This is a genomic window from Arthrobacter sp. B3I4 (genome assembly GCF_030816855.1).
In the GTDB taxonomy this organism is placed as follows: Bacteria; Actinomycetota; Actinomycetes; order Actinomycetales; family Micrococcaceae; genus Arthrobacter.
Window position 1 is genome coordinate 3,172,965 of the sequence record NZ_JAUSYK010000001.1, and the last position, 230,686, is coordinate 3,403,650.

Consider the following 230,686-nt stretch of genomic DNA (forward strand, 5'->3'; position numbering starts at 1 on the left):
CACCGACGACGGCGTGCGGGCGCTGTTGATCGCCAAGTCCACGGTCTGCGCCGAGCGCGGCATCGACATCGTGGTGGACCCGGATTCCGTGTGCTCGCCTGACGGCACCGATGACGTGATCACGGTGCTGGGCAACCTGATCGACAACGCCGTGGACGCCACCGGCTACGACAGCACCATCGCCGTCGAACTGGCCGAGACGCCCGGCGGGCAGCGGACCCTCACCGTGGACGACGACGGCCCCGGCGTCCCGGACGCGGACCGGGTGTCGGTGTTCGAAGCCGGCGTGACGAGCAAGGAACCGGACGGGATCAATACCCGCGGCTTCGGCCTGGCGCTGGTCCAGCGCGTGGCCCGGCGCCGCGGCGGAACCGCCGGCGTGTCCCGTTCGGAGCTGGGCGGCGCCTGCTTTACCGTGACCTTTGCGACGGTGCCCGGGGCGGCACCCGGGCCGGCGGCTGCCACGACGCCGCTGGCGGAAACAGCGGACATCCCCGCCATATCCCGGACACAAGAGACGACACCAAAGGTGGAGCTGGAAAACTATGAGCGGTATACGCACCCTCATCATTGACGATGACGTGGCGGTGGCGGGGATCCATCACGGCTTCCTGCTGGCCCGTGGCGGCTTCGACGTCGTAGCCACTGCGCACACGGGACAACAGGGCCTGGATCTCGCGGCCGAGCTGCTGCCGGAGCTGGTCCTGCTGGATATCCACCTGCCGGACATGTCCGGCCTGGACGTGCTGCAGCGGCTCCGCAGCCGTCCCCGGCAACCCGTCGATGTCCTGGTCATCACCGCTTCACGCGAGTTGGAGACGGTGCGTTCAGCGATGGCGGGCGGGGTGCTGCACTATCTGGTCAAGCCTTTCACCTCGCAGGCCCTGAACGAGCGGCTCGATGAGTACGTGGCGCTGCGCGATGAGCTGGCTGCCGGGTCCGCAGCCGGTCCCCTGGACCAGGAGCGGATCGACCGGATCGTGGCGCCGTCGCGGCGGTCGGCTCCCGCGAACCCCGCCCCCGGGGCCACGGCAGCAGGCGTGCCGGCAATAGGGGGCCCGGCAATAGGCGGCCCGGCAGCAGGCGGCCCGGCGGCAAGCGGCCCGGCCGGGGTGCCCGGTGGACCGGAGGTCCGGCTGCCGAAAGGACTCGCCCGGCCTACGCTGGACGCCGTGATCGAGGCCCTTCGGGCCAGCCCGGAAGACGTCTCGGCGGCGGGCATGGCCTTGCAGCTCGGCCTGTCGAGGGTGAGCGCCCGCCGCTACCTTGAGTACCTGGTGATCAACGGCTTCGCACGGCTGACCCCGCGCTATGGCGCGGCCGGCCGCCCGGAGAACCGCTACTTGTGGAAGCCCTGAGCCCCATCGGCACACCTTTCGACTGAAATGGCCGCTATGAGACCTCCCATAGCGGCCATTTCTGGCGAGTCGACGACGCCGGGCCCGGCTCCTCCTGCGAAATGACAGTTGACACCGGTATCCGAGCGGCAAAACACTGCCGCCAAATGCAAACCCGGTCGCGTTCGAGACGGCGGGACGCGGCCGGCCGTGCGGACGCCGGTGGGGCTAGTGCCCGGCGCGGCGGAGGGTGGATTCGGCGTGCTTGAGGATGGGCCCGTCGATCATCTTGCCCTGGTACTGGAACACCCCGGTGCCCGCGGCAGCGGCGGCGTCGAGCAATTCGACGGCGGCAGCGACGTCCGCCTCGGATGGGGCATAGGCCTCGCGGACCGCGGCGACCTGGTTCGGGTGGATGCAGGCCTTGGAGCCGAAACCGGAGGCGACGGCGTCCCGGGACTCCGCGGCGAGGCCGTCAAGGTCCGGGATGTTGACGTAGACCGAATCGACGGCCTCCTTGCCGCAGGCCCGGGCCGCCAGCAGGACCGTGGAGCGGGCGTGCAGCGCCACCGCACGGTAGCCGCCGTCGTCGTTCCGGCTGGAGGTGCCGCCGAGGGAGGCGAGCAGGTCCTCGGCGCCCCACATCAGCGCCACCACGTTGGGCTCGGCGGCGATCGCGGCGGCATTCACGATCCCGGCGGCCGTCTCGCACAAGGCGATCACGTCGTAGCCCTCAAGTTTCTTGAGCTGGTCAGCGCTCTCGGCCTTGGCGAGCATCACGTGCCGGTACGGGGTGTGTTTGAGGCAGTGCAGGTCCTTTTCGAACTCTTCGGTGCCCGCCGGGTTGACCCGGATGATGGTACGGCTCGGGTCCAGCTCCGGGACGTCGCCCGCGGAACCGAGCTGGGCAAGGATGGCACCGCGGGCGCGCTGCTTGTCGGCCGGCGCGACGGCGTCCTCCAGGTCCAGGATGACGGCGTCGGCGCGCTCGGCGGCCTTCTGGTAACGCTCGGGGCGGTCGGCAGGGCAGAACAGCAGGGCAGGACCCATCAGGAAACTCATGCTTCGATTGTCCCCTTTCCGGCCGGACCCTGCCCGCCGGTGTGCGCCTCGCGGGTCCACATCAGGCAGCTGCGGGTCGCGAGTGCCACGACGTCGCCGTCCTGGTTCCGCCCGGTGTGCTGCATGGTCACGATCCCTTGGCCGGGCCGGGAGGAAGACAGCCGCTTTCCGGTCACCACAGTCTCGGTGTAGAGCGTGTCGCCGTGGTATAGCGGGTGCGGGAAGGACACGTCGGTCAGTCCCAGCTGGGCGATGATGGTGCCCTGGGTCAGCTGCGGGACGGACTGGCCCACCAGCGTGGCGAGGGTGAACATCGAGTTCATCAGCCGCTGGCCGAACGGCTGACCGGCGCTCCAGGCGGCGTCGAGGTGCAGCGCCTGGGTGTTCATGGTCATGGTGGTGAACAGGACGTTGTCCGTCTCGGTCACGGTCCGGCCGGGCCGGTGCGCGTAGACGACGCCTTCTTCGAGTTCCTCGAAGTAGAGGCCGCGTTGCTCGATCACCCGGCGGGTTCCGGACCCGGGCGTTGTCTCGGTGGTCATACAGTCAGTTCCTGGTCTTCCTCGAAAAGTTCGGCGCCGGTGGCCGCGGCGACTTCCGCGGCGGTGACGCCCGGGGCCAGCTCGCGGAGCACCAGCCGGGAGGTACCGGCCTCGGTGACGACGTCGATCACGGCCAGGTCTGTGATGATCCGGTCGACGCAGCCCTTGCCGGTCAGCGGCAGGGTGCACTGCTCGACAATTTTTGGTTTGCCGTTGCGGTCCACGTGCTCCATCATCACAATGACCTTCTTGGCGCCGAAAACCAGGTCCATCGCGCCGCCCATGCCTTTGACCATCTTTCCCGGGATCATCCAGTTGGCGAGGTCCCCGTTTTGTGCCACTTCCATTGCGCCGAGCACCGCCACGTCCACATGGCCGCCGCGGATCATGCCGAAGGAGGCTGCGGAGTCGAAGAACGCCGCGCCCTTGTTCACGGTGACGGTTTCCTTGCCGGCGTTGATCAGGTCCGGGTCCACCTGGTCGTCGGCCGGGTAGGGACCGACGCCCAGGATGCCGTTCTCCGAGTGGAGCACCACCTCGACGCCGGCGGGAATGTAGTTGGGAATCAGGGTAGGCATCCCGATGCCGAGGTTGACGTACTGTCCGTTGTGCAGTTCGCGTGCCACGCGGGCGGCCAGTTCGTTCCGGGTCCAGCCCTTGGCCCCGCTGCCGTCCGGATGCTCGACGGCGGCGGGCCGGTATTCGTGGCGGACCGCCTCCGGACGCTCCGGCGCCCCCTGCGACTTGTTCGTGTCCACGGCTAGGCTCCTGACTGCGCAGTGTTTGTGGGACTCGGATTTGTGGGACTCGGGTTACCGGAACTGGTGTTACCGGGACTGGTGTCACTGGGACTTGCGGCGTTACCGGCGGCGGTCATCGCGACCGTTCGTTTTTCGATGCGTTTCTCCCCCTCCGGAACCAGGACCACGCGCTGGACGAAGATCCCGGGGACGTGGATGTGCTCCGGGTCCAGCTCCCCCGGCTCGACAAGTTCTTCGACCTCGGCGATGGTGATCCTGCCGGCCATTGCGCAGAGCGGGTTGAAGTTCATTGCGGTGGCGTGAAAGACCAGGTTGCCGTGCCGGTCGCCCTTCCAGGCGTGCACCAGGCCAAAGTCCGGCGTCAGCGCCTCCTCCAACACGTAGTCGGTCCCGGCGAAGTTGCGGACCTCCTTGGGGGCGGAGGCAACCGCGACGTTCCCGTCGGCGTCGTACTTTTGCGGCAGCCCGCCGTCGGAGACCTGGGTACCGACGCCGGCGGGCGTGTAGAAGGCCGGGATGCCTGCACCGCCGGCGCGTAGCTTCTCGGCCAGGGTGCCCTGCGGGGTGAGGATCACTTCGAGCTCGCCGGCGAGGTACTGCCGGGCGAATTCCTTGTTCTCCCCCACGTAGGAGCTGATGGTGCGGCGGATCCGGCCGTCTTTGAGCAGGATCCCGAGTCCCCAGTCATCCACGCCGCAGTTGTTGCTCACGGTCTCCAGGTCGGTTGCGCCGCGTTCGTGCAGGGCGTCGATCAGCGCGACCGGGATGCCGCAAAGGCCGAAACCCCCGACGGCCAGGGACGCGCCGTCGGCGATGTCCGCGACGGCCTCCGCGGGGCTGGCAACGACTTTGTTGATCATCGGGAAATCCTTCCGGCCGGCTACAGTCCCAGTTCGCGGGCGATTAGCATCAGCTGGACCTCCGTGGTGCCCTCGCCGACTTCCAGGATCTTGGAGTCCCGGTAATGGCGTGCCACGGTGAACTCGTTGATGAAGCCATAGCCGCCGAACACCTGGGTGGCGTCCCGCGCGTTGTCCATGGCTGCCTCGCCTGCGACCATCTTAGCGATGGCCGCCTGGGTCTTGAACGGCTTGCCGGCGAGCATCCGCGCAGCTGCGTCGTAGTAGGCCAGCCGGGCGGTGTGGGCGCGTGCTTCCATCCGGGCAATCTTGAAGGCGACGGCCTGGTGCTTGCCGATGTTCTGACCGAAGGCGCTGCGCTCCTTGGCATATTTCACGGCCTGGTCCACGCAACCCTGGGCGGCGCCGACGGCGAGCGCCGCGATGGCGATCCTGCCCTCGTCGAGGATGGAGAGGAAGTTCGCGTAGCCGCGGCCCTGGACGCCGAGCAGGTTTTCCGTGGGGACGCGGACGTTGTCCAAGGTCAGCGGGTGGGTATCCGAGGCGTTCCAGCCAACCTTGTTGTAGGCCTTCTCAGCAGTGAAGCCGGGGGTGCTGGTGGGCACCAGGATGGTGGAGATTTCTTTCTTGATGCTGCCGTCCGGGCGTTCCTGCTGGCCGGTGACGGCGGTAACGGTGACAAGCTTGGTGATGTCCGTACCGGAGTTGGTGATGAATTCCTTGTTGCCGTTGATCACCCACTCCGCGCCTTCGAGCCGCGCGGTGGTTTTGGTCCCGCCGGCATCGGAGCCTGCTTCGGGTTCGGTCAGGCCGAACCCGGCGAGCGCTTTGCCGGAAGCCAGCAGCGGCAGCCATTCCTGCTTCTGGGCGTCGTTGCCGAAGCGGTGGATCGGCATGGCGCCGAGCGAGACGCCGGCCTCCAGGGTGATGGCGACTGACTGGTCCACCCGGCCCAGCTGCTCCAGGGCCAGGGCGAGCGCGAAGTAGTCCCCGCCCATGCCGCCGAATTCCTCCGGGAACGGCAGGCCGAACAGACCCATCTCGGCCATCTGGGAGACGACCTCGTAGGGGAAGCTGTGTTCCTCGTCGTGTTTGGCCGAGACCGGGGCTACGACCTGGTCGGCGAATTCGCGGACGGTGTCGCTGAGGTCCTGGTATTCCTCGCTGAGTTCAAAATCTGGCATGGGATGACTCCTGTGTCTGGGGTGGCTGGCAGGTCTTCAGTACTGCGGGTGGTTGCGGCTGGCTAGTCCGCCGCGCCCATGGCGATCACGGATTCTTCGATCGTGTCTTCTGCTGCGTTGTCGGCGGACGGCGCTGAGTCGGGGTGGATGGTGGCGAGGACCTGGTCTGCCTTGACCAGGTCTCCGGTGCCGGCGCTGATGTGGACCGTGCCGGCCAGCGGTGCCACCAGCTGGTGCTCCATCTTCATCGCCTCCACCGAAAGCAGGACCTGGCCGGCGGTGACGGTGTCACCGTTGCTGACCGAGACGGACACCACGGTGCCGGGCATCGGCGAGCGCACCGCCGGGTCGGCCGCCCCTTCCTCGCGTTCGACGGCGGCCAGCACCCGTGCGAGGCGCGCTTCGCGGGTCAGCGGCTCGAGACGGCAGGACCAGCCCTCGTTGCCGAGGTAGACAAACTCCGGCAGGTCCTCCCGCGGATAATCCGGCCCGAACGGCGTGCGGGCGAAGCGGTGTTCCGCGCCGTCGATCTCCAGGAAAATCTCATCGCTGGCCATCCCAATGACCCTCACGTCGCGCTCGGCCCCGCCGTCGACCCGTATCCGAGCATGGCCGAGATCGATGTTCTCGACGAACGTCACCGCGACGGCGGAGAGCCCGGCGCCCGGGGTGCCGAAGCTCATGGTCCACGACGCCGGGGCACCGAGGCGCCAGCCCCGGGCGCTGTCCCACGGGGACCCAACCGTTGCCGGGGCCTCAGCGAGCACCCAGAAGGGCATGGCTGCGGCGATGAGTTCGTTGTCGCCGATACGGCGGAAGGTGAAGCCCGGCATCTTGCGTTCGATCAGGCCGGTGTCGAGCCGGCCGGCGCGGACGTCGGCGTCGTTGATCAGCATCCGCAGGTATTCGACGTTGGTGTCCACCCCCAGAACGGTGTACCGGGCCAGGGCCTGATCCAGCTTCTCCAGCGCGGCCGCGCGGTCCTTGCCGCGGGCGATGACCTTGGCGATCATCGGGTCGTAGTCGCTGGAGATCTCCAGGCCCGTCATCAACGAGGAATCGATCCGGATGTCCGGGTCTGCGGTTGCCGGGGGGAAGGAATCCAGGTCATCCAGCGCGGTGAAAATCGTGCCCCGTTCGTCGAGCAGCAGCACCTCTCCCCCGGACGGCAGGAAGTTCTTCTCCGGAACCTCGGCGTAGACGCGCGCCTCCACCGAGTGTCCGGTGAGGACGACGTCGTCCTGGGTCAGTGTCAGTTCCTCGCCGGCGGCGATGCGGACCTGCCACTCGACCAGGTCGATGCCGGTGACCATCTCGGTGACCGGGTGCTCGACCTGCAGCCGGGTGTTCATCTCCATGAAAAAGAACTCGTCCGGGGCATTGTCGGAGACCAGGAACTCCACGGTGCCGGCGCCGGAGTAGTTGACGCTGCGCGCGGCGTTGCAGGCAGCCTCGCCGAGGCGGGCTCGGATGGCGGCGCCGTCGGGCAACGATTCCAGCAGCGGGGACGGGGCCTCCTCGATGACTTTCTGGTGCCGGCGCTGCAGCGAGCATTCCCGCTCGCCGAGGTGGATGACGTTGCCGTGGTTGTCCGCCAGCACCTGCACCTCGATGTGCCGCGGGGTGGTGACGAGGCGTTCCAGGAACAAGGTGTCGTCACCGAAGGCGCTCGCGGCGACGCGGCGGGCGGTGGCGAGCGTGGCCGCCAGGTCCTCGGCGCGTTCGACAATATGCATGCCCTTGCCGCCGCCGCCGGCCGAAGGTTTGATCAGCAGCGGAAAGCCTACGCCGGCCGCGGCGTCGATCAGCTGCGCGTCGCTCATGCCGGGTTCGGCGATGCCCGGCACGACCGGTACACCGTAGCCGGTGACATGGTTCTTGGAGCGGATTTTGTCGCCCATGACGTTCAGGGATTCGACGCCGGGGCCGATGAAGGTGATTCCGGCGGCCTCCAGGGCGCGGGCGAAGTCGGCGTTCTCGCTCAGGAAGCCGTAGCCCGGATGCACCGCCTCGGCGCCGTTCTCGCGGCAGGCCTGGATGATGGCTTCGATCTTGAGGTAGCTCTCGGTAGCCGCGGCGGGGCCGATCCGGACGGCGACGTCCGCCTCACGCACGTGGCGGGCCCCGGCGTCGGCATCGGAGTAGACGGCCACCGAGCGGATGCCGAGGGTCCGCAGGGTGCGGATCACGCGGCAGGCGATCTCGCCGCGGTTGGCAACGAGCACGGTGCCGAAGAGCGGCTTCGCGGTTGTGGAGGCAGCGGGAGTGGAAGTAGCGGTCATGGCTGGCTCACATCCGGAAGAGGCCGAAGGAGGTCTCCGGCAAGGGGGTGCGGGAGACGACGTCGAGCGCCAGTCCCAGGACGGTGCGGGTGTCCGCGGGGTCGATGATGCCGTCGTCCCAAAGGCGCGCGGTGGAGTAATAAGGGCTGCCCTGGTCCTCGTACTGCTGCTTGATCGGGGCTTTGAAGGCTTCCTCGTCTTCCGCCGACCATTCCTCGCCGCGCGCCTCGTACTGGTCCCGTTTGACCGTGGCGAGGACGCTGGAGGCCTGGTTCCCGCCCATCACCGAAATCCGGCTGGCGGGCCACATCCAGAGGAAGCGCGGCGAATAGGCGCGGCCGCACATGGAGTAGTTTCCGGCGCCGAAGGACCCACCGATCACCACGGTCAGCTTGGGCACGCGCGCGGTGGCGACGGCGGTGACCATCTTGGCGCCGTTCTTGGCGATGCCGCCCTGCTCGTAGTCCTTGCCGACCATGAAGCCGGAGAGGTTCTGCAGGAAGATCAGCGGGATGCCGCGCTCGTCGCACAGTTCAATGAAGTGCGCGCCCTTGAGCGACGATTCGCTGAACAGCACGCCGTTGTTGGCCACGATCCCCACCGGGTGGCCGTGCAGCTTCGCGAAGCCGGTGACCAGGGTGGTGCCGTAGTTCTTTTTGAATTCGTGGAAGCGGCTGCCGTCCACCAGCCGGGCAATGACCTCGCGGACGTCGTACTGGGCGTTAACGTCGGTGGGGACCGCGCCGTACAGCTCACTTTCGTCTGCCAGCGGTTCGACGGCGGTGTCCACGTCCCAGACGGGGGCTGCCGGCTTCGGCAGGGTGGAGACGATGTCCCGGACGATCTGCAGGGCGTGCTCGTCGTTTTCGGCCAGGTGGTCGGTAACGCCGGAGATCTTGGAGTGCACGTCCCCGCCGCCGAGTTCCTCGGCAGTGACGATCTCGCCGATGGCGGCTTTCACCAGCGGCGGACCGCCCAGGAAGATCGTTCCCTGGTTGCGGACGATCACGGTCTCGTCGCTCATGGCCGGCACGTAGGCGCCGCCGGCGGTGCAGGAGCCCATGACGGAGGCGATCTGCGGGATCTTCGCCGCGGACATCCGGGCCTGGTTGAAGAAGATCCGGCCGAAGTGCTCCTTGTCGGGGAAGACCTCGTCCTGCCGGGGCAGGAACGCGCCGCCGGAGTCCACCAGGTAGATGCAGGGCAGCCGGTTCTCCAACGCGATCTCCTGCGCCCGCAGGTGTTTTTTGACCGTCATCGGGTAGTAGGTGCCGCCCTTGACGGTGGCGTCATTGGAGATGACGAGGACCTGCCGGCCGTGGACCAGGCCGATGCCGGCGATGACCCCGGCGCCGGGCGAGTCGCCGTCGTACATTCCCTCGGCGGCCAGCGGAGCGATCTCCAGGAAAGGGCTGCCGTCGTCGAGCAGTCTGTCGATGCGCTCGCGGGGCAGCAGCTTGCCGCGGGCCACGTGCCGCTCGCGGGATTTTTCCGGTCCGCCCAGTGCGGCAGCGGCCAGGCGTTCCTTCAATTCGCGGGCCAGCCCCAGCTGCGCCTCCCGGTTCGCGGCGAAGGCGGCGCTGTTGGCGTCCACCTGGCTGGCGATTGTCTCCATTGACTGCTTCCGTCCTCGGCCCTGCGGCCGGTCCCGCCCGAGGGCGGCATCCGGCCATTTCGGTTAGTACCGCATAACTGAGATTTAGGTTAGTCTCTATTAACTGTGATGTCCACCACGCGCTAGTCCAAACCAGCAGCGCGGTGTTAGAGAAGGGTGCGCCGGTGACCGATTCCAGCCAGACAACCCAGCGCAGCCAGGCCAAGGAAAACCGGCGGAAAGCCTTGCTCACCGCTGCCGCCGCCCTTTTCGCTGCCGACGGCTTCAACCGGGTGTCCCTGGAGGACCTGGGAGCTGCCGCCGGAGTCAGCGGGCCCGCCGTCTACCGCCACTTCTCCGGCAAGCAGGCGGTCCTCGGAGCGTTGCTGCTCAGCGTCAGCCAGGACCTGCTCGACGGTGGCCGGAGCGTGGTGGACAGCTGCGACGGCGCCGCTGCGGCGCTGGCCGGCCTGGTGGAATTCCACGTCGACTTCGCCCTGAGCAATCCGGATGTCATCCGTGTCCAGGACCAGGACTTCAGCAACCTCGAGGACGACGACGAAGCCGAGGTCCGGACCCTGCAACGCCGCTACGTGGAACTGTGGGTGGAGGTCCTGGCGGGGCTGCATCCGGATACCGATCCGGCCGAGCTGCGGATGCGCGCACACGCCACCTTCGGCCTGATCAACTCCACCCCACACTCGGTCCGCAACCACGGCCGCCGCATGGCCCTGAAGCGTGCCCGGCCGCTGCTGGAAAGCATGGCCCTGGCCGCCCTGACTGCACCGGCTGCCCCTGTCCTCCGCGGCTGAGGCCTGCCGCCGTTGGCTGACTTCACCCCCGGGGGTGACGGCCGTCCGGGGGAACTTTGACACGGACACGCCGCAAACCAGCGCCGCCGACGTCGGGAAGCCCAACAAAGTGCCCCCGGACGGCAGCAGATGGCCGGCCGCTCACCAGCCAGGCGGCAGCGGCGGCGACGGCAAAAGGGCCGGGCACCTTCCGAAGATGGTGCCCGGCCCCGGAGCGGATCGGGTCAGACCATGGCCAGCGCCATGCCCGGATCGGCCAAGATGGTGCCGAGGTCCTGCAGGAAACGCGAGCCCTGTTCGCCGTCGACCAGCCGGTGGTCGAAGGAGAGGCTAAGGGTCATTACCTGCCGCAGCGCCACTTGGTCCTGGTACTCCCACGGCATCTTTCGCACTGCGCCAAGCGCCAGGATGGCCGCCTCCCCCGGGTTCAGGATGGGGGTGCCGGCATCGATGCCGAAGACGCCGATATTCGTGATCGAGATGGTCCCCCCGGAGAGGTCCGCCGGGGCGGTCTTGCCGGCCCGGGCGGTTTCGGTCAGTTCGGTCAGGGCCGTGGACAGCTCCAGCAGGGACATCCGGTCGGCGTCCTTGATATTGGGAACGGTCAGTCCCCTCGGCGTCGCGGCTGCGATGCCGAGGTTGACGTAGTTGAACTGCACGATCTCCTGGTTTGCCTCGTCCCACCGGGCGTTGAGCGTCGGGTGGTTGCGCAGCGCGATCAGCACCGCCTTGGACACTAGCGTCAGCGGCGTGAGCTTGTAGCCGGCGAAGGCCCGGCTGGCCTTCAACCGGCCCAGCAGCTCCATGGTCGGGGTGACGTCCAGTGTCAGGAACTCCGTGACATGCGGCGCGGTGAAGGCGCTGGAAACCATCGCGGCGGCAGTGAACTTCCGCACGCCCTTGATCGGAGTCCGGGTTTCCCGTTCGCCCTGCACGGGCGCGGGGCCGGCGGTTTGGCCAGCGAGTTCCCGGGACGCAACCGGAAGGTCGCCGCCGCCGACAAAGTTGCGGACATCCTCGCGGGTGATCAGGCCCCGCTCCCCCGTGCCGGGAATGGCGGACAGGTCGACGCCGAGGTCCTTGGCGAGCTTGCGCACCGGCGGCGTGGAGCGGGGACGCTCCGCCGGGCGGCCACCGTCGGCTGGCGCGGCGGCCGCAGCGGTGTCCTGTTCGACGGCGGGCGCTGCAGTTGGCGCTGGCGCTGCCGCGGGCGCGGGCGCTGCAGGAGCCGGGGCAGCCGGAGCCTGAACCGGAACCCCAGTCGCGGCGGCCGGAACCGCAGCAGGTGCGGCGAAGCTGCGCGCGCGGCGGGCGGGACGGCCGGAGCTTTCCAGTACCGCACCGTAGCCAACGAGGTTCGGTTCCCGCTTGGCAGGAGCTTCGCCGCCGTCACCGGATTCGGCGCCGCCGTCGCTCTCAATCTCGAAGGAAACGATCGGCTTGCCCACCTCCACCACCGTGCCGGGCTGCTCGTGCAGCGCCGTCACCACGCCCGCGAACGGTGAGGGAAGTTCAACGACGGCCTTGGCGGTCTCCACCTCGGCGATGATCTGGTTAAGCGTTACCGTGTCTCCGACGCCGACCTTCCAGGCGACGATTTCAGATTCTGTCAGGCCTTCGCCGAGGTCCGGAAGCCGGAATTCCTTGATCATGGTGGCGGTCATCCTTCCAGCCCGCTCAGGGAGTTGGGACGGCCCAGGGCCCGGTCGACGCCGTCGAGGATCCTGTCCAGGCCCGGCAGGTGGTGCATTTCTAGCTTTGAGTACGGGTACGGGACATCGAACCCAGTCACCCGGACCGGCGCCGCCTCCAAGTGGTAGAAGCAGCGCTCGGTAATGCTGGCGGCCACTTCCGCGCCGAGGCCGCCGGACTGGCTGGCCTCATGCGTGATAACCAGGCGTCCGGTCTTCCGGACCGAGGCCTCGAGGGTGGCGAAGTCGACGGGGGCCAGCGAGCGCAGGTCGATCACCTCCACGGAGGTACCTTCATCGGCGGCCGCCAGGGCAGCGTCGCGCGCGGTCTTCACGAGCGGGCCGTAAGCGACGAGCGTGACGTCGGTGCCATCAGTGACCACGCGCGCCTTTTCCATGGAAAGCGCAGTCGTGAGCTCCAGGGACTCGTCCACCTCACCCTTGTCGTGGTAGCGGCGCTTCGGTTCGAAATAAAGCACCGGGTCGTCCGAGGCGATGGCCTGCTGGATCATGGTGTGCGCGTCCTGCGGATTGGAGACGCTGACCACCCGCAGGCCTGAGGTGTGGGTGAAGTACGCTTCCGGCGACTCGGAGTGGTGTTCCGGCGACCCGATCCCGCCGCCGAACGGCACGCGGATGGTGATGGGCATCTTCACGGCGCCCTGGGTGCGGTAGTGCATCTTGGCGACCTGGCTGACGATCTGGTCGAAGGCCGGGTAGATGAAGCCGTCGAACTGGATCTCCACCACCGGCCGGTAGCCGCGGTAGGCGAGGCCGACGGCGGTGCCCAGGATGCCGGATTCGGCCAGCGGGGTGTCCACAACACGGTGTTTCCCGAAGTCTTTCTGCAGGCCGTCGGTGACGCGGAAGACGCCGCCGAGGGTGCCGATGTCCTCACCCATGAGGATCACCTTGGGATCGTTTTCGAGGGACTTGCGCAGGCCCGAGTTAATGGCTCGGGCAAAGGTCATCTGCGTCATCAGCGTGCACCTTCTTCGGATACGGCTTCTGCGGGATCGCCGAACGAAGCCAGGTAACGGGCGTAGTGGTCCTGCTGGCGGTCCAGCCAGGAGTTGGGCGTGCTGTAGACGTGCTGGAAGATGTCCAGCGGTTGCGGCTCGGGCATGTGGATGGTGCCGGAGCGCAATTCTTTCGCCACGGCGTCGGCCTTCGCCGCGACGGCGGTTTCGAGTTCGTCGGTGAGCAGCCCCTTGCGGTCGAGCAGGGTCTTGAGCCGGGCGATCGGGTCCTTGGCGGCCCAGTCCTCGAGCTCATTGGCGTCCCGGTAGCGGGTGGGGTCGTCCGCCGTCGTGTGCGGTCCCATCCGGTAGGTGACGGCCTCGATGAAGGTCGGGCCGCCGCCGCGGCGTGCCCGGTCGACGGCGATCCGGGTCGCGGCCATCACGGCCAGCACGTCGTTGCCGTCCACGCGCATGCTGGGAATACCGAAGCCTGAGGCGCGGTCGGCGATCTGGATGTGTGACTGCAGCATCACCGGCTCGGAGATGGCCCAGTGGTTGTTCTGGCAGATGAACACCACCGGAGCCTGGAAGCTCGCCGCGAAGACCATCGCTTCGTTGACGTCGCCCTCGCTCGTAGCGCCGTCACCGAAGTAAGCCACGGCGACCGAGTCGGCGCCGTCGTTCTGGATGCCCATGGCGTACCCGGTGGCGTGCAGCGACTGGGCGCCGATGATGATCTGCTGCGTCGCCACGTTGACCGTGTAGGGGTCCCAGCCGGCCAGGGCATTGCCGCGCCAGGCCTTCACGATGTCGGCCGGCTTGACGCCCCGGCAGTAGGCGACGCCGTTGTCACGGTAGCTGGGGAAGACGAAGTCGTCCTCCCGGAGGACGCGGGCCGAGCCGATCTGGGACGCTTCCTGGCCCAGCAGCGGCGGCCAGAGGGCAAGTTCACCCTGGCGCTGGAGGGCTGTGGCCTCGGCGTCGATCCGGCGGATCGCCACCATGTCCTCGTAAAGGGACGCGAGCTGTTCGTCGCTAATGTCCTGGACCCACGGGTCGAACTCCGGATGGCTTATGCGCTCACCCCCCGGGGTGATGAGCTGGACGAGATCGCCGCCCGAGCGCCTGTTTGATTCTGCACTGTTTCCGGGGCCCCCGGCGGCCATGCCGCCCTTGCCCGCGTCGTCGGTAAACACAGTTTGTCCGCAACCTTCTGACGTCGTCTGACCGCTGCCCGCGGGACTTGTGATCCCTACGCACGGTGGCCACCCGGGCGCCGTTGCCCCGGATAATTGTGACCCTACTCACAACTGCTATTGGGTACAACTACCCTCGCCGATCTTGAGCATTTTGCCCTGCTGGCGCCCGCCTGACCGTGCTAATCTTGCGCATTATGCAACCTTTGGATGGCACTGACACCCGGCTGCTCTCGGCCATGGCACGGGAACCCCCGCGGCACCGTCGTGGCGCTGGCACAGAAGCTGGGACTGTCGCGGAACACCGTCCAGGCCCGGATGGCGCAGCTGGAGAAGAAACACGTCTTTCTCTCCTTCGAGCGACGAATCAACCCGGCCGCGCTCGGCTATCCCCTGATGGCCTTCATCTCCGTGCACGTACAACAGCAGAAACTGGGCCAGCTGGCGGTGGATCTCGCCGGCGTTCCGGAGATCCTGGAAGGCTACGGCCTCACCGGATCCGCCGACCTGCTGCTCCGTGTAGTCGCCCTGGACGCCGAAGACCTGTTCCGGATCAACGGCAAAATCCTGTCCTGCGACGGGGTGACCCGCACCGACACCGCGCTGGCGATGGGCGAGCTGATTCCGTTCCGGATCCAGCCGCTGCTGGAACGGGGACCGGCGCAGGCCTGAGGCATCCCGGGTGGATGTGCAGCGCGGGTGCGCAGGTTAGCTGGTACGGGCCTTCCCCTCCGCCGCTGCCGGGCGCCTTCGCTCTATGTGCCGCAGGACAGCCGCGAGGGGTGGCCAGTTGCGGTTACCGCGGTGCGTCCGCGCGTAGGCGCGAAGCCGGACAGCCGGCCGGGTGAGGGGAATGAGTACGACGCCTTCGCGCGGCCGGCTGTCCGCCGGCAGGAGCCCGATCCCCATCCCGGCAAGAATAAGGTCTTCAACGAGTTCAAGGCTGTCCGCCTGGTGCCTGATCCTTGGTTCAAAGTCCGCCATCGACGAGATCAGCCGAAGGACGTCCTCATCGGCACGGTTTCGTGAGTTGCCGATCCAGTCATGCTCGCGATAGGCCGCGAAGACTTCGGGCGCGGTCAGGTCCGGCGCCGGCGCACCACGGTCGGGGACGCCGAGGCCCCACGGGGTGCTCCACAGGCGGACCGAGTCGAACGCGGCACCCCGGTCGTCAGGGGCGAGGCTGTAATCGTAGGTGAGGGCCAAATCGACCGAGCCGGCGGCGAGCAGCGCGAACGCTTCATCGGGCTCATGTTCGCGCACTTCGACTTTGACCCGGGGGTGGCTGAGGGCAAGGTCAGCCATGATCGGCATCAGGACCGTTCGCACAGCGGTGACGAATCCGGCCACGCGCACGGTTCCCACTGGTTCGGCATCAGCGTCCAGCTCTGAGGCCGCAGCCCTTACGGCGGCGAGGATGGCTTCAGCGTGGCCTGCCAGCCGAAGGCCCGCGGGCGTCAGCCGCACTCCCCGCCCGTCGGGCTCCAGCAGCACGGTACCGGTTTCCCGGGCGAGGGCTGCGAGCTGCTGCGACACCGTGGACGTCGTCGTACCGAGGAGGTCGGCGACGTGGCGCATCGAGCCGTGGCGGGCCAGTTCGAGCAGGACTTCAAGGCGGCGGGTTTCCATTCCATCATTGTCCGTGCTTTCTGGACGGTTTGTGAAGGATTGTCGCGTGGACGTGAACGTTGATGTCGGGTCTACTGGGATGCATGAAAGCTTTCTCGCAAGGCCGTTCCGGCGGTCCCGGCAGCGGAACGGCGATGGCCGGTGCCGCCATCTGTTGTGTGCAACTGGGACTTGCCGCCTCGGTCGGACTCTCTGAGCGACTCGGCCCGGAAGGGGTGTCATGGTTGCGGCTGGCATGGGCCGCAGTGATCCTGGTGGTGCTCGGCCGTCCCTGGCGGATCAGGGTCAGCGGCTCAGCCCTGCTGACCTGTGCCCTCCTCGGCACGGTTACCGCAGGGATGACGCTGCTGTTCATGGGCGCCGCCGTCCGGATACCCCTGGGGACAGCGAGTGCGCTCGAGTTTCTGGGTCCGCTGTCGGTGGCTGTCATCCGGGGCCGGCGGGCCGGACGGTGGTGGGCGCTGGTCGCCGCCGGCGGCGTGGCGGCTCTGACGGAACCCTGGCACGGCGGCACCGATCCACTCGGCCTGGTCCTGGCCCTGGGCGCCGGAGCGTGCTGGGCGGCCTACATCCTCCTGACCCAGCGGGCCGGCAACGAGGTGAACGGCCTGCAGGCGTTGGCCGTGTCGATGCCGGTTGCCGCCATCGTGACGACCCTCGTAGTGGGACCGGCGGTATTCGGCCGTCTCGACTGGCCGCTTCTGCTCACCGGCGCCGGTCTGGCGCTGCTGATGCCAGTGATCCCCTTCAGCCTGGAACTGCTCGCACTGCGCCGCCTCAAGGCCTCGACCTTCGGCACCCTGATGAGCCTGGAGCCTGCGGTTGCGGCACTGATCGGCTTCGCCGTCCTGGCGCAAGCTCCGGGGATCAGTGCCGGCATCGGCATCGCCCTGGTGGTTGCGGCAGGCATCGGCGTCACGCTGCAGGAGAAGGCGCCACGGCCCCCAACTGTGACAGCGGATGCCGGGGGCCGCGGGGAAGGCGCTCCCGTGCCGCCAGGGCCCCGGGACGCCCGTCTTTAACTCCGCGCGCATCACCCGCGAATCAGTGGTGTACGCGGCGGAAACGGCAGAAGCCCCCGTGCACTGCACGGGGGCTTCTGCTGTGCTGCGGCCGCCCGGAAGCGGTTCCGTCTAGTGGTTGGTGGCCTTCTCGGCGCCCACCCCGGTCAGGGAGCGGACCTCCATCTCGGCCTGCTTGGTGGTGTCTTCGAGCTTCTTATCCAGCACCGTGCCCAGCCAGCCCAGGAAGAACGCGAGCGGGATGGAGACGATACCGGGGTTGCTCAGCGGGAAGATCGCGAAGTTGGCTCCGGCGATCATCGACGTCTTGGTGCCGGAAACCACCGGTGAGAGGGCGATCAGGATGATGGCCGACCCGAGGCCGCCGTACATGCTCCAGATGGCGCCCTGGGTGGTGAATTTCCGCCAGAACAGCGAGTAGATGATGGTCGGGAGGTTCGCCGACGCTGCTACAGCGAAGGCCAGGGCCACCAGGAAGGCGATGTTCTGGCCGTTGGCGAAGATGCCGCCGACGATGGCCAGGATGCCGATGACCACGACGGTCCTGCGGGCCACCCGGACCTCGGTGTCCGGGTCTGCCTTGCCCTTGGCGATGACGTTGGCGTAGATGTCGTGGGCAAAGGACGCCGCCGCGGTAATGGTGAGGCCGGCGACAACGGCGAGGATGGTGGCGAAGGCCACCGCCGAGATGAAGCCGAGCAGCAGCGGACCGCCCAGGTGGAAGGCCAGCAGCGGTGCCGCGGAGTTGACCCCGCCCGGGGCGCCCTTGATGGTGTCCGCGCCAACGAGCGCTGCAGCACCGTAGCCCAGAACCAGGGTGAACAGGTAGAAGAGGCCGATCAGCCAGATGGCCCACACCACGGACTTGCGGGCTTCCTTGGCGGTCGGCACCGTGTAGAAGCGCATCAGCACGTGCGGCAGGGCGGCGGTGCCAAGCACCAGCGCCAGGCCGAGGGACATGAAGTCCAGCTTGGAGGTGTCCGACTTGCCGTACTGCAGGCCGGGGTTGAGGACGGCCGGGTTCTTGGCCGTTTCGACCGCGCCACCGAGCAGGTCGGAGAGGTTGAAGCCGTAGATCGCGAGGACCCAGAAGGTCATCACGGCCGCGCCGGCGATGAGCAGCATGGCCTTGATGATCTGGACCCAGGTGGTGCCCTTCATGCCGCCGATCAGCACGTACATGATCATCAGGGCGCCGACGACGACGATCACCAGCGCCTGGCCGCCCCAGTCACTGATGCCCAGCAGCAGCGAGATCAGGCTACCGGCGCCGGCCATCTGGGCGAGGAGGTAGAAGAAGCAGACCGCGAGGGTGGAGATGGCTGCCGCGATGCGCACGGGGCGCTGCTTGAGCCGGAACGAGAGCACGTCGGCCATGGTGAACTTGCCAGTGTTGCGGAGCAGCTCGGCCACCAGCAGCAGCGCGACGAGCCACGCGACAAGGAAGCCGATGGAGTACATGAAGCCGTCGTAGCCGTTGACGGCGATGGCTCCGGTGATGCCCAGGAAGGACGCGGCCGAGAGGTAGTCACCGGCGATGGCGGTGCCGTTCTGGGAGCCGGTGAAGGAGCGGCCGGCGGCGTAGTAATCGGCTGCTGTCTTGTTGTTCCGGCTTGCCCGGAACACGATCACCATGGTGACCGCGACAAAGAGGGCAAAAATCCCGATGTTCAGCAGTGTCGTGTCTTTGAGGGCGGCAACATTGACCGCAGGAACCATTAGCGTCATTTCTCCACCCCGGTGATCTGGTTGCCGTGCTTGTCGAACTCGTGGCCTTCGATCCCATGGCGGATCTCGGCGGCGATCGGGTCCAGTTTCCGGTTCGAGTAGCTGACGTACCAGCTGGTGATCGCGAACGTGGAGACGAACTGCAGCAGGCCCAGGATCAACCCGATGTTGATGTTGCCCCAGACTTTGGTGGACATGAAGCCCACCGCATAGTCGGCCAGCAGGACATAGGCGAAGTACCACAGCAGGAATGCGATGGCCATCGGAAAGACAAAGCTGCGGTGACGTTTGCGAAGTTGCTGGAACTGCTCCGTCGACTGGACTTCCTTGAAGTCCACGGCCGCCGCTGCGTCCGTATGTTGGGCGTCGTGACCCATCGTTCCTCCTCATTGAGACTGGCGAGCCACCGCCGGGTACCCGGGCTCCCGGAAACAGTCCTCCGGCAACATGTGACTGAGATCACTGTGCATCGCGGCGCGGACCACATTCCAGCACCCCCGCCGTTTCCGTCGCTCAACGGTTGCGATGCTGCGCCAAACGGCATCCCGGCGGCGCGTTACGCTGGCAGCATGCCGGACTCTCCCCTGTTCACCGCCGCCGCGATCGCCGTGATCGCCCTGGCCATCGCCGTCGTCGTGGCCGTCGGGCTCAAGGTCCTGCGTTCTTTCCGCGAGCTGGGCACCGATGCAGAACGCGCGACGTATAAGACCCTGCATGCAGCTTCCCGGGCAGGGCAGTATCTGCGCACCGGGCTGAATCCGGCCGGCGCCGCCAAGGCGAGCCGGCAGCTGCGGGGCCTGCTGGGCTGTGATGCCCTGGCCATTACCGACACCACGGGCGTCCTGGCGTGGGACGGTGCCGCGGAGGAGCTTAAGCCGGCCCTGATGGGCCTCGCCGCGGAGGTGCTGGCGGGCGGGCACACGGCGGTGATCCCGGCCGGTGAACTGCAACTGCTCGCCGGCAGCCAAAGCGCCGCGCCGCTGGGACCCGGCGGGGAACGCGCCGTGGTGATCGCCCCCATCAAGGCCAGCACCCGGGTGGTGGGCGTCGTGGCAGCCTTCGCCCCCGCCGCCGGCGCCGGACTGGTCCGTGCCACCAGCGAGGTGGCCGACTGGGTGGCGACGCAGGTCGAGTTGGCCGAACTGGACGCTTCCCGGACCCTGCTGATGGAGGCCGAAGTACGGGCGCTCCGGGCGCAGATCAGCCCGCATTTCATTTACAACTCGTTGAACGCCATCGCTTCCTTCATCAACACCGACCCAGTGCGGGCCCGGGAGCTGGTGGTGGAGTTTGCGGACTTCACCCGGTATTCGTTCCGCCGGCACGGGGACTTCACGACGCTGGCAGAGGAGCTGCGGTGCATCGACCGCTACCTGCTCCTGGAACGGGCCCGCTTCGGCGAACGGGTCCAGGTCAGCCTGCGGATCGCGCCCGAGGTTCTCAGTACCGTCATCCCGTTCCTGAGCCTGCAGCCGCTGGTGGAGAACGCGGTCCGGCACGGGCTTGAGGCCAAGGAGGGTCCGGGCCACATCACCATCACGGCCAACGACTCCGGCGCGTTTGCCGAGGTGACGATCGAGGACGACGGCGTGGGCATGGATCCGGACAATCTCCGGGGGCTGCTCGCCGGGCACAGCGACGGCGACCACGTCGGACTGCGCAACGTTGATGCCCGGCTGCGGCAGGTCTACGGCGAGGACAACGGCCTGGTCATTGAGACCGCCCCCGGCGAGGGCACCCTGATCACCATGCGGGTCCCCAAGTCCCAGCCCCGGCACGACGCCTGAGCCCAGGGACGTACCCTGAACCGGCCGATCCCCCGCGGCGGTACCCTAAGACCATGATTAACGTCCTCGTCGCCGACGACGAGCTGCCCGCAGTGGAGGAACTGGCCTTCCTGCTGGGCCGCGACGACCGCATTGGAACCATCCACCGCGCCTCCTCCGGTGCCGAGGCGCTGCGCACCCTGGAGACCGGCGACGTCGACGCCGTCTTCCTGGACATCCACATGCCGGCCCTGTCCGGGCTGGACATTGCCCGGGTCATTGCCCGCAGCAGCAAACCCCCCGCCGTCGTCTTCGTCACCGCCGACGAGGACTGCGCGCTGGAAGCGTTCGAGCTGGCCGCTGTGGACTACCTGCTCAAACCGGTCCGCGCCGAGCGGCTGGCCAGGTCCATCGGCCGGATCAGCGAGCTGATCCGCAACGGCGGCGGACCCGCGCCGGAGATGATCACCGTGGACCTTGGCGGCACCACGAAGATGATCCGGCGCGAAGACGTCACCTACGTCCAGGCGCAGGGTGACTACGCCAGGCTGCACACCGCTGACGCCAGCTACCTGATCCGGGTGCCGCTCGCGGACCTGGAGCAGCAGTGGGCCGACGCCGGGTTCCTGCGCATCCACCGGTCCTATTTGATCGCCCTGAACCACGTCGGCCATATGAAGCTCGCCGCGGCGCGCCCCAGCGTGACCGTCGCCGGTGCCGAACTGCCGATCAGCCGCCGGCACCTGCCCTCCGTGCGGGAGAAGCTCGAGACGACCCGGATCCGGCCGCAGGCATGACCCGGGTCCGTGTCACGGCGCCGCGGACTGTCAGGGCAGGCGGCGCCGCCGCCGGGCGTGTGTCCGCTGATACGCGGGAGGCGGCCGAGGAATCCGACGCCGGGCAGGTGTTCATCCGCTCGCTGATCCGGTCCCAGCTGCGGCTTGCCCTCGTGGTCGCTGCCGGGTTCCTGCTGATCCTGCTCGCCTTCGCGCTGCTGCTCGGGCTGGTGCCGGGCCTGGCCGAGCTAAGAATTGCCGGGCTGCCCTTCGACTGGGTCCTGCTGGGCGCCGGGATTTATCCGGTGATCGGCCTCAGCGCCTGGCTGTACGTGCGGACCGCGGCGCGCAACGAGTCCCGGTACCGCGACCTGGCCGGGGACAGGTGAAGCGCTGATGAACCCGGTGGTGGGCATCGCTGCGTTCACGGCCGTCTCACTGGCCACCGCCGTGATCGGTTTCTACGGCCTGCGGATCTCGCGCACCACGGGTGACTTTTATGTCGCCTCGCGCACGGTCCGGCCGTGGTGGAACGCGTCGGCGATCGGCGGCGAATACCTGTCCGCGGCCAGCTTCCTCGGCGTCGCCGGGCTGATCCTGCTCTCCGGCACGGACGCCCTGTGGTTCCCGGTGGGCTACACGGCCGGATACCTGATGCTCCTGCTTTTCGTCGCCGCCCCGCTGCGGCGCTCCGGCGCCTACACCATTCCCGACTTCACCGAGGCGCGGCTGGACTCCCGGGCGGTCCGCAAGGTCACCAGCCTGGTGGTGGTGGTGGTCGGCTGGCTCTACATCGTCCCGCAACTGCACGGCGCGGCGCTGGCTATCCGCATCACCACCGGGCTGCCGGCCTGGGTGGGGCAGGTGGCGGTGGTCGCCGTCGTCTGCTTCACCGTGGTGGCGGGCGGCATGCGGTCCATCACCTTCGTTCAGGCTTTCCAGTACTGGCTGAAACTGACGGCGCTGGCCGTTCCGGTGCTGTTCATCCTGCTGGTGGTGGCCGGCAACGGCTCCCCCGCCGCCGCAGAGGCGTCCGTGAACCCGACGGCGCTGGCACCGGCCGGGCCATACCAGAACATTTCCCTGCTGGTGGCGCTGTTGTTCGGGACGCTGGGGTTGCCGCACGTGCTGGTGCGCTTTTACACCAATCCGGACGGCCAGTCGGCGCGCCGGACCACGCTGATCGTGCTGGGCCTGCTGTCCGTGTTCTACCTGTTCCCGACCGCGTACGGCCTGATCGGGCGGATGTTCGCCCCCGGCCTGGCACGGACCGGCCAGGCCGATGCCCTGGTGCTGCTGCTGCCCGGGCGGATGGTGGGCGGAGCGGCCGGGGACCTGTTGTCCGCGCTGGTGGTGGCGGGCGCCTTCGCCGCGTTCCTGTCCACCACGTCGGGGCTGGTGGTGTCACTGGCCGGCGTCATCAGCCAGGACGTCCTGGGCGGCAGCGTGCGCGGGTTCCGGTTCGCCGCACTGATCTCCGCGGTGGTCCCGCTGGGGATTGCCACAATGACGGACTCAACGGCGTTGGCCGGCAGCGTGGGACTGGTCTTTGCCTTCACCGCCTCAACCATCTGCCCGGTGCTGCTGCTGGGCATTTGGTGGCGCGGGCTGACCGACGTCGGTGCGATCGCCGGGATGCTGACCGGAGCGGTGCTGTGCGGCGGCGCCATGCTTGCCGGTGCCGTGCTCGGCTCCGCCGGGACACCGCCGTGGCTGGCGCAGCCGGCCGCGTGGACGGTGCCGGCCGCCTTTACGGTGATGGTCCTGGTCTCACGCGCCACCCAGGGCCGGGTCCCCCGGAGCATCACACGGCTCATGACGCGCCTGCACACGCCGGAACGACCGCTGGTGACGGAACGCTGAGTGTCAGTCGATGGCGGCCATGAGTTCCACGACACGGTCCAGGAAAGCGTCCACCTGACTTTCCTCGTAACCGTCGCGGCCGACGGCGGGGCGGAAGGTGGCACGACGGATATTGTCCACACTCAACGGCTGCTCTTCATCGAGGTAGCCGATGAGCTCGTGGCACAGGCCGTCGACGTCGGCGGTGTTGTAGCTGCGCACCTTGGCTTTGGCGGGCCGGCGGAAGCGCTGGCCGTCCGGGCGGTGCAGCCTGCCGCGGAGCAGCCCGGCGAGCCGGCCGATTTCCCGGAGCCATGCTTCCTCGCCCCGCTCCCCGATCAGTTCGTCGCGTTCCCGGCGCGCCAGGGCGTCCTCAAGGCGGTCCAAGGCTGCGTCCACCCCGGCGGCAGAGTAGCCGCCCTTGACCGGATCAAAGGAGACAGCGCGGACATCGGCGCTCCTGATGGCGTGCGGCGACGCCTGGGGTGTCTCGAATGACACCCTAGCCCGCTCCAGAAACTGGTCGACCTGCTTCGCGTTGTACCCGTATTGGTTCCGCTGCACGCGGTCAAAGGAGGCAGGGATCTGCCGATGAATGTCCAATGTAACCATGTTTCCTTCGATGCCGTTCGGCGTTCGTGGCGCCACGTATAGGCGCTATTTGCTCGGCACCATTCTAGGCACCGTGGTCCGGGCGCAGCGCCCGACCTCCGCCTAGCCGCCAGCGCCGGCAGAGAAAATCATGAAAGCCACCGGAGAGGCGAACACGATGGAGTCGAGGCGGTCCATGACACCGCCGTGCCCGGGGAGGCCATTGCCCATGTCCTTGATACCCAGTTCGCGTTTGACCATCGACTCGGCCAGGTCGCCGGCCGTGGCCGCGGCCACCATGCCAACGGCCAGCGCCGCACCAAACCACCAGGGTTGGCCCAGCACGAAGATGCTGGCGAGGACGCCCACCAGCACGGCACCGGCAATCGATCCGCCGAAACCCTCCCACGATTTCTTGGGGCTGATCTTCGGCGCCATCGGGTGCTTACCCAGCGAGGCGCCCACCAGGTAGCCGAAGGTGTCGTTGGAGACCACCAGCAGCAACAGGGTGCCGATCTGCCAGGCGCCGACGGGCACGACGCCGCCTGGCCAGGGCCCGATCGGCGTGACCCCGCCGGAGGCGTGCAGCGGAAGCACGGCGAAGCTAATCAGGAACGGTACCCAGGCCAGCGTGAATACACCAGCGTAAATGCTGCGCGCGGACCCCGCGGCACCTTCCAGGGACCGCCAGAGGAGCACGGCGACGCTGCTGAGCAGCAGCGCGAACAGGAGGCTTTCGGGGCCGCCGAAGTAGGCTGCGAGCGGCATCGCCACCGTGCCGGTCATCGCGGGGATGATCGGCAGCCGGGTGCCGGAGGCCTCCAGCGCGCGGAAGACCTCCCAGACGCCGAAGATCGCGAACACGGTGACGATGAGCACGAACGCCAGGGGCATGAACAGCAGGCCGCCCAGCACGGCAAAGAGCATGGCGAGGCCGACGGCCGTGGCCGCGGGGAGGTTCCGGCCTGCCTTCGGCGTCGGGTTCTTCCGCTCTTTCCCCCGCACCCGGACCCGCGGCCCGGGTGCCTGCTGTTGGTCCGCCATCAGACCTCGAGCAGCTCGGCTTCCTTGCGCTTGAGCAGTTCGTCGATGCCTTCGACGTGCGCCTTGGTCAGCGCGTCAAGTTCCTTCTCGCCGCGGGTGCCCTCGTCTTCGCCTGCTTCGCCGTCCTTGACCAGCTTGTCCAGGGTTTCCTTGGCCTTGCGGCGGATGTTGCGGATGGACACCTTGGCGTCCTCGCCCTTGGACTTGACGATCTTGACGTACTCCTTGCGGCGTTCCTTGGTCAGCTCCGGAATGGTGATCCGGATGACGTTGCCGTCATTGGAGGGGTTGGCGCCCACCTCGGAGTCGCTGAGGGCCCGCTCAATGTCCCGCAACGCGGTCTTGTCGAACGGGGTGATGAGGATGGTCCGGGCATCCGGGACAGCGAAGGAGGCCAGTTGCTGCAGCGGCGTCGGCGAACCGTAGTAGTCCACCAGGACCTTGTTGTACAGGCCGGGAGTGGCCCGGCCGGTGCGGATCGAGGCGAAGTCTTCCTTGGCTACTTCAACCGCCTTGTCCATCTTGTCCCCGGCCTCAAGCAAGGTTTCTTCGATCACGTTCTCTCCTCAGAAATTGGTGCGCACCCCAGTGCCCGGGGAGCTGAACTGTCCTAAAAACATCCTAGCCGCAGCTAAGGGGTGACTACGGTGCCGAGCTCCTCGCCGCGGATTGCCCGGGTGACGTTTCCTTCGCCCTCCATGCCGAACACCACCATGGTCAGGTTGTTGTCCTTGCACATGGTCATGGCGGTCTGGTCCATCACCCGGATGTCGCGGCGCAGTGCCTCGTCGTAGCTGAGCCGGTGCAGCTTCTCGGCGCTTGGGTCTTTTTTCGGATCGGCGGTGTAGACACCGTCGACACCGCTTTTGGCCATCAGGACGACGTCGGCGTGTACCTCCATGGCGCGCTGGGCTGCGACCGTGTCGGTGGAGAAGTAAGGCAGCCCGGCGCCGGCGCCGAAGATGACGACGCGGCCCTTCTCCATGTGCCGGATGGCGCGGCGGGGAATGTACGCCTCAGCCACCTGGCCCATGGTGATGGCGCTTTGGACGCGGGTTTCCACGCCGGCCTGCTCCAGGAAGTCCTGGAGGGCGAGGCAGTTCATCACGGTGCCAAGCATGCCCATGTAGTCGGCGCGGGAGCGGTCCATGCCGCTTTGCGAGAGTTCCGCGCCGCGGAAGAAGTTTCCGCCGCCCACGACGATAGCGACCTCGACGTCGGGCACGGCGGCCGCGATCTGCTTGGCGACGCCGCGGACGGTGTCCGGATCAACGCCCAGTTTGCCGCCGCCGAATACCTCGCCGGAAAGCTTGAGGAGTACGCGGCGCCGAGTCTTCGTTGGCTGGGCTGAATTGTTGACGGTATCCATGGTGCCTTCCCGTTGGTGAGCTCTGAAAAAGGTTATCGTGCCGGGGACGAAAGGCTGCATTCTGCGCCCTGGCCAGTGTCCCGCGGCTGCTCGCACAAAGCGGGCGCATGCAAAAGGGGTGGCCACCGCAGTGACCACCCCTCAGCGGAACTTACTTAGGAACCGACGCGGAAACGCGTGAACGCGGTTGCCTTGACGCCGGCCTCTTCGAGGACCTGCGCGACGGACTTCTTGGCATCCTTGGCGAATGCCTGGTCAACGAGGACCTCGCCCTTGTAGAAGCCGGTAACGCGGCCTTCCACAATCTTGGTCATCGCTGCCTCGGGCTTGCCCTCAGCCTTGGCGGTTTCCTCGGCGATGCGGCGCTCGGACTCGACCAGGTCGGACGGGACGTCCTCGCGGGTCAGGTAGTTCGGGGCCATCGCGGCGATGTGCACGGCGACGTCGTGGGCGGCGGTGGCAGCGGCTTCGCCTTCGCCGTCAACGGCGAACAGCACGCCGACCTGGGCCGGGAGGTCCTTGGAGGTCTTGTGCAGGTACGCGTCGACCGTCGGGGCCTCGATCCGGGAGATGCGGCGGACGACGACCTTCTCGCCCAGGATGGCGCCTTCTTCGACGACAACCTCGGAGAGCGGCTTGCCGTCAACGTCGGTGGCCAGCAGGGCGTCGAGGTCGGCAGCGCCGGACTCAACAGCAACAGCCAGCACCTTGTCGGCGAGCTGGATGAACTTGTCAGCCTTGGCGACGAAGTCGGTCTCGCAGTTGACCTCGATCATCACGCCGACGCCGCCGTCGACCTTGGCAGCGACCAGGCCTTCCGCGGTGGAGCGGCCCTCGCGCTTGGTAGCGCCCTTGAGGCCCTTGATGCGGATGATTTCGATGGCCTTCTCGGCGTCACCGTTGGCTTCGTCAAGAGCCTTCTTGACATCCATCATGCCGGCGCCGGTGCGCTCGCGCAGAGCCTTGATATCAGCGGCAGTGTAGTTCGCCATGTGAACCCCTCTGTCTAGAAAATTTATGTGGTGTACGAACTGACAGGACGGCTGCCCACGGTAGGTGAGCGGCCATCCTGTCAGTACCCCAAGGGCCGCGAACGGCGCTCAGGGAGATCCAGCTTGGTGTGTCTGACTACTTGGCTTCGTCGGCAGCCGGAGCAGCTTCAGCGGCGGGAGCCTCTTCGGCTGCCGGAGCAGCTTCAGCGGCGGGAGCCTCGGCAGCTTCCGGAGCAGCAGCTTCAGCGGCGGCCGGAGCGGCGGCGGCTTCGGCCTTGCTGCCTTCGAGGAGCTCGCGCTCCCACTCGGCCAGCGGCTCTTCCGGAGCGTCCGTGGTGCCGGTGGCGCGCTGGTTGCGGGCGATCAGGCCCTCAGCAACGGCGTCGGCAACGACGCGGGTCAGCAGGTTCACGGAGCGGATGGCGTCGTCGTTGCCCGGGATCGGGAAATCGACTTCGTCAGGATCGCAGTTGGTGTCCAGGATGGCCACAACTGGGATGTTCAGCTTCTTGGCCTCGTCAACGGCGAGGTGTTCCTTCTTGGTGTCGACAACCCAGAGGAGCGAAGGCGCCTTGGTCAGGTTGCGGATACCACCGAGGTTGGTCTCCAGCTTGGTCAGCTCACGGCGAAGGAGCAGCAGTTCCTTCTTGGTGTAAGCGGAGCCCGCGACGTCGTCGAAGTCAATTTCTTCGAGTTCCTTCATGCGCTGGATGCGCTTGGAAACCGTCTGGAAGTTGGTCAGCATGCCGCCGAGCCAACGCTGGTTGACGTACGGCTGGCCGACGCGGGTGGCCTGCTCGGAGATGGCTTCCTGCGCCTGCTTCTTGGTACCGACGAAGAGGACGGTGCCGCCGTGTGCAACGGTGGCCTTCACGAACTCGTAGGCACGGTCGATGTAGGACAGCGACTGCTGCAGGTCAATGATGTAGATGCCGTTGCGCTCCGTGAAGATGAAACGCTTCATCTTCGGGTTCCAACGACGGGTCTGGTGTCCAAAGTGGACGCCGCTGTCAAGCAGCTGGCGCATAGTTACGACGGGCATGCCGACGCTCCTTCCGGCAGGTCATTCATGAGAAAGCCCTGGGGCTCTCTTACCCTGCCAATAGTTGACGGTTGATTAGCAACACCCAGGCGGGTGTTCCTCCTGGCATCCACCGCACCCCTCATCCGGGCCCTGGGGCCGGACCGTAAGAGGCGCAGTCCTCCGCACCCGGAAGCCGGGCTTCGGATAGGGAGGGCTGGATACGCGTAGTCAGCCGCTGCTCCCGCACTCCTGAATGAGATGTGCTGCCGGTCCGCAAACCTGCCCGAGGGCAAGAAGCGGAAGTGGGCATGAGGGCACAGCAAACTGCTCCACCAAGTGTACTACAGCGGACCTGCCCGGAGGGACGGTTTCCGGGCGGCCGCGGGGTGCCGGCGGCGGCTTTCCACATAGCTGCGACCGGGCCTTTCGGTGCAGCTGCGGACGACCGCAGGCTGTCAATATGAAGACTCTCGCCCTGCCGGCGGTACTGCTGCTGTTGCTGATTAATCCGTCGGCTGCGCCGGCGGGCTCGGGTGCGGTATCCCGTGCTGGTGCCCCTCCGGGTGCGGGACCAACGTCAGCGGGTGCGGCCTTGGGGGCGTGGAGCTGGCCGCTCTCCCCCAGGCCCGCCGTCCTGCGCGGCTTCGACCCGCCGGAGCGGCCCTGGCTGAGCGGGCACCGCGGGGTGGATCTGCGAACCGCATACGACGGCGCCCCGGTGACCGCTCCGGTGGCAGGCCGGGTGAGCTTTGCGGGCTACGTGGTGGACCGCCCGGTGCTCACCGTCGATCACGGCAACGGTCTGCGGAGCAGCTTCGAGCCGGTGGACAGCACCCTCAGGGCGGGGGATGCGGTCAGCGGCGGCGCGGTGTTGGGGCGGGTGCTGGCCGGCCACTGCGGCGAAGTCCCGTGCCTGCACTGGGGGGTCCGTCGAGGCGAGGAGTACCTCAACCCGCTCGCCTTCATCATGGACCTGCGGCCCTCCATCCTGTTGCCGCCCGTGAATCCCGGCTCGGGACTGGGCGGCTCGGGGTGATGGGCCGCGGGAGGATGCACTCGACGGGCCGGACCGGCAGAGGGCCGGACCGGGGCGCTAGACGATGGCCGAGATCCCGGTGATGGCCCGGCCCGTGACCAGGGTGTTGATCTCCTGGGTGCCTTCGTAGGAGTAGATCGCTTCGGCGTCGGAGAAGATCTTGGCCATCTCGTAGTCGGTGACGATGCCGTTGCCGCCCAGCAAGCTGCGACCGATGGCCACGCTTTCGCGCATCCGTGCGGTGGTGAAGGCCTTGGCCAAAGCGGACTGCTCATCTTTGGCCACGCCCTCGTCTTCGAGCTGGGACAGGCGGACCATCATTCCCATCGAGCTGACGGCGTTGCCAAGCATTTGCACGAGCTGGTGCTGGACCAACTGGAAGGAGGCGATCGGGCGGCCGAACTGGCTGCGCTCGACGGCGTAGCGGCGGGCGACGTCGAAAGCAGCCAGCTGCTGGCCGACGGCCTGCCAGGCGACGGACAAGCGGGTGACTTTGAGGACCTTGTTGGTGTCCCGGAAGCTGTTGGCGTTGGCCAGCTTGAAGAAGTCCGGCACTACGACGTTCTCGAGGGTGATGTCCGCGTTCTGCACGGTACGCAGCGAAATCTTGTTTTCGATCTTGCTGGCGCTGTAGCCCTCGGTCTTGGTGTCCACCAGGAAGCCCTTGACCTGGTTGTCGGCGAGATCGCGGGCGTAGATGACTACCCAGTCGGAGAAGGTGGCGTTGCCGATCCAGCGCTTCGCGCCGTTGAGGATCCAGCTGTCACCCTCGCGCCGTGCCGTGGTGCGCGTGCCGCCGGCGACGTCCGAGCCGCCCAGCGGCTCGGTCAGGCCAAAGGCTCCGATCTTTTTCAGTGCGTAAATGTCGGGCAGCCACGCCTCCTGCTGCTCCTGCGAGGCCAGGGCCTCGATGGACCCGGTGAAGAGGCCGTCGTGGACGCCAAGGAAGGTGGCGATCGAGGTGTCGGCACGGGTCATCTCTGCGTGCAGAATGCCGGCGAACAGGTTCGAATAGCCTTGACGTTTGACCGGGCTGACCAGATCGATTTCGGCCAGCTTCGGGATCAAGTCCATCGGGAACTCGGCACGGTTCCAGCAATCCACGGCGATCGGTTTGACTTCGCGGGCGAGGAATTCGCGTACCTCCGCCAGCCGGTCCCGCTCCTTGCCGCTGAGCAACTGCTCGAAGGCGAAGAAGTCCCCGTCGGGGTACGGGAGGTTGTTGACGTCAATGGCAGCTTTGGACATGTCGTTCCTTCACTCGTGGCCGGCGGCGACCAAAAGGGCGCAGCTGTTACAGCGCCGCAGGGATGTTACTCACGAGTAACATATCGCAGCCTCTGACCGGCTGGCAAGTGACGGAGCACACGGAACAAGGGCTTAATACGCGAAGAGCCGCAGCGGACGGGGAACGTCTGCTGCGGCTCTGGCAGGACCGGGCCTGTGAGGCATCAGTGCCTGCACGGTGGTAGGGCTACTCGGACTTGAACCGAGGACCTTAGGATTATGAGTCCCGCGCTCTAACCAGCTGAGCTATAGCCCCGTGCGCCCGGAACGGCCCGGGCGGGCCGGACCTTTCCGGGCAAAATCACTCTAGCAATAGTAGTCGCCCGGGATCCGGGCAACGGGCAAGGTGCCGGGTCCGGCTTAGACGACCAGGTCGTCGTAGCTGGCCCCGCGGTAGATGTCCTCGAAGGTCTGCAGCGTGCGCTCAATGCTGTGGCTTTCCACCATGCTGCGGCTCGCCTTGCCCATGGCCGCGCGCTCATCCGCCGGAAGCGACAGCACCCGGACGATCTTGGCAGCGAGGTCGTCGCTGTCATTGGGAGTGAACAGGAAGCCGTTCTCGCCGTCGCGCACCAGGTGCGGAAGGGCCATGGCATCCGCCAGAACCACCGGGGTTGAGGCGGACATGGCCTCCAGGGTTACCAGGGACTGGAGTTCGGCCGTGCCGGGCATGCAGAACAGGTCGGCGCCGAGGTAAGCGCGCCGCAGTTCCTCGTCGCTGGCCAGGCCCAGGAACTTCACCCGGTCCGGCAGGCCAAGGCGCTCAACCTGCGTCTCGAGGGCGGGCCGCACTTCGCCTCCACCGACGATTTCGAGGTGGATGTCCAGTTCTTCCGGAGTCTTGGACACCGCGTCGATCAGCACGTCGATGTGCTTTTCCTCGGCGAGGCGGCCGGCGAACAGCACCGTGGGGCTGGTGTGGGCAGGCGCTTCCTCGCCGGGATTCAATTCGTACGCCGCAGCGTCGATGCCGTTCGACAGGGGCAGCACCTTACGGAGGAAGGCGTGGTCGTGCATGGCCTTCGCGGCGAGCGGCGTCGGCGTCGTGACGACGTCGGCCTGGCCCATCACCTTGCCCATGTCCCGCCACGACACCTTGCCCACGATGTCCTTGAACCACTGCGGGAAGGGCAGGAACGGGTTCAGGTTTTCCGGCATGAAGTGGTTGGTCGCGACGATGCGGACGCCGCGTTTCACTGCCTCGTAGAGGACGTGCTCGCCGATCATGTAGTGGCTTTGGATGTGCACGACGTCGGGCTGGACGCGGTCGAACAGCAGGGCAATCTCCTTCTTGATCTCCCAGGGAAAGGTGATCCGGAAATACTCGTGCGTCGGCACTGAGTGGGAACGGAGCCGGTGCACTGTGGCCTCGTCCCGGAACTCGCTGAAGCTCTTGCCCTTGCTGGCCCGGCAGGCCAGGACATGGACGTTGTGGCCCCTGGCGGTCATGCCCTTGGCCAGCCGGTAGCCGAACTGCGCGGCCCCGTTGACGTCCGGCGGATAGGTGTCCGCCGCGATCAGGATGGTGAGGGGTTTGTCGCGCTGGTCGTTCTGGGGCATGGTCACGGGGAGGGCTCCTGGTGGTCACGGTGCGTCCTACGGGCTGTTCCAGCCCGCTGGCCGCCGGCTCAGGCGCGGCTGGCCTGCGCCTGAAGTCTGTGGCGCCGCCCTACGACAGCCGTGCCGCGGCCTTGCGCGCGTCCTTCTTGCGCTTGGTGACCTCGGGGTGGTGCCGGGAAAGGGCGATCACTCCCACGATAGCAAGGGATGCGGCCACCCCCATGGCTATCGCTGTCACGGCGTGGACGTCCGGCCGCAGCTCGCCCAGGATCACGATGCCGATGGCGATGCCGATGATGGGGTCGATGACCGTCAACCCGGCGATCACGAGATCGGGCGGGCCGCCGGAGTAGGCGCTCTGCACGAACCAGGATCCCAGTCCGCCGGCGGCGAGCATCGCGAGCAGCGTGTACCACTGCACGTTGAGCAGGAACAGTCCGTTCGGGTCGAGCAGGTGCCTGCCGATGATGCGGGTCAGGACCGCCACAAAGCCGAACAGCATGCCGGCGCCGAGGATATAGATGAAGGCGCTCATCCGGTGCTTGAAAAGCAGCGCGAGGGTGCCGAAGAGACTCACCACGAGGGCGAGCAACAGCACGATGGTCAGCTCATCGGCTTCGCTGACGTGGTGGTTCTCCTGGGTAACGGTCACCGCGAGCACCACGAACAGGGCCGATCCGGTGACGCAGGCGCTGATGGCGACGACAGTGGCCCTGTTCATGCTCAGGCCCTGGTCTTTGGTGTTGATGACGGTGGTGATGACGAGGGCGATCGCACCGATCGGCTGCACCACGGTCAGCGGGGCCGACACCAGGGCGACGGCGTTCATCGCCGTCCCGGTGCACAGCAGCAGCAGCCCGAGGACCCAGCGCCGGTTGCGAATCAGGCGCAGGAGGCCGTGGGTGCTGAGCGCGAGTCCGCCGGTGTCGGCTTTGACAGCGCTCCCCTGGCGCTGGGCGCCGAAGGCAAGGAAGAAGGCGCCAAGTACCGCCAGCAGAACTGCGAACCAGACCATCAGCGGATGCCGCCGTCGTCGTTGTTCTGTTCCAGGTTGTTCTGTTCCAGGTTGTTCTGCTCCAGGTTGTTCTGCTCCAGGTTGTTCTGGTTCCGGCTGTCCACCGCGGTGGTGCCGGCCTTGAGCGCACGGCCTTTGCGGATGATGGCCCAAAAGTAGTTATAGGCGGCGACCCAGTGCCCGACGAGGCCGAGGCCCAGGAAGATCCAGGCGGCCACAAAGTACGCGCCGGTTCCCGGGATGGGGAGCTTGGAGAGCACCAGCAGCGGTGTGCCGACCAGCAGCAACGCGGTGCGGATCTTGCCGATCCGGCTCACCGGCAGGTCCGGGTGGCTGTGGAAGTAAAACAGCGAGATGGAGAGCAGCACGAGGTCCGGCACAAGGAGCGCGGTCAGGTACCACCACTCGACGACGCCGGCGATCACCAGTGTGACGGCAACGGTGATCAGGGACAGCCGGTCCGCGATGGGATCCATGATCCGGCCCAGGTTGGACATCTGGTTGAAGCGGCGGGCAATGTAGCCGTCGACCCAGTCCGTGCTGCCCATAACGACCAGCACGAGTACGGCAAGGCCATACTCGTGCTTGGCCAGCACGAGCCACATAAACAGCGGGACCCCAAGGAACCGGACCACCGTCAGCAGATTGGGAAGGGTAAAGACCACGTCGGAATGAATCTGAGCCTGGCCCGGCCGCGAGCCAGCGCCGATGAACTTCATCCGATGCCCCTCTCCACAGCCGGCGACGATTCGGTGTCGTAGTCCAGGGCGCGGCCTAGTCCTGGAGCAGCCGGCGCAGCAGGATAACGAAGGCGGCGGCCGAGGCGGCCAGGGCAGTCAGCGGCTTCCAGCGCTTGGCAAGTTCGGAAGCAGCGGCGGATCCGCTCGACGTGATCCTCGTTGCACCGGTGCTGCCGGTAGTGCTTCCGGACGGCCCGCGGAACGCCGCGATCCGGTCGTCGACGAGCTCCTTGCCTTCCTCAAGCCGGTGCTGCACCATGGCCAAAAGCGCCTGGGCCTGCGGTTTGACATCGAGTTCCGCGCCGAGATCGTCGCGCACGCCCGTGAGATGCCGGCGGCGCTGGTCGAGGCGGCGCAGGAGGTCGTCCTCGGTGGGAGCGCGGCCCAGGTCGGGCTGCTCGGCTGCCTTCTTGGCTTCCTTCTCAGCCTTCGCTTTGGCGGCGGCCTGTTCCTTGGCGGCCTTGGCTGCCTTGGCTTCGGGCGTACCGGGGTTCAGGACGGCGGCGTCAAACGACGAGCCCTCCTTGGCGATGCCGAGGTCGTACTTGAGGCCGCGGATCGTCACTTCCGGAATCAGCGGCATGGCCTTCTTGAATCTGCTGTAGCCGATCAGGCCCACGATGAGGGCGATGACGAGGAAGGCAGCGCAGACCAGCAGGGCGGCGAGCCAGGCCGGCATGATCGTGGCCAGCCCCATAATGGCGGCCACGATGAGCCCGATCACCAGGAAGAGGACAAAAATTAGGGCGACGGCTAGAAAAGCTGCGGCGACTCCGAACTGAATGCCTTTGCGCTTGAGTTCAGCTTTGGCAAAGGCAATCTCGTCATTGAGCTGCCGCGGTGCCAGCTTGAAGATCAGTTTCAGGGTGGCAGGCAGCGCGGCGATGCGCAGCCGTCCGTTGGTCCTGCCGGTGTGCCGTCCGCTCATCGGTTCCGCCTAACTGGTTCCATCTGTGATTCCGCTTCTGCTGGAATTCCCGGGCCTGCGCGGCTTTATGCACGCTCAGGTGTCAAAACTACCATTCAGGGCGCCCGTGGCGGCCCGCGGCCGACGGAGAGTGCGCGTGGCGGTTGCCGCCGGCGGTCCGTGGGCGGCCGGGGCGGCCCTAGGATTGACCTCTGTGCACACACCCACCAATCCCGGGGACTCCCTGACCCGCCGTCGCAAGCTCCTCTACATCCTGATGCTTGGCGCCCTGACCGCCCTGGGGCCCTTTACTGTCGATCTTTATCTCCCGGCGTTTCCCGCCCTTGAGGCGAGCCTGGGCGTCACCGAGGCGGCGGTCCAGCTGACCCTGACCGGCACGACAGTGGGCTTCGCGCTGGGCCAGCTGGTGGTGGGACCGCTGAGTGACAAGTTCGGCCGGAGGACTCCGCTGATTCTGGCGACGGCGGTGCACATCGGAGCGTCGATCGGCGCGGCCATGTCCACCGACATCGCCATGCTGGGACTGTTCCGGGTGCTGATGGGAATCGGCGCGGCCGGTGGCGGCGTGGTCGCCATGGCCATGGTGCGGGACCTGTTCAGCGGCTACGCGATGGTCCGGATGTTTTCCCGGATGGCGCTGGTCAACGGATTGGCTCCCATCCTGGCGCCGGTCATCGGATCCCAGCTGCTGCTGCTGATGCCGTGGCCGGGCATCTTCATCTTCCTGGCCGGCTATGGCACGTGTGTCATTATCGCGGCCCTGTTCGTCGTGCGGGAGACGCTGCCGCGCGAGCTTCGCGGCACCACCGGTTTGACGATGCGCCAGCGCTACCGGGTCCTGTTCGCCGACCGCATCTTTGTGGGCATGCTGCTGCTGGGCGGGATGAACTTTGGCGGGCTCTTCACCTACCTCTCGGCCTCGCCGTTCCTGTTTCAGAATGTCTTTGGCTTCTCGCCGCAGCAGTATGGCCTGTTGTTCGGGGTCAACTCGCTGGGCATCGTCGCCGGCGTGCAGACCAGCTCCCGGCTCATCAAGCGCGTCCCGCCGCAGTGGATTCTGGCGTGCTCAACGGCCTGGATGTTCCTGATGGCGCTGCTGATCGTGGCGTTCGACCAAATGGGCTTCGGCCTGTGGGGGGTCATGGTGCCGCTCTGGTTCTACATTCTGGGCGCGGGTTTCACCTTCCCCTGCGTCCAGGTCCTGGCCCTTGCCAACCACGGGGCGCAGGCCGGCACCGCGGCCTCCTTGCTTGGTGCGGCGACGTTCCTGATGGCAGGCATCATCTCCCCCGTGGTCGGCTGGCTGGGCCTGGGGTCCGCGACGCCGATGGGCGCCGTCCAGGCCGGTTGCATCCTGCTGGCGGCTGCGGCCCTGTGGCTCGTGGTCCGGCCGCGCACGGTGCCGTCCATCCACTGAACCACCCGCCCGCCCCCTGCCGGCGGGGACGTGTCCAGCGGCGGGCAGGCGGCGAGGCGCTCCCCTGTTCGGGGCTGACGGCGGGCGATAAGGTTGTTGTGTGCCCCGCTGGCAGGATCCTCCGCCCCTCCCGGCCACGTGGCAGAGGTGCGACGACGGCATTCTGCCCCTGTGGTGGGAGCGGCTGTGCACTCAGACCAGCCCGCAGTCGGCGGCACTCTACGCAGCCGGGCTTTTCACCGAGGACCGACGCCGGCCCATCGCCCAGTGGTACAACCCCGCCTACGATTCGGCCCTCCTCGTCGCCCCGGAGACCTCTCCGGAATGGCCGGTACAGCGCTTCGGCATCTTTTACGCTCCCCCGCGCGGCGGCTTCACCAGGGTGCACTCCTCGGCACATGAGTGGCATCCGCGCGAGCCCCGGCAGTCCCCGACGGAGGAGGAAGCCTTCGAGGCAGCGGTAGCGGAGGCTGAACGTTTCCTGCAGGTGGAGATGTTCTTTGTCTAGCCGGCCGGGAGCGGCGCTGCCCGCAACCTGGCGACACCCTTACGGAAAACCGCGGCAAGAAAAAAGGTCCCGCAGCCGGTTACTCACCGGCCGCGGGACCTGTCCGCTCCTCCTGCTGGACTTGAACCAGCAACCCTTCGATTAACAGTCGAATGCTCTGCCAATTGAGCTAAGGAGGAATGAAGCAGGTACGACATTAGCAAAGGTTTCAGCGGTAACGAAATCCGCGGCGGGGGCACTCCCCCGCGGCTGCTCCGGCGCCCGAAACATACCCCCTGCCGGTATACAAAAGTCCCCGCTCCGGGAACCCGGAACGGGGACTGCGCGCTCCTCCTGCTGGACTTGAACCAGCAACCCTTCGATTAACAGTCGAATGCTCTGCCAATTGAGCTAAGGAGGAATGAAGCGGATATAAGCCTAGCAAAGACCCTGCCGGGAAACGAAATCGCCCTCCCGGCGGGACGGCAGCGGGCCTAGGAGTCCATCCGGAGCGAACGCCGCTGCATCTCCAGTTCCATCAGTTCACGGTTCAGTCGCTGGAACTCCTCGGGATTGGACGAGGCGTCCAGGCGCTGCAGCTGACCCATCTTCTCGGCCTTCACCCGGGTGATCTGCAGCTCGAACAGCCGTGCCAGAATGTCCCGGCAATACCGTTGCACGGCTTCGGCGGTGCTCGCCGGCAGCGGCACGACGGCAAGCTCGGACACCAGCGGTCGGAGCGGCTCGGGAACTTCCTGGAGCAGCTGCTCGACCCAGCGCAAAGGCTCGCCCGTGTTCCCCAGCCCGGTGGCCCGGATGGCTTCGTGGATCGCGAGGTAGGCGGGCGTGGAGAAGCGCGCCTCCGAGAAGCGCTCCCAGGTGGGGCCTTCCAGGATCGCCGGTTCCTGAAGCACCACCTCCAGCGCCTGGCGTTCCATTGCAGCCACCGGATCCCGCGGATCGGGCCGGTTGAAGGCCGGCAGGGTGGCCGACGGCGGCAGTGGTGCCACACCCGGGGCAGACCCGTAACCCGGGCCGGCACCCTGACCGGGGTTCGCGCCCCGGTCCGGGCCTGCGCCCTGACCCTGCCCGCGGCCCTGGCCCTGCCCGCGGCCCTGGCTCTGGCCCGGGCCGGGACCGCGGGACCGGGCGTGGTTCTGGCCGTAGCCCTGCCCCTGGCCGTTCCCCTGTCCCGCCCCTTCGGACGGCCCCTGGGCGATGCGCTTGGCGGCGGCGCCGACGGCACGGCTGACGTCTTCGACCGGCATGCCCAGCCAGCCGGCAAGCTCCCGGGCATAGGCCGGACGGATGCCGGCGTCGCGGATCTGGGCCACCACCGGGGCCGACTCGCGCAGCGCCGAGATCCGGCCTTCCACGGTGTCGAGGTTGTGCCGCCGCAGGGTAGCGCGGATGGCGAATTCGAACAGCGGCCGGCGGGTGCCGATCAGGTCACGAACCGCGGAGTCGCCCTTGGCCTGGCGCAACTCGCAAGGGTCGGAGCCGCCCGGTTCGACAGCGACGTAGGTCTGGGCCACGAAGCGCTGGTCCTCTTCGAAGGCACGCAGCGCCGCTTTCTGCCCCGCCGCGTCGCCGTCGAAGGTGAAGATAACCTCTCCCCCGCTGCCGTCGTCGGACAGCAGCCGCCGGGCGATCTTGATGTGCTCCGTGCCGAACGCCGTGCCGCAGGTCGCGACCGCCGTCGGGACCCCGGCCAGGTGGCAGGCCATGACGTCGGTGTAGCCCTCGACCACCACCAGCTGGCGTTCCTTTGCGATGTTGCGCTTGGCGAGGTCGATTCCGTACAGGACCTGCGACTTCTTATAGAGCGCTGTCTCCGGGGTGTTCAGGTACTTCGGGCCCTGGTCGTCCTCGTAGAGCTTGCGCGCACCAAAGCCGATGGTGTCTCCGGCGATGTCGCGGATCGGCCAGATCAACCGGCCCCGGAACCGGTCGTAAATTCTCTGCTGATTTCCGGGTCCCCCGGCAGAGAACATGCCCGTCAGCTTCAGCTCGGCATCGGTGTAGCCGCGGCCGCGGAGGTGCTTGAGCAGTGAGTCCCAGGCCTGCGGGGCGTAGCCGACGCCGAACTGCTCGGCGGCGGCCCGGTCGAAGCCCCGGCCGAACAGGAAGTTCCGGCCCTCCGTGGCGCCGGGGGTCAGCAGTTGCTCGCGGAAGAACTCGTCCGCGATCTTGTGCGCATCGAGCAGGCGCTGGCGGCGTCCGATTTCCTCCCTATTAGGCCCCGAGCCGCCGTCCTCGTAGCGCAGCTCGTAGCCGATCCGTGCCGCAAGTTTTTCCACGGCCTCGTGGAAGGTGGTGTGGTCCAGCTTTTGCACGAAGGAGATGACGTCGCCGTCTTCACCACAGCCGAAGCAGTGGTACCGGCCCACCTGCGGGCGCACGGTGAAGGAGGGTGAGCGCTCATCATGGAAGGGGCACAGTCCCTTGTAGGAACCCAGTCCGGCGCCCTTGAGGGTCACGTAGCCGTCGACGACTTCCTTGATGTCGGTGCGCTGGCGTACCTCGTCGATATCTTCACGTTTGATCAGGCCAGCCACAGTGCCATCCTAGTGCCCGGGTGCGACACCGGACGGCACCCGGCGGCCTGCGCCGGAAGCGCCGTCACCACAGCGACGGAAGGCTGCCGACGAGCCGTTCGTACATCGCCAGTGCGGAGCCGTCGGTCAAGGAGGCCACCTGGTCGATCACCACGCGCAGCCGGGCACCGTCGTCCGGCGCAGCACGCCAGTCGGCGGCGAACATCGGTTCCAGATGCCGGTCGCCGGTGGCGTTGAGCGCGGTCACCAGCGCGTGCAGCACCTCGCGCTGGCGTTCGTAAATCGGCTGCCGGTGCTCGGTGGTCATCACGAATGTGGTGGCCAGGCCCTTCATCACGGCGATCTCCATCACGGTCTCGTCCGGGACCACGAGCTCGGCGTTGTAACGGGTGAGGTTTTCCGGACCGTACAGGGTCCGGGTGGTCTCCAGCGCGCTTTGGCAGAACCGGCCGATCAGCTGGCTGGTCATGTCCTTCAGCGCGGCCATGGACTTGCGGCTGCCGTCGGCCTCGCGGACCCAGACGCTGGTTGCTTCCAGCCGGGCCAGGGCCGCGTCGATCGCGGCCGGATCGTTGTGCGGCAGGTACCACTGCTTGGCGTAGCCGACCACCCGCGCGCGATGGTCGGGGTTGTCCATCCAGCGCAACTGGAAGTGCCCGGCGACGATGGCGTCCTCGACGTCGTGCACCGAGTAGGAGATGTCGTCGGCGAGGTCCATGACCTGGGCTTCGAGGCAGGACCGGCGCTCCGGCGCTCCTTCACGGATCCAGTCGAAGATCGGCAGGTCGTCCTCGTACGCGCCGAACTTGCTGGTTCGCTGGCCGTGGATCACCGGCGCGTTCTCCGCGGACCACGGGTATTTCGCGGCGGCGTCGAGGCTGGCACGGGTCAGGTTGAGCCCGGCGGGCCGGCCATCCGGGGCGAGGACCTTGGGTTCGAGCCGGGTGAGCAGACGCAGGGTCTGGGCGTTGCCTTCGAAGCCGCCGATGGCGTGCGCCACCTCGTTGAGGGCCGACTCGCCGTTGTGGCCGAAGGGCGGGTGGCCAAGGTCGTGGCTCAGGCAGGCGGTGTCCACGACGTCGGGGTCGCAGCCCAGCGCGCGGCCAAGTTCGCGGCCCACCTGCGCGACCTCCAGGCTGTGCGTGAGCCGGGTGCGGACGAAGTCGTCCGTATCCGGGGCGACGACCTGGGTTTTGGCGCCGAGCCGGCGCAGTGCCGAGGAGTGCAGCACCCGGGCGCGGTCGCGTTCAAAGTCGGAGCGGTAGGTGCTTTTAGCTGGTTCCTCGACCCATCGGGCCCAGTCGCGGTCCACGTAGCCGTCCAGCACCGGGGCGGTTGTCCTTGTTTCAGCCACCGGAGACGTCCAGTTCGGCGAAGGAGATGTCGCGGGACTCGTCCTCGTTCAGGCTGCGGTTGAGCAGCCAGTCCTTGGGCAGGGCCGGCTTTTTGGGCGAGCCGGCCCGGCCGCGCGGTCCCTCTGCGTCGGCTCCCGGGTAGGGCGAGTCGAGGTCCAGTTCATCGAGGGTGCCGCGGAGTACCTCGAGGCTGGTGACGAGCGCCAGCCGGTTCCGCAGTTCGCTGCCCACCACGTAGCCCTTGAGGTACCAGGCCATGTGCTTGCGGATTTCGCGCAGAGCCTTGCCTTCGTCCCCGAAGGTCTCCACCATCAGCTCGGCGTGGCGGTAGATGCTCTCGGCCACCTGGCGCAGCGCCGGCTTGTGGCGTTCCTCGCTGCCCTCGAAGGCGGCCATCAGGTCACCGAACAGCCAGGGCCTTCCCTGGCAGCCGCGGCCCACGACGACGCCGTCCACACCGGTTTCGCGGACCATCCGGACGGCGTCCTCGGCGGACCAGATGTCACCGTTGCCCAGAACCGGGATGTCCGGCAGGGCTTCACGCAGCCGGGCGATGGCGGACCAGTCGGCCTGGCCGGAGTAGAACTGCGCGGCGGTGCGGCCGTGCAGTGCGACGGCGGCGACGCCGGAGTCACGCGCGATCCGGCCGGCGTCAAGGTAGGTCAGGTGGTCCTCGTCGATGCCCTTGCGCATCTTGATGGTCAGCGGGACGTTGCCCTTGGACGCTTCCTTCACCGCGGTCTGGACGATGGAGGTGAAGAGGTCGATTTTCCATGGCAGTGCCGAGCCGCCACCGCGCCGGGTCACCTTGGGCACCGGGCAGCCGAAGTTGAGATCAATGTGATCCGCGCGGTCCTCCTCGACCAGCATCCGCACGGCCTGGCCGACTGTCACCGGGTCCACGCCGTAGAGCTGGACCGACCGGACTTTTTCGTCGTCGTCGTGCGAAATGATGCGCAGCGATTCGGGCGTGCGCTCAACCAGGGCGCGGGAGGTGACCATCTCCGCCACATACAGTCCGCCGCCGTATTCACGGCAGAGCCTGCGGAAGGCGGAGTTGGTGATCCCCGCCATCGGGGCCAGGATCACGGGGGTATCGACCGTGATGGGACCCAGCTTCAGGGGCGGGAGTTCCAGCTTGGGGGCAGGAGGAGTTGCTACAACAGTCACCCGACCATTGTCTCAAAGGCGGGCAAATCGACGGGATCGCGGCCGGCTATGTGGACAATGGCGCCGCGTCCGAGGGCCGCGCCGGGCCACGTACGACGGCTCCGGCATGCCGATCAGCCGGGCAACGCGGCGCGCCGGCCTCGGCGCGTCTCGGGCTGCGGCTCGGCGCCGCCGTCGGACGAATTCCCGACGGGCTCCCGGCGGTGCAGCGTAGCGGCGGGCGCGACGGCGGCGGGCCCGCCGCCACCGTCGGCAGCCGCGGCGCCTTTCAGCCCGGTGGCCTTGACCACGAGTACAGCGATCAGCGTGGTGACCGGGATCGCCAGCACCAGGCCGATGGAGCCGACGAGCGTGCGGATCACTTCCTCGGAGAGTTCGGCGCTGGTGAGGGCATCGCCCAGCGGACGCTCGTACAGCATCACAATGATCAGGATTGGCAGGGCCGCACCGGCGTAGGCAAAGGCGATGGTGTAAACAGTGGACGCGATGTGGTCCCGGCCGATCCGCATGGCTGAGGCGAACAGTTTCCGTGCCGAGGTCCCGGGGGCGAGCTCCCAGAGTTCCCACACGGCGGAGGACTGGGTGATCGTGACGTCGTTCAGCACGCCAAGCCCGGAAATAATCAAACCGCACAGGATGATCCCGGAGATGGAGATATGGTCCGAGACGTTCGCCAGGGTGGCGGCGTCGTGGTTGCCGACACCCGCCAGGTTTGCCGCGTCGGTGGCCCAGGCCGCGAGCACGGCGGTGATGCCCAGCCCGAACATGGTGCCCAGCAGCGCCGTCGAGGTCCGGGCGGTGAAGCCGTGGGCGAAGTACAGCACTCCGATCATGATCACTGTGGAGCCAACCAGCGCCAGCAGCAGCGGAGGTTTGCCTTCGACCAGGCCGGGAAGCAGGAAGGTGACGAGCACGGCGTAGGCGCCAAGCAGGCCGATGAGGGCGCGCAGCCCCCGCCAGCGTGCCACCGCGATGACGACGACGGCGTAGAGGACCGCGAGCAGGATGATCGGCAGGGTCCGGACGAAGTCGACGAACACGTAGGCGGGCGTGCCTTGGGCGGCGGCGCCCTGCGCCTTGGAGAGGTTCAGGTAGCGGATGTTGTCGCCGACTTTGACGCCGTGGGACTTGGCGACGTCGGGGTTGATCACCACCTTCACCGGGTTTCCGCCCTTGTCCGGCTCGGTGTAGGCGAAAGTGCACTGCGAGCCGGCGCCGGGGGCGGCCCCCTGCCCGGTCCCCTGCTGGGCCTCCTGCTGCCCGGCGGGCTGCCCGGCGCCGTCCATGCAGCCCGCCACGACGACGCGCTGGATTTTGCCGGTGTCGAAGGAGACGCCGGGCGCTGCCGCGTAGGGGCTGGCGAGTTTAATCCCCTCTTTACTGCCCGAGGGCCACAGGAGAACCATCGCCACGATGGTCAGCAGCGTCAGGGGCACCAGGACGGCGGCCAGGATCCAGTTCGCCTTCCGGCGTGCGGCGAGCGCCCGGGGCGTCGGTTCGGCGGGCACCTGCGCGGTGTGTGAATGTCCGGCGCCCATCAGCAGTTCAACCTCATGCCGAAAACTTTACGGCGTGGGCGTGCCGCTCCCGGCCATGCGGAACCGGCCGGTCCGCCGGTCGAAGGAAATCCTCCCGGAGTTACGCCGGCGGGATGTTCTGGTTCACGTGGAAGAGGTTCTGCGGGTCGTAGGCGGCCTTGACCTCCCGCAGCCGCTGGTAGTTCGGGCCATAGTTGTCCGGGACCTTGGCCAGGTCGTCACCGTCCATGAAGTTGATGTACCCGGCGGTCTCGGCGTAAGGCCGCAATGCTGCGGCGAACTCACGCACCCAGGCCACGTTCGCTTCAGTGTCTGCCGGGTCCTGCCAGTGGCACGCTATCACCGGGGAGAACCGGGCGTTTCGGTTCGGGAATGCGGTGTCCGCGACTCCCACCTGATGGACAGCGCCGTCGATCGGGTAGATATGCACGGCCGTCTGCATGCTCGGGGTGCGGCTGCCGTACTCGAGGTGCGTGCTGATGGCTCCGTCGTTGAGCTCGGACAGGAACGCCGCTTTCCAGTAAGCCAGGAGTCCCTTCGGATACATCCCGTCGAACGCCATATTCAACGCCGGATACGGCATCTGGCCCACCATGGAGCCGGCCACCGGCGCCACGTCCAGGAACGGCTGCCAACGTGCGGGTCCTTCCGCAGGGTCCCCGGTCCACATTCCCACCACAATGCAGACCGGCTTGCCGTGCCACTGCTCGGGGAGGAACGGCGCCGGTGGTCCTTGGTGGAACGCGAGAAACGCGCCGAAGTCCTCGGGCGCCGCCGCCAGTTGTTCCCGGTAGAACTTCGCAACGGTTTCGGCGTGTTCCACGGGATAGATGATGATGCCGGCGTGGACCATGTCCACCGGATGCAACTGGAACTCCAGCGAGGTCACGACGCCGAAGTTCCCGCCGCCGCCGCGCAGCGCCCAGAAGAGGTCCTCATGCTCGTGCTCACTGGCCGTGAGGAATTTGCCGTCCGCGGTGACGACGTCGGCGGACAGCAGGTTGTCGCAACTGAGGCCGTATTTCCGGTCCAGGTAGCCGATGCCGCCGCCGAGGGTCAGGCCCGAGACACCGGTCGAGCCGATGATGCCGCCGGTGGTTGCCAGACCGAACGCGTGCGTGGCGTGGTTGAAGTCCGCCCACGTGGCGCCGGCCTCGGTCCTGGCCGTCTGGTGGGCCGGATCAACCCGGACGCCTCTGGTTCCGGCGAAGTCGATGACCAGTGCGTCATCGGCGGTGCCGAACCCCGGCCCGCTGTGGCCCCCGCCCCTGACGGCCACGTCCAGGTTGTTGTCCCGGGCGAAGTTCACGCTGGCGATCACATCCGCCACCTGGGACACCCGGACCACCGCCGCGGGCCTTTTGTCGATCATGCCGTTGTGTACTGTCCGCGCCTCGTCGTAGCCGGCGTCGGTGGGCGTGGTGACTTGCCCGCGGACCTGCTCGCGCAGGCCGCCGAAGTCCGTTGCATTCATTTTCTCTACCGTCGATTTCGTCGTGATGCCCGAACCGGACGGTGATATGTGCTCCCAGCCGGCATTGCGTCCGGAGGTTTACGAGCTCAACGCTTACTCCTCTGCAGGAATCCCGTCAAGGTACCCTGTAAGCGGTCCTGCGAAGGCCCGCGACGTGCCGCCCCGGGCGGCGCCGCCTCCCGCCCATCCGCTGCCGCCCGTGCTCCGAATGAAGACGGGGACGTAGTCCCGGAGTGATCCAGGAACTCCCGGAAGAGCAATGCCGGGAAGACCGGCGGGCACCCTATTGTTGGTATTTGCAGGACTCAAAGAGCTGGAGGACGCGACAGTGGCCAGACGCGTGATTGATGACCGGCAGCATGCCGCGGCGGGTTCCGGCCCGGCAGCCCGGGCGGAGCTGAGTATCGCCGATGCAACCGGTCCCACCCGGGGTGTAGTCCTGGTGTTGCACGGCGGACGGGCGGACAGTTTCGAGGCGGTCCGTGCCCGGCATCTCAGTCCGGCCAGGATGCTGCCGTTCGCGCAGGCGCTCCGCTCCGAGGGGGGACCCCATGGGCTGGCCGTCTGGACCCTCCGGAACCGGTACCGCGGCTGGAACGGGCCTGATATGTCCCCGGTCCGGGACGCCCGCTGGGCGTTGTCCCGGATCAGCCACGAGCACCCCGGTGTCCCCGTCTACCTGCTGGGCCACTCCATGGGCGGCCTGACGGCGCTCTGCGTCGCGGACGACCCGCAAGTGGAGGCCGTCGTCGCGCTGGCGCCCTGGCTGACCGGGTCCACTCCGGTGGACCGCGTCGCCGGCCGCCGTGTCCTGATTGTGCACGGCAACGAGGACCGCTGGACCAGCCCACGAAATTCGCTGGCCTACGCGCGCCGGGCAGAGGGCGTGGCGGCGTCGGTTGACTACGTCTCGCTTACGGGCTCCGGGCACTTCATGTTCCGCCGGGTGCGGCTCTGGAACTCCCTTGCCAACGGCTTCATTCTCGATTCCTTTGCCAGCAGTACCGGCGGCCAGTTCCGGGGCACCGACGCCCTCCGCCGGGTCCTGCCGGCCGAGGCCGACCTCCCGGTGGTGCTCTGATGCCGGCCTTCCCGCTGGAAGCGTTCCTGGCCAGCCTGCCCTGGGTTGCCCTTGGGCTCCTTGTCCTGCTGGCCGGAACCTTCGTCGTCGCCGTCCGGCAAAGCCGGCACTCTGTCATTGACACGGTCTGGGGCCTGGGCTTCGTCGTGGCGGCCGCCGTCTCCTGGCTGCTGTCCGCAGGGTACGGCGACGGCGGCCGGCGCCTGCTGCTGCTGGCCCTGGTGGCGGTCTGGGGCATCCGCCTGGCCCTTCACATCGGCGTCCGGGCCCGCGGCGGCCACGAAGACCCGCGCTATGTGGACATGCTCTCCTCGGCGCCCGGCTCCCGCAACACCTATGCACTGCGGCGGGTTTATCTGCCGCAGGGCGTCGTGATGTTCTTCGTCTCGCTGACCATCCAGGTCGGCATGTTCAGCACCGGCCCCCTGGGCTGGCTGGCGCTGCTGGGAGCCGTGCTGTGGGCCGTCGGCTTCATCTTCGAAACCGTCGGCGACTGGCAGCTCGCACAGTTCAAGGCCGACCCGGCCAGACGCGGAACCGTCCTGGACACCGGACTGTGGCGCTACACCCGGCATCCCAACTACTTCGGTGACGCCGCCGTCTGGGCCGGGTTGTTCCTGATCGCCGCCGACTCGTGGCCCGGAGTGCTGACGATCCTCTCCCCCGCACTGATGATCTGGACCCTGGCCGGCAAGACCGGCAAGCCGTTGACCGAAAAAGCCATGTCAGCCCGGCCCGGCTACAAGGAATACGTCGAGTCGACGTCGGGCTTCCTTCCCCTGCCCCCGCGGCGGAAGGCGAAAAGCTGAGATGCTCCGGTCCGGTGTGGGCAGGCGGTCAGTGAGCTGGCGGCGCGTGCGCTGGCGGCGCGTGCGCTGGCGGCCAGCGCCGAACGACCGCTTCTACCGCCTCATCGTCGGCACCGGCCAGGTGCTGCGGCGGCTGTTCCGGATCAGGATTCTCGTCACCGGCCAGGAGCACCTGCCGTCCGCGCTGGCGGCCACGACCCGGGCGGGTTCCTTCCGGCGGCCGGTCCCCGGCGAGGGCGCCGTCGTCGCAATAACTCACTTCGGCTACCTCGACTTCGCCGTCACCGAACTGCTGCTGTGGCGGCACAACAGGGCCCAGTTGCGGTTTCTGATCACCCAGGGCGCCGCGGACCACTGGTTCGCCGGCCCGGCCATCAGCGCGGCCGGGCACGTCGTCGTCGGCTATGACAGCGGGTCGCACGCCTACGATGCCGCCGTCCAGAAACTTCGCGAGGGCGAGTACATAGCGATCCTGCCCGAGGCCGGCGTGAGCCGCAGCTTCCACGTCCGCGACTGCAAAACCGGTGCCGTCCGGATGGCCGCCGAGGCCGGTGTCCCGCTCATCCCGGTCTCGGTCTGGGGCGCGCACCGGATCATGACCCGGCACCACGGCTTTTCCCCGCTTCGGGCCTGGCGGGCGCCGGTGCGCGTGCACATCGGCGAGCCCTTCAACCCGGGACCCGGGCTTGAGGGGCTCGATGTCATGGCAGCGACCGAGGCGCTGCGCGAGGCCCTGCAGCACGGCATCGACGCCGGCATCGCCGACTTCCCGCTGCGCCCCGGTCCGGGTGCCTGGTGGATGCCGGCCGCGCTCGGCGGCGGAGCGCCCTCGGAGGAGGAACGCCGGCGGCTGGAGGAGGCCGAAGGCCCCCGGCGCTCCCGCAGCCGCCGCAGCTAACCCCTGCTAGTGGTCGGAGAGGACCAGGGTTTCGGCCCCGGCCAGCCGGGCCTTGCCGGTCTCCAGCAGAGGTTCGACGACGGCGCGCAGCGCGGTCATGGAATCGTCCAGTTCCAGCAGTACCGGGTACTGGTACGCGATCAGCGCCAGCAGGTCCCGGACTGCTGCCCGGGCGTCCTCGGCGGAGAGTTCCGGGTCGTGGCCGAGGAACACGTCCGAGGGCTCGCCTGCGTTCGCAGCACGGCCGTCCCCGCCGTCGGGCCCGCCCACCCCGGGGCTGCCCTGGGCGTAGCTGACGGCGAATGCCTGCAGCCGGCCCTTCTTGCTGGCCGGAACGCCCGCGCCGAAGGCGCTGGCCTTGGGCGCGCGGAGCACGATCGCGCCGTGGGCTCCGCTGAGATCATCCAGGAACAACCGCTGCACCGTCGCGATGCTGAGCTCGCCCGGGCTGTCCCACGAGTGCACGGCCGTGTAGTACCGGCCCACGACGTCGCTGAGTTCCACCGACCCGGTGGCGAGGTCCTCCACTTGGTCGGAGGCCGCGGCTTCCGAGCCGTCGCCGAAGACCGGGAGCTTCAGGGCGCCGGGTTCGACAATGACCAGGCGGGAGCGCTGGATCGGGGCCAGGCCGGCGGCCTCGGCGAAAGCCGCGCCGGGCGTTCCCGGCTCGACCTTGGTCCGCAGCCGGGACACGCCCGACGGCGACTGTTCGGCCTCGTGCCGGAGCATCGCCAGCAGGGTGGAGCCGATCCCGGTGCGGCGGTGGTCGCGGGCGACCTCCACGTAGACCCAGAGGCGTTCCGGATGCAGCGACGCTTCGTGCACGACGCCGGCCGCGACGGGAATGGCGACGCCGTCGACGACGTCCTCGGCCACGATGCAGCGGCGCCACGGCGAGTTGGCCGAGGGTGCCAGGGTGCCGCGGAACTGCCGGGCCTGGTCCGTCTCCGGGCCGCCCCACATTTCCAGCAGCGCAAGGTCATCGCCGTCGCGCCATTGACGGTATTCGATGGCCATGCTCAGGCCCCGATCAGCCGTGCGGCCAGGTAGCCCTCCACCTTGTCCAGGGAGACGCGTTCCTGGCTCATGGTGTCGCGTTCGCGGATTGTCACGGCCTGGTCTTCAAGGGTGTCGAAGTCCACGGTGATGCAGAACGGCGTGCCGATCTCGTCCTGCCGGCGGTAGCGGCGGCCGATCGCGCCGGCGTCGTCGAACTCAATGTTCCAGTTCCTGCGCAACTGCGCGGCGAGGTCCTTGGCTTTCGGCGACAGGTCCTCGTTGCGGCTCAGCGGGAGCACCGCGGCCTTGACCGGGGCCAGGCGGGGGTCCAGTTTGAGCACGGTGCGGACGTCGACGCCGCCCTTGGCGTTGGGTGCCTCGTCCTCGGTGTAGGCGTCGATCATGAACGCCATGAAGGAGCGGGTGAGGCCGGCGGCGGGCTCGATCACGTACGGGGTGTAGCGCTCGTTGGTGGCCTGGTTGAAGTAGCTCAGGTCCTGCCCGGAGGCCTTCGAGTGGGTGGAGAGGTCGAAGTCGGTGCGGTTGGCGATGCCCTCAAGCTCGCCCCACTCCGAGCCGGAGAAGCCGAACCGGTATTCGATGTCCGTGGTGCCCTTGGAGTAGTGGCTGAGCTTCTCGAGCGGGTGCTCGAAGAAGCGCAGGTTTTCTTCCCGGATGCCCAGGTTCGTGTACCAGGACATGCGCTCCTTCATCCAGTACTGGTGCCACTGCTCGTCGGTGCCCGGCTCGACGAAGAACTCCATTTCCATCTGCTCGAACTCGCGGGTGCGGAAGATGAAGTTGCCCGGGGTGATCTCGTTGCGGAAGGACTTGCCGATCTGGCCGATGCCGAACGGCGGCTTTTTCCGGGAGGTGGTGAGCACGTTGGAGAAGTTCACGAAGATGCCCTGCGCGGTTTCGGGGCGCAGGTAGTGCAGGCCCTCTTCGCTGGCGACCGGGCCGAGGTAGGTCTTGAGCAGGCCGGAGAATTCCTGCGGTTCGGTCCACTGGCCGCGGGTGCCGCAGTTGGCGCAGACGATGTCCTTCAGCCCGTTCTCGGCGGGGCGGCCCTTCTTCTCCTCGTATTCTTCCTCGAGGTGGTCCGCGCGGTAGCGCTTGTGGCAGGACAGGCACTCCACCAGCGGATCGGAGAAGACCTCGACGTGGCCGGAAGCCTCCCAGACCTGGCGGGGCAGGATCACTGAGGAATCAAGGCCTACGACGTCGTCCCGGCCGCGGACCACTGACTGCCACCACTGGCGCTTGATGTTTTCCTTCAGCTCGGCACCGAGGGGACCATAGTCCCAGGCAGAACGGGAGCCCCCGTAGATTTCACCGGCCTGGAAGACGAAACCCCGTCGCTTGGCGAGGGAAATGATCTGATCGAGTACGGATTTTGCTGCCATGGGAACTCCAGTTTCTGCAGGGCCGCTGGGTGCGGTCCGTGCTGTCAGCCCCGGGTCACCGGCTGGTTGCCGGGCGGGGTGTTGCGAACGGTGTAATGCAAACTCCCAGCCTACCGTCGGCGGCTGCCTCTTCGCAGCGCAGCTACCTCTTGAGAGCCCCGCGGGACCAGGGCAGGCTGGCCAGGACTATGGCGCCCAGGGTCAGCAGCGTGCCGAGCACGGTGGGCAGGGCGACGACCGTCCCCGGCGCCGGCAGCGCCAGATCCAGTCCGAGCGAGCCCAGCAGCTGCCCGGCAATCATGCCGAGCCCGGTGACCAGCACGCCCAGGCTGCGGACCAGGAAGGCGGCGACGGCGATGAAGATGCAGCCCATCGGTCCGCCCAGGTAGTACCACCATTCACCGGGCAGGGCGTTGCCCGGCCCGGCCACTGCCAGCTTGACCAGCCACGAGAGCCAGAGCACGGCGCTGCCGGCGATGAAGTTCACCAGGGTGGCGGTGATGGGCGTGCGGTAGTGCACCGTGGCGGTGCCGTTCATGGCCTGCTGGAAGCTCATCAGGAACCCGGCAAGCAGCGGCAGCAGCACCGGCAGCACCAGCTGCAGCGGATCTGCGCCGGACGCCCCGGGGCCGCCGGAGCCGGAGCCGAAGCGGGGCGAAACGGCCCAGGCGACGGCGGCGACCGTCAGCACGCTGCCGAGGACACGGATACCGGTGATGCGTCTCCTGCCCGCCGGGCCGATCCCCATCCGGTCCACCAGCAGCCCGCTCAGCGTCTGCCCGGTGACGGCAGCGACGGTGAACAGTGCGACGCCGAGCAGGCCAACGGTGAAGGACTGGGCGAAAACGAAAAACGCCCCGATGGCGCCGGCCAGGACGTAGTAGCGCGGGAACCGGCGCTCGCGCAGCGCCGGCAGGACCTCCGCCAGCCCAGCCCGCCCCCTGGGCAGCAGCAGCGAGATGACGATCATCAGGACCAGGCCGATGCTGAAGCTCACCACCGCGGCGCCCAGGCCGTCGGCCAAGGCCGATCCCAGGGCGCCGTTGATCCGGCTTTGAACAGGTCCGAGCAGGCCGGCCGAAACCGCAATGAGCAGTCCGACAGGCAGCGGAAGCCGCGGTGCGTGGGTCATAGGTGCCACCTTTGGTCAGGCATTATTGCTTGTATGAGCAACCCGGAAATCGAAGACATCCCCATCCGCGACGACATGATTCGGCTGGGCCAGCTGCTGAAGCTGGCCAACCTGGTCCAGGACGGGGTGGAGGCGGCGGAGTTGATCAAGAACGGGCTCGTCAAGGTTAACGGCGAGATCGACGACCGCCGGGGCCGGCAGCTCCATGACGGGGACACCGTCACGGTGAACGGCCAGACGGTCCGGGTCGTCGCACCCAGTGGAGCCTAGCAGCGCCTAGCAGCAGCGCCGTCGTCCGGCGGCGGCAGGCCAGCCTGCCGCCGCCGGGCCGCCGGACGCCGCCCGCGGCGGCTAGGCCGCCACCGGGCTTATTTGTTGAGCACCTCGTGGGTGAGGAATTCGCCCACGTGCCCGACTTCCTGCTGGTTGATGCCGTGCCACATACCGGTGTACAGCACCTTGGTGAGCTTTACGTGCTTGCGCACCCAGCCCATGGTGAACTCGATTTTGTCCGGCGTGATCACGGGATCCTGCTGGTCCCGGCCCCAGAACATCGGCACGGTTCCTTCCAGTTCCGCGTCCCGGAAGCTCGGGTCGTCCCCGGCGTCGACCACGAACCCGGAAAGTCCGACGACGGCGGCGTAGCCGTCGGGGCGCTGCCGCAGCAGCGTGGTGGCCAGGGCCATGCCCATGGAGAATCCGAGCAGGGTGACCGAGGGGTGGTTGTCCCGGACCGAGTCGATCCAGTCCTGGGCGTAGGCCGAAGCCTGCTTGACGGCGTCGAGCGAGTACTCGATGGAGGCTGTCAACGGGAACCAGGTGAACCCCGGGCCGGAGACCAGCGGTGCGCGCAGCGAGGCCACCACGAACTCCTCCGGCAGCATGTCCGCCAGGCTCAGCAGGTCCTGTTCGTTGGCGCCGTAGCCGTGCAGCAGCACCAGCAGGGGCTTGCCGGCGCGGGCCTCTTCGGGACGGGTCCACAGCACAACAGGGGCGGGAAAAGCAGCGGGAAAGGGAAGGGCTTCAGTCATGGCTCCATTCTTACAGTTACCTCGGAGTAACCATTTACGGTGGCGTCGCTTCCCGTCGGGAGGGCAGGATGGAAAGGTGAGCGAAACAAAACCGATGGAGAACTTCCCGGACCGCACCGTCAATCACCCCTGGACCCGCTACGTGGCAATGGGTGACTCCTTCACCGAAGGCATCGGTGATCCCGAGCCGGCGAGCCCGGGCGGCCACCGCGGCTGGGCGGACCGGGTCGCGGAGGAACTGAGCCGGGGCCACGAAGACTTCGCGTACGCCAACCTCGCCGTGCGGGGCCGCTTGCTTCAGCAGATCGTCGACCAGCAGCTGGCCCACTGCCTGTCGCTCAAGCCGGATTTGGTGACCCTGTCCGCCGGCGGCAACGACCTGATCCGGCCCGGCGGCGACCCCGATGTGCTCGCCGCGCGGTTGGACTCCGTGGTGCAGATCCTGAGCCTGAGCGGTGCCACGGTGGTGCTGTTCAACGGCCCGGACACCGGCTCCTCCGTGCTCAGCCGGGTCCGCAGCAAGGTGGCGATCTACAACGAGAATCTGCGCACCGTAGCGGCCCGGCATGACGCAATCATTGCCGACATGTGGTCCCTCCGGCAGCTCAGCGACCCGCAGATGTGGGACGTGGACAGGCTGCATTTCTCGCCGCTGGGCCACCATACGATCGCGGCCATGGTGCTGGATTCGCTGAACGTGGAGCACACCCTGGAGCCGTTGTCACCCAAGCCGCTGCCCCCGCGCAGCTGGCGCGAGGCCCGCAGCGGGGATCTCATCTGGGCCCGCGAGCACTTTGTCCCGTGGGTGGTCCGCAGGCTCCGGCACCGCTCCTCCGGCGACGGGATCACGGCCAAGAGGCCGTTGGCCGGTCCGGTGTTCGGGCCGGGGGTTCCGCTGGGCTCCGGCGAAGGCCCGCCGGGCTCGGGCGACGCGGCGGACCTCGGGCGTTAGGCTGGAAGGACACCTTCTGAGAGGCCCGGTACCGTGAGTATTTTCTTTTTGATCATTGTGTTGTCCGTGGTGATTCCGGCCGCGAGGCGCCTGTACCGCAATTCGCAGCGGGGACAGATCCAGGACCCCGGCATGTCCGGCGGCCTCCCGGGCCAGTTCCCCGGCGGGTTCCCGGGCCAGCAGAGCAACCAGCCCCGGGACGGGATGACGCAGCGCGACTACTACGGCGGGTTCGGCCAGTTCGGCGCCCCGCAGCCTCCCGCCAACCAGCAATACCCCAACCCGCAGTACCCCGGCCAGCAGTACCCGGTGCCGTACGAAGATAGCCCGGAGTACCTGAACAACCCGCCGCAGGCCGCACCGCAACAGCCGCAGTGGCAGTCTCCGGCGCAGCCGCCGTCGTCCTCCGCCCCGGGGGTACCGCCGGTTCCTCCGGTTCCGTCCGGACCCCAGGGCTACCGCGCGCGCAGGCTCGCCGAACTGGACCAGAAGTACAGCAACGGCGAGCTGTCGATGGAGGATTACATGGCCCAGCGTGCGGAGATTATGAAGGGCTAGGGACCGCCCGCCGACAGGAACGCGGGGCCACTTCGCGCCCGTCCGGAACCGGACTTGGGCGGAATTGACCCCGCGTTCCTGTTTGCTGCGGAAGCCTAGTCGACCTGGGGGAAACCGAGGTCGATTACCGAGGTGGACGGGTCCGGCCAGCGGGTGGTGACGACCTTGCCCCGGGTGTAGAAGCGGATGCTTTCGGGGCCGTACATGTGCGTGTCACCGAAGAGCGAGTTCTTCCAGCCGCCGAAGGAGAAGGTTCCCACCGGCACCGGGATCGGCACGTTGACGCCGACCATGCCGGCCTCGACATCGAACTCGAACTGGCGGGCGGCGCCGCCGTCGCGGGTGAAGATTGCCACGCCGTTGCCGAACTCGTTGTCATTGACCAGCTTCACGGCGTCGGCGTAGGTCTCAACGCGCACAACGGAAAGGACCGGTCCGAAGATCTCGTCGTCGTAAACCTTCATGCCGGGCTTGACGTGGTCGATCAGGCTGACGCCGATGAAGAAGCCGTTGGAGTCGAACTTCTGTTCACGGCCGTCCACCACCACGGAGGCACCTTCGTTTTCGGCGCCGGCCACGTAGGAGGCCACCTTGTCGCGGTGGTCCGCGGTGATCAGCGGGCCCATCTGCGAGGCCGGGTCCGTGCCGGGGCCGATCTGGAGCGTGGTCATGCGGCTCTTGATCGCTCCGACCAGGTCATCGGCGATATTGCCGACGGCGACCAGGACGCTGACGGCCATGCAGCGCTCCCCCGCGGAGCCGTAGGCAGCGGAGACGGCGGCGTCGGCGGCCATGTCCAGGTCCGCGTCGGGGAGCACAACCATGTGGTTTTTTGCCCCGCCGAGGGCCTGGACGCGCTTGCCGTGGTCGGCGGCGCGCTTGTAGATCGACTGCGCGATCGGCGTCGAACCGACAAAGCTGACGGCCTTGACGTCGGGGTGCTCCAGCAGCACGTCGACCGCTTCCTTGTCGCCGTGCACCACGTTCAGCACACCGGCCGGAAGCCCTGCCTCGGCGAAGACCTGGGCGATGAAGAGCGAGGAGGACGGGTCCTTCTCGCTGGGCTTGAGCAGCACGGTGTTGCCGCAGGCCAGCGCGCTGCCGATCATCCACAGCGGCACCATGGCGGGGAAGTTGAATGGCGTGATGCAGGCGACGACGCCGACCGGCTGGCGCACGGAGTGGACGTCGACGCCGCCGGACACCTGCTCGGAGCGTTCGCCCTTTAGGGCGTGCGAGAGCCCGGTCGCGAACTCGATGTTTTCCAGGCCGCGGGTGATTTCGCCCTCGGCGTCGGAGAGGACCTTGCCGTGCTCGCTGGTCAGGATGGCTGCCAGTTCGGGCCGGCGCTGCATCAGCAGTTCGCGGACCCGGAAGAAGATGGCGGTGCGCTTGGCCAGGCTTGTAGCGCGCCAGCCGGGCAGGGCCGCACGCGCGGCAGCGATCGCTTCCTCGACGCGGGCGGCGGAGGCAAGGGCCACCTCTTTTTCCTGCTCGCCGGTAGCCGGGTTGAAGACCGGGCCGAAGCGCTCGGCGTCGGGGACGAGGTCGCCGTTGATGAAGTGCGGAATGCGTTCCATGGTGGATCTCTTTCTAAAAAGGTTGAACGTCTACTTGGCGGACTCGAGCGAGCCGTCGACGAGCTTGACGATGGCCGAGCAGTCGGTGCCGGACTGGCCGGCGTCGATGAGGCGCTGGAAAAGCTGCTGGACGTGCTGGCCGATTTCCAGCGGGGTGCCGGTGTCCGCCGCGGCGCTGATAGCGAGGCCGATGTCCTTGTTCGCGAGCTCCGCGGTGAACGTCGGTGCGAAGTTGTTGTTCGAGGCCGCGGTAGGCACAACGCCGGCCACCGGGTACCAGGTGCGCAGTGCCCAGCTGTCACCGGAGGACACTGAAGCGATGTCCCAGAAGACCTGCTTGTCCAGGCCCAGGCGGTCCGCCAGCACGGCGCCTTCGGCGGTGGAGGCAAGGTTGATGAACAGCATGAGGTTGTTGCAGATCTTCGCTGCCTGGCCGGTGGTGGGACCGCCGGTGGGGATGATGTTGGCGGCCATCGGGCGGATGTATTCGGTGGCGTCGGCCACTGCGCCGGCTTCGCCGCCGATCATGAACGTCAAGGTGGCTGCCTTGGCGCCGCTCATGCCGCCGGAAACGGGAGCGTCCACGAAGCGGAAGCCGGCTTCCGCCGCGGCGTCGTGCAGTGCCTGGGCCGAGGCGATGTCGATGGTGGAGGAGTCCACCAGCAGGGTCTTGGTGTCTGCATGGGCCAGCACGCCGTCCTCGCCGAGGTACACCGCGCGGGCATGCTCGCCCTTGGGCAGCATGGTGAAGACGACGTCGGCGCCCTGCACTGCCTCGGCGATGCTGCCGACAGGCTTAACTCCCCCGGCCTCGGCGGCGGACAGGGCTTCCGGGTTGAGGTCGAAGCCGCGCACCTCGTTTCCGGCTTTAGCGAGGTTTACCGACATGGACCCGCCCATGTTTCCCAGTCCGATCCAGGCGACAACTGCCATGGCGTAAGCTCCTTTGCTTTGAGTGCGTGCGTCCGGCGTAACTGCCGGGCTCCTATGTCCAGCATCACACCCTGCTAGAGTGCAATCAAGGGGAAAAAGTAAAGATGCCATGTGCAGCCATGCACATCGACGAAAGGCCCCCGGTGAACCGCCTCCCGAGTCCCGATGACCTGCTGATCCTGCTGACGGTGGCCCGGCTGGGCCGGTTCAACGCTGTTGCGGAGACCCTGGGGACCACGCACACCACCATCTCGCGCAGGATCTTGGCATTGGACAAGCAGCTGGGCGGCCGGACGCTTGAGCGCAGCCCGCAGGGCTGGGAGCTTACCGAGTTGGGATCGCAGGCGGTGGCTGCCGCAGAGGCCATCGAAGGCACACTCAGCGCCCTGTCCGGCCGGATCGCGCGGCGCGACGATGTGCTCTCCGGCCTGGTCCGGATCAGCACCCCGGACGGTTTTGGCGCGGAGTTCGTCACTCCCGCCCTGGTCCGGTTGCAGCTGGAGCATCCGCTGCTGAACGTGGAGATGCTCAGCGCCACCCGCAAGGTGAGCCAGAACCGGTCCGGGGTGGATCTTGAGGTGGTGGTCGGCAACCTGGAGGTCAGCAATGCCCAGACCATCTTTTTGGCCAATTACTTCCTCCGGCTTTACGCCAGCCCGCAGTACGCGCAGGAGCACGGAGTGCCGGAGACGCTCGACGACGTCCGGCAGCACGGCTTTGTTTCCTACGTCGAGTCCGCACTGCAGGTCGCCGAACTCGGCCACCGCTCCACCCAGCTGCCGGTGCCGCGGTCCAGCTTCCAGGCCACCAGCATCTTCGCCCAGTTGGAGGCCGTCCGCCGCGCCGCCGGGATCGGGCTGCTGCCCAACTTCCTCGTGGTCGGCAAACCCGGATTCGTGCCGGTGCTGCCGGACGACTTCCAGCGGCAGCTGCCCATCTGGGCGGTGGCTCGGGCCGAATCGCTGCGCTCGGCACCGGTGCAGGCCGTGCTCGCGGCTGTCCGGGCGGAGATCGCCGAGCGCCAGGACGAGCTGAACGGCTGACCCTGCGCCGCCCTCCGGGACGGACGGAACAGTCCTGTTCTGCATGCGCCGTCCCGCCCGGTACCTCAAGCTTTTTATAGGCTTTCATGCCCGGCATTTTGCTAATCTCTTCGCAGGGGCTGGTGCCCCTAGCCAGGGGGACCAGCGATGCACCCTTTTTCGATAATGGGATTCATGGGAACCGTAAATGCGCCTGCGGATAACTGTCGTCCCCTCCGGCGGGCCTTGAGCGTCATTGCGTGCACATCTTCCGTTGACAGGTCCCCCATCACGGGCCTTTTCCCCCAGATGACAGAGAGGTCATCATGCGTATATTTAGCCGAATCCTCAGTCCCCTTATTCTCCTGGTTGCGATGCTCCTTCCCGCCGGCGGAGCGGCCGCTGCCTCCGCGGAATCGACCCGCACCGAGCAGGTCAATGCTGTAATCAACAACTGCAACGGGGAATTGGTCAGGCTGGAGGTGGCTGTCCACGTCGTTTCCAAGGAGCAAAAAGACGGATCCTTTATCCAGCGCGCCAACATTCACGGTCAAGGCACCGGCGATCAGAGCAACGAGTACGTCTTTAGTGCCACCAACGCGTCCAGGTGGACGTCCGGTGGTTTCTACTCATTTGACGAACGTTCCCGGCTGATTAGCAAGGGGCCTCAGCCCAACCTCGTGCTCCTCATTCACTTCGACCCGGATACGGGACTGACGATCAAAGCCGGCTGCCGGGGCTAAGGCCCGCCGGATGAAGTTCGCAGGAGTGCTCCCCGAGGACGCGCCCGACCCGCGCGTTGAGCAGGCCCGGCGCCTCAAGCTCATGCCGGTTCCCGTCGTGGGACTGGCGCCCCAGCCTTCGCTCGAGGACGCGGACATGGTCGGAATCCAATACGGCCAAGACTCACGCGGATACAGCGAGATGTCAGCGAGCATCACCTACACCCTGTGGCGCAATCCCACAGACCGGTCCGACCCGGGGAACCTGGCCGAACTCGACGAGCAGACCCGCAGGTCGATCGAGCGAGTCCCGCCGTGGCCTCGGCCGGAGTGGCTAATCGGGTATGTCGAGCGGATGCGATACCCGCAACTCTGGGAGGCCGTGAAGACAACGTGGCACCGCGACCCCTCCGAACGTTCGTCCCCTGCCCGGGTGCTGGCAGAACACGTCAACTACTTCCTTATCAATCGCTACCGGCAGAAGCCGCAGGGCAGCAGCGAGGTTCGGGACTTTGAGGACCTTGGGGTCGGCAAACGACCCATCATCCGAGACATCGCGGTACGCGTCGACGGCGTCGAGGTCCCCGGCCTGGAGATGGACACTGACCCTTTCGTGTACGCGGTGGGCGCAGCTCTCCAACACGGCGCGGTGGTCACCGCCGTCATCCCGCGCGATGAGCTCGAGTTCATACGCGTCGAGTTCGCCAATCGTCCTTGACCGCCCGGCGCCGAGGCGCCAGCTGACGGATCAGTGGCCACGCACTCCGCATCACTTGCCCAATCGGAAAGGCATTGGATAGGCTTTCCGACATGGAAAGCAATTTTGAGGGACGCCCCTCGGCAGACGATGCCGCCGCCAGCCTCCGCGAACTGGCGTCAGACCGACAAACCTTGGCCGACGGCGCGCGTGTTCCCAGGGTACTGTTTGCCGCGCTCGGGGGCGTCGCGGCCTGGTGGGTAGCAGGAGCCGCGACCTCCAACCCCGGGGAGAACTACGAACCCCCGGCTTCCGGGTGGTTGGGCCTGGTAGTAGTTCTTGTTGTCCTTCACTTGATCCGCCAAGAAACCGGAATCCGATTCCGCAACATGGGTGCGCGCGCCACAACGGCAACGATCGCAATTTTCGCCGTCTGCCTCGCGCTTTTCTCAATCTCGCTTGGCTTGGTCTCCTTCGGCGCACCCTGGGCCGTGGCGCTGACCAGCGTTTCCGCCTTCGGTCTTGTCACTTGGCTCGCGGGAATCGTTCACCGCTCGGCGCTGGATCAGTTGCGGCGTGCCTGAGGCCCGGTTCGATGACGTCATCCACGCACCGGTACGGTTGAGGATCTGCGGAGTGCTGCGGCCGGTGGAGCAGATGGACTTCGCGGTGCTGCGCGACACGCTCCGCGTCTCGGACGCAACACTCTCGAAGCACCTCAAGACCCTGGCTGAGGCCAGCTACGTCACCCTGACAAAGGCCGCATCGGCGGCCCGCCCCGACGCCCGCCGGCTGACATGGGTGACCCTCACACCTGCTGGGCGGATCGCCTTCGACGCACACGTGCGTGCACTGAAGGAGATCGCTGGCAGTGCCGGCTGAACAGGCTGGATCAGGTGGGAACGTTCCGTTCGCGTATGAGCGCTGCTGCAGAGTCCCGGCCGCAACCACTGCCCAGCAGGTCGCGTCCGCATTCGTCGGCGCTTCTCAGGACAATGAATGGGAGACTGCGAGAATGATTCGTACTCTGGACTTACCGGTCACCCTCAGCACCAAGGCCCAGGAGCTCACGCTGCGCCGGGCTTCCGACGGCGACCTCACGGCACTGATGCTCCTTCTCGCTGACGATCCCATCAGCGCAACGCGAGGCGACAGGGCCGACGACGCCGACGCCGCTGCGTACCGGTCCGCGCTGGCTGAAATCCTTGCTGATCCCGCCAACGACCTGCTCGTGGTCGTGAACGAGGCAGACGAGCCCCTCGCCACCATGCAGCTCACCCGCATCCCTGGTATGGCCCGGCGCGGTTCCACTCGGCTGCTGGTCGAAGCCGTGCGGGTCCGCAGCGACCACAGGGCAAGTGGCATCGGATCAGCGATGATGCGGTGGGTTACCGGAAGTGCAGCCCCGGCCGTTGAGGCGTCGCTGGTCCAGCTCACATCGGACGAGGCACGTCAGGACGCCCACCGCTTCTATGAGCGGCTGGGATTCGTTGGATCGCACCGGGGCTTTAAATACAGGCTGGGATGAAGCCGACAACCATCGGCTGCAGTACCGCAGAACATTAACGCCAACTGCCCGTGTCCGCAGAATGCGGACACGGGCAGCAATGATGCCGGCGGGAGCTAAGCCTGCCGGTTATTTCTTGCCGGCAGCGATCAGGTCGGCGGTACCCTGCGCGTCGGCGGCGTCGACGTCGTGCAGTGAAATGCCCCGGGTTTCCTTGAGGAAGAACACCGCCACCATCGTCACCAGGCAGGCACCGAGCAGGTAGATGGCCACCGGAACGGAGGACTTGTACTGGCCCAGCAGCGAACTGGCGATGATCGGAGCAAGTGATCCGGCGACGATCGAGGTGACCTGGTAGCCCAGGGACACGCCGGAGTAGCGCATCCGGGTCGGGAACATCTCCGCCATGATCGCCGGCTGCCCGGCGTACATCAGGGCGTGGAACAGCAGGCCAATGGTGATCGCGAGGAGGATGATGAGGTCGTTCTTGGTGTCCATCATCGGGAAGGCGAAGAAGCCCCAGGTGGCGCCAAGGACGGCTCCGGCCATGTACACCGGCTTGCGCCCAAGGCGGTCCGAGAGCCGGCCCACCATGGGTACGACGGCGAAGTGGATGAAGTGCGCCACCAGCAACAGGAGCAGGATGCGCGAGGTGTCCGCCTGGACGATCACCTTGAGGTACGTGATCGAGAAGGTGACCACGAGGTAGTACAGGACGTTTTCGGCGAAGCGCAGGCCCATGGCGGTGAACACGCCACGGGGGTAGCGACGGAAGACCTCGGCCACACCGTAGCCCTTGTTCTCGACGACAACTTCCTTCTGGGCCTCGAGGAAGATCGGGGCGTCCTGGACCTTGGTGCGGATGTAGTAACCAATGACCACGATCACGGCGGAGAGCCAGAACGCGATGCGCCAGCCCCAGCCCAGGAAGTCGGCGGAGGACAGCACCGAGGACAGGATGAACAGCACGGCGGTGGCGAGCAGGTTGCCCATCGGGACCGCCGACTGCGGCCAGCTGGCCCAGAAGCCGCGGGACTTGCTGGGGCTGTGCTCGGCAACGAGCAGGACGGCGCCGCCCCACTCACCGCCGACTGCGAAGCCCTGGGCGAAACGCAGGAAGACGAGCAGCGCCGGCGCCCAGTAGCCGATCTGCTGGAAGCTGGGCAGGCAGCCCATCAGGAACGTGGAGACACCGACGAGGATGATGCTGAGCTGCAGCAGCTGCTTGCGGCCGAACTTGTCACCAAAGTGTCCGAAGACGATGCCACCGATGGGACGGGCGACGAAGCCGACGGCGTAGGTCAGGAAGGCTGCGATGATGCCGTCCAGCTCGGTGCCGGAGTTGGGGAAGAACATCTTGCCAAAGACCAGGGTGGCGGCGGACGCGTAGAGGAAGAATTCGTACCACTCGACGACGGTGCCGGCCATGGAGGCCGCGACTACTTTCTTAAGGCCGGACGACTTGACGTCCGGCTCTTCCCGCCTGGCGGCGGCGTTTTCCGTGCTCATAAAGACTCCTTCGGTGTCGCCTTCGACACCCCGTGGACCATTGGGTAGACAACGCGTGTGAGTTGTAACACACGGCGTCATTCTCCACGAGTATGGACTGTTCTTCGGGCAGGCTCAACGACAAATAGTGCAGAGGGGGTCTGCAAAAACGCACACGATGCTCCGCGCCTCAGCGAAAGAAGCTGCCCCGAAGTTGGTCGCTGAGCTGGCCGATCTCGGTCAGGAAGCCGTCGTGGCCGATCGGTGCCTCAATGACGTGGACGGGGACCTCGCCGGGAAGGGCCTCGGCGAGCGCGCGGGACTGTGCAGGGAAGTACAGCCGGTCCGAGTTCACCGCGGCGACGAAGAACTCCGCGGCGGTGGCAGCGAGCGCCTGCGGCAGGGTGCCGCGGCCGCGCGCGACGTCGTGGCTCATGAGCGCTTCGGTAATGGCGATGTAGCTGTTGGCGTCGAAGCGGCGGACCAGCTTGTTGCCCTGGTGGTCCAGGTAGCTCTCCACCTGGTAGCGGCCGCGGCCTGCCAGGGAGCCTGCCGCCAGCGGGGCCTCGGCCTCCTGTGCACTGCGGCCGAAGCGTTCGTCCAGCTCAGCGGCGGAACGGTAGGTGATGTGGGCGATCCGGCGGGCCAGGGCCAGTCCGGCGTGCGGCTCGGGGCCGCCGTAGTAGTCACCGCCGTTGAAGTGGGGGTCCTGGCGGATGGCCAGGGTCTGGGCCTGGGCAAAGGCAATCTGTTCGGCGGTGCTGCTGGCGCCCACCGAGATGACCGCGCAGCGCTGCACCCGCTCCGGGTAGCTGACGGCCCACTCCAAGGCCCGGGCCCCGCCGAGAGACCCACCCAGTACCGCGTACCAGCGGTCAATGCCCAGGGCGTCGGCAAGCCGGGCTTCGGCTGCAGTGCTGTCGCGGAGCGTCACCAGCGGGAAGCGCGATCCCCACGGCCGGCCGTCGGGGGCAGGTGTGGAGGGCCCGGTGGAGCCGTAGCAGCCGCCCAGGATGTTGACAGACACGACAAAGTACTTGTCCGTGTCGACCGGGGCGCCGGGTCCTGCCAATTGTTCCCACCAGCCCGGTTCCTGGCCCGCGCCTCTGGTGACGTGGGTGTCCCCGGTCAGGGCGTGTTCGATCAGCACGGCGTTGGAGGCGTCCGCGTTGAGGCTCCCCCAGGTTTCGTAGGCGAGCGTGACTTCCGGCAGCGTGGCCCCGGATTCGAGCGCCAGGGAACCGACCTGCAGGTACTGCACGGTCCCATCGGGAACAGCGCCGTCAGGGACGGGGGAAAGCTTGGTTCCGGGAACACCGGTGCGGGTGACGGCAATCGTCATGTGAGGACCTAACTTCGCGCTTGCCCGCCGTCAGCTGACCGGCAGGCCAGGTCTTCACCCGGGGCACCCCGCCGCAAAAGGAGGGTTGCCGGCCAGCAAGCCGGGGCTGTCACTGGCACTCATGACCTGGGTCGATTCTACGAAACACGGCGGCGCAAGCGCGAAGATTGTGACGGTTGTGTGACCTCAGACGTCCTTGGCGGCCCGGAAGCCGGCGTCGAGGTCCGCGATGATGTCGTCGATGTGCTCAAGACCCACCGACAGCCGCACCAGGCCGGGGTGGACGCCGGCCACCGCCTGCTGTTCGGGTGAGAGCTGGCTGTGGGTGGTCGACGCCGGGTGGATGACCAGGGAACGCACGTCGCCGATGTTCGCCACGTGGGAATGCAGTTCGAGCGCGTCAACGAAGCGCTTTCCGGCTTCCGCTCCCCCGGCCACGATGAACGACACGACGGCGCCGGTGCCCTTGGGTCCGTACTTGCGGCCCCGCTCGTACCACGGGCTGGAGGGCAGACCGGCGTAGGCAACCGATTCGACGTCGTTCCTTGCCTCCAACCACGTGGCTACCGCCACGGCGTTGGCGACGTGCCGTTCCATCCGCAGGCTGAGGGTCTCAATGCCCTGCGCGATGAGGAAGGCATTGAACGGTGAGACGGCGGAACCGAGGTCGCGCAGCAGCTGGACCCGTGCCTTCAGAATGAAGGACAGGTTGGCGCCCAGCGCGCCGTCCGCTCCCAGGTCCCGGGCGTAGACCAGGCCATTGTAGGTGGGGTCCGGGGTGTTGAAGCCCGGGAAGCGTTCCGGGTCCTTGCCGAAGTCGAAGTTGCCGGAGTCCACGATCACGCCGGCGATCGCGGTGCCGTGGCCGCCCAGGTATTTGGTGGCGGAGTGGACCACGACGTCCGCGCCCCACTCGAGCGGCCGGATCAGGTAGGGGGTGGAGAGGGTGTTGTCCACGACCAGCGGCACCCCGGCCCGGTGCGCGACGTCGGCGATGCCTTCGATGTCCAGCACGTCCTGGCGCGGGTTGGAGACGACCTCGCCGAAGAACAGCTTTGTGTTCGGGCGCACCGCGTCGCGCCATTGCTCGAGGTTGTCCGGGTCCGCCACGAAGGTCACGGCAATGCCGAGCTTCTTCAGCGTGTGGCCCAGCAGGTTGTAGGTGCCGCCGTAGAGGCTGGGGCTGGCGACGACGTGGTCGCCGGCTTCGGCGACGTTGAGGACGGCGAAAGTTGCCGCGGCCTGGCCGGAGCTGAGCAGGAGCGCACCGACCCCGCCTTCGAGGCTTGCGATCCGCTGTTCCACCGCGTCCTGGGTGGGGTTGCCGATCCGGGTGTAAATAGGTGCCAGCTCGGCGAGGGCGAAGCGGTTGGCGGCGCTTTCGGCGCTGGGGAAGACGAACGACGTCGTCTGGTAGATCGGCAGCGACCGGGCGCCCGTGGCGGAATCGGGCTGTTGCCCGGCGTGAATCTGGCGGGTTTCGAAGGACCAGGCGTTCGACATTGAAGTACTCCTGTGACTGGGCACAGACCGTCACGGCCCGCTGGGCCGGACGGCTCTGGCGCCGCGCTTGCCTCCCGGCGGGCGCCGGAGGGCCAGGTCTTCACCCGGGGCACCCCACCGCGTATGGAGGGTTGCCGGCCAGCAAGCCGGGGCTTCGTGCTGGCACTCATGACCTGCGTCCAGTTTAGGAAGGCTTTCCGGCACCGGGAAGGTTTGTGACGAAGATGAAGACAGTCGCCGGCAAGGCCTGGCGGAGCCCCAAACTGGGCCTCTAACGGGGTTAGGCTACCCTAAGCTGAGAGCTCCATCACAAAGTGCCAAGATGAGGGCATGCGCATGGATCACGTCTCTTACGCCTGTGAACAAGATGGCCTTGCGGCCACCACCGACCGTATTGCGTCCGCCCTCGGAGTCGAAGCCGTGAAGGGCGGGGTACACCCCCGATTCGGGACCCGCAACATGATTATCCCGCTTGCGGGGCACAAATACCTGGAAGTCGTAGAGGTCCTGGACCACCCGGCTTCGGACAAGGCTCCGTTCGGCCAGGCCGTGCGTGCCCGCTCGGCAGCCGGCGGCGGCTGGATGGGCTGGTGCGTCGAGGTCGACGATCTGGCTCCCTTCGAGGAGCGCCTGGGACGCCTGGCCGTCAACGGCAACCGAAAATTCCCGGACGGCAGGGAACTGGTCTGGAAGCAGATCGGCATCCTCGGTCTCATCGCGGACCCGCAGGTGCCCTACATGCTCAAGTGGGAAGGCGACCCGGCCCTGCACCCGTCCCACGCCTACGAAAGCAGCGTAAAGATGTCCTCCCTCACGATCGCCGGCTCGGCTGAGCGGGTCACCGAGTGGCTGGGCGAACCGGTGGAGAAGCCGCTGGAGGATGTGGACGTGAACTGGCTGGCCCCGCACGGGACGCCCGGAATCATGTCCGTCACCTTCGAAACCAATTCCGGAGCCGTCACCATCTGACGCCTGCCAGAAAATCTTCGGCCGCCAGCAGCGGGTGCCAATGACGCCACCCACCGCTGACGGCCGAATTTCTTTAACCCGGCCCCGGGGCGGACGGCAGCGCAGGCGGGCTCACCCAGGAGTCAGCCCAGGCCGATGGCTTTGCCGAAGAGGCTGAAGCCGACGAATGCGACAATGTCCAGCAGCGCATGGGCGATCACCAGCGGCATCACCCGCCGCGTCCTGGTGTAAATCAGGGCGAAGACGACGCCCATGACGGCGTTGCCGATGAAGGGTCCGAAGCCCTGGTACAGGTGGTAGCTGCCGCGCAGCATGGAGCTGGTGAAAATCGCCAACGGCATGCCCCAGCCGAACTTGCCGAGCCGGTCCAGCAGGTAGCCGACCACAATCACTTCCTCCACGATCCCGTGCCGGATGGCGGAGAGAATGAGCACGGGCACCGTCCACGAGTAGGAGTCCAGCGCGCTGGGGATGATCGCCGTCGTGATCCCCAGCGCCCTCCCGGCGGCGTACAGGCCAAGTGACGGGATGCCAATGGCCGCTGCGAGGCCCAGCCCCTGGAGCAGGTCCCTGCCCGGGCGGGCAAAGTTGAACCCGAGCTTGCGGAACGCGGAGGTGCCGGTGCTGGAGGCGCCGGCGGGAAGCCCGGTGGGCCGGTGCTCGGTCAGGAAATAGATCACCAGCACCACCGGAACCAAGGCAAAGATGATGTCCAGCAGCTGGTAGGTGAGGTCGAAGTACTCCCGGCTGCTCTGGGACCGGTTGAGCGTGGAGGTGCCCTGCGCCAGCGGCGCCCGGGTCAGCTTGTCCAGCAGCTGCACTACGGAGTACACGGCCGACTGTCCGAGTGACAGGCCTAGGACAATCCAGACTTCGAGCCGCAGCCGACGGCGGGAGGGAACCAACATGCTTCTATCCTGCCTGCCGTTGCCGGGAGTTCACTGCACGCAGCCTCGCAGCGGGCAGGCCGCGCGCCGAAGGGCGGGGCGTCAGGCATCCTCCCGGTCCGGGTTTTCGAGGCGGAAGAAGTTGGACTGGCGCCCGTCGCTGCGCTGCTCCTGATAGATGAAGTTCAGGCCGCGGTCATCGAAGGTCTTAAACCACTCGTCCCAGCTCACCTTCTTCAGGTTTGCATCACTGCCGCCAAAATCGATCCTCAGGACACCGAGGTGGTCGCCGTGCTTGGTGCCCTCGACGGTGGCCGGCACGCCGTCGCGGTCCTCGGCCCACTGCCGGATGACTTCGTGGTGGGTTGTGGCCAGGCTGCGGCCCTCGCGTTCCGGCTCGTCCTCGGTGGACGTGATCTCCTGCGAGTACTTCAGCGACTTGGAGGAGTCTGCTCCCTCGCGGATTCGTCCGCCTTCCGGGCCTGCACCGAGATCACCGGAGCCTTCGCCGGTCTCAGTGCCGGTCTCCGTACCGTCCGCCGAACGGGCCTTGGCAACCTCCTGGACGAGTTCTTCCTTGCGCAGCTTGGAGGCGCCGCTCACCTCTTCGTCCCGCGCCTCCTTCCGGAGTTCATCGACCTTCATTTCGCGCAGTTCCGACTCGTCCGCTGCGCCGGTCTTCCGGTCCGCTGAATCCTTGTCGGCCATGGTCCCACTCCTTAGATATTAGGCTGCCGCCGGTTTTCGTAAGCGTACTTACTATCTAGCTTCGTGTGCGGGCAACTTGTCAAGGGTCCCGTCAAGTTCAGTCGGGCCAGGAGGCCGCCGAACCGTCGCCTAGGGGGCCGGCGTCGGCTTCAGCCCGATGACCTCGTGGAATTTGCCGCTGCGGCCGCCCTGTGGCGCTTCCGCCGCCCGGACAAGTTGCACGTTTGAAAGGCCCTGCCCTGCCAAGAACCCGCCGAGCTTCGCCGACACGTCCGTCCACACCGCCTCCCCCACCGCCCCCGGTTCCAGCTCGAGGCGCACCCGCAGCGTGGCAGGACCGGACTGGACCAGCTGGAAGCGGTACACGCCGGGGGCGCCGTCGACGGGGGCGGTAAGGGCGAGCGGCAGGACCCGTACCGCGGCCCCGCCGGCATCTTCCAGGCGCAGGACGTCGTCGTGCCGGCCAGCCACGTGGATAGCGGGCAGCGGATTGCCGCAGGGGCAGGGGTCGGCCTTGGCGATAACGGAGTCGCCGAGGTCATAGCGGATCAGCGGCTGGACCAGGTTGGCGAGGTTGGTCAGCAGCACGGTATGGGACGGCTGCCCGGCGGGCGTGGGCCGGTGATCCGCCTCCACCGGTTCCAGGATGACCCAGTCGCTGTTGACGTGCAGCCACCCGCCAGCACATTCCAGGCCGATGGGGGTGAACTCGGAGGCAGCGTAGACGTTGTAGACCGCGGCGCCGAACGCTGCCGCCACCCGGGACCGGCCGACCAAAGTCTCACCGCTGGCCTCCACCACCACCGGACGCAGGCGCAACTGGCCGGCCTCCTGCTCCCCGGTCCGGCCAGGAGTTCGAGCGCACTCGGGTAGCCCACCACTAGCGCCGGATCGAAGTCGTTGAGCGCGTCCACCAGCAGGTCAAGCGGCTGCTGCACGGAGAACAAACGGAGGGCACGGCGGCGGCGCCGGCTGCGGCGCCGCTCCGACTCAACCCAGACGGCGGCCGCGAAGTGGCCGCCGGTACCCACAACGACGGCCGCGCGGACGCCCAGCCGCAGCACTGCCAGCAGCCGGCGCGGGTTAAGCGCGGTGCCGAGCGCCCGGACGCCCAGCGCCCGGTAGCGGATGAGGGCGGCGGGGTCGTGCACGAACAACCCCGGGTGCCCGGTAGTGCCGGAGCTGACGAAGACGAGGTAACGGCCGCGGTAACGGCTCCCTACCAGCGATGGATCGGCGACGAAGGCTTCCAGGCCTGCCCGGGTGACGGCGGGATCAGTGACCCAGTCGTCGAAATGCGCCATCAGCTGCGGCTTGGTCACCGGCGGCAGGTCCTCGAGCGGGATATCCCCGGCGGGCAGTCCGAGGTAGTGCGTCCGGTAGAACGGGGAACTGGTGCGGGCGTGCGCCACCAGGGCGGAGAGCCTGGCGTCCCGGCGGCGCGCCAGGGCCGGGGGCCCGGCGCGCTTGGCCCGCACCAGATCCATCACAACGGACAGTTCCCTGGCGAAGCCGGCCATGCGGCGTCTCCTTCCGTGCGGACGGTCAGCAGACCGTCAGCGGGCGCGAACCCCGGCGCGCCAGACGGCGGAGGTGAGCGGCATACCCGGCCGGTAGGCCAGGTGGGTGGCGGACGGGGCGTTGAGCAGGTGCAGGTCGGCCCGGTGTCCGACGGCGATCGAGCCCACCGCCCGCTCGCCGTCGACGTCGTTCCCGGCGTCCCGGCCCAGCGCCAGGGCACCGCCGTACGTTGCCGCCCGGACGGCTTCGTGCACGCTGAGCCGCATCTGCAATACCGCGGTGGTGACGCAGAACGCCATCGAGGACGTGTAGGAGGTACCAGGGTTGCAGTTGGAGGCCAGGGCCAGCTGGACCCCGGCGTCCAGCAGCTCACGGCCGGGGGCGAGCGGCTGCCGGGTGGACAGGTCGCAGGCCGGCAGGCAGGTCGCCACGGCACCGCGCTCCCCCGCGCCGGCAGCCGCCTCCCAGCCTGACCAGCTGTCTGCGAGAGCGTCCACATCGGCCCGGGACAGGTGATTGACGTGGTCTACGCTCGCGGCACCGAACTCGACTGCCAGCCGGACGCCGGGACCTTCACCCAGTTGGTTGCCGTGCACCCGCAGGCCGAGGCCCGCTTCGCGGCAGGCCGTGAGCACCCGGCGGGACTGGTCCTCGTTGAAGGCACCGCGTTCGCAAAAGACGTCGGCCCAGCGGACGTAGGGCCGGACCGCGGACAGCATGGGCCCGCAGACCAGGTCGGTGTACTCCTCCGCGCCCATCCCGGCCGGGACCAGGTGGGCGCCGAGGTACGTCACCTCGTCGGCGACAGTGGACGCAATCCGGGCGCTGCGGGCTTCGTTGTCCACATCCAGGCCGTAGCCGGTCTTGGTCTCGAGGTAGGTGGTGCCCTGGGAGACGGCCTCGGCCACGCGGCCCAGCGCCAGCCGGGTCAGGTCGAAATCGCTCGTGCTCCGGGTGGCGCCGGTGGTGACGGCAATTCCGCCGGCCCGGTAGTGCTCCCCCGCCATCCGCGCCTCGAACTCCGCTGTCCGGTCGCCGGCAAAAATCAGGTGCGTGTGCGAGTCCACCCAGCCCGGCAGCAGGGCGCGGCCTGCGGCGTCGACAGCGTCATCGGCTGCCGGTGCGTCTGCAGCGGCCCCGAGCCAGGCGATGCGCTCACCCTCGATCACGACGGCCGCATCGTTCAGGACCCGGTGTTCCGTGTCCTGGGTCATCAGCTCGGCGATGTTGGTGATCAGGGTGCTCATGGGTCCATTCTTCAGCTCCGGATGGACATCCGCGTCGCAGCCAGTGCGGCGGCTGTCCGGGATGCCGGACTGTCAGCCGGGAACGTCCCGCCGCCCTGGCCGGCGAGGATCAGGTCCGCGGCCAGCTCCGCGATCCCGGAGGAAGTCTGGAAACCGTAGCCGCCCTGGCCCGCGAGCCAGAAAAATCCGGGGGCTTCGGCGTCGAACCCCACCACCGGGATCCCGTCGGCGGCTTCGGTCCGCAGCCCGGTCCAGGCACGGCTGACGTTGCCGATGCCCATGGTGGTGACGGCGTTGAGCCGGGTGATCAGCGCCTCGATGTCCCCCGGGTAGGGCCGGGCGTCCTCGGGGCCGCTGGGCACGGCTTCGGAGGGCGAAATCAGCACCTGCTGCCGCCCGTCGGGCCGGAAGTAGAAGCTGCCGGTCGACGCAACCATCGGGCAGCCCGGCGGCAGGGGGTGTTCGACGTCGACGATTGCGGCGGTGCGGCGGTAGGGCTGCAGTCCGAGCTTTTCCACCCCGCTGAGCACTGCCAGTTCGTCTGCCCATGCGCCGGCAGCGTTTACCACGACGTCGGTCTGCAGGGCTTCCTGCCCGGCTCCGAGCTCCCAGCCGGAACCGAGCCGCTGGGCGGAATGGACCTTGGCGCCGGTCAGAATGTCCACGCCGCCGGTCATCGCCCGTTCCCGGTGGTCTTCAAGCAGCAAAGAGGCGTTGCAGGCAAAGGAACCGGAGTCCAGGCCGGCGGCGGTGAACGACTCCGGTTTCAGCGCGGGGCAGATTTCCAGTGCCTCGGCGTGGCTGATCTGGTGCATGAAGCCGCTGGACTGTTGCCGGACGGCATCCTCGTCGCCGATCAGCATGAACCGGCGCGGCGAGAGCACGGGTTCAGGCCGGGTCCCCTCGTGGGTGCCGATGAGCTCCAGCGTGCGCATGGTGAGCTCCTGGACCACGGGCGGCCCGTAGCTGGGGATCAGCTGCCGGGCCGACCGGGCGGACGTGTGGTAGCCCAGCGACTGCTCAGCTTCGAGCAGGGCCACGGAGCATTTGCCGGCCAGGGCCGAGGCAAGGGACAGGCCGGCGATGCCGCCGCCCACGATCACGACATCGTATTTAGCTGACATGCCCCCATCCTTGCACCCGGCAGGCGGTCCCGTCAGCAGTTCCGCACGGAGCCCTTAGTCGGCGGCCACCACGTCCCGGCTGCGGACGAACGCCTGGACGCAGCTCTCGACGTCGTCCGCGCTGTGCGCAGCGGAGAGTTGTACGCGGATCCGGGCCGCGCCCTTCGGCACAACCGGGTAGCTGAACGCGGTGACAAAGACGCCGTTGGCGAGCATGGCGTCCGCCACCTTGGCGGCCATCACGGCGTCGCCGAACATGACCGGAACGATGGCGTGCTCGCCGTCGAGCAGTTCGAAGCCTTCCTCACCCATCCGGCGGCGGAAGAGTTCGGCGTTGGCGAAGAGTTTGCTGCGCAGTTCACCGGAGTTCTCGACCAGGTCCAGGGCCTTCAGCGTGGCGGCGACGATGGCCGGGGCCAGCGAGTTGGAGAACAGGTAGGGGCGCGCTTTCTGCCGGAGCATGGCGACGATTTCCCGCCGGCCGGAGACGTAGCCGCCGGAGGCTCCGCCCAGGGCCTTGCCAAAAGTGCCGGTGTAAATGTCGACACGGTCCGAGACGCCCGCGTGCTCCGGGGTGCCGGCGCCGGTGGCGCCCATGAAACCGACAGCGTGCGAGTCGTCGACCATGACCATGGCGTCATATTTCTCGGCCAGGTCGCAGATTGCCTCGAGCGGGGCGAGGAAACCGTCCATCGAGAAGACGCCGTCGGTGACGATGATTTTCCGACGCGCCGGGTTCTCCTGGGTGGTGGCTTCGATCAGCCGCGACTCCAGGTCCGCCATGTCCTGGTTGGCGTAGCGGAAGCGCTGGGCCTTGCACAGCCGGATCCCGTCGATGATGGAGGCGTGGTTGAGCGCATCGGAGATGACGGCGTCTTCCGGCCCGAACAGGGACTCGAACACGCCGCCGTTGGCGTCAAAGCAGCTGGAGAACAGGATGGTGTCCTCGGTGCCGAGGAACTTCGACACGCGCTCCTCGAGGGCCAGGTGCAGGTCCTGGGTGCCGCAGATGAAACGCACGCTGGCCATCCCGAAGCCGCGTTCATCCATGGCGGCCTTGGCGGCGGCGATGATCTCGGGGTGGTCGGCGAGGCCGAGGTAGTTGTTGGCGCAGAAGTTCAGCACGTCCGCACTGCCCTGCCCGATCTGGCCGGCCTTGATGTGGTTGGCCTGCGGCGAGTCGATGTGTCGTTCGGTCTTGAACAAGCCGGCGCCGCGGATCTCATCGAGCTCGTGCTGCAGCTGGTCCTTGATGGCTGAATACATGGGTTGCGCTCCTCAGCTGGGGTGAATTTGTGTACGGTACCGGAAAAGCGGCGCGGCCTAGAAGCCGGTCCAGTCGAGCACGACTTTGCCGCCGACACCGGCGCGCGCAATTTCGAAGCCCTTTTCCCAGTCGGCGGCGGGCAGGGAGTCGGTGACGACGGCGGCGATGTTCGCGTGCAGCACCGGGTTCGAGGAAAGCATGGCGCTCATGGCGTACCAGGTTTCGAACATTTCGCGGCCATAGATGCCCTTCATGGTCAGCATGTGCGTGACCACTTTGCCCCAGTTGATGTCGATGGACTGGCTGGGCAGCCCGAGCATCGCGATCCGGCCGCCGTGGTTCATGTTGTCGATCATCTCCGGCAGCGCCGTCGGGTGGCCGGACATCTCCATGCCGATGTCGAAGCCCTCGCGCATTCCCAGTTCGCGCTGGGCATCCTTGACCCGCGTGGTGGAGACGTCGATGGCCAGGTCGACGCCGAGCTGGCGGGCCAGCTCCAGGCGCGGCGCGGAAACGTCGGTGATGGCAATCTTGCGGGCTCCGGCGTGGCGGGCGACGGCGATCGCCATCAGGCCGATGGGCCCGGCGCCGGTGATCAGCACGTCCTCGCCGACCAGCGGGAAGCTCAGTGCGGTGTGGACGGCGTTTCCGAACGGGTCGAAGATCGCCCCGAGTTCCGGGGTGACCGAGGGATCGTGGTGGACCCAGACGTTGGTTTCCGGAATGACGACGTATTCAGCGAACGCGCCGTCGCGCTGGACGCCGACGCTGACCGTGTGGATGCACATCTGCTTGCGTCCGGCGCGGCAGTTGCGGCAGATCCCGCAGACGATGTGGCCCTCGCCGGAGACCCGGTCGCCGACCTTGACGTCCAGGACGTCCTCGCCGATCTCGACGACTTCGCCGTAGAACTCGTGGCCGGCGATCAGCGGAGTGTTGATCATGCCCTGGGCCCAGGCGTCCCAGGACTGGATGTGCAGGTCCGTTCCGCAGATCCCGGTGGTCATCACCCGGATTTTGACGTCTCCGGCCCCGGGTTCCGGTTCGGGGCGGTCGACGAGTTCAAATCCCGCGTGGGCGCCGGACTTGTAGAGAGCCTTCATGGCCTGCCTATCTGTGGTGTGGGACAACTCACCTCATTAGACCCGCCGCAAAGCGTTAGCACAACCGTGATCTTCTCAATCGACGATTTAGCTTTCTCTTGCCCATAGGATGGGGGTTATGGAGATCCACCAGCTTGAAATGCTCCGCGAACTCGGTGCCCTGGGCAGCGTGAAGGCGGTCGCGGAAACGCTGCTCGTCACACCGTCCGCGGTGTCACAGCAGCTGGCGGCCCTGCAGAAATCGGTGGAGGTCCCGCTGACCCGTAAAGAGGGCCGGAACCTGGTGCTGACCGAGGCGGGGCAGGTGCTCGCCGACGCCGGCGCCGCCGTCGTGAGCGCAATGGCGGACGCCCGGACGGCGATCGGCGCCTACCACGGCTCGCCTGTGGCGCCGGTGACGCTGAGCGGTTTCCACAGTGCCGGGCAAGCCCTGTTCGCTCCGCTTGCCCGGCTCCTGGCCGAGCCCGGGCAGCCGAAGATCCAGCTCTCCGACGAGGACGTCGCCCAGCAGGATTTTCCGGCGCTGACCGCTCGGTATGACCTGGTCCTGGCCCACCGGATGGACCACAGTCCGCGGTGGCCCGTGGAGCGGGTGGCGGTGATCCCGCTGGCGCACGAACCGCTGGATGTGGCCCTGCCGGCAGGGCACCGGCTCGCCGGCCAGCCCGCGGTGACCGCGGACGACGTCGTCGGCGAACCGTGGGTGACCAGCCACACCGGCTACTCCCCCGCGGATGTGCTCTCCGCCGTCGCCGCGGTCTCCAGCCGCGAGCTGAACATCGTGCACCGGATCAACGACTACTCCACCGTCGCGGCGCTGGTGGCAGCCGGCAGTGTGATCGGACTGCTGCCGCGGTACACCGCACGGCCGGTGCTGAACCCCGAGATCGTGCTGAAACCGCTCGAGGGCATCAGCACGCGGCGGCGGATCGATATCCTGGCCCGGCCGGAAAACCTTAAACGCAAATCGGTCATGATGGTCTGCGATGCGCTGCAGACCATCATGACCGACCTTGTGGGCGGCGAGGACTAGCCTTCGACGCCGAGGCGTTCCAGGATCAGTTCCTTGACCCGGCCGGCGTCGGCCTGGCCGCGGGTTGCCTTCATGACGCCGCCGACGATCGCGCCGATCGCCTGGAGCTTGCCGGCGCGGATCTTGTCCGCGACGCCGGGCTGCGCGGCGATGACCGCGTCGATGGCTTCCAGCAGCGGGCCGTCGTCGGAGACCACGGCGAGGCCGCGCTGCTCGACGATTTCCGCCGGAGTGCCCTCGCCGGCGAGCACGCCGTCCAGGACCTCGGAGGCCATCTTGTTGTTGATCTTGCCGTCCTCGACCATCTTGTTCAGTTCCACGATGGTCGCCGGCTTGACGCCGAGCTGGCCGGGGTCGACGTCGGCGTTCTTGGCTCGCCCGACGATCTCGCCCATCCACCACTTGCGGGCCACCGTGGCGGTGGCGCCGGCGGCGATGGTTTCCTCGATTTCATCCAGCACGCCGGCGTTGACGACGTCGCGGAACTCCAGGTCGGAGTAGCCCCAGTCGGCCTGCAGGCGCTTGCGGCGGGCCGCCGGCGGCTCGGGCAGGGTGGCGCGGAGCTCCTCGACCCATTCACGCGAGGCGACGATCGGGACCAGGTCCGGTTCCGGGAAGTAGCGGTAGTCGTCGGCGTCGGACTTCGGCCGGCCCGACGTGGTGGAGCGGGTGTCCTCGTGCCAGTGCCGGGTTTCCTGGATCACCGGCAGGCCCGAGTCCAGCACGGCGGCGTGCCGCTGGATCTCGTAACGGACGGCGTGCTCGACGGCGCGCAGCGAGTTCACGTTCTTGGTCTCCGAGCGGATGCCGAACCGTTCACGGCCGTGCGGGCGCAACGAAACGTTGGCATCGCAGCGGACGTTGCCGCGTTCCATTTTCGCGTCCGAGACGCCGAGGTTCTTGACGATTTCGCGGACCGCGGCGACGTAGGCCTTGGCCAGTTCGGGGGCCCGGCTGCCGGCGCCCTCGATCGGCTTGGTGACGATTTCGACCAGCGGCACGCCCGAGCGGTTGTAGTCCACCAGCGAGTAGTCCGCGCCCTGGATGCGGCCGGCGGCGCCGCCCATGTGGGTGAGCTTGCCGGCGTCCTCCTCCATGTGGGCGCGTTCGATCTCGACGCGGAAGACGGTGCCGTCGGAGAGTTCGATGTCCAGGTAGCCGTCGTACGCGATCGGCTCGTCGTACTGGGAGGTCTGGAAATTTTTCGGGGTGTCCGGGTAGAAGTAGTTCTTCCGGGCGAAGCGGCAGGTCTCGGCGATCTTGCAGTTCAGCGCCAGGCCGATCTTGATCGAGGATTCGATCGCTGTCTTGTTCACCACCGGCAGCACGCCGGGCAGCCCCAGGTCCACCTCGTTGACGTTGGTGTTCGGCTCGTCGCCGAAGACGTTCGGCGCGGAGGAGAACATCTTCGTCTTGGTGTTGAGCTCCACGTGGACCTCGAAGCCCAGGACCGGGTCGTACTTCTCCATCGCCTCTTCGAAGCTGAGGGTTGCGTCAGTCATTAGTGGGAACCTCCGTGGCTCAGGGCGGCGTCGGCCGAAGAAGCAACGGCAGAAGAATCGGTCAGGTCGGGGGCCGTCAAAGAAGGGGCCTTCTCCAGCAGGGGCCCGCCCCACTGCGCCTCGAGCAGCGACTCGAGCACGGCGCCGACGCGGTAGAGCCTGGCGTCCTGTCGGGCCGGGGCCAACAGCTGCACGCCCACAGGCAGGCCGTCCTCGTCGGCAAGGCCGCCGGGCAGGGACAGTCCGGGGACGCCCGCCATGTTGGCCGGGATGGTGGCGACGTCGTTTAGGTACATCGCCAGCGGGTCGTTGAGCTTCTCGCCGAGCTTGAACGCCGTCGTCGGCGCCGTCGGGGAGATCAGCACATCGGCCTGCTCGAACGCGGCGTCGAAGTCGCGCTGGATCAGGGTGCGCACCTTCTGGGCCGAGCCGTAGTAGGCATCGTAGTAGCCGGCGCTGAGCGCGTAGGTGCCTAGGATGATGCGGCGCTTGACCTCATCGCCGAAACCGGCGGCGCGGGTGGCGCCCATGACGCGTTCGATCGTCAGCGGGCCCTCTTCGGGCAGCGCGCGCAGGCCGAACCGGACGCCGTCGAACTTGGCGAGGTTGGAGGAGGCCTCAGACGGCATGATCAGGTAGTAGGCGCCCAGGGCGTACTTGAAGTTCGGGCAGGAGACCTCGACGATCTCGGCGCCGGCGCCCTTGAGCAGCTCCAAGGCCTCGTTGAAGCGGTTTTCGACGCCGGCTTGGTAGCCCTCGCCGTGGAGTTCCTTGATGATGCCGATCTTCATGCCCTCGATGTTGCCGGTCCGGGCCGCGGCGACCAGGTCCTCGAGCGGGTCCGGCAGCGAGGTGGAGTCGCGCGGATCGTGGCCGCCGATCACCGAGTGCAGCAGGGCCGAGTCCAGCACCGTGCGCGAAACCGGGCCGATCTGGTCCAGCGAGGAGGCCATCGCGATCGCTCCATAGCGGGAGACGCCGCCGTAGGTCGGCTTGACGCCGACGGTGCCGGTGACGGCGCCGGGCTGGCGGATGGAGCCGCCGGTGTCCGTGCCGAGGGCCAGCGGGGCTTCGAAAGCGGCCACGGCTGCAGCGGAGCCGCCGCCCGAGCCGCCGGGGATGCGGTCCAGGTCCCACGGGTTGCGGGTGGGGCCGAACGCGGAGTGCTCGGTGGAGGAGCCCATGGCGAACTCGTCCAGGTTGGTCTTGCCCAGGATCGGCATCTTGGCGGCGCGGAGGCGCTCCACCACGGTGGCGTCGTAAGGGCTGTGCCAGCCTTCAAGGATTTTGGAGCCGGCAGTCGTGGGCTGGCCGACGGTGACGATCAGGTCCTTGACCGCGATCGGCACACCGGCGAGCACGTGCAGTGCCTCGGCGGCGGCACCGCCGGCGGCGCGGATCGCGTCCACCTCGGCGGCGACGGCGAGGGCTTCCTCGGCGTTGACGTGCAGGAAGGCGTTGACCTGGCCGTCGACGGCGGCGATGCGGTCAAGGTGCGCCTGGACGACCTCGACGGCGGTGACCTCGCGGGCGGCAAGCTTCTCGGCGAGCGCGGCGGCGGACAGGCGGAAGAGTTCGGAGTGGGTTTCAGTCATGGTCTTAGTCCTCATCCAGGATGGCCGGGACCTTGAAGCGGCCCTCGAACGCGTCGGGGGCGCCGGAGAGCGACTGCTCGGCGGTGAACGTGTGGCCCACAACGTCCTCGCGGAAGACGTTGGTCAGCGGCAGCGGGTGCGAGGTGGCCGGGACGTCGTCACCGGCGGCTTCACTGACGGACTTAACCGAATCGACGATGACGGCGAGCTCGCCGGCCATCCTGTCCAGCTCTTCAGCACTCATCTCGATGTGCGCGAGACGCGCGAGATGCGCGACGTCGTCGCGGTTGATCGCAGCCATGGATCTCCCCTGCAAGGTTCGGATTATTTTTCCGTCCCAGTCTACGTGGGTTCGCATGGTCCCGACGGACGACGCCGAGTGGGCAGTTCGCGGCAATGTTCCGCCCCGCCACTGCCGTGAACTGCGAACTCGGGAGCCTGCCACTTTCAGGATACGGCCCGCCACGGGGCTTGCCGCAAGGCCCCCGGCGGGGACGAAAATGGGTGGCTGCGGTAACAGTGCCTGCGAACAAACGGGCCGGCGCGGCCAGCGGGCAAACGCGGAACCGCGGGCCGGAAAGTGGGATGCGGAGTGGGACAGAACACATACGAAGTGATCATCAGCGGCGGCGGACCGACCGGGATGATGCTGGCCAGCGAGCTGCGCCTGCACAACGTGGACGTGCTGGTGCTGGAAAAGGACCGGACGCCATCCAGCACGGTGCGCTCGCTCGGCCTGCATGTGCGCAGCATCGAGATCATGGACCAGCGCGGGCTGTTGGACCGGTTCCTCGCGCACGGACAGCAGTATGAGCAAGGAGTCGGCGCGTTTGCCGGGATCGGCAGCCCCAGGCCGGTGGCTCTGGAAACCGCGCACGGCTACATCCTCGGCATTCCCCAGCCGGTTACCGACCGCCTCCTGGCCGAACGGACCGCTGAACTCGGCGCGGACATTCGCCGGGGTTGCGAACTGACGGGGATCGGGCAGGACCAGGACGGGGTAAGAGTTGAGCTCAGCGATGGTACCCGGCTCCGCTCACAATGGCTGGTCGGCTGCGACGGCGGCCGCAGCCTGGTGCGCCGCCTGGCCGGAATCGACTTTCCCGGCGAACCGGCACAAACCGAGTGGCTCCTCGGCGAGGTAGAAGTGACCGCGACCGCAGCCGAACTGGCGCGGGTGGCGGACGAGGTCCGTAAGCGGCACAAGGGCTTCGGCATCGGCCCGGCTGGAAATGGCCTGTACCGGGCCGTCGTACCCGCGGCGGCCGTGGCTGAGGACCGTTCGGTCCCGCCGACGCTGGCGGAATTCCGGACGCAGCTGCGGGCGTACGCCGGCACCGACTTCGGGGTCCATTCACCGCGCTCACTGTCGCGGTTCGGCGATGCCACCCGCCGTGCTGAGCAGTACCGGGCGGGCCGGGTCTTTCTGGCCGGCGACGCCGCGCACGTCCACCCGCCGCTGGGAGGGCAGGGCTTGAATCTCGGCATTCAAGACGCCTTCAATCTCGGCTGGAAACTCGCCGCCGAGGTCCGCGGATGGGCGCCGGCGGGGCTGCTGGACAGCTACTACGCCGAGCGTCATCCGGTCGCCGACGATGTGCTGACCTTGACCCGCGCCCAGAGCGAGTTGATCTCCGCTGAGCCGGGTCCGCAGGCGGTGCGCAGGCTGCTGACGGAGCTGATGGAGTTCGACGACGTCCGCCGCTTCCTGGCCGAGAAAATCACCGCCATCGGGGTCCGCTACGATTTCGGCGAAGGACCGGACCTGCTCGGCAAACGGCTGCGCGACATCGCGTTGTCACGCAGCCGTCTCTACGAGCACACCCGCGAAGGCCGCGGCCTGCTGCTGGATCAGACCGGCGGACTCTCCGTGGCCGGGTGGACGGATCGGATCGACCGCGTCGCAGACGTCAGCAGTGAACTGGACGCGCCTGCGGTCCTGCTTCGGCCGGACGGCCATGTCGCGTGGATCGGCCAGGACCAGAACGACCTGCGCCAACACCTGCCGGCATGGTTCGGAGCCGCCAGAAACGGCGCCGAGCCGGCAGCTCGCGGCAATGTTTGAGACAAACACTGCCGCGAACTGCCGGCTCGCTGGGAAGGGGCCAGCCGCGGAGGGGGTCAGCCGATGCCGATGGCTCCGGTGGCCACTCCGACGCCGAGCATGACCAGGGAGACGACCGCGGTGCGCCAGAGGACCTTTTTGTGGTGGTCGCCGAGGTCCACCTTCGCCAGGGAGACCAGCAGCAGGATGGCCGGGACCAGCGGGCTCTGCAGGTGGAAGGGCTGGCCGGTGATCGAGGCACGGGCCATGTCGGCGGCACCGACGCCGTAGTGGGCGGCGGTTTCGCTCAGGACCGGCAGGACGCCGAAGTAGAAGGCGTCGTTGCTCATGAAGAAGGTCATCGGGATGCTTAGCACTCCGGTGATGACGGCCATCAGCGGGCCCATGTCCGCAGGAATGATCTGGACCAGCCATTCGGACATTGCCTTGACCATGCCCGTGCCGTTGAGAACACCGGTCAGGACCGCGGCGGCCATGACCATGCTGACGACGGCGACGATCGAGGGTGCGTGCGCCACCAGCTGGGCGCCCTGGTCCTTGACCTTGGGGAAGTTGACCAGCAGGGCGATGGCTGCGCCCACCATGAAGACGAACGGCAGCGGAATGATGTTGGCGACCAGCGTCACCATCACCGCCACCGTCAGGGCCAGGTTGAACCAAAACAGCTTGGGCCGCAGGGTCTTGCGGTTGGGGTCCAGCGCGGTGTCCGCCATGGCGGTGTCACGCTCGTCCACGAGCAGGTCGGTGCGCTCCAGCACGGCGACGCCGCCGCCGGTGCCGGTCCCCCGGTCGGTGCCCGCACCGGAACCGGTCCGCCCGGCGTTGCGGCCGGCACCGAAGGCGCCGGTGCCGTCGTCGAACTCAACGCCCTCGGCCCAAATCTCCGGGGCTACCGTGCGCAGCCGGTTGCGTTCCTGCAGGCCCAGCAGCCAGGCGAAGACCAGCACGACAATGAGTCCGGCGATCAGGGACGGGACCATCGGAACGAAGACGTCGTTGACATCGATCTTCAGTGCGGTTGCGGCGCGGGCGGTGGGGCCGCCCCACGGCAGGATGTTCATGGTGCCGTTGGCGAGGCCGGCGACGCAGGTGAGGACCACCGGGCTCATCTTCAGCCGCAGGTAGACCGGCAGCATCGCAGCGGTGGTGAGGATGAAGGTGGTGGAACCGTCGCCGTCAAGCGAGACGGCGGCTGCCAGGATGGCGGTGCCCAGGACCACTTTGGCGGGGTCGTTGCCGAGCTTTCGCAGGATGATGCGGACCAGCGGGTCGAAGAGTCCGACGTCGATCATCAGGCCGAAGTAGATGATGGCGAACATCAGCAAGGCCGCTGTGGAGGTCATGGACTTCATCGAGTCCATGACCAAGGGCCCGATGCCCAGCCCTGCCCCGGCGAAAAGCCCGAAAATCGTGGGGACGATGATGAGCGCCAGTACCGGCGTCAGCTTCTTCGTCATGATCAACACCATGAACACCGCAATCATGGCGAATCCAAGTAATACCAGCACGGCCGGCTCCTTCTTCTGTGGTCCGCACCACTCCGCTGTGATGCGCACTACAGACGTTAGGGTGGCCTGCGTCACGAGGGTGCCTTTGCCGCATTTGATTGGCATACTGCTTGTTGCACGCATTTAGCTCATTTTGCTCACCGCCGTATCGGCGCTGCCGGATTACGAAGGAGGGCCGCCATGAAAGCCCTCAGGCACCGCACTCCCCTGCGGTTCACTACCCAGACGTTGCTGCTGCAGTTGGCCGTAGTGGCCCTGGTGGTACTGCTCAGCAGCGCGGTGCACGCCTGGCTCACCTACGAACGGCTGGGCCGCGAGGCGGAGAACCAGGCGCTCACGCTGGCCCGGACAGTGGCCTCGGACCCTGCGGTAAGGGCCCAAGTCCAGCAGATTAGCGCGCTGCCGGGCACTCCCCCGCGGGCGGAACTGCTCGCCGGTCCGTTAATGGCGGCGGCGGAGGGTGCCCGGGCCCGGACCGGCGCGCTGTTCGTCGTGGTCACCGACGAGACGGGGCTGCGGTTGGCCCACCCCGACGCCGACCGGCTGGGCGAACGCGTCAGCACCGACCCCTCCGAGGCGCTCTCCGGCAAGGAGGTCACCACCCGGAACACTGGAACCCTGGGCCCCTCCGCCGGCGCGAAGGTCCCCGTTTTTGCCCCGGGCTCGGCCGCCGTCGTAGGCGAAGTCAGCGTCGGCTACTCCACCGAGACGATCGGACAGAGCCTGGCCCGTGACATCGTCCCGATCGCCCTGACCGCGGCCGGGGCGCTGCTGGCAGGTGTGCTGGTATCGCTCCTGCTGCGGCGTCGGCTCCGGCGGCTGACCCTGGGGTTGGAACCGGAGGAAATCAGCACCCTGGTCCACGACCAGGTGGCGGTGCTGCAGGGCGTGGACGACGGCGTCGTCGGGGTGTCAGCCGACGGCCGGATCAGCGTCTTCAACGCCGCGGCCCGCCGGATGCTCGGGCAGCCGGACCTGGCCGGGACCCGATGGGCCGACGCCCCGGTACCTGCCCCGCTTAGGGCCCTGACTCGCCCCGACGCGGTCGAGGGGGACGCCGTCGAGGTCCTGGCCGGTGGCCGCATCCTGGTGGCCAGCGCACGGAAGGCGCTGCACGGCCGCGAGGATCTGGGCTGGGTGGTGATGCTTCGGGACCGCACCGAGCTCCAGCAACTGACCCGCCAGCTGGACGCCGTCGGGACCCTGTCCACCGCGCTGCGGGCCCAGCGCCACGAGTTCGCCAACCAGCTGCACACCATCGCCGGTTTCATGAGCATCGGCCAGCACCAGCAGGCCCGCGACTACCTTGCCCGGCTCGCAGCCACCGGGCCGTTGAAGTTCCCGGTGGACCAGGCCGAGCTGCTGCAGGACCCGTACCTGCAGGCCTTCGTCGGCGCGAAGGGCGTGGAGGCGGACGAGCGCGGCGTGAGCCTGCGGCTGGGCCCCGAGACCCTGGTCCGCGGTCAGGTTATCGAGCCGCAGGACGTCACCACGGTGCTGGGGAACCTGATCGACAATGCCGTGAACGCCGCCGTCGCCGGTTCGTCCGCCGACCGGTGGGTGGAGGTCGAGGTGCTGGATGCGCCGGGCGAGGGCGGCGCGGCCGGCACGCTGCACATCATCGTGGGTGATTCCGGTGATGGGCTCCCTGCGGACGGGCACGACGACGGCGGGCACGGTTCCGGCGGCGGCTCCGGCGGCGGAACCGACCCCGGCGCGGAGGCGGTGTTTGCCGAGGGCTTCACCACCGCCCGCCAGCCGGCCCGGGCCGGGGCCGGGCAGGGTCTGGGCTTGGCTCTGGCACGACAGCTGGCCCGCCGCCGCGGCGGCGACGTGACGGTCCTGGAGCGCGGCGCTCCCGGCGGGCCGGGCGCCGTCTTCCTGGCCACCCTGCCGGGGACCACCGCCGGGGCCGGCCTTTCCGGTGACGCTTCCGGAGGAGACGACGATGACTGAAGATTTCCGGGTGCTGATTGTGGACGATGACTTCCACGTCGCCAAGCTCCACGCCGCCTACGTGGATTCAGTTGCCGGATTTCTGGCTCTGGCACCGGCCGGCTCCGCGGCCCAGGCCTTGCAGGCGATCCACAGCCTCCGCCCGGACCTGGTGCTGCTGGATGTCTACCTCCCGGATGCCTCGGGACTGGATCTGCTGCACCAGCTGGATGTGGACACGGTGATCCTGAGCGCCGCCTCCGATGCGGCGTCGATCCGGGTGGCGTTCCGGCGCGGCGCCCTCGGCTACCTGCTGAAACCGTTCACGGCCGAGTCCCTCTCCCAGCAGTTGCGTTCCTACGCCCGCTACCGGCGGATTCTGGCGCAGCCCGGGAATCTCACCCAAGAGACCCTCGAACGCGCCAAGCGCGCCCTTATCCCGGGCGACGTCGCGGCTTCCGCCCGGCCACGTTCCGCGACGGAAGCGGCGGTGCTGGACTCTCTGGAGCCGGGCGAACAGTATTCGGCAGCGGAAGTAGCTGCCCGGGTCGGAGTTTCCCGGGCCACCGCGCAGCGGTATTTGTCCTCGCTGGCGGACGACGGCGCCGTTGACATTCAGTTGCGGTACGGCACGACCGGCCGCCCAGAACACCGCTACTGTGTGCCGCAGGGTTCCGCCGGACAGTGAGTACTGGCCCGTGCACTCCCGGCCAGCGGGTCCCGGCCTAGGTGGTGATGTCCCGGTTCTTGCGGAAGGCGTTGGTGCGGGCGTGGTCGTGGACGCGGTCCATTACCTCGATCTGGGCCCGGCCCTCGGTGATCAGCCGGGTAAAGGTGGACTGCTCAAGCCCCAGCTGCGGAGCCAGCTCCTCCAGGGTCTGCCAGCCGCCGATCTTGCCCAGGAACGCGGCGCGCAGCAGTTCCGATTCCAGCACCAGGGTCATCGGCGAGCGGCTCAACAGCCGGCCGTTCAGCTTCAGGCGGCCCGCGTGCTCTGCCAGCCAGGCTGCAGCCTGACGGTGCGGCCGCTGGCGAATTCCCAGGTCGTGGATCAGCTGGCGGAGCAGGTCGCGTTCCCGGCCGACCTCGGCAGCAAGGCCCGCAATCTCGGAGTGGACCGGGGTGTCGGTGAAATCCTTGGCCATCCGTTCGAGCCGGCTCAGGCCGGCGGTGGCGCCCGTCAGGTGGTCGGACAGATACAGCCCGAGCAGTTGTGCGTCGATGGTCTCGGGGATGTGCGGTGACATGGAACCTCCGGCTGTACTCGTGCTGTTGCAGCGTGCGTCAGGGATGGTGCTCTGCTGCAACCCTACCCGAGCCGGAACCGCGTCGGGCGACCCGTCCTGGCAGGCGGCCTAGAGGTCCAAGCGGTAAACCAAGAGCTTGATGTCCGTGTCCGGGACGAACCAGTCGCGCTCGGGAACGCGCTGGAAGCCGGTCTTCTGGTACAGGCCATGGGCGCTCTCCCAGGTCACCCCGGTGGTCAGCGCCACGCCGGTAACGCCCGGAAGGGTCTTGGCGTGCTCGATGATGGCCTTGACCATGGCCTTGCCGGCGCCGCTGCGCTGGACGGCGGGATCCACCACGAGCATCCGGAATTCCAGCTCGTCCGGCTGCGCGATGTCCGCGTAGGGCTCCCCGGCGACGGCGAGGGTCACCGACCCTACTACCTCGTCATCCCGCTGGGCTACCCAGATGGTTGCGTCCTCGTGCCGCTGGGCGACTTTCTGGATTTGCTGCATGTAGGGGTGGTCGGCGTCCTGGAAGTAGCCGGCGGCCAGGTACGCGTCCCGGGTGATGCGGGCGACGGCGTCGTAGTCGTCAGGGACGGCGGGGCGAATAAGGATCTGCGAATGCACTTATCCATGTTACGCGCGCTGGTGCCCGCGACGGCACCAAGGGCCGGTATCCGTGACCGAGCTATCAGGAGGGCGACGCCGTCCTGACTGTCAGGGCAGGAAAGAGCGGTTGGTTAGAGCGGGAACTTGCCGGACAGTTCCAGAGGCCCGGCGCAGGTCCACGCCGCGAGCCGCTCCTCGTCGGAGGGGCCGCCGTCGAGCACGCTGGTGAGCCGGGGCCGCCGCACCCAGCAGCCTGCCTCTTCGGCGATCAGCGCGCCAGCCGCAAAGTCGTGTTCGTTGAGGCCCCGTTCGCCGTAGGCGTCGTGGGTGCCGTCGGCTACCAAGCAGAGGTCCAGCGCGGCGGATCCCAGCCGTCGGACGTCGGCGAAGCCGCCCATCAGGCCGGCAAGCCCGGCCGCCTGCTCGGCGCGGACCGCCGGATCATAGCTGAAACCCGTCGCCAGGATTTGCCCGGCACGGTCCGGGACGGGTCCGTCGAGCGGCGTCCGCTGCCCGTCTTCCTCCAACCACGCGCCCTGGCCGCGGGAGGCATAGTAGACCCGACGCAGCGCCGGAGCGTGCACGACGCCGGCCAGCCAGGTGCCGTCGGGTGCTGCCACCGCCACCGACGTCGCGTAGTAGACAATGTTGCGGATGAAGTTGGTGGTGCCGTCCAGCGGGTCGACCGACCAGCGGAAGCCGCTAGCGGTGCCGGGCAGCACCGTCCCGCCTTCCTCCCCGGTAATCGCGTCCCCGGGCCGTGCGCGGGTGATGACTTCGCGGACGGCGGCCTCGGCGGCCAGGTCGAACTGGGTGACCCAGTCCCCCACGTCCCCCTTGTTACTGACACCCAGCGTGGCCGTGCTCCGTCCGGCCAGCACCGCTGCTCCGGCGGCGGCGGCCTGCCGGGCGAGTTCCAGGAACGCCGCCGGTTCCGGAAGCTCGGCCGGGCTCGGGCTCACTCCGCGGCTTCCTGGTGGTCTTCGGCGTCGTCCCGGTCTTCGGCGTCGGACGCGTCGGCCGCATCGTCAGCGGTGCCGTCAGCTGCGGAGCCGCCGTCGCTGTCCGCGGCGCCGCCGCCGACGCCGGCCGGGCCGCTGGCGAGCAGCGCCCGGAAGCCGTCCTCGTCCAGTACCGGCAGGCCCAGCTGCTCGGCTTTGTCCAGCTTGGTGCCGGCATTCTCACCCGCCACCACATAGCTGGTGTTTTTGGACACCGACCCTGCGGCCTTACCGCCGCGGACCAGGATGGCTTCCTTGGCCTCGTCCCGGCTGAACCCTTCCAGGCTGCCGGTGACCACCACGGTGAGGCCCTCGAGGGTCCGCGGAGTGGACTCGTCACGCTCGTCTTCCATCCGGACGCCGTCGGCCGCCCAGCTGTCCACGATCTCGCGGTGCCAGTCCTCGGCGAACCATTCCTTCAGCGCCACGGCAATGACCGGGCCGACGCCGTCGACGCCGGCAAGTTCCTCCTCGGAAGCCTGCCGGATCGCGTCCATCGTGCCGAAGGCGGTGGCCAGGGCCCGGGACGCCCGCGGCCCAACGTGCCGGATGGACAGCGCCACGAGGACGCGCCACAGCGGCTGGGTTTTAGCTTTTTCGAGCTCATTGAAGAGCTTTTCCGTGCTCGCGGTCGGTTTGGACGGGCTCTTGGCCGTGCCCTTGGTGTAGAAGTACGGCACCAGTTCGAACTCACCGGTGGCCACTCCCTTGGCGCGTTTTTCCCGGCGGATCCGGACAGCAGCGAGGTCCTCGGGCTTGAGCCGGAACAGCGTCGCTTCGGTGGTGAGCGGCGCGACGGCGGGCTCGGCCGGCTGGGTCAGCGCGATCGCCGCTTCCCAGCCGAGGGCCTCGATGTCGAAGGCGCCGCGGCCGGCCAGGTGGAAAACCCGTTCGCGCAGCTGCGCCGGGCAGGAGCGGGCGTTGGGGCAGCGGATGTCGACATCACCCTCCTTGCCGGGGGCCAGCGGCGTGCCGCAGGACGGGCATTCCGTGGGCATCACGAAGTCGCGCACCGGCGGGTCCTGGGCGTCGCGGAGGGCGAGCACGGGACCGACAATTTCCGGGATGACGTCCCCGGCCTTGCGCAGCACCACGATGTCGCCGATCTTGACACCCTTGGCCTTGACGACGTCCTGGTTGTGCAGGGTGGCCATTCCCACGGTGGAACCGGCCACCTTGACCGGCACCATCACCCCGTACGGGGTGACGCGTCCGGTGCGGCCGACGTTGACGGCAATGTCCAGCAGCTTGGTGTTGACCTCTTCCGGCGGATACTTGTAGGCCACCGCCCAACGCGGCACCCGGGAGGTGTAGCCGAGGGCACGCTGGGTGGCGAAGTCGTCCACCTTGACCACGATGCCGTCGATTTCGTGGCTGAGGCTGTGGCGCTTGTCGCCGTAGCGCTTGATGAAATCCAGCACCTCGGCCAGCCCCGGCAGGACCTCGAAGTACGGGCTGGTGGGCAGGCCCCACTCGGCGAGCTGGCGGTAGGTGTCCGACTGGCTGACCGTTTCAAGGCCTTCGCGGGCGCCGATGCCGTGCACGTACATTTTCAGCGGCCGCTTGGCGGTCTCGGCCGGGTCCTTTTGCCGCAGTGAGCCGGCGGCGGCGTTGCGCGGGTTGGCCAGCGGCGCCTTGCCCTCGGCGATCAGCGCGTCGTTAAACTCCGCGAACGCCTTGGACGGGATGAAAACTTCGCCGCGGATTTCCATCTCGGCGGGAAAGTTGCCGCCCTTGAGCTGCTGCGGGATTTCCTTGATGGTCAGGACGTTGTGCGTGATGTCTTCACCGGTGGTCCCGTCGCCGCGGGTGGCGGCACGGACCAGCACGCCGTCGCGGTAGAGCAGGTTGACGGCGAGGCCGTCGATCTTCAGTTCGGTGAGCCACGACGGCGGGGTGCCGCCGTTGCCGATCTTGGCGATGCCGGCCTCGGCCTTGGCGATCCAGGCCTCGACCTCCTCGACCGAGAACACGTCCTCGAGGCTGTACATCCGGGTCACGTGCTCGACGGCGGCGAACGCGGCGGACACCTCGCCGCCGACTTCCTGGGTGGGCGAGTCGTTGGCCACGAGTTCGGGGTGGGTGGCCTCGATGGTTTCCAGCCGCCGGTAGAGCTCGTCAAACTCGGCGTCGGAGATCAGCGGCGCGTCCTCCTGGTAGTACGCGAAGCGGTGCTTGCGGACCTCTTCGACCAGCGTCTCGTACTCCGCGCGGATGGCCTCGGACGGAACGAGTTCCCCGCGAGGGCTCAGATTTTCAGTGTCTGCTGCAGTCTTCGCTGTGCTCACAGACCTATCCTGCCTTACCAAACCGACATTGTCCGGTCAGGGCCCCAACACGGAACGGCCCGGACGCTGCACGTCCGGGCCGTTCGTTCACTGCGGTACTAGCGGGAGGAAGCGCTCTCCTGATCGCTGGCGTTGCGGGTCGCCTGCTGGCTGGCCTGCTGCAGCGCCTGGGAGACCCGGGTCAGGGCGGCCACATGCTCGCCGTTCCACTCGTTGCGGAACTTGTCCGCGTCCGGGCCCATCCACTGAGTGCCGGCGAGGACCTTGGTCAGCATCGACTTCTGGTTGTCGATCTCCTGCGACCCGGCCTGCAGCTTCGACCCAAGCGCCTTCAGCTGACTGACGTCTGCACCCCAAATAGCCATCGAAAAATCTCCTTAGTTCATCGGACCCGAACACTGTCGGCATCCCCAGCGGCCCCCGGCTGATCCGGAAGATCCAATGCCTAGAACCTACCCTGCCCCGGACGAAACCGTCGATGGGCACCCCTCCCCATGGGCCGCCATCGGGGCCGGCGAGGGGTCAGGGGCGGTTCTCGGGCGGCAGTGCGACCTGGAGCTTGCGGACTTTGCCGCGGCCGACGATGTAGCCGCGGCCCGGAATGAAGTCGCCGCTGATCCGGCCCAGCGAGGTGCTGAGCAGGCTGTCCCCCTCGATGTCGCCGGGGTTGAGCAGCAGGCCGCGGCGGCCGGACTTGAACGGCTGCGCCAGGGACCAGGCCGAGGACCAGGTAGAGGTTTCGGATTCACCCACCACCCACTGCTCGGCCTTGATCGACGCCGTGACCAGCCGGAGCAGCCCGGTCTCGGCCAAGGTGTCGGTGAACTCCGTCAGGCCTTCGATGAAGATCGCCAGCTTGCCGGGGGTGCCGGTGGCGTAGTCCACCAGTTCGTCGAGCGCTTCCTCGACGTCGTCCGTGCCCACCACCGAGCGGTCCCAGAGCTTCAGCGACGCCGAGGCGGACCGCCGGGACCCCAGGTAGATCAGTTCCACGCCCGGGTTGGAGCGGCGCAGGGCGTAGCCGAGGGTCACCAGCGCCACGGTCCGGCCGGACCCTGGCGGACCGGCCAGCAACAGCGGGCCCTTCGCCAGGATCTCGGCCGGCTGCAGGGTCTCGTCGTCGACGCCGATCACCGGCAGGTCGGGGCTGCCCGCGGGGAGCAGGTCCAGATCGACCGAGTCGGGCAGGCGTTCGATCTGCGGTGCGCGCTCCACGCCCTGCCGCAGCATGGCCTCGCGAAGTTTATGCACCTCGCGGGCCTGCACTGCGAGGTTGGAGTTGCCGCCCAGCACCGCCAGCTGCACCTCCAGTCCCTCCAGCAGGCCGCGGCCCGGAGGCGTTCCGGCACCCAGCACGTCCCGCGGCACGTCCATCGACAGGTAGTCCTCCTCGGAGGAGAGCCGCAGCACCAGCCGGCGCTGGATCGAGGCCAGCAACGACGGCGGCACGGCGTTGGGCCGGTCGCCGGTGACCACGAGGTGGATGCCGAGGGGGCGGCCGTCAGTGGCCAGCTGCAGGAAGATATCCCACAGCGCGGAGAGCTTGCTGTATTCGTAGGCTTCGCGGAACGCGGACATGCCGTCGACCAGGACGAAGATGCGCTTTTCGTCGGGCATGTTGGCCAGCCGGCGGTACTCCACGATGGTGGACGCCCGGACCTCGGCGTAGCGGGCCGAGCGGTCGTCGGCGAGGTCCCGCAGCCAGCGCAGCAGCCTGCCGACACGTTCGACGTCGTCGCCGTTGATGACCTCGCCGACGTGCGGCAGCGCATCCAGCATCTTCAGGCCGGAGGAGCCGCAGTCGATACCGTAAACGTTCACCGGCCCGCCGCGCGGGGTGACGGCGGCGGCGGCCGCAATGCCGCGCAGCGCGGCGGACTTGCCCGAGCCGCCGGTGCCGTAGATGGCCATGTTTCCGTCGCGGTCCGGCTCGTAAAACACCGTCGGCTGGTCCTGGTGCGCAGGATCGTCCGCCACGCCCAGGAGCAGCCGCTCGTCGGTGCGCGGGTTCGGCAGCCGGGAGAAGTCGTAGGTGGTCGCCAGCTCATCCAGCCAGGGCTTGCGCGGCGGCTCGATGGCGAGGACGTCGGCTGCCTTGACGATGTTGGCCGTCATCCGGGCGATGTCGTTGGGCCCGGCGAACTGCTCCTGCTCCGGCACCGCCGCGGCCGGCGCTGCCCACGCGGCGCCGGAGCCAAAGGCCATTTCGACGACGTCGATCTGCGGTCGTTGCGGCTTCTCCGTGGTCCAGCCGCCGGCGTACCCGGTCTGGAAGCCCTGGATCCGGCCCGGCCCGGTTTTGGCCGCGCCGCGGCCGGGGATGGAGGGGTCAAAGTATGCGGCGGTGGGCACGCCGAGTATGTCGACGGCGTCGTCCTCGTCCGCCATCCGCAGCGCCACGCGCAGGTTGGTGTTGGCGCGCAGGCTCTCCTTAATCACGCCGGCCGGGCGCTGCGTGGCCAGGATCAGGTGCAGGCCCAACGAGCGGCCGCGGGCGGCGACGTCGACGACGCCGTCGACGAACTCCGGCACCTCGGTGGCGAGGGCGGCGAATTCGTCCACGATGATGATCAGGTACGGCGGCGCTTCCGGGTCGGCCTGGCGCTGGAGTTCCAGCAGGTCCTTGGCTTTCTTGCGGTTGAGCAGCTTCTCGCGGTGGTGCAGTTCGGCCCGGAGCGAGGTCAGGGCGCGGCGGACCAGGTGCGGCGAGAGGTCGGTGACCAGGCCGACGGTGTGCGGCAGGTGCAGGCAGTCCGCGAACGCGGCGCCGCCCTTGTAATCCACGAACAGGAAGCTCACCCGGTCCGGGCTGTACGCCGCGGCCATGCCCATCACCCAGGACTGCAGGAACTCGGACTTGCCGGCGCCGGTGGTGCCGCCGACCAGCGCGTGCGGGCCCTCGTTTTTCAGGTCGAGGTAGAGCGGCTCGATGCCCTTGGAACCGACCAGGGCGCGGAGCGTGCCGTTGTCCTTGCGGTTGGGTTTGGCGGTGGCGCGGACGGAGTTGTTCTCGCTCCAGCGGTCGGCGACGGCCTGCGGGTTGTCCAGGAAGTCCTTGCCGATCAGGGTCGCGTAAGACACCGCGCGGGGCAGGTCGGAGTCGTCCTCGAGCGGCTTGCCGACGTCGACCACGGGCGCGAGCATACGTGCCAGCTGCGCGGCGAGCCCGGCGTCGAGGCTTTCGCAGCTGACCGGGAAGGTGTGCCGGCCGAGCCGGACCTGCCCGGTGGTGGTGCCGTGTTCGCCGTCGACTGCCATGAAGTCCCGGCACGCCGCCGGGAGCTGCTGGACGGAGGTGGCCACCCACATCACGTGCACGCCGGAGTCCGGACCGCGTTCCAGCACCCGGGTGAGCCGTCCGCGGTCCACCGGCGCGTCGTCTTCGACCACCAGCAGCACGGTGGGCAGCTGCGGGGCCGGGACTTCCCCGCCCTGCCCGTGGTCAGCCGCGATGCCGGCCCGCAGCTCCGGGCGCGGCGACTGGGCCGCCGCCTCGCGCTGGTCAATCAGGTCTTCGAGCTTGGCGAGCAGGGCGCTGCCGCCGGCAGGTCCGGCGGCGAGGTGGTCACCGGTGAGCGGGCTGTGGCCGGAGCCGGCGTGGGGCAACCACTGCAGCCATTCCCAGCGGTCCTTGGACTGCGCCGAGGTGATGGCGGTCAGCACCACTTCGGCCGGCGAGTGCAGGCCGACGAGCTGGAGCACCATGCCGCGGGCGACGTCGTCCACCAGGCCGCGGGCGCCGGCGAGGCCGAAGGAGCCGGCGGTGCGCAGCTGGGAGACGATCGGCACGCCCTCGATGGTGCTGAACTGGGTCAGGCACTGCTGGATCTCGGCCATGTATTCGGGCTCGGTCTCGTTGCTGTGCGGTTCTTCGAACTGGACCCGGGACGGCGCCGTGCCCAGGCCGAACCGCAACCCCAGGAACCCGCTGTGTTCGGGCCGGTGGGTCCACAGCAGCGGGCCGAGTTTGTAGATGGAGTCCACGGTGTCGCTGACGGACGGCGCTTCCTGCAGCCGGACCGAGCGTTCCACCTTCTGCAGCTCGGTGATGTCGTGACGGAACGCAGCCATCGCGGCGCGGAAGGATTTGAGCTGTTCCTTGCGCTCGCGCTTGGACTGCATCTTCTGGTCCACATAATGTCCCACCACGAACAGCGGCATCATCAGCATGAAGATCCCGGACATCATGTTTTGCGTGACGGCGAAGAGGACGGCGCCCATCATCAGCGGCGCCACCAGCATGATGTAGGGGAACGGCTGGCGTTCCTGGCGCTTCGGCCCGGCCGGCAGGGTGCGTGTGTGCGGCTCGAACCTCGGCACCACGCGCGGCGAGCGGTTGAACTCGATCAGCGGCGAACTGGGGGCCGCCCCCTGGCCGCCGCCCAGCGACACCACGGAGACGGTGGTGTCGCCGAGCGTGACGGTGTCAGAGGAGTTCAGCGTGGCGCGCGTGACGGGCAGGCCGTCCATCAGCAGGCCGTTGGCGGAGTTCGTGTCGACGATCTCGACGCTCTCGCCCACCGTGATCCGGGCGTGCCGCTTGGAGGTCAACGGGTCAGTCAGCCGGATGTCCACGTCGCGGTCCCGGCCGATGTAGCTGGTGCCGGAGGGCAGCGGGAATTCGCGTCCGACGTCGGGGCCGGAGAGCACGCGCAGGGTCGCCGCGGCCGGTCCCCGGCTCGCCCCGGGTTCCGCGAACTGTTCGCTGACCTGGGTAAGCGAAATTATGGAGCCGGGCCGGAGCCCGGATTCCAGCAGGTTGTCCTGCCGGTTCAGGACGCTGCCCAGCAGGCCCCCGGCGGCGAAGGCTTCCTCGATGCGCAGCGAGAGGTTCGACGGCGGCGCAGTTCCGCGCCGCGCGGGGTCCGCCGCCCACAGTTCGGTGGCGATGTCGGCCACGGTGGCAAGGCCGTCGACGGTGACGGCCAGGTCCTTGGCCTCGGCGGGGTCGCGCCGCAGCGTAAGCCGGATTCTCATCCTTCGTTCCCTCCGGACTGGGTTTCCAGCAGCGCCAGGTCCGCCGCGGTGACGAGGTGCGAGGTGACGGCATGTTCCACCAGCCGGGCGCGGCGGTTGGTGGCTAGCTTGCCGCCGCCGCCGCGCAAACCGGCGACCCCCACGCGGTCAAGTTTGTCGCACACGTTGTCCAGCTTTCTGTTGAACCGGGTCAGGGTCCAGCCCAGGGTCTTGGCCGCCTCGGCGGAGGAGGGAATGGCGCTGAAGCCGGTTCCTTCGCGGCGCAGCATCGGCTCGGCCAGGGCAACGATCAGCGCTTTCTGGGACTCGGTGAAGACCACCGGGCCGATCGTGGTGTCCCCGCCGCTGTCCTGGTTGCGGGCCTGCTGCCGGAACGCCGGCGTGCGGAGGTGCACGGCGAACTCGTACGTGGTGGGGCCGGCGGTGAAGATGACGTTGGTCTGGTTGAACACCAGCGGAATGCGGGCACCCGGCGCGAGCCAGGCCTGCATGCCGCCGGAAGCGTCGGCGATGGTCGCGCAGAGCATGCTGCCGACGTTGCTAAGCCACCAAATGCCGTCATACCGGGCGATCTGCAGGAACTGCCGGTGCAGGTACGGGTTGTCGTCGACTTCCAGGTCACCCTCGCGGCCGATGCTGAAGACGTCCTCGTCGGATGGTTCGTGCCATTCGCCGCAGAAATCTATCGCTAGGTCCCCCATGTGTCGGTGTCTCCTCGTTTGGCTCTGGGCTGGTGCGTTGGTTGGTGCAGTGGCGGGACGGTCAGGATTTCTTGGCGCAGGCGATGGAGCTTTGTTCCATCGGTGAGGACGCCCCGTCAGCCCGGACGATCATCACCTGGATGCAGGTCTCCCCGGCCGGGTTGGGCTGCACCTGGACTTTGGTCTCGGTGGCGGCCTGGAATTCCCCGCTGCCCTGAAGCGAGTAGGTCCGCCACTTGTACTTGTCGCCGGGCTTGGGCTGCGGGTTCTGCCAGGTGAAGATGAACTTGCCGGCACCGTCAGCAGCCCCGGTGAGCCCTTCGACGTCCGGAACCGTGCCGTTGTCGAGGGCGTCGGCAGGCGGCTTGGACACCTGTTCCGACGCTTTGGGCGCCGGCTCTGGCCTCGTGGTTCCCGCGACTACACCGACGACGGCCGCAACTGCCAGGACCGCCCCGGCCACGACCGAGAGGACCAGGTTCCGCCGGCTGTGGCCTCCCGGGGCTCCGCTGGTTCCGCCGGCGGGATCCTCCGGCGGCGCCAGGCTGGAGCGGTTGACGGTGGCCGCGACGTCGTCGTCCTCGGCCGCCCGGGGCCGCGGCGAAAAGGGTTGCGCGGGTGCCGGCGACCGCTGCACGGCTGCCGGCGGCGGCGGGACGACGACCGACGCCCCGGCCGGCCGCTGGACGGTCTCGCTGCCGGAGACCGGAGGGCCGGAGTCCGGGCCGGGAAACGCCGGTCTCGGAAAAGTTGCGGCAGTGTCGGGACCGGGAACCCGTACCGGGAACGTGGGGCCGTGGCCGGTGGCGTCCGGGTCGATGGCGGCGACGCTGCGGACCCGGGTCTCCTCGAAGCTGTCATCCGGGTGCGGTTCGTCGGCGCGGGGTTCCTCGAGCACTTCGAAAGGCGTCACGGAAAGGTTCAGCTCCGCCTGGATACGCTGCAGCGCCAACGCGAAAGCGTGCGCGGATGAGTACCGGGAGGCGGGCGACTTGGCCATCGCCGTGGCCAGGGCCAGTTCCAGCGACGCGGGAACGTCGGCGCGGCCCAGCTTCGGCAACGGCAGGTTCGTGATGCGGGAAATGAGCTCCCGCTGGGAGTTGTCCGCCCCCGGCAACACGAACGGGGACCGGCCCGCCAGCAGGGTGTAAAGGGTGGCGCCGAGCGCCCACACGTCCACCAACACGCCGTCGACCTGCCGATCGCTGAACTGCTCCGGCGGGGACCACGGGATGGACATGCCCGCGTCCTCGTCCTGGTCCCCGGCGAGGGTGCCGGAGATGCCGAAGTCCGTCAGGGCCGGCCGGTTGTAGTCCGTGACCAGAATGTTGGCCGGTTTGATGTCCCGGTGCGCGATCCCGGCGCGGTGGGCGGTCTCGACGGCGGAAGCCACTTGGATGCCCACGGCGAGCACCTCGTCGGTGCTGAAGCGCTGCCGGCGGTAGCGGACATCCAGGCTCGGCCGGGAGCAGTACTCCATGGCCAGGTAGGAGTGGCCGCCGTCGGTGATTTCCGCTTCGAAGATCGTCACGATGTAGGGATGGGAGGACAGCTGCGCCATCAGGTTCGCTTCGGATTCGAACCGGCGGCGGGCGCCTTCGGTCTTCAGATCCGAGAGCAGTACCTTGACCGCCACCTTGCGCCGCGGCCGGTCCTGTTCGTACAGGTAGACGTCGGAGAACCCGCCGGAGCCCAGCAGGCTGACGTAGGTGAAGCCGGGAATGTCCGGCGGCGGCGCGACCGGGCGTTTGGCGTTCACAGGAGCTCCTCGAAGCGCAGCTGGACGCCGTCGCCGAGTTCGGCCACGTCGCCGTCGAACAAAATGGCCATCTCGCCCTGGGCCAGCCGCCGCGGGGCCTGGCCCTCACGCAGCAGCACGGTGCCGTTGGTGGCCTTCAGGTCGCACAGCATGACGTGCCACCCTTCGAGGCGGATTTCGACGTGGGAGCGCGAAATGTCACCGCCCGGGCTCGCCACCTGGATGAGCCTGGGCATGACCGCTCCCTGGACCCGGGAGACCGAGGGCTGCCGGCCCACGATCAGCGACTGGTCAAGGTCGATCAGCTCCCCGGTGGAGAGCCGCATCCGGCCGAGCCGCGGGCGCCGGACCTGCACGCCGTCGCCGGGCAGCGCCTCGCCGCAGTAGGCGCACTGGGCGTTGGTCGGCGGGTTGGCGTGGCCCTGCGCGCAGACCCTGGCCAGCACCATGGGTCCCGTGCCCGGCGCCTGCGTGGCTGGCTGGGCGGAGGACTTCCCCGGCGGGCCGGGAAGGGCGCTCTTCATAATTGTCTGGCCGTCGTGGTCGGTGTCGTCGCTTGCCGGGCGGTTCAGTGAGCTGGACAGCGACGGCGGGTTGGCCAGCGACGCCGGAGCTGGACCGGCTGCGGCGGCGCTGGCCGGGGCGGGATTGGCCGGGTCGGGGCCGGCGGTCGCGGCCGTCCGGCCGCCCCCGATGTTCCACGGCACTGAGTCGATCAGGCCGCTGGGAACGGCCGGACCGGGCGCCGGCACCGCGGCGGCTGCGGTTGCGGCGGCCGCCGGGACGCCTGCAGCTGCAGGCTCGGGCTCCTCAGCCGGTTCATCGGCGGCTTGCTCAGCCGGTTCCTCGGCGGGTTTCGGGACGGGCTCTTCGTCGGCGTCGGGGTCTTCCCGCACTGCGGCGTCTTCGATGTTCCGCATGACCGTCTGTTCCCAGAGGTGGTCGTAGCTGCTGGTTGGTTCCTGTTCCGCGGCCGCCGCTGCCGGTGTCGCCGCTTCGGGGTCCGGTGCTTCTGCGTCCGCGCCGGCGTCCTCCTCGGGGAAATCCAGCACCGTGTCGATGGAGCTTCCATGGTCGCTGGCTTCCGCCGCCAGGTCTGCGGCGATGTCCGCACCGGCAGCGGCGAGCAGCTGGTCGTCCGCGGCGGCCTCAGACGCGGCAGTAGACGCGGCGGTCTCGGATTCATCGGCCGCGGCGGCAGCAGGCGCAGCGGTACCAGCGGAGGCGCTTTCCCCTCCGGCCAGTTCGCAGTGCAACCCGCGAAGGAAGACAGCGCCCTCCCCCAGCGGCAGCCGGCTACTGGTTCCCGCAGCAGGGCCTGCGTCCGGAAGATCCACGTCGAAGCCCTCGGCTGCCGGGAAGCGCCGTTCGGTCCACGTGCTCACGTCCCGGCCGCTGAGCTCAGCGGTCTTGCCGCCGGCCAGCCGGACGGTCAGGTCGATGTCGCCGCGCAGGAGCACCTGCAGCGAACCGCGGAGTTCCACGATTCCGAACCAGGGCAGCCGGGCCAGGGAACCGCCCGAGGCCGCGGTCACGGCGTCGAGGACCTCGTGGATCTGCGGGGCTTTGGCCAGGAGGGCCCAGAGCGAGTCCAGCAGCGCCGGGTCGGTGTCCGGGCGCAGCAGCACCACGGTCCCGGAGCGGACGACGCCGAACCAATCCCCTCGCGTGTAGCTGACCCGGGCCGGGCGGTCAGCGGCTGCCATCAGGCTGCCCGCCCGGTCCTGCCGCGGACCCCGCTTCCGGCTCCGGCTCCGGTGCCGGAACGTCCCGGCCGGACGCGGCGTCCCCGCCGGCAACTACTTCGCCGTCGGGGGCAACCTCGAGGACTTCGGTGCGCGGCAGGGTGTTCTCGTCTTCTGCTTCCGCCGCGGTGCGGGGGGAAGTCTGGCTGCCGCCGTCGTTGGCCACATTGCTCGCGTCCACCACGATGCAGGTCACGTTGTCCCGTCCGCCGCTGCGCAGGGCCGCCTGGATCAGCTCGTCGACCGCCGTCTGCGGGTCCGGTTCGGAGATCAGGATCCGGGTGATTTCTTCGTCGTCAAGTTCACCGTTGAGTCCGTCTGAGCAGACGAGCATCCGGTCGCCTTCCTCGACGGGCAGCAGCCAGTAGTCAGCCTCGGTCTCGTCGCCAGTGCCCAGCGCGCGCGTCACCACGTGGCGGCGCGGATGCACGGCGGCCTCCGCCGGGGTGATCTCACCGGCGTCCACCAGTTCCTGCACCTCGGAATGGTCCACACTGACCTGGCTGAGCTTGCCGTGGCTTAGCCGGTAGGTGCGCGAATCGCCGATGTTCAGCACCAGCCAGTACGGGACCCCGGTCTGCTCCACGACGACGACGCCGGAGAGGGTGGTGCCGGCGCGGGACCCGGTCGCCTCCCGGATCCCGGCGTCGGCCTGCAGCAGGTACTGCTGGACGACGGCGGCGGTGGCGTCCCGCTCGCCGGTGGCCAGCTGCGGAATTTCCGCCAAGGTCCGAACGCAGATGCCGCTGGCGATCTCGCCGGCCTCGTGCCCGCCCATGCCGTCGGCGACGGCGAAGACCGGGTCGGCCGCGATGTAGGAATCCTCGTTCATTTCACGGCGCAGGCCGCGGTCCGTGCCGTAGCCGCAATTCAGCCGGAGGCTGGGAACACCGCTCGGGACGCTGCCGGACACACTGCCTTGGGCGGCACTGCCGGGGGCGGCTGCGGAAGAGCCGCGGGACGGAAACGGGGGCGGGCTGGGATGTCATGCCTGTCCTAGGTAGAAGGAACGGTCACCGAAGTGCACGGTGGATCCGGGGCGTACGTGGGTGGGTTCCCCGGGAGCCAGGGCGGTGCGGATGCCGTCCGGCGTGGTGACGGCGCTTCCGTTGGTGGAGTTCCGGTCCGTCACCCAGATGCCGCCGTTTCCGGCCAGCACGTGAAGGTGGGTTTTGGAAATCGAGCGGCCCTGGTCGGCGACCGGCACCAGCTGCACGGAATCTTCGCCGGGGTGGCCTGCGGGGTTGCGGCCGATCAGCAGCACCCGGTCCACCTCGACCTCACGGCCGTCGTCAATCCGGATCCGCGGAATGGCCACGGTAACCGGGACGGCGCTGTCGCCCCGGACCTGGGTGCGGTCGTGGTCATCGTCGGCGTGGGCGCTGAATGCGTTCCTGTTGACGGCCTCGCTGCGGGCGGCCTCGACGGCCTCGATCGGGGCGGCAGCAGGGCCGGCAGCCGGCGCCGGCACGGAAACCGGGGCGGGCGCGGCAACCGGCGTGGGACTCGACCCCGGAGCACCGGCGGGCTGCAGCCGGGCTGCCCCGGCCACCGGTGAGATGACCTGCTGCACCGGCGGGAGGTTCAGCGGGGCGAAGCTGTAGGGGCCCTGGATGCCGCCGGTGGCGATCGGATTCCGTCCGGTCTTGATGTCGAAGACCAGGGTTTTGGCGGCGGCGTCGTGCCAGCCGCGCAGCCGGTTGTTGCGGTCCCAGCTGTTGGAGACCACCACGGTGACGGCCCAGGCGGCGCCGAGCAGCAGGAGCGGTCCCAGGATCCACCAGGCGGCGGCGAACCACTGGAAAACCACGACGAGGACGGCGGCCACGGCGGCCAGCAGGATACCGGCCCCGGTAATGAGGCCGCGGAGGAAGACCGCTCCCCCGCCGGGCGCGTAACCGTCGGCGTCGGCGGTGCGGATCCCCAGCGCTCGGTTGCCGAGGGTGGCTCCGGACCTGGCCTCGGCGATGGCCTGGACCAGGATATAGCCGGCCGTGACTGCCAGTCCGATGCCGCCGAAGAGCAGCAAGGAGGAGGTGTTGTAATTGATGGTCCCGCCGCCGCGCGTCTGCGTGATTCCGGTGATTCCGAAGACCAAAAGCACGACCCAAACCGCCGCTGGTCCGGTCCAGTCCACGATGGCGGCCCCCAGCCGCTGCTGCGCGTCGGCGCGAACCAGCTCGAGCCTGTTCGGCAAAACGGTACCTCCCCCTAGTCCGTGGACAGCCTGCCCGGCGCCCGCACGAAACGAAGCGTGCGGCCCGGAAGGCACTATCGGGATAGTACCGTTTCTTGCCTCCGGTGCTGCCTCCGGGCGCGGTGCATTGCGTGCCGAACGGTTACTCAGGGGTGTTCCGCAGGAGGTACAGAAGGCAGCGCCTGGCCGGATCGTCTGCTGGCAGCGTGGGCAGCGTTCGACGTCGGTCATGGCGTAGTACGGCTCTTCCTGGCTGTTCCCTCTGGTTCCCGGTGCGGACCGGGCTCCACTGTACTAGCTGGAGCGCTCCGTTTCCGGCCGGGACGCGGAGCCCGGAGGCCGCGCAGCGTCAGGGCGGCCCGGCCCTCGGCCAGCAGCGAGCGCGGCGAGAAGCGGGCCTGCTGCCGCCGCCAGAATCCCAGTGTTCCGGTCATTTCCTTGACCGAACCGTCCACGATCTCCCAGTACTGCCGGACCTGGTCCTCGCTGGGCTGCCCGGCGCCAAAGGTGGCGGCGTCGGCACGGCGGGCGAGCAGCGCCGTCGTGCCCTGGCTCGCGGGGAAGGCTTCGCCGAGCACGACGGCGGATTCCCGCCGGGTGGCGCGGCTGTCCACGCCGGCGCCGAGGTCGGTGGCAAGGCTCAGGACCTCGTTCCAGCCGCCGCCGACGCGCTGGGCCGGGTGCCCCTCGGTGAAGCGTGCCTTGCGGCGCCGGGATTTCAGCCACGCGATAAGCAGCAGCGGCAGTGCGATCACGGCGGCCGGGATCAGCGCCATGCCGATCGCGGCGAGCAGCGGGCCCCAGAACAGCCACGGGTTGTTCTTCTTCTCGTCGGCGTCGAGGGCGTCCGGCGAGGAGTCCGGCGGCAGCTCGGCCGGCTCCTGCGGCGGGGGCGGTGGCTGGAGGACCTGCGGCTTGGGCTTGGACTTGTTCTCCGGGTCCGGCGGAATCGGCACGTTGTCCTTCGGCGGGGTGGGGTCAAAGGAAACCCAGCCAACCCGGTCGAACGCGACCTCCACCCACGCGTGGACGTCCTTGCCGGTGATCTTCACAACGCCCGCGCCGTTTTCCGGGCTTTTAGGGTCTGGATAGAACCCCATCACCACGCGGGACGGGATGCCGAGGTGGCGCAGCATCAACGACATCGCCACCGCGTACTGTTCGTCATCCCCGAGCATCTGCTTGGCGGTGAGCAGGCTGCGGATGCGGTTGGCGCTGTGGCCGGAGACGCTGGGCAGCTGCCCGTCCGCAATCAGGCCGTTGCTGAAGGCGCCCGTCTTTTGGAAGTGTGCCTCGACCTGGCGGACCCGGTCGATTGCGGTGGGCGCGTCGGCGGCCAGGTCGTTGGCCTGCGAGCCAACCACGGGCGGCACCTCGGCCGGTTCCGGCAGGGTGTCCTTCGCGAAGTCGTACTGGGTCAGCTGGCCGTGCTCGAGTTTGGCCGGGTCGGCGACCTGGACGCTGTAGCTGTCGCCCTTGCCGAGGCCGCGGGTGGTCACGGCGGTGTCCGTCCCGGAGTTGAAGTACAGCCCAGCGGCGGCGCCTGAGCCGTCACGGGCGAAACTGATGCCGGTGGTTTTGCGGCCGCCCGGAAGGAAGTAGCCCTGGTAGTCCTCGATCGTGATGTCCAGGGTGTAGTTGCTGGTCGGCACGGTGCCGGTGGAGTCCGCGAGGGTGTTGAGGGATTTCGCGTCGCCCACTTTACTGAAGCTGCCCGAGCCGTTCGGGTCCATGTTGTAGTTGGTGCCGTTGAAGGCATCCAGCGCGGCGAGCCGGACCCTGCCGTCCTTGGGCAGGCCCTTGACCACGAAGAGGCTGTCGTCCTTTTTGTCTTTGACGAAGTTGCGGAAGCTCGCCAGCGGGGTGACGTAGTCCTTGGGGTCAAAGGGCGGCACGATGGTGTTGCGCAGCACCTTCCGGTCGTCACCCGCCGCCAGCAGCGGAGAGGTAACGGCGGTGATGCCGACGGCGACTGCGACCACCGCGGCGGCGGTGCCGGCCCGGCGGAGCCGCGCAGTCCGGGCAGTCGTCTGGTCTGTGTCCGGTCGGTTCACCGAGACCGTACGGGTGTCGCTGCGGCGCAGGACGTCGCGGCGGAAGCTGGCCCAAGCGACCGCGACGACGGTCAGGGCGATGCCGCGCTCCACGGTGAGGAAACCGGCGCTGGTGCTGAAGGCGATGCCGGTGATGAACAGCACCAGCACCGGCAACAGCGGCCAGTACGGGTTCTTCAGGCGCCAGATCAGGAGCCCGGCAGCGAGGGCTGTCAGCAGGGAGCTCAGGAACGGCACGATCAGGGTGCCGCCGGCGGTTCCCACCGGCACGCCGACGGTGAGCATGTCTTTCCAAGCAAAAACCACGCCCGCCAGCAGGGTCTGCATCGACTCCAGGCTGGGCAACACGACGGCGATCGACGCCTGCGGGACGGCGAGGGCCGTGCCGAAGACCAGGTAGGCGGCCAGCGCCAGCGCTGCGGTGGTCAGCGCTCCGAGCCGGAAGTGCACTGTGGCCGCGGCGACGCCGAGGCCCAGCAGGATGCCGCCGAACCCGGCGATGAGGTAGTAGGGATCCCCGCCGAAGCTGAGGCTGAAGCCCAGGACGCCGAGCCCGAGCAGCACGGTGAGCGCGGCGGCGTCGAGCGCGTAGTCCCGGAACCCCGGTGCGGTGCTCATGCGGCCGCCTTCCTCAGCACGATGGCCAGCTCGGAGAGGTCCCCCAGGGTGAGCACCGTGAGGTCCGCGATGTTGGCCCGGGCCGGTGCGGCGCCGGACTGGATCCGGACGGCCAGGCTGCGCACGCCCGGCGGCACGGAGGCCGAAGCGGAGCGCAGTTGTGTGGGGGTGACGTTGCTGCCCACGACGAAAAACACCACGGAGGCGTTGGGGACGGTGTCGGCCAGGGTCCGGGCGAGGTCGACGGCGGTCTTGCGTTCCGGTACGCCGATGATCCGGGTCATGTCATCGAGCAGGTTGCGGCCGGTTTCGCAGCGCAGTGGTCCTTTATGGGTGAGGACGTCGAGGTCGCGTTGTTCCCGGATGGCCTGCAGTCCGATCGAGGCGGCGGCGGAAATGGCCAGTTCGAACTCCTCCTCGGAGGCGTATTCGTCGGTGTTGGTGGAGAGCGAGATGGCCAGGTGGGAGCGGCGGGTTTCCTCGAACTGGCGGACCATGAGCTTGCCGCTCCGGGCCGTGGTCTTCCAGTGGATGTGCCGGCGGTCATCGCCGGGCACATAGTCGCGCAGCGCATGGAAGGAGACGTCGGCGCTGGAGAGGTCCGTGGTGGGCATGCCCTCAAGGTCACGGATGAAGCCGGCGGCGGAGCCGGCCAGGGCCACGGTCCGGGGGTGCACGAACAGGTCTTCGGGTTCGGTCCAGAGCACTTGGCGGCGGAGCAGGTGCAGGGGGTCGGCGCGGACGGAGCGGACCGGGCCCACCACGATCACGGCGCGGCGGGCGGTGGGGATGGTGAAGAGGTCCTCGTGCACCTGTCCGGGCTTCATCCGAGGCAGGTGGAACACGGCTGTGGCGGTGCCCACCGGCAGTTCCAGGGTGGCGGGCAGCAGCGGCCGGGCTGAGGTGTTGGAGACGGCGATGCTGCCGACCGCGCTGTCACCTACGGCGACGCGGGTGCGCGCGAGGTCCAGCTGCACGCCGTAGGAGGACCGGCCCAGGATGAAGCCGACCGCCAGGACGAACAGCACGAACGCGGCCAGGGCCGCCGCCGTGGCTTCCTGCCAGCCGTAGGCCTGGCCGAGGACCCACAGCCCAACCGAGGCGGCCAGCACGGACCAGCCAAGCCCGCTCACCACGGACACGACCGGAACGGCGTGCCGGCGGACGCGTTGCCGGACGGCGCGCCCGGCGGGGGCGAGCGCCAGGGCGGCGGTGCCTCTGGCCTCGGCCCAGACGGCGGAGCGGGACATATCGATACCTTTGTTCGTGCGCGGTGCGGGTGTTCGTGCGGGTGTTCGTGCGCGGTGCGGGAGGTGGTCGGCGGAGGCGTGCCGTTTAGACCAGGGCCCGCTGCTGCGGTGCGGCGACGTCGGCCAGCACGCGGGTCAGGACCGCCTCCGCGGTGGCGCCGGAGAACTCGGCTTCCGGATCCATCACCAAGCGGTGCGTCCAGACGACGGCGGCAAGGTCCTTCACGTCGTCGGGCAGCACGAAGTTCCGGCCCTGCGCCGCGGCCCAGACCTTGGCGGCGCGGACCATGTCCAGCGCACCGCGGACGGACACGCCCAGGCGGGTCTCCGGGGCGTTGCGGGTCTCTTCGCAGAGCCGGGAAATGTATTCCAGCACTGCGGTGTCCACGTGGGTGGTGGCCGCGAGGTCCGCCATGTCCGCGACGGCCTGGGTGGTGATCACCGCGGTGATTTCCCTGGACCGGTCCTTGAGGTTAGCGCCGCCGAGCAGCTGAACCGTGGAAGCGTGGTCCGGGTAGCCGATGGAGGTCTTGATCAGGAAGCGGTCCAGCTGGGCCTCGGGCAGCCGGTAGGTGCCGGCCTGTTCGATCGGGTTCTGCGTGGCCATAACCATGAAGGGCCGGCCGGCCTCGTAGGTGGCGCCGTCCACGGTCACCCGGGATTCCTCCATCACTTCCAGCAGCGCCGACTGGGTCTTGGGCGAGGCGCGGTTGATTTCGTCGGCGAGGACGATGTTGTTGAAGATCGGGCCCTTGTGGAACTCGAACCTCTGCGTCTTCTGGTCGTAGATGGTCACACCGGTGACGTCCGAGGGCAGCAGGTCCGGAGTGAACTGGATGCGGTTGTTGGAGCCCTGGACCGTGGCAGCGAGCGCCCGGGCCAGCGACGTCTTGCCCGTGCCGGGGGCATCCTCGAACAGCACATGCCCCTCGGCGAGCATCGCGGTGAAGGTCAGCCGGATGACGTGTGACTTGCCGAGCACCGCCTGGCCGACGTTTGCGACGAGCTTTTCGAAGGTGCCGGCAAACCATTCGGCCTGTTCGGTGGTCATGGTCATGGCGTAGTCCTCTTCTGTTGCGGGTGAAAGTACGTTGCGGCCGGCCGGGCTGGGGTCCGCCCGGCGGCTAGTTTAGTGGGCGGCATCAGCAGGCTCCGACGCCGGGGCCGCGGACATCCACCGTCGTCCACTTCACGTACCAGCCCGGGTGCGGGCCGCCGTTCATCTTGTACCACTTCTCGTTGTGGTTGTAGATATCGCTCCAGCACGGCGTCGGAATCCAGCCGTCGGAGGTGGAGACCCAGTTGGCGTCGTCACCGCCGCACTGGGCTCCGTTGGCGTCCCGGTAGTACCGGTCCGGAACGCCGGGTTTACCCGGGCAGCTGTTGTTGTCCGCGGCCTTGACCCGGACTTCCGTCAACGGAGGAGCTGGGTCTTTTCCGCTGGTGGCGTTCGCCGAGTCCGCAGCGCCGCAGACGACTGTGCAGGCACGGACCTTGAGGTTCTTGGTGGAACTCCACGCGCCCGTGTCGCGGTCGTACCTGTTGGCCAGGCCCACGCTGGTCCAGCCTCCGCCTTCATAGCTGACCTCGAAGTGATCGAGGTTTCGGCCGCCGTCGTTGGCGGGATTGGACCAGGTCCAGTGCACCTGCTGCGTGGTGGATCCTTGAGCGGACAGCACCGGGGCACCGGGCGGCCCGTAAGGGTTGGCAGTGCCGATGGCTTTGCCATCGCCGGAGACGTTGTTTTTCGTGGACGTCGCGATGATGTTGATGGTGACGTTCTGCCCGTTCGGCAGCCCGCCGATCGTTCCGCCACCGGCGGCGATGGGGCCGCTCTGGCCGCTCGAGGCGCGGTAGCTGTAACGGATCTCCGTGTCCTGGGATCCGTTTCGCTGAGCAGCATTGAGCGGCGTGAAGGTCACATCCACCTGGCCGGGGTTACCAGTTGCTTTGGCGGTACCGCTGGTCACGGTTCCGGGTTTGCCGGCAGCGCGCACTGGCGCGGACTGCGGGCTGGTTCCCGACGTTCCGGCCTTGTTGGTGGCTGCCACCGTGAACGTGTAATCGGCCTCAGAGTTGTCCACCGTGACGTTCTGCGAGGTGCCGGCCACCTGTTGGCTCGTCAGTACGGCACCGCCGCGCAGGGTTGTCAGCGTGTAGGAGGAGACGGCGTCGCCGTTATTGTTCGGCGCCGCCCAGCTGACCCTCAGCTGGCTTTGGGCCCCGACCGGTTGGGCGGCGGAGGCGCTCGGTGCCGCCGGAGTGAGGGGCGCGCCGGCGGGCGTCTCGGCAGCGGAGTAAGCGCTCCATTCGGAAGGGTCTTTCGCGTCGTTGCGGGCCAGGACGCGGACCTTGTACGCCACGCCGTTCGTCAGGCCCTTCCAGACGTAGCTCACCGCGGTGAGGTTCTGGACCTGGGCGTTTTGCCCTGCCGGCGCCGGTGAGATTTCCAAGTCGTAGGACTTGATCGCGGAGCCCTTCGAGGCCGGAGCCGTCCAGTTCACGGTCAGCTGTTTGTCGCCGAATTTCAGCGACGGCGCGGCCGGGGTGTCCGGCTTGACGTCCGGGCGCACTTCGGCCGAGGCCGGGGACCGCTCCGACTGGTCGATGGCGTTCGTGGCCGTGACCTGGAAGTGGTACTTGGTGTTGTTGGTCAGCCCGTTGAGGGTGCACGAGTTGGCCGGGCAGTCCTGGCTGTAGCCGCCCTCTCCGTAGACCGTGTACTTCGTGATCGGCGAACCACGGTCCGCCGGCGGCGTCCAGGTCAGCAAGGCGGTCCGGTCCCCCACACTTTGCGCCTGCGGCGTACCGGGTGCCAGCGGCTTGTCCTTGACGTTGAGGCGCACGCGCGCCGTCGCGTAGCGGGAGGAATCCCCGGTCTTGTCGGCGACGGTGTAGGAGACCACCATGGTCCCTGACGCGGCCGGGGTGACCCCCACGCTGTCGCCGTTTGCTTTGACGATTCCGGATCCGGTCTCGGGAACCGCAGAGATGATCTTCAGCGCCGTTTCCGGGAAAGGGTTGGCGTCATTCGCCAGCACGTTGACGGAGACCGGTTTGCCGACGGCGGCATTGTCCTCGACGTCGTCGTTGGCCACCGGCTTGGGCCGGTTGGAGGCCGTGACGGCCAGCTGGTAGGTGGCCGTGGTCTCAAGGCCGCGGCGGTCTTTGGCCTTGACCTGGACGGCCCCGGTTGTTCCTGCGTTGGTCCCGTCCTTGGCCGAGGCCTTGAGGGTCTTCCCGTCGATGCTTACGTTGAATCCGGCCGGAACGCTGCCGGCCAGCTCGTACTTCATGCTGCCGAGGTCGCCGTCATCCGGGTCAGTCGTGAGCTTTTCCAGGTCGGTCCCCGCGGTGTCGCCCTTGGGCACGTCCAGCTGGCTGCCCAGCAGCACTGGCGGGTTGTTCCGGTTGGGGTCCGGGAGCACCTTGGTGCGGATACTTAAGGTGGATTTCAGGCCGGCCGGGTCGTCCGGTCCGGTCCCGTCGGTGACCTCAAAGCTGAGTGAACCGGGGCCGACGTAGTCCTTCCCGGCGGTGTATTTGAGAGCCGTGCCGCCGTTGGCCACGGAGTCCGAGCCGTCGGCGCCGATCAGTTTGATCCGGTCCGTCTGGGTAAGGCGTGGCGTGCGCCCGTCGCGGACCTTCACCCATTCCTTGAGGTCAACGGTGACCGACTGCCCGGCCACGACTTCGATGACCTCGTCCTTGGCCAGGGTGGGCACCTGCTGGCCCAGGCCCGGGACCCAGATGATGGCGGTGGATTTCTGGCCGTCGACGTCCTCGACGGTGTACGGGATCAGCTGCGGCGCCTCGGTGAGCTCCACAATCATGTTGCCGTCGGTCCCGGGCCGGGCGGTTTTGGCCTCGGCGGCGACCTTGAGGTTCTCGCCCACGCCGTCCGGGTCCTCATCGTTTTTGAGTACGGGAACGTCGACGGCGGTCTTGCCGAGGGTCTGCGCCGACGTTACCCGGTCATCCCGGGCGATCGGTGCCTGCAACGGCACGTCCTTTTGCACCTTGACGGCTATTGCCGCCTGCGCCTGCGCGCCGCGGTCGTCGGCGACGGTGTAGCGGACGTTGTCGGTGCCCTCTTGGCCGGGCGCCAGCAGAATGATGCGGCCGCTTTGCTTGCTGACCGTTGCCTGCAGCTCGGGGGCCGCTTCGACGCCGTTGGCAAGGATGCGGATCGGGTCGCCGTCCGGGTCGGTGTCGTTGCCCGTGGCGTCCACCGCGATCTGGCGTCCCGGCCGGACCTTTATCTCGTCATCCACCGGAGTGGGTTTCTGGTTGGTGTCGCCGCGCGGGGCGATGCCCACGGTGACGGTGCCGGTGTTCACGGCACCTTGCCGGTCCACCACCTTGTAGCGGAAGGTATCGGTGCCCGCTCCGTCGCCGGCGGCGGTGAAGTCGATGAAGTTGCTGCCCACTGTCGCGGTGCCCATCGAGGGCGTGCTGTCGATGCCGGTCAGCTGGACCGAGTCGCCGTCGGGGTCAATGCCGTCCAGTTCCACCGGGATCCGCACGGTGCCGGCCGCTACCACCCGGGCGGTGACGTTTTTGGGCTGCGGGCGGGAGTTCTGCGCGCCCTCCAGCGGCAGGATGTGGATGGTGACGGCGGCCGCGCTTTTCTGGCCCTGCGGGTCCACGGCGTTGTAGATCGCCCGGACGGTTTTGGGCACCGGGCCGGCGATGAAGCGCAGCGCGTTCTCAGAGACGAAGCTCTTGCCGTCAGCCTCGGGCACCGGCTGCGGCAGGACGGGGTCCACGCTCAGTTTTTCGCCCTGCGGGTGGGTGTCGTTGGCCAGCACCGGGATGGTGACGACGTCGTTGACGCGCACGTTCACCTCGTCCGGTTTGGGCTGCGGCGCCTCGACGACGGCGGGAGCCGGGACCGGCACAACGGAGACGCTGCCGGTGGCCGACTTGGTGCCGTTGGACATGGTGTAGCGGAAGGTGAAGGGGTCCTTGCTGCCGAGCACGTCGGTGACCCGGAGGACGCTGTGGTCGATAACACTGACCGAGGCGGTAGCGTTTTCCGGCAGCTGCACCGACTGCAGGACCAGCACTCCCCCGGCCGGGTCCGAGTCGTTGGCGAGCGGATCGACCAGCACGCTACCGCCCACCGGCATGAGCGCCAGGTCGTGCACTGCCACCGGGCTGCCGGCGTCTTTGCCGGACTCCACGTCGACGCGGATCAGTCCCTGGGTGCTTTGCGGGCCGTTGCTGGCGAGATAGGTCAGGTACACCGGACCGGGGGTGTCGCTGCGGAAGGTGAAGGTTCCGCCGTCGGTGACGGGGCCCAGCTGCGCCGGCCCGGCGGCTTCCACCTGGGCGAGGCGCAGCGCGCCGCCGTTGGGGTCGGTGTCGTTCTTCAGCGGGGCGATGACCAGGTCCTGGCCGGCGACGGCGGTGACGTGGTCTGCGTTGACCACCGGCTGCAGGGCCCCCGGAGGCTGGACGTTCACGGTGACCTTGCCGGTGGTAGTGGCGCGGCCGTCCCAGACGGTGACCGTGACGGTCTTTTTGCCGGGGGCGGCACCGGAATCCTGATAGCTGAGCAGGCCGTCGCGGCGGACCTTGACCTGGTCTTGGTCGTTGTCTGCCTTGGCGTCCATGAGCACCAGGTCGTCGCCGTCGGGGTCGGTCCAGTCGGTGAGGATGTTCTGGCTGACCGACTTGCCCTGCTCTACCAGCAGGGTGGTGGGTTCGCCGCGTTTGAACAGCGGGGGCTTGTTCTCCTCCGGGCCCACCACGCTGAGGGCGATGCTGCCGCCGGCGGAGAGGCCGCGGCCATCCGCGGCGTTGTAGCCGATCGTTTCGGTTCCGGGCTTCGCGTCGGCCGGGACCGTGATTTGGAAGGCCGTGCCGCCGTAGATGCTCTCCATGCTGCCGGATTTGGCGCCGTTGCCGGCCAGCGAGGCGGTGAGGACGTCGCCGTCGGGGTCGGAATCGTTGTCCAGCACGGACAGAACGGTGGTGCGGCCGGGCCGGACGCCGACGGCGTCGGGCTTGGTTTCCGGGGGCCGGTTGGGCTTGGTGCGGTCCGGCAGGATGTTGATGGTGTTGTTGTCCGCGGACTCCTGGTCCTGGTCGTTGGACTGGTTCTTGGGCGGGATGACGTCGTCCCAGTTGTTCACCAGCAGCATGTTCTGGTTCACCAGCCACACGTTGCCCGAGTTCACATCGTTGAGCACCACCAGGTCGCGGTTCACCCGAAAGACGTACGACGGCGACGCACTGGCTTTGGGCACCGCGACGGTTTTGTCGTCGGCGTCGTTTTCGCAGTCGCGGACGTACTTGTTCGCCCCCGACCAGGCCGCATGCATGCACCCGCCCAGTTGCACCGGTGCGGCCGGCACGCCCTGGCCGCCGAAGGTCACCGTCCGCGCCGTCGAACCGTCCAGCGGCTGCTCCAGCAGCGCTTTCGGCGTGGCCACCGCCACGGTATCCGCGGCCGGACCGGGCTGCTGCAGTTTCGCGTCCCGCGCCTCCGCCAAGGCCAGTTCGCGCCCGCCCGGCAGGAACAGCTTCCCCCGGCCGGCGTCCAGCACCACCGGTTGGTCGCCCACCACGGTCAGCTGGAGGCTGCCGGCGCCTTTCAGGCCATCCCAGGTGCTGGCCTGCGACTCCGCCACGGCCCCTTGGCCGTCCACGCTCGTTACGGTCACCCGGCCGGCCTTCGGATCGACGCTGTAGATCCTGTCATCGGCCCCGACCACGGAGACGGTCCCCTGTTCGCCGTTCAGGACCGGCTCCGAATTTTCGGCGTCAAAGCCGTTCAACGTCGACGGCGAAAGCGCCCAGACCGAGCCCTTGGCCGTATCCGTCACCGCGATGACTTTCGATCCGAAACTGACCTCGGCGGACCCGGGCAGCTTCTTGTCCCCGCCCAGCCGCATCTGCGCCGCCGACACCGGGTTCAGGGTCGCCCCGGACGCGTCATCAACAAACACCGTCCCGGCATCCTGCAGCACATCAAAGGACGTGGACGCCGGAGTGACTGCGCCGTCGAGCACCCGCGACGGGTAATTCAGCCGCCCGACCGCGTTCCGCGACTTGGAGACGACCCACACGCCGCCGTCGTTCAACTCCACCTCGGTGGTCTTGAAGCCCGGGTAAATCACCGCAGCGACCACCAGGACCACCGCGGCGAGGCCCAAGGCGGCGGCGGTGAGGAACTTTTGGCGCGCGCGGAACCGCGGCTTCGTGAAACCCGGCTTCTTGGCTCCCAGCAAGGCGAAAAGTCGTGTCACAGCTTCAGATGTTCCTTTGTATGTGCAGCTGCAAAGTGCAGCGGCGTTCCCCCGGCGGGGCCCGAGACTCGGCCCCACGTCCCGCGACAGCCTACCCAACGATGTTCCGGAGCGCGATGGGGACCTCTCCCCGGCCGCCCGTCGTGGGGTGCAGCGTCCGGCGTCTCGTCCAGGCGCCTAATCCGGCCGCTTAGTCCAGGACCAGGCCCTTGCCGCTGCCCCGCTGCAGCTGCACGGGGAGGATTTCGCCGAAACCGCGCACGTTTTCCGCGGGCCGGGGAAGCAGCACGAAGCGTTCGTCTTCTTCCAGGGCCGCCGCCGTCATGGAGTCCACCAGCACCGTGCCCGGATCCGCCAGCGCGGTCAGGCGGGCGGCGAGGTTCACGGTGGGCCCGTAAATGTCGCCCAGCCGGGAAAGGATCCGGCCCCACACCATGGCGACGCGCGCCTGCGGCAGGATCTCGTCCTCATTGAAGGCCTGCGAAAGGGCCAGCGAGATCTCCGCACCGGCCGCGGGCGTTTCGGCAATGTAGAGGACTTCATCGCCGACTGTCTTAACCAGGCGGCCGCCGCCGACGGAAATAATCTCGGCGCACTTGTTCTCGAACCGCTGCACCAGCTGGGCCAAGGTCTTTTCGTTCATCCGGCGGGACAGGCTGGTGTAGGACACCAGGTCGGCGAAGCCGACGGCGCGTGCCAGCGGCAGGGGCGCGTCGTCCTCGTCCCCTTCGCGGCCTTCCTCGCTCGAGGCCAGACCGGCCTCGGCGCGGACCGCGAGGCGCTGGACGCCGGCGTTGAGCTGGCGCCGCCAGGAGTAGACCAGCATCTCCTCCAGCGCGTCCACGAGGGAGGGCAGGAGGTTGACCAGCCGTTTGCGCGCGACGGCGTCGCTGACGCCCTGCTGGTGGACCATGTCCTCGACGAGGGCCTCGATCTGCCAGACCACCATCCGGTCGGTCATCTGGCCGATGGCGCGGGTGACCGAGATGGCGGCTTCCTCGGTGAGTTTGCCGGTGCGGACCAGGTCCACGACGGTGTTCAACGCGGTCTGGTCCTTTTCGGTGAAGGCAACGTCCTCATCGCCCAGGTTGGGGAAGCCGAGCGCACGCCAGAGTTTCCGGGCGGACAGCAGTGACAGCCCCGCACCGGCGGCGACCTCCCGGCGGCGCAGCTTCCGCTCTCCGCCCAGCAGCCGCTGTTCCAGGGCTTTGGTGGCAAGCCGTTCAGCGGACAGAGTGCCCGTGGCGGGGGGTGCGGCGGCGCCTGACGGGCCGGCGTCGGGGTCGGCGTCGGGGTCGGCCGGGTCCGACGCCGGAACGGACGCCGGAGCGGCCGCGACCTCGTCGTCAAGGTCATCAGGACCGGCGGCGACGTCGACGTCGTCCACGTCGTCCTCACCGTTCCCGGCGTCCCCGGCGTCCCCGCCGCCGTCGTGCTCGGCGCCGTCGTGGCCGCCGCCGTCGCGGCCGCCGCCGTCGCGGTGGTTCGCTTCTTCATTGGCGATCGAGTCGAGCACGGCCGCTTCGAGGGACGACGCGTCCACGACCGCTGCCGGGACGTCGGACGGTTCCGCGGCCAGAAGTCCGGTGTCGTGCTGCGCGTTGTCAGCGTTCATCTCCTGCACCTTCCCTCATCTCCCATGGCCACTCGTTGGAGTTCGGCATCGTGTCGTCGGCCTCAATCAGTTCACCCTCCGGAAGGTCGTCAATCGCGTCGAGGATGAAGTTCCGGAACGTCATAACCTCGGGCACGTCCGGAATCACCGTGCCGGGGGGGTACCCGGTATCCAAGGATATATTCCCCGAACGCAGGCTCCGTTGGAGCAGGGTCTGTTCGATGAACACATTACGGACTGCGGCGAGCGGCACCTGCTGATCGCGGCGGCGCAACATGCCGTAGCGGGCTACGAGGCGCCGGCTGGTCAGGGTGTAGCGGCTGGCGTGCCAGGTGACCACCTTGGGCAGGCAGTATCCGACCAGGATCCACGCGGCCAGGGCCAGGCTCGCGCCGATCATCCACGGCGTCCAGTCCGGCGTGACCAGCGGAACGACCTTGGCCGGTCCGCCCTTGATAATCCAGGCACAGGCATAGGCGGTGAGGGCGGCGACCACAATGAACAGCAGGGCCGGAACTATCAGGGTCCGCGGCTGCGGGCGGGTCACGACAATCACTTGCTCGCCCGGGAAGAGCTCTTTACGCATAGCCGCTTTCGCCGCCGGTCTCGCCGGGCGGGGTCCAAGGACGCAGGTGCACGACGTCGCCGGCGGTCACCACATGCTCGTGCCCGCCGGAATCCACCACCAGCAGGGAGCCGTACTCGTCCAGCCGGCTGGCGTGGCCGATGATCTCGTGGTCGCCGGGCAACTGGGCGCGGACCTGCTTGCCGAGCGTGGTCAGCACGTGCTCCACCCGCTTGTGGAGGCTGGGTCCCCCGGCCATGCCCGCGGCGGGGTCGCCGTCGGCGTTGCAGAAGCTGCGGTACAGCATGGCGAAACGGGACAGGTAGCTCTTCAACAGCGACGTGCGGTCCACGGTGGCGGGTTGCTCCAGCAGAACCGAGGTGGCGGTGGGCACTGGCAGTTCGGCTTCGGTGAGGGTGACGTTGAGTCCGGTGCCGAGGATGACCGGGGGCACCGCGCCGTCGCCCATGGGTCCGAGCTGCGCAAGGATGCCGGCGATTTTCCTGCCGCGGACCAGCACGTCGTTGGGCCACTTGAGCTCCGCGGGGATCCCGGCCGTCTCCAGCAGGGCTTCCCGCAGGGCCAGCGCGGCCAGCAGCGAGAGCCAGGAGTAACACTGGGTGGGCAGCGGGCGGCCCTCGGCGTTGACCGGACGAAGCACGACCGAGACCGAGACGGAGCTGCGGGCCGGGGCTTCCCACAGCCGGTCCAGCCTGCCGCGCGCGGCGCTCTGGTACTCGGCGGCGAGCACGGACAGGTCAGGCCACGCCCGCGGATCGACGGTGACGCCGCGGAGCAGGTCCGCGTTGGTGGATCCGGTGGACTCCACCACGGTCAGCTGCGGAATGCCGTTGGCGGTCAGGAATGCGGCGTCGCTCAGCGCGCCTTGGTCCAGCGGCGGACGGTCCGGGATCTCCTGCGCGGCTTCCATCCCTGAATCCTACCGAGTAACCGCCCCGCCGGCGTCGGGCCGGGGCGGCGCTGCAGTGCCCCCCGGCGGCTGAGGCGCCCGCCGATCAGCCCTCGCAGCCCGGTGGGCGGCCGGTAGGTAGCCCCGGGCAGCTCGAAACTCAGAGGAAAATGTCAGGAACCAGACGGTCCTCGGGTGCACCCATGCTGTACGGCGCGAAGTCCGTGACGCCGGCCGCCGCCAGTACTTGCTCGTCAGTGTAAAAGTTGCCGCTCCAGCTGCCGGATTCCGGGATGGCATTGGCAGCGGTCAGCACGGCGTGCGCGGCGTCGGCCATGATTTGCGGCCCACGCGCCCCGCGGACGATCTGTTCGCCGCCGGGCATGTTGCGGATGGCAGCGGTGTCGATCAGCGTGCAGGGCCACAGCGAGTTCACGCTGATGCCGTCCACCTTGAGCTCCTCAGCCAGGCCCAGGGTGGTCAGGCTCATGCCGTACTTCGCCATCGTGTACGCCAGGTGCAGCCCGGCCCACTTGGGGTCCAGGTTTAGCGGCGGCGAGAGCGTAAGGATCTGCCCGGCGTCGGACTCTCGCAGCGCCGGCAACGCGAGCTTGCTCAGCAGGAAGGTGCCGCGGACGTTGATGTCCTGCATCAGGTCGTAGCGTTTCATGTCCACCGCGTCGGTCTTGGACAGGTCGATCGCCGAGGCGTTGTTAATCACGATGTCGATCCCGCCGAAGCGTTCGACCGCTGAACTAACCGCGCCGGCGACGTCGGCGTCGTTGCGCACGTCGCCGACCAGTGGCAGCGCCTGTCCCCCGGCGGCTTCGATCTGCTCGGCGGCGGAATAGACAGTGCCTTCGAGTTTGGCGTGCGGCTGGCCGGTCTTGGCCAGCAGCGCGACATTGGCGCCATCCCGGGCCGCGCGGAGGGCAATGGCGAGGCCGATTCCACGGCTGCCGCCGGACATCAGGATGGTGCGGCCCCGGAGGGAACCCGAGGCCTGGTAGGGGCCCTGCTGCTGTTCGTGCGGGGCCGTGCCCGAAGCGTCGTTGCTTGAAGTCATGGGACCACCTTAGCCGATGTTACCGGCCAGTAACATACCTTCGCGGCCGGGGGATTTTTCCGGCGGCTGCGACGTTCCTGCCCAGTTACTCCCCCGCGGGGCGGCCGCTCGGGCTGCCGATCCCCGGAAGCCCGCGGGCGGCCTGCACTGCTCCGCCGAGTAACTGGGCAGGAGCGCAGGCCGCCCGGCCGGCCGGGGCCGCAGTCCGCAGGGCCGGGCCTGCCCAGAGGGCAGGTTCCGCGGCGGCCCCATCAGTCGGCGGCGGCGGCGGGTATCTTCCGGGGGCGGGGTATCTTCCGGGACCGCGACGTTCCTGCCCAGTTACTCCCCCGCGGGGCGGCCGCTTAGGCTGCGGATCCCCGGAATCCTGCGGGCGGCCTGGACTGCTCCGCCGAGTAACTGGGCAGGAGCGCAGGCCACCCGGCCGGCCGGGGCTGCGGTCCTCAGGGTCGGGCGAGCCAAGGAGGCAGGTTCGGCGGCGGCCCCATCAGCCGAGGGTCGGGGCGAAAATTGTAGGTTTTCTACAGCGGCGGACGCGAATACCCTCACTAGACTTGCCAGCACGGCCAAGTTTTTGTGTGGAATCCACTTAAGCGCTCCCCACGGGCCGGCGACAGTGAACACAGCAGGACAACCAGCAGCACCGAACAGCCGTACCGAACGACAGAGCCGGAGACACTTGATGAGCCACGATCTGACCACGACCGCGGGCAAGATTGCCGATTTCCGCGACCGCCAGGCCCGTGCCGAGCAGCCCTCCGGCCCGGAAGCGATCGAGAAGCAACACGCCCGCGGCAAGAACACGGCCCGCGAGCGCATCGACCTGCTCCTCGATGCCGGGTCCTTCGTGGAGTTCGACGCCCTCGCCGTGCACCGGTCCACCGCGTTCGGCATGGAGAAGAAGAAGCCGCTGGGCGACGGCCTGGTCTCCGGCTACGGCACCGTGGACGGCCGCCCCGTGGCGGTGTACAGCCAGGACTTCTCCGTCTACGGCGGCTCGCTGAGCCAGGTCAACGGCGAGAAAATCGTCAAGGTCCAGGAGTTCGCGCTGCGCAACGGCTGCCCCGTGGTCGGCATCCTCGACGGCGGCGGCGCCCGCATCCAGGAAGGTGTTGCCTCGCTGGCCATGTTCGCGGACATCTTCCGCAACAACGTGCACGCGTCAGGCGTCGTCCCGCAGATCTCGCTCATCATGGGCCCCTCCGCCGGCGGCGCGGCCTACTCCCCCGCCCTGACCGATTACGTCGTCATGGTGGACAAGACCTCGCACATGTTCATCACCGGCCCGGACGTGATCAAGACCGTCACCGGCGAGGACGTGGACATGGAAACCCTCGGCGGGGCCCGCCAGCACAACGCAAACACCGGAACCTCCACCTACCTGGCCGCGGACGAGGCGGACGCCGTCGAGTTCGTCCGCGAACTGCTGGACTTCCTGCCCTCCAACAACCTCGCCGAGGCACCCGTGCTGGAGCACAGCCAGCAGCCGGACCTCGACGACGATGACCTGGCCCTCGACACGCTCATCCCGGATTCGGCCAACCAGCCCTATGACATGCGCAAGGTGATCGAGCAGATCGTCGACGACGCGCACTTCCTGGAGATGCAGTCGCTGTACGCGCCGAACGTGATCATCGGCTACGGCCGGGTCGAGGGCCACACCGTGGGCATTGTGGCCAACCAGCCGATGCAGTTCGCCGGCACCCTGGACATCGCCGCGTCGGAAAAGGCGGCCCGCTTCGTCCGGCACTGCGACTCTTTCAACATCCCGATCATCACGCTGGTGGACGTGCCGGGCTTCCTGCCGGGCAAGGACCAGGAGTTCCAGGGCATCATCCGCCGTGGAGCTAAGCTGCTGTACGCCTACGCGGAGGCCACCGTGCCGAAGCTGACCGTGATCACCCGCAAGGCCTACGGCGGCGCGTACATCGTGATGGGCTCGAAGAAGCTCGGCGCCGACCTCAACCTCGCCTGGCCCACGGCGCAGATCGGCGTGATGGGCGCGCAGGGCGCGGTCAACATCCTGTACCGCCGCGAGCTCGCCGCAGTCGCGGCGGAGGGCGGCGACGTCGAGGCCAAGCGCGCCGACGTGATCCGCCAGTACGAAGAAGAGCTGCTCAACCCGTACCAGGCGGCCCAGCTGGGCTACGTGGACGCGGTCATCGCCCCGTCGGAGACCCGGCTGCAGATCGTCAAGGGCCTGCGCGCGCTGCGGGACAAACGGGCCAGCCTGCCCGCCAAGAAGCACGGGAACATTCCGCTGTGACGGCGCCGAACGAGGCCGGAACGAGCGAGGCCGGAAACGGACCTGCTGCCGCGCCGGCGGAGCAGCCGCTGCTCGCCGTCGTCAAAGGCGGGCCGACGGCGGAGGAACTCGCCGCGCTGACCGCCGTCGTACTCTCCCTGGGTGCGGACACGGCCGCGGCACCGGTGAAGCCCGGCGCGAGGCACTGGATCCGGCGCCAGCAGCTGCAGTTGGCACCGAAGCCGGGCCCCGGCTCGTGGAAGCGCAGCCGCGGCTAGAAAAAGTTCAGTAACCCTTTCATAACCGCCGCGGCCGGGCTAGTCTCGTTCGGGTGACTACCGAAACCACTGAAAACACCACGCCCAGCCCCGTTCCCGCGCGCCCGAAGACCGCCATCGACGCCGTCGCCGACGCCTACACGGAAACCCTCATCCGGCTTAACCCGAGCTTCGGCACGGAACTTGGCCTGCCCGGCCACGAAACCGAATACCGGGACTTCTCGCCCGCCGGACAGGAGGCCTTTGCCGCCGCGGCCCGCGAAACCCTCGCCGCCCTGGGCGGGCTGGAGCCGGCCGACGACGTCGACGCCGTCACCCTGGACGCCATGCGCGAGCGCCTGGGCCTGCAGCTGGAGATTCATGACTCCGGCTGGGACCTTGCGGAGTTGAACAACATCGCCTCCGCTTCGCAGGACATCCGCGCCATCTTTGACCTCATGCCCACGGACACCACGGAGCACTGGGAGCACATCGCGGGACGTGCGCACAACGTCCCGGAGGCCCTCGACGGCTACATCACCTCCCTGCGCGCAGCTAAGGAGGACGGCAAAGTCGCCGCCGCGCGCCAGGTGAAGATCGTGATCGAACAGGCCACCAAGCACGCCGCCGAGGACGGCTTCTTCGCCAAGCTCGCCGCCGACGCCAAGACAACCGAAGGCCCGCTGCCCGAGGACGTGCAGGCCAAGCTCGACGCCGGCGCTGCCGCCGCCCGGCGCGCCTACTCCCGGCTGGCCGGCTTCCTCGAAGCCGAGCTCCTCCCGGTCGCACCGGAGAAGGACGCCGTCGGCCGCGAGCGGTACGCCCTGGCCTCCCGCTCCTTCCTCGGCGCAGCCGTTGACCTGGAGGAAACCTACGCCTGGGGCGTGCAGGAACTGGACCGCCTGATCGCCGAGCAGGAGCGCGTGGCCGGGCAAATCCGCCCGGGCGCGACCATCGAAGAGGCCAAGGAGATCCTGAACAACGACCCGTCCCGGCAGCTCAAGGGCACCGATGCCCTCCGCGCCTGGATGCAGCAGCTGTCCGACAAGGCCGTGGCCGACCTTGCCGGCGTTCACTTCGACATCCCGGATGTCATGAAGACCCTCGAGTGCAAGATCGCCCCCACCCAGGAAGGCGGCATCTACTACACCGGCCCCTCGGACGACTTCAGCCGCCCGGGCCGCATGTGGTGGTCCGTGCCGCCGGGTGAGGACACGTTCACCACCTGGGCCGAGACCACCACGGTCTACCACGAGGGCGTCCCCGGCCACCACCTCCAGGTCGCCACGGCCACCTACCGCCGCGAACTGCTGAACAAGTGGCGCAGGAACGTCTGCTGGACCTCCGGGCACGGCGAAGGATGGGCGCTGTACGCGGAGAAGCTGATGCAGGAACTGGGCTACCTCAAGGACCCGGGCGACCACATGGGCATGCTCGACATGCAGCGGATGCGCGCGGCCCGCGTGGTGTTCGACATCGGCGTGCACCTCGAACTGGAAGTGCCCGAGCGTTGGGGGTCGGGCACCTGGACCCCGGAGACCGGCTACACCTTCCTGAGGAAGAACCTGCCGATCAGCGAGGGCCAGCTCAAGTTCGAGTTCACCCGCTACCTCGGGTGGCCGGGACAGGCGCCGTCGTACAAGGTGGGCCAGCGGCTCTGGGAGCAGATCCGTGCGGAGCTGGAAACCCGGCCGGACTTCGACCTGAAGGCCTTCCACACCAAGGCGCTCAATATGGGCTCGGTCGGCTTGGACACGCTGAAGCGCGCGCTGCTCAGCTAGCGCGCCGCACTGTCCCCCGGTCGGGTGCCGATCAGCTGAGGCAGAGGCAGAAGGGGTGGCCGGCCGGGTCGAGGAAGACGCGGAAGGTTGTCCCCGGCTGGTGCTCGTGCTTGGTCGCACCGAGTTCCAGCACTGCCGCCTCGGCCTCGTCGAGGTCGTCGACCGTGACGTCGAGGTGCATCTGCTGCGGTACTTCCTGGCCCGGCCATTGCGGGGGCGTGAAGGACTCGACTTTCTGGAAGCTCAACGAATCCCCGTAGTCAGCCCGGATGGAGCACCAGTCCTCGTCGTCCTGCTCGACCTTCCAGTCGAGCAGGGCGGCGTAGAACTCTGCCAGGATCTTGGGGTCGGGACAGTCGAGAACCACAACCGGTATGCGTGCGATAGCCATGGCGCCACTCTAGGCTCCGGCACCGCGTCGAGGTAACAGTTCGCGGCAATGTTTTCGGGAAACATTGCCGCGAACTGCCATCTCGACGGCGCGGCCCGCGGCGGCCAGGGGCGAGACAATCACCACACCCAAGGCTGGAATAACTTCACACAAGCGCAGTCCTTCGGCGCAATGGCGGGGTTTCGTTACCACCCTCGGCATTTGCCCCGCGTAACATTTCTCAACATTGGTTCGTCGTGATAATGACGACGGTCCTAGCGTATTCGGGTGAGCACTCAGACAAGCACCCCCGCCACCGCAGGAAAGCCCGGTTTCCAGCTGCCCAAATGGGCCGGCTCTTTTGGCTTCCAGATCATCGCCGCCCTCATCGTGGGCCTCGGCCTTGGCCTGCTGGCCAAGTACACGGGCAGCACGAAGACGAACCCCAACGCCCTCGGCGCCACGCTACAGACCATCGGCTCGAGCTACGTCTCGTTGCTGCAGACCGCCGTCGTGCCGCTGATCTTTACCGCCGTCGTCAGCTCCATCTCCAACCTTCGCGCCGTGGCCAACGCGGCCCGGCTGGCGTGGAACACCCTGCTCTGGTTTGCCATCACCTCGCTGATTGCCGTGCTGATCGGCATGGGCCTGGGCGTGCTGCTGCAGCCCGGCGCGGGCACCGGCATCACCCAGCAGGCCAAGTACGCCGGTAAATCCGGTGACTGGTGGGCCTTCCTGACCGGCCTGTTCCCGAAGAACTTCCTGGGCCTTGGCGCAAGCACCACCGTCACCGACGGCGTCGCCACCACCGCGGTGAGCTTCAATGTCCTGCAAATCCTGGTAATCGCGATCGCCGTCGGCATCGCCGCCCTCAAGGTAGGCAAGGCCGCAGAGCCGTTCCTGAACCTCAACGCGTCCGCCCTCGCCGTGATCCAGAAGGTCCTCTGGTGGATCATCCGGATCGCCCCGCTGGGCACCATCGGCCTGATCGGCAACGCCGTCGCCGTCTACGGCTGGGACACCATCGGCTCGCTCGGCAAGTTCACCTTCGCCATCTACGTCGGCCTGGCCCTGGTGCTGTTCGTGGTCTACCCCGTCCTGGTCCGCAGCCACGGCCTGTCCGTCAAGCAGTACTTCTCCGGTGTCTGGCCGGCCGTGCAGCTGGCCTTCGTGTCCCGTTCGTCGGTGGGAACGCTGCCGCTGACCCAGCGCGTGACCGAACGCTCCCTCGGCGTCCCCCGGGCCTACGCTTCCTTCGCCGTGCCGCTGGGCGCGACCACCAAGATGGACGGCTGCGCCGCCATTTACCCGGCGGTCTCCGCCATCTTCGTGGCCCAGTTCTTCGGCATCCAGCTGGACTTCACCCAGTACCTGCTCATCGCCCTGGTCTCCGTCCTGGGTTCGGCCGCAACCGCCGGCACCACGGGCGCCGTCGTGATGCTGACCCTGACCCTCTCCACCCTGGGACTGCCGCTGGCCGGCGTCGGGCTGTTGCTCGCCATCGACCCGATCCTCGACATGGGCCGCACCGCGGTCAACGTCGCCGGACAGGCCCTGGTCCCCACGATCGTGGCCAAGCGCCAGGGCATCCTGGACGAGGCGCTCTACAACGCTCCGCGCAACGGTGATCCGTTCAGCGACGACACCGTCATCACCGCCGACGACGTCGACGCCTCCGCTGCCGCTGATACCCGCGGCGCTGGGTCCGATGCCTTCGAGGGCGGCAAGCTCGCCGGCACACGGGCCTAGAGTCCCCACCACGGCGGGTGCTCCGCGCTCCAGCCAAGAAAGTAGTCCCCGGGAGTCTCCCGGGGACTACTTTTTTGTTGCCTTAACGGCTGGTGCCCGCTCAGCAGTGGTTAGTGCCGGCCCCCGCCCAGGACGCCCTTCTCGACGGCTTTGGTGACTGCGTCGGCTTCGGCCTGGGTGAGCGTGCCGTCGCTGACGGCCTTGTCGAGTTTGGTCTTCAGTTCGGCGGCGCGGTCAGCCTGGGCCGCGGTCCGGAGCTCCTCAAGGGCGGCCGTGACCTTGGATTCCTCAATGCCCAGTGACGAGGCGAGGGATTTAGCCAGTTCCGCCTCCATCGCGGCATGGTCGGGCTTGGTGCCCTCGGCCGGAGGGGCGGCGGGCTTGTGTGCGTCCCGGAACGCCTTCAGGGCGTCGGTGACCTTCGCCTCGTCGACGCCGAGCTTGGCGGCAAGTTCAGAGGCCTTTGCGCCGCCGAAACCGCCGCCCTCCCCGTGTTCCCCGCCGTGGCCGTGGCCGCCGCGCGTGCCCATGCCGCCGCCGGGCGTAGTGCCGGCGTCCGCCGGTGCGCTGGAACTGGCGCTGGGGGCAGGCGTCGGCGTCGTGGTGGCGGACGCCATCCCGGCGACGCCGAGGCCGGCTCCCAGGGTAAGGGCTGTGGCCGAAAGACCGAGAGCGATTCTTTTCGTACGTGACATGTGCTGTCTCCTGGATCTGCCGTGCGGTGACGGGGTCGGTTCTGAGTGGTCCTGGCCCGGGCGGTTCGGGTCCGCTCTGCCCAGGACGTGGCTCCAGCATGTCCCGCAAGGTTCGGGAACTGCTGTTCCCAACCTTTCATCTTGCTGTGAAGGTTATCCGCGACGTTTGTTCCCTCAGACAACCGCGCCCAAAAACTTGCCCTGAGTGCAAAGATGCACATAGTGTAAGTGCATGCCCACTCCTCCCCCTTCCGGCCCGGAAGCCGAAACTGCAGCCCCGTCGCGCCGCGAGCTGAACAAAGCGGCCACCCGCCAGGCCATCACCGAGGCAGCCCTGGGCCTGCTCCGCAGCAGCGGGCCGGGCAACTTCACGGTGGAAGATATCGCGGAGGAGGCCAGCATCTCCCGGCGGACCTTCTTCAACTACTTCAGCAGCACGGAGGCAGTGATCGCGTCGGTGACCCACGGGTTCCTGGACACGGCGCTCCAGCAGTTCCGCCTCCGCCCGGCCGACGAACCGATCCTGGAATCTGCCCGAGCTGCCCTGGTTGAACTCGCGGATCCGATGACCGTGGCCCCGCTGGCAGAGCTTTACAGCCTGGGCCAGTCGAACCCGCAGTTGAACCGGTCCGAACTGGAAGCCTGGGACCACTGCACCGCCGAGATCATCGACGCCGCCCGGGTCCGCTTCGCGCAGGCGGCTGGTATCGAGATCGACGAACTCTACCTCCGGGCCCTGGCCGGCTCGGTCATCTCCTGCGGCAAGGCCGCCATGGATGTGTGGTTCGCCCGCTGCGGCGGCGCCCTCACCCCCGATTCGCTTTCCACCCTCCGCCAGCTCCTGATCGACTCCATGAGCCTGCTCGGCTCCGGATTCGCTTCCCCGGCAGCCGCTCCGGCTGCCGACCCCACCGCCGCCCCTTCCCCAGATCGGTCCTGACATGGCACTACTGCTCTACCGCCTCGGCAAGTTCTCCTACCGGCACCGCTGGCTCGTCATCTCGCTGTGGCTGGCCGTCATGGTGGCGGTCGGCGGCGCCGCCGCCGCCTTCCACGGCACCTTGTCCAACAACTTCCAGATCCCCGGCACCGAAACCCAGCAGATGGCGGACAAGCTCAAGAAGGACCTCCCGGCGTCGTCCGGCGGCTCCGCGAGCGTTGTCTTCGAAGCCAATGACGCGCAGTTCAGCCAGGCCGGCAAGGAGGCCGTCTCCGCGGCCCTGGCCAAACTGAAGACGATCCCGGACGTGCAGGGAACCGTGGATCCCTTCGCCACCCAGGCGCAGCTGGATAAGGCCGGCACTGACCTGGCCGCCGGCGAACAGCAGGCCGCCGCGGGCAAGGCACAGTTGGACAAAGCTGCCGCCGATCTCGCCGCCGGCAAGGCCCAGCTGGAGGCCGCCGAGGCTCAGATGACCGCAGCCGGGCTGCCCGGCGCGGCGATCGAGGCTCAGCTCGGCCAGCAGAAAGCCGCCCTCGCGGCCGGGCAGGCCAAGCTCGACGCCGGCACCAAGGACCTCGAGGCCGGCAACGCCAAGCTCGCCCTCGGCAAGCGGCAGCTGGAAGCCTCGCAAGGCCTGCGGTTCGTTTCCGAGGACGGCAAAGCCGCCATCGCCCAGGTCCAGTTCAAGACCTCCATCAACGGTTTGAAGCCTGAGGTACGGCAGGAAGTTCAGGAGATCGTCAAAGAGGTCTCCGCCGCCAACGTCACCGCCCTGCCCAGCAAAGAGATCAGCGAAGACATCTCCGAGCTCTTCGGCGCCGCGGAAATCATCGGCATCGCCGTCGCCGCCCTCGTGCTGGTGCTCATGCTCGGCACCCTGGTCGCCGCCGGGCTTCCCCTGCTGATGGCCATCGTCGGCGTCGCCGTGGGCGTCGGCGGCACCTTCGCCCTTAGCGGCGCCGTGGACATGAGCTCCATCTCCCCGATGCTTGCCCTCATGCTCGGCCTCGCGGTCGGAATCGATTACTCCCTGTTCATCGTCAACCGGCACCGCGGGCAGCTGCTTGCCGGAATGGACCCCGAGGAGTCCGTGGCGCTGGCTACCGGCACCTCCGGCAACGCCGTGCTCTTCGCCGGGCTGACGGTCATCATCGCCCTCGCCGCCCTCGTGGTGCCGGGGCTGCCGTTCCTGACCGTCATGGGCCTCTCCGCCGCCGCCACGGTGGCCGTCGCCGTCGCGGTGGCCTTGACTCTCACGCCGGCCGTGCTGTCCCTGGTGGGCCGCAAGCTGATCTCCAAGCGGGCCTGGAAGAAGGCGGAGCAGCACAACGCCGCGCCCGGCCACACTAACGAGGACCTCGCCAGGGACGAATACCGCAGCAGCCACGGCTGGGGCGGGGTCGTCACCCGGCACCCGTGGCTGGCACTGCTGGCCGGCGTGGTGCTGCTCGGCGTGGTGGCACTGCCCGCCAGCCAGCTCCGGCTCGCCCTGCCGGACGCCAGCTCCGAGCCGGTTGCCTCGCAGGCCTTCCAGGCCTACGACGTCACCAAGCGCAGCTTTGGCGAGGGCATGACCGGGCCGATCATCGTCGTCGGCGACATGCCCGAGGGCCTCGACGCCGCCGAGGCACAGGCCAAGCAGTTCGACGTCGCGGACATCCTGCGCAAGACGGACAACGTTGCCGCCGCTGTCCCGCTGGCCCTCAGCGAGGACCGCCGCACCGCTGTCTTCCAGGTCCTGCCCAAGGAGGGTCCGGCCAGCGCCAGCACCGTTGGGGTGGTGTCGGACCTGCGCGCGGAGAAGTCGCAGATCAAGGACTCCACCGGCGTCAGCATCGGCCTCACCGGGCAGACCGCGGGCAACGTGGACGTCTCCAGCAAGCTCGGCGACGCCCTCCCGCCGTACCTGGCGATCGTCGTCGGGCTGTCGCTGATCCTGCTGCTGCTGGTGTTCCGCTCCATCGTGGTCCCGCTGCTGGCGACCGGCGGCTTCCTGCTCTCGCTCGCGGCCGCGTTCGGCGCCGTGGTGGCGGTGTACCAGTGGGGCTGGCTGGGCGCGGTCTTCGGCGTCGAGAACCCGGGCGCGGTGCTCAGCTTCCTGCCGATCATCCTGATCGGTGTGCTGTTCGGCCTGGCGATGGACTACCAGGTGTTCATCACCTCCGGCATGCGCGAGTCCTACATGCACGGCGAAACCGCCAGGCACGCGGTCCGGTCCGGCTTCAGCCACGCCGCCGCCGTCGTCACCGCAGCCGCGATCATCATGGTCAGCGTGTTCTCCGGCTTCATCTTCTCGCACCTGAACATGGTCCGGCCGCTGGGCTTCGCGATGGCATTCGGGGTACTGGTGGACGCCTTCGTGGTGCGCATGACCATCGTTCCGGCCGTGATGTACCTGCTCGGCAGCAAGGCGTGGTGGCTGCCGCGCTGGCTGGACCGCCTCCTGCCGGACGTCGACGTCGAGGGCGTCAAGTTGCGCGAGCTGGACGGCGGCGCCGGGGTTGCCAGCACTGACGCGCGCGGACACGACGACGGCGACATTCACGCGGGCGACGCGAAGCGTGGTGCGACAGCCATCCGCTAACCGCGACCTTGCCGCCAACGCCGCCCGCTGATCCCCGTGATCGGCGGGCGGCGTTGTTGTGCACCGGCGGCTGTTCCCGGCTGTTGCTGACTGTTCCTGACGGGCAGCAGAACAAAGCCCACCGGCGACGCGTGCGAGGAACTACGCTGGAGCCGTGACCCGCCTGATTCTTGCCTCCCAGTCCCCCGCCCGCACCAAGCTGCTCAGCAACGCCGGCATCGCCCACGAAGTCCTCGTCTCCGACGTCGATGAAGATGCCGTACAGGCGCGTTACGGCGTGACCGACCCGCACGACACCGCCCTGCTGCTGGCGCGCGCCAAGGCCGAGGCGATCGCGTCGCTGCCGGAGGCCGAGGGCGCCTTGGTGATCGGCTGCGATTCGGTCTTTGAGTTCGACGGCGAGGCGCACGGCAAGCCCTACACGACCGACGTCGCCAAGGAACGGATGCTGCGGATGAGCGGCAGCATGGGGGTGTTGCACACCGGCCACTGGCTCGTCGATTGCCGCAACACCGAACCCCACGGCGCCGCCGGCAACGCTGCAGGCTCCGGCGCCACGCTAGGCTCAGTGAACTCTGCGGAAGTGCATTTTCAGGAGATGAGCGAAGACGAGATCGACACCTACATCGCCACCGGCGAACCGCTTCAGTGCGCCGGCTCGTTCACCATCGACGGCTATGGCGGGGCCTTCATCCGCAAGGTCGACGGCGACCCGCACACCGTCGTCGGGCTCTCCATCTCCACCCTCCGCAGCCTCCTGGCCCAGGCCAAGGTCGGCATCACCGAGCTATGGACCGGCGGCGCCGCCGACCCGGCCGACATCCGCGCCGAGTGAGCCAATTCGCATCACCTTGTAGGAACCCTCTAAAGGATCGGCACTTTACGCGCGGGATCAGCAAGTAATCTCGGCGGAAGCCTCAAAAGCGCGCTAGGCTCCCTGAAGGAAAGAAGGAGACGCCTTGTCAGCAATTTCGGAGCAGTCCGCCCACCCCGTGCCCGCCACCACCCCGGGCACCCGCCGCCTGAGCAAGGTGCTGATCGCCAACCGCGGCGAGATCGCGGTACGGATCATCCGCGCCGCACGTGACGAAGGCCTCGCCTCGGTGGCGGTCTACGCCGATCCGGACCGGGACGCCCTGCACGTCAAGCTCGCCGACGAGGCCTACGCCCTGGGGGGAAACACCGCCGCCGAGTCCTACCTGGTGATGGACAAGCTGATCGAGGTGGCCGTCCGCGCCGGCGCCGACGCTGTCCACCCGGGCTACGGCTTCCTGGCCGAAAACGCCGAGTTCGCCGCCAAAGTGATCGCCGCCGGCATCACTTGGATCGGGCCCTCCCCCGAGGCAATCTCCGCCCTCGGCGACAAGGTCCAGGCCCGCCACATCGCCGAAAAGGTCGGCGCCCCGCAGGTCCCCGGTACCGCCGATCCGGTGAATTCCGCCGAGGAAATCCTGGAGTTCGTGGACAAGTTCGGCCTGCCGGTGGCCATCAAGGCAGCCTTCGGCGGCGGCGGGCGCGGCATCAAGGTCGCCCGCACCCGCGAGGAAATCCCGGAACTGTTCGAATCCGCGGTCCGCGAGGCCACGGCCGCATTCGGCCGCGGCGAATGTTTCATCGAACGCTTTCTCGACGCGCCCCGCCACGTGGAGACCCAGTGCCTCGCCGACGCGCACGGCAACGTCGTGGTCGTATCGACCCGCGACTGCTCGCTGCAGCGCCGCAACCAGAAACTCGTCGAAGAAGCCCCGGCCCCGTTCCTGACCGAGGAGCAGAACCGGCGGCTTTACGAGTCCTCCAAGGCCATCCTCAAGGAAGCGGGCTACCTCGGAGCCGGCACCTGCGAGTTCCTCGTCGGCCAGGACGGCACCATTTCCTTCCTGGAAGTTAACACCCGGCTCCAGGTCGAGCACTGCGTTTCCGAGGAAGTCACCGGCATCGATCTGGTCCGCGAACAGTTCCGGCTGGCCCGCGGTGAGGAACTCGGCTACGGCGACCCTGAAATCCGCGGCCACTCGATCGAGTTCCGCATCACCGGCGAGGACCCGGGCCGCAACTTCATGCCCGCCCCCGGCACCATCACCGGCCTGAAGAACCCCACCGGCCCCGGCGTGCGGATCGATTCCGGCGTGGAACAGGGCGACATCATCAGCGGCAACTTCGACTCGATGCTCTCCAAGCTGGTCGTCACCGGCGCCACCCGCGCCCAGGCCCTGCAGCGCTCCCGGCGGGCCCTCGAGGAGATGGTGGTGGAGGGCATTCCCACCGTCATCCCGTTCGACCTCGCCGTCGTCTCCAACCCCGACTTCGCCCCCGCCGAGGGCCCCTTCAAGGTCCACACCCGCTGGATCGAGACCGCCTTCGTCAACGACATTCCCGCCTGGACACCGACCGGCACCGCAACGGAAGCGTCCGACGGCGGCGAACGCCAGCGCGTCGTCGTCGAGGTTGGCGGCAAGCGCCTGGAAGTCGTCCTGCCGGCGTCGCTTGGCACCGTCTCCGGCGGCGGGAAGCCGGCCAAGGCCAAGAAGCGCTCCCGCAGCGCCGGCACGGCCGCCCCGGCCGGCGGCAACGCCCTGACCTCGCCCATGCAGGGCACGATCGTCAAGGTCGCCGTCGCGGAAGGCGAGCGCGTGGCCGAGGGCGACCTCGTCGTCGTGCTCGAAGCGATGAAGATGGAACAGCCGCTCACGGCCCACCGCACCGGCATTGTGATCGGGCTCGCCGCTTCCGCCGGTGAGACGGTTGCCGCGGGCGCCGTGATTGCCATGATCGAGGACGGCGAGAGCGCCGAATAGCGGCCGCGGGTCGGCGGGGGCAGACTTAGGTACGTGAAGCCCTTTCTGCTCCTCGCCTCCCGTGCCGAGGACGCCGCCGCCGACGACGAATACCTCGCCTACCTGCGCTACACCGGCCTGGCCGAGGCGCAGCTGCACCGCGTCCGGATGGAAGCTGCGCCGCTGCCCCGGCTGGAACTGGAGGAGTATTCCGGCGTGATCGTCGGCGGCAGCCCCTTCACCTCCAGCGACCCGGCCGAGCACAAGAGCGAGGTCCAGCACCGGGTGGAGCGCGAACTGTTCGCCCTGCTGGACCGGATCGTCGCGGCGGACTTCCCCTTCCTCGGTGCCTGCTACGGCGTCGGAACCCTGGGTCTGCACCAGGGCGCCGTGATTGACCGGACCTACGGCGAAGGACTGGGCGGGGTCACCGTCAGCATGACTCTTGCCGGCCAGCAGGATCCGCTGCTGCGCGGGCTGCCGGAACAGTTCACCGCGTTCGTGGGCCACAAGGAAGCCTGCACCGTGCTGCCCGGCGGAGCGGTGCTGCTGGCAAGCTCCGAGACCTGCCCGGTGCAGATGTTCCGGATCCGTTCCAACCTCTACGCCACCCAGTTCCACCCGGAGCTCGACGCCGATGGCCTCACCACGCGGATCGACATCTACCGCCATGCCGGCTACTTCCCGCCGGACTCGGCCGAGGAGCTGATGGCCCAGGCCCGGCGGCACGACGTCACCGAGCCGATGGCCATCCTGCGCAATTTCGTGGAGCGCTACGCCCGCTAGCCCGCCGTCGCCCCTCGCCCGGCGCCCGTCCCCCGCCGTCGTCGTCCCGCCCCCGACGCCGTCCCCCGCCGTCGCGCTCCTGCCCAGTTACTCCTCCGCACACCGCCCGCGACACGGAAAAGCCCGGCGTGTCGACCTCACACGCCGGGCATTTCTGTCAGTAACTGGGCTGGAACGTTAGGCTACGTTGTTCTCGTAGTCCAGGTCGCGGGTTTCCTTGCTCAGGAACAGCGCGATCAGCGTCAGCACGGACATGGACGTGAGGTACACGCCGACCAGGACCGGGCTGCCCTTCGCCATTTCCCAGAGCCAGACGGCGATGAACGGTGCCACGGCCGCGCCCAGGATGGACGAGACGTTGTAGCTGATGGCCGAACCGGTGTACCGGACGTTGGTCGGGAACAGCTCAGGCAGCAGGGCGCCCATCGGCCCGAAGGTCAGGCCCATCAGCGAGAAGCCGATGACCAGCAGTGCCATGGTGCCGATGAAGCCGCCGCTGAACAGCGGGACGAACAGCAGGCCGAAAACGAAGATGCCGGCGGTGACAGCGATCAGCATCTTGCGGCGGCCGTACTTTTCCGCCAGCGGGCCGGAGACCAGGGTAAAGATGCCGAAGAACACGACGCCGGCGATCAGCATCCAGAGGAAATCGTTGCGGGTGTAGCCCAGGCCAGGGACGAACGCAGCGGCAGCCGCATCGCTCATGGGTTTACCCGCCTTCGCCGCAGCGGCCTGCGCACCGGCCAGCGTCGGCTTCGTGCCGTAGGTCAGCGTGAACGTGGTCATCAGGTAGAAGAGCACGTAGGTGGCCAGCATGATGAAGGTGCCCAGGATCAGCGGACGCCAGCTGGTCTTGAAGACGCGGCCCAGCGGCAGCTTGGCGACCTCGTTGGACTGCAGGACCTTAGTGAAGGCGGGGGTTTCGATCAGCTTGAGCCGGACGTACAGGCCGATGATGACCATGACGGCGCTGACCAGGAACGGCACCCGCCAGCCCCAGTCGGCGAAGGCCTGCGGGGCCAGGGTGTAGCTGAAGACCAGGAACAGCACGTTGGCGATGATGAAGCCGATCGGCGCGCCCAGCTGCGGGAAGGTGCCGTAGATGGCGCGCTTGTTGGCGGGGGCGTTCTCGGTAGCCAGCAGGGCCGCGCCGCTCCATTCGCCGCCGAGGGCCAGGCCCTGGGCGAAGCGCATGACCACCAGCAGGGCCGGAGCCCAGAACTCCCAGCCCGGAACCAGTGCGGTGGGGAGGCAGCCGATCAGGAAGGTGGCGATGCCCATCGTCAGCAGCGATGCGACGAGGGTGCCCTTGCGGCCGAACTTGTCACCGAAGTGGCCGAACACAATGGATCCCAGCGGGCGGGCGACGAACGCAACGCCAAAGACAGCGAAGGAGCTCAGCAGCTGGGTGGTCTCGTTCTGGCCCGGGAAGAAGAGCTTCGGGAAGACCAGAACGGCGGCCGTTGCATAGACGTAGAAGTCGTAGAACTCAACGGTGGTGCCGATCAAGCTGGCGACGATCACGCGGCCGCGCGAGTTCACCTGCTTGGCGGACCCCGACTCCGTCGAGGTGGCAGTGGATGACATATAGGAACGCTTTCATCAAGACCGGGCCGTCCCACGACGGGACACCAGGCAATGGAATGGATATATCTGCAATATTAGCCACAGGCGTCCACCCAATGGACAAATGGTCCGCTATATGGACCTGTCGTGTCGTTCCACGGGCGCGTCCGCCCCGCAACATCGCCCGCGTGCGCCGCAGGCGCCCGCGACCGAAGGCGGGCGCCAGATCAGTACAACTCGACGTGAATACAGTCAGCCGTGTACTTTGGCTCCATGGAAACCCTGACGCATGCCCCGGTGCTGGCCCGGTTCGGCTACGCGGTCTCCGACCCCACACGGGCGCGGATATTGCTGGCATTGGCGGATACGGCCGCGTACCCCTCGGAGCTCGCCGACTCCCTAGGGGTATCCCGGCAGAGCATGTCCAACCACCTGACCTGCCTTCGGGGCTGTGGCCTGGTGGTCGCCGCCGCCGACGGGCGGCGCGCACGGTATGAGCTGGCCGACGCCAGGTTGGGCCACGCGATCAGGGACCTGCTCGGCGTGGTGCTGGCCGTTGACCCGGCCTGCTGCGCCCCCGACGGGACGTGCCTGGCATGACCACGACCGTTCGGTCCGCCCCAACCGCCGGCCGCAGAGCCCCGCTCAGCCGGCGCATTCGGCTGTTCGCGGCCGCGACCATCACGTACAACATCATTGAGGCCGTCGTCGCGCTCTGGGCGGGAAACGCCGCGGACTCCTCCGCCCTCATCGGGTTTGGACTTGATTCGGTGATCGAGGTCGCCTCCGCGGTCGCCCTGTCCTGGCAGTTTTCCGCCAAAGACCCGGAACGTCGCGAGCACCTGACCCTGCGGATCATCGCAATTTCCTTCTTCGCCCTGGCAGCGTTCGTCTCCGCGGACTCCATCAGTTCGCTGGCCGGTGGCAGTGAGGCACAGCAGTCCACGCCGGGGATCGTCATCGCTGCCCTGAGCCTGGCCGTGATGCCCGTCCTGTCCTGGCTGCAGCGCCGGGCCGGCCGGGAACTCGGCTCCAAGACCGCGGTGGCAGATTCCAAGCAGACGCTGCTCTGCACGTACCTCTCCGCGGTCCTGCTGCTCGGCCTCGTCCTGAACAGCACGCTGGGATGGTGGTGGGCCGACGCCGGTGCGGCGCTGGTCATCGCCGCGATCGCCGTTCGCGAGGGCATCAACGCATGGCAAGGAGACGCCTGCTGCGCCGTCCCCCACGCCGCCGACGCCGACGCATCAACCCGCGCCGACGCCGACGACGCCGGCGACGACGCACCTACCGACGCCGGCGCCAACGCACCTACCGACGTCGCCGCTACCGCTGCGTGCTGTCAGGGCTGCGGGTCCGGTCCCGAACTAAAAGTAGCCACCTTGTCCGTACCGCCACTGCACAGCTGAGCCCTAGACCCCGACCCCGACGAAGAGAACAGCGCCGCCACCGATGACACAGACCCTGAATAAAACGCCGCCCAAGGACCCGGAGGACCCGGCCAGGACTGCCCGTCTGCTGGTCTGGATCATGCTCGGAGTCATCGTGGCCGGCGGACTCGTCTGGTTTGCGGTCTTCACCGCCACCAAACCGACACCCGCGTCCCTACCTGCTGCCGCGGACGCACAGCTCGTCCGGGACGACAGCCACCGCGTTACGTTTCCCTCCACGGAGAAGGCGCAGTTGGTCGAATTCCTGGACTTCGAGTGCGAATCGTGCCGCGCCGCCGAGCCCCTCGTGCAGGAACTGAAGCAGGAGTACGGAGACCGGATCACGTTCATCCACCGTTACTTCCCGCTCCCCGGGCACCGGAACTCCGGAAACGCCGCTCTGGCCGTCGAGGCCGCAGCTGCACAGGGCAAGTACGAACAGATGACCGCCAAGCTGTTCGAAACCCAGCCTCAATGGGGCAACAAGCAGGATTCCCAAAGTGCCGCTTTCAGAACCTTCGCTCAGGAGCTCGGCCTGGACCTCAAGGCCTACGACGCCGCCGTGGCGGATGAGAAGACGAAGGCCCGCATCCGCCGGGACGTCACGGACGGCGCAGGCCTTGGCGTCACCGGGACGCCCACGTTTTTCCTCAATGGCAAGAAGCTAGTCCTCAACACCGAGGAAGAATTCCGCCAAGCACTCACCGACGCCGCCAAGTAGGCCGGCGGCGGATAGGAAGAATAAGCGTGTCGCTACCGCCCGATCAGCTCGGCGAGGACCTGGGCCTCACTGATCTCGGCGGCTTTGGTTGCCGTCAGCAGTGTCACCCGTTGGCCCCTGGCGAGTTCGCGCAGATGGTCGAGCACCTGTGCCCTGGCCGGGTCCTTGAGTTCCGTCTTGTAGCGGGTGGCAAACTCGTCGAATTTGGCAGGATCATGGCCATACCATTTGCGCAGCTGCGTTGACGGGGCGACGTCCTTGCACCATTCGTCAAGCGCTGCCTTGGCCTTCGTCATCCCGCGGGGCCAAATGCGGTCTACCAGAACCCGTACGCCGTCGTCTTCCCTCGCGGCATCGTAGACCCGGCGCACCTGGGCGCCCGCTGCGGTGGCCATCCCCTACCCTCTTCGCTGATTTACGGCGTCGCGGGCAACCTCATGCTCTTCCGGTCGCCAGGTGATGACGCAGAGATTGGGCTGGACGAAAGGGAGCAGCCGGACGTCCGGCGCCAGGTCCGGCGCCGCCTCCTGCGCCACGTCGCCCTCGTCCGGCGCCAGGTCGCCGTCGCCGTCGCCGTCGCCGTCGACTAACTGTTGGACGAGACCGAGGTGGACGGCGCAGACAACCTGAGGGTGCCGCCTTGCAGCCTCGCGAAACGGACACGCTCGCAGCTCGACGACGTCGCCGTCCCGGGACGGGTCGAAGCCCAGCCGATCAAGCACCTCCACGAGTCCGCTCCGTCGGTCAACGGAGCCGGGGCGTGGGGAAAGGAAGCCGCGCGCCCAGTTCCGGCCAGCGTTTACGGCGCTGCTCCGCCCGCGGTCCCCCTGGCTGTCTGCCAGGGCCCCGGCGAGCACCTCGATCAGCTGCTCCCTCGAACTTTCGTCGCGTTCGGCGTCGAGGACGGCCGTATACAGGACCCGCGGACGGCCGCGGCGCTTTTCCCCGCCGGATTCACGCTGGACCAGCCGCGCTTCCTCAAGCTGCTCCAAGTGGAAGCGGACCGTGGAAACGTGGAGCTCGAGCATGCCGGCAACGGCCTGCGCACCCAGCGGAACGGACGAGCCGGCCAGGGCGTCGAGGACCCGCCGCCTCGTGCGCGAAGCCAACGCGGAATGATAGTTCTCGTTCCTCATGGCGCTTGCCGAACTGCCGCCGCGTTGCGCCGTTTCAGACCCTGCGGGCATCCGCCGGTTCCCCCTCGCGCTGCGACCGCGGCTTCAGGGTCTCAAAATCGCTGCCGGAGCGGCCTTCAAGCCGCCGGTGGATGGACCCGGCAATGCGGGCGGCCTGGATTTTTGCCAGTTCGGCCTTCTCACCGGCAAAGTGCTCGTCGACGTTTTCGACCCATAAGGCCAGCCACCGCTCGAAGTGTTCCTGCCGCAACGGAAAGCGGGCGCTAAGGTCCAGGTGCGCCTGTAGAGCGTTTCGTCGGTAGAGACCTGCACGGAACAGGACGGTCTCCCAGAAGTCGCACATGATCGGCAAGTGACGGTCCAGATCCATCTTGGCGACGTCGGTGAAGATGGGGCCGATCAGCGGGTCGGCAAAGGCACGCCGGTAGAAGTCGTCGACCAGGCGGGCGACGTCGGAGCGGTCCTGCAGGTCTCCGTTCATGAAACTAGTGTAGACAATAAAAGGATGTTGTTAGTTTTAAAGCATGGTCGAGCTCGCGAAGGATGAATGTATGGCTCAGGGCCGCACAACCGGCACGGCGCGGGTTCCCGAACGGATCGCCTACGCGGCCGGTGTTGGATTTGTCGTGCTCGGTGGCCTTGTTGCCGCCGTCGCCGGTCCCTTACAGTTCGAGCGCGGCAGCTGGCTTGCGGCCTACCTGGTGCTGGTCTGCGGCGTGGCCCAGTGTGCCATCAGCAGCCAGCGCCGGGTCCTTCGGACGGCACCGCTCCGGCCGGCGACGCTGTGGATGCTGTTCGGCTGCTGGAATATTGGCAACGCCCTGGTCATTGCCGGCTCGCTCGCAACGATTCCGGTCATCACCGATGCCGGCGGCATCCTGCTGGTGGCCGGCCTGGTTCTCGCCGGCGCAGGGACACGGCAGGCCCAGCGGCCCGTCGCGGCCGTACTCCTTCGGATTTTCTACGTGGTGCTGGCCGTCAGCATCCCCGTTGGTCTGTATCTGAGCTATCTGCGCGCCACGTAGACCTGAAGGAACATCGACCGGGCCGGTGGCCCCCACGCCCAGGAACCCGTGACCTGGGACCGGACGGCTTTCCCGCACGGCGACTAGGCACGCGGGGCAGGCAGGCCCGCCAGGAAATCCTCAACAAAGCGCTTCACGCCGTCCCACTCCGTGTAGACGTAGTCGCGGGACGTATCCAGGTCACGGGACCCTTTGTCCTTGGCGATCTTCTTCATCATGTGCCGCTTGAGGAAGTTGTAGTGCGTGTATAGGAGCGCGCCCCCGAACATTCCGACCTGGGCAGGGCGCCAGCCGGTCTCCTCCTCGAACTTGGTGACATAGCTTTCCGCATTTTCCTCGTCCCCATGGGCGGCGAGGCTCACCGAGATCAGCGCGGACGGCAGACGCTTCAGTTCACCGAGGTTCTTCCGGACAAAGTCGGCCACGTAGCCCTCGTGCTTGCCTACATGTACGGACGCCGCAACGATGACGCCGTCGTAGCCGCCCGCGAGGGTATCCCCTGAGTGCAACAGGTCCGCCGTTTCTGCCTGGTGCCCGCGCGCCCGAATGTGCTCTGCCATGTACTCCGCAATCTGGGCCGTCTGTCCTTCGACGCTCCCGTACGCGATGTAGATTTTCGCCATGTTCCACTGTCCGGCCCGGATCAGCCAGGAGCTAGGGCCGAACGTCACCGGAGCAATCTCTCGCGGCCCGGGTCTTGACGGCGACGGCGGCACAGCATGTGATGGACGGAGCAGGCACCTTCGCCCGCATCGGCGAACGGACGGCCGCGTCCCCATCTAGAAAGGCCAGGACATGTCCTTGCTCGATTCCTCCCTCTGGGAAGGCAAGATTTTCCTCAATGGCTGGCGCGACGGCGGTGGCGGAAGCGCCCCGAGCGTCGAACCGGCCACCGGCGAGCAGCTGGGCAGCTACGGCGTCGCCTCCGTGGATGACGTCCGCGAAGCCGCGACGGCGGCCGCGAAAGCGCAGAAGGAATGGGCCACCCGCAACCCCGAGGACCGGGCAGCCGTGCTGCGCCGCGCGGGCCAGCTCTGGGAGGAACACGGGGCAGAAATTCAGGACTGGATCGTCCGTGAATCCGGCGGTATCCCGCCCAAGGCGGCCCTGGAGACCCACATCGCGGCCAACGAATGCTACGACGCATCGGCCCTGCCGTCGCTCCCGGCCGGGGACGTGCTGACCTCAAACGAAAACCGCTGGTCCTTCGCCCGGCGTCGGCCCGTCGGCGTCGTCTCGGTCATCGCTCCGTTCAACTTTCCGCTGATTCTCTCGATCCGCGCCGTCGCCCCCGCCCTGGCCCTTGGGAACGCCGTGCTGCTCAAGCCCGACCCCCGTACCGCGGTTTGCGGCGGCGTGACCCTCATGCGGATCTTCGAGGAAGCCGGACTCCCGCAGGGGCTGCTGTCACTGCTGCCCGGCGGCGCGGACATCGGTGCCGCCGTCGTCGAAGCCCCCGAGGTGCGGGTGATCGCCTTTACCGGCTCGACGGCGGCGGGCCGGAAGATCGGCGAAACAGCCGGCCGGCTGCTCAAGCGCGCGCACCTTGAGCTGGGCGGCAACAACGCGCTGATCGTGCTGCCGGGCGCGGATCTGGCCAAGGCGGCCTCCGCGGCCGCGTTCGGGTCCTTTATGCACCAGGGCCAGATCTGCATGGCAGCCGGCCGGCACATTGTGCACGAGGACATTCATGATGACTACGTGGCGGCGCTGGCCGAGAAGGCCGGGCACCTGCCGGTCGGAGACCCGAAGAGCGGCACCGTTGCACTGGGACCGGTGATTGACGAGCGGCAGCTGCTGCGGGTGGACGGGATCGTGCAGGAGGCTGTGCTCGCAGGCGCACGGCTGGCCGCCGGCGGCAGCCACGACGGCCGCTTCTACCAGCCCACTGTGCTGGTGGATCTGAATGAAGCCAGCCCGGCCTGGAAGGACGAAATTTTCGGCCCCGTGGCGCCGGTGATGAAGTTCTCCACCGTGGACGAGGCCGTGGCGCTGGCCAATGACAACGAATACGGCCTGTCCATCGGCATCCTGGGTGACGTCGGGATGGCTATGACAATCGCTGACCGGCTCGACTCCGGCAAGGTGCACATCAACGAGCAAACGGTCTCCGACGAGGCGAACTCGCCGTTCGGCGGAATGAAGAACTCCGGCAACGGTTCACGCATCGGCGGCCACCACGCCAACATGGAGTCCTTCACGGAGATCCAGTGGCTCACCGTGCGCCCGGACATCGCGCCGTACCCGTTCTAGGCCGGGCGGGCGACTGGCTCGAACACGGACGAGCCGATCATGAAGATGCCGCGCTGCGGGATCCAAAAGTCCCCCAGCCGGTCCTGGACCGGCAGCGAGGCAACCTGCCCGAGGTCCTTTCCCCGCAGGTGCGCCTTGCTCCCCTGCACAAACCACATCTGCCGGGGCCGGGCGCCGAAGGCCTGGCCGTTGGGCACCCTGCCGGTCAGTCCGATGTGTCCGGCGCCCAGCGCAGGGCCGGCGACGGCGCCCATCGCCCGCAGGAACGTCGGGCTGCGCCACAGCCCCTCCGGCACCGACCCGGCCACGGCCGACATGAGCCGGGTGACCGGCGTGGCATGCAGCGTCACGTCCCAGCTGAGGTCGAGCCCGTCTCCGCCCTCCACGGTGAAGGAATAGTCATTACGCCAGCGGACGGTGATCCCCGACGTCGACGCAGACGCGAGGACGCTGCCGAAGTAGCGCGGACAGGAGAACGCCGGGGCGGTCGTGCTGTGCATCGTCCAGGCGCCGGCCGGATCGCGGATCCACACAGAGGTGTAGCCCGGGCCCACCGAGGAGGCGGCAAAATGCCGCAAAGCCAGGACGTAACCGGAGCTAAACGGAACGCCCATCACGCCGTAGCCGGCGAACCGCTCATCCGGACCGGAAGGCAGCACCGGGTTGCGTTCCGCGGACTCGGCAAGGGTGCGAGGGCTCTGCATGGCTAGGCCTCCGTAAAGGTTACATATGGACGTGAAGCCGCCGTGCTGCTTCGGAGATGGAGCCGCTCAGCGAGGGGTACACCGTAAAGGTGCTGGCGACGTCGTCGACATGCATTTTTTGCGTGACGGCGAGGGAAATCGGGAAAATCAGCTCGGATGCGTTCGGGCCCACAACGACCCCGCCTATGACCGTGCCGGAACCCTTGCGGGCGAAGATCTTAATGAAGCCGTCCCTGTGGTTGCGCATCTTGGCGCGGGCGTTGCTGCGCAGCGACAGCTTGATTACGTCGCCCTGGTACTTGCCGGAGTCAATTTCTGCCTCCGAGACGCCCACGTTCGCGATTTCGGGCGAGGTGAAGATGTTCGAGGCCACCTGGTGCAGCTTGAGTGGAGTAACACTGTCGCCCAGGAAGTGGGCGATCGCGATGCGGCCCTGCATGGCAGCGACGGATGCCAGGGCCAGCACGCCGGTGCAGTCGCCGGCGGCGTAGATGTTCGGCGCGGTGGTGCGGGAGACGCCGTCGACCTTGATGTGGCCGCTCTCGGTCAGCGCGACGCCGGCCTCCTCAAGGCCGATCCCCGCGGTGTTCGGGATGGAGCCCACGGCCACCAGGCAGTGGCTGCCGTTCACCTTAGACCCGTCGGCGAGGGTGACGACGACGCCGTCATCCGTGCGCTCCACGGTTTCGGCCCGTGCCCGGGACAGCACCTTGACGCCACGGCGCTCGAAGACGGCTTCCAGGACCTCCGCCGCGTCGGCGTCCGAGCCGGGCAGCACCCGGTCCCGGCTGGAGATCAGCGTGACCTTGGAACCCAGGCCGTTGTACGCGGAGGCGAATTCGGCGCCGGTGACGCCGGAACCCACGACGATCAGTTCCTCGGGAAGCTCGTCCAGGTTGTAGATCTGCGCCCAGTTCAGGATCCGCACCCCGTCGGGCCGGGCGGTGGGCAGCTCACGCGGGTGCGCGCCGACGGCGAGCAGCACGGCGTCTGCTTCGATGGTCTCGGTACCCTCTGCCGTGAGGACTTCGATGGTGTGGCTGTCCAGCATCTTGCCGGAGCCGATCAGGATGCGGACACCCTGGTTCTCAAGGCCCTTGCGGATGTCGGTGGACTGCTGCCGGGCCAGGCCCAGCAGCCGGTCGTTGATGTGCTTGAGGTCCGCGCGCATCGTTGGGCTGCAGTCGCCGCCGTCGAGGTCGAACTTCACGCCCAGTTCGCCGGCCTCGCCCACGCGGGTCATCAGGTCCGCCGTCGCGATCAGGGTCTTGGACGGTACGACGTCGGTCAGCACCGCGGATCCGCCGAGCCCCGCACGCTCAACAATGGTGACCTGCGCCCCCAGCGACGCGGCGACCATGGCGGCTTCGTAGCCACCGGGCCCTCCGCCGAGAATTGCGATCCGGGGTGCGCTGAAATCGGGATGCGTAGTCACAATCATCCATTGTCCATCATCCGGACCGGCGCCACCAATAAGGATGCTGGGCAGTGTGCTACGGGCACGGTAGCTTGTACCAGTGAGTAATACAGAATTCCTGAACACGGACCCCTTCGACGCCGCCCGCGCCGCCGCCGACTACATTGCCGAGGAGACCGGCGTGGACAGCCACGACGTGGCGCTGGTGCTCGGTTCGGGCTGGGCCGACGCCGCCGAGCTGATCGGCGAGACCACCGCCACGCTCTCCGCCGAGGAGGTCCCCGGCTTCTCCTCCCCCGCCGTCGTCGGCCACGTCGGCACCATCCGCTCCGTCCTGACCCGGGAGGGCAAACGCGCCCTGGTGCTGGGCGCCCGCACGCACTACTACGAGGGCAAAGGCGTCCGCGCGGTCGTGCACGGCGTGCGCACCGCCGCCGCAGCCGGCTGCAAGACGCTGGTGCTGACGAACGGCTGCGGCGGACTGAACGAGGCCTGGGCGCCGGGCACACCTGTGCTCATCAGCGACCACATCAACCTCACTGCCACTTCACCGCTTGAAGGCGCCACCTTCGTGGACCTCACCGACCTGTACTCGTCCCGGATCCGCGGCCTGGCCCGCGAGGTGGACCCGAGCCTGGATGAAGGCGTCTACGCCCAGTTCACCGGCCCGCACTACGAAACCCCGGCGGAGGTGCAGTACGCCAAGCGCATCGGCGCCGACCTGGTGGGCATGTCCACTGCACTCGAGGCCATCGCCGGCCGCCATGCCGGCATGGAGGTCTTCGGCATCTCGCTTGTGACGAACCTCGCCGCGGGCATCAGCCCGGTACCGCTGAGCCACGCGGAGGTCCTCGAAGCCGGCCAGGAGGCGGGGCCGCGGATCTCCAAACTGCTCGCGGAGATCATCGCCAAACTCTAGGGCGGCCCGGCGGCCAGGTGCCGGACGGTTTTGTCCCGGTCCCCGGGAAACCGGCGCTCCATGGAGCCGGCGACACCGGCGATCGTCTGCCGCGCCAGCGCCTGCCGCCAGGCCAGTTCAGCCTGCCGCATGGTCTGGGAGATCAGGCAGGTCCGGACAAAGTTCTCTTCCCGGTCCGCGTCGGGAACTACGCCGAGGATGCCTTCGCAGCGGAAGGCCGGCTCCGGTCCTTCCACGGCCAGGACGACGTCGAGCACCGTGATGCTTTCCGGCCGGCGCGCCAGGCGGAAGCCGCCGCGCGGGCCGGAGACCGAGGTGAGGATGCCGGCCCGGACCAGGGCCTGGAGTTGTTTGTTCAGGTAGGCAGCGGGCAGCTTGTAGAGCTCCGCCAGCCGGGCGCTGTTCACGGCCTCCCCCGGCGGCGTCCAGGACATGTTGACGCACGAGTGCACGGCCCATTCCACTCCCCGCCCCATCTTCATATTCGAGACGTTACGTGTCCGGAAAATCGGGTGTCAACGACTCACGGCACCGTCGCCGGGGTCTTGAGCGGATCCTGCGGAAGCCCTGCGCCGAGTCGGCACTTCGCGGCAGTGCCCGCCGGAAACATTGCCGCGAAGGGCGAACTCGGCGGCACCGCGAAGGGCCGGATGGAACGGAACCGTAACCCGGGCCTGCGCCTGTCGGGGCGCGCCGGGCTTGCCGTTGACGCTAGTTTGGTACCCATGACGTCTTCCGATGCCGCACTGGACCACCTGTTAACCGACGCCCGCACCTGGGCGGCGCAGGACCCGGATCCCGCCACCGCCGCCGCCCTCACCGAGCTGATCCGCCTCTCCGAGGACGGCTCGGCGGCTGCAGGGCAGGAACTCGCCGACAGCTTCAGCGGCACGCTCCAGTTCGGCACCGCGGGGCTGCGGGCAGCACTCGGCCCGGGGCCGAACCGGATGAACCGGGTGGTGGTGCGCCGCGCGGCCGCCGGCCTCGCCGCGTTCCTCACCGGGACCGTCGCGCAGGCCGCGCCGGGGACGCGGCCGCGCGCCGTCGTCGGCTACGACGCCCGCTACAACTCGGACATCTTCGCGGAAGAAACCGCCGCGATCTTCACCGCCGCCGGCATCGAGACCTACCTGATGCCCTCCGCGCTGCCCACCCCGCTGCTCGCCTACGCGGTCCGTGCCCTGGAGTGCGACGGCGGAGTCATGGTGACGGCGAGCCACAATCCGCCGCAGGACAACGGCTACAAGGTCTACCTGGGCCGCCACGCCGTGGAGGAAAACGGACGGGGCGCCCAGATCGTGGCCCCGTACGACGCGCTGATCGCCGCCGAGATCGAAGCCGTCGGCGCTCTGGACTCGATCGCTTTGGCCGATGCCGGCTGGACCGTGCTGGAGCCCTCGATCGCCACCGACTATGAGACCGCCGTCGCCGCGCTTGCCCTGCCGGAGCACTTCCCGGCCCGGGACCTCAAGATTGTCCTGACCCCGATGCACGGCGTGGGCGGTCAGACAGCGGTCGCCGTGCTCAAGGCCGCCGGTTTCGACGACGTCGCCCTGGTGACCGAGCAGGCCGAACCGGACCCCGACTTCCCCACCGTGAACTTCCCCAACCCGGAGGAACCCGGTGCCCTGAACCTCGCGCTGGAAACCGCCGCCCGGCTGGACGCCGACATCGTGATCGCCAACGACCCCGACGCCGACCGCGCGGCGGTTGCCGCCAAGGACCCCGACACCGGCGCCTGGCGGATGCTGCGCGGCGATGAGGTCGGCGCACTGCTGGGCGCGCACGTCGTGGCCCGGCTCGCGGCGGCCGGCGTCTTCGACGGCCCGGTCGGGGCGGGCGTCTCCCCGGGCGTCTTCGCCAACTCGATCGTCTCCTCCCGGCTGCTGTCCCGGATCGCCACGGCCGCGGGCTACGGCCACGAGGAGACCCTGACCGGGTTCAAGTGGATCGCCAGGGTCCCGGGCCTGCTGTACGGGTACGAGGAAGCCCTGGGCTACTGCGTCGCGCCGTCGCTGGTGCGCGACAAGGACGGCATCTCCGCCGCCGTACTGATCGCCGAACTCGCCGCGGCAGCGAAGGCCGCCGGCAAGACGGTCTTCGACACCTTGGACGAGCTCTACCTGATGCACGGTCTGCACGCCAGCGACCAGCTCAGCATCCGCGTCGCGGACCTCGGGCTGCTGGACGCCATGATGAACCGGCTGCGGGTCAACCCGCCGGAGTCCTTCGGTGGCTCCGCCGTCGAAACCGCCGCAGACCTCGCCGAGGGCAGCGAGCAGCTCCCGCCCACCGACGGCCTGCTCTACCTGACCAGGGACCGCAGCCGCGTCATCATCCGCCCCAGCGGCACCGAACCGAAACTCAAGTGCTACCTCGAGGTGATTCGCGACGTGGAATCCGCCGCCGAACTGCCTCAGGCCCGGCTTGAGGCGCGGACGGCCCTGGACGCCGTGTTGGCCGACGTGCGCGAGGCGCTGGGGCTCTAAGACTGTTACCGGCCGGTAAAAACTGGCGAACAGCGCGGAAAAATACTGCAACACCCCGGAAACCTGCGCGAAAAAACGTCCTCCTACGCTGGGGAGCATCAGCAACAGGGCCACATCCACCGGCCCACCAGCGAAAGGGCCACGACATGTCCCAGACCGAAACGTCCGCAGCCACGAACCACTCCCGGCCGCGGATCGTCATTGCCGGTGCCGGACCGGCCGCACAGGCACTGGTCCGCCAGCTCACCCGCACGCCGTTTGCCGGCGTCGTCACGCTGCTCAGCAACCGTGACGACGCCCCGGCGGAACTCCTGGACCTCGCCGCGCTGGCCGGGGTCTCGGTCCGCTTCGGGCAGCCCGCCAGCTTCATCGATGCCGCCGAACGCCGGGTCACCACAGCCGACGGGCTTGAGTTCAGCTTCGACCAGTTGGTGATCGCCACGGGGTCGGCACCGGCCCTGCCACCGATCGAGGGCGCGGGCCGCTGCCTGAGCTACGCCACGGTCGACGACGCCGCGCGGCTTGGCGACGCTGTCAGGGACGCCACCCGGGTCCTTGGCCGCAGGCCGCTGGGCATTCTGGTGGGCACCGGCACAGCCGCGGGGCAGGCGGAGGCCGTGCTCCGGGCCCGTGGCCTGCGTCCGGTCCGCACCACGCTGAGACCCTCCGCCGTCGTCCCCGCCCTGGCCGGCTCCGCGTTACCGGCGGCCGGCGTCGTCTTCGAGGACGGTTCGAGGATGAACGGCGATCTTGTGATCCTTGCCGAGGAGCGGATTTCGCGTGACACCCTCGCCCGCACCGCCGGGCTGCCCACCGCGCTGCACGGCGGCATCCTGGTGGGGCCGGGCTACCGCACTCCGGTGCCCGGCATCTGGGCCATCGGTGACGCCGCCGCGCTCGACGGCGTCCGGCTGGGACTGCTGGTGGCGGCCGGTTCCGCCGCCGAGGTCTGCGCCGGGCAGCTGCTGCAGGCCTCGCTGTCCGCACCCCTCGGACAGGCGGCGTAGCTCCCCGAGCCGCTGGGCCTGTTGTGGCAAGATGGTGCACTGACGAATCACGGCGCACGTCGTGTCAGCAGGCCGGGCCGGCCGAAAACCTGGCCCGCTAGGAAAGGGACCACCATGAGCAACGACGCCTCCACGGCTGGCACGGCCACCGGCTCCGCCAGCCCGGACCAGGGCGGCGCGGGCAGCATGGCCGCGTTCATCGACCACACCCTGCTCAAGCCGGAGGCCAGCGAGGCGGACATCCTAAAGGTGTGCGCCGAGGCGGTCGAGTACCAGTTCAAGTCCGTCTGCGTGAACCCTGTCTGGGTCAAGACCGTGAAGACCGCCCTCCGGGGTTCAGGAGTGCTGACCTGTTCGGTGATCGGTTTCCCGCTGGGCGCCACCCCCACTGACGTGAAGGTGTTCGAGGCCCGCGGGGCGGTGCTGGATGGTGCGGACGAGATCGACATGGTCATCAACATCGCCGCGGCCCGCGCCCAGGACAAGGGCGCCCTGATCGATGACATCAGTGCCGTGGCGGAGACCGTCCACGCCGGCGAGGCCATCCTGAAGGTCATCATCGAGACCGCGCTGCTCGACGACGCGCAGAAAGTCCTGGCCTGCGAAGCCGCCGTCGAGGCCGGAGCCGACTACGTGAAGACCTCCACCGGCTTCAACGGCGGCGGCGCCACGGTCGAGGACGTCACCCTGATGCGACGCACGGTGGGCCCCCGGCTCGGCGTCAAGGCCTCCGGCGGCGTGCGTTCCCTCGCCGACGCGCAGGCTATGATTGCTGCAGGTGCAACACGTATTGGCGCCAGCTCCGGAATTGCGATCGTCAAAGGCGAACAGGGTTCGTCCGCGTACTGATCCCGGTTCCGGCCACAGCCGCTGCCGCCACAGTTTTTACAGCCCCGCGGGGCCGAGGAGGAACGAATGTCCAGCAACATCACCAAGACCGCCAGGACCCCGAGGTCCGAAAACCATCTGGGATCCAGCGTCGTGCTGTTTGTCCTGATGATGGCCCTGTTCTTCGGCTCCCTGTACTCGCTGTCGTTCCTCACCCTGGGCAACCCCTGGCCGATGGCCGTCTGCCTGATCCTGTTCGCCCTGGCGTTCTGGATTCCGCAGACCATCACCGGCCGCTCGGATTCCGCCGGCGAAAGCTAAAGCACCCCACCTGAAGCCCCGGTTTTCCGGGGCTTCAGTCGTTTAACCGGCCCTAGCCTCCGGAGCTAGACGCCGACGCCGAGCAGGCGCCTGGCCAGCGCGGTCCCGAACGCGACGGCGGCCGGGAAGTGCCCCTTGGCCACACCGAGAGCGGCGGAAAACATGCCGACCATGGCGTAGGCGCTGACCGGAATCAGCACCAGCCATTCCCGCCGCGAACCGGCCCGGCCCAGCAGCGGGATCGAAAACGCCCCGTTCGCTTTCCAGATGTCCCTAATCAGCGGCAGCTTCCGCAGGAACTTCGGCGGCTTCGCCACGAGCGGCCACAGCAGCGGCACTCCCCCGGTGGTGATCATGTCGCCGACGATATGCACCAGGACGCCGGTGAGCATGGACACCGGCAGCCAGGACCACTGGTGCGGCGCGAACCAGGTCACGAGCCCGGCCATGGCCAGGGCGAAGATCCAGTTGCTGATCCAGCCGTACTTGGGAAACAGCTTCAGCGCCTTGGCGGCAATGTTGATCATGAACATACACAGCAACCCGGCGCCCACCGACAGCAGGCCCCAGTCTGTCTGCAGCTGGATGCGGCCGGCCAGTGCTGCGAGCAGCACGAAGAACGCCGCGCCGAGCACCGAATGGGTGCCCTGGCGGTGGCCGCCGGAGGCATTTTCAATCCCCACGGCGATCAGGTTCGACAGCGGCGGCAGGGCGTGCGCCACGGTGGACGAACGGTGGTCCCAGTCGCAGACCAGCGCCGTGCCCGCGGTTGCCATCCCGCCGATCACGATTCCGGTGGCATCCAGCGGGTACCAGCCCAAGGTGTAGGGCCCGGTCGAGGCAACAGCCACCCACGCCGCGGCCCCGGACGCGGCGTGGTGTCCTCCCATCACGGCTAGCCCACCGAGAGCGGGACGTCGGAGAAGATCGCCTCGATCACGGTGTTGGCCCAGGCCAGGATCTCGGCGTCCTGCAGGTCGCGGCCGCCGATCCGTGCCGTCTTCGGCTTCGGGATCAGCACCGCGTCCAGCGCCGGCTTCGCCTGCGAGCCGGGGTACATCCGGGCCAGCCGCATCAGCTTGGACTCGGGCAGCTGCGCCGGCGAGAACTTGATGAAGTTGCCCTGCAGGGCGACGTCGGTCAGGCCCGCCTCGCGCGCGCCCACCCGGAAACGGGCCACGGCCACCAGGTTCTTGGCCGGCAGCGGCAGCTCCCCGTAGCGGTCCACGAGCTCGGCCTCGACCTCCTCGATCGCCTCGTTGGTCAGCGCTGCGGCGAGCTTCCGGTAGGCCTCCAGACGCAACCGCTCGCCGGGCACGTAGTCGTGCGGCAGGTGCGCGTTGACCGGCAGTTCGATCTTCATCTCGGCGGCTTTCTCCTCGGCCTCACCGCGGTAGTCCGCCACCGCCTCGCCGACCAGCCGGATGTAGAGGTCGAAGCCGACGCCCTGAATGTGGCCGGACTGTTCCCCGCCCAGCAGGTTGCCAGCACCGCGGATTTCGAGGTCCTTCATGGCCAGCTGCATACCTGCGCCGAGTTCGTTGTGCGTCGCGACCGCCTTGAGCCGTTCCAGCGCCACCTCGCCCAGCGGCTTTTCCGAGGGGTAGAGAAAGTAGGCGTAGGCGCGTTCCCGGCCGCGGCCCACCCGGCCGCGGAGCTGGTGCAGCTGGGAGAGCCCGTACTTGTCCGCGCCGTCCACGATCAGGGTGTTGGCGTTGGAGATGTCCAGCCCGGTTTCGATGATGGTGGTGCAGACCAGCACGTCGAAGCGCTTCTCCCAGAAGTCGACGATGATCTGTTCCAGCCGGCCCTCGGACATCTTGCCGTGCGCGACCTCGACACGGGCCTCCGGAACCAGTTCGCGGATTTTCGCCGCGGTCCGTTCGATGGTGGAGACCCGGTTGTGCACGAAGAACACCTGCCCCTCGCGCATCAGCTCGCGGCGGACCGCGGCGGAGGTCTGCTTGTCCGTGTACGGGCCGACGTAGGTCAGCACCGGGTGGCGCTCCTCCGGCGGGGTGGCCAGCGTGGACGTTTCCCGGATGCCGGTCAGGGACATTTCCAGGGTGCGCGGGATCGGCGTGGCGCTCATGGCCAGGACGTCCACATTGGTGCGCATCTTCTTCAGCGCTTCCTTGTGTTCGACGCCGAAGCGCTGCTCCTCGTCCACGATCACCAGGCCCAGGTCCTTGAACGCGAAGTCCTTGGACAGCAGCCGGTGTGTGCCGATGACGACGTCGACGGCGCCGCTCTTGACGCCCTCGACTGTCTCCTTGGTCTCCTTCGCGCCCTGGAAGCGGGACAGCGGCTTGACCCGCAGCGGGAAGCCGGAGAACCGTTCCGTGAAGGTCTCGTAGTGCTGCTGCGCGAGCAGCGTGGTGGGCACCAGCACGGCAACCTGCTTGCCGTCCTGCACCGCCTTGAACGCCGCGCGGACCGCGATTTCGGTCTTGCCGTAGCCGACGTCGCCGGAGACCAGGCGGTCCATCGGGATTTCCCGCTCCATGTCCGCCTTGACCTCGTTGATGGTGGTCAGCTGGTCGGGCGTCTCCACGTAAGGGAAGGCTTCCTCGAGTTCGCGCTGCCAGGGGGTGTCCGGGCCGAAGGCGTGGCCGCGGGAGGCCATCCGGGCCGAGTAGAGCCGGATCAGTTCCCCGGCGATCTCCTTGACGGCCCTGCGGGCCTTGGATTTGGTGCTGGCCCAGTCCGAGCCGCCCATCTTGCTCAGCACCGGGGTGTCGCCGCCGACGTATCGGGTGACCTGGTCCAGCTGGTCGGTGGGGACGAAGAGCCGGTCCCCCGGGGCGCCGCGCTTGGACGGCGCGTATTCGAGCACGAGATATTCGCGCACACCGTCGCCTCCACCCGCGACCTTGCGCTGGATGAGTTCCACGAACCGGCCGATGCCGTGCTGTTCGTGCACCACGAAGTCGCCGGCCAGCAGCTGCAGCGGGTCGACGGCGTTGCGCCGCTTGGACGGCATCTTCCGCATGTCCTTGGTGGAGCCGGCGGAGGTCCGGCCCAGCAGGTCCGCCTCGGTCAGCAGGGCCAGCTTCAGCCCGTCCAGAACGAAGCCGCGGCCGACGCGGGCGGTGGTCACCTCGATCAGGCCCGGCTGCGGCTCCGCTTCCAGCGTTTCGACCCGGGCGCACGGGATGTCGTTGTCGTGGAAGAGTTCGGCGAGGCGCTGCGCCGGGCCGGGGCCTTCGGTGGCGACGACGATCCGCCACTGCTCGCGCACGTGCGAGCCGATGAAGTCCATCATCTCGGCCACGTCGCCCTGGTAGCCGCGCGGTTCGCGGGCGCGCAGGTTCAGCACGTCGATGTCCGGCAGCAGTTCCTCGTCGCTGGCCAGCGAGCTGATGGACCACCAGGACACCCCGTGCGCCAGCGCGGTGGAACGGGTCTCCGCCAGGGAGCGGAAGCTGGCCGAATGCAGCGCCTCGGAGGCCGCCGCGCTCAAATCCAGCGGTGCCGTGCCGCCGTCGGAAGCCGTGGACCAGGCTGCCTCAAGGAATTCCTCGTTGGTTGCAGCTAGGTCGTGCGCGCGGGTGCGCACCTTCTCGGGCTCGATGACGACGGCTATGGAGCCTTCGGGGAACTGGTCCAGGAACGGCACCATGGAATCGACCAGCACCGGCGCCAGGGACTCCATGCCTTCGACCGTAATGCCGCCGGCGATCTTTTCCAGCATGTCCGCCGCGGCCGGCAGCTGGGACTTCAGCGTCGCGGCCCGGGACATGACCGACGGAGTGATCAGTATTTCGCGGCACGGCGGGGCGTGCAGTTCGGTGGGGTGATGGACGCCGGGAGCACTCAGCGAGCGCTGGTCGGCGACGGCGAACCAGCGCATCTGCTCGACCTCGTCGCCGAAGAACTCCACCCGGATCGGGTGGTCCTCGGTGGGCGGGAAGACGTCCAGCATCCCGCCGCGGACCGCGAACTCGCCGCGCCGGGTGACCATGTCCACCCGGGCGTAGGCGGCGGCCGCGAGGCTCTTCACCACGTCACCAAACGGCGCCTCCTGGCCGACCGTGAGGGTCACCGGCACCAGTTCCCCCAGTCCGGCGACGATCGGCTGCACGACGGCGCGGACCGGAGCGACGACGATGCGCAGGGGCTCGGCGGTGCTCTCGGGGTGGGCGAGCCGGCGCAGCACGGACAGCCTGCGGCCAACGGTGTCCGAGCGTGGCGAAAGGCGTTCGTGCGGCAGGGTTTCCCAGCTGGGGAACTCGGCGACGGTGTGGGCCGGCAGGAAGGCGCCGAGCGCCGCAGCCAGGTCTTCAGCTTCGCGGCCGGTGGCGGTGACGGCGAGCACCACCGGCGTGCGACCGTCCGAGGTGCCGGCGTCGGCTGATGCCGGTCGGCCGGCCCCCGCGGCCAGACCCTCGGCGGTCTCCGCGAGCAGGGCGGCTCGCAGCCCGGCCGGCGCACTGAGCTGGTAGCCCTCGCTGCGGGTCGTGAACGGGCGTGCCGCTTCTGCCTGCACCCGGGCGAAGGTTTTGTCCTCGGCGAGGACACGCCGCAGGCCGGTGAGTGAGGGGCCGTTGAGGCTCATGGCTGAAACTCCTGGGATGATCGCGGGCATGCAGGCAACACGAATACCCGAAATTCGCAAGAATCCCGGGTACTTCCAGCCTACCGCTCCCCGGCGGCGGGGTGGCACCCGGGGCTAAGCTTGCGGGACGAATTCCGACAGCACCCGGCCGCCCCGGGGACTGGCAACAGTCCGGCACATCCGGCGCTCCGAATGGCTTATATCCGCATCGATGAAGGAGCCACCCATGAACGGCACCCCCCAGGCCACAGCCCCGAAGACCGTGCTGGTGACCGGCGCTACCGGCTACATCGGCGGCCGGCTGGTCCCCCGGCTGCTGGAAGCCGGGCACCGGGTGAAGGTCCTGGTCCGCACCCCGGCCAAGATCGCCGGCGTGCCGTGGCTGGAACAGGTGGAAGTGGTGCAGAGCAGCCTCGACGACGACACGGCGCTGCAGGCGGCGCTGGACGGCGTCGATGTCTTCTACTATCTGGTCCATTCGATGGCCAGCGGTACCGGGTTTGAGGCGAAAGAGAAGGCGATGGCCGAAACGGCGGCGAAGGCAGCCGCAGCCGCCGGCGTCGACCGGATCGTCTATCTGGGCGGGCTGCACCCGTCCGGGGCGGAACTCTCCACGCACATGCGCTCCCGCGAGGCCGTTGGCAAGGTCTTCCTGGACGGGCCCGTGGACGCGATCGTGTTCCAGGCCGGCGTCGTGATCGGCTCCGGCTCGGCGTCCTTCGAGATGATCCGGCACCTGTCCGACACACTGCCTGTGATGCCCGCGCCCAGCTGGGTGCGGAACAAGATCGAGGCGATCGCCGTGCGTGACGTGCTGCACTACCTCGTCGGGGCCGCGTCGCTGGAGGGACGGATCAACCGCACCTTCGACATCGGCTCCCGGGAGATCCTCAGCTACGCGGGCATGATGCAGGAATACGCCGCCGAAGCGGGGCTGCCGCACCGCGTGGTACTGGCGCTGCCGGTTCCCGCGCCCAAGCTGGCCGGCATGTGGGTTGCGCTGACGACGCCGATCCCGCTGTCCATGTCGCTGCCGCTGGTGGAGTCGCTGCAGCACGACGCCGTCGCCCACGAACATGACATCGACTCCTACATCCCGCTGCCCGACGGCGGCCTGACAACGTACCGCCGTGCGGTGGCGCTGGCGCTGGGGAAGGAACGGGACGGCCAGGTGGAGACCACTTGGGCCAGCGCCGGGGCCGACGCGGACCCGCTGCCCAGCGACCCGGACTGGGCCGGGCACCGCGTCTACATGGACGAGCGCTCCTACTCCAGCGCGGTGGACCCCAAGCACGTCTGGACCATCATCGAGGGCATCGGCGGCCGCAACGGCTGGTACTCCCTTCCGCTGGCGTGGAGCGTACGCGGCTGGCTGGATAAACTCACCGGCGGCGCGGGGCTGGCACGCGGCCGGCGGCACCCGCACCTGCTGGCCGAGGGTGAAGTGGTGGACTGGTGGCGGGTCGAGCGGATCGACCGCGGCCGGCTGCTCCGGCTCAGGGCCGAGATGCGCGCCCCGGGCCGGGCCTGGCTGGAGCTGTCGGTTGAACCGGAAGGCAGCGGCAGCCGCTACCGGCAGCGCGCGATCTTCTTCCCGAAGGGACTCAGCGGCAAGCTGTACTGGCTGGCGGTCCTGCCGTTCCACAGCCTGATCTTTCCCGCCATGTCGCGCAACATCGCAGCGGCCGCGCAGCAGTTGGAGCTGGCCGAATCGGAACCGGCAGGACCCACCGCGTAGGATGTTGGGAGCCCGAATCGTCCACTTACATCCATGGAGGACCCCCAATGGCCCTGAGTGCATCCACCAGCCTTCCGCACAGCGTTGAGAGCGTCACGGCAGTTTTCGCCAATGAGGACTTCCTGCGCCACACCAGCGAACTGGTCGGCGGAACCCTGGAATCGTTCACCGTCGACGGCGACCCGGCCGGTGCGTTCAACACCACGACCGTCCGCACTATCCCAACCACTCGGATGCCGGAAGTGGCCCGCAAATTCGTCGGCGAAAGCCTGAAGGTGACGCAGCTCGACAGCTGGGGCGCGCCGGAGGCTGACGGTTCACGGCAGAGCAACATTTCTTTGAAGGTCGCAGGCGCCCCGCTGGACGTCAACGCCGTGCAGCGCCTCGTCGCCGACGGCGGCAACACCCGGATCGAGCTTGAGGGCACGGTCACCTCGTCGGTGCCGTTCCTGGGCGGGAAGATTGCCGACGCCGCGGAGCCGATGGTAGGCAAGGCACTCAACATCCAGTCGACCCAGGCCCAGGCCTGGCTCGAAAGCCACTAGCCGGTGGAGTTGCCCGCTTTCCTGGCTGTCGTCCTGATCATCGCCGGCGTATGGTCCCTGGCTGTCTGGCCGCAGTTCCTGAAACGGGTACGCAACGACCCCCGCGCCCGGGACGCCGCTGGCAAGGCCACCCGGTTCCTCACTGTCCACGTGGTCCTGGTGAGCATCTCCATGCTCTTGGGCGCGGCGACGGCGGCTATCGGAATTGCGGCCCTGCTGTAGCGGCACCAGGGAACTGCCGGCCCGGCAACAAGTAGGTAACAGGACCGGGTAGGGGCCGGAGCCGGCGGCCGATTAATGGAGTAAAAATCACGCTGTCTGCCCCGGCTGCGCCCGCCGTTGAATTGTTCTATGGACATGGATGGAATGGAACGGGTGTGGCATGGCAGCCACCGGAAGTCCGGCGGCCCAAACTGGTCGCTGTATTCCGCGGCGGCAATGCTCATGATGGTTTTCGGCATTATTATCACTTATCCGCATTAGTCGGGTCTGCATTCCGCTGGCAGAAACACGCGCTCCAACAGTGAACAAGTTCAGCTCGGTCGCCCTGGCAGTGCTGGTCCTCCTCCTCGGTGCACCGGGTGGCGGTTACGCGGCCGGTCTCCGCGCCTCGCCGGCCCTGGCTCACACGGCCGCCGTGGTCGAGTCCGCATCAACACGGCTTCCGGCCCTGGCAGCGGTACCCGCCGCCGGCGTTTACCCGGTTCACACCAACATCGTCAGCACGACGTTCTGGGTTGGAGAGGTCTTCAACGCCAGTGCGGCCGATGGGTCGCAGGTCTGCTCCACCTACAACCGCCAGTGGGCCTTCCGGCACACCGGGGTCAACCTCGGCGCCGTACCGCCCTCCGCGTCCGCGTGCGCCGGCAGCATTTACGGCGGCTGCGACGGAGTCAGCAGCGGCACGGCAGGCAGCTTCACCTGCTCGACCGAAGCCCGGACCGCCGCCGACGGGTACTTTCCCCAGCACCAGCCCCCGCCGAAGGAAAACCCGTTCTACCTGGACCTTCCCTTCGACGACGTACACGACCCGATCGCCTTCCAGCAGCGCTGCCAGGTGATTCCGTGGGCTGCCGCCGACAACGCGGCCACCGGCATCAACCACTGCGCCGACCCGGGGTACAGCTATATGAAGAACCGCTGGGTCAAGCTGACCGGACCCGGGGGCAGGGTTTGCTACGGCCAGAACGAGGACGCCGGTCCTTCAAGCGGCACTGCCTACCACGACGCCGCGTACGTTTTCGGCGCCAACGACGCCCGTCCGGCCAATCCGAACTACTCCGCCGACGTCGGCCAGGGCGCCGGCCTGGACGTCTCCCCCGCGTTGAACGGCTGCCTGGGCTTCGCTGAGTTGAACGGACCCACGACCGCGTCAGCTGGGCCTTTGCGGACCGCGCAAGTGTGCCGGCGGGACCGTGGCTCGCCGTGCAGACGACCTCCGGCGTCGGTTAGGCCCGCCAGCCGTTACCCGTGAGCCGTGCCGGGCGAACTCGGGAGCGCGCCGGCGCTGGGCGGGTGATGTTCTATCCGGCGGGGCGGGCTGGTCCAGACCCCGGTGGAATGTGAAAACAATCCCCGGGGCAGGACCGTCAGACAGATGGCTGAGTCGACAATCCTCATCAGCGGAAACAATGGGGCCATCAACAAGATGGCGGGCCGCCGCAGGGAGACCGCGGCCATGACTGTCAGCAGCAGGTCCGGCACGAATACGCCGAGCAGGACGTCCTGCGGGCGTACCAAGCCCGCCACCGCCACGATTTCCGGAGAGGTGCTGCCGTCCTGCAGCTGGACCGCGGCCACCAGAGAAACCAGAAACAACGGGATGAGCAGAACGAAGAACAGGCAGCTGACCATGAGTTCGAGGACATAGACGATGAGGGCGAGCCAGAACTTGCCCATCTGGATTTTATGGCGGCGGACGGTCTGCCAGAATCCGAGGACCCAGCGCCGCATCTGGCTGACGTAGTCCCGGAACGTGTCCGGATCCTGTGTGTACGCGGTCGCGGCTGACGGGTGAAAAGCGATCCTGCCCAACTTTTTGGCGTGCAGCTCGAAGGTCATATTGAAGTCCTCGATGACGAGCCCGGGAGCCCGCACGTCCACCTTTTCAAGCGCCTTGATCCGGTACATGCTGGCGAAACCCGGCACAATCGACACAACGTTGGCGCCTTTCGCGGCCTGCCCGTATTTCAGGAGCAACTGCACCGCGATGTACAGGCGTTCCCGGTAGAGGACCAGGAAGCGGCCGAGTGCGGTCGGGGGCATTGGCGTCATTACTGATCTGGCACGGCCCGCCACGGCCGCCACGGTGGGGTCAGCGAACAGCGGCAGGCCCGTTTCCAGATAGTCGGGGGCAGGGCGGGTGTCCGCGTCCAGGAGCATCACCACGTCGAAATACCTGCACAATTCGAAGTGGGTGATTCCGGCGGCGAGAGCCCCTGCCTTGCCCTGGTTGCGGTCGAGTTCGAGCACCTTCGCTCCGGCTCTGCGGGCGATCTGCGCCGTTTCGTCGGAGGACATGTCCGAGATGACGTGGATGTTCCCCAACGGAACAAGCGTGGCGGCAGCTCGTATGGTGTCGCCGATCACGAGTTCCTCGTTGTGAGCTGCAATGAGGACCGCCACACCGGACGGCACAACCCCCGCCGGCTCGGTCCCGAGCTGACGGGGGCGGTGGGTACTCGCCGCAAGGTGCTGTTCGACTTCTTCCGTCACGGCCCTTCCCAAGCCGACCAGTGCCCAGAAGATCGTGCTGACCCCCAGGACCAGAACCATGTAGACAATGGTCACGGCGCTGGCGCTCCCGCGGTGTCATACATGGCATAGTCGTCGGTGATCAGGGTTCCGTTCGCAAACAGGTTCAATCCGAAGCTGATGCCGCTCGCACCGGCCGGGAGGGGCGGCGTCGTCCAGCTCGCCTTCTGGAAGGCGGTCGCGGGGGCGAACCAGGGGCTGGAGGTCCAGTAGGCCCACGACCCGATGCCGGTCCGGTAGTAGAGGGCGAACTGCGTCACGGCCGTTGACTTATACCAGGCGGAAATGGTGTAGGTATGCCCGGCTGTCGCACCGGGCGAGCACCCGCCAAGGTCGAGCGCAGGCAGGAACTTCGCATCCCCGCTGGCGTAACCCGTCACGACCAGGCGCTCGGCAACCGCGCCCGCGTGTCCCGGCGCCACGACGTTGAAGGCGGCCGTGTTCGTCCCGTAACCACCCTGCTGCCAGCACTGCGGGACCCCGCTGACGAGAGTCTCCAGATCCGGGTTCTTTACCAGGTTTCCGTTGGTGGCCGGGGGCGGTACCGCGGGCCCGGCGACCACGGGCTTGACCGTGCCGCCAATAACCTGGTTCACCGTTTTCACCGAGGTCGTTGAGGGCCTGGCCTTAAGCCACGTCGCGAACTGCGACAGCAGGGTAGGCGTGATGTTCAGTGGGTCGGCGCTGGACGCCGCGACATGGTGGAACGTCAGCTGCACCCATCCGCCTCCCCCGGTCTCGGCCTGGGTAACGGATTTCTGCAGGTCAGCAAGGGTCCAGGACGAGTCCTCTTCGTCCGGCGCGGCCGTGTTGAACGCGTTTCCCGGCGGGATGCTCTCTGCCAGCGGACAGTCCGCACAGCTGAACCGGGTCTTGATATCACCAAGACCCCTGGCACTGTTGTACCCGCAATTCTTGGCGATGGCCTCAACGGCGGCATTCTCGGCCGCGAAAGGATACGCGAAGTTGGTGACCCGGAAGCCCCACTTCGTCAGGTTCACCCGGTCGTTGCAGATCTGCCGGGTGGCTTCATCCGTTGTCAGCGTCGTGAGGTCCGGGTGGGTAACAGTGTGGCCGGCGATTTCGTGGCCAGCGGCGGCCAGGCCTTGGAGGTTGGCAACGGTCATGTAATTCGGTGTTCCAACCACACCGGAGGGGACGAAGAACGTCCCTTTTAGCCCTTTAGCGTTCAGGACCTGCGCCGCGTTCAGCTGGTCGGCGTTGGCGTCATCGAACGTGAGGGTCACAACGGTGGGTGAAGCAGCCACTGCCGGCGCGGTGCCGGCTGCCAGCCCTGCCACGGTCAGGGCGAAGACCGCAACAGCCGTGGTGGCCTTGGACCAAAAAGTGCCGCCGGCCCAATGGCTGGCGGCCGTCCGCCAGCGCTGATCGGTCCGCCCGGCTGGAATCGTTCGCTCGGTCGCGTTCATCAGTACTGCTCCATTCCTTCGGCTGCGGCGAGCAGCTGGCTGGGCTTCATTCCGGCTGGCGCGAACCAGGCGTTGCCGGTTTTCAATATCTCGCGATGGGCCGCGGGCGCAGGCGTCTGAACCTTGGCGGGCACTCCCCCGTACGGACTTGAATCAGCAGGCGCGATCTGCCCACAAGAGGCTGTTCGACTACAGCTCGAAAGTTTTGCCGCCGGAGCTTCTCGCAGGACGCGTCTCCGGTCGTGGGTCGCTGTGCCCATCTTGAGACCTGCTTCTTCCCCAAAATGCTTGGAACCGATACCAAAAGCGTAGGGACCGGCCATTTAGGCGGCACGAGTGACCTCTACTCGTTTTTAGCGTGCCCAGATTCCGGGTAGTGAACGCGCCAGTACTCAGTAGCCGTTCGACCATGGCGCAAGCGTTCACAGGTGGTTCGGAGGGGGCGAAAACGGGCAGCACAAACCGTTCCGTGGCCCCCCGCGGCATGGTGAAATGGTGTTTTATGACGGGACTTCAGGGGATGGAAGGGCCCAATGACAGCGGACAGCGGGGCGGACCGGGTCGTGGAAACCACCGCTTCCGCCCGTCGAGGGGACCGGCATCGCCGTCGCCTTCGGCCGGGCCGGAAGCACACCCTGGGGCGGCGCGGTGTCATCCTCGCTTCAGTCGGACTGATCGCATTGGGGGCATTCGTCTTGGTGGCTAGTCTCGGCGGAGAACGTGAGGCCGGCAGCCCGACGTGGTTCGCCGGCTATGTCGATGTGACTTTAGACCCTGGATACTCCTTCGAAACCGGTCCGGAGAAGGACGTTATTCTTGCGTTCGTCGTCGCCTCACCCGCAGACTATTGTTTGCCCAGTTGGGGAAGCCGCTACAGCTTCGATGGCGCTGCGCAGGCGGTGGACTTGGATAACCGGTTGGCGGAGCACCGCGCCCGTGGCGGCCGTGTGGCCGTTTCCTTCGGCGGTTCGCTGAACCTGGAACTCGCGAATGCGTGCCTGGATGAGGGCGCCGTGGCTTTGGCGTACCGGCAGGTCCTAGACAGCTACAACCCGGTCGCCCTGGACTTCGATATCGAAGGTGACAACCTGCTGGATGCCGCGGCCGGCGTACGGAGGGCCAACGTCGTCAGCAGGCTCCAGCGCGAGGAAACGGCGCTGGGCCGGAAGCTTGAGGTCTGGGTGACGCTTCCGGCGTCCCCGAAGGGACTGACGGACGCTGGCGTCAACGCGGTCGAACAGATGCTCGCGGCCGGGGTCGAGCTGGCGGGCGTTAACGTCATGACCATGAACTATGGAGCGAGCCGTCCTGCTGCCGAGGACATGTTGGAGTCCTCCATCTCCGCGGCGAACGCCGCTCATGACCAGCTCAGCGCCCTCTACGAGCGCCAAGGACTTGGCCTTAGCAGCGACGAGGTCTGGCAGAAGCTGGGCCTCACACCAATGATCGGCCAGAACGATCTTCCCGGCGAGGTTTTTGCGCTGGCTGCCGCCCAGAAGCTCCGTGCCTTTGCTCTCGACAAGGGCGTCCAGCGTCTTTCGATGTGGTCTTTGAACCGCGACGTTTCGTGCCCCGAAGGGTCTCTTCCTGCCACAGCCAGCCACGTATGCAGCGGCGTCAGCCAGCGGCCCGGGCAGTTCGCCGAGATCCTGGGGAACGGCCTCAACGGGCGGATGGGATAGGGCAGGGTTACTGAACGGGCGTCCGCGTCTCCAGCTTCAGCCACGGTCCGTCCGGCACGTCCTTTCTGTCCACAAACTGCCAGTCAACCTTGTCGTCCTGCCCGTTCAGTTCCTGGAAGCCGAGGCAACCGTTGAGGGCAGGAGAAACATCCATGCCTGCACCGTTGAAGTCCTTGTTCTTGGGCCGGGCGTCATCCTTGCCAAAGACGTACTCCTTGTCCTGGTACTGGCCCGGACCGGCATCCTCAATCTGCCCGTAGCACTCCCGCCCGTTTTTGCGGATCTTGACCCAGCGGTTCTTCATGAAGCTGACCCCCGGAGCGTTGGACTGGCGCGCGAGGCCTGGCTCCTTCGCCCAGGGAATGACGGAAGCACGCTCAGCGAACGCGGCGGCGTTATTGACGTCGTCGTATGGCAGATCAAGGTAGAAGGGGTTTTCGCGGGGTGTCATGCTGCTCGGGAAATAACCGTTGGCGCTGCTTCTGGGTTCGGTCTGGCAGCCGTCCCTGCCCACCACCCCGTCGCAACCGCCATAGCTCTGCATCCACTGGCTGTCGTAGGTGGACATCACCTGGCTTCCGTCCTCCGCCTTGGGATCGAACACTTCCCCGACCCAGAACGTGGTCGCCACGATGCCGGTGTGCCACGGATATTCCTGTTGCGTTGGCGGCCCGGGGGCAGGCTTGGGCCCGGAACACGAGGTCGCCAGCACCGCCACCAGGCCGGTCGCCGCACACCGCTTGAGGACAGATTTACTGGGCCGTCGTGCCATCTACTCCACTCTCTCGTGATGCGGCGCCGCTTTCCGGCCTAGTTGGCCACCATCGTGCCCTTCCACTGGACCGGGTCCGGTTTCCCGTTCGGACGGTAATCTGCGGCGACGCTCCGGATGATCTGGTCCAGTGTCGTCTGCGGATCGAATCCGACGAGCTCGCGGGCTTTGCTGTTGTCAGGGACGCGCCGGCGCATATCCTCGTAGCCATCGGCGTAGGCCTCCTGGTAGGGGACAAACCTGATGTCGCTGTCGCTGCCGAGAAGCTCCACAATGCGCTCCGCAAGCGCGAGGATGGAGACCTCATGACTTCCCCCGAGGTTGTAGGCGTTGCCGTATGCCGAAGTTTTCTCTGAAATGCCGGTGATCGCGGGCACGATGTCCCCCACGTACGAAAAACACCGCGTCTGCTTGCCGTCACCGTAGACCGTGAGCGGCTCTCCCGCAATGGCCTGTTTCACCAGTCGCGGCACAACCATCCCGTAGCGTCCGGTCTGCCGTGGTCCCACGGTGTTGAACAGCCTCACGATCGCGACCCGAAGCCCGAATTCGCGCCAGTAGGCATGCGCGAACGCCTCGTCGATCCCTTTAGCGGCGGCATAGGTCCACCGCGACTTGAGCGTGGATCCGAGGATCCGGTCTGCTTCCTCGCTCAGCCTGTCCGAGGTGTTCTTCCCGTAGATCTCACTGGTCGAGGCCAGGAGAAGTGACGCGCCGTTCGCCAGGACGGAATCCAAGACAACCTCCGTGCCGTGAATGTTCGTGCGCAGACTCTCCAGGGGGTGCTCGACGATGAGGTTGACCCCGACGGCGGCTGCGAGGTGGAACACGCGGGTTGCCCCGACGGCCACTTTGTCCACGGCGGACCTGTCGAGGATGTCCCCTTCGACGAAATGGAACCTGGGGTGTCCAATCACGTCCCGCAGGTTCTCAAGCCTGCCGGTGGAAAGGTTGTCCAGGGCGGTGACCTCGTCACCGGCAGCCAGCAGATACTGGACGAGATGACTTCCAATGAAGCCGGCGCCCCCCGTAATTGCGGTCTTCATTGCTCCGACGATCCTTTCTGGTGTCTATGGAGCATCGGCTCACAGCCGCGTCACGTTGGAGCGGCGGGGAAGTCGATAGGTGGTATCGAGCACGGCAGGGGCTTCCGCCAGCCAGCCGGCATCCATGGCTGTGTGCTTGGTATGCAGGATCACCAGATCCGTCTGCCAAAGCTTCGGATCCTCCAGTGACTGAAGTTGTCCGCCGTGCCCGTCGGGTGCAGTGGGGCACCAGGGATCGTGGTAGGCCACCTCGGCGCCGTCGGCGAGCAGCTCAGCGATGATTTGCAGCGCCGGGGATTCCCTCAGATCTTCGACGTCGGGCTTGTAGGCCACGCCGAGCACGAGAATCCGGGCGCCGGTGAGGCCGTGGCTGCGCTCGGAGAGAATCGTCCTGGCCTTCGCAACAACCTGGTGCGGCCGGCCGGCGATGTCCTCCATGGCATGTTCGATGACCGGGGCGGTGATGCGTGCCTTACGCAGCTGCCAGAGCAGATAGTGCGGGTCGCACGGGATGCAGTGGCCACCAACCCCGGGGCCGGGGGTGAACGCCATAAAGCCGTACGGCTTTGTCGACGCCGCATTGATGACATCCATGACATCCATATCCAGCGTCTGGCAGATGTCGGCAAATTCATTGGCCAAGGCGATGTTCACGGCACGGAAGATGTTTTCCGCCAGTTTTGTCATCTCCGCAACGTCAGCCGAGGGGACTTTGTGCACCAGTTTCGTGCTCAGTTTCAACAGAGCTTCGGCAGCATCGCCGCAGCTCTGGGTCACCCCGCCGACGACCCTCGGGACGTCTTCGTGGGCGAAGGCGTCAACCCCCGGGTTGATCCGCTCGGGCGAGAAGGCCACAAAGATGTCCCTGCCCGGAATCAGTCCTCTGGCGGCCAAGGGCACTGCCAGCAGGTCCCGGGTGCAGCCGACGTAACTTGTTGAGGTCAGCATCAGCAGCTGGCCGGGGACGGCAAACTCGACCACGGACGCGCACGCCGCGCGAAGAATCCGAAGGTCAGGGACGAGGTAGGCGTCCACGGGGGTCGGGACGCAGACGATCACCGCTGCGGCCCGGGCGAGCAGCGAGAGGTCGGTGCTGATCAGGAACGAAGGATCGTGGAGAGCCACATCCAGCCTGGCTTTATCCGAGTCCAGAAGATCAGCCTCCTGGGAGCGGATGACGGCCAGCCGGGCCTCGGAGGCATCGAGCCCAAGAACCCGCCTCCCGGAGGCGTTGATGGCCAGCGCGGTGGGAAGCCCCACGTAGCCCAGGCCCACGATGGCCACATCGAAGCTAAAGGCCTGCTCCGTCTCGGCGCTTTCCCGGGCCGGCGCCGCCGTCGCGGTCTGAACCGGCGGCCCGTCTCCGGAGAGCTGCTCCGGCCACTGGTGCGCCGCCTCCGTCCCTGGCTGAACTGCCGCGGCCGTGTTCCGGCGGTTCTTGATCTTGGTGTTGGGCGTCATGGTTCTGAGACCTCCCGGTATCCCCACGGTCCTGCTGGTAGTTATATGCCGCCGGGCCCTGATTTTTGTATGCCGCTGAAGGGTCGACGGCGAAGGAGTCCGGGTACAGAAGCTCCCCGCTCGACAAAAGCGCAGGAGCGTTCTCAGCTCCCGGTCGAATCGGTGCCGAGGGCACCGGGTGCAAGGGGCTTTGCTTGACGGCCCCTGTGGCCGGGAATCCGCAGCGCAGTTCCCGGGACCTGATTTCAGCGTAGGAACCGAGTCCTACTGCCAGCACGAGTGTGCTCTACGCGTCTTTACCGCCCTGAGGGCACACCGGCCGCGAGGAAATACCCATTAAGCCTCAGCCGCACCACTCGCTCGGTACTCTAGGACACGGCATTCCGGGGCCGAGAGCGGGGCCCCGTTTCGCCGGAATGGTGCCGTTGCGGCTACTGCCCCGACTGCTGGGCGAGCGCCTGGCCGAGGGCATCCTCGGCGGCAACCCAGGAGAGCATGGCGCACTTCACCCGCGCGGCGTAACGCGATACACCTTCGAAAGCGGCCGCGTCGCCCAGGAGCTCCGGATCGGCCGGCACTTTCCCGCGGGAGCGCAGCACTTCCCGGAAGCTGTCAATGACCCGGCGCAATTCGTCGGGGTCCAGGCCCTCGGCGAGGTCGGTGAGCACCGAGGCGGCGGCCATCGAGATGGAGCATCCTTCTCCGTCCCACCGCAGCTCGCTAACCTTGCCTCCGGCCACTGCGACCCGCATAGTGATTTCGTCGCCGCAGACGGGGTTCAGCTGGTGCGACTGGCCGACGGTGGCGCCCTCCGGCTCGCCGGCGGCGGCGAGGCCGCTGCCGTGCCGTGCTTTGGAGTGCTCCAGGATGATTTGTTGATACAGCTGGTCAAGGCTCATGCAGTGCCGTCCTCAGGCTTGGAAGTATGAACGGACACCGGAGACGGCGTCCAGAAACGCGTCGACGTCGTCCGTGGTGTTGTAGAGGTAGGTGCTGGCCCGGGTGCTGGCCGTGAGTCCCAGCCGTCGGTGCAGGGGCTGGGCGCAGTGGTGTCCCACCCGGACAGCGATGCCGCGGCTGTCGAGGAACTGTCCGACGTCGTGGGCGTGCACTCCGGCGACGTCGAAAGCGGCCAGCCCGATCCGTTCCTGCCCGGCGCCCGGGCCGAGCACGCGCACCCCGGGGATCGCCTCGAGCCCTTCCACCAGCCGGCGGCCCAGCTCCGCCTCCCAGGCATGGATCCGGGAGAGCCCTGTTTCACTCAGGTAATTGGCGGCGGCGGCGAGCGCCACGGCCTGGGAAATCTTCTGCGTGCCTGCCTCAAAGCGTTGCGGACTGGGCAGGAAGCCGGCGCGTTCCATGGTCACGGTGGTGATCATGGAACCGCCGGTCAGGAACGGGGGCATGGCGTTGAGCAGTTCGGAACGGCCGTACAGGCCGCCGATCCCGGTAGGGCCCAGCATCTTGTGGCCGGAGAAGACGGCGAAGTCGACGTCCAGGGCTTTGACGTCAAGAGCCAGGTGCGGGGCTGACTGGCAGGCGTCCAGGACCACGAGCGCGCCGACGGCACGGGCGAGCGAGACGAGCGTCTGCACCGGGTTGATGGTGCCGAGGACGTTCGAGGCGTGCGTGAAGGCGAGGACGCGGGTGCGGCTGCCGATCAGCCCGGCGGCGGCGTCGAGGTCCAGGGCCCCGGCGTCGTCGACCGGAATGAACTTCAGCGCGGCCCCGGTCCGGTCGGCCAGCTGCTGCCAGGGGATCAGGTTGGCATGGTGTTCCATCTCGGTGACGACGATTTCGTCGCCGGGGGCGAGTGCGAAGCGGGCGGCGTCCGCCGGCGCGCCGGGCAGGGACGCGTTCAGGAAGGAGTAACTGAGCAGGTTCAGCCCCTCGGTGGCGTTCGACGTCCAGATGAGCTCATCCGGGTCGGCGCCTACGAAGGCCGCGACAGTCTCACGGGCATCTTCGAAGGCCTCGGTGGCTTCCACTGCAAGGTGATGCGCGCCCCGGTGCACTGCGGAGTTCCGCTGCTCGTAGAATTCCTGCTCTGCTTCCAGCACGCTGAGGGGGTTTTGCGAGGTTGCGCCGGAGTCCAGGTAGACCAGCGGGCGGCCGTTCACGGAGCGGTGCAGGATTGGAAAGTCGTTGCGGATTCTCAGGACCATCTCGTTGTCCAGCGCAACGGCTGTGCTGAGGAGGTGGGCAGGTGTGGCAACCATGTGCAGAAACTCCTGGATCGACTGAGCTGCGCCCCGGGAGGATCGCCGGGTCTATTACGTCACGCAGATTTAGCCTAATTATCCCATGGTTGCGGCCGGAATCCGCCGGGGCCCGCTGCGGGCCCCTGGTGGAGGCCTTCGGACGCAATCGAACGCCCCGCCTGCGGGCCTTGGGTTCCCGGGCGGGGCGTCGATTTTAGGGAGCCGGCGGCGGCTGGGGGGAGAGCCTCGGTCTCAGAAGGCTCTGACGCCGCCGGCTCCGTCTGTGGGGTACGGCTGCCGGACACGGCACCGTACGATTCCAGTGAAGGAGTTCGGTTAACGAATGGGGTTTTGCTGCTGTGCTGTCTGTTGGGGCCGTCTGCCGGTGCTGCCTGGTGGTGCTGTCTCCCGGCGGTGGCGTTCCCTTCGACTGACTTAAGTCAATCAAGTCTGCCGGGTCTAGACACGAGTAGGACTTACCCGACTTCCTTTCAAGGCTACGGTCCCGCACTACTTAGGCATACCCTCCAACGTCCCCGCAGCCCCATGCAGACTACGCAAAAGCCCGGGCCTGCGCGGCTAAACAAGGTTGCGCCCTCGGTTGCGGCGCCCTAGGACGGTGGCGGATCATCCTCAAGGCCAATGTCGACCAGCTCCGACCGGCGGCTGACGCCGAGTTTCCCGAAGATCCGGTACAGGTGCCCCTCAACGGTCCGGGTGGATAACGTCAACGCCGTTGCGATCTCCATGTTGCTCGCGCCGCGGGCCACCAGCTTCAGAATCTCGGCTTCCCGCGCGGTCAGGTCCGCTTGTTGGCCGCCGTGCACGATGTTGATGCTTTCCGACATTCCGGCCGCGACCATCCGGTGATGGACCTTGCGCTGGACCACCGTCAGCCTCCACTTATGCGGGTCGTTTTCCAGGCAGCGCGCAGCCTGCTGGGCCGCCTCCAGGGCTAACAACAGATAGCCGGCGTTCATCGCCTCGTCGCTGACTGCCGTCAGCGCGGCGGTGTCCGAAGCCGCGACGCCGCGGGCGTAGATCCTGAGCAGCTGCCCCTCGTGCCCTTCCACTGCTGAAGTGCTGCCTTCCAGCGCTTGGGCTGCGGTGGTGTCACCGTTGCGCAGGGCAAGCCGCAGGATCTCTGTCTCCACACCCCTCAACCCCTCCCCCCGAGCCAGCTCGGCCAACTGTTCCAGCCGTTCCGAAGTGTCCTCCACACTGTGAAAGGACAACTCGGCGGCCGTGCAGTAGGCATCGGCGAGTAGCCGCAGGGTTTCTGGATCCCGCAAGGGTGCGCTGCGGAACGCCCGGGCGTTCTCCTCGGCCTCGTCTTGGCGTCCGACCGTGGCGGCGGCGTACGCGGCCAGGGCGTGCGCGAAGGGGCCCATGTTCCAAGGATCCGCGATGGCCAGTTCCTCGACCGCTAGCAGCAGTTCCGCCAGGCTCTCGGGAAAGCGGCCCTGCCTCACCCTGGAGTAGCCCCGCATCAGGTGCAGCAGGCCGCCCCCGTACAACAGCCGGGACGGCAGGCCAGCGGCGTAATCATCCACGGTCGACGCGAGTTCGTCCCACTCCCCGGCCCTGATCAGATTCAGGCAGTGGTTCGCCAGCACGTCTTCGTAGACCAGCGGCAGCCATCGGGTCGCGTCGGGGGCATCCGGCCACGCGTGGCGGTCGGCCTCCAGCGCGGCCACGACCCTCCCTTGGGCGGACTGCAGCTCGGCAAGCCGGGAGATCGCGGGCACCTGGATCTCGGCGATGCCCGTGGCCTCATCCACAAGTTCGTGCAGGCGCTCGGAAAAGTCCGGCCCCGCCCCCTCGTCGCGGGCCGCCAGCAGCGACAAGGCCAGGCCCGGAGCGGCCGATTCCGTCCAAAGCCGGCATGCGGGATCGGCGTTCGCATCCCGTGGTGAGGCTGCTCCTGCCGGCGGTCCGACCGCCGGTGCGGCTACCCGGAGCCTGGCTGCGAGGAGCGCCGCGAGTATGGCGGGACGCCCGTACTCCAGCGACCTGGCCGAGCTGAGGTGGCTGGCTGCTGTCTCCCGCCGTCCGAGGAGGTAGTCCGAATAAGCGAGCTGGACCCTCGCTTCCGGTAGCAACGGCCCGTCCGGAACGGCGCTGCCGGCCCTGCGCGCCGTCGCCGTATCCAAGGCGGCGTTGGCCGCCGTCGCAGCTTGCAGCAGCTCCGCAGGGGAAAGCAGGGCCCCGCAGTCCAATGCCCAGCGAAACCGGTTCAGGAAAGCCTCCGGATGGGCGGTGCCGGCCCCGGGAAGAGCCAGCAGGCTGGCCCGCAGGCTGGCGCTGCGACCGGCGGGGACACGGTCCCGGAGGATTTCTCCGACGAGCGGGCTTGCCGGCCGGACTGTGCGGTCCTGGTCCCGGGAGACGGTGATAATCCCTGCCATCTCCAAAGCGTCGACGGTCTTGGGGTTGCTGAATTGCAGGACTTGTCCCAGCGAAAGCGGCCCTGCCAGGGAAACGATCGCTGCCACGCTTTGTTCCTCGGCCGGCATCGATCGCACCCGGTGGTCGACCAGGTCCGCCGCCGGGACCTTGCTCAGGACCGGAGGGCTGATCAAGTACCAGGTGCCCTTGCGCGGCGCGATGACACCGGTCTTTCGCGCATACTCGACCAGGGACTTCAGCATGTACGGATTTCCCGCGGTCACTTTGCCGAACAGCTCGCTCACCCACGGCGACGCTTCAGCCCGCAACGCCTGTTCACAGAACTGATGGATTTCAGAGCGGGTCAGAGGAGGGAGGTCGTACTTGGCAATAAGACCGTCATCCCACAGCGCCAAGAACTCTTCCGGCATTGACGGTCCGGGACTGCACGCCGCGAGCAGTCTCGCCGCCCCGGTGGCCACGGCCTGGGCGACCAGCTGGACGGTCCCCCGGTCCAGGGAGTGGGCATCGTCGACCACGAAAAGCGGCGGTATCGGCTCTGCCTTCAGTCTCGCGGTGACGGCCCGCGAGATGGCTGCGGCTGAGTCCAGGTCATGGGCCGGGAGACTGTCCAGGTAGGGTGCCAGAACACCGAAAGGCACGGCGGACAGCATCGGGGTCGGGGCAAGCCGGATGACGGCGCCGCGGGGCTGCACCTCGCGCAGCACTTCCCTGATGACGGCGGTCTTGCCTGACCCGACGCCGCCCACGACGATAGCGCCGGAACGGCTTTCGTCCCTCAGGCAGGCCGCCGCATCCCTAACGACGCCGGACCGGCCGATAAGCGCCATCCCGTCCGTTAGGCTCTCCACTCAGATCCTTTCCCCGGCGGCCGCTGGCCCCGTGGTCGCGACGGCCGGCTCCCCTTGATCACCCGATGCGTGCGTTGCCGGTTGGACCGGCGATAGCCTCTTTGAGCTCCGACCGGCTTGCCAGGTGCAGTTTCGCGTACACCTGGTACAGGTGGCCTTCCACGGTGCGTACGGAAACCTGCATCTGCTCCGCGATTTTGCGGTTGGAGGTCCCGGCCGCAGCCCGAACGGCCACCTCGCACTCCCTGGCGGTGAGAATGGACGACGTCAACGCCTGCAACCCGTTCTTGGGGCCGCCGAACCGGTCATCCAGGGTGTGTTCCGTCCGCTGCGCGACCCTGAGCGCGATCCGGTTGCCGGCTTCGTTCGCGCAGGTAACGGCTTTCCTTGCCACATCCCTGGCGAAGACCGCGTCCCCGGCCGCGTCGGCGTCCTTTGCGACCGTCAGAAGTGCCTCGCTTGCAGCCTCCCTCACGCCGGTGGCCAGCCGCTGGCACAGCATCGCGAACTGCCCCGTCACCTGCTCGGCGAGGCTTCCGAGCTTCTGGCTCATCTGCCGGTCACCCAACCTGGCGGCGGCGGACTGGAACAACAGCCCAACAGTGGTTGAACCGCGCTCCACATCCTTTTCCGCTTCGGCCGCAAGCGCGCGGATGGCTGCTGCACGCTGGCCAAGTTCAGCCTCGGCACCCAGCTGGAAATACCGGGTCATCCTGCCGACCAGCCAGGACCCGGGCAACTCCTGCCCGCCAAGTTCAGCGAGCAGCAGCCCGGCTTCCTCCGTGTCCCCGTGCAGTCCCGCCGCGTAGGCGGCGGCAGCCACTGCCAAGGGTGCCAGGGAGTCCCTGTCATGGGTCCGCAGTTGCCAAAGGCCGGCGTCCAGTCCGGACAGGGCCTCGTCCAACCGTCCGGCGTGCAGATCGATCAGGCCCTGTCCGATTTCGAACATTCCGCCCAGACGCGACTGGGAATCGGAGGTCTCGGAAGTCAGTGCAAGGAACTCCGCGGCCTCCCGGAACCTTGACGTCAGCAGCATCAGGAGCAGGAAGCGGCCCCGAAGTTCCCGCATGGACTGGTCCGGCAGCTGGACTGCAGCGGCAGACGACAAAACCTGCTTGCCCAGCGCGATGGCTCCCAGGACGTTGCCGGTGACAGTCATCGCCTCACACAGCAGGCCTCCGGCCACGATGCCGGCTTCCGTGTTCAGGTCAGCGACGTCGAGTTCGCCCCGCATGGCGAGTACATCCGCGTAGCGTCCTTCGTGGACGGCGAACCGGGCTTCGGCAAGGAGCAGCTGCGTGCGCGCCGATACTGCGGCGGCGCTGTCCACTTCGGCCCGGGCCTCGAGCCGCTGGCTGAGTTCCTGCAGCCGCGACGCGACGGCAGGGACGGCGCCGCGCTGGTCGATGTCTGCCAGGAGAAGGTTGACGGTGACCCACTCAGCGACCGGCAGCGTGTCGTCAGCCGTCTCGACCAGCTTCTGCAGGATCCGGCGTGCGGCCTCCTCATTGCCGAGGCTGAGGTGGGCGCGGGCAGCCTCGATGGCGCCGGCAGGAACCGCCTCAAACCCGCCGACTGCCTGCAGGAACCGCAGCGCGGCCGCCGAATCCGAGGCGTTATTAGCACGCTGCGCTGCGGCGAGGGCCAGAACCGGGCTGATCCGTTCCCCGCAGTCCAGTGCCCATGCGACGCCGGTGGGGCCGCCCGGCTCCAGTTCCTCGTCGCCGCCCAGTACTGCGGTAAGCCGGCGTCGCAGCTCGGCACTGCGGCCCGGTGGCACGACGCTTGCCACGATGGCGGCTGTTACCGTGTTCGCGACACAGACGGTCGGCGTGTGATCGTGGCTGACCTGGATAAGTCCCCGTTCCTGCAGGGTGTCCATGTCGTGCGGGTTGAAGATGCTCATCAGCGTCTGCAGGGGCAAGGCGCCGGCCAGCGCCAGCATCTCGAAGACATCGCGTTGTCCCGCACTGAGCCGGTTCATCCTGGCCTTGACGACATCACGGACTTCCCCGGTCAGGGAGATCGGGCGGCTGCCGAGCACCCAGGCCCCGTCCTGACGCGTGATCGCGCCCAGTTTGATCTGCTCCCTGGCCAGGGAGTGCAGGAAGAGAGCGTTACCGCCGCTGGCGGTCCACAGGGCCCGGACCGCGGTGTGGGAGAAATGGCCGCCATACTCCTGGTTCAGCGTCGCGGCCGTCTCGGCAAAGTCAAACGGCTCCAGGTCCACCCGGCGCAGCAGGTCGTCCTTCCAGAGACCCATGATGTCGCCGCCGACATGGGGAAGGTCAACGCAAGCGGCGAGCAACGTCACGTGGCCCCCGGCGCTGAGCTGGGCAACCATCATGCAGGACAGGTCATCCAGGTCGTGGGCGTTGTCCACGAACAGAACGATGCCGCGTCCCTGGGCCTTCGCGTGGAGCAGATGGATAAGTCCCCGCAGCACCATGAGAGGGTGTTCCAGGTGCGAGGAATCAAGGTCGTTGAGCAGCACGCTCAACGCTCCGTACGGAAGTTTCGAGGAAATCGAGCTGCCACGGACCTGGACGACCAGGTACTCCCCGCCGAGTTGTTCCAGGGCACGCTGCGCCACGAAAGACTTTCCGGCACCGTGCTCCCCAACCAAAACGACGCCGCAGCCGGACTCTGAGGTCAGGGTTTCCACGACGTCGTCAATGATGTGTTGCCGAGTTAGTTGTTTGTCATACCGCCTCTGGGCTGGGCGCTGCGCTGGTGAAATCACATCGGTTTTACCGCTGCCAGCGGGCACGCCGGCTTCTTGCTGAAACATGAGAGAGACCTTCGCAATCAATGGTTAGCCAGTGATAGCTCCACCGTATGGACCGGTCTTCGGAAAGGCACCCGTAAGTGGTACTCGATTGCGGGCGGGTAGAAAACGCCCTGCCTACGCGGCTGTACTCATACCCACCGGTGAGGGCCGTGTTCGGAACCAAGTAGTTTCCCGGCTCCCCCGGGTGTTCCAGCTCTAGGGCCTCAGATTCAAGCAGGAGTACTCAGTCCGCGGCAATCCGGCGAAGGTCTTCGCGGCCCTTGATGTTCAGCTTGGCGTAGCTGCGGTAAAGGTGCCCTTCCACCGTGCGGACCGATACGTGCAGTTCGGCCGCTATCTGCCGGTCACTCAGGCCCCGGACGGCCAGCGCCACGATATCACGCTCCCGGCGGGTGAGCAGATCGAGCGCACCGTGCTGACCGTCCGGCTCCTCGCCGGCCGCGCTTTCAGCCACGTCGCGGCAGCGCTGCTGCTGGGCCTTGGCCATGCGCTCACGCAACGTGTCGCCCGCCTCACGGTAAGCAGCGGCCGCGGCTCCGTATGCCTGGGCGGCGAAACCCCACAGTTCGGACTCCTCGCAGACTTTCGCCGCTTCGAGCAGCTCGCCCGCCTGTTCCCGCTCGAGTGCCACGGCGTAACCGCAGACCGCCGCAGCCCGGCGTCCTTCCAGCTCCGGCTGCAGTTCCCGCAGCCGCGCCGCAGCGGCCCTATCACCAAGGGCGAGCCGGAACGTCAAGGCGTTGAACTCGAGTCCCGCCGCGGCTTTGCCGCCGGGCGTTCCGAGCCTTTGCAGTTCCTCCACCGCGCCGCGATGGCCGTCCAGGCGCGCCTTGCCGTACACCACGGCCATGGCCGCCAGGGCGCGCAGGTAGCGCGACGCCGGTGGCCGGGATGACTCGTAGTCGGCCAGCAGCTGGGCGGCCTTCGCTTTCGCGCCAATCTCCGCGGCAGCGGAAAATGCCATCGCCGCCGTAAGGGAAAACAGTTGCTGGGGGTCCGCCAGCCGCAGTGCTTCCAGGGCCGCCCGCAGCGTCTTTTTGGCTTCCACCGCCCGGCCCTGGTAGAGCATCATGATGCCGGCAGCCGTGTGAACCGCGCCCCCTAGGGAGATCAGGCTTGGCCCGAACGACGCGGCAAATTCTCCCAGCAGCGTCTCCACGGCACTCCAGTTCCCGCCATGGATCACTGCCGTGACGGCGCGGACCATCAGGTAGTCCGATAGGAAGTGCAGCTCCTCGTCCTCAGTTCTGGCCGCCTGCAGTGCTGCTCCCGCCACCTTGTAGGCACTGTCCGGCTTCCCCTGAATGAGAAGTCTTTCCGCTTCCAACACCAGCCTGAACGCCTGTTCCAGGCCGCTGGCCCGCTGCCCGTCGAAGACCTCGCCGGTCGGGTTCCCGGCCGCTTCCTCGTCGCCGGCCAGGGCCAGGACCATGCTGTGGATAGTGCGCACCCGGTCCCTGGTCGCGGTCAGGATGGCGTCTGCGTCCTCCGGGTTGTCCCGGGCCAGCCGGTCCCCGGCCAGCAGCAGCGCTTGGGAGCGGTGCACAATTTCCGCCGGAGGATGCCCCAGCGCGGACAGGACCGCCGCCCACAGCAGGGAGCCGCTCAGCAGGCTCGAAACCGTGCGGCCCTTGCCGAAATCGCCGTCAAGGATGTCGAGGGCCGCCGCATGGTTGGAGGTGTTGTAGTAAGTCTGGGCAGTCACACACCGCGCCGAGATTTGCAGTTCCGGGTCCTTGACCTGGGAAGCGGCCTTGCGAGCCAGCTCGTCTTCGGACAGTCTGGCCGCCAGCCCAGCGGCCCTCAGCAGTTGCCGGTCATCGACCTCCAGCCCGCACTCCAACGACCAGCTCACCTGGCGCAGCAGCGCTTCGGCGGACGCCGGTTCGCGGTCCATCAGCCGCAGCAGGTCCTGGCGCAGTTGCAGGCTGCGCGCCGGCGAAACCAGGTTGCGCAGGGCATCCCCGTAAACGGCATGCCAGAGCCGCAGTTCGGGCTCCGCGCCACCGGTGACGCGGAGGAGTTCCTGTTCGATCAACCCCGCTACGGCGGTTCCGCCGACCATGGCTTCGATCAGCGCCCTGGGCACGGGTTCAGACAATGCCACGAGATTCAGAGCCGTGCGCTCCTCCGCCGAGCGCCGAAGCAACTGGCGCCGGACAACGTCGGTCAACCGTTCGCCGTGGCTGTTCAGCGGCCGGGTCAGCAGCCACACGCCGTTGCGCTGGATCAGCGTTCCGTCGCCCTTGGCGTCATCGAGCAGGCAGCTGAGCAGCAGCGGGTTGCCGGCCGAGGCGGCCCACAGCACCTCGGCGACGCTGGGCAGGACCTGGGAACCCAGTTTCTGGGCCAGGAGCTCGGCAGTTTGCTCGCGGGTGAGCGGGCGCAGGTCGTGCCGCTCCGCGATGCCCTCGAACCATAGCTCGAGGAGCGGCTCCGGCAAACCGGGACGAGCCGCGGAACTGACCAGCAGCTTGGTCCAGCCGGCTGCGGCGAGTTCCACCAGGATCCCGGCTGTTGCCTCATCCAGGTCGTGGGCGTCGTCGACGATCAGCAGGAGCGGCTTGCGGGTCGCGCGCCGCTGCTCTTCCAGGTAGCTCCAGAAGGTCCTTAAGACCGCCAGCTGCGACGTGGCATCCTCCACGGGAAGGTCCACGATGAACGGCGCCAGGACTCCGTAGGGCACCTGGCTCAAGGCCTGGCTGCCGTGCAGCCGTACCGGGGTGACGTCGTTCTGCAGTTCGGCGGCAACGGCCGCCATCAGCGTGGACTTGCCGATCCCGTGGTCCCCCACCAGAAGCACAGCGGCATGCATGCCGCTCTTGAGCGTTTCCGCCGCTGACCGCAGGTCCTCCGTTCGACCGGTCAGGACCAGCGGCTCCTCCTCGGGCGGGGCGGCCGGGCGCGCCTTAGATGAGGCCAAGCAGATCACTTCGCGAGGACACTCCGAGCTTGGTGAATACCTGGTACAGGTGCCCCTCCACTGTCCGAACCGAGATGCCCACTTCTAGAGCGATGTCCTTGTTGGAGACTCCGTTGCCGGCGAGCGTCGCAATCTGCCGCTCGCGATCGGTGAGCAGCGGCCCCTTGCTGCGGGGCACGACAGGAAGCGCCGGCACGGAGGCGGACAGCGACTCCAGCATGCTGTGCGCGGCTGTGGCGATACCGGTCATCCCGGCGCTCTTGGCGAAGTCGAAAGCAAGCGCGGCACACCTGGCCCGGACGGCATCGAGCTCCAACGCGGCCGCGAGTTCGGCCGCCTCGAGCATGGTTCCGGCGTCCTTCTTCCGGCTGCCGGCCGCGATCACGCGGGACAACTCCGCGAGCGGACCCTGCCGCAACCCGGCGATTTCTTCCATGAACTCAAAATCCCGCACCGTGCCGTTGACGGTCGCCCCGAGCATGCAGATGCCGGCCAGCGTGTAGAGACCGCGTTGGAAGTGCCTTTCCGCGGCCCGGACCAGCCGGTCCTTTGCATCCGGGTCTCCCAGCCAGCGGGAGGCCATGTCCATGCAGAACTCCGTCGAGCTGCTGATCACGAACCGCGCCGGACCGTCAGCGGAACGCGCACGGTCGAGGTAGACGGTCGACTGGACGGAGTTGCCCATCTGCGCATAGGCAAAAGCTGTGGCGGCGTAAGCCTGCCGGAGTGAGTGAAGGCTCGGCCGGACTTCGAGCTGGGCGATTGAGGCCAGAAGCGGATCCAGCGCCAGGTGGCCGCGGCCCGCATAGACATAGGCGAGGCCGACGGCGAGGTCTGTGGCGGCGCTGCCGGAGTGCAGTCCGTGACCGGCGCGTCCGCTCGCGTCTTTGAGCATGTCAATGCTCTGGCGCCATCGGCCGGAGAGGAGCAGGACGTTAAAGGAGCGCCAGGCATAATTTTCCCGGACCCGGGGCACGCTGGACCACTCGCCGAGTTTCCCGCCAATTTCCCGCATCAGCTGACGGGCTTCGAGTTCCCGGCCCGTCAGGCCCAGGGCTTCCATCAGGATAATGGACACCCGAAGCCGGTGCACCGGGTCAACCGCACCGGTTGCGCCGTCCGCGGCCGCGTCCCGCAGCCGGTCCATCATCGGCTCAAACTCGCCGACGAAGGACAGGTAGTTAAACTCGCACAGGTCTAGGCATCGGCGGGCCCGGGCAAGGGCGGCGCCGGCTGCCGGGGCGTCAGCAGGGAACTCCAGCAGCCGCAGCCGGGCCCGGCGGATGAGTTCAGGAACCATCGCGCTGCGGTCTTCCAGCCACGCCATGCAGTCGGCCTTGGCTGCCATGAAGTCAGCAAAAGCCTCCGGCGGAAGCCGGTCGGCCTGCGCCTCGGAGACGTCGTCGAGTGCAGACACCGCCTGGAGCGGAAGCCCCAGCTGCAGGTACGCCGCGGCTTTCTGCATCTGCCCCTCCGGCCATTCCGGGTGGTTTGGGCTGAGGTCTGCGGCACACTTCAGCGCGAATTTGGGGTCGAACAGGCGCACGGCGGCCTGCGCGGCCGCCAGGGCGTGGGACGGTAGCAGCCGGCCGTCGCAATCATGCGTCCACGCGGCGTATGCCAGCAGATCCTCCACGGTTAGCTCGCCCAGCTCGTGCTCCTGGTGGCCCGGCACCTTGTCGCGCAGTTCCAGCCGTCGCTCCACGCTAAGCCAGTTCCGGACGATGTCGCCCAGATACCGGTCCCCGAGGGTGACGAAATGCTGGTCCGTGCGGTCGACGATGATCTGACCGGCCTCCTCCATATCCGCAATCAGCGCAGGCCCGTACATCCTCGCCAGCCGGGACAAGGACATGCTGCGGGCGCAGGACAGCACCTCGATGACTTCCCGCGCCTCGGCAGATTCCCGGGCGTAGCGCGCCCGGACGATGTCCTCCAGCGCCGTCTTGCCGTCCAGGACCACCTCGTCGACGAGGGTCCAGATCGAGCCGGCGAGCACGAGGTTGCCTCGCTCAATCTGCTCCGTCACCACTGCCTGCAGGAGCGTGGGGCTTCCGCCGACAAGTTCCTGCAGCTGGGTCGCCAGCGCCGTCGAGACGCGGTGCCCCAGCGCAGCCTGGAGCACCTTCTGGGTTTCCACCTCGGTCATGTTGTCGAGCCGGACTTCAGCGAGCTGTCCGGAGGTGATGAGCCAGTAAAAGTCCGGCGGCAGGTCGGTGGTGCGCTGCGCGATGGCAACAAGCCGGGCGGTGCCGGTGTGCAGCAGGTTCAGCAGTACGCCGGTGCTCTGCTCATCCAGGCAACCCGCGTTGTCGAGCAGGATGACGCATTGTCGTCCCGCCGCGTCGTCGCGGATTAGGGAGGTGATGCCGTGCAGGATTGCGGTGGGCGAGCCGAGGGAACTCTGCGGGAGCCGGGCAAGGGTGAACGCGAGGCAGCCGTAGGGGGTCGTGGAACCGGCTCCGGAGCTGCGCAACTGCAGAGTGTAAACGTCCGGGCCCAAACCGGCCACAGCGCTACGGCCCACAAGGGATTTTCCGACGCCCCGGTCCCCGGTGATGACTACGCCCATGCCGTCGGGCGCGTTGAGGGCGCTCCGGACGCGCTCGGCGTCCGCGCCGCGGGCCAGGCCTGACCACCCGTGCTTACTGACAGGCCCTGCAGCGTGCTGATCTTCGGCTGGCGCCAATGTCACGGAAACATTCACCCAGCCCAGCGAATCCCTCGACATCTAGTTTCCTTTGCACCGCTTTGCGGACGGCCTACCACACCGTGTGCCTAGCAGTAGCGTAGCCCTATCCCCCGACAAGCAAGTAGAGCGATCATAACGGCACGGCGGAGCGGCGGAAAAGGAGATTAAGACCCTAGTTCGGGGCGGGCGGTTACTGCGCCTTGGCAGGGTGGAACTTTTGCTGCGCCTGCTGGAGGCCTTCCCGCACCAGGCACTCGACCGCGTCGGCTGCCGTATCCAGCAGGAACGGCAGTTCCTTTCGTTCCGCGGCAGCGAAGTCGCGCAGGACGAAATCAGCGGTGTCCATCCGGCCCGGCGGCCTGCCGACACCTACCCGAACCCGCAGGTAGTCCTTGGTGGCCAGCGCCTTGGAGATGTCGCGGAGGCCGTTGTGCCCGCCCTCGCCGCCGCCGAGTTTGAGTTTGACAGTATTAAAAGGAATATCGATCTCGTCGTGGACGGCGATGACGGAGCCGGGCGCGATGTCGTAGAACCGGGACAACGAGGACACCGGGCCGCCGGAGACGTTCATGTAGCTCGAGGGCTTGGCCAGCACCACCCGCGGACCGCCGATGCCCAGCCTGCCTTCGAGGACCTGCGCCCGTGACTTGTGCGCTTTGAAACCGCCGCCTACCCGCGCGGCCAGTTCGTCGAGCACCATCTGGCCGACGTTGTGCCGGTTGTGGGCATACTCGGCCCCGGGGTTGCCAAGGCCTACGATGAGCCAGGTGTCAGTCATGGGTGCATCCTTCCGGGAACGTCCGGCGGGGTCGGAGTCAGGGTCAGGCCAGGGCGGCGGAGCGGAGACGACGGCGGCCGGGCCCCGTCGGGACCCGGCCGCCTGCCACTCTGCGGGAAGTTACTCGGCAGCGGCTTCGGAGGACTCCTCGGCGGCTGCTCCTTCTTCGGTTGCTGCTTCTTCGGCGGCCGGGGCGGCCTCTTCGCCGGTCTCTTCTTCGAGGGCGATTTCGACGGCCTCGGAGACGTTGACGACCAGCGCCTCAGCGTCGGTCAGCAGGACGGTGCCCTTGGGCAGCACGAGGTCGGAGGCGTGGACGTGCTCGCCGGCTGTGCGGCCTTCGACGCTGACCTCGACGGCGGTCGGGACGTGGGTGGCCTCGGCTTCGAGCGAGACGGTGGTCATCTCCAGGTTGGAGACGTTGCCCGGTGCGACCTCGCCGGTGGCGTGGACGGGGACGTCGACGGTGACCTTTTCGCCCTGGCGGACGGTCAGCAGGTCGAGGTGCTCGATGATCTGCTTGATCGGGTTGCGCTGGATGTCCTTGACCAGGGCGAGGTGGTTTTCGCCGTTGATGTCCAGGGACAGCAGGGCGTTGGGGGTGCGGACAGCCAGGGTGGTGGCCTTGGCTGGCAGGGTGACGTGGATCGGCTCGGCGCCGTGGCCGTAGATGACGGCCGGGATCAGGTTGGCCATGCGGGCGCGCCGGGCGAAGCCCTTGCCGAATTCGGTGCGTACTTCTGCTGCGAGCTTCTGCTCAGACATGGGTGTCTCCTCTGGAAAGAACGGTTGTTCAGCAAGGGCGGAGGTCTGTCAGCGACCTTCAACGCCGGGCCGGTGGCCCACCTCAGAAGGAGATTCAGACCCAGTCGATAACGGAGACCAGCTGGCGGTTACCGCGCACACGGTGTGTGCGGACGGCACCGGCGCTCTCCCTCGCCAAGGTATCGCAATGAGTTTAGCAAGGCCGGGCCCCGTTTTCCTAAACGGGGCCCGGTCTTGCCGGGCAGGGCACCTGGACTACGCGTTGCCGTCGAAGAGGCTGGTGACCGAACCGTCGTCGAACACTTCGCGGATCGCGCGGGCGATCAGCGGCGCGATGGACAGCACGGTGAGCTGCGGGAAATGCTTGTTCGCGGCGATCGGGAGCGTGTTGGTGACGACGACCTCGCGGGCTCCGGACTCCGAGAGCCGCTGGGAGGCGGGGTCGGAGAACACGGCGTGGGTCGCGGCGATGATGACATCCTTGGCGCCGGCGTTCTTGAGCACCTGGACGGCGCCGGAAATGGTTCCGCCGGTGTCGATCATGTCGTCGATGAGCACGCAGGTGCGGCCTTCGATCTGGCCCACAACGGTCTTGGAGACCGCTTGGTTGGGTACCGTGAGGTCCCGGCTCTTGTGGACGAACGCCAGGGGGGCGCCGCCAAGGCGTTCGGCCCACTGCTCGGCGACGCGGACGCGGCCGGTGTCCGGCGAGACGACGGTGATGTTGTCCGATCCGACGCGGGTGCGGATGTAGTCGGCCAGCAGCGGGATCGCCATCAGGTGGTCGACTGGACCGTCGAAGAAACCCTGGATCTGCGAGGTGTGCAGGTCAACGCTCATGATGCGGTCGGCGCCGGCGGTCTTGTACAGGTCCGCGACGAGGCGGGCCGAGATCGGCTCGCGGCCTCGGCCCTTCTTGTCCTGGCGGGCGTACGGGTAGAACGGCGACACCACGGTGATGCGCTTGGCGGAGGCACGCTTGAGCGAATCGATCATGATCAGCTGCTCCATGAGCCAGTTGTTCAGCGGGGCCGGATGCGCCTGGATGACGAAGGCGTCCGTGCCGCGGACGCTTTCACCGGCCCGGACGTAGATCTCGCCGTTGGCGAAGTCGTAGGCGTCCAGCGGCAGCAGCTCGGTGCCGAGCTCCTTGGCGATCTCGCGCGCCAGCTCCGGGTGTGCGCGCCCGGCGGCCAGCACCAACTTCTTCTCGCCGTGTGCCGTAATTTCGCTCATGATTGCTAGCCCTCTTCTGTCGGTGCCGGAGTAGTGGAGGAAGTTGTAGTGGCGCCGGCGGCGTCGGCCAGCTCGGCGGAGATGGAGCCGGGCCGGTTGGCCGTGACCCATCCTTCGGCGTTGCGCTGCTTGGCCACGGTCAGGGCCAGGGCGCCTGCCGGGACATCGTTGCGAATCACGGCACCGGCGCCGCTGTACGCGCCGTCGCCGACCCGGACGGGAGCGACGAACACGGTGTTGGACCCGGTTCGCACGCCGGAGCCGATCACGGTGCGGTGCTTCTTCTCGCCGTCGTAGTTGGCGGTGATGTTGCCGCAGCCGATGTTGGTGTCTTCACCGATTTCGGCGTCGCCGGCGTAGCCGAGGTGGGAGAGCTTCGAGCCGCGGCCGATCGTGACGTTCTTGGTTTCGTAGAACGCACCGATTTTGCCGGTCTCGCCCAGGACGGTGCCGGGACGCAGGTAGGTGAAGGGGCCGACGCTGGCGCGGGCACCGATGCTGGAGCCGGAACCGTGGGTGCGGATCACCTTGGCCCCCTCCCCCACGGACACATCGGTGAGGGTCGTGTCGGGGCCGACGACGGCGTCGCGCGCCACCGAGGTAGCGCCGTGCAGCTGCGTGTTGGGCAACAGCCGGACATCTTCTTCGAGCGTCACGGTGGCGTCGATCCAGGTGGTTGCGGGGTCGACGACGGTGACACCGGCGCGCATCCACGCCTCGACGGTGCGGCGGTTGTGCTCGGCGCCGAGGGCCGAGAGCTGGACGCGGTCATTGGCGCCCTCGACCTGCCAGCGGTCCTGTGTCACGACGGCGGCGACGCGGCCGCCGGCGGCACGGGCCAGGGCGAGGACGTCGGTGAGGTACTTCTCGCCCTGCGCGTTGTCCGTGGTGACGTGGGCCAGGGCGTCGCGGAGCACGGCGGCGTCGAAGGCGTAGATGCCGGAGTTGATCTCCCGGATCTGCCGTTCGGCGTCGGTCGCGTCCTTGTGCTCGCGGATGCCGGTGACGGTTCCGTCCTCGGCGCGGAGAATGCGGCCGTAGCCGGTGGCGTCGTCGAGGACGGCCGTCAGGACGGTGACGGCGTTGCCGTCCGCTTCGTGCGCGGCGACAAGGTCGGCGAGCAGGGCGCCGGTAAGCAGCGGCACGTCGCCGTAGGTGACGACGACGGTGCCGCTGAGCTGGCGGTCAGGGTGGGACGCATCCAGCGCCTCAAGCGCGGCTTCGACGGCGCGGCCGGTGCCGGGGACATCGTCCTGGTCAACGATCAGTGCCTGCGGATCAAGCGCCGCGATGTGCGCGGCGACCTGGTCGCGTTCGTGCCGGACCACGAGGGCCAGTTCTCGTGGCTGAAGCGCGCGTGCGGCGTTCAGGGCGTGCCCGACGAGGGACCGGCCGCCGATTTCGTGGAGAATCTTGGGGGTACGGGACTTCATCCGGGTACCGGCACCTGCAGCAAGGACAATAACGGCGGCGGGGCCGGTGTTCTCGGGGCTCACGTACGGGCTCTCCTTGCTCAGCGGCCTGACTCGGGGCCGCTGCTCGGTCGATAGGTGGACCCGCGGACGACAGCCAGGAGGTCTGCTACCTCGTTGCCGGCTCCGCACGGCCGGGCCCGACCACATGAAGGGCCGGACCACATGCAGGTCGCGGGATCCTTTTCATCCTACTGGACTCCCGCGGGCCCCCCACCCGCCGCAGCCGGTTCCGCCGCCGGCTGCCCCGGGGATCCGGCAACCCGTTCCAGTTCCGCCCATAGGACTCGAACCTATACTCCACGGCTCCAAAGGCCGGGGTGCTGCCATTACACCAGAGCGGACCATGCCGGGGCGTCGAGCCTCTGGCACAAGAATCAATTCTGCCATGAAGGATGTTGCTCGTGCGACTCAATGCCCGGCGAGCCGGGTGGAGCTAGGGCATGATGGTGCTGTGAGCAAGAGCGCAGGCGGGTCCGGAGGGGCGGAGCCCCGTACCGGCAGGCCGGTACGGTCCCCCGGCTACATCCCCAGGGCCCGCATGACCGGACCCCAGCGCCGCTCCCAGCTCATCGACGTCGGCCGGGGACTCTTCGCCCTTCGGGGACTGGACGGCACAACCATCGAAGAGGTCGCCACCGCGGCGGGTGTGTCCAAGCCGGTGATTTATGAGCACTTCGGCTCCAAGGAAGGTCTCTACACCCAGGTCGTGGAGTCCGAGTTCTGGATCCTCCTTGGCTCCATCAGTGACGCGCTCTCCGCCGAGGCCAAACCCCGCGTCCTGGTTGAGCGGGCTGCCCTGGCACTGCTGGGCTATATCGAGGACCGGACCGACGGCTTCCGCATCCTGATGCGCGATGCTCCCCCGTCGCAGCCCGAAGGCGCATTCTCCACCCTGCTTTCGCAGGTGACCGCCAAGGTCGAACACATCCTGGCCGACGAGTTCGACCGCCGCGGGCTAAGTTCCGCGGACGGCGCCATGTATGCGCAGATGCTGGTGGGCATGGTGGCGATGACCGGGCAGTGGTGGCAGGACAGCCGCACCCCGGACAAGCGCGAAGTCGCCGCCCACCTCGTGAACCTCGCCTGGAACGGCCTCACCGGCCTGCGCAAGGACCCGGAACTCATGAGCGACGGCTAGTCCGTCGCTGTCTGTGGTCCCCTTCGCTGTCCCGGTTGCCCTTCGCGGTCGCTAGTGGTCATCACCGCGGAGCAGTGGCCCTTCGCCGTCGCTTAGACACGATGCAACAGGCCCCTGCGGTCGCTGGGCGACCTCCGGGACCAGTTGCACCGCGATGCGCGACTACGCGAAGGACCCCCGCCCCGCTTTTTGCCGACAGAACGAATCGAAGGTTCCCCGTGCCGCTTAGCGGGCGCTAGCAGGACTGGCGAAGGTTCGCCGCTCCGCTTTGCGGGCGCTAGCAGGACTGGCGAAGGTGAGCCGCGTCGCTTTGGGGCGCCGACGGTACGTCGCGTTTTCAGGTGCCACGCGCCGGGGTGAGGCGCGTCGACGGAGGCGGGCCTTCCGAAAGGAGCGCATCGCGGCGCTTCGGGGTCCGGAGGTCGCCCAGCGACCGGAGGGCCCCGATGCGCTGTAGCGTGTCCCGAGGGCCCCGACGCGAGCTTGCGAGTGTTGGGAAGGGACTAAGCGCTAAGCGACGCGGAAGGGCCGGCTCCGGCACCCAAGCCAGCCGCCGCGGAAGGGCCGGCTCCGGCACCCAACCCAGCGGACGCGGAACCTAGCGGGGTTACTCGCCGAGGACTTCGAGGGCTTCGAGCCATTCGAGTTCGAGGGCTTCGCGCTCGGCGGCGAGTTCTTGGAGCTTCTTGTTGAGCCCGGCGAGCTCGTCGAACTTGGAGGCGTCGCCGGCGCCGGCCGTCATTTGGGCGTGGACCTTGTCTTCCTGCTGCTGCAGCTTGCCCAGCTGGCGGTCAATCCGGTTTTTGGCTTTGCGGGCGTCGCGCTTCTCGGCCTCGGACGGGCCGCCCGCCGCGGCCGCTGCTCCCCCGGCGCCGCCCGAACCGGTGACCGGGTTGCCGCCGCCGGTGATGGTGGAGCCGGCCAGCGCCGCTTCGCGCAGTTCCAGGTACTGGTCCACGCCGCGGGGCAGGGCCCGGATCTTGCCGTCGCCCAGCAGCGCCATCTGGTGGTCCGTGACACGTTCCAGCAGGTAGCGGTCGTGGCTCACGACGACGAGGGTGCCGGGCCAGCCGTCCAGCACGTCTTCGACGGCGGCGAGGGTGTCGGTATCGAGGTCGTTCGTGGGTTCGTCGAGCATCAGGACGTTGGGCTCCCCCACGAGCAGGCGCAGGAGCTGCAGCCGCCGGCGCTCACCGCCGGAGAGGTCCTTGACCGGCGTCCACTGCTTCTCGTTGGTGAAGCCCAGCTGCTCCACGAGCTGGCCGGCGGTGAATTCCTTGCCGCCGACGTTGAAGGAGCGCTTCTCGCGTTCGATCACTTCGATGACCCGCAGGTCGGAGACGTCGTCGAGTTCCTTGACTTCCTGGGTCAGGACCGCGGTGACGACGGTCTTGCCGCGCTTGAACTTCCCGGATGAGGGTTCGATTTCGCCGTTAAGCAGTTTCAGCAGGGTCGTTTTCCCGGCGCCGTTCACGCCGACAAGGCCCAGCCGCTCCCCGGGGGCGAGCCTCAGTGTGATGTTGTCGAAGAGCTTCTGGCCCGGTTCGCCGCCGCGGAAGTCCAGCGACACGTTTTCCAGGTCCAGCACGTCTTTGCCGAGCCGGGCAGTGGCCATTTTGCTCAGCGCGGTCGAGTCGCGCGGCTCCGGAACGTCGGCGATCAAGGCGTTCGCGGCTTCAATGCGGAACTTCGGCTTGGCCGTCCGCGCGGGGGCGCCACGGCGCAGCCAGGCCAGTTCTTTCTTGACCAGCTGCTGGCGCTTGCTTTCCATCACAGACGCCGAGCGGTCACGTTCGGCGCGGGCCAGCACGTAGGCCGCGTAGCCGCCGTCGAATGGGTCCATGATGCCGTCGTGGATTTCCCAGGTCTTAGTGCAAACCTCGTCGAGGAACCAGCGGTCGTGGGTGACGACGAGGAACGCGCCCTGGTTGGGCCGCCAGCGGGTCTTCAGGTGCCGGGACAGCCATGCGACGCCTTCGACGTCGAGGTGGTTGGTCGGCTCGTCGAGCATGATGACGTCGTGGTCCTCGATCAGCAGCTTGGCCAGCGCCACCCGCCGCTTCTGCCCGCCCGAGAGGGCATGGACGTTGGCGTGCCAGTCGACGTCGGACACTAGGCCGCCCATGATTTCGCGGATCTGCGGGTTGCGGGCCCATTCGTAGTCGGCCTGGTCACCGACGATCGCCGCGCCGACCGTGAGGTCGCCGTCGAGCACGTCGCTCTGGTCCAGGTAGCCGATGTTGACTTCGCCGCGTTTGGTCACCCGGCCGGAATCCGGGGTGGCGCGCATGGCCAGCAGGCGCATCAGGGTCGACTTGCCGTCGCCGTTGCGGCCAACCATGCCGATCCGATCGCCCTCTTCGATTCCGAGAGTGATGCCGTCAAGGACGGTACGGGTTGCATACGAAACCGTGAGGTTCTCGCCGCCGAGCAGGTGTGCCACTGAGAACTGCTTTCCTAGAAATAAATGTCAGTGAAGATGTCGAACAGGCCGGCCCGGACTGGAGGGACCAAGCCGCTACGCCGTAGGGACAACCACGGCTTTCCTATTAGAGGAGCGTATCGGAGATGATGCGCGCACCGTGCACCGGCCCGTGGACCGCCATGGCGTCGAGGCCGTGGTGCCGCAGGTCTCCGGCGAGCCCCTCCGCCGCGGCCGGGCTGTGGGTCAGCAGCGCCACGGTGGGTCCGGAGCCGGAGACGATCCCGGCGATTGCGCCGCACGCCTCGCCGCGTCCCAGGACGTCGCGCAGCCCGGGCGCCAGCTCGATCGAGGCCCGCTGCAGGTCGTTGACGAGGACCCTGCTGAGTGCGTCGGCATCGCCGCTCAGGAGCGCCGCGAGGACCCGCGGATCCACCGCGGTGGGCTCCTCAACGTCGGTCCCGGCTGCTGCGCGCAGCCGGTCCAGGGTGCGGAAGACCTCCGGGGTGGACAGGCCGAAGTCGGCGGTCACCAGGACCCAGTCGGTCTGCGCTTTGACCAACGCCGGGGAGAGCTCGTCGCCCACCCCCAGCCCGACGGCGGTGCCGCCGAGCAGCGAGAACGGCACGTCCGCACCGAGCTCCGCGGCGAGCTGGGCGAGCTCGTCACGTGAAAGACCGCTGTTCCAGAGGGCGTCGCAGGCCAGCAGGGTGGCAGCGGCGTCGGCCGAACCGCCGCCCATGCCGCCGGCCACGGGGACCCTCTTGGTGATCTCCAGGTGCACTCCGGTGGAATGCTCCGAGACATCGGTCATGATCGCTGCCGCCTTGTAGGCGAGGTTGCGCTCGTCGAGCGGGATGTCGACGCCGTCAAGGCCCAGCGGGCTGGCCGGGCTGATGCTGACCGTGATCTCCCCGGTGTCCGTGCTGGTGGCCGCCACCTCTTCGTACAGCGACACGGCCAGATAGACGCTGGCCACCGAGTGGTACCCGTCCGCGCGCAGCGGCCCCACGTTCAGTGAGACGTTTACTTTGCCGGGCGCCTTGGCCCGGACAGTCCTTGCGGGAAAGCGCCCTCTCACTGCGTTCATGGCTCCACGCTATGACATGGCACGCCGGGGCTCCAAGAAAGTTCCCGGCAGGCACCCCGCGCAGCGGCCCTCAGAAAGGCAGCCGGAAAGGCTCCAGGAAGGGACCCGAAGGAGCGCTCAGGAGGCCGGGCGGGCGTGCGCCTCGGCGATCCGGGCAAAGGCGGCAATGTCGAGAACTTCGCCGCGGGCGGTCGGGTCGACGCCGGCGGCCCGGAGGCAGCGTTCGGCCTCGGCTGCACTGCCGGCCCACCCTGCCAGCGCGGCCCGGAGGGTCTTGCGCCGTTGGGCGAACGCGGCGTCGATGACGGCGAACACCTCTTCCCGGCTGGCCGTGGTGGCCGGCGGCTCCCGCCGGGTGAAGGCGACGAGCCCGGAATGGATCTTGGGCGCGGGCCAGAAGACGTTCATCCCGATGACGCCGGCCTTGCGCATGCCGCTGTACCAGGCCGCCTTGACCGAAGGGACACCGTAGGTCTTCGACCCCGGAGGCGCCGCGAGCCGGTCGGCAACCTCGTCCTGGACCATCACCAGCCCGTGCCGCAGGGTCGGGAAGTGCTGCAGCAGGTGCAGCACCACCGGAACGGCCACGTTATAGGGAAGGTTCGCCACCAGGGCAGTCGGCTGCACCGGCAGTTCGGTCACCTTCATGGCGTCGGCGAGGACGAGGTGGAAGTCCGGCGCGGCATCGGGGCGCCAGCGTTCGACGGTCGCCGGAAGCTTGGCGGCGAGGACCGGGTCGATTTCGACGGCGACGACCGTCTTGGCGGCGTCCAGCAGGCCGAGCGTCAGCGAGCCGAGCCCGGGCCCGACCTCCAGGACGGTTTCGTCGGCGGCGATGTCCGCCACGGCGACGATCCGGCGGATGGTGTTGCCGTCGATGACGAAGTTCTGGCCCAGGGTCTTGGTGGGGCGGACTCCGATTTCCTCCGCCAGCCTGCGGATGTCGGTGGCGCCCAGGAGCGGCGCCGGCGCGCTTCTGCGCAGGTCGCTTTCGGGCTGCAGCCCGGACGGCTCGACGGCGGCGGAGGGGGTCGGTTCAGTCACCTAGGTATCCTATCCCGCGGCTGTTACGCCGAAGGCCGGTCCGGGATACTGAGCAGTTCAGTACCGGGACCGGCCTTCGGGGGCGTCACAGGGCAGTGGTCTGCTGCCGCGGGAGCCGTGCGGGTTTTAGCGGGAAGCGGCCCAGCCGCAGCCCCACGGCTGCAGGCCGCGCTGTGCGTAGACCCGGTTGGCGATGTCGATCTGCTGGGCCTTGGAAGCGCCGGCAGCGTTGGGCGCGTAGGCCCCGCCGCCGGAGCCGATCCAGGTGCGGATGTCGAACTGCAGTCCGCCGTAGTAGCCGTTGCCGGAGTTGATCGACCAGTTGCCGCCGGACTCGCACTGGGCGATCTTGTCCCACATGGCCTCGTTCATCATGGCCGGGGCTGCGGCGCCGGTGTTGGCCTTGGCTGCTGCCGGAGCGGCCGCCGGAGCGGCCGCCGCCTCTGGCTTGGGCTTTTCCTTGGTGCCGATGGAGACCTTCTCGGTCACGGGCTGCAGGGTGATGTTCTGCGACACGAGGGTGCGGGAGGCTTCACGGCCGTCCACGAGGACCAGCTTGAAGCTCTTGCTGATGCTGCCGGCGACCCCGGCCTGGACGACCTTCTTCTCACCCTTGGGCAGGGCCGCGTCGTCTTCGGTCAGGGTTTCGAACGGAACGGCCTCGGTGGTTTCCGCGGTCTTGGTGGTGTCCACGCGCGACACCTTGACCACCATGTCATTGACGACCGGCGCGTTGGCCGGCTGGGAGAGGCGGTCGCTCGCGGCGAGCGTGATGCCGGCGTCGGCGAGCAGGTTCCCGACGGTGGCCGCCGTCGTGCTGGTCTTGGTGGCCTTGCCGTCGGCGACGAGGGTCACGGCCTTCGGGGTGGAAATGCTGACAAAAGATCCGGCGACGGCGAGCTGCGCGTCCTTGGGGGCCGAAACTTCGGAGGCGCTGGCGACGCCGAGTTCGGTCACCAGGCTGGCGACGGTGGGGGCCGTGGTGTTGATGGTCCGTTCTGCACCGTCCACGCTGACCTTTACGGCCTTGGCGAGGTTGATGTTGATGACGGAGCCGTCCTGGACGTGGGCGTCTGCTGCGGGCGAAACCTTGTCAGCGGACTGAAGTTCAACTTTGGCGGCCCGGACCACCTGGCCGACGGTCCCACCGAAAGTCTGGACGGAGCTCACTTTCCCGTCAACGTTGAGCGTGACCGTCTTGTTGTTGCCAACGAAGGCCACAAGCCCGAGCACGAGTGCTCCAAGCACCACGATCTGCGCGCCGACCTTGACGAAGCTGAACTTGCCGTCCGATGTGAAGAACTTGACCACGATTGTCCATATCTTTTGGACCATCCGGGCACGGGGAAAAGCGCACACGCTTCCCTGCCGCAAACACCCCTGGGGCTGCTCCGGAACGGGTCCGGCTGCTTGCGGAAAACGTGAGCACCGCCATATCTCCAAACGAGAGCGCGCACATGGAATGGCTACCGCGCTGCGCGCCCGAAAGGAGTGAAATTATCCGCAGGCCTTCCCCGACCCCGGCTAATAGTTGATCACTGTAACCGGAGCGTTATAAAGCAACCAAGAAAATGTGCATACTCAGTATGTTACGGAAGTTGCACATGGCACTGGAGTCAGTCCCAACTTCCGTACGCCTGCACGGTGTTTTCGGCCAGTCTGGCGCACAGTTCAGCAAGGTCCCGGCCTGTCAATTCGGCCATCGCCCGCACCGTGTACGGGACCATGTAACTGGCGTTCGGCCGGCCCCGGTGGGGGTGCGGCGTAAGGAAGGGGGCGTCGGTCTCGACCAGCAGCCGTCCGGGTTCGGCCAGGGCGAGCGCCGCGCGGAGATTCGCGGCGTTTTTGAAGGTCACGGTCCCGGCGAAGGACATGTACCAGCCCTCGGCGTTGCAGGTCCGCGCCAGCTCCTCGCCGCCGGAGAAGCAGTGGAAGACGACCCGCTCCGGGGCGCCCTCCTCGCGCAGTACCTGGACGACGTCGTCGTGCGCATCGCGGTCGTGGATCTGCAGCGTCAGGCCCAGCCGCTTGGCGATGTCAATGTGGCGGCGGAAGGAGTAGCGCTGCTGGACCAGCCCCTCCCCCTCGGTCCGGAAAAAATCCAGCCCGGTCTCGCCGATGGCCCGGATCCGTGGGTGCGCCGCGAGCGCCTCGATCTCCGCCAGCGCCCCCTCCAGCTCGCCGCGGGCCGCGTACGCCGGGGCGTCGTTGGGATGCAGCGCGACGGCGCCCAGCAGGCGGGCGTCCGCCTCCACCGCCTGCACGGTGAAGCGGGACGACTCGAGGTCGCAGCCCACCTGCACGGCGCCCTGAACCCCGACGGCCGCGGCGGCGTCGAGGGCGTCCTTGACACTGACGGTCCGCCCGTCCGCAAAGCCGGTGTCGGGAAAATCCAGATGGGTGTGGTTGTCCATCACCGGGACGGGCAGCGGCTCCGGCGCCGGCGGGTAGGCCTTCCGGCCGCCGGCCGCGCCGCCGCCGGCCTCGTCGCCGCCGGCCGCGCGGAAAGGGGCAGGAGTTCGCGGATCGCACATCCTTCCACCCTAGCGGCGGCACCGGCGCAGAATTCGCCGGAACTCTCTGTCAGCTTGGTCAGTTGTGTTAGTACGCTGATACCAAGACAGGCGTGCACCAGATGCGGGTCCCGGCAGCAGCTGCCGCTCCGCCCGGGCCGCACCAGGGCTGAAAGGCTGCCGATGGACTACCACCGACGCACCTCCGTAGACGAAGCGCTGCCCGAGCCGCAGGGCTATCCGGATGCTCCGGCACCGGCTGAAGCAGGTCTGCGGGTTCCGTCTCGGCCGGGCCTGCCCGCACCGATGGAGGCTGCCGCGTTTCACGCCGCCAGCGAACGCATCCTCGGGGCGATCAACACCGTGATCGACGGCAAGGCTGACGCCGCCAAGCTGGCCCTGACAGTGCTCCTGGCCCAGGGCCATCTGCTGCTGGAGGACGTCCCCGGAGTGGGCAAGACCCTGCTGGCCAAGACGCTGGCCCGCACCATCGACTGTACTGTCAGCCGGATCCAGTTCACACCGGACCTGCTGCCCTCCGATGTCACCGGAGTGTCCATCTACAACCAGGCGTCCCGGATGTTCGAGTTCCGGCCCGGGGCGGTTTTCGCCAACATCGTCATCGGCGATGAGATCAACCGCGCCTCCGCCAAGACGCAGTCCGCGCTGCTGGAGTGCATGGAGGAGCACCAGGTCACCGTGGACGGGACCTCCTACAAATTGGACGAGCCCTTCATGGTGGTGGCAACGCAGAACCCGATCGAGATGGAGGGGACCTACCCGCTGCCGGAAGCACAGCGCGACCGCTTCATGGCCCGGATCTCCATGGGCTACCCGGATCGGATCTCCGAGATGGAGATGCTTGAGACGCACCAGGCCAGCTCGCCGCTGACCCGGGTTGCCGCGGTGGTCACGGCGGAGGAAGTGGCCTCCATGATCGCCACCGTCCAGCAGGTGTACGTGTCGCAGTCGATCAAGGAATACACGGTGTCGCTGGGCCGTGCGACGCGAGAAAGCGCCATGCTGCGGCTCGGCGCGAGCCCGCGCTCCATGCTGCAGCTGCTCCGCGCGGCGAAGGCCACCGCCGCTTTGGAGGGCCGGGACTTCGTGCTGCCCGACCGACGTCGTGAGCGTCGCCGAGGCGGTCCTGGCCCACCGGATCATCCTGGACCGCAAGGCGGCCAGCACCGGCGAGACGCCGCAAAGCGTCATCCGCTCGATCCTGGCGAAGGTGCCGGTCGGCCAGGAGGGCGCCGCGCCCGGCCGCCGCGACAACCCCGCCGCGCAACACTCCACGTTTCGGCGCTGAGGGCCGGCGCGGCAGTGGGGCTACTGGACCGGGTTCCGAAGCAGATCTTCAGCTCACGCGGCTGGGGTCTGCTGGCAGCGGGTGCAGTGTCCCTGCTGGCGGCGCAGGTCATGGGCCGGCGCGACCTGCTGGTCCTGGCCCTGCTCCTGCTGTTCCTGCCTTTGCTGGCCCTCGCCGGGACGCGGGTGCTGAAACCACGGTTCCGGGTTTACCGCGAGTTCAACCCGTCACCGGTCGAAACCTCCGCCACGACGACGGTCCGGCTGGCGGTGGCCCGCACCGGCCCGGGATCCGGCCAGGCGCTGATGGAGGAGCAGCTCCCGTCCCGCTTTGGGCAGTCCCCGGTCTTCCGCTTCCCGGCACGGGCCGTTACCGCCGGCTCCAGCCGCTACGAGTACCAGCTGCGGAGCGCCAAACGCGGCCAGTTCCTGATCGGTCCCGTCACCGCTGAGTTCTCCGACCCTTTCGGGCTCTCCGTCCACCGGCACGCAATCGACGCCGGGGACGTCCTTACAGTAACCCCGGCCGCCGTCGAACTTCCGGCCACCGGGCTGGCCGGCGCACGCGGCCACGACGGCGTGACCGCGACGCGGATCCGCGCGAACCCCAGCGACGACGACGTCATGACCCGGGAATACCGGCACGGCGATCCGATGCGCCGGGTGCACTGGGCGGCGACGGCGCGGCACGGCTCACTTATGGTGCGGCAGGAGGAATCCGTCACGACTCCCGAGGCCACGGTGATTCTGGATCACCGTTTCCTGGCGTACTCCCACGCCGGCGGCTACGTCTCCAGCGGCGGCACCGCCGCGGACGGGCAAGACCTGGTGACCAGCGACGAATTCGAGTGGGCAGTCACCGCCGGAATGTCCATCAGCGCCCACCTCGCCGAGCGAAGCTACGCCCTCCGCTGCCTGGACCCGGCGGGCGAACCGGCCTTCCTGCATTCACCCTCGGCACCCCACCCGGAAGCCGACGAATACGTCGGCGCCGGAGGCCTGCAGTCCATAGCGGAAAGCCTGGCCGCCATCCAGCTCACCGGGCCACACCACCCATCCGCCGACACCGGCCCGCAGTCCTTTGACGACCGGTTAATGGACAAGCTCTCAGCCCACCGGCTGCGCGGGCCGCTCCTTGCCATCCTCGGCCGGCTCACGGCCGCGGAGGCGCAGGCCCTTGCCCCGGCGGCGGCCTTCGGCGCGAACGCCTTCGCGCTGGTCGTCACCGACCGCGCGGCTGACACCGGCCCGGTGCTGGACATCCTGCGCCGTGGCGGCTGGCGGGCGGTGGCCGCTTCCCCGGCGACACCGCTGCCGGCGGCTTGGTCGGCGTTTGATTCCGGCGGAACCCCGGCGCTCGGGGCAGCGGCCGACGCGCGGCGCGGGGCGGGGGCACGGCGATGACACTTACCCCGCAACGCAGCGCGGCGTCCGGGACCGCGTCCGACGGCGGAGAGCGCGCAGTTCCGGACGAAACAGGCCGGCGGAAACCGGCCGGCGTCGAGCCGTGGGCGATGGGGCTCGCCGTCGCGCTCGCAGTCGCCGGGGCCGCACTGGGGCTGAACGGCGTGCTGCGCGGCTGGGCCTGGTATCCGGCCGTGCTCACCACCGTCCTGACCGTCGCCCTGGCGATGGCCGCGTTGCGGGCCCTGCGGCTGCCCGGCGTTCTGGTCGCCGCCGGCGGCTTCGTGGCGTTGGCCCTGGTGCTGACCTCCACCTTCTTCCGGCAACACAGCATCGCCGGCTTCATCCCGTCCGACGACACGGTCGCGCAACTGCCGCGGTACCTGCAGCGCGCCCGCGAAACCGTCCTGGGCGAGAGCACCCCGGTGGCGCCGAATGCCGGCATCGTACTGTTGATCTGCGGCGTGCTCGGCCTGCTGGTGATCTTGATCGACACTCTTTGCCTTCCACTGGCGCTGCCGGCGACGAGCGGGCTGGGGATCCTGGCGATCCTGGTAGTCCCGGCCATGGTCAAGCCGCAAAGCGTCGGCTGGCTGGGCTTCACCGGGGCCGCCGTCGGCTACCTCTCAATCCTGGCCTGCAGCCATTGGTTCCACCCCGGGTCCGGTCTGCGGGCGGACACAGCGCGCAGCCCGGGGCAGCTCAAACGCGCCGGACTGACCGGGGCCATGGCGCTGGCCCTGACGCTGCTGCTCCAGCTCGCCATTCCCGGCTTTGACCAGGGCACCTTCCCGCAGGGCTCCCGGCTGAACCCCTGGGGCACGACAACCGGGCTGAACCCGATGATCAGCCTCGGCAACAGCCTGCGCAGCCCCAGCGGAAACGGCCGGATCACCTACGCCACCAACGCCCCGGCGGCGCCCTATTTGCGGTCAGTGACCGTGGACAGCTTCGACGGCGACTCATGGTCACCGGACGACCGTGACGCCGGCCGCCGGCTGGGGACCGGAAAGATGGACCCGGGGCCCGACGCTGCTGTCGAGGAGCAGGTCCGGGTGCTCACAGCAGTCAACACCGGCCAGTTCACCAGCCCCTACCTCCCGGTCCCGTACGCGCCCGAATCGGTCAGCGGACTGGCGGGCCGGTGGAGCTGGGATCCGGCCACGCTGAGCATCAAGGGCGTCGACGCGAACTCCCGGAACCAGCAGTACCTGGTGGCCTCTATCGCGCCGAAGCTGACTCCGGCGGTGCTGGCCGCCCGGCCTTCCGGTCCGGTGCGCGGCGTGTCCGAAACGTTCACCCGGGTCCCGGCCAATGTCCCGCAGATCGTCCGCCAGACAGCGGACACCGTCACCGCCGGAACCAGCACCGCGTACGCCAAAGCCATGGCGATCCAGAAATACCTGCGCTCCACGGAATTCAGCTACTCGCTCCAGTCCCCGGTCCAGGGCGGCTATGACGGCAACGGCCTTTCGGTGCTGGCGGACTTCCTAGCCCAGAAGAGCGGCTACTGCATCCACTTTGCCTCCGCAATGGCGGTGATGGCACGCCTGGAAGGGATCCCCAGCCGGATCGCCGTCGGCTACGCGCCCGGCCGTCCCACCGGAGCCACCGTGTCGGTCGCGGGCCAGGGGGCGCTTCCGGAGTACGAGGTCGATGCCCGCGATGCGCATGCCTGGCCCGAACTTTACTTCCAGGGCGTCGGCTGGGTGGCGTTCGAACCGACGCCCTCCCGCGGCGTCGTTCCTGCCTACGCCGCGGAGCCGGCCGCGCCCAGCGGGGCGAGCACCAACGAGAGCAACGACGGCCTGATCCCGTCCGACACCGGTGCGGCTACCACGGCGCCCGCACCGGTCCCGCTGCCGCTGCCTGCAGCCCAGGGCGGAGCCGGCACCGGCAACCTGCTGGTTCCGCTGCTCCTAGCCGCCGGCGGTCTGCTGCTGCTCGTACTGCTGGTGGCGAGCCCGGCGCTGGCACGCCGCCGGCTCCGCAGGCAACGGCTTAGGGCGGCCGCCGGACCCGGCGGGGCCGTGCCGGCCTGGGCAGAACTGCAGGATCTGGCCACCGACTACGGGGTCCCGCCACGCAACAGCGAATCCCCGCGGCACTTCGCCGCACGGCTGCGCAGGTCCCCGGTGTTCGGCGATGCGGGCGGAGCCGACGCACCGGCGCATGCCGCCGTCGCCGCCCTGACCGCCGACTTCGAGCGCGAGCGGTACGGCCGCCCGGGGTCCGGCTACCCCGCCGGGGTCTCCCCCGCCGGAACATCTGCCGACGGAGCCAGCGGGTCCGCCGCCGCTGCCGCCGGAACAGCGGCCGGCGCCGATGGAGCCGACGGAGTCACGGCCAGCGGAGCCGGACCCGACGGGGTCATGCCGGACACGGTCGCGCTGGACAGGATTGCCTCGGTCAGGGGAACGCTGCAGGCCCACGCGGGGTGGTGGGCGCGGCTCCGCGCCGGCTGGCTGCCGCCCTCCCTCTTGGCACGATGGCGCCGCGGGGCTTCGGCACCGTTGGGTGCACTCGCCGTCCCGGCGGGCCGTGCACGCAACAGCGCCGCGGCAACCTGGTCCAGGTTCCGCGGCGCCGTCCGCAGGCTTCGCCGCGGCTAGCCCACCGGCTGCTGGTCGGCGTAGGGGTCGGCGATGCCGATGTACTGCGTGTAGAGGTATTCCTCAATGCCCTCGAGGCCGCCTTCGCGGCCCAGCCCCGATTGCTTGACGCCGCCGAACGGGGCGGCCGCGTTGGACACCACGCCGGCGTTCAGGCCCAGCATGCCGGTTTCGAGGCGTTCGCCCATCCGCAGGCCCCGGTTCAGGTCCTTGGTGAAGACGTAGGCCACCAGGCCGTACTCGGTGTTGTTCGCGAGCCGGACCGCCTCGTCCTCGGTGCCGAACGTGATGATCGGGGCGACGGGGCCGAAGATTTCCTCGGACAGGATCCGCGCGCCCTCGCCGACTCCCTTGAGGATGGTCGGCTGGTAGAAGTAACCCGGGCCCTCGACGGCGGCGCCGCCGAGCACGGTGACCGCACCGGCGGACACGGCGTCGGTAACCAGTTCGTGGACCTTGTCCCGGCTCTTGCCGTCGATCAGCGGCCCGACCTTGGACTCCGCCTCGGTCCCGCGGGCCGTAGTCATGTCCTTCATCTTCGCAGCGAACTTCTCCGCGAATTCGTCGGCCACGGACTCGTGCACGATGAACCGGTTGGCCGCGGTGCAGGCCTCGCCCATGTTGCGCAGCTTCGCGAGCATCGCCCCGGTGACGGCGGCATCGACGTCGGCGTCCTCGAAGACCACGAAGGGAGCATTGCCACCGAGTTCCATCGAGGTCCGCAGCACGTTCTCGGAGGCGTCGGCGAGCAGCCGGCGGCCCACCTCGGTAGAGCCGGTGAAGGAGAGCTTGCGGAGCCGTGAGTCCTTGATCAGCGGGCCGGTGGTGGCACCGGCGGTGGACGTCGGGATGACGTTCAGCACGCCGGCGGGCAGGCCGGCTTCGAGCATGACGGCGGCGAACAGCTGCGAGGTCAACGGCGTCAGGTTGGCGGACTTGAGCACCATGGTGCAGCCGGCCGCGACGGCGGGGGCGATTTTACGGGTGGCCATGGCCAGCGGGAAGTTCCACGGCGTGATCAGCAGGCAGGGTCCTACCGGCTTCTTGGCTACCAGGAGCCGGGACTTGCCGTCCGGCGAGACCGAGTAGCGGCCGAACGCGCGGACCGCTTCCTCGGAGAACCAGCGCAGGAACTCGGCGCCGTAGGTGACCTCGCCGTGGGCTTCGGCCAGCGGCTTGCCCATCTCCAAGGTCATCAGCAGCGCGAAGTCCTCCGCCCGTTCCGTGACCATGTCGAAGGCGCGGCGCAGGATCTCCCCGCGTTCCCGCGGCGGGACCTTGGCCCAGGACTCCTGCGCGGCGGCGGCGGCGTCCAGGGCGGCGGCGCCGTCCTCGGGTCCGGCGTCGGCGATGCTGAGCAGCACCTTGCCGGTGGCGGGATCTTCGACGTCGAAGGTCTTTCCGGAAGCGGCCGGACGCCACTGTCCGTCGATCAGCAGGCCGGTCGGCACCGAGGCCAGCAGTGCGGCCTCACGCTCCGCGGTAACGGTGGGCTGGGCAGTTACAGTCACAATGACTCCCTCGTCGGCAGTGGTTGGGAAAACGTTCTCGATCGGCCTGCGCGGGCAGGGTGCCGCAGGGCCGGACTACTGCCACGGTACTGCCGGGTTCTCCGGAGTGTCTACGCTTCCGCGCACTAGCTCCGGCCGATTGCGCTGTGCAGCTGCACAGCGCCCGCACCCACGAGAAGGCACCGGCTCAGCGGCCACCCGGTGGGTGGCACCGCCACCGCAAGCCAGGCCTCAGCGGGCGGCCAGCACCGCGGAATACAGCTCGCGTTTGCTGACCCGGGCGTCCTCGGCGACGGCGGCGACAGCTTCCTTGAGCCGGATCCCCTGGGCGATGAGGGCGTTCACGGCGGCTACCTGGTCTTCCGGTTTCCCGGGCTCGCGTTCAGGCGCGCCGCCCACCACGACGGCGATCTCGCCGCGGACCTCGCTCGTTTCAGCCCACTCCAGAAGCTCACGCAGGTTGCCCCGGATGACTTCTTCGTAGGTCTTGGTCAGTTCCCGGCAGATCGCAGCCCGGCGGTCGGCGCCGAATCGTTCGTGCAGGGCGCGCAGCATCGGCTCCAGCCGGTGCGGCGCTTCGAAGAAGACCATGGTGCGCTGTTCGGCGTCGAGTTCGGCGAGCCGGGAGGACCTCTCCCCGGCTTTGCGCGGCAGAAACCCCTCGAAGCAGAACCGGTCTGTGGGCAGCCCGGACAGGGCGAGCGCCGTCAGCACGGCCGAAGGTCCCGGGACCGCCGTGACGGTGAGCCCGGCAGCTACGGCCCCTTCCACCAGCCGGAAGCCTGGATCCGACACCGACGGCATTCCCGCATCCGTGACCATGACCAGTGTCTTGCCGGAACGGACCTGTTCCAGAAGCTCACCGGTCTTGGCCGCCTCGTTGTGCTCGTGATAGCTGATCACCCGGCCGGAAACGGTGATGCCAAGGCTCTGCACGAGCCGGTGCAGCCGCCGGGTGTCTTCAGCGGCAACGATGTCCGCTGTCTCCAGTAGCCCGATCAGCCGCGCCGAGGCATCGCCGACGTTCCCGATCGGGGTGGCTGCCAGCACGATCCGGCCCGGCCCGGCCGCCGTCGCTGTGCCGGCCGCCGCCCCCGCCGAGTCGGCCGCCGCGCGGGTCGACGGAACCACACCGCCGGAGGCATTCCCTGCGGTATCCGCGGCGGGATCGGTGTGCCCGCCGCCGGGGGGTGCGCCTTGGCTGTTGCTCTGCTCGGAATCCACACGACCAGCCTACTGCCGCCGGGCGGCGGGTCCGACGATTCCAGCCGTCGCAGGTAGCATGGGCAGCGTGACGCAGACCCCCATGCGGCCTGCCGAGGCCGGTTCAACCGCAGCAGCGCCCGCCGACGCCCGCCCGGACCAGGCTGGCCACGCCGCGGACCGGCCCGCCCGCAGCGCGCGCAACCTTGAGGGTCACCGCTGGATAAGCCGGCCGGCAGAGGCGTTTACCGCCGAAGCACTCCGCCAGCGCCTGATCGGCGACCTCCGCAGCTGGCGCGACTACCCGCCGTCGCTGCGCCTCTGGTTCTGGCTGGTTCCGACCCTCACCGCGGTGCTCGGCGGCATCCTGCGCTTTGTTCGGCTGGACACCCCGCACAATCTGGTCTTCGACGAGACGTACTACGTCAAGGACGCCTACTCCTACCTGATCAGCGGCTACGAACGCGCCTGGCCGGACAAAGCGAACGACTCCTTCATCGCCGGAAAGCCCGGGATCCTGCTGGACAGCCCGGAATACGTCGTCCACCCGCCGGTGGGCAAGTGGATGATCGCCGCCGGGATGTGGCTGTTCGGACCAGAAAGTTCGTTCGGCTGGCGCTTCGGCGCCGCACTGACCGGCACCCTATCGATTTTCCTGGTGGCGCTGATCGCCCAGAAGCTGTTCCGCTCGCTCACGCTGGGGGCGGTTGCCGGCGTGCTGCTGGCCGTGGACGGCCACCACCTGGTCATGTCCCGGACCTCGCTGCTGGACATCTTCCTGAGCTTCTGGGTGCTGGCGGCCTTCGGGGCCCTGCTGATGGACCGCGACGACGGCCGGCGCCGCCTCGCGGCGCGGCTCAGCAGACAGGCTGCCGCCTCCACCGGCGGCGTCCCGACCCGGCTGCAGCTCGCCGCCGGCCCGTGGCTGGGGATCCGCTGGTGGCGGCTGGCCGCGGGCGCCTGCCTCGGGTTGGCTGTGGGCACCAAATGGTCCGCGTTGTTCTTCCTGGCCGGGTTCGGGCTGCTGACCGTCCTGTGGGATCTCAGCGCGCGCCGCATCGCCGGCGTCCACGGCTGGATTGCCGGCGGCATCCTCAAGGACGGGGTCGGCGCCTTCCTGAGCACGGTCCCGGTCGCAGCTCTGGTCTACACGGCCACCTGGACCGGCTGGTTCCGCTCCAGCAACGGCTACTTCCGGCACTGGGCCCAGAACAACCCCTCGGCGGAATGGGGCTGGATTCCCGTTTCGCTCCGCTCGCTGGCCCATTACCACCTCGAGGCCTACAAGTTCCATCAGGGGCTGAGCGCGGAGCACCCGTACGAGGCGAGCGCCTGGAGCTGGCTGGTGATGGGCCGGCCGACGTCGTTCTTCTACGAATCCCCCAAGCAGGGCACGGCCGGCTGCGAGCTGCCCGGCAACTGCACCTCAGCCATCCTTTCAGTGGGCAATCCGCTGATCTGGTGGAGCGCCGCCATTTGCCTGGGCGTGCTGCTGTTCTGGTGGGCGGGTCGCCGGGACTGGCGCGCCGGGGCGGTGCTGGCCGCCGTCGGGGCCGGGTACCTGCCCTGGTTCCTGTACCCGGAACGCACCATGTTCTACTTCTACGCTGTCTCTTTTGAGCCGTTCCTGGTGCTCGCTCTCGTGTACTGCCTGGGGCTGGTGCTGGGCAGCCGCACGGACCCGCTATGGCGGCGCCGCTCCGGCTTCCTCGTGGTGGCGCTGTTCGTCGTGGCGGCCGTGCTGCTGTCGGCGTTCTTCTACCCGGTGTGGACTGCGGAGCTGATCTCATACCAGGACTGGCGGTTCCGGATGTGGATGCCGTCCTGGATCTAGGGCAGGATTACTAGCGGAACCCCGGGGTCGCCGGGCAGCTGACCGGAACGGGAGACGCAGGTTGTGAGAGAAGCTAGCACCGGACTGCTCGTGGAGCTGGAACCGAACAGCAACGTAACGGACCTGCTGCTGGAGCAGCACGGGAAAAACCCGGCCCACGCGCTCTATTCCCGCAAGGGTCCCGCAGGCTGGATCGATGTTCCGGCCCGGCAGTTCCTGGACCAGGTGAGGGCGCTGGCCAAGGGCCTGATTGCCGGCGGCCTCACGCCCGGCGAGACGGTCGCCGTGATGTCGGCAACCCGCTACGAGTGGACCGTGGTGGACTTCGCCATCTGGTTCGCCGGCGGCGTCACCGTGCCGGTGTACGAGACGTCCTCCGCCAGCCAGGTCGAGTGGATCTTGCATGACTCCGGAGCCCGGCGTGTCTTCGTCCAGGACCAGGCCAAAGCCGCCTTGGTCCAGGAAGTCCTGGACAGCTCCGCCCTGCTCGGGGACCGGCTGCTGGGCGTCGTTCGGATGGACAACGACGGCGCCGCCCCCAACATGGCCAGCCTCGCCGCCGCCGGCAGCGGGGTCAGCGACGCCGAACTGGAGCGGCACCGCACCTCCGCCGGCCTGGCGGACGTGGCTTCCCTCGTCTACACCTCAGGCACCACCGGACGGCCCAAGGGCTGCGAAATCACGCACGGTAACTTCGCTCTGGTGGCAAAGAACATCGTCTTGTTCCTGCCGGAAATCCTGCTGCAGCCCTCCACCCGGACGCTCATGTTCCTGCCGCTGGCCCACGTCCTGGCCCGCGCCGTCCAGGTGATCTGTCTCAGCGCCGGCACCACCCTGGGCCACACCTCCAACGCCAAGGAGCTCCTGGATGACCTCGGCACCTTCCAGCCGACCTTCCTGCTGGTGGTCCCCCGGATCTTCGAGAAGGTCTACGCCGGAGCCGCGCACACGGCTTCCCTCGCGGGCAAAGACCGGCTCTTCGCAGCGGCCACCGCCGCCGCCGTGGACTATTCGAAAGCCCTCGACACGGCCGCCCGCGGCGAGGGCGCGGGACCGGGCTGGCTGCTGCGCGCCAAGCACGGCGTCTTTAACCGGCTGCTGTACCCGAAGCTCCGGCGGGCTTTCGGCGGCCGGCTGGGCTACACCGTCTGCGGAGCCAGTCCGCTGAGCTCCACCGACGCGCATTTCTTCCGCGGCGCCGGCATTCCAGTCCTTGAGGGCTACGGCCTGACCGAAACCACGGCGCCGTGCACCGCAAACACCCCGACCCGCACGAAGGTGGGAACGGTAGGGATTCCGGTGCCGGGGACCACCATCAGGATCGCCGACGACGGTGAGATCCTGGTCAAGGGCATCGGCGTCTTCAAGGGCTACCACGCCAACGCCGCGGCCAACGCGGAGGCCTTCGTGGACGGCTTTTTCCGCACCGGCGATCTGGGGTCGTTGGACGAAGACGGCTTCCTGACCATTACCGGCCGGAAAAAAGACCTTCTGGTCACCGCTGGCGGAAAGAATGTGGCGCCCGAGCCGCTGGAGGAAAAGGTCCGCGAACACCAGCTCGTGGCGCAGGCGGTGGTGGTCGGCGACGGCCGGCCGTTCGTGTCCGCCCTGGTCAACCTGGACCCCGAGGGCCTTGAGAACTGGTGCGCGGCGCACCGGATCCCCGCCATGAGCGTCGCGGAGGCGGCCGTCAATGAGCAGGTCAGGGCCGCCATCCAGGCTGCGGTGGACGAGGCCAACAAGCTGGTTTCCACTGCCGAGTCAATCCGGAGCTTCGCAGTCCTGGACGCGGACTTCACGGTCGAGTCCGGCCACCTCACCCCGTCGCTGAAGCTCAAGCGCTCCGCGGTTGTGCGCGACTTCCAGCCGCACATCGACCGGCTTTACGGCTAACGGGTCGGGACGGCGAAGCGGCCGGCCCGATGGCTGGACGGCGAAGCGGCCGGCACCTTCGTGCCGGCCGCTTCGCCGTCGGCGGCCATCCGCTGGCTGCCGTGTCTGAACTGCCGTGTCTGAACTGCCGCGTGCCGGCCGTCTAGGAGACGCCTAGCCTAGGAAGCGCTGTCCCGGACCGCCGTCGACCCTGTTGTTGGTTCCGCCGGTGTATCGCTGGCCTGCCGCGAGTCAATGCTGGAGGCGCCGCCGTCGGGAGCGGCGTCCGTTCCGGCCGACGCGGGGCTCTCGCCCGCACGGTTCCGGCGCCTGAAGCGCCGGCCCTTGGGCGCGGCCTGCGCACCGGTCGCCGCCTGTTCACCGGTCGCCGCCTGCGCACCGGTCGCATCCCGTTCATTGGGCCCCGGCCGGTCACCGGCCCCGGCCTTTGAATCCCCGGACTCATCGGTTCTAGTGGCCCGCCGGGGCGGCAGACCGCGGCGCTTGCGGGTCGGCCAGGTGAGGATGAGGGTCAGGAGGGCCGCGAGCAGCACGAGGGCGCCGATCACGATTCCTGCGTCCACCCAGAACTGGGCCGGGAACAGCCGGATCAGCGTGTCCTGAAGGGAGAACGTCCAGGTGCCGTTGGCGAAGAAGATGCGGTGGAACTCGGTAAAGAACTGTTCCCAGCCCAGTACCGCCAGCACGCCCAGACCGATGATGATCACCAGCGTGGCGATCGACCCGGCGAACAGGCCGCGGCGGACACCGCCGGTGCTGCGGCGGCGCAGGTAGAGGATGGCGATCAGGCTGAGCAGGATCAGCAGGGCGCCTGCGCCGAAGGCGGACAGGATGACCGCCTTGACGTCGGCCATGTGGCTGACTTCGCCGTCCTTGAACAGCTTCTCGCCGCTGCGGTTGACGAGGTCACCGAGGTAGCGCGGGCCGGACCAGTTGCTCAGGTAGTCCACGGCATAGGAGCCATAGGTCATTCGGTCATCGGTGTTGAAGCCGTAGCCGTCGCCTGGAAAACCGGGACGGTTGTACTCCACCCAGAGGAACAGCGGGCTGGTCACGGCACGTACGGCCAGAACCAGCAGGATGACCGGGTAACAGACCGCGAGGAGGACCTGCCAGACCCGCGGGGCCACCGGTTTTGCGTTGGCGGCGTGCTCTCGCTCGGCGTTCCGGCGCTCTACCTCTTCCTGGGGCGGCCGCAGCTGCAGCGCAGAGGTGGGCAGCGGCTCGTCGAAGCCGTGGCCGCCGGATCCGCCGGCAGCGGACGAGCGGCCCTCCGTGCCCGTTCGTGTGCTGCCACCGGTTTCAGTGCTGCCAGCGGTGGCTGTGCCTGCGGCCAGCCGTTCGGCGCGGCGTCCCTGACGTTGACGGGTCGCCGGGGCTTCAGCGGTCTGGGCCCCGGCGGGCTGGGTCCCGTCGTCCGGAACTCTGGCAACGGGACCTTTGGCGGCCGGAACGTCGGCGTCGGGACCTTCGGCGGCGTGACCTTCGGCGGCGGGACCTTCGGCGGCCGAGTCGGCCCGCTTGCCGACGGCCGGCTTCATCCACTCGAAGGCAGGCTCGTCGCCGTCCTCGGCGGGATCCAAAAGCGGTTCCTGCCGGTTCGGAGGGGTGGGACTTTTCTCAGTCACTGCAGCTTCGCTTCCGTAGGGTTCCACGCTGCCGGACCTGGGGTCCGGCAGCGCCACATATCTGACTCCGAGCCTACCGTCAGGGCCTCAACCCCCGCGAGGTGCCACCCCGTGGCCGGAACGATTCGGGCATTTTGAGCCGGTTCAGCGTCTGGCATATTGGGCCCACGGGATGTTCCAGTCCCCGAAGCCTTCCAGAGGTTCGACCGGCGGCGCACCAGTGTTCAGCGTCTGCACGAGGTCGCCTGTCTCCATATTGTTGAAGAACCACTCGGCGTCCGCCGGAAGCAACCCCACACAGCCGTGCGAGACGTTGAACCTGCCCACCGCGCCCCAGGCCGACTCCAGTGCCTGGTGAACGTAGACACCCGACGTCGTCAGCCGGTTGGCGTACTCCACGGTCAGTGGCGGGTAGTAGCCCTTGTCCCCCGGTTTCAGGCCGATGCTGCCGGCGTTGAACTTGGAGCTGCGTTCCTGCTCCATGATCACCGCGTAGCCGGTGGGCGAGAGCCAGTCCGCATCGCCAAGGGTGACGGGGGCCGTTTTGACCAGCTGGCCGTTGAAGTAGACGTTCATGGTTTTCGTGACGTCATCGACGACGGCGATCCGCTGCGGCCCCACCGTGAAGGAGACTTTCGTGTCCGAGTTACCGACCATCTTGTTGCCGAAATCCACCCCGAACAGCTTCAGGTCAAGGGAAATCCGGCTGTTCGCCGCCCAGAAGTTCTCCGGCCGGATCCGGGCGCGGCGGTCGGAGTACCACCGCCAGGCCACCGGCTGGCCGGGCGTCGACGTGACCGCCACCGCCTTCTCCACGGCTTCCTTGTTAAGGACCGGTTCGCTGAAGACGATCTCGATCGGCTGCCCGGCGCCGATCGTGCTGCCGTTCAGTGGAAAGACGGCAGCGTCAGCTTCGTTCGCCGTCGCCACTGTGGAGAATCGCTGGTTCTTTTTCGTTTCCCGGCCGGCCCGGTCCAGGACCGTGAAGCTGTACCGGTAGCTGGTGTTGAACTCCAGTGGCTCCGCGGCGGTCCAGGTGGAACCGTCCGCGCTTGTCGTCCCGGGCACCGGTGTCCCGCCGGGCTCCGGCTGCAGCCGCACGTCCTTGACCAGTCCGTTGACCGCTTTGACGGACGGCAGCGAGCCCGGGTTGACGTCTTTGGCACCGTCGACGGGTGTTACGCCGAGTTCGACGGCCTTCACGACGGGAGCGGCAAGGCCGGCGACGTTGCGCATGGGCGCCGACGACTCCGAGGGCAAGGGGCTGTCGGCCCAGACCGGGGCGGTGGCTGCGCCTATCCCGCCGGCACCGACGGCGAGGCAGATGCCGGCAACAGTCAGCATCTTGCCGGTTTTGCGGCCGGTGGCCGCGTTCTTCCGGCCGCTTGGTAGTTTGTTCATCGTGCTCCCCCTGACACTTCCGCGGGCCTAGTTCGGGTACTGCGCCCAGGGGATGTTCCAGTCCCCGAAGCCGTCGTCGTAGGCTGCGTAATCGCCGTCGGTGTTGACCACCTGGACGACATCGCCGGCGGTCATGTTGTCGAAGACCCATTGGGCGCCGTACGGTCCCAGGCCGATGCAGCCGTGCGAAAGGTTGGCTTTGCCGATGAAGGGCAGCGCCGAGTCGGTGGCCTGGTGGATAAACTCCCCGCTGGGGGTCAGCCGGGTGGCGAAGTTGACGTCAAGTTCGCCGTAGTAAGCCGGGTCCCCGGGCTTAAGGCCGATCGAGGCCGCACTCATGTGCTCCACCCGGTATTTCTCCATCAGGACCAGGTAGCCGCGTGCGGACGGGAAGCGGGTGTCGCCCATAGTGGTCGGCCACTCCCCCACCTGCTGGTCGTTGACGAAGGCTTTGAAAGTGTGCGCGGTGGCGTCCGCGATGGCGGTTTTCTTGTCGCCGATGTGCACGGTCACCTTCTTGTTGAAGTTACCGATCTGGCCTTTTCCAAGGTCGACGCCAAATAGCTTCATGTCCATCGTGATGGTGCTGTTGGCCGTCCAGAAGTTCTCCGGCCGGTACCGGACCATGGAGTTGTTGAACCAGTGGAAGTCCCCGACTTGCCCGGCGCTGGAGCTGATCTTGATGGCCTTCTCGACGGCGTCCCGGTTCAGCACCGGCTCGCTGAAGGTAATCTGCAGCGGCTGGGCCACCCCCACTTTCATTCCATCCAGCGGGTAGATGGCCGCATCGGCCTCATTGGCGGTCGAGACGGTGGTGAAGCTGCGGGTGCTGTTCGTGGTGCGGCCGGCGCCGTCCACGATCGAGTAGGTGTAGCTGTAGCGGGTGTTGAATTTCAACGGCCCGGTAGCGGTCCAGCTGGAGCCGTCAGCGCTGAGCGTGCCGTCCACGGCCGCCCCGGACGAACTGGTCAACGCTGCCCGTTCGATCCTGCCGTTGGCGACTTTCAGCGTCACGGGCACGGCAGGGTTGACCTGCGTGGCGGCGTCCGCCGGCGCGGCAGTCAGCTGGACGGGCGGCACCACCGGGAAGGCCAGGCCCTGCGTGGAGCGCTCGGGCGACGCGGCTTCCGAGGCAAAGGATGGGTGGGCCAGCGGACCGGCCGCGGCGAACACTCCACCGCCGGCTGCCAGAACGCAAACCGCGGCCACAGCGGCTGCCTTCCGGCGGGCGCTCCAGCTTTTCAGGGCGATCACAATAGCAGGGTCCTTCCAGACGTCACCTTGAAAGCATAGGTGAATTTCGGCCGCTTCCCGCCGCCGCGCACGGCACGATACGGTCACAACCGTTCCAACAGCAGGGGCCCCGGACCGGCGGTCCGGGGCCCCTGCTGCAGCTGCGCCTAGTAGCGGTAGTGCTCCGGCTTGAAGGGGCCAGCGGCGTCCAGGCCGAGGTATTCGGCCTGTTCCTTACTCAGCTCGGTGAGCTTCGCGCCCAGGGCATCAAGGTGCAGCCGCGCGACCTTCTCGTCGAGGATTTTCGGCAGCACGTAGACCTGCTTCTGGTACTCCCGCTCACCCTCGGGCTGGCTGGCCTTGGTGAAGAGTTCGATCTGCGCGATCGTCTGGTTAGCAAACGAGTTGCTCATCACGAAGGAGGGGTGGCCGGTGGCGTTGCCCAGGTTCAGCAGCCGGCCCTCGGACAGGACGATGATGGAGCGTTGCGCGTCCGTGCCTTCGTCGAAGACCCACTCGTGCACCTGGGGCTTGATTTCGACTTTCTTGACGCCCGGGATACGGGCCAGTCCGGCGATGTCGATCTCGTTGTCGAAGTGGCCGATGTTGCCCACAATGGCCTTGTCGCGCATCCCGGCCATGTGTTCGGCCAAGATGACGTCTTTGTTGCCGGTAGTGGTGATGAAGATGTGGCCCTCGGCCAGGACGCTCTCGAGCGTGGCCACCTGATAGCCGTCCATCGCCGCCTGCAGCGCGCAGATCGGGTCGATTTCGGTGACGATGACACGCGAGCCCTGGCCGCGGAACGCTTCCGCCGCGCCCTTGCCGACGTCGCCGTAGCCGCATACGACGGCAACCTTGCCGCCCATCAGCACGTCGGTGGCGCGGTTGATGCCGTCCGGCAGCGAGTGGCGGATGCCGTACTTGTTGTCGAACTTGCTCTTGGTGACGGAGTCGTTGACGTTGATTGCCGGGAACAGCAGCTTGCCCTGCTCGGCAAGCTGGTAGAGGCGGTGGACGCCGGTGGTGGTCTCCTCGGTCACGCCCAGCAGCCGGGAGCCGATCCGGGTCCACTTCTGCGGGTCCTTCTGCAGCGAGGCACGCAGGACCTCCAGGAAGACACGCCCTTCCTCGGACTCAGCATCGGTCGGGGCCGGCACGGCACCCAGGGCTTCGAATTCGGCGCCCTTGTGCACCAGCATCGTGGCGTCCCCGCCGTCGTCGAGGATCATATTCGGGCCGAGGTCCGGGTCGCTGTCAGCGCCGGGCCAGGTCAGGATCTGCTCGGCCGTCCACCAGTATTCCTCGAGCGTCTCGCCCTTCCAGGCAAACACCGGAACGCCCTGCGGGTCCTCTACAGTGCCAGTGCCGACGACGACCGCGGCGGCCGCCTCGTTCTGGGTGGAGAAGATGTTGCAGGAGGCCCACCGGACCTCGGCACCGAGGGCGGTGAGCGTCTCAATCAGCACGGCTGTCTGCACCGTCATGTGCAGGGAGCCGGCGATCCGGGCGCCCTTGAGCGGCTGGCTGGGGCCGAATTCTTCCCGCAGGGACATCAAGCCGGGCATCTCATGCTCGGCGAGACGGATCTGGTGCCGGCCGGCCTCGGCCAGTGAGATGTCGGCAATCTTGTAGTCGAAAGTCATAGGAATCCTTTGGAAATAGCCGGGGACATAGCAGATGGACTAGGGGTAATTCGGCGCCGAAGCGTCTGCCGATGGGCCGGTGGCGGAACTTCCGCTGCGGCTGCGACTTAGGCGGGGCAGGCTATTCTGCGGCGTGCCGGGGTCCGCCTTCGGACCTCGCGCCCGCTCGCTCGCCGGCATCGTGCTCGCCGGCGTCGTGCTCTCCGCCGGGCTGTCCGGCGTCGTGCTGTCCGCCGTCGTGCTGATCGGAGGAAGCCGAGGCGGCCGCTGCCAGCAGTTCCGGCGGGAGCAGCAGCGGGATGCCGTCCTCGATCCTGTACCGCAGCTTCCGGCCGTTCGCGTCCGGGCCAGCAGCGACAAGTTCTTCGCCCTCCTGCACCAGGGCCGAGCCCGTAACGGGGCAGCGCAGGACTGACAGCAGTTCGGGACTGATCAAAGGCAAGGTGATGGCTGGCATGGTGAAGGCTCCCTGGGAGCGACGCAGCAGGCGCCGGTGGCGTACAGAAATTTCATTTCCCAGCCTACCGCCGATTCGCGGCTCAGGAGGGCTCGCGCAGGACGCGCAGATGCCCACGCCGGGTCCCTTCCGGGCCGGCTGGAGCTTCAAGCGCCGGATGGGCCGCTCGCTGGCCCTGCACCGGCTCCGGTGCCGCCGGCTTGCCCGCGGCCTCGCGGACCGCGTGGGCGAGTGCCAGCAAGTCATCCGGGCCCGGCCCGGCCGGGGTGGCTGGCATCGCAAGCCGCAGAACTTCCCAGCCCCGCGGCACTGTCAGCGAACCAGCGTGCTGTTCGCAAAGGTCGTAACAATGCGGTTCAGCGTAGGTGGCGAGCGGGCCAAGGACAGCAGTGGAGTCGGCGTACACGTACGTCAAAGTCGCCACCGCGGAATTACGGCAGGCGGACCTTGAACAGAGACGAATTGCACCCACGACATCAGAGACTACTCCCCTTGCCCTCGGGCGGGCGCATTGAAACGCCCTAGGGCCGGCCGGACGTTGAGGTTCGGCGACATCACCCCGGTGAGTCTGCTGGACCTGTGCGCTCGTTGCGGTCGGAATGCTTCCCGACCTCCGCACTCTTCTCCTCATTACAAACGTGGCATTCTTTGCGGCTGGGCGCCGCCTTGGCCGGACGTAGTAACGTGCCGGCCGTGACGTGGGCGCGCCTTGCCGGGTCGCTGGCCGCGTCCCCGGCTGGTCTTACCGGGTCGCCGGCCGCGTCCCCGGCTGGTCTTACCGGGTCGCCGGCCGCGTCCCCGGCTGGTCTTACCGGGTCGCCGGCCGCGTCCTGCAGCATTCGGGGGCACGATGCCACCCAAAGGTGGGCGCTGTATCGCAGAATCCATGCGGCGGGTTTAGAGTCGAGGTATGCAGTCATCGCACCAGGATTCCGGCTTCACGGTCCGGTTGGCTGAACCCGCCGCCGGCACCAGCGCCGCGGGTAGGGGTTTCCGGCAACGCCGGAGAAACCGGCACGGCCGCGGCCTGCGCGGCGAGTTGATGTTGCCCACGCTGCCTGGCTACCGAACACGCTCCGACCGCTTCGATGATTTCGTTCTGGATTCGGCGCAGCGGCTGCACGATATCTGGGGCAAGCCGCTGGACGGCGTTCGCTTCGCTGTGGAGGAAATTCCACCCCGCCTTGAGCAGTTGGTGGCCGACGGAACGCCGGCGCCGTTGGGCGCTTACACCCCGGCCACTGCCGACGAAGGACCCGTGATCACGCTCTACCGCAGGGTGGTGGAGCAGGCCTGCGGCAGCCGGGAGGAAATCCAGGACCTGGTGCACGACGTCGTGGTGGAACGCACGGCGGAGATGCTCGGCGTTCCACCCGAGTCGCTGGACCCGGTGTACCGCCGCCGCTACTAGCGCTCCGTTGCCCCTTTCGCAGTGGGGCTCACCCCGCCGCAAGCTTCGGCAACGGCGCCGCGACGGTGCGTTTCAGCCGCAATCGACGCCGCCACCTGGGCACCCCGGGTTGACCTAGGCCGGAACGAGGTCATCCAGCGATCCCCGACCGGCGCTCATCTCGTTGCGGCCAGTGCACGGCCGGCGTGCAAGTCATGAGCGGAAGTAGTGGTTTTGTCTTGGTGTTTGGCGTGGGTCGAGGTGGGGTGGCGGGATGAACCAGGGGACGCCGCTACGCAGCTGGATGGTCCAGGCTTCTTTGTGGATTAGATGGTGGTGGTGGGAGCAGAGCAGTGTTCCGTTGTCGGTTCCGGTGGTGCCGCCGCGGGACCAGTAGGTGATGTGGTGGGCTTCGCACCAGGACGCGGGGATGGTGCAGCCGGGGAAGGTGCAGCCCTGGTCGCGGGCGGTGAGGGCTTTGCGGATGTGGGGCGGGAAGACCCGGCTGGTGCGGCCGATGTCCAGGACCCGGCCCCGGGAGCCGAGCAGGACGGGGATGATGTCCGCGTCGCAGGCGATCTTGCGGATGGTTGAGGCCGTGACAGGTCCGGTGAACGCCAGGGTCCCGGTTCCGGTGAACCCTAGCGGCCCGGCCCCGCCGCAACTGATCCGGGGCCCCAAGCCGGTGGTGTTGCCGCCGTTGCGGAAGCTGAATTCCTTACCGCCCTCGGCGCTTTGGCCGGTGACCCACCTGAAGCCTTGGCCGAAGCTGAATCCGTTACCGCCGCCGACATTGGTAGTGGTGACGCTGTTGCCGAAGCTGAACCCGTTACGGCCCCCGGCGTTGGCGGTGCCGCTGTTGCCGAAGCTGAATCCGTTACCGTCACCGGCTCCCGGCGCCTCAGTTGTGGCGGCGGGGGCTTCTGTCCCGGCTGTGGCGGCAGCTGTGTTGGTGGTGGTGTTTTGGAGGCGGTCGAGGAGGTCGCGGTAGTCGATGGTGACCATGACCTGGGGTCGGAGTCCGCCGGTGGCGGGCATCCCGCCGGAGGCGAGGGCGACTTTGGATGCGCCGACGAGGCCGTCGAGGAGTTTCTGCGGCCGGGACCGCCAATCAAGACCCGGAACGAACACATCCTGCTCGGCCCCGTCACCTGCGGACCCATCCTCAATGGCGCCAGCGGTGCCGGCTCCCACGGTGGCGGTCTCGGCGGCGCCTTCTCCCACGGTGGCGGTCTCGGCGGTGCCTTCTCCCACGGTTCCTTCTGCGGTGGCGTCCCGGGTGCCGGTGCCCGCTGCTTCCCTGGTGGCGGTGGCGGGGTTGGGGGTGCGGGGGTTGGTGGCGGTGTTCATTGCGGTGAGGAGGTGTTCGAACTGTTCGTTGGTCGCGAAGATTTCCAGGTGCTGCAACCCGTGGCTGGGCCGGCGGATGAACACGCCCTGAAGCTGGCGCAGGAGCTCCTCGGAAGGTTCTCCGCCGTCCTGGTCGATGCCGTCCACCCAGCGCCGGGCCAGACGGGACAGGAAGTCCGGGTCATGCTGGGCCGCGGCGCGGGTCAGGGAGTGTTCCATCCGCGCCGCGGTCTCCGCATCGCAGAGGGGCCGGACCCGTTCCAGGGCCTGGTTGATGATCGTCGCTGACCGGGTCGGGACGTCCCCGGCAGCGAACGCATCGGCGAGTTCCTCATGCACCGCAGGCAGCCGGTCCCCGGTGATCCCGGTGCGCGGCAGCACGGTGCGGGCCAGGGACAGGCGGCGGTGCGCTTCGGCGGCGCTGATCTGCAGCCGGTCCCGCAGGAAGTCCTCGGTCCGGCGGTACCCGTCTTCCCCGGCCGGGACCGCGTCCGGGGCGGACGTCCGGGCCCGGTCCACCGCGCCGGCGGCCATAACCTGCAGGTACTCCAGCGCGCGGCCGGCTTCCTCGATCTGCCCGGCGTACGCCGCCGCGTCACGGAAGCCCAGCCCAGCAGTGTCTTCGGCAGCGGTCGCCGTCAGCTCACGCAGCTGGCCCAGCACATCATCCAGTGACGCAGCGGTCGGCCCGGTCTCCAGCGGCGGGGCGGTCGGCCCGGCACCGCAACGGCCGTCAGCGTCCGGCCGGGTGGCCGGTGAAAAGGTGACCGCTGCGCTGGTTCCCATGACCTAATCCTGCCGCAGACCTACGACAATAATTGCGGCAGGATGATCGGCCGCGGCCGGCTCAGCAGCACGGGGTTCGGCCCCGATGGACGCCAACCGACGGTCGCCACCAGCCGGCCGGGTAGCCGGTGAAAAGGTGACCGCTGCACTGGTTCCCATGAACTAATCCTGCCGTAGACCTACGACATTAATAGCCGCACCATTTGGGGAGGCAGGCCTAATGGACGGCCTCATCCACCGTTCCCTGTGGCACTGGCGGTTAAATTGCCTTCAGCATGGACCTCCCCGTCACACTGAACTCCTACCCGCTGTTGAGGCCCCGGATTAGCCGCTACTACCCCGCAGGCGTTGAAACAGCACCTCGGCATTGCCCCGATCTATGGCGTCCCGCAGGGAAGACGCCAACGGGTAATTTTCGTACTGCGCGGTCAGGAAATCGACCGCCGGCGACGGGACGAAGGGAAAGTCGGTACCGTACGTGATTCGCCGCGGGTCGGCGACGGCTAGCAGGCTGGGCAGGGCCGACGGGGTGGCGGACAGGGCGACGTCGTAATAGAACCGCCGCAGGACGGATCGGTTCTCGTCGGTCAGCGCCGCCAGCGCGCTCAGAGCCTGGTCCCTGTTGCTGAGCATGGCAAGCAGGATCCGGTACGCAATGAACGGTACGAAGCCGCCCGCGTGCGCCAGAATGAACTTGATTCCCGAGTATGTCTCGATCGCTCCGGACAGGACCAGGCTGAGCGCGGCGCGGGTGGTGTCGAGCAGGAAGTCCGCGGCGAAAGCAGGTATGCCCGGCACCGCCGGAGCCGGCAGGTCGCCGGGGTGAACGAACACGACCGCCCCGCGGTGGTCCAGGAATTGCAGCAGTGGCTCAAAGACGGGATCGCCCAGGTACCGGCCGTCGTAGTTGGCCAACAAGACAATTCCGTCCGCGTGCAGGGTGTCCAGGGCGTACCGGGCTTCCGCGAGGGCACCCTCCACGTCCGGCAGGGTGAGGGTGGCAAAGAACCCGAACCGTTCCGGCCGCGACGCCACCACCTCAGCCGTGAACTCGTTGACCTCGCGGGCCTGCTGCCTCGCCTCCGCCGGGTCCCCGAAGTGCACCCCCGGCGTGGGCAGCGACAAGATGCCGGTCTGCACGCCGTGCTTGTCCATGAACTTCAACGCTGAGCGCTCGGACCACGGCGGCAGGTCCACGCCGCCGGATTGGATGCCCTTCTTCCGCACCCACCGGGCGTAACCCGGCGGAATGATGTGCTGGTGGGTGTCGATGCGGTACGGCCGGCTCACGCAGGGCCTTCCAACCGACGGCGGGACGATTGCGACGCGCTGCCTACGCGGCACGGCCGTGCACGGTCCGTGGCCGGGCGCAGTGCGCCGGAACCGGTCATGGCAACTCCCGAACTGCGAGGCATCCCTGGCGGGCCTAAGCCACGATGCGCCGCGCCGCGGGAAGCCGCCAGAGCCGTTGGTCCCGGCCCTGCCTGGACTGCCGGGCGGCAGAGGCGCTGGAAAGCCTTTTCGATCGACGCAGCCGGACGCTCCCGGATCCGCCGAGCAGGTAGTACCCCAGCATGACCGGGACCGGTCCCGGACCTGCCGCGCCGGTTAGTACCCCAGCGTGACCGGAACCTGTTGGCGGCCCGCTGCCCCGGGGGCGACCGGAATGCTGGCAACGTCCGCCTTGCCGTCCTGCTCCAGCAGCAGGGCACCGTAAGCTGCCTCCCCCGCGGCCGAGACCAGGTAGCCCACCAGCGGTGACCCGTCCACGTCACCGGGGATTTTGACCGTGGCCGTGGTTCCGCCGGCAATGTCGGCCGTGGCAGCGGCGCGCACCTTGCCGTCGGCGGTGATCGGAGCGTAGGAGATGGTGGCGCGGCCTTCCGGAGCGCCGAACATCAGGAACCGGGCGCCGGTGGCGGGCACCGGAACGATGTGCTGACTGCCGAGCCGCGCGGACGACGGCGCCCAGCCAAAGTCGACGGGGGCGTCGGCCTTGAGTCCGCGGGTCACGCGGGCCGCGGCGGCGAAGGACACATCCGAACTGGCGGCCAGCGTGTAGTGCCCGGCCGGCACTCCTGCGAGTGAGACTTCAGTGACCGCGCCTGCCTTGGCCGTCACCACACCGCCGCCGGGCAGCGGTTTCTGGCCATCACGTCCGAACAGCTTCACTTCCACCACCGCGTCCGCCGCGCCGGGCACCGTAATCTGCAGGGCCGGTTTGGCATCGGCGAAGCCGACTTTGGTCGTGAGCGCAGCCAGGCCCGCCGGGTCCTGGATATCGAGGCCCGAGATTGTCTGCCGGGTGGCGGGGGCTGTGCCGGGAGAAATGAAATCCACTCCGCCCGGAACCAGGCCGCGGAGCACGCTTTGCTGGATGATCGCCGATACCGGGCCGCCGTCGCTCCGCACGCGCACGCTCAGCTGCTCCTGACCGGGCGCCAGCCCGGCGAGGATGATGGACCGCGTGCTGCCCGGGGCCACGAGCAGGCCGCGGCTGCCCGGCGCGCGGATCGCTCCCTGGGCGCCAAAAAGGTCCAGACTGACCGTGGCCGGCGTGCCGGAGGCGTTGCTGAGGTTGAGGACAGAGGTACGGCCGACGGCGGTGTTCGCCCCCACCAGCCACAGATCGTTGGCTGGTTGCTGGCAGGGTGCGGCAGCTGTGCCCCCCAAGTCCCCGTCATCTGCGGTGTAGCTCATTACGGCCCCGGCCGAGGGCTGCTGGTTGCCTTGCGGGTCGGCGCTGAGCACGGTGGCGGCGTCGACGGCCCGTTGCGGCACGACGCCCGCCTTAAGCGCAGGGGGCGTGGCGGCCGGGCCGGCGGGAGGCTTAGGGGCAGCCGAAGCGGACCCCGGCACGGCCTTCGCCAATTCGACCAGCGTGTTACCGGTAAGCGTGGCAAGCCTGCTGCCGGGGAGTTCGCCGGCACTGGAACTGAGCACAACGGCGTTGACCGCGCTCTTGGCAGTGGCCGACTCGGGGCTGAACTGCGGATCGGTTCCAACCGGCGTGGCCTCGAACAGGCGGGCCGGCCCCGGGCAGCTGCCGACGCTGCTGCCGGCGGGGACGGCGGCCAGCGGCGCGTCAAGGGGCCGGCTCCCGGGGCTCTGCGGGGACAGCGCGGCGGCGGCGACTAACCCGCCGGTGGCTGCGGCCAGCACCGCCGCGGAAAGAACGCCGCCCACGGGACCAGCAAGGACCTTCAAGCGGGCCAGCGCTGCGGGAGCTGGCTTGTCAGGCCTGCTCCCGCGGGCACTTCGGTCCCGTTTGTCCTCTCCCTGCTGTGCAGGAGACTGCTGTGCAGGAGACTGCTGTGCAGGAGACTGCTGTGCAGGATGCTGCGGTGCCGGAACAGGCTCTTCCGGCGGCGTGGGGTCAACGTGGTCGTCAGACATGCTGATGTTCCTTCCGCAGGGAGCCTTCGTCCCTGGAGAGCCCGGTGTTCGGGCGTCGGGCAGGCACCGGGATCGCCAGCAGCGCTGTCAGCCCGATCACGACGGCCTGCGCGATTCCGGTCCAGAGTGCCCACGGGTTTTCGTATCTGATGCTCAACTGGCCGCCCTGGGCGGGCAGGGTAAATGCCTGGGCCCAGTCCGAGGACGTCGCTGTCAGGCGCCGCCCGTCGATCCAGGCGCTCCAGCCCGGGTCCGCGCGGTCGCTCAGGACCGCCAGCCGGCCTTCCGGCCCGGCCGGCACCGCGGCGTCGGCGGTGAGAACCCCGGCCGGAAGCAGGCCGACGGTTGTTCCGGAACCGTCGACGATCCGGAGGCGGTGGGCGACGTCGGCGGCTTTGATGACCGGCTGGTTCAAGGGGCTGATCCGCCAGAGCCACCCGACGTCGGTGCGTCCTACGGCGACCAAGCCGGGCACGGCGTCGATCCGGGCGGCGGTCAGCTGCGCCGAGCTGTCGTTGGCCTCCAGGACGACGAAGCCGGCGCCCAGATCCTCCAGTTGCGCCCGCGGGTCCACGCCCTGGCCAGCGACGATGGTGGCGACCACCTGGCGCAGGGAAGCGTTGACGGCGTCGTCGTCGCGCACTGTTTCCTCGCCGGGCGCCCCGATGACCTGTCGGGCGGAGGCGATGGCGGACAGCGCGTCGAATCTGGTGCCGGAGCCGCGCATCAGGGACGCCGCGAAGGTTCCGTTTTCCCTGGCTGAGACCACCAGGGTGCGTGCCTGTTCTGGGCCCTCGCCACGGTCGATCGCGGTTGCCGGGAGGGTGCGGCCCTTGTGGGCCTGAACGAGCCGGGGGGTGCCCAGCGCGCCGTCACTTGCTGCCGGGCCATCGGTGTCCGCGCCGGTCACGGGCTCGGCGGCGCTACCCGCAGCGGCATCGGCGGGGGCAGCAGCCGCCGGCGGAGCTGGCTGCAGCACATTTTGGGCCGCCCAGACGGTGAGTCCGGCCAGCGGCCCGGCAAGCAGCAACGCTGTGGCGGTAATCGCGGCACCCCGGAGGGCCAGTTTCCGGAGCCGGGTCCCGTGGGCCGGAGAGTTGCGGCGGTCGGGTTTGCCGGCACCTTCTTTGCCGGTCCCTTGTTCTTCCTCGTCGGGGTCGGCACGGGCGGAACGCGCGGACGCGTCGGCGGCATCGAGCAGCGCCTCCGCACCGATCAGCGCCGCTCCCAGCAATGCGAACGCCGCGGCGGAGACTGCGGCACCGGGAAAGGGGGTGACCAGGACCTCGGCGCTGGCGCCGGTGGCGACGTGCCCGGCCAGCCAGCCGCCGGCCAACATCAGCGTCCCGCCGGCCCAGAGGCTGCGGGCCAGCCGCGGCCGGCGGGCGGTGCCGTTCCGGCCCGGGAGAAAGAGTGCGGCCAGTGCCAGGAGCAGGACCGGGACGCCGAGGACCAGGGCCAGCAGGAGTGCCCACGGCACCGCACCGGGCCCGAACGCCGGCAGTCCGGCCAGGCCGGCAGCTGCTTCGAAACGCAGCGGCTGGCCGAGCACCTGCTGCCACAGCGGGGCGGCGTCGAACCGCAGGGGCGGGCCCGGGTCAGCCAGCAGGGCGCGCGGCCGGTCCAGGGCAGAGAAAGCAAACGGAACGAACAGCGCGAGGCTGGGCAGCAGCGACCACCAGATCGTGCGTCCGCGGCGCCCCAGCAGCACGCCGCACAGTACGACGACGGCGAAGGCGGGCAGGAGCAGCGACGGGGCGGCCGCCGTGACGACAGCCAGGGCAAGGCCAGCCGCTGCAGCCGCGGTCCAGGACGGTGTGCCGTTGACGCCGGGCTTGACCGGAGGTGCCTCGGTGAAGCGGCGCTCCCCCGGGGCCGGCACGGCGAAACGTCCGCGGCCCGGAACGGAGCCGGTGGCGCGAAGCAGTGCCAGGACAAGCAGCGGCATCAACACATGCGCGATCAGCGCACCGAGGCGGCCCTGGTTAAGGGCCACCTGCAGGGCCGGCGCACCCGCCCAGACCAAGGCGGCCGCGAGCCGGAGCCGGCGCCGCCGGGTGAGGGCGCCGGCAGCGAACCACGCCCCCAGCGCGGACAACGGCATCGCAAGGATCAGCAGCCACGCCACCGCAGCGTTGGCGTCCCCGGTGCCCAGAACGCCGAGCAGCCAGAGCACGTAGCCGAAGGGGTCACCGTGGCCGGGCAGGCCGGCTCCCAGGGTGATCCACCAGCTGGAGGCGTGGTCCCAGATGTCGCCGAGACCGGCCGAAAGAGGAATCAGCGCCCCGCCGGTGACGGCGGGGGCGCGGAACAGGTTGAGCAGGCCAACGATGGAGGCCACCGTCGTAACCAGCACCGCTGCCAGAGCCCCGTTGCCCACCCAGGCGCGCTCGGTGGTGCCCAGCGCGGCGAAATCATCGGTGGCATCACCGGTGGGCTGTTCGACCAGCAGGTCAGGGGAAGACTGCGGCTCGCCGGCATCGTCGGAGCCGAGCGCTTCCATCAGGGAACGGCGGTGGGCCCAGACCTCGCGGCGGGGAGTCTGCAGCCCCTTGATCACGGACCGCCGGATACGCCGGGTACGGGCGGCGCTACGCCGGCCGCGAAGCACTGCGGCCGGCCGGCCCAGGGCACCCAGGGTGGCCAGCAGCTGGCTGAAACCATGGCCGGGGTCTTTCACTGCAACGCTGAGGACCAGCTTGAAAAGGCTACCCAACAGGGCCCCCACACCATGCAGCGGGACCTGCCAGGCGGGGGCATGCTTGAGGCGCAGGTGGACCTGGGCCTTGCGGGCCGCCGCGGAGTTCCCCAGGGCGTGCGGCCGGTGCGAGACGTGGAACATTTTCGCGGTGGGGACCACCACCACCCGGTTGCCGGCGAGCCGGTTGCGCCAGCAGAAGTCGACGTCATCGCCGCTGCCCGGCAGGGCCGGGTCGAATCCCTGAAGCTGCTCCCAGACGTCGCGGCGCACCAGCATGCCGGCGGAGTTCACGGCGAACGTGTCGCTGCGCGCGTCGTACTGGCCCTGGTCCAGTTCGTCGGCTTCGATCAGTGTCAGCCGCTCGGCCCAGCGGCTGGTGGAGAGGCCGACGTCGATCAGCCGGCGGCCCTCGTGCCAGTCCAGCTGCTTGCAGCCCGCCACGGTCACGGACGGCGCCCGTTCGACGGCATGCAGCAGTTCGGCGAGGGCTTCGGGAGCCGGCGCAGCGTCGTCGTGCAGCAACCAGATCCATTCCGTGCCGGCGGACTCCGCCGCGCGCAGGGGCGCGAGCGCCTGCAGGCCTGCCTGGACCGACCCGCCCATGCCGGTTCGCGACTGCTCGACGGCGGTGACGTTGGAGGCACCGAGCGCCTGCGTGAGGAGCGCCGCCGAGTGGTCACGCGATCCGGCGTCGACCCCGATCACTGCATCGGCAGGCCGGGTCTGCTGCGCGAGCGCCGCTAATGTTCTAGGTAGATAATCACCGCCGTCGTGCGCTACCACGACGGCGGTGACGTGAACTTCTGAAAGAATTAGACTGCCCGCTTCCGAAGCCGGCGGCGTTCCCGTTCGGACAGCCCGCCCCAGATGCCGAAGCGCTCGTCGTTGGACAGCGCGTACTCAAGGCACTGGGAGCGGACGTTGCACGCACCGCAGACTTTCTTGGCGTCACGGGTGGAGCCGCCCTTTTCCGGAAAGAAGGCCTCCGGATCGGTCTGTGCGCACAGCGCGTCCGTCTGCCATCCCAGTTCGCCTTCATCGTCGAAGTCCTGCTGGGAGGGCAGTCCGATCCACACCGGCTGGGCCGTGGTTCCGGAGTGCAGGGTCTGGAGTTCCATCGGCGGGTCGAGCGGATCGTTGTCCAGCTCAAGATCGCCGGCCAGAAGTGCTTCGTGGGCCGCGAGGAAGGCCGTGGCCTGGCTCTGCAGCGAATCCTGGGTGTGTTCGTTGTACCGTTCCGCCGCCTCGGGATCGGCCGGGTCTACGTACCAGTCGCTCGGCACCCCGCGTGAACGGTATTTAGCCGTCGCCTGCCCGGCGACGACTTCATCTTCATGGATACGCTCTGCAAGCCCCATTGGCGTTCCCTCTCTGATTTGCAGCCACTGCCTGACCCTCGGACACTCGGTTGTGTGCCGGCTGTTGCGCAGTGGCTTTCGATACCTAATTACACGCGTGTAAGTATCTAGGAGTCAAGCCGCAGCGGAGATAATAATCAGTTTTCGGACAATTTGCCCGGCACGCCACGCCCGGGATTTTTCCGCCGGACCGCCCGGCCCCGCCGCCGATTTGACAGCCTGCTGACTACTTTACGGAGTCCAACCCGACCAGCTGCCGGAGTTTCCTGTGCTTTCCGGCAATCTTGGGCTCCCTCCCCCGGCCGTCCCGGCGTACCTCCACCCGGACCCCGCGGCCCCCAAGTGACCGAGATCACCGCGCCGGAGCCCGTGGCAAGATGAAGCCATGAGCATCCCGGCAATCGAACTCCTGACAGCGCTGCGCTCCGGCCAGTCCACCTCCCCGCGCCTGACCTGGTACGGCCCGGGTGCGGAACGGGTGGAACTCTCCGGCCGCGTGCTGGACAACTGGGTGGCCAAGACCAGCAACCTGTTCCAGGACGAACTGGACGCGGAACCGGGAACCCGGCTGCGGCTGGATCTTCCCGCGCACTGGAAGTCGCTGGTGCTCGCCCTGGCTGCGTGGCAGCTCGGCATGGAAGTTGTGCTCGATGGCGCGGAAGCGGAACTGCTCGCCACTTCCGAGCCGGCTCCGGCGGCCGCCGGCGGCGCTTTCGAAGCAGTGCTGGCGGTGGCGCTGCCGGCCCTCGCGATGCGCTGGCAGGATGAACTGCCGTCCGGCGTCGTCGATTATGCCACCGAGGTACGCTCCCACGGCGACTTCTTTATGGCACACGTGGATCCGGAGGCCGGCCGTATGGCCGTCCGCACCTCGGCGGGCGCCGCCCACACCCACGCCGAACTGCTCGACGGCTTTGCCGCCGCCGTCGCTGTCCAGCCGCACGATGCGCCGCGGCTGCTGGTCCGCGCCGGCGACGGTCTGGAGGCGGTCCTGTCCCAGGCGCTGGCGGCGTGGCTGGCGGACGGTTCCGTGGTGCTGGTCCACCCGGACGTCGCGGTGACGGACCGCCTGCTCGGCGACGAGCGCGTCACCGGGGGCTGACCCGCCCGTCCCAGGGAGTCAGGGGCGGTCCGGCTCCGAGCCGGCGACGCCGGGCTCCCGGACCCCAGAGGCGTCCGCCTTCTGGCCTGCCGGGTGGAGGTCGAGGATCTCGTAGTCGTGAGAAAACTCCGGTTCGTCGTCCAGTTCCTTGTTAAAGACCAGGAAGCGGTAGGCGAAGAACCGCACCACGGTTGCAACGAGGATGCCGACGATGCCGGCGGAGAAAAGCATATTCTTATCCGTGATGCCCATGCCGTACTTGGCCAGGGCGGTCAGGCCGGTGGAGATTCCGATCCCGATGCCGTTAATCAGAATGAACATCAAGAATTCACGCAGGACGTTGTCCTGGCGGCGGTGGCGGAACGTCCAGAAACGGTTCGCGATCCAGGAGAAAATCGTGGCGACGGTCGCCCCGACGAAGCGGGCCTTGGCCTCGCTGTCAGACATCGGACCGTGCATCAGGTAAAACGTGAGGCCGTTGTCGATGACGAACGCCACGCCGCCGACAGCACCGAACTTCGCCACTTCACGCCAGAAGAGCGAGGCTAGCCCGCGCACACGGTCTGCAAGTGTGTTAATCATGACCCTCCGTGGCCTTTGAACCGGTCGGCCGTATGGCCAACGACCTATTTTAGCGCCGATTCCCGGGAGGACGACCCAGCTGGAGGGAGTAGGGCTCCCGTTCCCGCCGGCCCGGAGCGAAAACGAGCGTTGTTTTGACGGCTCGGGCGTCCCGGGGCCGGTTCCGGCGAGGTGTTCGGTAGGCTGGTCGATGTGACTTTTCCAGTAATCGGCGTCGTTGGCGGCGGCCAGCTTGCCCGCATGATGGCCCCTGCCGCGACCGCTCTCGGCTTCGAACTCCGCGTCCTGGCCGAGACAGAAGACGTCTCCGCAGTCGCTGCTGTGGCCAAGGCACCGGTCGGTGACTACACCGACCTCGACCACCTGCTGGAGTTCTCCCGCGGGCTGGATGTGCTGACCTTTGACCACGAGCACGTCCCGACCGGCCATCTGCGCGCACTAATCGATGCCGGCGTCAACGTCCACCCCGGCCCCGACGCGCTCGTCAACGCCCAGGACAAGCTGGTGATGCGCGCCGCGATCGATGGGCTGGAGCTGCCCAACCCGCGCTGGGCGGCCGTGGCCGACGTCGAGGCGCTGGTGGCGTTCGGGGAAGAGATCGGCTGGCCCGTGGTGCTGAAGACCCCGCGCGGCGGCTATGACGGCAAGGGCGTGCGGATCGTCGCCTCCGCCGAGGACGCCGCCGCATCAGCCGACTGGTTCGAGGCCATGTCCCCGCTTCTGGCCGAAGCCAAGGTGGAGTTCAGCCGTGAGCTTTCCGCGATGGTCGCCCGCACCCCCGACGGCGAGTCCCGGGCCTGGCCTGTGGTGCACACCATCCAGGTCAACGGTGTCTGCGACGAAGTGATCGCCCCGGCCCTGGACATCCCGGTGGAGGTCGCCGCCGCAGCGGAGGACGCCGCAGTCCGGATCGCCAACGAGCTCGGCGTCACCGGCGTCATGGCCGTTGAGATGTTCGAAACACCCGGCGTCGGCGCCGGATTCCTGATCAACGAACTGGCGATGCGCCCGCACAACACCGGGCACTGGACGCAGGACGGCTCGGTGACCAGCCAGTTTGAACAGCACCTGAGGGCCATCCTGAACCTGCCCCTGGGCGCCACGGACCTGCTGGGTCCCGTTGTCGTCATGAAAAACTTCCTCGGCGGCGCCAACCAGAACCTGTTCTCCGCCTACCCCGCGGCCCTTGCCAGCGAGCCGGCTGCCAAGGTGCACTGCTACGGAAAAGCCGTCCGTCCCGGCCGCAAGATCGGCCATGTCAACCTGGTCGGCGGCTCCACCACTGACGTCGAGTCCGTCCGGCAGCGCGCCGGCACCGTCGCCAACATCATCCGGGACGGGCAGGCGCAGGCCGGCACCGTCGCGGCGGCCTCCGAGGAGAACGCGTGAACGCCAGCACCGATGCCCAGGGCCTGACCAATGGAAGCGGAGGGACCGCTCCGATCGTCGGACTCGTCATGGGGTCGGACTCTGACTGGCCGGTCATGGAGGCGGCCGCCGAGGCACTGGCCGAATTCGGGATCCCTTTCGAAGCCGACGTCGTCTCTGCCCACCGGATGCCCACCGAGATGATCCGCTACGGGCAGGACGCGCACGAACGCGGGCTCCGGGTCATCATCGCCGGTGCCGGCGGTGCCGCGCACCTGCCGGGCATGCTCGCCTCGGTGACGCCGCTTCCGGTCATCGGTGTGCCGGTGCCACTGAAGACCCTCGACGGAATGGACTCCCTGCTGTCCATCGTGCAGATGCCCGCCGGCGTGCCGGTCGCCACCGTCTCCATCGCAGGAGCCCGCAACGCCGGGCTGCTGGCGGTCCGCATGCTCGCGTCGGGCACGGACCCGCTCGCGGCGCGGCTTCGGGCAGACCTCATCGACTTCGCCCGGGAGCTCAACGACGCCGCCACCCGCAAGGGCGCGAACCTGCGCAGCAAGGTGGCTGAAGTGTTCTCCGACGAGAACAGCGTTCCGCGGGGCGGCCGGTAAGGATTGCGTTCATGAGCAAAGGAATCGCCGTTGTGCCTGAAAACGCCGCGCATGGAAACGCTGGATACGGAACCACGGGGCGGGGAAAGGCGCAGCCGCCACGGGGCGCCCTGACGAATCCGGTCCGGTATCCCAACGGGGCAGCTCAGCCGGTCCTGGCTAAGCGCGCCTTCCTACTGATTCTCTTGACCCTGCTGGTCCCGGGCAGCGCGCAGATAGTAGCGGGCAACCGCCGTCTTGGCCGGACCGCGCTCCGGGTCACACTCACGGTCTGGGCGCTGGTTCTGGTGGGACTCATCCTGCTGCTGGTGTCCCGGACGACCGTGATTAACCTCGTGGCCAACCCGGTCACCGCGCTCCTGCTGGTGATCGTGCTCGCCGCACTGGCCTTCGGCTGGGCGGCGCTGTTCCTCAATACCCTGCGCCTGATCCGGCCGGTTCTGCTCCGGGCGCGGGCCCGCACCGCCGTCGTCGTCGCCCTGGTCCTGGCCATGCTGCTGAGCAGCGGCAGCCTCGGCTACGCGGCCCACCTGCTCAACGTCGGACGCGACGCGATCGGCACGATCTTCGCCAACGGCCCGGCAATGGAGCCCTCCGAGGGCCGCTACAACTTCCTGATGATGGGCGGCGACGCCGGCGCGGACCGCACCGGCCGGCGCCCGGACAGCCTCTCGGTGATCAGCGTGGACGCCAAAACCGGCAAATCCGCCATCATCTCCATTCCCCGGAACCTGCAGAACGCCCAGTTCAGCGAGGGCTCCCCGATGCGGAAGATCTACCCGGACGGTTACGACTGCGGCGACGAGTGCCTGATCAACGCCATTAACACCGAGGTTACTAACAAGTACAAGAACCTGTACCCGGGTGTGGAAGATCCGGGCGCGCAGGCCACCCTTGAGGCGGTCTCCGGCACCCTCGGCATCAAGGTCCAGGCCTATGTGCTCGTGGACATGGACGGCTTCGCCAAGCTCATTGACGCCATGGGCGGGATCAGGATCAAAGCCGGCGGCTGGGTCCCCATCAGCGGAGAAACCATCGATGAGGCCAACGGTATCCACGGCATGCCGCTGGGCTGGATTCCGGCCGGGGACAACACCCTGGACGGCTTCCACGCCCTCTGGTACGGACGCTCCCGTGAATTCGTGGATGATTACGCGCGGATCGCCCGGCAGCAGTGCGTTCAGCAGGCCATGCTCAAGCAGCTCGACCCCGCGAAACTGCTCACAAAGTTCGAGGACATCGTCAAAGCCGGCACCAAGGTCGTCGACTCGAACATCTCCTCCAGCCAGCTGGGCAGCTTCGTCGATCTCGCGATGAAGTCCAAGGGCCAGCCGGTGGGCCGGCTGACGATCGGGCCGCCGGACTTCGATGCCTCGTTCTCCACGGTGCCGGACTTCGACAAGATCCACCAGGCCGTGGACAAGCTCCTGGGCCCGGCCCCTGCCGCCGGCGCCGCCGAGGATTCGGTCCGCGAGCCGGCTCCGGCACCCGGGCCGCTGTCCGCGGCCGGTGCGGTGCCAGGGTCGGAGCCCGCCACCGCGCCGGCGCCGTCACCGACGTCGTCGGACTTCACCCCGGTGACCACGACGCCGGAGGGCGAACCGATCACGGAAGAGATGCTCAACGACTTCAAGCGAAACGGCGACGAGCAGTCCATCCGCAACCTGGTCGCCACCAACGGGCAGTGCGCGCCGCTCTAGGAGCGGATGCCCGGCATGTCCGAACTCGGCCTCAGGCCGCCCGCCCGCCGTTCCTCGAACGCAGACTGCAGAATAGGGACCATGTACGAACTTGAGAACGTCCTCCGGCCTTACGCCTGGGGTTCCACCACCGCGATCGCTGAACTGCTGGGACGGCCGGCCTCCGGCGGCCCGGAGGCGGAGCTGTGGATCGGAGCCCACCCGGACTCCCCCTCCACGGCCCTCACCGGGGCGGGCACGTACGACGGCGGCCGGCTGGCCCTGGATGCCCTGATCGCCCGCGACCCCGAGCACCACCTGGGCGCCGACAGCGTGGCGGAATTCGGCCCGCGACTGCCCTTCCTGCTCAAAGTCCTGGCGGCGGATCACCCCCTGTCCCTGCAGGTGCATCCGACGCTGGAGCAGGCCCGGGCCGGCTTTGCCCGGGAGGAAGCGGCCGGCGTCGACCGCGGCGACGCCACCCGCAACTACAAGGACGACAACCACAAGCCGGAGATGATCTTCGCGCTGACGCCGTTCGAGGCGCTGTGTGGTTTCCGGCCCGCAACCGAGGCACATGCCGTGTTCGCGCACCTGGCGGCCTGCTTTGAGCTGGCAGGACTGGATCTGCCGCCCCTGCTTCCGCAGCTGCTGGAGGACCTGGCGCAACCGGACGAGGCTGCCGCCCTGCGGGCCGCCTTCGAACGGCTGATCGCCGGCGGCGAGGAGGTCGGCGCCGCGACCGACGCTGTCGTCGCCGCTCTGGTCTCCGGCGCCCCGATGGCTGCCCACGTCGCGGAACTGACCACCGTGGTGAACCTCAACCACGACTATCCCGGCGACCCCGGCGTGCTGATCTCGCTGCTGCTGAACCGGATCTCGCTGTCCCCCGGCGAGGCTGTCTACCTGCCCGCCGGTAACGTGCACGCCTACCTGCGCGGCCTGGGCATCGAGGTGATGGCCTCCTCCGACAACGTGCTGCGCGGCGGGCTGACGCCGAAGTTCATCGACGTGCCCGAACTGCTGAAAACGATCTCTTTCGAAGCAGCCGGAGTGCCGGCCCTCGAGACCGAGACGACGATGCTGGACCAGGAACTGCTTCGGCCGCCGTTCCGGGAATTCCAGCTGCAACGGGTGGAGGTGCTCCCCGGGGCGGGACCGGTCCCGCTGGCCATGGCCGGCGCTGCGGTCATTCTTGTGGTGTCAGGGTCGGTGTACCTTGATTCGCCCAAGGGCGACCTGCAGCTGGACCGAGGCGGCAGCGCGTTCGTGCCGGCGTCCGAGGCTCCGGTCAACGTCCACCCGGTCGCGGAGGCCACCGGGCCTGCCGTGGCTTTTGCCGTTACCACTGGAATGAAGGCCTGAACCATGGATCACTTTTTGCAGGGCCGGCACTGGGCCAAGGTCCAGCGCGATCTGGGCCGCTCCGTACACGAGGAGTCCGGCGAAGGCTGGCGCTACCTCGCCGTGGAGGAAAGCAACCCGGCCGGGAAGCTGCTTTACGTGCCTTACGGTCCGCTGGCGGACACTCTTGAGGCATTCGACGCCGCGCTGGCGTCCCTGACCCGGCTGGCACGGGCCTGCGGGGCAGTATTCGTCCGGCTGGAACCGGTCAGCGCCGGTTTCACCGCGGCCGAGGCTGACTCTGTGCTGCGGAGCCGGGGTCTGCGTCCGGCGCCGGCCAACCTGCAGCCCGAGCTGAGCTGGATCGTGGACCTGGACCGGGACTTCAAGGACGTTCTGGCCGATATGAAACCGGTCAACCGCAACCTTTACCGCAACATCCACAAAAAGGGTGTGAAGATCCGCTCCAGCCAGGACCCGGCGGAGATCTCAGTGCTGCTGAGGTTCCTGCACCTGACCGCAGCGCGCAACGGCTTCAAGCCGCAAAGCGACGAGTATCTCAGCCAGGTGGCACGGACCCTGATGCCGGTGGGCGCGGCAACACTCTTCATCGCCGAACTCGACGGCGCACCGATCGCGGCGGCCCTCGCCTACGACTCAGCGGACACCCGCACCTACGCCCACGCCGCCCTGGACGACGCGCATCGGAAGCTCAGCGCCGGTATTCCGCTGCTCGTGACGCTGATGGCCGACGCCAAGGAACGCGGCCTGCAGCACGTGGACCTTTGGGGTGTCGCCCCGGCGGACCAGCCTGACCACAAGTGGGCCGGCTTCTCTGCGTTCAAGAAGTCCTTCGGCGGACGCGAAGCCGCCTACCCGGGGACCTGGGACCTGCCGGTGAACAAGCTTCGCTACGGCGCGTACCAGCTGGCCCGCAAGGCAGCGCAGAGCGGCAAGACGCTCGTCAAGGCGGTTCGGGCAAAGCTGGGCCGCTAACCCCTCACCCGCCCCCCGAAGCGCGAACGGACACTTAACGCCCCGCCCCCCGAAGCGCGAACGGACACTTAACGCCCCGCACCCCGAAGCGCGAACGGACACTTAACGCCCGGCACCCGGCGCGAACGGACACTTAACGCCCACGGCGGCGCAGATTCCGGGGCTCTAAGTGTCCGTTCGCGCAGGGGACGCCACCAAAGCTGTGGATAACCCGCAGGCGCGGCTTCGGCCCGTGCACACTGAAACATGGCCCGTCTTCCGTTGCCGCCGGAACTGCTCGCCCGCTCGTTTACCGCGGCGGACGCTGACAGGGCGGGTGTCACCCGCAAGCGGACCCGGCGGCCGGACGTCTACGTGCCCTCTCGTGGAATCCGCGTTCCCGCTGCCCTCGCCAGCGCTCCCGCCGACGCCCTGCACGCCTTTTCGGCGCTTGATGATGAATCGACGATCACCCACCATTCCGGGGGCCGGTTCTGGGGCATGGGCCTGCCGGCCTGGCTCCAGGAGGACTGGCGGATCCATGTGGCGCGGGAACGCGACAGCAGCAAACCGAGGCGACGAAACGTGGTCGGTCACCGGCTGACCTTTCTGCCCGGTGAGGTCGTTGTAGTGGACGGCCTCCGGGTCACCTCGCCGGCAAGGACATGGCTGGACCTCGCCGCTGTCCTCAACCCGGATGAACTCGTGGCGGCAGGCGACTCCATCGTCGTCGCGCACGGGCCGGAATTCCCTGTTCCCCGTACAGCCTTGGCCACCCCGGCAGAGCTGGAACGGATGGTCGCTGCCCACCCCGGGATGCGGGGAGTGCGCACCGCCCGCGCCGCGCTGTCAGACATTCGGATTGGCGCAGACTCGCCGCAGGAAACACAAATGCGGCTGATCCTGTGCCGCTCGAGTCTGGGCGAACCGGTCCTCAACCACATCATCCGCAACACCTGGGGCCAGCCCTGCGTCTGGCCCGACGCGGCCTACCCCGATTCCCGTATCGCCCTGCAGTACGACGGCGCCCACCATGCCGAGGCGCACCAGCAGCAACTGGACCTCCGGCGACGCGCCATGACGGAGGCCCTCGGCTGGAAGGAAGTCCGCGTCTTCAAGGAAGACCTCGACGAAGAGCGGCCATTCGTGGTCGAGAAGGTACGGGCCGCCCTGAACCGGAAGGGACCGGGCCGAACGTACACTTGGGGCCCCGAACCGTCAGGATTCGGGGCCCCAAGTGTACGTTCGCGCAGTGGCTAGTGCTTGCGCGCGTAGCCTTCCCACTTGCTGGCCTGGTGCTCGCCGTCCACAAAACGGATGGTGCCCGACTTGGAGCGCATCACGATGGACTGGGTCAGGACCTTGTCCTTGGAGTAGCGCACGCCGCGCAGCAGGTCGCCGTCGGTGATGCCGGTGGCGGCGAAGTAGCAGTTGTCGCTGGAGACCAGGTCGTTGGTGGAGAGCACCCGGTCCAGGTCGTGTCCGGCGTCGATCGCCTTCTGCTTCTCCTCGTCGCTTGTGGGCCAGAGCCGGCCCTGGATGACGCCACCAAGGGACTTGATCGCGCAGGCGGTGACGATGCCTTCCGGGGTGCCGCCGATACCCATCAGCGCGTCGACGCCGGTACCGGCCCGCGCCGCTGCGATGGCGCCGGCGACGTCGCCGTCCATGATGAACTTGGTGCGCGCACCGGCCTCCCGGATTTCCTCGACCAGCGGGCGGTGCCGGTCGCGGTCCAGGATCATCACGTTGAGCTGGTTGACCTTGACGCCCTTGGCCTTGGCGATCAGGTGCAGGTTCTGCTTGACCGGCAGGCGCAGGTCGACCATGTCGGCGGCTTCCGGGCCGGTGACAAGCTTCTCCATGTAGAACACGGCGGAGGGGTCGAACATCGAACCGCGCTCGGCCACCGCAAGGACGGCCAGGGCGTTGTTGATGCCGAGGGCGGTCAGCCGGGTTCCATCGATCGGGTCGACGGCGACGTCGACCTCAGGACCGGTGCCGTCACCGACACGCTCGCCGTTGAACAGCATCGGCGCTTCATCTTTTTCGCCTTCGCCGATGACCACGACGCCGTTGAAGTGGACGGTCTGGAGGAACGAGCGCATCGCGTCGACGGCGGCGCCGTCGGCCTTGTTCTTGTCGCCGAATCCCACCCAGTGCCCGCCGGCAATGGCGGCGGCTTCGGTGACGCGCACCAGCTCCAGGGCGAGGTTGCGGTCAGGCTCATCGACTCCGACGGCGAGCGACGGGGAAAGCGTGGAGTACTTCTGGGTCATGGACGCTGGTGACACGTGAACCTCTTCTTCGAGTGGCGATCATTGGACCCGCGCGGCCGGGCTCCGGCCGCTGCGGTGAGTCGTCTGTTACCGATCATAGTCGCGGACGCGGGCATCGGTCATGGCATGACGCAACAGTGAAACGCCGGCCGGCTGCCCGCGCCCTCCCCCGGAATGTGAGATCGGCAGGCAATGGGCGACTATAGAGGGGTGAATGAATTGCAGGACCCGCCGCCCGGGGCTTCCGAAACCCCGGCCCGCGCAGCAGCACCCGAAGCCGGGAACCCACAGGGCCAACAGCCCGTCAAGCCCGTGATCCGGGCCGCCGCAGCCAAGCGCGCGAACGCGTCCGTGATCGGCATGATCGTCGCCCTGGTGCTCAGCATCGCGGCCTTCCTCCCCGTGGTGTTGATGAACCCGACGCCGAAGAGCGGCGGGTACCGGCCCGACGTCAATGTGAGCGCCATCGCCAAAAACGCCGAAGGTGTGGCGGGATTCACACCGGTGGCGCCGGACACCGGCGACACATTCCGGCCCAACTACGCCCGCTGGGAGTCCGGGGCCGGCAAGGGGGTGCCGACCTGGGAGGTCGGCTACCTGACGCCCAAGGAATCCTTCATCGGGCTGGTCCAGACGCGCCAGTCCAACCCGACCTGGCTGCTGCAGCTGACGAAGAACGCACCGGTAACCGGGACCAGGAACGCCGGCGGCCGGGACTGGGAACTCCGTGACACCGGCAAAGGCGAGAAGAGCATGGTGCTCGACTACCGCGGCACCACCGTCGTCCTGACCGGACCGGCGCAGCTGGACGAATTCTCCGTGCTGGGCGCCGCCGTCGTGAAGTCGCTGGAAAGTAATCCAGCGGCTACAGTTTCACCCTCGGCCACTTCGGCGCCGTAAAGTAAGCAGGGTGACCACTCAACTGACTCCCGCCCTTGCCTGGCGCCGCCTGCGCGAAGGCAACGAACGTTTCGTCGCCGGTGAATCCTCGCACCCCAACCAGGATGCGTCGCGGCGGTCCTCCCTGGTGGAGAACCAGCACCCCTTCGCCGTCATCTTCGGTTGCGCGGATTCACGTCTTGCTGCCGAAATCATCTTCGACCTCGGGCTTGGGGACGCGTTCGTCGTCCGTACCGCCGGCCAGGTGATGGACGACGCCGTCCTCGGCTCGCTCGAGTACAGCATCAGCGTGCTGGGCGTACCGCTGATCGTGGTGCTCGGCCACGACAGTTGCGGCGCGGTTACCGCCACCAAGAACGCGGTGGACACCGGCGAAATGCCGGTCGGGTTCATGCGGAGCCTGGTCGAGCGGATCACGCCTTCGGTGTTGACCTCCATGCGGAACGACCAGCACGAGGTCAACGACATGGTGGTGGAGAACGTCAAGCAGACGTCGCAGCGCCTCGTGGACAGCTCACGGGTGATCTCCGAGGCCGTCGGAAACGGCCGCGCGGCTGTGATCGGACTCTCTTACCGGCTGGCCGAAGGCCGGGCGGATCTGGTCTCCGGGATCGGCGAGCTCTAGGAGCTGCGTTTCGGCGCGGGTTCATGGTTTTCGGTGCGGCGCCTTGGCCCAATAAGCTAGCCCCATGACTTCAACAGCAGATTTGAACACCGAAGAGTTCCGCTTTGAACACGACACGATGGGCGAAGTCCGCGTTCCGGTGAACGCGTTGTACCGCGCCCAGACGCAGCGTGCAGTCGAGAACTTCCCGATCTCCGGCAAGACCCTGGAGCGCGCCCACATCGAGGCCCTCGCCCGGGTCAAGAAGGCAGCTGCCCAGGCCAACGCGGAGCTGGGAGTGCTCGACGGCGAGCTGGCCCAGGCGATTGCGGACGCCGCCGATGAGGTTGCGGCCGGCAAGTACGACGGTGACTTCCCGATCGACGTCTTCCAGACCGGTTCCGGCACCTCCTCGAACATGAACACCAACGAGGTCATTGCCGAACTCGCCTCCCGGGCGCTCAAGGCCGGCGGCAGCGACAAGGTCGTCCACCCGAACGACCATGTCAACGCCTCCCAGTCCTCCAATGACGTCTTCCCGACGTCGGTCCACGTCGCCGCCACGTCCGCGCTGATCAACGACCTGATCCCGGCGCTGGGCTACCTCGCCGAATCGCTGGAGCGGAAGTCCGCCGAGTTCAAGGACGTTGTGAAGTCCGGCCGCACGCACCTGATGGATGCCACCCCGGTGACCCTGGGCCAGGAGTTCGGCGGCTACGCCGCGCAGGTACGCTTCGGCATCGAGCGGATCAACGCCTCGCTCCCCCGCGTGGCCGAAGTTCCGCTGGGCGGCACCGCCGTCGGCACCGGCATCAACACCCCGGCCGGCTTCCCGGAGCGCGTGATCGAACTCCTCGCCGCCGACACCGGCCTGCCGCTGACCGAGGCCCGCGACCACTTTGAAGCCCAGGCCAACCGCGACGGCCTGATCGAGGCCTCCAGCCAGCTGCGGAACATTGCGATCTCCTTCATGAAGATCAACAACGACCTGCGCTGGATGGGCTCCGGCCCCAACACCGGCCTCGGCGAAATCGCGATCCCGGACCTGCAGCCGGGCTCCTCGATTATGCCGGGCAAAGTCAACCCGGTCATCTGCGAGGCATCGATCATGGTCTGCGCGCAGGTCATCGGCAACGACACCACCATCGCCTGGTCCGGAACCAACGGCGCCTTCGAGCTCAACGTCGGCATCCCGGTGATGGCCGCCAACCTGCTCGAATCGGTCCGCCTGCTGGCCAACACCAGCCGCGTCATGGCCGACAAGATGATCGACGGCATCACCGCCAACGTCGAGCGCGCCCGCTTCCTCGCCGAGGCCTCGCCCTCGATCGTCACGCCGCTGAACAAGTACATCGGCTACGAAAACGCCGCCAAAATCGCCAAGAAAGCCGTCGCCGAAGGCCTGACCATCCGCGAAACCGTCGTGGCGATGGGCTTCCTGGAGCGCGGCGAGCTGACCGAAGAGCAGCTGGACACCGCCCTGGACGTCATGTCCATGACGCGTCCGCCGCACAAGGCATAGCGGCTAAGGCAGGTTCCACACCGGGTACACCGGAGGCCAAACGCCCGACGGCGGCCGGCGTCTTTCCAGCGAAAGGCGCCGGCCGCCGTCGGGCGTTCTCAGCTTTGGAAATGTGCCGGGCCGTCCGGATCGCCGGCCCGTTCGATGGCTTCGCGGTGGCCGGGCATCAGGTCGGGGAACTCCCCGGGCGCGAACCAGCCCACCGCGAGGGACTCGTCGTCATTGACGCGGGCCTCCCCGGAGACGTAGCGGCAGCGGAACACCAGGGTCAGGAACTGGCAGACGTCACCGTTCGGATAGGTGAGGGGACCGACGGCGGCCACCGAAACCAGCCGCTCCGCCACGGCGACCACGCCGGTCTCTTCGAAGACCTCCCTAAGGAGGCCCGCTGCGGGTTCCTCGCCCGGTTCGAGGATCCCGGTGATCAGGCCCCACCGCCCGTTGTCGGCGCGCTGGCCCAGCAGCACCCTGCCGTCGCCGTCGAACACCACGGCCCGGGCGCCCGGGATCCAGAGCGGATCGTGGCCGATTTTTTCGCGCAATTTCACAATGAAGTCCGGGGTGGCCATCCCGCCAGCCTAGCCTGCGGGCAGCAGCAGCATCGCAGCCGTCGCCCCGGCGAGCATGAACGGACCGAACGGAATGTCGGACTTCAGTGTGCCGCGCCGGGACACCAGCAGGGCCAGTCCCCAGAGCCCGCCGAAGAGGAAGGCCGCGAACGTGCCGGCAAAGACGTGCGCCCAGCCCAGGAAGCCCAGGTACATGCCGAGCACCCCGGCGAGCTTGACGTCGCCGAACCCCATTCCCGGCGGATAGGCGGCCCGCAACAGGAAGTAGAACAGCCAGAGGGCAGCTCCGCCAGCCAGCACCCGGAGCCCCGGCACACCGAACAGCGCAGCAGCTCCGGCGGCCGTCGCCGGCTCCGCAGGGACTCCGGCGGACTCGACCGCGGCGGCCTGTGCCGCTGCGGATCCGAGCAGGAGCACGCCTGCCACCGCGTAGGAGGGGAAGATGATCCGGTTGGGCAGCAGGTGATGCCTGACGTCGATGACCGTCAGCCGGGCAGCCATCACGGCGAAATACAGGCACGCCAGCAACGCCAGCCAGAAGGCCGGCGGGGCGGCTCCCCCAAGTTCGCCAAGACGATCGATCACCCTCGGATGCTACTGGATATGCTGCGCCGGCACTGCCCGCCGCCACGGGGAATCCAGCTGCCGCCGTGACTGGCGGCTGCGGGATGCCGCGGCTAGGCTTCCGGGATGACTTCGCCCGCCTCCTACTGGCCGCCGTTTGCCCTCGCGCTCAGCACACCCCGCCTCACGCTCCGCCCGATACGCGACGAGGACATCCCGGCTGCGGTGGACGCGGCACTGAGCGGAGTCCACGAACCCGGGCGCAGCCCCTTCAGCAACCCCTGGGCGGAATCCCCGGCCGAGGAACTGGGCCCCAAGATGGCGCAGTGGTACTGGCGCTGCCGTGCCGGCGCGTCGCCGCAGCAGTGGACTCTGTTGCTGGGCATCTGGCACGACGGCGACTTCATCGGCTGCCAGGACATCGAGGCGAAGGATTTCGCGACGCTCAGGACCGTCAGCACCGGTTCGTGGCTGAAGCGCAGTGCGCAGGGACGGGGGCTCGGCAAGGAAATGCGTGCCGCCGTCGCGCTGTACGCCTTCGACTGGCTCGGTGCCGAAGTG

186 protein-coding genes, 4 tRNA genes, 3 pseudogenes and 2 riboswitches (2 of these 195 only partly in view) are annotated in these 230,686 nt (G+C 68.0%); of the genes and pseudogenes, 71 read left to right on the top strand and 122 right to left on the bottom strand.

Features of this window, described 5'->3' with window-relative positions:
• Positions 1-574 carry the end of a sensor histidine kinase gene (locus QFZ61_RS15025; RefSeq protein WP_307037350.1) on the top strand. It extends 1,124 nt beyond the left edge of the window, so 574 of the gene's 1,698 nt are visible here — the last part of the coding sequence; the start codon falls outside the window, past its left edge; the stop codon is at positions 572-574.
• Entirely contained in the window at positions 546-1,358 is an 813-nt protein-coding gene (locus QFZ61_RS15030; protein ID WP_307037352.1) for a response regulator, read from the top strand. Before QFZ61_RS15025 ends, QFZ61_RS15030 begins: the two co-directional genes overlap by 29 nt.
• 207 nt (positions 1,359-1,565) lie before the next feature.
• Here the strand turns inward: QFZ61_RS15030 and QFZ61_RS15035 are convergent, their stop codons facing one another.
• The 7 genes from QFZ61_RS15035 to QFZ61_RS15065 form a co-directional block, all read right to left on the bottom strand.
• Positions 1,566-2,399 carry a CoA ester lyase gene (locus QFZ61_RS15035; protein WP_307037354.1) on the bottom strand — a complete coding sequence of 278 codons (834 nt, stop codon included), beginning with the start codon at positions 2,397-2,399 and terminating at the stop codon, positions 1,566-1,568.
• The gene (locus tag QFZ61_RS15040; protein WP_307037356.1) at positions 2,396-2,941 is read right to left on the bottom strand and encodes a MaoC family dehydratase; all 546 of its coding nucleotides are present in this window, start codon (positions 2,939-2,941) and stop codon (positions 2,396-2,398) included. Before QFZ61_RS15040 ends, QFZ61_RS15035 begins: the two co-directional genes overlap by 4 nt.
• Positions 2,938-3,699, bottom strand: a complete 762-nt coding sequence (locus QFZ61_RS15045) for a 3-oxoacid CoA-transferase subunit B (RefSeq protein WP_307037358.1) — start codon at positions 3,697-3,699, stop codon at positions 2,938-2,940. The genes QFZ61_RS15040 and QFZ61_RS15045 overlap by 4 nt, the downstream gene beginning before the upstream one ends.
• A 2-nt stretch (positions 3,700-3,701) precedes the next feature.
• A complete protein-coding gene (locus tag QFZ61_RS15050) occupies positions 3,702-4,562 on the bottom strand; it encodes a CoA transferase subunit A (RefSeq protein WP_307037360.1) in 861 nt (286 codons plus the stop codon).
• Positions 4,563-4,582: 20 nt separating this feature from the next.
• Positions 4,583-5,746 carry an acyl-CoA dehydrogenase family protein gene (locus tag QFZ61_RS15055; RefSeq protein ID WP_307037362.1) on the bottom strand — a complete coding sequence of 388 codons (1,164 nt, stop codon included), beginning with the start codon at positions 5,744-5,746 and terminating at the stop codon, positions 4,583-4,585.
• A gap of 62 nt (positions 5,747-5,808) precedes the next feature.
• Entirely contained in the window at positions 5,809-8,028 is a 2,220-nt protein-coding gene (locus QFZ61_RS15060) for a biotin carboxylase N-terminal domain-containing protein (RefSeq protein WP_307037364.1), read from the bottom strand.
• Between the two features lie 7 nt (positions 8,029-8,035).
• Positions 8,036-9,643 (bottom strand): carboxyl transferase domain-containing protein, encoded by a 1,608-nt coding sequence (locus QFZ61_RS15065; protein WP_307037365.1) that lies wholly within the window; start codon positions 9,641-9,643, stop codon positions 8,036-8,038.
• A gap of 164 nt (positions 9,644-9,807) precedes the next feature.
• On the opposite strand from QFZ61_RS15065, the gene QFZ61_RS15070 reads away from it, so the two are divergent.
• Complete coding sequence (locus QFZ61_RS15070) at positions 9,808-10,434, top strand: TetR/AcrR family transcriptional regulator (protein WP_307037367.1); 627 nt, start codon at positions 9,808-9,810, stop codon at positions 10,432-10,434.
• Positions 10,435-10,658: 224 nt separating this feature from the next.
• Here QFZ61_RS15070 and QFZ61_RS15075 read toward each other — a convergent pair whose 3' ends face one another.
• The 3 genes from QFZ61_RS15075 to pdhA are packed head-to-tail and all read right to left on the bottom strand — an operon-like array spanning position 10,659 to position 14,283.
• Positions 10,659-12,098, bottom strand: a complete 1,440-nt coding sequence (locus tag QFZ61_RS15075; RefSeq protein ID WP_307037369.1) for a dihydrolipoamide acetyltransferase family protein — start codon at positions 12,096-12,098, stop codon at positions 10,659-10,661.
• Positions 12,095-13,105, bottom strand: coding sequence for an alpha-ketoacid dehydrogenase subunit beta (locus QFZ61_RS15080; RefSeq protein ID WP_307037370.1), 1,011 nt, complete (start codon positions 13,103-13,105; stop codon positions 12,095-12,097). Before QFZ61_RS15080 ends, QFZ61_RS15075 begins: the two co-directional genes overlap by 4 nt.
• Entirely contained in the window at positions 13,105-14,283 is a 1,179-nt protein-coding gene (gene pdhA, locus QFZ61_RS15085) for a pyruvate dehydrogenase (acetyl-transferring) E1 component subunit alpha (RefSeq protein WP_307037371.1), read from the bottom strand. The genes QFZ61_RS15080 and pdhA overlap by 1 nt, the downstream gene beginning before the upstream one ends.
• 197 nt (positions 14,284-14,480) lie before the next feature.
• On the opposite strand from pdhA, the pseudogene QFZ61_RS15090 reads away from it, so the two are divergent.
• Positions 14,481-14,955: pseudogene (locus QFZ61_RS15090) on the top strand (Lrp/AsnC family transcriptional regulator).
• 36 nt (positions 14,956-14,991) lie between these two features.
• On the opposite strand, the gene QFZ61_RS15095 reads toward QFZ61_RS15090, so the two are convergent.
• Positions 14,992-15,912, bottom strand: coding sequence for a LysR family transcriptional regulator (locus QFZ61_RS15095; RefSeq protein WP_307037373.1), 921 nt, complete (start codon positions 15,910-15,912; stop codon positions 14,992-14,994).
• Positions 15,913-15,995: 83 nt separating this feature from the next.
• On the opposite strand from QFZ61_RS15095, the gene QFZ61_RS15100 reads away from it, so the two are divergent.
• Complete coding sequence (locus QFZ61_RS15100; protein WP_307037375.1) at positions 15,996-16,934, top strand: DMT family transporter; 939 nt, start codon at positions 15,996-15,998, stop codon at positions 16,932-16,934.
• A 111-nt stretch (positions 16,935-17,045) separates the two neighbouring features.
• On the opposite strand, the gene QFZ61_RS15105 is transcribed toward QFZ61_RS15100, so the two are convergent.
• The gene (locus QFZ61_RS15105; protein WP_307037376.1) at positions 17,046-18,662 is read right to left on the bottom strand and encodes a cation acetate symporter; all 1,617 of its coding nucleotides are present in this window, start codon (positions 18,660-18,662) and stop codon (positions 17,046-17,048) included.
• Entirely contained in the window at positions 18,659-19,039 is a 381-nt protein-coding gene (locus QFZ61_RS15110; RefSeq protein ID WP_307037378.1) for a DUF485 domain-containing protein, read from the bottom strand. The genes QFZ61_RS15105 and QFZ61_RS15110 overlap by 4 nt, the downstream gene beginning before the upstream one ends.
• Positions 19,040-19,231: 192 nt before the next feature.
• On the opposite strand from QFZ61_RS15110, the gene QFZ61_RS15115 reads away from it, so the two are divergent.
• Genes QFZ61_RS15115 through QFZ61_RS15130 form a run of 4 tightly spaced genes read left to right on the top strand, consistent with a single transcriptional unit; the run spans position 19,232 to position 23,067 of the window.
• On the top strand, positions 19,232-20,449 hold the full coding sequence (locus QFZ61_RS15115) for a sensor histidine kinase (protein WP_307037380.1): 1,218 nt from the start codon (positions 19,232-19,234) through the stop codon (positions 20,447-20,449).
• Positions 20,450-20,502: 53 nt separating this feature from the next.
• Positions 20,503-21,225 (top strand): LytTR family DNA-binding domain-containing protein, encoded by a 723-nt coding sequence (locus QFZ61_RS15120; RefSeq protein WP_307037382.1) that lies wholly within the window; start codon positions 20,503-20,505, stop codon positions 21,223-21,225.
• Positions 21,222-21,593 (top strand): hypothetical protein, encoded by a 372-nt coding sequence (locus QFZ61_RS15125; RefSeq protein ID WP_307037384.1) that lies wholly within the window; start codon positions 21,222-21,224, stop codon positions 21,591-21,593. Before QFZ61_RS15120 ends, QFZ61_RS15125 begins: the two co-directional genes overlap by 4 nt.
• Before the next feature lie 7 nt (positions 21,594-21,600).
• The gene (locus QFZ61_RS15130) at positions 21,601-23,067 is read left to right on the top strand and encodes a cation acetate symporter (protein WP_307037387.1); all 1,467 of its coding nucleotides are present in this window, start codon (positions 21,601-21,603) and stop codon (positions 23,065-23,067) included.
• Positions 23,068-23,070: 3 nt separating this feature from the next.
• Here the strand turns inward: QFZ61_RS15130 and QFZ61_RS15135 are convergent, their stop codons facing one another.
• From QFZ61_RS15135 to rpsB, 6 genes are all read right to left on the bottom strand, one after another.
• Positions 23,071-23,658, bottom strand: a complete 588-nt coding sequence (locus QFZ61_RS15135; RefSeq protein WP_307037389.1) for a DivIVA domain-containing protein — start codon at positions 23,656-23,658, stop codon at positions 23,071-23,073.
• Positions 23,659-23,760: 102 nt separating this feature from the next.
• Positions 23,761-24,681 (bottom strand): phosphatidate cytidylyltransferase, encoded by a 921-nt coding sequence (locus QFZ61_RS15140; protein WP_307037391.1) that lies wholly within the window; start codon positions 24,679-24,681, stop codon positions 23,761-23,763.
• The gene (gene frr / locus QFZ61_RS15145; protein ID WP_307037393.1) at positions 24,681-25,238 is read right to left on the bottom strand and encodes a ribosome recycling factor; all 558 of its coding nucleotides are present in this window, start codon (positions 25,236-25,238) and stop codon (positions 24,681-24,683) included. Before frr ends, QFZ61_RS15140 begins: the two co-directional genes overlap by 1 nt.
• Positions 25,239-25,312: 74 nt before the next feature.
• Positions 25,313-26,050, bottom strand: coding sequence for a UMP kinase (gene pyrH / locus QFZ61_RS15150; protein WP_307037395.1), 738 nt, complete (start codon positions 26,048-26,050; stop codon positions 25,313-25,315).
• Between the two features lie 155 nt (positions 26,051-26,205).
• Positions 26,206-27,042 carry a translation elongation factor Ts gene (tsf, locus tag QFZ61_RS15155; protein ID WP_307037398.1) on the bottom strand — a complete coding sequence of 279 codons (837 nt, stop codon included), beginning with the start codon at positions 27,040-27,042 and terminating at the stop codon, positions 26,206-26,208.
• Positions 27,043-27,178: 136 nt separating this feature from the next.
• Positions 27,179-28,084, bottom strand: coding sequence for a 30S ribosomal protein S2 (gene rpsB / locus QFZ61_RS15160; RefSeq protein ID WP_307037400.1), 906 nt, complete (start codon positions 28,082-28,084; stop codon positions 27,179-27,181).
• A 442-nt stretch (positions 28,085-28,526) separates the two neighbouring features.
• On the opposite strand from rpsB, the gene QFZ61_RS15165 reads away from it, so the two are divergent.
• Positions 28,527-29,102: a murein hydrolase activator EnvC gene (locus tag QFZ61_RS15165; protein ID WP_307037401.1), complete on the top strand. Its 576-nt coding sequence runs from the start codon at positions 28,527-28,529 to the stop codon at positions 29,100-29,102.
• A 57-nt stretch (positions 29,103-29,159) separates the two neighbouring features.
• Here QFZ61_RS15165 and QFZ61_RS15170 read toward each other — a convergent pair whose 3' ends face one another.
• The 6 genes from QFZ61_RS15170 to QFZ61_RS15195 all read right to left on the bottom strand — a co-directional run bounded on the left by QFZ61_RS15170 (position 29,160) and on the right by QFZ61_RS15195 (position 34,632).
• Entirely contained in the window at positions 29,160-30,350 is a 1,191-nt protein-coding gene (locus QFZ61_RS15170) for an acyl-CoA dehydrogenase family protein (protein WP_307037403.1), read from the bottom strand.
• Between the two features lie 218 nt (positions 30,351-30,568).
• A tRNA-Ile gene (locus QFZ61_RS15175) sits at positions 30,569-30,645 on the bottom strand.
• Between the two features lie 104 nt (positions 30,646-30,749).
• Positions 30,750-31,949, bottom strand: coding sequence for a glycosyltransferase (locus QFZ61_RS15180; protein ID WP_307038242.1), 1,200 nt, complete (start codon positions 31,947-31,949; stop codon positions 30,750-30,752).
• A 109-nt stretch (positions 31,950-32,058) separates the two neighbouring features.
• Complete coding sequence (locus tag QFZ61_RS15185; RefSeq protein ID WP_307037404.1) at positions 32,059-32,964, bottom strand: DMT family transporter; 906 nt, start codon at positions 32,962-32,964, stop codon at positions 32,059-32,061.
• A complete protein-coding gene (locus QFZ61_RS15190; RefSeq protein ID WP_307037406.1) occupies positions 32,964-33,683 on the bottom strand; it encodes a CDP-alcohol phosphatidyltransferase family protein in 720 nt (239 codons plus the stop codon). The genes QFZ61_RS15185 and QFZ61_RS15190 overlap by 1 nt, the downstream gene beginning before the upstream one ends.
• Positions 33,684-33,738: 55 nt before the next feature.
• Positions 33,739-34,632, bottom strand: coding sequence for a phage holin family protein (locus QFZ61_RS15195; RefSeq protein WP_307037407.1), 894 nt, complete (start codon positions 34,630-34,632; stop codon positions 33,739-33,741).
• A 193-nt stretch (positions 34,633-34,825) separates the two neighbouring features.
• On the opposite strand from QFZ61_RS15195, the gene QFZ61_RS15200 reads away from it, so the two are divergent.
• Positions 34,826-36,049 (top strand): multidrug effflux MFS transporter, encoded by a 1,224-nt coding sequence (locus QFZ61_RS15200; RefSeq protein WP_307037409.1) that lies wholly within the window; start codon positions 34,826-34,828, stop codon positions 36,047-36,049.
• 100 nt (positions 36,050-36,149) lie between these two features.
• On the top strand, positions 36,150-36,557 hold the full coding sequence (locus tag QFZ61_RS15205; RefSeq protein ID WP_307037411.1) for a hypothetical protein: 408 nt from the start codon (positions 36,150-36,152) through the stop codon (positions 36,555-36,557).
• Positions 36,558-36,663: 106 nt separating this feature from the next.
• Here the strand turns inward: QFZ61_RS15205 and QFZ61_RS15210 are convergent.
• The 7 genes from QFZ61_RS15210 to QFZ61_RS15240 all read right to left on the bottom strand — a co-directional run bounded on the left by QFZ61_RS15210 (position 36,664) and on the right by QFZ61_RS15240 (position 44,631).
• Positions 36,664-36,736, bottom strand: a tRNA-Asn gene (locus QFZ61_RS15210).
• Positions 36,737-36,884: 148 nt separating this feature from the next.
• Positions 36,885-36,957 (bottom strand) — tRNA-Asn (locus tag QFZ61_RS15215).
• A 73-nt stretch (positions 36,958-37,030) separates the two neighbouring features.
• Complete coding sequence (dnaG, locus tag QFZ61_RS15220) at positions 37,031-39,094, bottom strand: DNA primase (protein ID WP_307037413.1); 2,064 nt, start codon at positions 39,092-39,094, stop codon at positions 37,031-37,033.
• Between the two features lie 64 nt (positions 39,095-39,158).
• Entirely contained in the window at positions 39,159-40,448 is a 1,290-nt protein-coding gene (locus QFZ61_RS15225) for a deoxyguanosinetriphosphate triphosphohydrolase (protein WP_307037415.1), read from the bottom strand.
• Positions 40,441-41,619 carry a tRNA dihydrouridine synthase DusB gene (gene dusB, locus QFZ61_RS15230; RefSeq protein ID WP_307037417.1) on the bottom strand — a complete coding sequence of 393 codons (1,179 nt, stop codon included), beginning with the start codon at positions 41,617-41,619 and terminating at the stop codon, positions 40,441-40,443. Before dusB ends, QFZ61_RS15225 begins: the two co-directional genes overlap by 8 nt.
• Before the next feature lie 113 nt (positions 41,620-41,732).
• A complete protein-coding gene (locus tag QFZ61_RS15235; protein ID WP_307037419.1) occupies positions 41,733-43,157 on the bottom strand; it encodes a YibE/F family protein in 1,425 nt (474 codons plus the stop codon).
• 100 nt (positions 43,158-43,257) lie between these two features.
• Complete coding sequence (locus QFZ61_RS15240) at positions 43,258-44,631, bottom strand: FAD-binding oxidoreductase (protein WP_307037420.1); 1,374 nt, start codon at positions 44,629-44,631, stop codon at positions 43,258-43,260.
• 328 nt (positions 44,632-44,959) lie between these two features.
• Here QFZ61_RS15240 and QFZ61_RS15245 point away from each other — a divergent pair, with 328 nt between their 5' ends.
• The 3 genes from QFZ61_RS15245 (at position 44,960) to QFZ61_RS15255 (ending at position 47,419) form a co-directional block, all read left to right on the top strand.
• On the top strand, positions 44,960-45,712 hold the full coding sequence (locus tag QFZ61_RS15245; protein WP_373427166.1) for an alpha/beta hydrolase: 753 nt from the start codon (positions 44,960-44,962) through the stop codon (positions 45,710-45,712).
• On the top strand, positions 45,712-46,521 hold the full coding sequence (locus QFZ61_RS15250; RefSeq protein WP_307037422.1) for a DUF1295 domain-containing protein: 810 nt from the start codon (positions 45,712-45,714) through the stop codon (positions 46,519-46,521). The genes QFZ61_RS15245 and QFZ61_RS15250 overlap by 1 nt, the downstream gene beginning before the upstream one ends.
• 61 nt (positions 46,522-46,582) lie before the next feature.
• Positions 46,583-47,419, top strand: a complete 837-nt coding sequence (locus QFZ61_RS15255) for a 1-acyl-sn-glycerol-3-phosphate acyltransferase (RefSeq protein ID WP_307038246.1) — start codon at positions 46,583-46,585, stop codon at positions 47,417-47,419.
• Between the two features lie 6 nt (positions 47,420-47,425).
• Here QFZ61_RS15255 and QFZ61_RS15260 read toward each other — a convergent pair whose 3' ends face one another.
• The 3 genes from QFZ61_RS15260 to QFZ61_RS15270 all read right to left on the bottom strand — a co-directional run bounded on the left by QFZ61_RS15260 (position 47,426) and on the right by QFZ61_RS15270 (position 50,956).
• Positions 47,426-48,436, bottom strand: coding sequence for a GNAT family N-acetyltransferase (locus QFZ61_RS15260; protein WP_307037424.1), 1,011 nt, complete (start codon positions 48,434-48,436; stop codon positions 47,426-47,428).
• Between the two features lie 2 nt (positions 48,437-48,438).
• The gene (locus QFZ61_RS15265) at positions 48,439-49,824 is read right to left on the bottom strand and encodes a glycine--tRNA ligase (protein ID WP_307037426.1); all 1,386 of its coding nucleotides are present in this window, start codon (positions 49,822-49,824) and stop codon (positions 48,439-48,441) included.
• 142 nt (positions 49,825-49,966) lie between these two features.
• Complete coding sequence (locus QFZ61_RS15270) at positions 49,967-50,956, bottom strand: DMT family transporter (RefSeq protein WP_307037428.1); 990 nt, start codon at positions 50,954-50,956, stop codon at positions 49,967-49,969.
• A gap of 33 nt (positions 50,957-50,989) precedes the next feature.
• Here QFZ61_RS15270 and QFZ61_RS15275 point away from each other — a divergent pair, with 33 nt between their 5' ends.
• Positions 50,990-51,226, top strand: a complete 237-nt coding sequence (locus tag QFZ61_RS15275) for an RNA-binding S4 domain-containing protein (protein WP_307037429.1) — start codon at positions 50,990-50,992, stop codon at positions 51,224-51,226.
• 98 nt (positions 51,227-51,324) lie between these two features.
• Here the strand turns inward: QFZ61_RS15275 and QFZ61_RS15280 are convergent, their stop codons facing one another.
• Complete coding sequence (locus QFZ61_RS15280; protein ID WP_307037431.1) at positions 51,325-51,987, bottom strand: alpha/beta hydrolase; 663 nt, start codon at positions 51,985-51,987, stop codon at positions 51,325-51,327.
• 94 nt (positions 51,988-52,081) lie between these two features.
• Here QFZ61_RS15280 and QFZ61_RS15285 point away from each other — a divergent pair, with 94 nt between their 5' ends.
• Entirely contained in the window at positions 52,082-52,939 is an 858-nt protein-coding gene (locus QFZ61_RS15285) for an SGNH/GDSL hydrolase family protein (RefSeq protein ID WP_307038248.1), read from the top strand.
• 33 nt (positions 52,940-52,972) lie between these two features.
• Positions 52,973-53,497 (top strand): hypothetical protein, encoded by a 525-nt coding sequence (locus QFZ61_RS15290; protein ID WP_307037432.1) that lies wholly within the window; start codon positions 52,973-52,975, stop codon positions 53,495-53,497.
• Between the two features lie 95 nt (positions 53,498-53,592).
• Here QFZ61_RS15290 and QFZ61_RS15295 read toward each other — a convergent pair whose 3' ends face one another.
• Complete coding sequence (locus tag QFZ61_RS15295; RefSeq protein ID WP_307037434.1) at positions 53,593-55,077, bottom strand: CoA-acylating methylmalonate-semialdehyde dehydrogenase; 1,485 nt, start codon at positions 55,075-55,077, stop codon at positions 53,593-53,595.
• A 30-nt stretch (positions 55,078-55,107) separates the two neighbouring features.
• Complete coding sequence (gene mmsB, locus QFZ61_RS15300) at positions 55,108-56,010, bottom strand: 3-hydroxyisobutyrate dehydrogenase (protein WP_307037436.1); 903 nt, start codon at positions 56,008-56,010, stop codon at positions 55,108-55,110.
• A 119-nt stretch (positions 56,011-56,129) separates the two neighbouring features.
• On the opposite strand from mmsB, the gene QFZ61_RS15305 reads away from it, so the two are divergent.
• The 6 genes from QFZ61_RS15305 (at position 56,130) to QFZ61_RS15330 (ending at position 59,979) form a co-directional block, all read left to right on the top strand.
• Positions 56,130-57,053 (top strand): LysR family transcriptional regulator, encoded by a 924-nt coding sequence (locus QFZ61_RS15305; protein ID WP_307037438.1) that lies wholly within the window; start codon positions 56,130-56,132, stop codon positions 57,051-57,053.
• 353 nt (positions 57,054-57,406) lie between these two features.
• Complete coding sequence (locus QFZ61_RS15310; protein WP_307037440.1) at positions 57,407-57,775, top strand: hypothetical protein; 369 nt, start codon at positions 57,407-57,409, stop codon at positions 57,773-57,775.
• Between the two features lie 10 nt (positions 57,776-57,785).
• Entirely contained in the window at positions 57,786-58,472 is a 687-nt protein-coding gene (locus QFZ61_RS15315; protein ID WP_307037441.1) for a hypothetical protein, read from the top strand.
• 92 nt (positions 58,473-58,564) lie between these two features.
• Positions 58,565-59,035, top strand: coding sequence for a hypothetical protein (locus tag QFZ61_RS15320; RefSeq protein WP_307037443.1), 471 nt, complete (start codon positions 58,565-58,567; stop codon positions 59,033-59,035).
• Entirely contained in the window at positions 59,028-59,333 is a 306-nt protein-coding gene (locus QFZ61_RS15325) for a transcriptional regulator (RefSeq protein WP_307037445.1), read from the top strand. Before QFZ61_RS15320 ends, QFZ61_RS15325 begins: the two co-directional genes overlap by 8 nt.
• A gap of 133 nt (positions 59,334-59,466) precedes the next feature.
• Positions 59,467-59,979, top strand: a complete 513-nt coding sequence (locus QFZ61_RS15330) for a GNAT family N-acetyltransferase (protein ID WP_307037447.1) — start codon at positions 59,467-59,469, stop codon at positions 59,977-59,979.
• A 108-nt stretch (positions 59,980-60,087) separates the two neighbouring features.
• On the opposite strand, the gene QFZ61_RS15335 is transcribed toward QFZ61_RS15330, so the two are convergent.
• The 3 genes from QFZ61_RS15335 to QFZ61_RS15345 form a co-directional block, all read right to left on the bottom strand.
• On the bottom strand, positions 60,088-61,467 hold the full coding sequence (locus QFZ61_RS15335; RefSeq protein ID WP_307037449.1) for an MFS transporter: 1,380 nt from the start codon (positions 61,465-61,467) through the stop codon (positions 60,088-60,090).
• A gap of 169 nt (positions 61,468-61,636) precedes the next feature.
• A complete protein-coding gene (locus QFZ61_RS15340; RefSeq protein ID WP_307037452.1) occupies positions 61,637-62,788 on the bottom strand; it encodes a homoserine O-acetyltransferase in 1,152 nt (383 codons plus the stop codon).
• A gap of 11 nt (positions 62,789-62,799) precedes the next feature.
• Positions 62,800-62,915: riboswitch (SAM riboswitch) on the bottom strand.
• Between the two features lie 59 nt (positions 62,916-62,974).
• Positions 62,975-64,291: a bifunctional o-acetylhomoserine/o-acetylserine sulfhydrylase gene (locus QFZ61_RS15345; protein ID WP_307037454.1), complete on the bottom strand. Its 1,317-nt coding sequence runs from the start codon at positions 64,289-64,291 to the stop codon at positions 62,975-62,977.
• A gap of 58 nt (positions 64,292-64,349) precedes the next feature.
• A riboswitch (SAM riboswitch) is annotated at positions 64,350-64,465 on the bottom strand.
• Between the two features lie 156 nt (positions 64,466-64,621).
• Between QFZ61_RS15345 and QFZ61_RS15350 the strand changes: the two genes are divergently transcribed.
• Positions 64,622-65,260: a VOC family protein gene (locus QFZ61_RS15350; protein WP_307037455.1), complete on the top strand. Its 639-nt coding sequence runs from the start codon at positions 64,622-64,624 to the stop codon at positions 65,258-65,260.
• 122 nt (positions 65,261-65,382) lie between these two features.
• On the opposite strand, the gene QFZ61_RS15355 is transcribed toward QFZ61_RS15350, so the two are convergent.
• The 8 genes from QFZ61_RS15355 to tdh form a co-directional block, all read right to left on the bottom strand.
• Positions 65,383-66,168, bottom strand: coding sequence for a CPBP family intramembrane glutamic endopeptidase (locus tag QFZ61_RS15355; protein WP_307037458.1), 786 nt, complete (start codon positions 66,166-66,168; stop codon positions 65,383-65,385).
• Between the two features lie 81 nt (positions 66,169-66,249).
• Positions 66,250-66,855: a Rho termination factor N-terminal domain-containing protein gene (locus QFZ61_RS15360; RefSeq protein ID WP_307037461.1), complete on the bottom strand. Its 606-nt coding sequence runs from the start codon at positions 66,853-66,855 to the stop codon at positions 66,250-66,252.
• Positions 66,856-66,984: 129 nt separating this feature from the next.
• Positions 66,985-67,443: a hypothetical protein gene (locus QFZ61_RS15365; protein WP_307037464.1), complete on the bottom strand. Its 459-nt coding sequence runs from the start codon at positions 67,441-67,443 to the stop codon at positions 66,985-66,987.
• Complete coding sequence (locus QFZ61_RS15370) at positions 67,434-68,375, bottom strand: hypothetical protein (protein WP_307037466.1); 942 nt, start codon at positions 68,373-68,375, stop codon at positions 67,434-67,436. The genes QFZ61_RS15365 and QFZ61_RS15370 overlap by 10 nt, the downstream gene beginning before the upstream one ends.
• A gap of 36 nt (positions 68,376-68,411) precedes the next feature.
• Positions 68,412-69,623, bottom strand: a complete 1,212-nt coding sequence (locus QFZ61_RS15375) for an amidohydrolase family protein (RefSeq protein WP_307037468.1) — start codon at positions 69,621-69,623, stop codon at positions 68,412-68,414.
• An 11-nt stretch (positions 69,624-69,634) separates the two neighbouring features.
• Positions 69,635-70,747, bottom strand: coding sequence for an FAD-binding oxidoreductase (locus QFZ61_RS15380; RefSeq protein WP_307037470.1), 1,113 nt, complete (start codon positions 70,745-70,747; stop codon positions 69,635-69,637).
• Positions 70,748-70,801: 54 nt separating this feature from the next.
• Positions 70,802-72,013: a glycine C-acetyltransferase gene (locus QFZ61_RS15385; RefSeq protein WP_307037471.1), complete on the bottom strand. Its 1,212-nt coding sequence runs from the start codon at positions 72,011-72,013 to the stop codon at positions 70,802-70,804.
• A 57-nt stretch (positions 72,014-72,070) separates the two neighbouring features.
• Positions 72,071-73,117, bottom strand: coding sequence for an L-threonine 3-dehydrogenase (gene tdh, locus QFZ61_RS15390; RefSeq protein WP_307037473.1), 1,047 nt, complete (start codon positions 73,115-73,117; stop codon positions 72,071-72,073).
• Between the two features lie 118 nt (positions 73,118-73,235).
• Between tdh and QFZ61_RS15395 the strand changes: the two genes are divergently transcribed.
• On the top strand, positions 73,236-74,150 hold the full coding sequence (locus QFZ61_RS15395) for a LysR family transcriptional regulator (RefSeq protein WP_307037475.1): 915 nt from the start codon (positions 73,236-73,238) through the stop codon (positions 74,148-74,150).
• Here the strand turns inward: QFZ61_RS15395 and gatB are convergent.
• The 3 genes from gatB to gatC are packed head-to-tail and all read right to left on the bottom strand — an operon-like array spanning position 74,147 to position 77,548.
• A complete protein-coding gene (gene gatB / locus QFZ61_RS15400) occupies positions 74,147-75,652 on the bottom strand; it encodes an Asp-tRNA(Asn)/Glu-tRNA(Gln) amidotransferase subunit GatB (RefSeq protein ID WP_307037477.1) in 1,506 nt (501 codons plus the stop codon). The genes QFZ61_RS15395 and gatB overlap by 4 nt on opposite strands.
• The gene (gene gatA, locus QFZ61_RS15405; RefSeq protein ID WP_307037479.1) at positions 75,652-77,247 is read right to left on the bottom strand and encodes an Asp-tRNA(Asn)/Glu-tRNA(Gln) amidotransferase subunit GatA; all 1,596 of its coding nucleotides are present in this window, start codon (positions 77,245-77,247) and stop codon (positions 75,652-75,654) included. The genes gatB and gatA overlap by 1 nt, the downstream gene beginning before the upstream one ends.
• Positions 77,248-77,251: 4 nt before the next feature.
• Positions 77,252-77,548 (bottom strand): Asp-tRNA(Asn)/Glu-tRNA(Gln) amidotransferase subunit GatC, encoded by a 297-nt coding sequence (gatC, locus tag QFZ61_RS15410; RefSeq protein WP_307037481.1) that lies wholly within the window; start codon positions 77,546-77,548, stop codon positions 77,252-77,254.
• A 342-nt stretch (positions 77,549-77,890) separates the two neighbouring features.
• Here gatC and rox point away from each other — a divergent pair, with 342 nt between their 5' ends.
• Positions 77,891-79,312 (top strand): rifampin monooxygenase, encoded by a 1,422-nt coding sequence (rox, locus tag QFZ61_RS15415; RefSeq protein ID WP_373427207.1) that lies wholly within the window; start codon positions 77,891-77,893, stop codon positions 79,310-79,312.
• 56 nt (positions 79,313-79,368) lie between these two features.
• Here rox and QFZ61_RS15420 read toward each other — a convergent pair whose 3' ends face one another.
• Positions 79,369-80,820: a CitMHS family transporter gene (locus QFZ61_RS15420; RefSeq protein WP_307037484.1), complete on the bottom strand. Its 1,452-nt coding sequence runs from the start codon at positions 80,818-80,820 to the stop codon at positions 79,369-79,371.
• A gap of 180 nt (positions 80,821-81,000) precedes the next feature.
• On the opposite strand from QFZ61_RS15420, the gene QFZ61_RS15425 reads away from it, so the two are divergent.
• The gene (locus tag QFZ61_RS15425; protein ID WP_307037486.1) at positions 81,001-82,776 is read left to right on the top strand and encodes an ATP-binding protein; all 1,776 of its coding nucleotides are present in this window, start codon (positions 81,001-81,003) and stop codon (positions 82,774-82,776) included.
• Positions 82,769-83,443 (top strand): response regulator, encoded by a 675-nt coding sequence (locus tag QFZ61_RS15430; protein WP_307037488.1) that lies wholly within the window; start codon positions 82,769-82,771, stop codon positions 83,441-83,443. Before QFZ61_RS15425 ends, QFZ61_RS15430 begins: the two co-directional genes overlap by 8 nt.
• A 37-nt stretch (positions 83,444-83,480) precedes the next feature.
• Here QFZ61_RS15430 and QFZ61_RS15435 read toward each other — a convergent pair whose 3' ends face one another.
• From QFZ61_RS15435 to QFZ61_RS15525, 19 genes are all read right to left on the bottom strand, one after another.
• Positions 83,481-84,002: a hypothetical protein gene (locus QFZ61_RS15435; RefSeq protein ID WP_307037490.1), complete on the bottom strand. Its 522-nt coding sequence runs from the start codon at positions 84,000-84,002 to the stop codon at positions 83,481-83,483.
• Between the two features lie 108 nt (positions 84,003-84,110).
• Positions 84,111-84,614 carry a GNAT family N-acetyltransferase gene (locus QFZ61_RS15440; protein ID WP_307037492.1) on the bottom strand — a complete coding sequence of 168 codons (504 nt, stop codon included), beginning with the start codon at positions 84,612-84,614 and terminating at the stop codon, positions 84,111-84,113.
• Positions 84,615-84,727: 113 nt separating this feature from the next.
• The gene (locus QFZ61_RS15445; RefSeq protein WP_307037493.1) at positions 84,728-85,558 is read right to left on the bottom strand and encodes an inositol monophosphatase family protein; all 831 of its coding nucleotides are present in this window, start codon (positions 85,556-85,558) and stop codon (positions 84,728-84,730) included.
• On the bottom strand, positions 85,555-87,885 hold the full coding sequence (ligA, locus tag QFZ61_RS15450) for an NAD-dependent DNA ligase LigA (RefSeq protein ID WP_307037495.1): 2,331 nt from the start codon (positions 87,883-87,885) through the stop codon (positions 85,555-85,557). The genes QFZ61_RS15445 and ligA overlap by 4 nt, the downstream gene beginning before the upstream one ends.
• A 98-nt stretch (positions 87,886-87,983) precedes the next feature.
• Complete coding sequence (locus tag QFZ61_RS15455) at positions 87,984-88,250, bottom strand: hypothetical protein (protein ID WP_307037497.1); 267 nt, start codon at positions 88,248-88,250, stop codon at positions 87,984-87,986.
• Positions 88,251-88,407: 157 nt separating this feature from the next.
• Positions 88,408-92,862, bottom strand: a complete 4,455-nt coding sequence (locus QFZ61_RS15460) for an FtsK/SpoIIIE domain-containing protein (RefSeq protein WP_307037499.1) — start codon at positions 92,860-92,862, stop codon at positions 88,408-88,410.
• A complete protein-coding gene (locus QFZ61_RS15465) occupies positions 92,859-93,563 on the bottom strand; it encodes a hypothetical protein (RefSeq protein ID WP_307037501.1) in 705 nt (234 codons plus the stop codon). The genes QFZ61_RS15460 and QFZ61_RS15465 overlap by 4 nt, the downstream gene beginning before the upstream one ends.
• Before the next feature lie 61 nt (positions 93,564-93,624).
• Positions 93,625-95,322 carry a serine/threonine-protein kinase gene (locus QFZ61_RS15470; RefSeq protein WP_307037504.1) on the bottom strand — a complete coding sequence of 566 codons (1,698 nt, stop codon included), beginning with the start codon at positions 95,320-95,322 and terminating at the stop codon, positions 93,625-93,627.
• Positions 95,319-97,028: an FHA domain-containing protein gene (locus QFZ61_RS15475; protein WP_307037505.1), complete on the bottom strand. Its 1,710-nt coding sequence runs from the start codon at positions 97,026-97,028 to the stop codon at positions 95,319-95,321. Before QFZ61_RS15475 ends, QFZ61_RS15470 begins: the two co-directional genes overlap by 4 nt.
• Complete coding sequence (locus QFZ61_RS15480) at positions 97,015-97,899, bottom strand: PP2C family serine/threonine-protein phosphatase (RefSeq protein WP_373427208.1); 885 nt, start codon at positions 97,897-97,899, stop codon at positions 97,015-97,017. Before QFZ61_RS15480 ends, QFZ61_RS15475 begins: the two co-directional genes overlap by 14 nt.
• 153 nt (positions 97,900-98,052) lie before the next feature.
• On the bottom strand, positions 98,053-99,495 hold the full coding sequence (locus QFZ61_RS15485; protein WP_373427167.1) for an RDD family protein: 1,443 nt from the start codon (positions 99,493-99,495) through the stop codon (positions 98,053-98,055).
• On the bottom strand, positions 99,492-101,936 hold the full coding sequence (locus QFZ61_RS15490) for a transglutaminase family protein (protein WP_307037511.1): 2,445 nt from the start codon (positions 101,934-101,936) through the stop codon (positions 99,492-99,494). Before QFZ61_RS15490 ends, QFZ61_RS15485 begins: the two co-directional genes overlap by 4 nt.
• Entirely contained in the window at positions 101,933-103,186 is a 1,254-nt protein-coding gene (locus QFZ61_RS15495) for a DUF58 domain-containing protein (RefSeq protein WP_307037513.1), read from the bottom strand. The genes QFZ61_RS15490 and QFZ61_RS15495 overlap by 4 nt, the downstream gene beginning before the upstream one ends.
• Before the next feature lie 85 nt (positions 103,187-103,271).
• Complete coding sequence (locus tag QFZ61_RS15500; RefSeq protein ID WP_307037515.1) at positions 103,272-104,243, bottom strand: MoxR family ATPase; 972 nt, start codon at positions 104,241-104,243, stop codon at positions 103,272-103,274.
• A gap of 85 nt (positions 104,244-104,328) precedes the next feature.
• Positions 104,329-110,442, bottom strand: coding sequence for an Ig-like domain-containing protein (locus QFZ61_RS15505; RefSeq protein ID WP_373427168.1), 6,114 nt, complete (start codon positions 110,440-110,442; stop codon positions 104,329-104,331).
• Positions 110,443-110,632: 190 nt separating this feature from the next.
• Positions 110,633-111,829: an adenylate/guanylate cyclase domain-containing protein gene (locus tag QFZ61_RS15510; RefSeq protein WP_307038249.1), complete on the bottom strand. Its 1,197-nt coding sequence runs from the start codon at positions 111,827-111,829 to the stop codon at positions 110,633-110,635.
• 217 nt (positions 111,830-112,046) lie between these two features.
• Positions 112,047-112,643: a PH domain-containing protein gene (locus QFZ61_RS15515; protein ID WP_307037518.1), complete on the bottom strand. Its 597-nt coding sequence runs from the start codon at positions 112,641-112,643 to the stop codon at positions 112,047-112,049.
• Positions 112,636-113,553, bottom strand: a complete 918-nt coding sequence (locus QFZ61_RS15520; RefSeq protein ID WP_307037520.1) for a biotin--[acetyl-CoA-carboxylase] ligase — start codon at positions 113,551-113,553, stop codon at positions 112,636-112,638. Before QFZ61_RS15520 ends, QFZ61_RS15515 begins: the two co-directional genes overlap by 8 nt.
• A gap of 139 nt (positions 113,554-113,692) precedes the next feature.
• On the bottom strand, positions 113,693-114,598 hold the full coding sequence (locus QFZ61_RS15525) for an NAD(P)-dependent oxidoreductase (protein ID WP_307037522.1): 906 nt from the start codon (positions 114,596-114,598) through the stop codon (positions 113,693-113,695).
• Between the two features lie 682 nt (positions 114,599-115,280).
• Between QFZ61_RS15525 and QFZ61_RS15530 the strand changes: the two genes are divergently transcribed.
• Genes QFZ61_RS15530 through QFZ61_RS15540 form a run of 3 tightly spaced genes read left to right on the top strand, consistent with a single transcriptional unit; the run spans position 115,281 to position 118,881 of the window.
• Complete coding sequence (locus QFZ61_RS15530; RefSeq protein ID WP_307037524.1) at positions 115,281-116,864, top strand: acyl-CoA carboxylase subunit beta; 1,584 nt, start codon at positions 115,281-115,283, stop codon at positions 116,862-116,864.
• Positions 116,861-117,121, top strand: coding sequence for an acyl-CoA carboxylase subunit epsilon (locus QFZ61_RS15535; RefSeq protein ID WP_307037526.1), 261 nt, complete (start codon positions 116,861-116,863; stop codon positions 117,119-117,121). Before QFZ61_RS15530 ends, QFZ61_RS15535 begins: the two co-directional genes overlap by 4 nt.
• Positions 117,122-117,174: 53 nt before the next feature.
• Positions 117,175-118,881, top strand: coding sequence for a DUF885 domain-containing protein (locus QFZ61_RS15540; protein WP_307037528.1), 1,707 nt, complete (start codon positions 117,175-117,177; stop codon positions 118,879-118,881).
• 31 nt (positions 118,882-118,912) lie between these two features.
• Here QFZ61_RS15540 and QFZ61_RS15545 read toward each other — a convergent pair whose 3' ends face one another.
• Entirely contained in the window at positions 118,913-119,272 is a 360-nt protein-coding gene (locus tag QFZ61_RS15545; protein WP_307037530.1) for a VOC family protein, read from the bottom strand.
• Positions 119,273-119,539: 267 nt separating this feature from the next.
• Between QFZ61_RS15545 and QFZ61_RS15550 the strand changes: the two genes are divergently transcribed.
• Positions 119,540-121,000, top strand: coding sequence for a dicarboxylate/amino acid:cation symporter (locus tag QFZ61_RS15550; RefSeq protein ID WP_307037532.1), 1,461 nt, complete (start codon positions 119,540-119,542; stop codon positions 120,998-121,000).
• A gap of 110 nt (positions 121,001-121,110) precedes the next feature.
• Here QFZ61_RS15550 and QFZ61_RS15555 read toward each other — a convergent pair whose 3' ends face one another.
• Complete coding sequence (locus QFZ61_RS15555; protein WP_307037534.1) at positions 121,111-121,695, bottom strand: hypothetical protein; 585 nt, start codon at positions 121,693-121,695, stop codon at positions 121,111-121,113.
• A gap of 232 nt (positions 121,696-121,927) precedes the next feature.
• Between QFZ61_RS15555 and QFZ61_RS15560 the strand changes: the two genes are divergently transcribed.
• The 5 genes from QFZ61_RS15560 (at position 121,928) to QFZ61_RS15580 (ending at position 128,782) form a co-directional block, all read left to right on the top strand.
• Complete coding sequence (locus QFZ61_RS15560) at positions 121,928-122,635, top strand: TetR/AcrR family transcriptional regulator (protein WP_307037536.1); 708 nt, start codon at positions 121,928-121,930, stop codon at positions 122,633-122,635.
• A gap of 1 nt (position 122,636) precedes the next feature.
• Positions 122,637-125,222 (top strand): MMPL family transporter, encoded by a 2,586-nt coding sequence (locus QFZ61_RS15565; RefSeq protein WP_307037538.1) that lies wholly within the window; start codon positions 122,637-122,639, stop codon positions 125,220-125,222.
• A gap of 154 nt (positions 125,223-125,376) precedes the next feature.
• Positions 125,377-126,057, top strand: a complete 681-nt coding sequence (locus tag QFZ61_RS15570; RefSeq protein WP_307037539.1) for a nucleoside triphosphate pyrophosphatase — start codon at positions 125,377-125,379, stop codon at positions 126,055-126,057.
• Between the two features lie 124 nt (positions 126,058-126,181).
• A complete protein-coding gene (locus tag QFZ61_RS15575) occupies positions 126,182-128,017 on the top strand; it encodes a biotin carboxylase N-terminal domain-containing protein (RefSeq protein WP_373427169.1) in 1,836 nt (611 codons plus the stop codon).
• A 33-nt stretch (positions 128,018-128,050) separates the two neighbouring features.
• Complete coding sequence (locus tag QFZ61_RS15580; protein WP_307037541.1) at positions 128,051-128,782, top strand: glutamine amidotransferase; 732 nt, start codon at positions 128,051-128,053, stop codon at positions 128,780-128,782.
• A 177-nt stretch (positions 128,783-128,959) separates the two neighbouring features.
• Here QFZ61_RS15580 and QFZ61_RS15585 read toward each other — a convergent pair whose 3' ends face one another.
• Positions 128,960-130,369, bottom strand: a complete 1,410-nt coding sequence (locus QFZ61_RS15585; RefSeq protein ID WP_307037542.1) for an MFS transporter — start codon at positions 130,367-130,369, stop codon at positions 128,960-128,962.
• A 252-nt stretch (positions 130,370-130,621) separates the two neighbouring features.
• Between QFZ61_RS15585 and QFZ61_RS15590 the strand changes: the two genes are divergently transcribed.
• Genes QFZ61_RS15590 through QFZ61_RS15600 form a run of 3 tightly spaced genes read left to right on the top strand, consistent with a single transcriptional unit; the run spans position 130,622 to position 132,499 of the window.
• Positions 130,622-130,948 (top strand): helix-turn-helix transcriptional regulator, encoded by a 327-nt coding sequence (locus QFZ61_RS15590; protein WP_307037545.1) that lies wholly within the window; start codon positions 130,622-130,624, stop codon positions 130,946-130,948.
• Positions 130,945-131,757 (top strand): cation transporter, encoded by an 813-nt coding sequence (locus QFZ61_RS15595; protein WP_307037546.1) that lies wholly within the window; start codon positions 130,945-130,947, stop codon positions 131,755-131,757. Before QFZ61_RS15590 ends, QFZ61_RS15595 begins: the two co-directional genes overlap by 4 nt.
• Positions 131,758-131,800: 43 nt before the next feature.
• Positions 131,801-132,499: a thioredoxin domain-containing protein gene (locus QFZ61_RS15600; RefSeq protein WP_307037549.1), complete on the top strand. Its 699-nt coding sequence runs from the start codon at positions 131,801-131,803 to the stop codon at positions 132,497-132,499.
• A 32-nt stretch (positions 132,500-132,531) separates the two neighbouring features.
• Here the strand turns inward: QFZ61_RS15600 and QFZ61_RS15605 are convergent, their stop codons facing one another.
• The 3 genes from QFZ61_RS15605 to QFZ61_RS15615 form a co-directional block, all read right to left on the bottom strand.
• Positions 132,532-132,894: a DUF488 domain-containing protein gene (locus tag QFZ61_RS15605; protein ID WP_307037551.1), complete on the bottom strand. Its 363-nt coding sequence runs from the start codon at positions 132,892-132,894 to the stop codon at positions 132,532-132,534.
• Positions 132,895-132,897: 3 nt separating this feature from the next.
• A complete protein-coding gene (locus tag QFZ61_RS15610; RefSeq protein WP_373427170.1) occupies positions 132,898-133,608 on the bottom strand; it encodes a helix-turn-helix transcriptional regulator in 711 nt (236 codons plus the stop codon).
• Between the two features lie 61 nt (positions 133,609-133,669).
• The gene (locus QFZ61_RS15615; protein ID WP_307037554.1) at positions 133,670-134,116 is read right to left on the bottom strand and encodes a group III truncated hemoglobin; all 447 of its coding nucleotides are present in this window, start codon (positions 134,114-134,116) and stop codon (positions 133,670-133,672) included.
• Between the two features lie 70 nt (positions 134,117-134,186).
• On the opposite strand from QFZ61_RS15615, the gene QFZ61_RS15620 reads away from it, so the two are divergent.
• Positions 134,187-134,660, top strand: a complete 474-nt coding sequence (locus QFZ61_RS15620) for a hypothetical protein (protein WP_307037556.1) — start codon at positions 134,187-134,189, stop codon at positions 134,658-134,660.
• 83 nt (positions 134,661-134,743) lie between these two features.
• Here the strand turns inward: QFZ61_RS15620 and QFZ61_RS15625 are convergent, their stop codons facing one another.
• Entirely contained in the window at positions 134,744-135,331 is a 588-nt protein-coding gene (locus QFZ61_RS15625; protein ID WP_307037558.1) for a flavodoxin domain-containing protein, read from the bottom strand.
• A gap of 124 nt (positions 135,332-135,455) precedes the next feature.
• Here QFZ61_RS15625 and QFZ61_RS15630 point away from each other — a divergent pair, with 124 nt between their 5' ends.
• Entirely contained in the window at positions 135,456-136,913 is a 1,458-nt protein-coding gene (locus QFZ61_RS15630) for a benzaldehyde dehydrogenase (protein ID WP_307037560.1), read from the top strand.
• On the opposite strand, the gene QFZ61_RS15635 is transcribed toward QFZ61_RS15630, so the two are convergent.
• Together QFZ61_RS15635 and QFZ61_RS15640 are read right to left on the bottom strand one after the other, a co-directional pair.
• Positions 136,910-137,617, bottom strand: coding sequence for a hypothetical protein (locus QFZ61_RS15635; protein WP_307037561.1), 708 nt, complete (start codon positions 137,615-137,617; stop codon positions 136,910-136,912). The two genes, QFZ61_RS15630 and QFZ61_RS15635, sit on opposite strands and share 4 nt — an antisense overlap.
• A 19-nt stretch (positions 137,618-137,636) precedes the next feature.
• Positions 137,637-139,052: an NAD(P)H-quinone dehydrogenase gene (locus tag QFZ61_RS15640; RefSeq protein ID WP_307037563.1), complete on the bottom strand. Its 1,416-nt coding sequence runs from the start codon at positions 139,050-139,052 to the stop codon at positions 137,637-137,639.
• A gap of 82 nt (positions 139,053-139,134) precedes the next feature.
• Between QFZ61_RS15640 and QFZ61_RS15645 the strand changes: the two genes are divergently transcribed.
• Positions 139,135-139,953, top strand: a complete 819-nt coding sequence (locus QFZ61_RS15645) for a purine-nucleoside phosphorylase (RefSeq protein WP_307037565.1) — start codon at positions 139,135-139,137, stop codon at positions 139,951-139,953.
• On the opposite strand, the gene QFZ61_RS15650 is transcribed toward QFZ61_RS15645, so the two are convergent.
• Positions 139,950-140,429, bottom strand: coding sequence for an Rrf2 family transcriptional regulator (locus tag QFZ61_RS15650; RefSeq protein ID WP_307037567.1), 480 nt, complete (start codon positions 140,427-140,429; stop codon positions 139,950-139,952). The genes QFZ61_RS15645 and QFZ61_RS15650 overlap by 4 nt on opposite strands.
• A gap of 249 nt (positions 140,430-140,678) precedes the next feature.
• Here QFZ61_RS15650 and QFZ61_RS15655 point away from each other — a divergent pair, with 249 nt between their 5' ends.
• The 4 genes from QFZ61_RS15655 (at position 140,679) to QFZ61_RS15670 (ending at position 144,598) form a co-directional block, all read left to right on the top strand.
• Positions 140,679-142,442 carry a phospho-sugar mutase gene (locus QFZ61_RS15655; protein WP_307037569.1) on the top strand — a complete coding sequence of 588 codons (1,764 nt, stop codon included), beginning with the start codon at positions 140,679-140,681 and terminating at the stop codon, positions 142,440-142,442.
• A 146-nt stretch (positions 142,443-142,588) separates the two neighbouring features.
• Positions 142,589-143,449, top strand: coding sequence for an FAD-dependent oxidoreductase (locus QFZ61_RS15660; protein WP_307037573.1), 861 nt, complete (start codon positions 142,589-142,591; stop codon positions 143,447-143,449).
• 114 nt (positions 143,450-143,563) lie between these two features.
• Positions 143,564-144,298, top strand: coding sequence for a deoxyribose-phosphate aldolase (deoC, locus tag QFZ61_RS15665; protein WP_307037575.1), 735 nt, complete (start codon positions 143,564-143,566; stop codon positions 144,296-144,298).
• Between the two features lie 66 nt (positions 144,299-144,364).
• Complete coding sequence (locus QFZ61_RS15670; RefSeq protein WP_307037576.1) at positions 144,365-144,598, top strand: hypothetical protein; 234 nt, start codon at positions 144,365-144,367, stop codon at positions 144,596-144,598.
• 65 nt (positions 144,599-144,663) lie between these two features.
• Here QFZ61_RS15670 and QFZ61_RS15675 read toward each other — a convergent pair whose 3' ends face one another.
• Both QFZ61_RS15675 and mfd read right to left on the bottom strand, forming a co-directional pair.
• A complete protein-coding gene (locus tag QFZ61_RS15675; RefSeq protein ID WP_307037578.1) occupies positions 144,664-145,488 on the bottom strand; it encodes a metal-dependent hydrolase in 825 nt (274 codons plus the stop codon).
• Between the two features lie 5 nt (positions 145,489-145,493).
• Complete coding sequence (mfd, locus tag QFZ61_RS15680) at positions 145,494-149,156, bottom strand: transcription-repair coupling factor (RefSeq protein ID WP_307037580.1); 3,663 nt, start codon at positions 149,154-149,156, stop codon at positions 145,494-145,496.
• Positions 149,157-149,382: 226 nt separating this feature from the next.
• On the opposite strand from mfd, the gene QFZ61_RS15685 reads away from it, so the two are divergent.
• From QFZ61_RS15685 to QFZ61_RS15700, 4 genes are all read left to right on the top strand, one after another.
• Complete coding sequence (locus QFZ61_RS15685; RefSeq protein WP_307037581.1) at positions 149,383-150,894, top strand: SDR family oxidoreductase; 1,512 nt, start codon at positions 149,383-149,385, stop codon at positions 150,892-150,894.
• Between the two features lie 47 nt (positions 150,895-150,941).
• Positions 150,942-151,439 carry a DUF2505 domain-containing protein gene (locus QFZ61_RS15690; protein ID WP_307037583.1) on the top strand — a complete coding sequence of 166 codons (498 nt, stop codon included), beginning with the start codon at positions 150,942-150,944 and terminating at the stop codon, positions 151,437-151,439.
• 3 nt (positions 151,440-151,442) lie between these two features.
• Positions 151,443-151,661: an SCO4848 family membrane protein gene (locus QFZ61_RS15695; RefSeq protein ID WP_307037585.1), complete on the top strand. Its 219-nt coding sequence runs from the start codon at positions 151,443-151,445 to the stop codon at positions 151,659-151,661.
• 301 nt (positions 151,662-151,962) lie between these two features.
• Positions 151,963-152,913 (top strand): hypothetical protein, encoded by a 951-nt coding sequence (locus QFZ61_RS15700; RefSeq protein WP_307037587.1) that lies wholly within the window; start codon positions 151,963-151,965, stop codon positions 152,911-152,913.
• Here the strand turns inward: QFZ61_RS15700 and QFZ61_RS15705 are convergent.
• The gene (locus tag QFZ61_RS15705) at positions 152,904-154,229 is read right to left on the bottom strand and encodes a glycosyltransferase (RefSeq protein WP_307037589.1); all 1,326 of its coding nucleotides are present in this window, start codon (positions 154,227-154,229) and stop codon (positions 152,904-152,906) included. The two genes, QFZ61_RS15700 and QFZ61_RS15705, sit on opposite strands and share 10 nt — an antisense overlap.
• The gene (locus QFZ61_RS15710; RefSeq protein ID WP_307037590.1) at positions 154,226-155,623 is read right to left on the bottom strand and encodes a polysaccharide deacetylase family protein; all 1,398 of its coding nucleotides are present in this window, start codon (positions 155,621-155,623) and stop codon (positions 154,226-154,228) included. The genes QFZ61_RS15705 and QFZ61_RS15710 overlap by 4 nt, the downstream gene beginning before the upstream one ends.
• 533 nt (positions 155,624-156,156) lie before the next feature.
• Here QFZ61_RS15710 and QFZ61_RS15715 point away from each other — a divergent pair.
• Positions 156,157-157,305 carry a chitinase gene (locus QFZ61_RS15715; protein ID WP_307037593.1) on the top strand — a complete coding sequence of 383 codons (1,149 nt, stop codon included), beginning with the start codon at positions 156,157-156,159 and terminating at the stop codon, positions 157,303-157,305.
• Between the two features lie 7 nt (positions 157,306-157,312).
• Here the strand turns inward: QFZ61_RS15715 and QFZ61_RS15720 are convergent, their stop codons facing one another.
• The 14 genes from QFZ61_RS15720 to QFZ61_RS15785 form a co-directional block, all read right to left on the bottom strand.
• A complete protein-coding gene (locus QFZ61_RS15720) occupies positions 157,313-158,077 on the bottom strand; it encodes a hypothetical protein (protein WP_307037594.1) in 765 nt (254 codons plus the stop codon).
• Between the two features lie 38 nt (positions 158,078-158,115).
• Positions 158,116-159,123: a dTDP-glucose 4,6-dehydratase gene (locus QFZ61_RS15725; RefSeq protein WP_307037596.1), complete on the bottom strand. Its 1,008-nt coding sequence runs from the start codon at positions 159,121-159,123 to the stop codon at positions 158,116-158,118.
• A 39-nt stretch (positions 159,124-159,162) separates the two neighbouring features.
• Positions 159,163-160,584: a nucleotide sugar dehydrogenase gene (locus QFZ61_RS15730; RefSeq protein ID WP_307037597.1), complete on the bottom strand. Its 1,422-nt coding sequence runs from the start codon at positions 160,582-160,584 to the stop codon at positions 159,163-159,165.
• A gap of 431 nt (positions 160,585-161,015) precedes the next feature.
• Positions 161,016-161,483 carry a Fe-S cluster assembly sulfur transfer protein SufU gene (gene sufU / locus QFZ61_RS15735; RefSeq protein WP_307037598.1) on the bottom strand — a complete coding sequence of 156 codons (468 nt, stop codon included), beginning with the start codon at positions 161,481-161,483 and terminating at the stop codon, positions 161,016-161,018.
• A gap of 12 nt (positions 161,484-161,495) precedes the next feature.
• Positions 161,496-162,809: a SufS family cysteine desulfurase gene (locus QFZ61_RS15740; protein ID WP_373427209.1), complete on the bottom strand. Its 1,314-nt coding sequence runs from the start codon at positions 162,807-162,809 to the stop codon at positions 161,496-161,498.
• A 587-nt stretch (positions 162,810-163,396) separates the two neighbouring features.
• The gene (locus QFZ61_RS15745; protein ID WP_307037603.1) at positions 163,397-166,045 is read right to left on the bottom strand and encodes a LuxR family transcriptional regulator; all 2,649 of its coding nucleotides are present in this window, start codon (positions 166,043-166,045) and stop codon (positions 163,397-163,399) included.
• Between the two features lie 58 nt (positions 166,046-166,103).
• Entirely contained in the window at positions 166,104-168,836 is a 2,733-nt protein-coding gene (locus tag QFZ61_RS15750) for a LuxR C-terminal-related transcriptional regulator (protein WP_307037605.1), read from the bottom strand.
• Between the two features lie 223 nt (positions 168,837-169,059).
• The gene (locus tag QFZ61_RS15755; protein ID WP_307037607.1) at positions 169,060-171,759 is read right to left on the bottom strand and encodes a LuxR family transcriptional regulator; all 2,700 of its coding nucleotides are present in this window, start codon (positions 171,757-171,759) and stop codon (positions 169,060-169,062) included.
• Positions 171,746-174,490, bottom strand: coding sequence for a LuxR C-terminal-related transcriptional regulator (locus tag QFZ61_RS15760; RefSeq protein WP_307037609.1), 2,745 nt, complete (start codon positions 174,488-174,490; stop codon positions 171,746-171,748). Before QFZ61_RS15760 ends, QFZ61_RS15755 begins: the two co-directional genes overlap by 14 nt.
• Positions 174,491-174,641: 151 nt before the next feature.
• Positions 174,642-175,229 (bottom strand): aminoacyl-tRNA hydrolase, encoded by a 588-nt coding sequence (gene pth, locus QFZ61_RS15765; RefSeq protein ID WP_307037611.1) that lies wholly within the window; start codon positions 175,227-175,229, stop codon positions 174,642-174,644.
• 120 nt (positions 175,230-175,349) lie between these two features.
• Positions 175,350-175,994: a 50S ribosomal protein L25/general stress protein Ctc gene (locus QFZ61_RS15770; protein ID WP_307037614.1), complete on the bottom strand. Its 645-nt coding sequence runs from the start codon at positions 175,992-175,994 to the stop codon at positions 175,350-175,352.
• 255 nt (positions 175,995-176,249) lie between these two features.
• A complete protein-coding gene (locus tag QFZ61_RS15775) occupies positions 176,250-177,230 on the bottom strand; it encodes a ribose-phosphate diphosphokinase (protein WP_307037615.1) in 981 nt (326 codons plus the stop codon).
• A 5-nt stretch (positions 177,231-177,235) separates the two neighbouring features.
• Positions 177,236-178,726 carry a bifunctional UDP-N-acetylglucosamine diphosphorylase/glucosamine-1-phosphate N-acetyltransferase GlmU gene (glmU, locus tag QFZ61_RS15780; RefSeq protein WP_307037617.1) on the bottom strand — a complete coding sequence of 497 codons (1,491 nt, stop codon included), beginning with the start codon at positions 178,724-178,726 and terminating at the stop codon, positions 177,236-177,238.
• A 248-nt stretch (positions 178,727-178,974) separates the two neighbouring features.
• Positions 178,975-179,046 (bottom strand) — tRNA-Gln (locus QFZ61_RS15785).
• A 197-nt stretch (positions 179,047-179,243) separates the two neighbouring features.
• On the opposite strand from QFZ61_RS15785, the gene QFZ61_RS15790 reads away from it, so the two are divergent.
• Complete coding sequence (locus QFZ61_RS15790) at positions 179,244-179,843, top strand: TetR/AcrR family transcriptional regulator (RefSeq protein ID WP_307038253.1); 600 nt, start codon at positions 179,244-179,246, stop codon at positions 179,841-179,843.
• A 607-nt stretch (positions 179,844-180,450) separates the two neighbouring features.
• Here the strand turns inward: QFZ61_RS15790 and QFZ61_RS15795 are convergent.
• The 5 genes from QFZ61_RS15795 to QFZ61_RS15815 all read right to left on the bottom strand — a co-directional run bounded on the left by QFZ61_RS15795 (position 180,451) and on the right by QFZ61_RS15815 (position 186,933).
• Positions 180,451-182,286 (bottom strand): ABC-F family ATP-binding cassette domain-containing protein, encoded by a 1,836-nt coding sequence (locus QFZ61_RS15795; RefSeq protein WP_307037619.1) that lies wholly within the window; start codon positions 182,284-182,286, stop codon positions 180,451-180,453.
• Positions 182,287-182,392: 106 nt separating this feature from the next.
• Complete coding sequence (locus QFZ61_RS15800; protein ID WP_307037621.1) at positions 182,393-183,355, bottom strand: 4-(cytidine 5'-diphospho)-2-C-methyl-D-erythritol kinase; 963 nt, start codon at positions 183,353-183,355, stop codon at positions 182,393-182,395.
• A gap of 117 nt (positions 183,356-183,472) precedes the next feature.
• A complete protein-coding gene (gene rsmA, locus QFZ61_RS15805; RefSeq protein WP_373427171.1) occupies positions 183,473-184,399 on the bottom strand; it encodes a 16S rRNA (adenine(1518)-N(6)/adenine(1519)-N(6))-dimethyltransferase RsmA in 927 nt (308 codons plus the stop codon).
• Positions 184,400-184,525: 126 nt separating this feature from the next.
• Entirely contained in the window at positions 184,526-185,734 is a 1,209-nt protein-coding gene (locus tag QFZ61_RS15810; RefSeq protein WP_307037623.1) for a resuscitation-promoting factor, read from the bottom strand.
• A 281-nt stretch (positions 185,735-186,015) separates the two neighbouring features.
• Positions 186,016-186,933: a TatD family hydrolase gene (locus tag QFZ61_RS15815; RefSeq protein ID WP_307037625.1), complete on the bottom strand. Its 918-nt coding sequence runs from the start codon at positions 186,931-186,933 to the stop codon at positions 186,016-186,018.
• A gap of 162 nt (positions 186,934-187,095) precedes the next feature.
• On the opposite strand from QFZ61_RS15815, the pseudogene QFZ61_RS15820 reads away from it, so the two are divergent.
• From QFZ61_RS15820 to QFZ61_RS15830, 3 genes and pseudogenes are all read left to right on the top strand, one after another.
• Positions 187,096-188,221: pseudogene (locus QFZ61_RS15820) on the top strand (AAA family ATPase).
• 14 nt (positions 188,222-188,235) lie between these two features.
• On the top strand, positions 188,236-189,624 hold the full coding sequence (locus QFZ61_RS15825; RefSeq protein WP_307037627.1) for a DUF58 domain-containing protein: 1,389 nt from the start codon (positions 188,236-188,238) through the stop codon (positions 189,622-189,624).
• Complete coding sequence (locus tag QFZ61_RS15830) at positions 189,621-192,236, top strand: DUF3488 and transglutaminase-like domain-containing protein (protein WP_307037628.1); 2,616 nt, start codon at positions 189,621-189,623, stop codon at positions 192,234-192,236. Before QFZ61_RS15825 ends, QFZ61_RS15830 begins: the two co-directional genes overlap by 4 nt.
• Here the strand turns inward: QFZ61_RS15830 and QFZ61_RS15835 are convergent.
• Both QFZ61_RS15835 and rsmI read right to left on the bottom strand, forming a co-directional pair.
• Positions 192,233-193,747 (bottom strand): NAD-dependent succinate-semialdehyde dehydrogenase, encoded by a 1,515-nt coding sequence (locus tag QFZ61_RS15835; protein ID WP_307037629.1) that lies wholly within the window; start codon positions 193,745-193,747, stop codon positions 192,233-192,235. The two genes, QFZ61_RS15830 and QFZ61_RS15835, sit on opposite strands and share 4 nt — an antisense overlap.
• Positions 193,748-193,978: 231 nt before the next feature.
• The gene (gene rsmI, locus QFZ61_RS15840) at positions 193,979-194,800 is read right to left on the bottom strand and encodes a 16S rRNA (cytidine(1402)-2'-O)-methyltransferase (RefSeq protein ID WP_307038256.1); all 822 of its coding nucleotides are present in this window, start codon (positions 194,798-194,800) and stop codon (positions 193,979-193,981) included.
• A gap of 229 nt (positions 194,801-195,029) precedes the next feature.
• On the opposite strand from rsmI, the gene QFZ61_RS15845 reads away from it, so the two are divergent.
• A complete protein-coding gene (locus QFZ61_RS15845) occupies positions 195,030-196,784 on the top strand; it encodes a dolichyl-phosphate-mannose--protein mannosyltransferase (protein ID WP_307037631.1) in 1,755 nt (584 codons plus the stop codon).
• 63 nt (positions 196,785-196,847) lie between these two features.
• The gene (locus QFZ61_RS15850) at positions 196,848-198,677 is read left to right on the top strand and encodes a long-chain fatty acid--CoA ligase (protein ID WP_307037633.1); all 1,830 of its coding nucleotides are present in this window, start codon (positions 196,848-196,850) and stop codon (positions 198,675-198,677) included.
• Positions 198,678-199,140: 463 nt separating this feature from the next.
• Here the strand turns inward: QFZ61_RS15850 and QFZ61_RS15855 are convergent.
• The 6 genes and pseudogenes from QFZ61_RS15855 to QFZ61_RS15880 form a co-directional block, all read right to left on the bottom strand.
• A pseudogene (locus tag QFZ61_RS15855) lies at positions 199,141-200,305 on the bottom strand (TIGR01906 family membrane protein); the annotation flags it as partial.
• A 144-nt stretch (positions 200,306-200,449) separates the two neighbouring features.
• Positions 200,450-201,706: an Ig-like domain-containing protein gene (locus tag QFZ61_RS15860; RefSeq protein WP_307037634.1), complete on the bottom strand. Its 1,257-nt coding sequence runs from the start codon at positions 201,704-201,706 to the stop codon at positions 200,450-200,452.
• 27 nt (positions 201,707-201,733) lie between these two features.
• On the bottom strand, positions 201,734-202,957 hold the full coding sequence (locus QFZ61_RS15865) for an Ig-like domain-containing protein (RefSeq protein WP_307038258.1): 1,224 nt from the start codon (positions 202,955-202,957) through the stop codon (positions 201,734-201,736).
• Positions 202,958-203,106: 149 nt separating this feature from the next.
• Entirely contained in the window at positions 203,107-204,585 is a 1,479-nt protein-coding gene (gene ahcY / locus QFZ61_RS15870; RefSeq protein ID WP_307037636.1) for an adenosylhomocysteinase, read from the bottom strand.
• A 121-nt stretch (positions 204,586-204,706) separates the two neighbouring features.
• Positions 204,707-205,027 carry a Trm112 family protein gene (locus tag QFZ61_RS15875; RefSeq protein ID WP_307038259.1) on the bottom strand — a complete coding sequence of 107 codons (321 nt, stop codon included), beginning with the start codon at positions 205,025-205,027 and terminating at the stop codon, positions 204,707-204,709.
• Positions 205,028-205,124: 97 nt separating this feature from the next.
• A complete protein-coding gene (locus QFZ61_RS15880; protein WP_307037639.1) occupies positions 205,125-205,514 on the bottom strand; it encodes a DUF3499 domain-containing protein in 390 nt (129 codons plus the stop codon).
• A gap of 438 nt (positions 205,515-205,952) precedes the next feature.
• Here QFZ61_RS15880 and QFZ61_RS15885 point away from each other — a divergent pair, with 438 nt between their 5' ends.
• Entirely contained in the window at positions 205,953-206,453 is a 501-nt protein-coding gene (locus QFZ61_RS15885) for a metallopeptidase family protein (protein ID WP_307037641.1), read from the top strand.
• A 192-nt stretch (positions 206,454-206,645) separates the two neighbouring features.
• Here the strand turns inward: QFZ61_RS15885 and QFZ61_RS15890 are convergent, their stop codons facing one another.
• The 5 genes from QFZ61_RS15890 to QFZ61_RS15910 form a co-directional block, all read right to left on the bottom strand.
• Positions 206,646-208,568, bottom strand: a complete 1,923-nt coding sequence (locus tag QFZ61_RS15890; protein ID WP_307037643.1) for an HNH endonuclease signature motif containing protein — start codon at positions 208,566-208,568, stop codon at positions 206,646-206,648.
• 324 nt (positions 208,569-208,892) lie between these two features.
• Positions 208,893-209,858, bottom strand: coding sequence for an amidohydrolase family protein (locus tag QFZ61_RS15895; RefSeq protein WP_307037644.1), 966 nt, complete (start codon positions 209,856-209,858; stop codon positions 208,893-208,895).
• A gap of 318 nt (positions 209,859-210,176) precedes the next feature.
• Positions 210,177-211,964: a DUF5719 family protein gene (locus QFZ61_RS15900; protein ID WP_307037647.1), complete on the bottom strand. Its 1,788-nt coding sequence runs from the start codon at positions 211,962-211,964 to the stop codon at positions 210,177-210,179.
• Positions 211,957-215,448, bottom strand: a complete 3,492-nt coding sequence (locus QFZ61_RS15905) for a glycosyltransferase (protein ID WP_373427172.1) — start codon at positions 215,446-215,448, stop codon at positions 211,957-211,959. The genes QFZ61_RS15900 and QFZ61_RS15905 overlap by 8 nt, the downstream gene beginning before the upstream one ends.
• Positions 215,449-215,477: 29 nt before the next feature.
• Positions 215,478-216,023 carry a WhiB family transcriptional regulator gene (locus QFZ61_RS15910; protein WP_307037648.1) on the bottom strand — a complete coding sequence of 182 codons (546 nt, stop codon included), beginning with the start codon at positions 216,021-216,023 and terminating at the stop codon, positions 215,478-215,480.
• Positions 216,024-216,408: 385 nt separating this feature from the next.
• On the opposite strand from QFZ61_RS15910, the gene QFZ61_RS15915 reads away from it, so the two are divergent.
• A complete protein-coding gene (locus QFZ61_RS15915) occupies positions 216,409-217,125 on the top strand; it encodes a TIGR03089 family protein (RefSeq protein WP_307037650.1) in 717 nt (238 codons plus the stop codon).
• Positions 217,126-217,143: 18 nt separating this feature from the next.
• On the opposite strand, the gene QFZ61_RS15920 is transcribed toward QFZ61_RS15915, so the two are convergent.
• Positions 217,144-217,707, bottom strand: coding sequence for a GtrA family protein (locus QFZ61_RS15920; RefSeq protein ID WP_307037651.1), 564 nt, complete (start codon positions 217,705-217,707; stop codon positions 217,144-217,146).
• A 192-nt stretch (positions 217,708-217,899) separates the two neighbouring features.
• On the opposite strand from QFZ61_RS15920, the gene QFZ61_RS15925 reads away from it, so the two are divergent.
• The 6 genes from QFZ61_RS15925 (at position 217,900) to QFZ61_RS15950 (ending at position 224,947) form a co-directional block, all read left to right on the top strand.
• Complete coding sequence (locus QFZ61_RS15925) at positions 217,900-219,096, top strand: 5-(carboxyamino)imidazole ribonucleotide synthase (RefSeq protein ID WP_307037653.1); 1,197 nt, start codon at positions 217,900-217,902, stop codon at positions 219,094-219,096.
• Between the two features lie 68 nt (positions 219,097-219,164).
• Positions 219,165-219,689, top strand: coding sequence for a 5-(carboxyamino)imidazole ribonucleotide mutase (gene purE, locus QFZ61_RS15930; protein ID WP_307038263.1), 525 nt, complete (start codon positions 219,165-219,167; stop codon positions 219,687-219,689).
• 11 nt (positions 219,690-219,700) lie between these two features.
• Positions 219,701-221,389, top strand: coding sequence for an LCP family protein (locus tag QFZ61_RS15935; protein WP_307037656.1), 1,689 nt, complete (start codon positions 219,701-219,703; stop codon positions 221,387-221,389).
• A gap of 81 nt (positions 221,390-221,470) precedes the next feature.
• Positions 221,471-222,733: a mannose-6-phosphate isomerase, class I gene (manA, locus tag QFZ61_RS15940; protein WP_307037658.1), complete on the top strand. Its 1,263-nt coding sequence runs from the start codon at positions 221,471-221,473 to the stop codon at positions 222,731-222,733.
• Between the two features lie 3 nt (positions 222,734-222,736).
• On the top strand, positions 222,737-223,708 hold the full coding sequence (locus QFZ61_RS15945; RefSeq protein ID WP_307037660.1) for a peptidoglycan bridge formation glycyltransferase FemA/FemB family protein: 972 nt from the start codon (positions 222,737-222,739) through the stop codon (positions 223,706-223,708).
• Positions 223,709-223,954: 246 nt separating this feature from the next.
• Positions 223,955-224,947, top strand: coding sequence for a hypothetical protein (locus QFZ61_RS15950; RefSeq protein ID WP_307037662.1), 993 nt, complete (start codon positions 223,955-223,957; stop codon positions 224,945-224,947).
• On the opposite strand, the gene glpX is transcribed toward QFZ61_RS15950, so the two are convergent.
• Complete coding sequence (gene glpX, locus QFZ61_RS15955) at positions 224,944-225,966, bottom strand: class II fructose-bisphosphatase (RefSeq protein ID WP_307038265.1); 1,023 nt, start codon at positions 225,964-225,966, stop codon at positions 224,944-224,946. The two genes, QFZ61_RS15950 and glpX, sit on opposite strands and share 4 nt — an antisense overlap.
• Before the next feature lie 192 nt (positions 225,967-226,158).
• Here glpX and QFZ61_RS15960 point away from each other — a divergent pair, with 192 nt between their 5' ends.
• The 3 genes from QFZ61_RS15960 to QFZ61_RS15970 all read left to right on the top strand — a co-directional run bounded on the left by QFZ61_RS15960 (position 226,159) and on the right by QFZ61_RS15970 (position 228,992).
• Positions 226,159-226,866 carry a DUF4245 domain-containing protein gene (locus tag QFZ61_RS15960; RefSeq protein WP_373427173.1) on the top strand — a complete coding sequence of 236 codons (708 nt, stop codon included), beginning with the start codon at positions 226,159-226,161 and terminating at the stop codon, positions 226,864-226,866.
• 10 nt (positions 226,867-226,876) lie between these two features.
• Positions 226,877-227,491, top strand: coding sequence for a carbonic anhydrase (locus tag QFZ61_RS15965; protein WP_307037664.1), 615 nt, complete (start codon positions 226,877-226,879; stop codon positions 227,489-227,491).
• A 64-nt stretch (positions 227,492-227,555) separates the two neighbouring features.
• On the top strand, positions 227,556-228,992 hold the full coding sequence (locus QFZ61_RS15970) for a class II fumarate hydratase (RefSeq protein ID WP_307037666.1): 1,437 nt from the start codon (positions 227,556-227,558) through the stop codon (positions 228,990-228,992).
• A gap of 98 nt (positions 228,993-229,090) precedes the next feature.
• Here QFZ61_RS15970 and QFZ61_RS15975 read toward each other — a convergent pair whose 3' ends face one another.
• A complete protein-coding gene (locus tag QFZ61_RS15975) occupies positions 229,091-229,561 on the bottom strand; it encodes an NUDIX domain-containing protein (protein ID WP_307037668.1) in 471 nt (156 codons plus the stop codon).
• 9 nt (positions 229,562-229,570) lie between these two features.
• The gene (locus tag QFZ61_RS15980; protein WP_307037670.1) at positions 229,571-230,146 is read right to left on the bottom strand and encodes a prepilin peptidase; all 576 of its coding nucleotides are present in this window, start codon (positions 230,144-230,146) and stop codon (positions 229,571-229,573) included.
• A 105-nt stretch (positions 230,147-230,251) separates the two neighbouring features.
• Here QFZ61_RS15980 and QFZ61_RS15985 point away from each other — a divergent pair, with 105 nt between their 5' ends.
• Positions 230,252-230,686 carry the 5' portion of a GNAT family N-acetyltransferase gene (locus QFZ61_RS15985; RefSeq protein ID WP_307037673.1) on the top strand. 213 nt of this gene lie beyond the right edge of the window, so only the first 435 of its 648 coding nucleotides appear in the window; it begins with the start codon at positions 230,252-230,254; the stop codon falls past the right edge of the window.

What these genes read in the sequence shown, in the direction of transcription:
- QFZ61_RS15030 (WP_307037352.1), top strand. Translation starts at nt 546, where the DNA reads ATGAGCGGTATACGCACCCTCATCATTGACGATGACGTGGCGGTGGCG.
- QFZ61_RS15035 (WP_307037354.1), bottom strand. Translation starts at nt 2,399, where the DNA reads ATGAGTTTCCTGATGGGTCCTGCCCTGCTGTTCTGCCCTGCCGACCGC.
- QFZ61_RS15040 (WP_307037356.1), bottom strand. Translation starts at nt 2,941, where the DNA reads ATGACCACCGAGACAACGCCCGGGTCCGGAACCCGCCGGGTGATCGAG.
- QFZ61_RS15050 (WP_307037360.1), bottom strand. Translation starts at nt 4,562, where the DNA reads ATGATCAACAAAGTCGTTGCCAGCCCCGCGGAGGCCGTCGCGGACATC.
- QFZ61_RS15055 (WP_307037362.1), bottom strand. Translation starts at nt 5,746, where the DNA reads ATGCCAGATTTTGAACTCAGCGAGGAATACCAGGACCTCAGCGACACC.
- QFZ61_RS15060 (WP_307037364.1), bottom strand. Translation starts at nt 8,028, where the DNA reads ATGACCGCTACTTCCACTCCCGCTGCCTCCACAACCGCGAAGCCGCTC.
- QFZ61_RS15065 (WP_307037365.1), bottom strand. Translation starts at nt 9,643, where the DNA reads ATGGAGACAATCGCCAGCCAGGTGGACGCCAACAGCGCCGCCTTCGCC.
- QFZ61_RS15075 (WP_307037369.1), bottom strand. Translation starts at nt 12,098, where the DNA reads ATGACCGCCACCATGATCAAGGAATTCCGGCTTCCGGACCTCGGCGAA.
- QFZ61_RS15080 (WP_307037370.1), bottom strand. Translation starts at nt 13,105, where the DNA reads ATGACGCAGATGACCTTTGCCCGAGCCATTAACTCGGGCCTGCGCAAG.
- QFZ61_RS15095 (WP_307037373.1), bottom strand. Translation starts at nt 15,912, where the DNA reads ATGGAAACCCGCCGCCTTGAAGTCCTGCTCGAACTGGCCCGCCACGGC.
- QFZ61_RS15100 (WP_307037375.1), top strand. Translation starts at nt 15,996, where the DNA reads ATGAAAGCTTTCTCGCAAGGCCGTTCCGGCGGTCCCGGCAGCGGAACG.
- QFZ61_RS15105 (WP_307037376.1), bottom strand. Translation starts at nt 18,662, where the DNA reads ATGACGCTAATGGTTCCTGCGGTCAATGTTGCCGCCCTCAAAGACACG.
- QFZ61_RS15110 (WP_307037378.1), bottom strand. Translation starts at nt 19,039, where the DNA reads ATGGGTCACGACGCCCAACATACGGACGCAGCGGCGGCCGTGGACTTC.
- QFZ61_RS15115 (WP_307037380.1), top strand. Translation starts at nt 19,232, where the DNA reads ATGCCGGACTCTCCCCTGTTCACCGCCGCCGCGATCGCCGTGATCGCC.
- QFZ61_RS15120 (WP_307037382.1), top strand. Translation starts at nt 20,503, where the DNA reads ATGATTAACGTCCTCGTCGCCGACGACGAGCTGCCCGCAGTGGAGGAA.
- QFZ61_RS15125 (WP_307037384.1), top strand. Translation starts at nt 21,222, where the DNA reads ATGACCCGGGTCCGTGTCACGGCGCCGCGGACTGTCAGGGCAGGCGGC.
- QFZ61_RS15130 (WP_307037387.1), top strand. Translation starts at nt 21,601, where the DNA reads ATGAACCCGGTGGTGGGCATCGCTGCGTTCACGGCCGTCTCACTGGCC.
- QFZ61_RS15135 (WP_307037389.1), bottom strand. Translation starts at nt 23,658, where the DNA reads ATGGTTACATTGGACATTCATCGGCAGATCCCTGCCTCCTTTGACCGC.
- QFZ61_RS15140 (WP_307037391.1), bottom strand. Translation starts at nt 24,681, where the DNA reads ATGGCGGACCAACAGCAGGCACCCGGGCCGCGGGTCCGGGTGCGGGGG.
- pyrH (WP_307037395.1), bottom strand. Translation starts at nt 26,050, where the DNA reads ATGGATACCGTCAACAATTCAGCCCAGCCAACGAAGACTCGGCGCCGC.
- tsf (WP_307037398.1), bottom strand. Translation starts at nt 27,042, where the DNA reads ATGGCGAACTACACTGCCGCTGATATCAAGGCTCTGCGCGAGCGCACC.
- rpsB (WP_307037400.1), bottom strand. Translation starts at nt 28,084, where the DNA reads ATGCCCGTCGTAACTATGCGCCAGCTGCTTGACAGCGGCGTCCACTTT.
- QFZ61_RS15165 (WP_307037401.1), top strand. Translation starts at nt 28,527, where the DNA reads ATGAAGACTCTCGCCCTGCCGGCGGTACTGCTGCTGTTGCTGATTAAT.
- QFZ61_RS15170 (WP_307037403.1), bottom strand. Translation starts at nt 30,350, where the DNA reads ATGTCCAAAGCTGCCATTGACGTCAACAACCTCCCGTACCCCGACGGG.
- QFZ61_RS15180 (WP_307038242.1), bottom strand. Translation starts at nt 31,949, where the DNA reads ATGCCCCAGAACGACCAGCGCGACAAACCCCTCACCATCCTGATCGCG.
- QFZ61_RS15185 (WP_307037404.1), bottom strand. Translation starts at nt 32,964, where the DNA reads ATGGTCTGGTTCGCAGTTCTGCTGGCGGTACTTGGCGCCTTCTTCCTT.
- QFZ61_RS15190 (WP_307037406.1), bottom strand. Translation starts at nt 33,683, where the DNA reads ATGAAGTTCATCGGCGCTGGCTCGCGGCCGGGCCAGGCTCAGATTCAT.
- QFZ61_RS15195 (WP_307037407.1), bottom strand. Translation starts at nt 34,632, where the DNA reads ATGAGCGGACGGCACACCGGCAGGACCAACGGACGGCTGCGCATCGCC.
- QFZ61_RS15235 (WP_307037419.1), bottom strand. Translation starts at nt 43,157, where the DNA reads ATGGGCGCCGGACATTCACACACCGCGCAGGTGCCCGCCGAACCGACG.
- QFZ61_RS15240 (WP_307037420.1), bottom strand. Translation starts at nt 44,631, where the DNA reads ATGAATGCAACGGACTTCGGCGGCCTGCGCGAGCAGGTCCGCGGGCAA.
- QFZ61_RS15250 (WP_307037422.1), top strand. Translation starts at nt 45,712, where the DNA reads ATGCCGGCCTTCCCGCTGGAAGCGTTCCTGGCCAGCCTGCCCTGGGTT.
- QFZ61_RS15260 (WP_307037424.1), bottom strand. Translation starts at nt 48,436, where the DNA reads ATGGCCATCGAATACCGTCAATGGCGCGACGGCGATGACCTTGCGCTG.
- QFZ61_RS15265 (WP_307037426.1), bottom strand. Translation starts at nt 49,824, where the DNA reads ATGGCAGCAAAATCCGTACTCGATCAGATCATTTCCCTCGCCAAGCGA.
- QFZ61_RS15270 (WP_307037428.1), bottom strand. Translation starts at nt 50,956, where the DNA reads ATGACCCACGCACCGCGGCTTCCGCTGCCTGTCGGACTGCTCATTGCG.
- QFZ61_RS15275 (WP_307037429.1), top strand. Translation starts at nt 50,990, where the DNA reads ATGAGCAACCCGGAAATCGAAGACATCCCCATCCGCGACGACATGATT.
- QFZ61_RS15280 (WP_307037431.1), bottom strand. Translation starts at nt 51,987, where the DNA reads ATGACTGAAGCCCTTCCCTTTCCCGCTGCTTTTCCCGCCCCTGTTGTG.
- QFZ61_RS15285 (WP_307038248.1), top strand. Translation starts at nt 52,082, where the DNA reads ATGGAGAACTTCCCGGACCGCACCGTCAATCACCCCTGGACCCGCTAC.
- QFZ61_RS15295 (WP_307037434.1), bottom strand. Translation starts at nt 55,077, where the DNA reads ATGGAACGCATTCCGCACTTCATCAACGGCGACCTCGTCCCCGACGCC.
- mmsB (WP_307037436.1), bottom strand. Translation starts at nt 56,010, where the DNA reads ATGGCAGTTGTCGCCTGGATCGGACTGGGAAACATGGGCGGGTCCATG.
- QFZ61_RS15305 (WP_307037438.1), top strand. Translation starts at nt 56,130, where the DNA reads ATGCACATCGACGAAAGGCCCCCGGTGAACCGCCTCCCGAGTCCCGAT.
- QFZ61_RS15310 (WP_307037440.1), top strand. Translation starts at nt 57,407, where the DNA reads ATGCTCCTTCCCGCCGGCGGAGCGGCCGCTGCCTCCGCGGAATCGACC.
- QFZ61_RS15315 (WP_307037441.1), top strand. Translation starts at nt 57,786, where the DNA reads ATGAAGTTCGCAGGAGTGCTCCCCGAGGACGCGCCCGACCCGCGCGTT.
- QFZ61_RS15320 (WP_307037443.1), top strand. Translation starts at nt 58,565, where the DNA reads ATGGAAAGCAATTTTGAGGGACGCCCCTCGGCAGACGATGCCGCCGCC.
- QFZ61_RS15330 (WP_307037447.1), top strand. Translation starts at nt 59,467, where the DNA reads ATGATTCGTACTCTGGACTTACCGGTCACCCTCAGCACCAAGGCCCAG.
- QFZ61_RS15335 (WP_307037449.1), bottom strand. Translation starts at nt 61,467, where the DNA reads ATGAGCACGGAAAACGCCGCCGCCAGGCGGGAAGAGCCGGACGTCAAG.
- QFZ61_RS15340 (WP_307037452.1), bottom strand. Translation starts at nt 62,788, where the DNA reads ATGACGATTGCCGTCACCCGCACCGGTGTTCCCGGAACCAAGCTTTCC.
- QFZ61_RS15345 (WP_307037454.1), bottom strand. Translation starts at nt 64,291, where the DNA reads ATGTCGAACGCCTGGTCCTTCGAAACCCGCCAGATTCACGCCGGGCAA.
- QFZ61_RS15350 (WP_307037455.1), top strand. Translation starts at nt 64,622, where the DNA reads ATGCGCATGGATCACGTCTCTTACGCCTGTGAACAAGATGGCCTTGCG.
- QFZ61_RS15355 (WP_307037458.1), bottom strand. Translation starts at nt 66,168, where the DNA reads ATGTTGGTTCCCTCCCGCCGTCGGCTGCGGCTCGAAGTCTGGATTGTC.
- QFZ61_RS15360 (WP_307037461.1), bottom strand. Translation starts at nt 66,855, where the DNA reads ATGGCCGACAAGGATTCAGCGGACCGGAAGACCGGCGCAGCGGACGAG.
- QFZ61_RS15370 (WP_307037466.1), bottom strand. Translation starts at nt 68,375, where the DNA reads ATGGCCGGCTTCGCCAGGGAACTGTCCGTTGTGATGGATCTGGTGCGG.
- QFZ61_RS15375 (WP_307037468.1), bottom strand. Translation starts at nt 69,623, where the DNA reads ATGAGCACCCTGATCACCAACATCGCCGAGCTGATGACCCAGGACACG.
- QFZ61_RS15380 (WP_307037470.1), bottom strand. Translation starts at nt 70,747, where the DNA reads ATGTCAGCTAAATACGATGTCGTGATCGTGGGCGGCGGCATCGCCGGC.
- QFZ61_RS15385 (WP_307037471.1), bottom strand. Translation starts at nt 72,013, where the DNA reads ATGTATTCAGCCATCAAGGACCAGCTGCAGCACGAGCTCGATGAGATC.
- tdh (WP_307037473.1), bottom strand. Translation starts at nt 73,117, where the DNA reads ATGAAGGCTCTCTACAAGTCCGGCGCCCACGCGGGATTTGAACTCGTC.
- QFZ61_RS15395 (WP_307037475.1), top strand. Translation starts at nt 73,236, where the DNA reads ATGGAGATCCACCAGCTTGAAATGCTCCGCGAACTCGGTGCCCTGGGC.
- gatB (WP_307037477.1), bottom strand. Translation starts at nt 75,652, where the DNA reads ATGACTGACGCAACCCTCAGCTTCGAAGAGGCGATGGAGAAGTACGAC.
- gatA (WP_307037479.1), bottom strand. Translation starts at nt 77,247, where the DNA reads ATGACTGAAACCCACTCCGAACTCTTCCGCCTGTCCGCCGCCGCGCTC.
- gatC (WP_307037481.1), bottom strand. Translation starts at nt 77,548, where the DNA reads ATGGCTGCGATCAACCGCGACGACGTCGCGCATCTCGCGCGTCTCGCG.
- rox (WP_373427207.1), top strand. Translation starts at nt 77,891, where the DNA reads ATGATGCTGGCCAGCGAGCTGCGCCTGCACAACGTGGACGTGCTGGTG.
- QFZ61_RS15425 (WP_307037486.1), top strand. Translation starts at nt 81,001, where the DNA reads ATGAAAGCCCTCAGGCACCGCACTCCCCTGCGGTTCACTACCCAGACG.
- QFZ61_RS15430 (WP_307037488.1), top strand. Translation starts at nt 82,769, where the DNA reads ATGACTGAAGATTTCCGGGTGCTGATTGTGGACGATGACTTCCACGTC.
- QFZ61_RS15435 (WP_307037490.1), bottom strand. Translation starts at nt 84,002, where the DNA reads ATGTCACCGCACATCCCCGAGACCATCGACGCACAACTGCTCGGGCTG.
- QFZ61_RS15455 (WP_307037497.1), bottom strand. Translation starts at nt 88,250, where the DNA reads ATGGCTATTTGGGGTGCAGACGTCAGTCAGCTGAAGGCGCTTGGGTCG.
- QFZ61_RS15460 (WP_307037499.1), bottom strand. Translation starts at nt 92,862, where the DNA reads ATGAGAATCCGGCTTACGCTGCGGCGCGACCCCGCCGAGGCCAAGGAC.
- QFZ61_RS15465 (WP_307037501.1), bottom strand. Translation starts at nt 93,563, where the DNA reads ATGGGGGACCTAGCGATAGATTTCTGCGGCGAATGGCACGAACCATCC.
- QFZ61_RS15475 (WP_307037505.1), bottom strand. Translation starts at nt 97,028, where the DNA reads ATGGCAGCCGCTGACCGCCCGGCCCGGGTCAGCTACACGCGAGGGGAT.
- QFZ61_RS15480 (WP_373427208.1), bottom strand. Translation starts at nt 97,899, where the DNA reads ATGAACGAGGATTCCTACATCGCGGCCGACCCGGTCTTCGCCGTCGCC.
- QFZ61_RS15485 (WP_373427167.1), bottom strand. Translation starts at nt 99,495, where the DNA reads ATGACCGACGTCGAACGCTGCCCACGCTGCCAGCAGACGATCCGGCCA.
- QFZ61_RS15490 (WP_307037511.1), bottom strand. Translation starts at nt 101,936, where the DNA reads ATGAGCACCGCACCGGGGTTCCGGGACTACGCGCTCGACGCCGCCGCG.
- QFZ61_RS15495 (WP_307037513.1), bottom strand. Translation starts at nt 103,186, where the DNA reads ATGTCCCGCTCCGCCGTCTGGGCCGAGGCCAGAGGCACCGCCGCCCTG.
- QFZ61_RS15500 (WP_307037515.1), bottom strand. Translation starts at nt 104,243, where the DNA reads ATGACCATGACCACCGAACAGGCCGAATGGTTTGCCGGCACCTTCGAA.
- QFZ61_RS15515 (WP_307037518.1), bottom strand. Translation starts at nt 112,643, where the DNA reads ATGCGTAAAGAGCTCTTCCCGGGCGAGCAAGTGATTGTCGTGACCCGC.
- QFZ61_RS15520 (WP_307037520.1), bottom strand. Translation starts at nt 113,553, where the DNA reads ATGGAAGCCGCGCAGGAGATCCCGGACCGTCCGCCGCTGGACCAAGGC.
- QFZ61_RS15525 (WP_307037522.1), bottom strand. Translation starts at nt 114,598, where the DNA reads ATGACTTCAAGCAACGACGCTTCGGGCACGGCCCCGCACGAACAGCAG.
- QFZ61_RS15530 (WP_307037524.1), top strand. Translation starts at nt 115,281, where the DNA reads ATGAGCCACGATCTGACCACGACCGCGGGCAAGATTGCCGATTTCCGC.
- QFZ61_RS15545 (WP_307037530.1), bottom strand. Translation starts at nt 119,272, where the DNA reads ATGGCTATCGCACGCATACCGGTTGTGGTTCTCGACTGTCCCGACCCC.
- QFZ61_RS15555 (WP_307037534.1), bottom strand. Translation starts at nt 121,695, where the DNA reads ATGTCACGTACGAAAAGAATCGCTCTCGGTCTTTCGGCCACAGCCCTT.
- QFZ61_RS15560 (WP_307037536.1), top strand. Translation starts at nt 121,928, where the DNA reads ATGCCCACTCCTCCCCCTTCCGGCCCGGAAGCCGAAACTGCAGCCCCG.
- QFZ61_RS15565 (WP_307037538.1), top strand. Translation starts at nt 122,637, where the DNA reads ATGGCACTACTGCTCTACCGCCTCGGCAAGTTCTCCTACCGGCACCGC.
- QFZ61_RS15585 (WP_307037542.1), bottom strand. Translation starts at nt 130,369, where the DNA reads ATGTCATCCACTGCCACCTCGACGGAGTCGGGGTCCGCCAAGCAGGTG.
- QFZ61_RS15590 (WP_307037545.1), top strand. Translation starts at nt 130,622, where the DNA reads ATGGAAACCCTGACGCATGCCCCGGTGCTGGCCCGGTTCGGCTACGCG.
- QFZ61_RS15595 (WP_307037546.1), top strand. Translation starts at nt 130,945, where the DNA reads ATGACCACGACCGTTCGGTCCGCCCCAACCGCCGGCCGCAGAGCCCCG.
- QFZ61_RS15600 (WP_307037549.1), top strand. Translation starts at nt 131,801, where the DNA reads ATGACACAGACCCTGAATAAAACGCCGCCCAAGGACCCGGAGGACCCG.
- QFZ61_RS15605 (WP_307037551.1), bottom strand. Translation starts at nt 132,894, where the DNA reads ATGGCCACCGCAGCGGGCGCCCAGGTGCGCCGGGTCTACGATGCCGCG.
- QFZ61_RS15615 (WP_307037554.1), bottom strand. Translation starts at nt 134,116, where the DNA reads ATGAACGGAGACCTGCAGGACCGCTCCGACGTCGCCCGCCTGGTCGAC.
- QFZ61_RS15620 (WP_307037556.1), top strand. Translation starts at nt 134,187, where the DNA reads ATGGCTCAGGGCCGCACAACCGGCACGGCGCGGGTTCCCGAACGGATC.
- QFZ61_RS15630 (WP_307037560.1), top strand. Translation starts at nt 135,456, where the DNA reads ATGTCCTTGCTCGATTCCTCCCTCTGGGAAGGCAAGATTTTCCTCAAT.
- QFZ61_RS15635 (WP_307037561.1), bottom strand. Translation starts at nt 137,617, where the DNA reads ATGCAGAGCCCTCGCACCCTTGCCGAGTCCGCGGAACGCAACCCGGTG.
- QFZ61_RS15650 (WP_307037567.1), bottom strand. Translation starts at nt 140,429, where the DNA reads ATGGGGCGGGGAGTGGAATGGGCCGTGCACTCGTGCGTCAACATGTCC.
- QFZ61_RS15655 (WP_307037569.1), top strand. Translation starts at nt 140,679, where the DNA reads ATGACGTCTTCCGATGCCGCACTGGACCACCTGTTAACCGACGCCCGC.
- QFZ61_RS15660 (WP_307037573.1), top strand. Translation starts at nt 142,589, where the DNA reads ATGTCCCAGACCGAAACGTCCGCAGCCACGAACCACTCCCGGCCGCGG.
- deoC (WP_307037575.1), top strand. Translation starts at nt 143,564, where the DNA reads ATGAGCAACGACGCCTCCACGGCTGGCACGGCCACCGGCTCCGCCAGC.
- QFZ61_RS15670 (WP_307037576.1), top strand. Translation starts at nt 144,365, where the DNA reads ATGTCCAGCAACATCACCAAGACCGCCAGGACCCCGAGGTCCGAAAAC.
- QFZ61_RS15675 (WP_307037578.1), bottom strand. Translation starts at nt 145,488, where the DNA reads ATGGGAGGACACCACGCCGCGTCCGGGGCCGCGGCGTGGGTGGCTGTT.
- mfd (WP_307037580.1), bottom strand. Translation starts at nt 149,156, where the DNA reads ATGAGCCTCAACGGCCCCTCACTCACCGGCCTGCGGCGTGTCCTCGCC.
- QFZ61_RS15685 (WP_307037581.1), top strand. Translation starts at nt 149,383, where the DNA reads ATGAACGGCACCCCCCAGGCCACAGCCCCGAAGACCGTGCTGGTGACC.
- QFZ61_RS15690 (WP_307037583.1), top strand. Translation starts at nt 150,942, where the DNA reads ATGGCCCTGAGTGCATCCACCAGCCTTCCGCACAGCGTTGAGAGCGTC.
- QFZ61_RS15710 (WP_307037590.1), bottom strand. Translation starts at nt 155,623, where the DNA reads ATGAACGCGACCGAGCGAACGATTCCAGCCGGGCGGACCGATCAGCGC.
- QFZ61_RS15715 (WP_307037593.1), top strand. Translation starts at nt 156,157, where the DNA reads ATGACAGCGGACAGCGGGGCGGACCGGGTCGTGGAAACCACCGCTTCC.
- QFZ61_RS15720 (WP_307037594.1), bottom strand. Translation starts at nt 158,077, where the DNA reads ATGGCACGACGGCCCAGTAAATCTGTCCTCAAGCGGTGTGCGGCGACC.
- QFZ61_RS15725 (WP_307037596.1), bottom strand. Translation starts at nt 159,123, where the DNA reads ATGAAGACCGCAATTACGGGGGGCGCCGGCTTCATTGGAAGTCATCTC.
- QFZ61_RS15730 (WP_307037597.1), bottom strand. Translation starts at nt 160,584, where the DNA reads ATGACGCCCAACACCAAGATCAAGAACCGCCGGAACACGGCCGCGGCA.
- sufU (WP_307037598.1), bottom strand. Translation starts at nt 161,483, where the DNA reads ATGAGCCTTGACCAGCTGTATCAACAAATCATCCTGGAGCACTCCAAA.
- QFZ61_RS15750 (WP_307037605.1), bottom strand. Translation starts at nt 168,836, where the DNA reads ATGTTTCAGCAAGAAGCCGGCGTGCCCGCTGGCAGCGGTAAAACCGAT.
- QFZ61_RS15760 (WP_307037609.1), bottom strand. Translation starts at nt 174,490, where the DNA reads ATGTCGAGGGATTCGCTGGGCTGGGTGAATGTTTCCGTGACATTGGCG.
- pth (WP_307037611.1), bottom strand. Translation starts at nt 175,229, where the DNA reads ATGACTGACACCTGGCTCATCGTAGGCCTTGGCAACCCCGGGGCCGAG.
- QFZ61_RS15770 (WP_307037614.1), bottom strand. Translation starts at nt 175,994, where the DNA reads ATGTCTGAGCAGAAGCTCGCAGCAGAAGTACGCACCGAATTCGGCAAG.
- QFZ61_RS15775 (WP_307037615.1), bottom strand. Translation starts at nt 177,230, where the DNA reads ATGAGCGAAATTACGGCACACGGCGAGAAGAAGTTGGTGCTGGCCGCC.
- QFZ61_RS15790 (WP_307038253.1), top strand. Translation starts at nt 179,244, where the DNA reads ATGACCGGACCCCAGCGCCGCTCCCAGCTCATCGACGTCGGCCGGGGA.
- QFZ61_RS15800 (WP_307037621.1), bottom strand. Translation starts at nt 183,355, where the DNA reads ATGAACGCAGTGAGAGGGCGCTTTCCCGCAAGGACTGTCCGGGCCAAG.
- QFZ61_RS15810 (WP_307037623.1), bottom strand. Translation starts at nt 185,734, where the DNA reads ATGGTCCAAAAGATATGGACAATCGTGGTCAAGTTCTTCACATCGGAC.
- QFZ61_RS15815 (WP_307037625.1), bottom strand. Translation starts at nt 186,933, where the DNA reads ATGTGCGATCCGCGAACTCCTGCCCCTTTCCGCGCGGCCGGCGGCGAC.
- QFZ61_RS15830 (WP_307037628.1), top strand. Translation starts at nt 189,621, where the DNA reads ATGACACTTACCCCGCAACGCAGCGCGGCGTCCGGGACCGCGTCCGAC.
- QFZ61_RS15845 (WP_307037631.1), top strand. Translation starts at nt 195,030, where the DNA reads ATGGGCAGCGTGACGCAGACCCCCATGCGGCCTGCCGAGGCCGGTTCA.
- QFZ61_RS15860 (WP_307037634.1), bottom strand. Translation starts at nt 201,706, where the DNA reads ATGAACAAACTACCAAGCGGCCGGAAGAACGCGGCCACCGGCCGCAAA.
- ahcY (WP_307037636.1), bottom strand. Translation starts at nt 204,585, where the DNA reads ATGACTTTCGACTACAAGATTGCCGACATCTCACTGGCCGAGGCCGGC.
- QFZ61_RS15885 (WP_307037641.1), top strand. Translation starts at nt 205,953, where the DNA reads ATGCAGTCATCGCACCAGGATTCCGGCTTCACGGTCCGGTTGGCTGAA.
- QFZ61_RS15890 (WP_307037643.1), bottom strand. Translation starts at nt 208,568, where the DNA reads ATGGGAACCAGCGCAGCGGTCACCTTTTCACCGGCCACCCGGCCGGAC.
- QFZ61_RS15900 (WP_307037647.1), bottom strand. Translation starts at nt 211,964, where the DNA reads ATGTCTGACGACCACGTTGACCCCACGCCGCCGGAAGAGCCTGTTCCG.
- QFZ61_RS15910 (WP_307037648.1), bottom strand. Translation starts at nt 216,023, where the DNA reads ATGGGGCTTGCAGAGCGTATCCATGAAGATGAAGTCGTCGCCGGGCAG.
- QFZ61_RS15915 (WP_307037650.1), top strand. Translation starts at nt 216,409, where the DNA reads ATGAGCATCCCGGCAATCGAACTCCTGACAGCGCTGCGCTCCGGCCAG.
- QFZ61_RS15920 (WP_307037651.1), bottom strand. Translation starts at nt 217,707, where the DNA reads ATGATTAACACACTTGCAGACCGTGTGCGCGGGCTAGCCTCGCTCTTC.
- purE (WP_307038263.1), top strand. Translation starts at nt 219,165, where the DNA reads ATGGGGTCGGACTCTGACTGGCCGGTCATGGAGGCGGCCGCCGAGGCA.
- QFZ61_RS15935 (WP_307037656.1), top strand. Translation starts at nt 219,701, where the DNA reads ATGAGCAAAGGAATCGCCGTTGTGCCTGAAAACGCCGCGCATGGAAAC.
- manA (WP_307037658.1), top strand. Translation starts at nt 221,471, where the DNA reads ATGTACGAACTTGAGAACGTCCTCCGGCCTTACGCCTGGGGTTCCACC.
- QFZ61_RS15945 (WP_307037660.1), top strand. Translation starts at nt 222,737, where the DNA reads ATGGATCACTTTTTGCAGGGCCGGCACTGGGCCAAGGTCCAGCGCGAT.
- QFZ61_RS15950 (WP_307037662.1), top strand. Translation starts at nt 223,955, where the DNA reads ATGGCCCGTCTTCCGTTGCCGCCGGAACTGCTCGCCCGCTCGTTTACC.
- glpX (WP_307038265.1), bottom strand. Translation starts at nt 225,966, where the DNA reads ATGACCCAGAAGTACTCCACGCTTTCCCCGTCGCTCGCCGTCGGAGTC.
- QFZ61_RS15960 (WP_373427173.1), top strand. Translation starts at nt 226,159, where the DNA reads ATGGGCGACTATAGAGGGGTGAATGAATTGCAGGACCCGCCGCCCGGG.
- QFZ61_RS15970 (WP_307037666.1), top strand. Translation starts at nt 227,556, where the DNA reads ATGACTTCAACAGCAGATTTGAACACCGAAGAGTTCCGCTTTGAACAC.
- QFZ61_RS15975 (WP_307037668.1), bottom strand. Translation starts at nt 229,561, where the DNA reads ATGGCCACCCCGGACTTCATTGTGAAATTGCGCGAAAAAATCGGCCAC.